Annotated in this window: 182 protein-coding genes and 3 pseudogenes (1 of these 185 only partly in view); 91 read left to right on the forward strand and 94 right to left on the reverse strand. The window is 64.0% G+C overall.

All coding sequences use genetic code 11. The features are described from left to right. On the forward strand, positions 1 to 1,020 hold the 3' portion of the coding sequence (locus ACFYOW_RS16000; protein WP_387288461.1) for a long-chain fatty acid--CoA ligase. Its footprint begins 573 nt before the window's first position; 1,020 of the gene's 1,593 nt are visible here — the last part of the coding sequence; its start codon lies off the left edge, out of view; it ends in the stop codon at positions 1,018 to 1,020. Then, complete coding sequence (locus ACFYOW_RS16005; RefSeq protein ID WP_387288463.1) at positions 1,017 to 1,472, forward strand: hypothetical protein; 456 nt, start codon at positions 1,017 to 1,019, stop codon at positions 1,470 to 1,472. The genes ACFYOW_RS16000 and ACFYOW_RS16005 overlap by 4 nt, the downstream gene beginning before the upstream one ends. 142 nt (positions 1,473 to 1,614) lie before the next feature. Here ACFYOW_RS16005 and ACFYOW_RS16010 read toward each other — a convergent pair whose 3' ends face one another. Together ACFYOW_RS16010 and ACFYOW_RS16015 are read right to left on the reverse strand one after the other, a co-directional pair. Then, complete coding sequence (locus tag ACFYOW_RS16010) at positions 1,615 to 2,256, reverse strand: helix-turn-helix domain-containing protein (protein ID WP_387288464.1); 642 nt, start codon at positions 2,254 to 2,256, stop codon at positions 1,615 to 1,617. A gap of 227 nt (positions 2,257 to 2,483) precedes the next feature. Beyond that, entirely contained in the window at positions 2,484 to 3,149 is a 666-nt protein-coding gene (locus tag ACFYOW_RS16015; RefSeq protein WP_387288466.1) for a TetR/AcrR family transcriptional regulator, read from the reverse strand. Positions 3,150 to 3,339: 190 nt separating this feature from the next. Here ACFYOW_RS16015 and ACFYOW_RS16020 point away from each other — a divergent pair, with 190 nt between their 5' ends. The 3 genes from ACFYOW_RS16020 to ACFYOW_RS16030 all read left to right on the forward strand — a co-directional run bounded on the left by ACFYOW_RS16020 (position 3,340) and on the right by ACFYOW_RS16030 (position 5,408). Further along, on the forward strand, positions 3,340 to 4,128 hold the full coding sequence (locus tag ACFYOW_RS16020) for an IclR family transcriptional regulator (RefSeq protein ID WP_387288468.1): 789 nt from the start codon (positions 3,340 to 3,342) through the stop codon (positions 4,126 to 4,128). Positions 4,129 to 4,168: 40 nt separating this feature from the next. Then, a complete protein-coding gene (locus tag ACFYOW_RS16025) occupies positions 4,169 to 5,095 on the forward strand; it encodes a LysR substrate-binding domain-containing protein (RefSeq protein ID WP_387288470.1) in 927 nt (308 codons plus the stop codon). 94 nt (positions 5,096 to 5,189) lie between these two features. Beyond that, positions 5,190 to 5,408, forward strand: coding sequence for a protein kinase (locus ACFYOW_RS16030; RefSeq protein ID WP_387288834.1), 219 nt, complete (start codon positions 5,190 to 5,192; stop codon positions 5,406 to 5,408). Positions 5,409 to 5,632: 224 nt separating this feature from the next. On the opposite strand, the gene ACFYOW_RS16035 is transcribed toward ACFYOW_RS16030, so the two are convergent. Continuing rightward, on the reverse strand, positions 5,633 to 6,610 hold the full coding sequence (locus ACFYOW_RS16035; protein ID WP_387288472.1) for a helix-turn-helix domain-containing protein: 978 nt from the start codon (positions 6,608 to 6,610) through the stop codon (positions 5,633 to 5,635). Between the two features lie 200 nt (positions 6,611 to 6,810). On the opposite strand from ACFYOW_RS16035, the gene ACFYOW_RS16040 reads away from it, so the two are divergent. The 10 genes from ACFYOW_RS16040 (at position 6,811) to ACFYOW_RS16085 (ending at position 17,565) form a co-directional block, all read left to right on the forward strand. After that, a complete protein-coding gene (locus tag ACFYOW_RS16040; RefSeq protein ID WP_387288474.1) occupies positions 6,811 to 7,935 on the forward strand; it encodes a saccharopine dehydrogenase family protein in 1,125 nt (374 codons plus the stop codon). Further along, positions 7,932 to 9,155, forward strand: coding sequence for a thiolase family protein (locus tag ACFYOW_RS16045; protein ID WP_387288476.1), 1,224 nt, complete (start codon positions 7,932 to 7,934; stop codon positions 9,153 to 9,155). Before ACFYOW_RS16040 ends, ACFYOW_RS16045 begins: the two co-directional genes overlap by 4 nt. Before the next feature lie 23 nt (positions 9,156 to 9,178). Continuing rightward, positions 9,179 to 10,009, forward strand: a complete 831-nt coding sequence (locus ACFYOW_RS16050) for an enoyl-CoA hydratase/isomerase family protein (protein ID WP_387288478.1) — start codon at positions 9,179 to 9,181, stop codon at positions 10,007 to 10,009. 37 nt (positions 10,010 to 10,046) lie between these two features. After that, complete coding sequence (locus tag ACFYOW_RS16055; protein WP_387288480.1) at positions 10,047 to 11,345, forward strand: acyl-CoA dehydrogenase family protein; 1,299 nt, start codon at positions 10,047 to 10,049, stop codon at positions 11,343 to 11,345. 15 nt (positions 11,346 to 11,360) lie between these two features. After that, complete coding sequence (locus tag ACFYOW_RS16060; RefSeq protein WP_387288482.1) at positions 11,361 to 12,926, forward strand: AMP-binding protein; 1,566 nt, start codon at positions 11,361 to 11,363, stop codon at positions 12,924 to 12,926. A 2-nt stretch (positions 12,927 to 12,928) separates the two neighbouring features. Continuing rightward, positions 12,929 to 13,843 carry an SDR family NAD(P)-dependent oxidoreductase gene (locus tag ACFYOW_RS16065; protein ID WP_387288484.1) on the forward strand — a complete coding sequence of 305 codons (915 nt, stop codon included), beginning with the start codon at positions 12,929 to 12,931 and terminating at the stop codon, positions 13,841 to 13,843. Positions 13,844 to 13,909: 66 nt separating this feature from the next. Beyond that, positions 13,910 to 15,061 carry a DUF3089 domain-containing protein gene (locus ACFYOW_RS16070; RefSeq protein WP_387288486.1) on the forward strand — a complete coding sequence of 384 codons (1,152 nt, stop codon included), beginning with the start codon at positions 13,910 to 13,912 and terminating at the stop codon, positions 15,059 to 15,061. A gap of 19 nt (positions 15,062 to 15,080) precedes the next feature. After that, positions 15,081 to 16,004 carry an alpha/beta hydrolase gene (locus ACFYOW_RS16075; protein WP_387288488.1) on the forward strand — a complete coding sequence of 308 codons (924 nt, stop codon included), beginning with the start codon at positions 15,081 to 15,083 and terminating at the stop codon, positions 16,002 to 16,004. A gap of 136 nt (positions 16,005 to 16,140) precedes the next feature. Next, on the forward strand, positions 16,141 to 17,040 hold the full coding sequence (locus tag ACFYOW_RS16080; RefSeq protein WP_387288490.1) for a hypothetical protein: 900 nt from the start codon (positions 16,141 to 16,143) through the stop codon (positions 17,038 to 17,040). Between the two features lie 27 nt (positions 17,041 to 17,067). Further along, positions 17,068 to 17,565 carry a hypothetical protein gene (locus ACFYOW_RS16085; protein ID WP_387288491.1) on the forward strand — a complete coding sequence of 166 codons (498 nt, stop codon included), beginning with the start codon at positions 17,068 to 17,070 and terminating at the stop codon, positions 17,563 to 17,565. A gap of 32 nt (positions 17,566 to 17,597) precedes the next feature. Here the strand turns inward: ACFYOW_RS16085 and ACFYOW_RS16090 are convergent, their stop codons facing one another. After that, the gene (locus tag ACFYOW_RS16090) at positions 17,598 to 17,966 is read right to left on the reverse strand and encodes a hypothetical protein (RefSeq protein WP_387288493.1); all 369 of its coding nucleotides are present in this window, start codon (positions 17,964 to 17,966) and stop codon (positions 17,598 to 17,600) included. Between the two features lie 211 nt (positions 17,967 to 18,177). On the opposite strand from ACFYOW_RS16090, the gene ACFYOW_RS16095 reads away from it, so the two are divergent. Genes ACFYOW_RS16095 through ACFYOW_RS16140 form a run of 10 tightly spaced genes read left to right on the forward strand, consistent with a single transcriptional unit; the run spans position 18,178 to position 25,312 of the window. Then, the gene (locus tag ACFYOW_RS16095) at positions 18,178 to 18,591 is read left to right on the forward strand and encodes a hypothetical protein (RefSeq protein WP_387288495.1); all 414 of its coding nucleotides are present in this window, start codon (positions 18,178 to 18,180) and stop codon (positions 18,589 to 18,591) included. A gap of 7 nt (positions 18,592 to 18,598) precedes the next feature. Continuing rightward, positions 18,599 to 19,606 (forward strand): phenol 2-monooxygenase, encoded by a 1,008-nt coding sequence (locus tag ACFYOW_RS16100; protein ID WP_387288497.1) that lies wholly within the window; start codon positions 18,599 to 18,601, stop codon positions 19,604 to 19,606. After that, positions 19,603 to 19,884 carry an MmoB/DmpM family protein gene (locus ACFYOW_RS16105; protein ID WP_387288499.1) on the forward strand — a complete coding sequence of 94 codons (282 nt, stop codon included), beginning with the start codon at positions 19,603 to 19,605 and terminating at the stop codon, positions 19,882 to 19,884. The genes ACFYOW_RS16100 and ACFYOW_RS16105 overlap by 4 nt, the downstream gene beginning before the upstream one ends. Position 19,885: 1 nt before the next feature. Next, positions 19,886 to 21,427, forward strand: coding sequence for a YHS domain-containing protein (locus tag ACFYOW_RS16110; protein ID WP_387288501.1), 1,542 nt, complete (start codon positions 19,886 to 19,888; stop codon positions 21,425 to 21,427). Position 21,428: 1 nt separating this feature from the next. Beyond that, complete coding sequence (locus ACFYOW_RS16115) at positions 21,429 to 21,749, forward strand: phenol hydroxylase subunit P4 (protein WP_387288503.1); 321 nt, start codon at positions 21,429 to 21,431, stop codon at positions 21,747 to 21,749. Positions 21,750 to 21,764: 15 nt separating this feature from the next. Then, positions 21,765 to 22,817, forward strand: a complete 1,053-nt coding sequence (locus ACFYOW_RS16120) for an NADH:ubiquinone reductase (Na(+)-transporting) subunit F (protein ID WP_387288505.1) — start codon at positions 21,765 to 21,767, stop codon at positions 22,815 to 22,817. A gap of 1 nt (position 22,818) precedes the next feature. Continuing rightward, positions 22,819 to 23,922 carry a mandelate racemase/muconate lactonizing enzyme family protein gene (locus ACFYOW_RS16125; protein ID WP_387288507.1) on the forward strand — a complete coding sequence of 368 codons (1,104 nt, stop codon included), beginning with the start codon at positions 22,819 to 22,821 and terminating at the stop codon, positions 23,920 to 23,922. A gap of 31 nt (positions 23,923 to 23,953) precedes the next feature. Continuing rightward, positions 23,954 to 24,805 carry a catechol 1,2-dioxygenase gene (catA, locus tag ACFYOW_RS16130; RefSeq protein ID WP_387288509.1) on the forward strand — a complete coding sequence of 284 codons (852 nt, stop codon included), beginning with the start codon at positions 23,954 to 23,956 and terminating at the stop codon, positions 24,803 to 24,805. Between the two features lie 37 nt (positions 24,806 to 24,842). Next, the gene (gene catC / locus ACFYOW_RS16135; RefSeq protein ID WP_387288511.1) at positions 24,843 to 25,127 is read left to right on the forward strand and encodes a muconolactone Delta-isomerase; all 285 of its coding nucleotides are present in this window, start codon (positions 24,843 to 24,845) and stop codon (positions 25,125 to 25,127) included. Then, positions 25,127 to 25,312: an alpha/beta fold hydrolase gene (locus ACFYOW_RS16140; protein WP_387288513.1), complete on the forward strand. Its 186-nt coding sequence runs from the start codon at positions 25,127 to 25,129 to the stop codon at positions 25,310 to 25,312. The genes catC and ACFYOW_RS16140 overlap by 1 nt, the downstream gene beginning before the upstream one ends. Here the strand turns inward: ACFYOW_RS16140 and ACFYOW_RS16145 are convergent. The 3 genes and pseudogenes from ACFYOW_RS16145 to ACFYOW_RS16155 all read right to left on the reverse strand — a co-directional run bounded on the left by ACFYOW_RS16145 (position 25,287) and on the right by ACFYOW_RS16155 (position 31,472). Continuing rightward, positions 25,287 to 26,432: pseudogene (locus ACFYOW_RS16145) on the reverse strand (acyl-CoA dehydrogenase family protein). The gene ACFYOW_RS16140 and the pseudogene ACFYOW_RS16145 overlap by 26 nt on opposite strands. Next, positions 26,413 to 28,662: an ATP-binding protein gene (locus ACFYOW_RS16150; RefSeq protein WP_387288515.1), complete on the reverse strand. Its 2,250-nt coding sequence runs from the start codon at positions 28,660 to 28,662 to the stop codon at positions 26,413 to 26,415. The pseudogene ACFYOW_RS16145 and the gene ACFYOW_RS16150 overlap by 20 nt, the downstream one beginning before the upstream one ends. A 224-nt stretch (positions 28,663 to 28,886) precedes the next feature. Next, positions 28,887 to 31,472 (reverse strand): alpha/beta hydrolase fold domain-containing protein, encoded by a 2,586-nt coding sequence (locus tag ACFYOW_RS16155; RefSeq protein WP_387288517.1) that lies wholly within the window; start codon positions 31,470 to 31,472, stop codon positions 28,887 to 28,889. Between the two features lie 188 nt (positions 31,473 to 31,660). Here ACFYOW_RS16155 and ACFYOW_RS16160 point away from each other — a divergent pair, with 188 nt between their 5' ends. The 3 genes from ACFYOW_RS16160 to ACFYOW_RS16170 all read left to right on the forward strand — a co-directional run bounded on the left by ACFYOW_RS16160 (position 31,661) and on the right by ACFYOW_RS16170 (position 34,466). Continuing rightward, positions 31,661 to 33,298: a long-chain fatty acid--CoA ligase gene (locus ACFYOW_RS16160; protein WP_387288519.1), complete on the forward strand. Its 1,638-nt coding sequence runs from the start codon at positions 31,661 to 31,663 to the stop codon at positions 33,296 to 33,298. 45 nt (positions 33,299 to 33,343) lie between these two features. Beyond that, positions 33,344 to 34,099: an SDR family oxidoreductase gene (locus ACFYOW_RS16165; protein ID WP_387288521.1), complete on the forward strand. Its 756-nt coding sequence runs from the start codon at positions 33,344 to 33,346 to the stop codon at positions 34,097 to 34,099. 76 nt (positions 34,100 to 34,175) lie between these two features. After that, positions 34,176 to 34,466 (forward strand): SDR family NAD(P)-dependent oxidoreductase, encoded by a 291-nt coding sequence (locus ACFYOW_RS16170; protein ID WP_387288523.1) that lies wholly within the window; start codon positions 34,176 to 34,178, stop codon positions 34,464 to 34,466. A 591-nt stretch (positions 34,467 to 35,057) separates the two neighbouring features. Here the strand turns inward: ACFYOW_RS16170 and ACFYOW_RS16175 are convergent. After that, positions 35,058 to 35,231 carry a hypothetical protein gene (locus tag ACFYOW_RS16175; protein WP_387288525.1) on the reverse strand — a complete coding sequence of 58 codons (174 nt, stop codon included), beginning with the start codon at positions 35,229 to 35,231 and terminating at the stop codon, positions 35,058 to 35,060. Further along, complete coding sequence (locus tag ACFYOW_RS16180) at positions 35,228 to 35,785, reverse strand: PadR family transcriptional regulator (protein ID WP_387288526.1); 558 nt, start codon at positions 35,783 to 35,785, stop codon at positions 35,228 to 35,230. The genes ACFYOW_RS16175 and ACFYOW_RS16180 overlap by 4 nt, the downstream gene beginning before the upstream one ends. A gap of 241 nt (positions 35,786 to 36,026) precedes the next feature. Between ACFYOW_RS16180 and ACFYOW_RS16185 the strand changes: the two genes are divergently transcribed. Further along, positions 36,027 to 37,025 carry an NAD(P)H-dependent flavin oxidoreductase gene (locus ACFYOW_RS16185; RefSeq protein ID WP_387288836.1) on the forward strand — a complete coding sequence of 333 codons (999 nt, stop codon included), beginning with the start codon at positions 36,027 to 36,029 and terminating at the stop codon, positions 37,023 to 37,025. Positions 37,026 to 37,839: 814 nt separating this feature from the next. Here ACFYOW_RS16185 and ACFYOW_RS16190 read toward each other — a convergent pair. From ACFYOW_RS16190 to ACFYOW_RS16200, 3 genes are all read right to left on the reverse strand, one after another. Continuing rightward, positions 37,840 to 41,124, reverse strand: coding sequence for a protein kinase (locus tag ACFYOW_RS16190; RefSeq protein ID WP_387288528.1), 3,285 nt, complete (start codon positions 41,122 to 41,124; stop codon positions 37,840 to 37,842). A 476-nt stretch (positions 41,125 to 41,600) separates the two neighbouring features. Further along, positions 41,601 to 41,786, reverse strand: coding sequence for a CoA-transferase (locus tag ACFYOW_RS16195; protein ID WP_387288530.1), 186 nt, complete (start codon positions 41,784 to 41,786; stop codon positions 41,601 to 41,603). Between the two features lie 301 nt (positions 41,787 to 42,087). After that, positions 42,088 to 42,429, reverse strand: coding sequence for a hypothetical protein (locus ACFYOW_RS16200; protein WP_387288532.1), 342 nt, complete (start codon positions 42,427 to 42,429; stop codon positions 42,088 to 42,090). 1,348 nt (positions 42,430 to 43,777) lie between these two features. Here ACFYOW_RS16200 and ACFYOW_RS16205 point away from each other — a divergent pair. The 5 genes from ACFYOW_RS16205 (at position 43,778) to ACFYOW_RS16225 (ending at position 46,509) form a co-directional block, all read left to right on the forward strand. Beyond that, positions 43,778 to 44,098, forward strand: a complete 321-nt coding sequence (locus ACFYOW_RS16205) for a WXG100 family type VII secretion target (protein WP_387288534.1) — start codon at positions 43,778 to 43,780, stop codon at positions 44,096 to 44,098. Beyond that, positions 44,095 to 44,391: a WXG100 family type VII secretion target gene (locus ACFYOW_RS16210; RefSeq protein WP_387288536.1), complete on the forward strand. Its 297-nt coding sequence runs from the start codon at positions 44,095 to 44,097 to the stop codon at positions 44,389 to 44,391. The genes ACFYOW_RS16205 and ACFYOW_RS16210 overlap by 4 nt, the downstream gene beginning before the upstream one ends. Positions 44,392 to 45,010: 619 nt before the next feature. Further along, positions 45,011 to 45,799 (forward strand): DUF4157 domain-containing protein, encoded by a 789-nt coding sequence (locus ACFYOW_RS16215; protein ID WP_387288537.1) that lies wholly within the window; start codon positions 45,011 to 45,013, stop codon positions 45,797 to 45,799. 3 nt (positions 45,800 to 45,802) lie between these two features. Beyond that, entirely contained in the window at positions 45,803 to 46,078 is a 276-nt protein-coding gene (locus tag ACFYOW_RS16220) for a hypothetical protein (protein ID WP_387288539.1), read from the forward strand. Further along, complete coding sequence (locus tag ACFYOW_RS16225) at positions 46,075 to 46,509, forward strand: hypothetical protein (RefSeq protein ID WP_387288541.1); 435 nt, start codon at positions 46,075 to 46,077, stop codon at positions 46,507 to 46,509. Before ACFYOW_RS16220 ends, ACFYOW_RS16225 begins: the two co-directional genes overlap by 4 nt. 880 nt (positions 46,510 to 47,389) lie before the next feature. Here ACFYOW_RS16225 and ACFYOW_RS16230 read toward each other — a convergent pair. Genes ACFYOW_RS16230 through ACFYOW_RS16240 form a run of 3 tightly spaced genes read right to left on the reverse strand, consistent with a single transcriptional unit; the run spans position 47,390 to position 49,307 of the window. Continuing rightward, positions 47,390 to 47,710 carry an amidase family protein gene (locus ACFYOW_RS16230; RefSeq protein ID WP_387288543.1) on the reverse strand — a complete coding sequence of 107 codons (321 nt, stop codon included), beginning with the start codon at positions 47,708 to 47,710 and terminating at the stop codon, positions 47,390 to 47,392. Then, entirely contained in the window at positions 47,707 to 48,198 is a 492-nt protein-coding gene (locus ACFYOW_RS16235) for a nuclear transport factor 2 family protein (protein WP_387288545.1), read from the reverse strand. Before ACFYOW_RS16235 ends, ACFYOW_RS16230 begins: the two co-directional genes overlap by 4 nt. After that, positions 48,195 to 49,307 (reverse strand): amidohydrolase family protein, encoded by a 1,113-nt coding sequence (locus tag ACFYOW_RS16240; protein WP_387288547.1) that lies wholly within the window; start codon positions 49,305 to 49,307, stop codon positions 48,195 to 48,197. Before ACFYOW_RS16240 ends, ACFYOW_RS16235 begins: the two co-directional genes overlap by 4 nt. 76 nt (positions 49,308 to 49,383) lie before the next feature. On the opposite strand from ACFYOW_RS16240, the gene ACFYOW_RS16245 reads away from it, so the two are divergent. Next, positions 49,384 to 50,028, forward strand: coding sequence for a TetR/AcrR family transcriptional regulator (locus ACFYOW_RS16245; RefSeq protein WP_387288548.1), 645 nt, complete (start codon positions 49,384 to 49,386; stop codon positions 50,026 to 50,028). A 148-nt stretch (positions 50,029 to 50,176) separates the two neighbouring features. Here ACFYOW_RS16245 and ACFYOW_RS16250 read toward each other — a convergent pair whose 3' ends face one another. Beyond that, on the reverse strand, positions 50,177 to 50,800 hold the full coding sequence (locus tag ACFYOW_RS16250; protein ID WP_387288550.1) for a TetR/AcrR family transcriptional regulator: 624 nt from the start codon (positions 50,798 to 50,800) through the stop codon (positions 50,177 to 50,179). 92 nt (positions 50,801 to 50,892) lie between these two features. Between ACFYOW_RS16250 and ACFYOW_RS16255 the strand changes: the two genes are divergently transcribed. The 3 genes and pseudogenes from ACFYOW_RS16255 to ACFYOW_RS16265 all read left to right on the forward strand — a co-directional run. Then, a complete protein-coding gene (locus ACFYOW_RS16255; protein ID WP_387288552.1) occupies positions 50,893 to 52,317 on the forward strand; it encodes an MFS transporter in 1,425 nt (474 codons plus the stop codon). A gap of 188 nt (positions 52,318 to 52,505) precedes the next feature. Further along, a complete protein-coding gene (locus ACFYOW_RS16260) occupies positions 52,506 to 53,435 on the forward strand; it encodes a hypothetical protein (RefSeq protein ID WP_387288554.1) in 930 nt (309 codons plus the stop codon). A 153-nt stretch (positions 53,436 to 53,588) separates the two neighbouring features. Continuing rightward, positions 53,589 to 53,858, forward strand: a pseudogene (locus tag ACFYOW_RS16265) (GFA family protein); the annotation flags it as partial. A gap of 511 nt (positions 53,859 to 54,369) precedes the next feature. Here ACFYOW_RS16265 and ACFYOW_RS16270 read toward each other — a convergent pair. After that, on the reverse strand, positions 54,370 to 55,233 hold the full coding sequence (locus ACFYOW_RS16270; protein ID WP_387288556.1) for an alpha/beta fold hydrolase: 864 nt from the start codon (positions 55,231 to 55,233) through the stop codon (positions 54,370 to 54,372). Then, positions 55,230 to 56,108: an alpha/beta fold hydrolase gene (locus ACFYOW_RS16275; RefSeq protein WP_387288558.1), complete on the reverse strand. Its 879-nt coding sequence runs from the start codon at positions 56,106 to 56,108 to the stop codon at positions 55,230 to 55,232. Before ACFYOW_RS16275 ends, ACFYOW_RS16270 begins: the two co-directional genes overlap by 4 nt. Before the next feature lie 104 nt (positions 56,109 to 56,212). Here ACFYOW_RS16275 and ACFYOW_RS16280 point away from each other — a divergent pair, with 104 nt between their 5' ends. Both ACFYOW_RS16280 and ACFYOW_RS16285 read left to right on the forward strand, forming a co-directional pair. Next, entirely contained in the window at positions 56,213 to 56,818 is a 606-nt protein-coding gene (locus tag ACFYOW_RS16280) for a TetR family transcriptional regulator (protein WP_387288560.1), read from the forward strand. 344 nt (positions 56,819 to 57,162) lie between these two features. Continuing rightward, complete coding sequence (locus tag ACFYOW_RS16285; protein ID WP_387288562.1) at positions 57,163 to 58,161, forward strand: NADP-dependent oxidoreductase; 999 nt, start codon at positions 57,163 to 57,165, stop codon at positions 58,159 to 58,161. Positions 58,162 to 58,387: 226 nt separating this feature from the next. Here the strand turns inward: ACFYOW_RS16285 and ACFYOW_RS16290 are convergent, their stop codons facing one another. The 6 genes from ACFYOW_RS16290 to ACFYOW_RS16315 all read right to left on the reverse strand — a co-directional run bounded on the left by ACFYOW_RS16290 (position 58,388) and on the right by ACFYOW_RS16315 (position 67,157). Next, a complete protein-coding gene (locus ACFYOW_RS16290) occupies positions 58,388 to 59,275 on the reverse strand; it encodes a TIGR03854 family LLM class F420-dependent oxidoreductase (protein WP_387288564.1) in 888 nt (295 codons plus the stop codon). Between the two features lie 2,195 nt (positions 59,276 to 61,470). Then, complete coding sequence (locus tag ACFYOW_RS16295) at positions 61,471 to 61,668, reverse strand: hypothetical protein (RefSeq protein WP_387288838.1); 198 nt, start codon at positions 61,666 to 61,668, stop codon at positions 61,471 to 61,473. A 73-nt stretch (positions 61,669 to 61,741) separates the two neighbouring features. Beyond that, the gene (locus tag ACFYOW_RS16300) at positions 61,742 to 62,245 is read right to left on the reverse strand and encodes an ISAs1 family transposase (RefSeq protein WP_387288566.1); all 504 of its coding nucleotides are present in this window, start codon (positions 62,243 to 62,245) and stop codon (positions 61,742 to 61,744) included. A 56-nt stretch (positions 62,246 to 62,301) separates the two neighbouring features. Beyond that, a complete protein-coding gene (locus ACFYOW_RS16305; RefSeq protein WP_387288840.1) occupies positions 62,302 to 62,598 on the reverse strand; it encodes a transposase family protein in 297 nt (98 codons plus the stop codon). 1,049 nt (positions 62,599 to 63,647) lie between these two features. Then, positions 63,648 to 66,266: an NAD-dependent epimerase/dehydratase family protein gene (locus ACFYOW_RS16310; RefSeq protein WP_387288568.1), complete on the reverse strand. Its 2,619-nt coding sequence runs from the start codon at positions 66,264 to 66,266 to the stop codon at positions 63,648 to 63,650. A 72-nt stretch (positions 66,267 to 66,338) separates the two neighbouring features. After that, entirely contained in the window at positions 66,339 to 67,157 is an 819-nt protein-coding gene (locus ACFYOW_RS16315; RefSeq protein WP_387288570.1) for a hypothetical protein, read from the reverse strand. 245 nt (positions 67,158 to 67,402) lie between these two features. On the opposite strand from ACFYOW_RS16315, the gene ACFYOW_RS16320 reads away from it, so the two are divergent. After that, a complete protein-coding gene (locus ACFYOW_RS16320) occupies positions 67,403 to 68,032 on the forward strand; it encodes a TetR/AcrR family transcriptional regulator (RefSeq protein ID WP_387288572.1) in 630 nt (209 codons plus the stop codon). A 499-nt stretch (positions 68,033 to 68,531) separates the two neighbouring features. Here ACFYOW_RS16320 and ACFYOW_RS16325 read toward each other — a convergent pair whose 3' ends face one another. Continuing rightward, positions 68,532 to 69,521 carry an ABC transporter ATP-binding protein gene (locus ACFYOW_RS16325; RefSeq protein WP_387288574.1) on the reverse strand — a complete coding sequence of 330 codons (990 nt, stop codon included), beginning with the start codon at positions 69,519 to 69,521 and terminating at the stop codon, positions 68,532 to 68,534. A 582-nt stretch (positions 69,522 to 70,103) separates the two neighbouring features. Here ACFYOW_RS16325 and ACFYOW_RS16330 point away from each other — a divergent pair. The 3 genes from ACFYOW_RS16330 (at position 70,104) to fdxA (ending at position 73,115) form a co-directional block, all read left to right on the forward strand. Then, the gene (locus ACFYOW_RS16330; protein WP_387288576.1) at positions 70,104 to 70,724 is read left to right on the forward strand and encodes a hypothetical protein; all 621 of its coding nucleotides are present in this window, start codon (positions 70,104 to 70,106) and stop codon (positions 70,722 to 70,724) included. A gap of 394 nt (positions 70,725 to 71,118) precedes the next feature. Then, positions 71,119 to 72,675: a hypothetical protein gene (locus tag ACFYOW_RS16335; protein WP_387288578.1), complete on the forward strand. Its 1,557-nt coding sequence runs from the start codon at positions 71,119 to 71,121 to the stop codon at positions 72,673 to 72,675. Positions 72,676 to 72,788: 113 nt separating this feature from the next. Then, positions 72,789 to 73,115: a ferredoxin gene (fdxA, locus tag ACFYOW_RS16340; protein ID WP_387288842.1), complete on the forward strand. Its 327-nt coding sequence runs from the start codon at positions 72,789 to 72,791 to the stop codon at positions 73,113 to 73,115. Positions 73,116 to 73,212: 97 nt separating this feature from the next. Here fdxA and ACFYOW_RS16345 read toward each other — a convergent pair whose 3' ends face one another. From ACFYOW_RS16345 to ACFYOW_RS16360, 4 genes are all read right to left on the reverse strand, one after another. Next, a complete protein-coding gene (locus tag ACFYOW_RS16345) occupies positions 73,213 to 74,754 on the reverse strand; it encodes a hypothetical protein (RefSeq protein WP_387288580.1) in 1,542 nt (513 codons plus the stop codon). A 404-nt stretch (positions 74,755 to 75,158) separates the two neighbouring features. Further along, a complete protein-coding gene (locus ACFYOW_RS16350) occupies positions 75,159 to 75,980 on the reverse strand; it encodes a hypothetical protein (protein WP_387288582.1) in 822 nt (273 codons plus the stop codon). A 9-nt stretch (positions 75,981 to 75,989) separates the two neighbouring features. Next, complete coding sequence (locus tag ACFYOW_RS16355) at positions 75,990 to 76,790, reverse strand: SDR family NAD(P)-dependent oxidoreductase (protein ID WP_387288584.1); 801 nt, start codon at positions 76,788 to 76,790, stop codon at positions 75,990 to 75,992. Positions 76,791 to 76,814: 24 nt separating this feature from the next. Beyond that, the gene (locus ACFYOW_RS16360) at positions 76,815 to 78,290 is read right to left on the reverse strand and encodes an aldehyde dehydrogenase family protein (protein WP_387288844.1); all 1,476 of its coding nucleotides are present in this window, start codon (positions 78,288 to 78,290) and stop codon (positions 76,815 to 76,817) included. A gap of 579 nt (positions 78,291 to 78,869) precedes the next feature. On the opposite strand from ACFYOW_RS16360, the gene ACFYOW_RS16365 reads away from it, so the two are divergent. After that, positions 78,870 to 79,550, forward strand: coding sequence for a helix-turn-helix domain-containing protein (locus ACFYOW_RS16365; RefSeq protein WP_387288586.1), 681 nt, complete (start codon positions 78,870 to 78,872; stop codon positions 79,548 to 79,550). On the opposite strand, the gene ACFYOW_RS16370 is transcribed toward ACFYOW_RS16365, so the two are convergent. Next, positions 79,547 to 80,161 carry a TetR/AcrR family transcriptional regulator gene (locus ACFYOW_RS16370; RefSeq protein ID WP_387288588.1) on the reverse strand — a complete coding sequence of 205 codons (615 nt, stop codon included), beginning with the start codon at positions 80,159 to 80,161 and terminating at the stop codon, positions 79,547 to 79,549. The genes ACFYOW_RS16365 and ACFYOW_RS16370 overlap by 4 nt on opposite strands. Before the next feature lie 172 nt (positions 80,162 to 80,333). Here ACFYOW_RS16370 and ACFYOW_RS16375 point away from each other — a divergent pair, with 172 nt between their 5' ends. The 3 genes from ACFYOW_RS16375 to ACFYOW_RS16385 all read left to right on the forward strand — a co-directional run bounded on the left by ACFYOW_RS16375 (position 80,334) and on the right by ACFYOW_RS16385 (position 85,225). Next, a complete protein-coding gene (locus ACFYOW_RS16375; protein ID WP_387288590.1) occupies positions 80,334 to 82,475 on the forward strand; it encodes an acetate--CoA ligase family protein in 2,142 nt (713 codons plus the stop codon). 1 nt (position 82,476) lies between these two features. Then, positions 82,477 to 84,846, forward strand: coding sequence for an acetyl-CoA acetyltransferase (locus ACFYOW_RS16380; RefSeq protein WP_387288591.1), 2,370 nt, complete (start codon positions 82,477 to 82,479; stop codon positions 84,844 to 84,846). A 67-nt stretch (positions 84,847 to 84,913) separates the two neighbouring features. Continuing rightward, the gene (locus tag ACFYOW_RS16385) at positions 84,914 to 85,225 is read left to right on the forward strand and encodes a hypothetical protein (RefSeq protein WP_387288593.1); all 312 of its coding nucleotides are present in this window, start codon (positions 84,914 to 84,916) and stop codon (positions 85,223 to 85,225) included. A gap of 110 nt (positions 85,226 to 85,335) precedes the next feature. Here ACFYOW_RS16385 and ACFYOW_RS16390 read toward each other — a convergent pair whose 3' ends face one another. From ACFYOW_RS16390 to ACFYOW_RS16430, 9 genes are all read right to left on the reverse strand, one after another. Beyond that, complete coding sequence (locus tag ACFYOW_RS16390; protein ID WP_387288858.1) at positions 85,336 to 85,593, reverse strand: hypothetical protein; 258 nt, start codon at positions 85,591 to 85,593, stop codon at positions 85,336 to 85,338. Positions 85,594 to 85,684: 91 nt separating this feature from the next. Further along, a complete protein-coding gene (locus ACFYOW_RS16395) occupies positions 85,685 to 87,181 on the reverse strand; it encodes a class I adenylate-forming enzyme family protein (protein WP_387288594.1) in 1,497 nt (498 codons plus the stop codon). Between the two features lie 12 nt (positions 87,182 to 87,193). After that, a complete protein-coding gene (locus ACFYOW_RS16400; protein WP_387288596.1) occupies positions 87,194 to 87,505 on the reverse strand; it encodes a hypothetical protein in 312 nt (103 codons plus the stop codon). A gap of 307 nt (positions 87,506 to 87,812) precedes the next feature. After that, positions 87,813 to 88,328, reverse strand: a complete 516-nt coding sequence (locus ACFYOW_RS16405) for a DoxX family protein (protein ID WP_387288597.1) — start codon at positions 88,326 to 88,328, stop codon at positions 87,813 to 87,815. Beyond that, complete coding sequence (locus tag ACFYOW_RS16410; protein WP_387288598.1) at positions 88,325 to 89,176, reverse strand: SDR family oxidoreductase; 852 nt, start codon at positions 89,174 to 89,176, stop codon at positions 88,325 to 88,327. Before ACFYOW_RS16410 ends, ACFYOW_RS16405 begins: the two co-directional genes overlap by 4 nt. Positions 89,177 to 89,248: 72 nt before the next feature. After that, positions 89,249 to 89,794, reverse strand: coding sequence for an ATP/GTP-binding protein (locus ACFYOW_RS16415; RefSeq protein ID WP_387288846.1), 546 nt, complete (start codon positions 89,792 to 89,794; stop codon positions 89,249 to 89,251). Positions 89,795 to 89,831: 37 nt separating this feature from the next. Further along, positions 89,832 to 90,203, reverse strand: a complete 372-nt coding sequence (locus ACFYOW_RS16420) for a DUF742 domain-containing protein (RefSeq protein ID WP_387288600.1) — start codon at positions 90,201 to 90,203, stop codon at positions 89,832 to 89,834. Beyond that, on the reverse strand, positions 90,203 to 90,631 hold the full coding sequence (locus tag ACFYOW_RS16425; RefSeq protein WP_387288602.1) for a roadblock/LC7 domain-containing protein: 429 nt from the start codon (positions 90,629 to 90,631) through the stop codon (positions 90,203 to 90,205). The genes ACFYOW_RS16420 and ACFYOW_RS16425 overlap by 1 nt, the downstream gene beginning before the upstream one ends. After that, complete coding sequence (locus ACFYOW_RS16430) at positions 90,606 to 93,017, reverse strand: nitrate- and nitrite sensing domain-containing protein (protein ID WP_387288604.1); 2,412 nt, start codon at positions 93,015 to 93,017, stop codon at positions 90,606 to 90,608. The genes ACFYOW_RS16425 and ACFYOW_RS16430 overlap by 26 nt, the downstream gene beginning before the upstream one ends. A 607-nt stretch (positions 93,018 to 93,624) precedes the next feature. Between ACFYOW_RS16430 and ACFYOW_RS16435 the strand changes: the two genes are divergently transcribed. Beyond that, positions 93,625 to 94,404, forward strand: a complete 780-nt coding sequence (locus tag ACFYOW_RS16435; RefSeq protein ID WP_387288606.1) for a FadR/GntR family transcriptional regulator — start codon at positions 93,625 to 93,627, stop codon at positions 94,402 to 94,404. Between the two features lie 205 nt (positions 94,405 to 94,609). Here the strand turns inward: ACFYOW_RS16435 and ACFYOW_RS16440 are convergent, their stop codons facing one another. Together ACFYOW_RS16440 and ACFYOW_RS16445 are read right to left on the reverse strand one after the other, a co-directional pair. Continuing rightward, positions 94,610 to 95,656, reverse strand: coding sequence for an enoyl-CoA hydratase/isomerase family protein (locus tag ACFYOW_RS16440; RefSeq protein ID WP_387288607.1), 1,047 nt, complete (start codon positions 95,654 to 95,656; stop codon positions 94,610 to 94,612). Beyond that, on the reverse strand, positions 95,653 to 97,194 hold the full coding sequence (locus ACFYOW_RS16445; RefSeq protein ID WP_387288609.1) for an acyl-CoA synthetase: 1,542 nt from the start codon (positions 97,192 to 97,194) through the stop codon (positions 95,653 to 95,655). Before ACFYOW_RS16445 ends, ACFYOW_RS16440 begins: the two co-directional genes overlap by 4 nt. Before the next feature lie 162 nt (positions 97,195 to 97,356). Between ACFYOW_RS16445 and ACFYOW_RS16450 the strand changes: the two genes are divergently transcribed. The 4 genes from ACFYOW_RS16450 to ACFYOW_RS16465 all read left to right on the forward strand — a co-directional run bounded on the left by ACFYOW_RS16450 (position 97,357) and on the right by ACFYOW_RS16465 (position 101,443). Then, positions 97,357 to 98,166, forward strand: a complete 810-nt coding sequence (locus tag ACFYOW_RS16450) for an enoyl-CoA hydratase-related protein (protein WP_387288611.1) — start codon at positions 97,357 to 97,359, stop codon at positions 98,164 to 98,166. 93 nt (positions 98,167 to 98,259) lie between these two features. Further along, positions 98,260 to 99,321, forward strand: coding sequence for a hypothetical protein (locus ACFYOW_RS16455; protein WP_387288613.1), 1,062 nt, complete (start codon positions 98,260 to 98,262; stop codon positions 99,319 to 99,321). 139 nt (positions 99,322 to 99,460) lie between these two features. Then, complete coding sequence (locus ACFYOW_RS16460) at positions 99,461 to 100,861, forward strand: alpha/beta hydrolase domain-containing protein (protein ID WP_387288615.1); 1,401 nt, start codon at positions 99,461 to 99,463, stop codon at positions 100,859 to 100,861. 282 nt (positions 100,862 to 101,143) lie between these two features. Further along, on the forward strand, positions 101,144 to 101,443 hold the full coding sequence (locus ACFYOW_RS16465) for a hotdog domain-containing protein (RefSeq protein ID WP_387288617.1): 300 nt from the start codon (positions 101,144 to 101,146) through the stop codon (positions 101,441 to 101,443). A 258-nt stretch (positions 101,444 to 101,701) separates the two neighbouring features. Here ACFYOW_RS16465 and ACFYOW_RS16470 read toward each other — a convergent pair whose 3' ends face one another. The 9 genes from ACFYOW_RS16470 to ACFYOW_RS16510 form a co-directional block, all read right to left on the reverse strand. Further along, on the reverse strand, positions 101,702 to 102,346 hold the full coding sequence (locus ACFYOW_RS16470; protein ID WP_387288619.1) for a VTT domain-containing protein: 645 nt from the start codon (positions 102,344 to 102,346) through the stop codon (positions 101,702 to 101,704). A gap of 4 nt (positions 102,347 to 102,350) precedes the next feature. Continuing rightward, positions 102,351 to 103,796: an aldehyde dehydrogenase family protein gene (locus ACFYOW_RS16475; protein ID WP_387288620.1), complete on the reverse strand. Its 1,446-nt coding sequence runs from the start codon at positions 103,794 to 103,796 to the stop codon at positions 102,351 to 102,353. A 38-nt stretch (positions 103,797 to 103,834) separates the two neighbouring features. Continuing rightward, positions 103,835 to 105,292 carry an aldehyde dehydrogenase family protein gene (locus ACFYOW_RS16480; RefSeq protein WP_387288622.1) on the reverse strand — a complete coding sequence of 486 codons (1,458 nt, stop codon included), beginning with the start codon at positions 105,290 to 105,292 and terminating at the stop codon, positions 103,835 to 103,837. Beyond that, on the reverse strand, positions 105,289 to 106,476 hold the full coding sequence (locus tag ACFYOW_RS16485; RefSeq protein WP_387288624.1) for a cytochrome P450: 1,188 nt from the start codon (positions 106,474 to 106,476) through the stop codon (positions 105,289 to 105,291). The genes ACFYOW_RS16480 and ACFYOW_RS16485 overlap by 4 nt, the downstream gene beginning before the upstream one ends. Positions 106,477 to 106,560: 84 nt before the next feature. Continuing rightward, on the reverse strand, positions 106,561 to 106,752 hold the full coding sequence (locus ACFYOW_RS16490; protein ID WP_387288626.1) for a ferredoxin: 192 nt from the start codon (positions 106,750 to 106,752) through the stop codon (positions 106,561 to 106,563). Then, positions 106,749 to 107,666, reverse strand: coding sequence for a 3-keto-5-aminohexanoate cleavage protein (locus ACFYOW_RS16495; RefSeq protein WP_387288627.1), 918 nt, complete (start codon positions 107,664 to 107,666; stop codon positions 106,749 to 106,751). Before ACFYOW_RS16495 ends, ACFYOW_RS16490 begins: the two co-directional genes overlap by 4 nt. 36 nt (positions 107,667 to 107,702) lie before the next feature. Beyond that, the gene (locus ACFYOW_RS16500; protein ID WP_387288629.1) at positions 107,703 to 108,350 is read right to left on the reverse strand and encodes a histidine phosphatase family protein; all 648 of its coding nucleotides are present in this window, start codon (positions 108,348 to 108,350) and stop codon (positions 107,703 to 107,705) included. After that, positions 108,347 to 109,534: a thiolase family protein gene (locus ACFYOW_RS16505; protein WP_387288631.1), complete on the reverse strand. Its 1,188-nt coding sequence runs from the start codon at positions 109,532 to 109,534 to the stop codon at positions 108,347 to 108,349. The genes ACFYOW_RS16500 and ACFYOW_RS16505 overlap by 4 nt, the downstream gene beginning before the upstream one ends. Next, entirely contained in the window at positions 109,531 to 109,980 is a 450-nt protein-coding gene (locus ACFYOW_RS16510; protein WP_387288633.1) for a Zn-ribbon domain-containing OB-fold protein, read from the reverse strand. The genes ACFYOW_RS16505 and ACFYOW_RS16510 overlap by 4 nt, the downstream gene beginning before the upstream one ends. 610 nt (positions 109,981 to 110,590) lie before the next feature. Here ACFYOW_RS16510 and ACFYOW_RS16515 point away from each other — a divergent pair. After that, complete coding sequence (locus ACFYOW_RS16515) at positions 110,591 to 112,153, forward strand: PEP-utilizing enzyme (RefSeq protein WP_387288635.1); 1,563 nt, start codon at positions 110,591 to 110,593, stop codon at positions 112,151 to 112,153. A gap of 89 nt (positions 112,154 to 112,242) precedes the next feature. On the opposite strand, the gene ACFYOW_RS16520 is transcribed toward ACFYOW_RS16515, so the two are convergent. The 13 genes from ACFYOW_RS16520 to ACFYOW_RS16580 form a co-directional block, all read right to left on the reverse strand. Continuing rightward, positions 112,243 to 112,908 carry an HAD family hydrolase gene (locus ACFYOW_RS16520; RefSeq protein ID WP_387288637.1) on the reverse strand — a complete coding sequence of 222 codons (666 nt, stop codon included), beginning with the start codon at positions 112,906 to 112,908 and terminating at the stop codon, positions 112,243 to 112,245. After that, positions 112,905 to 113,195 (reverse strand): hypothetical protein, encoded by a 291-nt coding sequence (locus ACFYOW_RS16525; protein ID WP_387288639.1) that lies wholly within the window; start codon positions 113,193 to 113,195, stop codon positions 112,905 to 112,907. Before ACFYOW_RS16525 ends, ACFYOW_RS16520 begins: the two co-directional genes overlap by 4 nt. A gap of 1 nt (position 113,196) precedes the next feature. After that, positions 113,197 to 114,351, reverse strand: a complete 1,155-nt coding sequence (locus ACFYOW_RS16530) for an amidohydrolase family protein (RefSeq protein ID WP_387288641.1) — start codon at positions 114,349 to 114,351, stop codon at positions 113,197 to 113,199. Positions 114,352 to 114,408: 57 nt separating this feature from the next. Further along, on the reverse strand, positions 114,409 to 115,605 hold the full coding sequence (locus ACFYOW_RS16535; protein ID WP_387288643.1) for a beta-ketoacyl synthase N-terminal-like domain-containing protein: 1,197 nt from the start codon (positions 115,603 to 115,605) through the stop codon (positions 114,409 to 114,411). After that, positions 115,602 to 116,027 carry a Zn-ribbon domain-containing OB-fold protein gene (locus ACFYOW_RS16540; RefSeq protein WP_387288645.1) on the reverse strand — a complete coding sequence of 142 codons (426 nt, stop codon included), beginning with the start codon at positions 116,025 to 116,027 and terminating at the stop codon, positions 115,602 to 115,604. The genes ACFYOW_RS16535 and ACFYOW_RS16540 overlap by 4 nt, the downstream gene beginning before the upstream one ends. 13 nt (positions 116,028 to 116,040) lie before the next feature. Further along, a complete protein-coding gene (locus ACFYOW_RS16545; protein WP_387288647.1) occupies positions 116,041 to 117,051 on the reverse strand; it encodes a hypothetical protein in 1,011 nt (336 codons plus the stop codon). Positions 117,052 to 117,058: 7 nt separating this feature from the next. After that, positions 117,059 to 119,719, reverse strand: a complete 2,661-nt coding sequence (locus tag ACFYOW_RS16550) for an NAD-dependent epimerase/dehydratase family protein (RefSeq protein ID WP_387288649.1) — start codon at positions 119,717 to 119,719, stop codon at positions 117,059 to 117,061. 65 nt (positions 119,720 to 119,784) lie between these two features. After that, positions 119,785 to 120,192, reverse strand: a complete 408-nt coding sequence (locus ACFYOW_RS16555; RefSeq protein ID WP_387288651.1) for a MaoC/PaaZ C-terminal domain-containing protein — start codon at positions 120,190 to 120,192, stop codon at positions 119,785 to 119,787. After that, positions 120,189 to 120,638: a MaoC family dehydratase N-terminal domain-containing protein gene (locus ACFYOW_RS16560; RefSeq protein ID WP_387288653.1), complete on the reverse strand. Its 450-nt coding sequence runs from the start codon at positions 120,636 to 120,638 to the stop codon at positions 120,189 to 120,191. The genes ACFYOW_RS16555 and ACFYOW_RS16560 overlap by 4 nt, the downstream gene beginning before the upstream one ends. Further along, positions 120,635 to 121,543 carry an SDR family oxidoreductase gene (locus ACFYOW_RS16565; protein ID WP_387288655.1) on the reverse strand — a complete coding sequence of 303 codons (909 nt, stop codon included), beginning with the start codon at positions 121,541 to 121,543 and terminating at the stop codon, positions 120,635 to 120,637. Before ACFYOW_RS16565 ends, ACFYOW_RS16560 begins: the two co-directional genes overlap by 4 nt. A gap of 27 nt (positions 121,544 to 121,570) precedes the next feature. Next, positions 121,571 to 123,085: a class I adenylate-forming enzyme family protein gene (locus ACFYOW_RS16570; RefSeq protein ID WP_387288656.1), complete on the reverse strand. Its 1,515-nt coding sequence runs from the start codon at positions 123,083 to 123,085 to the stop codon at positions 121,571 to 121,573. Between the two features lie 89 nt (positions 123,086 to 123,174). After that, complete coding sequence (locus tag ACFYOW_RS16575) at positions 123,175 to 124,275, reverse strand: acyl-CoA dehydrogenase family protein (RefSeq protein WP_387288658.1); 1,101 nt, start codon at positions 124,273 to 124,275, stop codon at positions 123,175 to 123,177. Continuing rightward, positions 124,260 to 125,483, reverse strand: coding sequence for an acyl-CoA dehydrogenase family protein (locus ACFYOW_RS16580; protein ID WP_387288660.1), 1,224 nt, complete (start codon positions 125,481 to 125,483; stop codon positions 124,260 to 124,262). Before ACFYOW_RS16580 ends, ACFYOW_RS16575 begins: the two co-directional genes overlap by 16 nt. Before the next feature lie 102 nt (positions 125,484 to 125,585). On the opposite strand from ACFYOW_RS16580, the gene ACFYOW_RS16585 reads away from it, so the two are divergent. Further along, entirely contained in the window at positions 125,586 to 126,608 is a 1,023-nt protein-coding gene (locus ACFYOW_RS16585; protein ID WP_387288662.1) for an acyl-CoA dehydrogenase family protein, read from the forward strand. Between the two features lie 681 nt (positions 126,609 to 127,289). Further along, entirely contained in the window at positions 127,290 to 128,489 is a 1,200-nt protein-coding gene (locus ACFYOW_RS16590) for an LLM class flavin-dependent oxidoreductase (protein ID WP_387288664.1), read from the forward strand. A 148-nt stretch (positions 128,490 to 128,637) separates the two neighbouring features. Here ACFYOW_RS16590 and ACFYOW_RS16595 read toward each other — a convergent pair whose 3' ends face one another. The 9 genes from ACFYOW_RS16595 to ACFYOW_RS16635 form a co-directional block, all read right to left on the reverse strand. Then, positions 128,638 to 129,789, reverse strand: coding sequence for an acyl-CoA dehydrogenase family protein (locus ACFYOW_RS16595; protein WP_387288666.1), 1,152 nt, complete (start codon positions 129,787 to 129,789; stop codon positions 128,638 to 128,640). A gap of 12 nt (positions 129,790 to 129,801) precedes the next feature. Beyond that, positions 129,802 to 130,560, reverse strand: a complete 759-nt coding sequence (locus ACFYOW_RS16600; RefSeq protein WP_387288668.1) for an SDR family oxidoreductase — start codon at positions 130,558 to 130,560, stop codon at positions 129,802 to 129,804. After that, positions 130,560 to 131,453: an enoyl-CoA hydratase/isomerase family protein gene (locus ACFYOW_RS16605; RefSeq protein WP_387288670.1), complete on the reverse strand. Its 894-nt coding sequence runs from the start codon at positions 131,451 to 131,453 to the stop codon at positions 130,560 to 130,562. The genes ACFYOW_RS16600 and ACFYOW_RS16605 overlap by 1 nt, the downstream gene beginning before the upstream one ends. A gap of 13 nt (positions 131,454 to 131,466) precedes the next feature. Then, the gene (locus ACFYOW_RS16610) at positions 131,467 to 132,621 is read right to left on the reverse strand and encodes an acyl-CoA dehydrogenase family protein (protein ID WP_387288672.1); all 1,155 of its coding nucleotides are present in this window, start codon (positions 132,619 to 132,621) and stop codon (positions 131,467 to 131,469) included. Between the two features lie 6 nt (positions 132,622 to 132,627). Next, a complete protein-coding gene (locus ACFYOW_RS16615; protein ID WP_387288674.1) occupies positions 132,628 to 134,430 on the reverse strand; it encodes an acyclic terpene utilization AtuA family protein in 1,803 nt (600 codons plus the stop codon). Continuing rightward, on the reverse strand, positions 134,427 to 136,421 hold the full coding sequence (locus ACFYOW_RS16620) for a biotin carboxylase N-terminal domain-containing protein (RefSeq protein WP_387288676.1): 1,995 nt from the start codon (positions 136,419 to 136,421) through the stop codon (positions 134,427 to 134,429). Before ACFYOW_RS16620 ends, ACFYOW_RS16615 begins: the two co-directional genes overlap by 4 nt. 10 nt (positions 136,422 to 136,431) lie before the next feature. Further along, entirely contained in the window at positions 136,432 to 137,973 is a 1,542-nt protein-coding gene (locus tag ACFYOW_RS16625) for an acyl-CoA carboxylase subunit beta (RefSeq protein ID WP_387288848.1), read from the reverse strand. Between the two features lie 179 nt (positions 137,974 to 138,152). Further along, positions 138,153 to 138,986, reverse strand: coding sequence for an amidohydrolase family protein (locus ACFYOW_RS16630; RefSeq protein ID WP_387288678.1), 834 nt, complete (start codon positions 138,984 to 138,986; stop codon positions 138,153 to 138,155). A 3-nt stretch (positions 138,987 to 138,989) separates the two neighbouring features. Next, positions 138,990 to 140,141: an acyl-CoA dehydrogenase family protein gene (locus ACFYOW_RS16635; RefSeq protein WP_387288680.1), complete on the reverse strand. Its 1,152-nt coding sequence runs from the start codon at positions 140,139 to 140,141 to the stop codon at positions 138,990 to 138,992. Between the two features lie 859 nt (positions 140,142 to 141,000). On the opposite strand from ACFYOW_RS16635, the gene ACFYOW_RS16640 reads away from it, so the two are divergent. From ACFYOW_RS16640 to ACFYOW_RS16660, 5 genes are all read left to right on the forward strand, one after another. Then, entirely contained in the window at positions 141,001 to 142,590 is a 1,590-nt protein-coding gene (locus tag ACFYOW_RS16640; RefSeq protein WP_387288850.1) for a pyruvate, phosphate dikinase, read from the forward strand. 147 nt (positions 142,591 to 142,737) lie between these two features. Then, entirely contained in the window at positions 142,738 to 143,445 is a 708-nt protein-coding gene (locus ACFYOW_RS16645) for a FadR/GntR family transcriptional regulator (RefSeq protein WP_387288682.1), read from the forward strand. Between the two features lie 62 nt (positions 143,446 to 143,507). After that, a complete protein-coding gene (locus ACFYOW_RS16650; RefSeq protein ID WP_387288684.1) occupies positions 143,508 to 144,593 on the forward strand; it encodes an acyl-CoA dehydrogenase family protein in 1,086 nt (361 codons plus the stop codon). A 91-nt stretch (positions 144,594 to 144,684) separates the two neighbouring features. Then, complete coding sequence (locus ACFYOW_RS16655; protein ID WP_387288686.1) at positions 144,685 to 145,293, forward strand: MarR family transcriptional regulator; 609 nt, start codon at positions 144,685 to 144,687, stop codon at positions 145,291 to 145,293. Beyond that, positions 145,265 to 146,095: an enoyl-CoA hydratase-related protein gene (locus tag ACFYOW_RS16660; RefSeq protein ID WP_387288687.1), complete on the forward strand. Its 831-nt coding sequence runs from the start codon at positions 145,265 to 145,267 to the stop codon at positions 146,093 to 146,095. Before ACFYOW_RS16655 ends, ACFYOW_RS16660 begins: the two co-directional genes overlap by 29 nt. Before the next feature lie 12 nt (positions 146,096 to 146,107). Here ACFYOW_RS16660 and ACFYOW_RS16665 read toward each other — a convergent pair whose 3' ends face one another. The 3 genes from ACFYOW_RS16665 to ACFYOW_RS16675 are packed head-to-tail and all read right to left on the reverse strand — an operon-like array spanning position 146,108 to position 148,662. Further along, positions 146,108 to 147,256, reverse strand: a complete 1,149-nt coding sequence (locus ACFYOW_RS16665) for a nitronate monooxygenase (protein ID WP_387288689.1) — start codon at positions 147,254 to 147,256, stop codon at positions 146,108 to 146,110. Positions 147,257 to 147,286: 30 nt separating this feature from the next. Further along, on the reverse strand, positions 147,287 to 147,817 hold the full coding sequence (locus ACFYOW_RS16670) for an SRPBCC family protein (RefSeq protein WP_387288691.1): 531 nt from the start codon (positions 147,815 to 147,817) through the stop codon (positions 147,287 to 147,289). A 2-nt stretch (positions 147,818 to 147,819) separates the two neighbouring features. Beyond that, positions 147,820 to 148,662 (reverse strand): mycofactocin-coupled SDR family oxidoreductase, encoded by an 843-nt coding sequence (locus ACFYOW_RS16675; protein ID WP_387288693.1) that lies wholly within the window; start codon positions 148,660 to 148,662, stop codon positions 147,820 to 147,822. Between the two features lie 119 nt (positions 148,663 to 148,781). Here ACFYOW_RS16675 and ACFYOW_RS16680 point away from each other — a divergent pair, with 119 nt between their 5' ends. The 3 genes from ACFYOW_RS16680 to ACFYOW_RS16690 all read left to right on the forward strand — a co-directional run bounded on the left by ACFYOW_RS16680 (position 148,782) and on the right by ACFYOW_RS16690 (position 152,425). Further along, positions 148,782 to 150,002, forward strand: coding sequence for a CaiB/BaiF CoA transferase family protein (locus tag ACFYOW_RS16680; protein WP_387288695.1), 1,221 nt, complete (start codon positions 148,782 to 148,784; stop codon positions 150,000 to 150,002). A 99-nt stretch (positions 150,003 to 150,101) separates the two neighbouring features. Further along, a complete protein-coding gene (locus ACFYOW_RS16685) occupies positions 150,102 to 150,497 on the forward strand; it encodes a hypothetical protein (protein ID WP_387288697.1) in 396 nt (131 codons plus the stop codon). A gap of 413 nt (positions 150,498 to 150,910) precedes the next feature. After that, positions 150,911 to 152,425 (forward strand): wax ester/triacylglycerol synthase family O-acyltransferase, encoded by a 1,515-nt coding sequence (locus ACFYOW_RS16690; protein ID WP_387288699.1) that lies wholly within the window; start codon positions 150,911 to 150,913, stop codon positions 152,423 to 152,425. A gap of 65 nt (positions 152,426 to 152,490) precedes the next feature. Here ACFYOW_RS16690 and ACFYOW_RS16695 read toward each other — a convergent pair whose 3' ends face one another. Further along, complete coding sequence (locus ACFYOW_RS16695) at positions 152,491 to 153,483, reverse strand: alpha/beta fold hydrolase (protein ID WP_387288701.1); 993 nt, start codon at positions 153,481 to 153,483, stop codon at positions 152,491 to 152,493. 192 nt (positions 153,484 to 153,675) lie between these two features. Continuing rightward, complete coding sequence (locus ACFYOW_RS16700) at positions 153,676 to 154,260, reverse strand: TetR/AcrR family transcriptional regulator (protein WP_387288703.1); 585 nt, start codon at positions 154,258 to 154,260, stop codon at positions 153,676 to 153,678. Positions 154,261 to 154,432: 172 nt separating this feature from the next. Between ACFYOW_RS16700 and ACFYOW_RS16705 the strand changes: the two genes are divergently transcribed. Together ACFYOW_RS16705 and ACFYOW_RS16710 are read left to right on the forward strand one after the other, a co-directional pair. Next, positions 154,433 to 155,647 carry an acyl-CoA dehydrogenase family protein gene (locus tag ACFYOW_RS16705; protein WP_387288705.1) on the forward strand — a complete coding sequence of 405 codons (1,215 nt, stop codon included), beginning with the start codon at positions 154,433 to 154,435 and terminating at the stop codon, positions 155,645 to 155,647. Between the two features lie 2 nt (positions 155,648 to 155,649). Next, positions 155,650 to 156,675 (forward strand): phosphotransferase family protein, encoded by a 1,026-nt coding sequence (locus ACFYOW_RS16710; protein WP_387288707.1) that lies wholly within the window; start codon positions 155,650 to 155,652, stop codon positions 156,673 to 156,675. A gap of 8 nt (positions 156,676 to 156,683) precedes the next feature. On the opposite strand, the gene ACFYOW_RS16715 is transcribed toward ACFYOW_RS16710, so the two are convergent. Together ACFYOW_RS16715 and ACFYOW_RS16720 are read right to left on the reverse strand one after the other, a co-directional pair. Then, positions 156,684 to 160,124 (reverse strand): protein kinase, encoded by a 3,441-nt coding sequence (locus ACFYOW_RS16715; protein ID WP_387288709.1) that lies wholly within the window; start codon positions 160,122 to 160,124, stop codon positions 156,684 to 156,686. 118 nt (positions 160,125 to 160,242) lie between these two features. Continuing rightward, on the reverse strand, positions 160,243 to 160,563 hold the full coding sequence (locus ACFYOW_RS16720; protein ID WP_387288711.1) for a hypothetical protein: 321 nt from the start codon (positions 160,561 to 160,563) through the stop codon (positions 160,243 to 160,245). 219 nt (positions 160,564 to 160,782) lie between these two features. Here ACFYOW_RS16720 and ACFYOW_RS16725 point away from each other — a divergent pair, with 219 nt between their 5' ends. After that, positions 160,783 to 161,643, forward strand: coding sequence for a hypothetical protein (locus ACFYOW_RS16725; protein ID WP_387288713.1), 861 nt, complete (start codon positions 160,783 to 160,785; stop codon positions 161,641 to 161,643). Between the two features lie 43 nt (positions 161,644 to 161,686). Next, positions 161,687 to 162,472 carry a FadR/GntR family transcriptional regulator gene (locus tag ACFYOW_RS16730; RefSeq protein WP_387288714.1) on the forward strand — a complete coding sequence of 262 codons (786 nt, stop codon included), beginning with the start codon at positions 161,687 to 161,689 and terminating at the stop codon, positions 162,470 to 162,472. Positions 162,473 to 162,477: 5 nt separating this feature from the next. Here the strand turns inward: ACFYOW_RS16730 and ACFYOW_RS16735 are convergent, their stop codons facing one another. The 11 genes from ACFYOW_RS16735 to ACFYOW_RS16785 form a co-directional block, all read right to left on the reverse strand. After that, on the reverse strand, positions 162,478 to 163,122 hold the full coding sequence (locus tag ACFYOW_RS16735) for a hypothetical protein (protein ID WP_387288716.1): 645 nt from the start codon (positions 163,120 to 163,122) through the stop codon (positions 162,478 to 162,480). Between the two features lie 70 nt (positions 163,123 to 163,192). Further along, the gene (locus tag ACFYOW_RS16740; protein WP_387288718.1) at positions 163,193 to 164,119 is read right to left on the reverse strand and encodes an MlaD family protein; all 927 of its coding nucleotides are present in this window, start codon (positions 164,117 to 164,119) and stop codon (positions 163,193 to 163,195) included. 29 nt (positions 164,120 to 164,148) lie between these two features. Next, positions 164,149 to 165,162, reverse strand: coding sequence for an MlaD family protein (locus tag ACFYOW_RS16745; RefSeq protein ID WP_387288720.1), 1,014 nt, complete (start codon positions 165,160 to 165,162; stop codon positions 164,149 to 164,151). Continuing rightward, entirely contained in the window at positions 165,159 to 166,190 is a 1,032-nt protein-coding gene (locus ACFYOW_RS16750; RefSeq protein ID WP_387288721.1) for an MlaD family protein, read from the reverse strand. Before ACFYOW_RS16750 ends, ACFYOW_RS16745 begins: the two co-directional genes overlap by 4 nt. Position 166,191: 1 nt before the next feature. After that, complete coding sequence (locus tag ACFYOW_RS16755) at positions 166,192 to 167,169, reverse strand: MlaD family protein (protein ID WP_387288723.1); 978 nt, start codon at positions 167,167 to 167,169, stop codon at positions 166,192 to 166,194. Between the two features lie 35 nt (positions 167,170 to 167,204). Further along, positions 167,205 to 168,218 (reverse strand): MlaD family protein, encoded by a 1,014-nt coding sequence (locus tag ACFYOW_RS16760; RefSeq protein WP_387288725.1) that lies wholly within the window; start codon positions 168,216 to 168,218, stop codon positions 167,205 to 167,207. Then, complete coding sequence (locus ACFYOW_RS16765) at positions 168,218 to 169,303, reverse strand: MlaD family protein (protein WP_387288727.1); 1,086 nt, start codon at positions 169,301 to 169,303, stop codon at positions 168,218 to 168,220. Before ACFYOW_RS16765 ends, ACFYOW_RS16760 begins: the two co-directional genes overlap by 1 nt. 2 nt (positions 169,304 to 169,305) lie before the next feature. Next, complete coding sequence (locus tag ACFYOW_RS16770; protein ID WP_387288728.1) at positions 169,306 to 170,094, reverse strand: MlaE family ABC transporter permease; 789 nt, start codon at positions 170,092 to 170,094, stop codon at positions 169,306 to 169,308. Between the two features lie 86 nt (positions 170,095 to 170,180). Then, the gene (locus ACFYOW_RS16775; RefSeq protein WP_387288730.1) at positions 170,181 to 171,080 is read right to left on the reverse strand and encodes an MlaE family ABC transporter permease; all 900 of its coding nucleotides are present in this window, start codon (positions 171,078 to 171,080) and stop codon (positions 170,181 to 170,183) included. Between the two features lie 491 nt (positions 171,081 to 171,571). Beyond that, positions 171,572 to 174,847, reverse strand: coding sequence for a protein kinase (locus ACFYOW_RS16780; RefSeq protein WP_387288732.1), 3,276 nt, complete (start codon positions 174,845 to 174,847; stop codon positions 171,572 to 171,574). 404 nt (positions 174,848 to 175,251) lie between these two features. Further along, complete coding sequence (locus ACFYOW_RS16785; protein ID WP_387288734.1) at positions 175,252 to 175,533, reverse strand: aldo/keto reductase; 282 nt, start codon at positions 175,531 to 175,533, stop codon at positions 175,252 to 175,254. 757 nt (positions 175,534 to 176,290) lie between these two features. Between ACFYOW_RS16785 and ACFYOW_RS16790 the strand changes: the two genes are divergently transcribed. The 12 genes from ACFYOW_RS16790 to ACFYOW_RS16845 all read left to right on the forward strand — a co-directional run bounded on the left by ACFYOW_RS16790 (position 176,291) and on the right by ACFYOW_RS16845 (position 187,218). Then, positions 176,291 to 176,557 carry a hypothetical protein gene (locus ACFYOW_RS16790; protein WP_387288736.1) on the forward strand — a complete coding sequence of 89 codons (267 nt, stop codon included), beginning with the start codon at positions 176,291 to 176,293 and terminating at the stop codon, positions 176,555 to 176,557. A 779-nt stretch (positions 176,558 to 177,336) separates the two neighbouring features. Continuing rightward, a complete protein-coding gene (locus ACFYOW_RS16795; RefSeq protein WP_387288738.1) occupies positions 177,337 to 178,125 on the forward strand; it encodes a hypothetical protein in 789 nt (262 codons plus the stop codon). Beyond that, the gene (locus ACFYOW_RS16800) at positions 178,113 to 178,898 is read left to right on the forward strand and encodes a hypothetical protein (RefSeq protein WP_387288740.1); all 786 of its coding nucleotides are present in this window, start codon (positions 178,113 to 178,115) and stop codon (positions 178,896 to 178,898) included. The genes ACFYOW_RS16795 and ACFYOW_RS16800 overlap by 13 nt, the downstream gene beginning before the upstream one ends. Positions 178,899 to 178,993: 95 nt before the next feature. Next, positions 178,994 to 180,199: a hypothetical protein gene (locus ACFYOW_RS16805; RefSeq protein WP_387288742.1), complete on the forward strand. Its 1,206-nt coding sequence runs from the start codon at positions 178,994 to 178,996 to the stop codon at positions 180,197 to 180,199. Further along, the gene (locus ACFYOW_RS16810) at positions 180,187 to 180,945 is read left to right on the forward strand and encodes a hypothetical protein (protein WP_387288744.1); all 759 of its coding nucleotides are present in this window, start codon (positions 180,187 to 180,189) and stop codon (positions 180,943 to 180,945) included. The genes ACFYOW_RS16805 and ACFYOW_RS16810 overlap by 13 nt, the downstream gene beginning before the upstream one ends. 71 nt (positions 180,946 to 181,016) lie before the next feature. Further along, complete coding sequence (locus ACFYOW_RS16815) at positions 181,017 to 181,148, forward strand: hypothetical protein (protein ID WP_387288746.1); 132 nt, start codon at positions 181,017 to 181,019, stop codon at positions 181,146 to 181,148. Then, positions 181,145 to 181,399, forward strand: a complete 255-nt coding sequence (locus ACFYOW_RS16820; RefSeq protein WP_387288748.1) for a hypothetical protein — start codon at positions 181,145 to 181,147, stop codon at positions 181,397 to 181,399. Before ACFYOW_RS16815 ends, ACFYOW_RS16820 begins: the two co-directional genes overlap by 4 nt. 69 nt (positions 181,400 to 181,468) lie before the next feature. After that, entirely contained in the window at positions 181,469 to 181,822 is a 354-nt protein-coding gene (locus ACFYOW_RS16825; RefSeq protein ID WP_387288750.1) for a hypothetical protein, read from the forward strand. Further along, positions 181,800 to 182,951: a tyrosine-type recombinase/integrase gene (locus ACFYOW_RS16830; protein ID WP_387288751.1), complete on the forward strand. Its 1,152-nt coding sequence runs from the start codon at positions 181,800 to 181,802 to the stop codon at positions 182,949 to 182,951. Before ACFYOW_RS16825 ends, ACFYOW_RS16830 begins: the two co-directional genes overlap by 23 nt. Then, a complete protein-coding gene (locus ACFYOW_RS16835; RefSeq protein ID WP_387288753.1) occupies positions 182,948 to 184,990 on the forward strand; it encodes a tyrosine-type recombinase/integrase in 2,043 nt (680 codons plus the stop codon). The genes ACFYOW_RS16830 and ACFYOW_RS16835 overlap by 4 nt, the downstream gene beginning before the upstream one ends. Before the next feature lie 113 nt (positions 184,991 to 185,103). Then, entirely contained in the window at positions 185,104 to 185,475 is a 372-nt protein-coding gene (locus ACFYOW_RS16840) for a hypothetical protein (protein WP_387288755.1), read from the forward strand. 543 nt (positions 185,476 to 186,018) lie between these two features. Next, positions 186,019 to 187,218: a DUF4192 domain-containing protein gene (locus tag ACFYOW_RS16845; RefSeq protein ID WP_387288757.1), complete on the forward strand. Its 1,200-nt coding sequence runs from the start codon at positions 186,019 to 186,021 to the stop codon at positions 187,216 to 187,218. Positions 187,219 to 187,320: 102 nt separating this feature from the next. On the opposite strand, the gene ACFYOW_RS16850 is transcribed toward ACFYOW_RS16845, so the two are convergent. The 3 genes from ACFYOW_RS16850 to ACFYOW_RS16860 form a co-directional block, all read right to left on the reverse strand. Continuing rightward, entirely contained in the window at positions 187,321 to 187,497 is a 177-nt protein-coding gene (locus ACFYOW_RS16850) for a DUF6374 family protein (RefSeq protein ID WP_387288759.1), read from the reverse strand. A gap of 328 nt (positions 187,498 to 187,825) precedes the next feature. Further along, positions 187,826 to 189,925 (reverse strand): FxSxx-COOH system tetratricopeptide repeat protein, encoded by a 2,100-nt coding sequence (gene fxsT / locus ACFYOW_RS16855; protein WP_387288761.1) that lies wholly within the window; start codon positions 189,923 to 189,925, stop codon positions 187,826 to 187,828. A gap of 137 nt (positions 189,926 to 190,062) precedes the next feature. After that, complete coding sequence (locus ACFYOW_RS16860; RefSeq protein WP_387288762.1) at positions 190,063 to 190,473, reverse strand: hypothetical protein; 411 nt, start codon at positions 190,471 to 190,473, stop codon at positions 190,063 to 190,065. 248 nt (positions 190,474 to 190,721) lie between these two features. Here ACFYOW_RS16860 and ACFYOW_RS16865 point away from each other — a divergent pair, with 248 nt between their 5' ends. From ACFYOW_RS16865 to ACFYOW_RS16895, 7 genes are all read left to right on the forward strand, one after another. Then, positions 190,722 to 190,955 (forward strand): hypothetical protein, encoded by a 234-nt coding sequence (locus tag ACFYOW_RS16865; protein WP_387288764.1) that lies wholly within the window; start codon positions 190,722 to 190,724, stop codon positions 190,953 to 190,955. 381 nt (positions 190,956 to 191,336) lie between these two features. Next, the gene (locus ACFYOW_RS16870; protein WP_387288766.1) at positions 191,337 to 191,825 is read left to right on the forward strand and encodes a single-stranded DNA-binding protein; all 489 of its coding nucleotides are present in this window, start codon (positions 191,337 to 191,339) and stop codon (positions 191,823 to 191,825) included. Between the two features lie 344 nt (positions 191,826 to 192,169). Then, the gene (locus tag ACFYOW_RS16875) at positions 192,170 to 193,375 is read left to right on the forward strand and encodes a hypothetical protein (RefSeq protein ID WP_387288768.1); all 1,206 of its coding nucleotides are present in this window, start codon (positions 192,170 to 192,172) and stop codon (positions 193,373 to 193,375) included. Positions 193,376 to 193,512: 137 nt separating this feature from the next. Then, positions 193,513 to 193,671 carry a hypothetical protein gene (locus ACFYOW_RS16880; RefSeq protein ID WP_387288770.1) on the forward strand — a complete coding sequence of 53 codons (159 nt, stop codon included), beginning with the start codon at positions 193,513 to 193,515 and terminating at the stop codon, positions 193,669 to 193,671. Positions 193,672 to 194,214: 543 nt separating this feature from the next. After that, a complete protein-coding gene (gene mobF / locus ACFYOW_RS16885; RefSeq protein ID WP_387288772.1) occupies positions 194,215 to 199,836 on the forward strand; it encodes a MobF family relaxase in 5,622 nt (1,873 codons plus the stop codon). A gap of 152 nt (positions 199,837 to 199,988) precedes the next feature. Beyond that, on the forward strand, positions 199,989 to 200,144 hold the full coding sequence (locus ACFYOW_RS16890; protein ID WP_387288774.1) for a hypothetical protein: 156 nt from the start codon (positions 199,989 to 199,991) through the stop codon (positions 200,142 to 200,144). A 392-nt stretch (positions 200,145 to 200,536) separates the two neighbouring features. Continuing rightward, positions 200,537 to 200,662, forward strand: coding sequence for a hypothetical protein (locus ACFYOW_RS16895; protein WP_387288776.1), 126 nt, complete (start codon positions 200,537 to 200,539; stop codon positions 200,660 to 200,662). Here ACFYOW_RS16895 and ACFYOW_RS16900 read toward each other — a convergent pair. Beyond that, positions 200,659 to 202,953 carry a WD40 repeat domain-containing protein gene (locus ACFYOW_RS16900; protein WP_387288778.1) on the reverse strand — a complete coding sequence of 765 codons (2,295 nt, stop codon included), beginning with the start codon at positions 202,951 to 202,953 and terminating at the stop codon, positions 200,659 to 200,661. The two genes, ACFYOW_RS16895 and ACFYOW_RS16900, sit on opposite strands and share 4 nt — an antisense overlap. 131 nt (positions 202,954 to 203,084) lie before the next feature. Here ACFYOW_RS16900 and ACFYOW_RS16905 point away from each other — a divergent pair, with 131 nt between their 5' ends. The 4 genes and pseudogenes from ACFYOW_RS16905 to ACFYOW_RS16920 all read left to right on the forward strand — a co-directional run. Beyond that, a complete protein-coding gene (locus ACFYOW_RS16905; RefSeq protein ID WP_387288779.1) occupies positions 203,085 to 204,428 on the forward strand; it encodes a hypothetical protein in 1,344 nt (447 codons plus the stop codon). Positions 204,429 to 204,477: 49 nt separating this feature from the next. Continuing rightward, positions 204,478 to 206,529, forward strand: a complete 2,052-nt coding sequence (locus tag ACFYOW_RS16910) for a hypothetical protein (RefSeq protein ID WP_387288781.1) — start codon at positions 204,478 to 204,480, stop codon at positions 206,527 to 206,529. 513 nt (positions 206,530 to 207,042) lie between these two features. Next, entirely contained in the window at positions 207,043 to 208,644 is a 1,602-nt protein-coding gene (locus tag ACFYOW_RS16915; RefSeq protein ID WP_387288783.1) for an ISL3 family transposase, read from the forward strand. Positions 208,645 to 208,694: 50 nt separating this feature from the next. After that, positions 208,695 to 208,940, forward strand: a pseudogene (locus ACFYOW_RS16920) (hypothetical protein); the annotation flags it as partial.

Here is a 208,940-nt window from a genome sequence, read left to right on the forward strand (position 1 = left end):
GGATTCCCCAAAGGCGTGATTCTCACCTACGGCAATCTCTGGTGGAACGGGATCAACGTCGATTCTCGTCTCGACACCCGTCGCGGAGACGTTACCCACGCCTCCGCCCCGCTGTTCCATATCGGCGGCCTCAACGCACTGGCACTGCGCACGTTGGTCCGCGGGGGCACATTGGTGATCCGCCGCGGCTTCGAACCTATTGTTTTTCTTCGCGATCTGATCGACTTCGAGGTCAATTCGTTTTTCGCGGTTCCAGCGATGCTCGCCGCGCTGGCACGGGTGCCCGAGTTGGCTCGCACAGCGCTCCGCCATCTGCGCACCATTGTGGTGGCCGGAGCTCCGGTCCCGACGTCTCTCATCGAACACTATGCAGCACTGGGGATCACGTTGCAGCAGGCGTGGGGATTGACCGAAACCGCGCCCTTCGCAACCCATCTCCCCGCCGAGTTCACCGAGGCGAAGATCGGTTCCGCGGGAATCCCCATGCCCCACACCGAAGTCAGGGTTGTCGACCCAACGAATACCCCGGTACCGGCTGGCAGTGCGGGTGAAATCGTGGTGCGTGGCCCCAACGTCACACCGGGGTACTGGAACAACCCGGCGGCGACCGGTGCGGCCTTCGACCGGGAGGGATGGTTCCACTCCGGGGACATCGGATATCTCGACGAGGACGGCTTCCTCTACATCGTCGACCGGCTCAAGGACATGATTATCAGCGGCGGCGAGAACATCTATCCCGCCGAAGTCGAACGAGCGCTGGCCGATCTGCCCGGCATTCTCGATGTCGCCGTGATCGGCACACCCGATGATCAGTGGGGTGAGACCGTCACGGCCGTCATCAACTGTGCGGCGGGGACCGAGATCACGCTCGAGGATGTCCGGCAGCACACGGCGTCGAAACTCGCACGGTACAAACTTCCTCGGCGGTTGCATGTTGTCGAAACCGTGCCGCGCAACGCCTCCGGAAAGCTCGACAAGGTCAGGATCCGGCATCTGATCGACAAGGAAGTGCGACCATGACCACGCCCCCCGTTCCAATCCTGGAATTGCCGGATCCGTGGACGTTCGCCATCCAAGACCGCTCGCGTACAATGCTTCTCGCCGAAATCTGCCGCACGCCCGACTTCCGCGCGTCTGTCGAGCTGGAACGTTGCGTGGCGGGGCGACTGCGCAACGCCTATCCGGTCGGATCTCACGACCTCGAGATCCGGATCAGCGACGGTGACCCGCAAGAGAAGATGGACATGCTCCGAGTGCTCACCTCCGCCGTCCAAGCCGCGGATTCCCAGTGCCGCAAGGTCATTTTCGCGGTGCCAACCGACGATCCGAGCACCCTGGAATACGCGCGGGCAGCAGGATTCCGCTACGTCGTCGACGTCGACCTGCCCGATATCGAACTCAGTGTGCTGGTTGCGGAACCAGATTGGGTCACCGCCGTCGACATGGACCTCGACCACGTGCCGGGCACGTGATTCGCTCCCGACCGCGAGCCCGGCGTCCAGTGGACGGACGCGCCCCGGAGCGATACTGGTGGCTCGCTTTGGTCACGAGCCTGCTGATGATCGTCCTGGCGATGTTCGCATTGCTGCTACCAGGGTCCGCGCACCGGCCTGGTCAGTCCGGCACGGTCATCGGCACCCCCGGCCGGTGCGAGCCCTCGTGCACCGTGGGACCGAACTGACGCACTTGTGGATACGTCGTCACCATGTGCGCGACCACGCGGTCGGTCAGGCAGACATAGCAGTGCGGCACATCACCCGGATACCGAACGAAATCACCAGCGACCAAGTCGACCGAGTCGCTGATAGGCCCAGTGCGCAATTTGCCGGTGATCACATAGAGGTGATGCAGGGTGCCAGGGGCGTGCGGCTCGATCGTGGTCGATTGCTGCCTGTCCCGCTCCAGCCGCAGCACCAGCGTCCGCACATAGCCCGAACCGTAGGTCTCGTCGAGCATGCGCTCGGACCGGTTCATCGACTCGAACCATTCCGCTTCACTCGCCCGCTGGACATAGACGGGGGTACCCCATTCGGTCAGCAGTCGACGCACCGACACATCCAGCGCGGCGCCCAGTAAGGCCAGCGTCTCCACGGTGGGATTGCCGACTCCCTGTTCGATCTTGGACAGGGTCTGTTTCGACAACCCGGAACGACGGGCTAGTTCGCCGATGGACATGGCCCGCTCACGACGATACCGACCGACGTTCCGAGCCACCAGCTGGTTCTCGTCGGTCTTGCCGTCACTTTTGATGTACATATCGTCATTGTTGACGAACGGGCGGTCAACTTCCACTGGGGGCCGGCTGAGAGTGTGTGCGATAGCAGATGGCCAATCGCCGATCACGAATCGACCGGGTGACCGTGGTACCGGATTCCACAAGCGAGCAGCCGCGTTCGAACCGAAACGTACCCGCGACCGCACCCTGAGCGCGATCCCGGCAACCGCCGTCACGCTTGATGAACCGGGTTGTCCTTGCCGCTGATTCAGCGGCGGTCCCGCGCCGCCGCGATCGCCCGCGCGCTCCGGATCTCCGCCATCGTGAGTGCTGGCTCAACAGCCGGTTCGGCCGGGTACCGCATTCCATCCAACAGCAACGCCAGATAGCGCCGCCAGTTGCCCGGCCGCACAGCCCCGGTGAAGGCCGCGACGGAATGCACCATCGCGATCGATGCCAGAACATCGGCCGGGGCGAGATCCGCTCGCACTGCACCGTCGGCCCGGGCCCGGTCCACCAAGTTCTCCAGAACCGGCGCGACGGCCGCTTCAAAACGCGCGAAGGTCCTTGCGCCGTCGGCCGATTCGCTCATGGCGGCGGCGAGTCCCCGGTTTCCGGCCACGAGCTCACAGGTTCGCTCGAGCAGGCCCGCCAGCCCCGACCATGGATCCGGGTTCCGTTCGGCCGCCGCGGCGGCCTCCTCCAACCGGGTGACGTATCCACCGGTGATCTCGGCGATCAACTCGGATTTGTTCGCGAACCGCCGGTACACGGTCCCCACTCCGACCTCCGCGGCGGCGGCCACATCGTCGAGCGTGACATCCAATCCACGTTCGGAGAGCAGGCGGTCCCCCGCGGCGAGTATCTTGGCGTGATTTCGTGCCGCGTCGGATCGCATGCGGCGGGCGCTCGGCGAAGATTCCGAAGTGGTCATACATCCGAGCATCTCACGTGCCGCACTGGGCTGAATGTGGGGTCGGACACCTGATCACGTACAGATCGTCACTTTTAATATACCAGTCGTCATTATTGACGAACGGTCCGCCAGTTTGCATGATTGTCATATATAAGTGCCGATGCGGTGTATCAGATTGGACACCAGCCGTTAGCCGGAGGAACTCACAATGACCACGTCCTTTGCCGAACCGGTCCGCGACGATCGCGCCGCCGTCGACAAGGCCATCAGCCTGCTGGTCGCCTTCGGAGACCAGGCCAGCACCGGTGTCGGTGTCAGTGAGCTCGCCCGGCGCGCAGATCTTTCCAAATCGACGGCCTTCCGGGTGCTCGGGATGCTCGAGCGAAACGGCGTGGTCGAACGTATCGGCACCGGCTACCGGCTCGGAGCTCGGCTGCATCAGCTGGGCCAGGCGGTGTACTCGCCCGAGCATGAGCGCGTCCGGGACCTGCTGCTGCCGTTCCTGACCGACCTGTACGAGATGACCCGTCACACAGTGCATCTGGCGGCCCTGCACGACACCGACGTCGTGTACCTGGCCAAGCTGTACGGACATCGGACGATCCCGGCTCCCTCGCGAATCGGCGGGCGGCTCCCCGCGCACGCGACCGCTGTCGGGAAGATCTTGCTCGCGTACGATTCCCACACCGCCGCCAGGGTTGTCGCAGGAGGGCTCCCAGCCCTCACTTCCCATACCCGCACCGATCCGGATCGCCTCGCGGACGAGCTCGCGACCATCCGCGCCAACGGCATCGCCGAAGACCATCAGGAAAGCCGCCTCGGGCTGGTGTGCTTGGCCGCACCGGTTTTCGACTCCCGGGGCCGCGCGATCGCCGCCCTCTCCGTAGCCGGACCACATGGCCGGTTCGACAGCCGCCGACTGGAGCACGCACTGCGCCGCGTCTGCGCATCCGCCTCCCAGACGCTCGCCCGGGCGCAGCTGCCTCGCACGGCATGATCTCGAACCGCGGAAGTTTCCATCGAGCGGTGACCCCCCAATGGAGTTGAGACACCTCAGGTACTTCGTGGCCGTTGCCGAGACCCGCCATTTCGGGCGGGCCGCGGAACGACTGCACATGGCCCAGCCTCCGTTGTCCCAGCAGATCAAACGGCTGGAATGCGAACTCGGGGTCGAGTTGCTGATCCGGTCCACCCGCAAGGTCGAACTCACCCCGGCGGGTGAACGCTATCTGGAGCGGGCGCGGGAGATCCTTGCCGCGGTCGACGCCGCCAAGTCCGAGGCCGACCGCATCGCGGCGGGCGAGATCGGCAGGCTGGCAATCGGTTTCACCGGCTCGGCCACCTACGAATTGCTACCGGCCCTGGCTCGGGTGCTGCGCGCCGAACTGCCCCGTGTCGAGCTGGAGCTCGAGGGTGAAATGCTGACTCCGCGCCAGGTGACGGGATTGCGGAACGGATCGCTCGATGTCGGCTTCCTACGTCCCCCGGTTCGTGATCCCGGACTGGACGTCCAGGTCCTGCGGCGAGAACCGCTGGTCGCGGTGCTGCCCGAGACCCATCCCCTGGCCAGTCATCCCGCGGTCCCACTCGCGCAACTGCGCGCCGATACGTTCATCTGCTATCCCTCGCACAACCGGTCCGTCGTCTACAACGCGGTATTCGACGCTTGCGGCAGAGCGGGTTTCGAGCCCTCGGACATCATCGAGGTCGCGGAGACCTCGACCATGGTTTCGTTCGCAGCCGCCGGCCTCGGTGTCGCATTGGTGCCCGCCTCGGTTCGCAATCTGATGATCACGGGAGCGACCTACCGGCCACTGGCGGGCACGACCGTCGAGGTCGAACTGGCCGTCGCCATTCGCCGCGGCGATGCCTCACCGGTGCTCGCCCGCGTGCTGGGACGAGCCCGTCAGCTACTGGGTGGCGGCCGTCCGATCGGTCGCGGCCTCGGCAGCCTGGCCGTGTAACAACCGCCGGAAAGTGTCCGACATCGATCTGACAGCACCCACCATCGCCACCGCCGACTAACTTGCCGCCGCCGGATTCGGGGATCTCGAAGAGATAGGCCGCGGCGGTTTCGGAGTCGTCTACCGCTGCCGTGAATACGCTCTCGAACGGTTCGTCGCGGTCAAGGTGCTGAGTTCAGAGGTTCGCGGAGACGAGCGCGACCAGTTCATCCGGGAGCAACGCGCACTAGGACGGCTTTCGGGCCATCCGAACATCCTGCAGATCCTGCAGGCCGACATCACCGCCATCGGACGCCCCTTTCTCGTGTTCTGACCCGTGCCCAGGTCCGGCAGCTGGCCGGCCTCGGCAAGCGGATCGTCGGCGCCATCGAGCCACGTCATCCGATTATCATCGGCCATCCGCTGATCCCGGAAGCAGGCGCATAACCGATCGAACGGTGCAGCCCCACTTGCAGTCAGGACGAGGGCATCAACTCTTCGGCATCCGCGCGTGATCCGAAGTCGCGCAGCGCCTCTCGGCGTAACCATCTTCCCCGCTCAAGGCCCTGCTGTCCGAAGCGCGGCCGAATCATCGCTCCCCGATCGCGACTCGGCCAGGACGCGGCTCGGGCTGACGCCGAACGCCTGTTTGAAGGTGCGGCTGAAATGACCGACGTTGTTGAAGCCCCAGCGGAAGGCGACATCGGTGACCGTTTCGGTGGGACGAGCCTGAGCGAGGTTGCGGTAGCAGACATTCAAGCGGCGGTCCCGGATCCAGCGACTGACGGTCATGCCGGTTTCGGCGAAGGCGAGTTGCAGAGTGCGGACGGAGATGCCGTGGACGCTGGCGATCGACGTCGGGGACAGATCGGGATCGTCGAGGTTGTCCTCGATGTAGCGCCGCACTTGCAGCAGCAGTGAGGCACGGGACGAAGGGACCGGTTCGGTCAAGGCGGAATCCAGGGTATCGAACAAGGCTTGGCATGCGATCGCCAGCCCGGCATCGGAGAGCTGACCGAGTTCCCGGGCGATACCCCGGAACTGGTCGGCCGCGATCGATACCAGGCCCGAGCCCGGACCTGCGGCAACCGCGCCACCCGCGCTGAGAGCGGCTCGAATCAGGCCCTGCGGTGCACGTCGACGCGGGACCAGCAGATACAACTCCCGATGCGGATCGACGACCTCGAACGCCTTGGCGATCTCGCTGTCCCAGACGGTCAACTGCCCCGCGTCGACCACGAAATCGCCGCCGGAGGCGTACTTGCAGACAATCCGCCCGGAGAGGTTCATCAGAATCCCGATGAACGGCTCGCCGTCGCGCACCGACGCCGGCAACCGACCGGCGCAACAGTCGGTGCGAAACTCCGCGACGGTGAGCGAATCCACCCGCCGGTATCGCATGGCCGCGCCGAATCGCTCGGGCTCCGGAAACGACATGGCCCAACCCAGGTGCAGTTCGGACAGTTTGCTGTTCCAGGCATCCAGGGCGTCGTGGCGCGATATTCCACTGGTCGACCAGGTTGCTGCCGTCGTCATTTCCGGGTACCTCCAGCTGTAACAAGTGTAGTCGACCTCACGCGGGGCGGACTTGACAATCAGCGCGTGCCGCCTGACGGACCGACAGCCGAATGCGCGAATCGCTGGATGTGTTGCGCGTAGGGGCAAGCACAAGGCTATGGCGCTCGGCACAGTGACTGGCAGCACATTTTTGTCATGGAATTAACAAAGGAGCAACCGTGAGCGAGCCTCGCCCGGTCGTCATCTACGGCGCCAGCGGTTACACGGGCCGACTGGTGGCCGAATTCTTGCGTGAGTACAACATCCCCTTCGTTGCCGCCGGCCGGAACAAAGCCAGGCTGCAGGAGGTCATGAACTCCGTCCCCGGCATCGAGACCGCCGACTACGAAATCGCCGAGGTCGGCGGGTCCGTCGAGGAACTGACCACGCTGTTCCGGGGCCGCAAGGTGGTCTGCAACACGGTCGGTCCGTTCCTGCGTTACGCACCTGCTGTGCTGGAGGCCGCTCTGCAGGCGGGCTGCCACTATCTCGACACCGCTGGTGAGCAGACGCACCACATGTCGATCGTGGACGAGTGGGGCCCGAAGTTCGCCGCGGCCGGTCTCGCCGCGTCCACCGCGGTCTCGATGCAATACGCGGTGACGGACATCGCCGCGCGCATCGTCCTGGAGACTCCCGGCATCGACACCCTCGAGCTGGGCGAATACGTCAGCAATGTCCCGACCATCGGATCGACCCAGTCGATGTTCGACGTGATCCGCAAGGATGCCTACTACCTCGAGGACAACGTCCTGAAGAAGTACGACGGGATCGTACAGCAGGACATCGTCGTGCCCGGGAGCGAACACGTGGTGCCCGGTCTCAACTGGGGCGGTACCGCGATGCCGGTGTTCTTCAAGAACGACCGCCGGGTCCGCAACTGCCGGATGTTCGTGGCGATGAAGAACGCGAAGGGCGACATCCCGCAGCGGGTGCGCGAGGCGGAGCGCCTGTTCAAGGTCACCTTCCAGTGGCTTCCCGAGGACAAGCTGTACCCGGTTCTGGACCGGGTGGCGGCCGCGATGACACCCACGACTCCGTCCCGCGAGAACCGGCAGGTGAACCGTTCGGTCGACTGGTGCAGCGGCCGCGGTAACACCGTCGCCGCGCGTGCGGTGATCCACAGCACCTCCGGCTACCTGATCACCGGTTTGGTTCAGGCGTATATCGCTATGCGGCTGGTCGGTGACACCTACCACGGCACCGGATTCCGTTCACCGGCCGCACTCGTCGGCCACCGGGAACTGCTGGGGGCGCTGGAGGCATACGGGCTCGCGCGGCTGACCGAGGAGTCCGTGGCGTGACGACTGAGCACGTGTGGGTCGCCGGGGTCGGAATGACCGCCTTCGGTGTCCGACCGGAGAGCTCGATCAAGGACCTCACCCGAGAAGCGGTCATCGAGGCTCTTGCCGACGCAGGCGCCGAACTCGGCGATGTGCAGGCCGCGTACTTCGGCAACACCTGCCAGGACGTGCTCGAAGGACAGGTCGTCGTGTCGGGTCAAATGGCGTTGCGTTCCATGGGATTCGAGCGCATCCCCGTCGTTAACGTCGAAAACGCCTGTGCCACTGGAGCGACTGCGCTGCACCAGGCTGTTCTGCACGTTCGCTCCGGCGCCGGCGACATCGCGCTCGCCGTCGGGGCCGAACGGCTGAGCATCGGCGACAAGCGCCGGGCACTGGCCGTATTCGACGGCGGCGTGGACGTCACCGATCGGGAGAGCGTACGCACCCTGCTCACCGAACTCGGCGGCGAGCTGCCCGACGACGGGCGGCCGCACAGCCTGTTCATGGACTATTACGCCGCGCTCGCCCATGCGCACATGGCCGCGTTCGGCACCACCCGCGAACAGCTCGCGGTGATCGCCGAGAAGAACCACGCCCACGCCGTCGACAATCCGCTCGCCCATTTCCGCAAGGAGATGTCGGTAGCGGAAATCCTTGATGCACACCCGGTTTCGGGACCACTGACGGTGCCTATGTGCGCGCCGCTGACCGACGGCGCCGCGGCGGCAGTCGTCTGCAACGAGGCTGGCCTGCGCCGGCTCAGCTCCCGTGCACCCGTTCGGATCCTGGCGTCGGTGTTGCGGACCGGATCGGTGCGCCCGCTCTCGGCCTGGAACCGCTCGGCCACGCGGCTGGCCGCCCTCGACGCCTATGAACAGGCAGGCGTTGGCCCAGAGGACATTTCGGTGGCCGAGGTCCACGACGCGTCTGCGTTCGGTGAGCTGTTGCAGACCGAGATGATGGGCTTCTGCCCGATCGGCGGGGGTGGTGAGTTCGCCGATTCCGGCGCCAGCCGGCTCGGTGGCCGCCTGCCGGTGAACCCGTCCGGCGGTCTGGAATCCAAGGGACATCCCATGGGCGCTTCGGGCCTGGCGCAGATCTATGAACTCGTGCACCAGTTGCGCGGCGACTGCGGCCCGCGCCAGGTCCCCGGCGCCCGGGTGGCGCTCGCCGAGAACGGCGGCGGCCTGTACGCCGGTGAAGAAGCCGCCGCCGCCATAACGATCCTCACTTCATAAATGACTATTCCGAGGAGTCAACGATGACCTACCAGACGCTGAAGACCCGCCGCGATGGCCGGATCCTGTACGTCGATTTCGACAACCCGCCGCTGAATCTGATGACGATCCAGATGGTCGGCGAGCTGTTCGATCTCGCCGGCTCGCTGGCCGCCGATCCGGAGACCGCGGTCGTGGTATTCGGGAGCGCCAATCCCGAATTCTTCATCGCCCATTTCGAATTGAACGATCTGATCCGCTCGTTCAGCGACACGACCGTGCCGCAGAGCCGCTACGACGACATCAATGTCGTGCAGGCGCTGGCGACCACGTGGCAGACCCTCCCGCAGGTGACCATCGGCGTGGTCGACGGGATCTGCCGCGGCGCCGGCTTGGAGTTCCTGCTCGCGACCGACATGCGTTTCGCGACCGCGGAAAGCCGTTTCTGCCTGCCCGAGGTCGGCGGCGGCATCATTCCCGCCGGCGGCGGCACCACGCGCCTGGTCATGGCGATCGGTCCTGCCCGCGCCCGCGAGGTCATTCTGGCCAGCCGTGACTTCACCGGCGACGAGGCCGCCATGTACGGAATCGTCAACCGGACGCTGCCGCGCGAGGAGCTCTCGACCTATGTGGACAAGCTGGCGCAGGGGGTTGCCGCGCGTACACCAGGTGCCGTCGCCGCGGTCAACGAAGTGCTGAAGAGCGTGTCCGCTGCTGCGGTCGAGGCTCTGTTCGCCGGTTTCGCCGCTGAGAACGACGGGCTGCGGACTTTGCTGGCGAATCCGGCCGCCCGGCTGGCTCTGCAGCAGATGGCCGACCTGCAGACCCTCGAGCACGAGCGGGATCTGCCGGCCGCGATCGCGGCCGCCAGCTAGCGCCGACGGCAATTGTCGTGAAAAGGAGTTACGAGCAATGACAACACAACTGGATCACGCGGCGTCGGTACGGCCGGCGCTGCCATACGTCGAGACCACCGGCTTCGAGGTTCTCAACGACGAAGAGCGGGCCGTTCAGCAGGCGATGCACACATTCGCCCGGGAGGTGATGCGCCCGGCGGGTATCGCGATCGACAAGCTCACCGCCGAGCAGGCGGTCGCCCCTGGCTCACCGTACTGGGAATTCATGCGCATCGCGGCCGAGTCGGGCATCGGCTTCGACTCCGAGCCCGACGATGTGCCGCCGCAGGCCCTGGCTCGGCTACAGTCGATCGTGATCGAGGAATTCGGTTGGGCCGATGTCGGTCTCACCGTGTCGATGCTGGCCGGCGCGTTCCCGAACATCGTGGCCAAGCGCGTCGGCAACCAGGAACTGATCGACCTCACCGCGGGAAAGCTCGGCTGCTGGATCGCCAGCCAGCCCGATCGGGGATCCGACGGGACCATGCTCTATCCGGCCGAGCGGCACGTCGGCGCTCCCCAGGGCAATAAGGGCAACCTGACCGCCAAGGTTGTAGGCGGCGACATCGTGATCAACGGACAGAGCTCGGCCTGGGTTTCCAACGGCGCGGTCGCGCAGGTCGGGATCCTCTCGATCGTCGCCGATTACGGCGACGGATTCTTCGACAGCGAAGGCCACCCGTACGGGATGGAGGTTATCGTCCCCTTCGATCTGCCCGGCGTGAGCCACGGCAGGCCGTTGGAAAAGCTCGGTCAACGGGCCCTGCCGCAGGGGGAGACGTTCTTCGACGAGGTGAAGGTCCCGGTGAGCTATGCGGTGTCGTTCGGTGACGACTACTGGCGTGGACACGCCAATACCTGGTCGACCGCGGGTGTCGCGATGGGCGGGATGATGTCGGGGCTGGCGCGAGCTGCTCTCGAACAGGCCGTGGAATACGCCGGACAGCGGCGGCAGGGTGGCGCGCTGCTCGCCGACCATCAGATGGTGCAGGCCCGTCTCGGCGAGATGGCCCGGAACGTCGAGACCATCCGGGCGGTCGCCCGGCGGGCCGCCGAGTACACCGCGCTGTCCCCCGCCAAACATCCGTACTACACCGGGGCGACGAAGGTCACGTGCACCGACCTCGCATTCCAGGTCGCCGACGAGGCCCTGCAACTGTTCGGCGGCTACGGGCTCACTCGCGAATACCCGATGGAGAAACTGTTCCGTGACGCGCGCGCCGCGCGCATCGAGGACGGCGAAAACCATTTGCTGAACATGAAATTCGGCTTCCTGACCACGCTGTTGCGGCGCGGCGGCCGGCTCGGGGCGTAAGGAGACACGACACAGATGGCGATCACCGACTTCTTCGACCGAGGCTGGCGGGCCGGACCGGACCGGGTCGCATTCGTCGCAGACGACCGCAGCTACACCTACCGCGAAATCGGCGAGCTTTCCTGCCGTATCGGTAATGCCCTGCTGGACATCGGCATCGAATCGGAGACCAAGGGTGCCGTGCTCGCGCCCAACGATCCGGTCGCCTGGGCATGCGTGCTCGGCATATGGCGAGCCGGAATGGCCTGGGTGCCGGTCAATCCCGCGAATCCCCCGGAGGAGACCGAGCGGCTGCTGGAGGGATTCGACTGTGAAATCCTGTTCTGCCACACCCAATTGCTGCCGATCGTGGAGCAGCTGCGCCCGAAGCTGCCGCAGCTGCGCCGCGTGGTCGCATTGGGCGACAACGCCGCGGCAACCGAAGACGCTGTCCCCCTGGAGGCATTCATCGAGGGTGCGTCCGCGGAGATCCCCGGTTTCATCCCCGCGCAGGATTCGGTGGCCGGGATCATGCCGACCGGAGGCACCACCGGCGCGCCGAAGGGCGTGATGAACACCCACCGGAGCCTGACGGTCAGCGGGCAGCACCATATGTTCGCCACGTCCTACCCCGCGGACGAACCGCCGGTCTTCCTGGTCGCCGCGCCGATGACCCACGCCGCGGGCACCATGACGCTGCCCTGCTCGGCACGCGGCGGCACGGTCGTGGTAATGCCGAAGATGGATCTGCACCTGCTGCTCGACCTGATCGAGCAGCACCGCGTCACCGAGCTGTACCTGCCCCCGACGGTGATCTACCGGCTGCTGGAAGTACCGGGCATCGAGCAGCGCGACTTCTCCTCGCTGAAATACCTCGTCTACGGCGCGGCCCCGATGTCCACCGAGAAGCTGCGGCGTGCGATCGAGGTGTTCGGTCCCGTCATGCTGCAGGGGTACGGGCAGGCCGAGGCACCCAGCGCGATCGCGTTCCTGCGGCCGGAGGAGCACTTCCGTGACGGCAAGATCGCCGAGGACGCTCGGCTGACCGCCGCGGGCAGGCCCGCCCCGATGGTGCGGGTGGAGATTCTCGGCGAGGACGGTGCGATCCTCCCCACCGGAGCGACCGGTGAGGTCTGTGTGCGCGGCGATCTGTTGATGAAGGGCTACTACAAAGCGCCGGACAAGACCGCGGAGACTGTCGTGGACAGTTGGCTGCACACCGGCGACCTCGGCTTCCTCGATGCCGAGGGCTTCCTGCACATCACCGACCGCAAGAAGGACATGATCATCTCCGGCGGGTTCAACGTGTACCCGAGCGAGGTGGAGCAGGTCGTCTGGACCCACCCGGCCGTGCAGGACTGCGCGGTCATCGGCACCCCGCACGCCGACTGGGGCGAGGCGGTCACCGCGGTGGTGGAACTCAACGCCGGCGAGGAACTCACCGAGGCGGACCTGCTGGTGTACTGCCGGCCCAAGCTCGGCGGGGTCCGGACGCCGAAGCAGGTCGTGTTCGTGGATGCGCTCCCCCGGAGTGCCAACGGCAAAGTCCTGAAAAAGGACATCCGAGAACCGTTTTGGCGCGACCAAGAACGAAAGATCTGACCATGGCCGAATCCGACAAAGCCGGATCGACCGCAACGCAACCGGTAGCCGTGATCACGGGCGCGGCAAGCGGAATCGGTCTTGCGGTGACACGGCAACTCGCGCGGACCCATCGCGTCGCATTGCTGGACATCAACGGCGAAGCGGCGCAGCAGGCCGCGGCCGAACTAGGCGACGTGGCAATCGCGGTGCGCTGCGACATCACCGACGCCGACTCGGTGGCCACCGCGGTACAGGCCGTAGTCGAGCGGTTCGGAGCGATCGACGTCGCCGTATCCAATGCCGGCATCGGCCCGGTGGGCGCGGTCCGGCATCTCGATCCGTCGGTGCTCGCCAAGGTCCTCGATGTCAACGTGACCGGGAACTGGCGGTTCATCCACGCCTGCCTGCCGCACCTCATCGCGAGCCGCGGCTATGTGCTCGGGGTGGCCTCGGCGGCCGCGATCTTCTCACCGCCTGGTGAGGGCATGTACGCCGCGAGCAAGGCAGGGCTCGAGGCGTTGCTGGACGTATTCCGAGTGGAGGTGGCCCATCTCGGCGTCGACGTCGGGATCGCCTACCCGATGTTCATTGATACCCCGATGGTGCGCGACGCCGACCGCGAGCATGCGGACTTCGCCCGCACCCGGGCCCAGCTGCCCGGGGCGGCCGGCAAGACCTTCCCGGTATCGCTGGCCGCCGGGCGCATTGTGCGCGGCATCCAGCGCAGGCAGCGGCGAGTGTTCATCCCCGGATCGCTCGCACTCCAGTATCGGCTGCGCGGATTCCTGTCCGGGCTGCTGGACCGCAAGCTGCGACCGATCGCCGTCGAAGTGGACCAGCTCACCGCAAAGAAGGTGGCCGAACGGGGTGATGTCGCCGCCGGCTGGAGTGCGGCGGTCCTGGAATCCCAAGAACCTCCGCCCAGGGAGGACTGACCAAGTCATCAATAGCGTGGGCCGCCAATGCAACTCCGGCGGCCCACGCAGGCTGGAGTAACAACGATGTTCAATGCCTCGAGAATTGTGCTGAGCCTTGCGGCGGTCGCTGCCGTGGCACTGCCGGCGGCGCCGGCGGGTGCTCAGCCGGACACGACGCCGCACCCCGGAACGACGTGGTTATGTCACCCGTCGATGGCGACCGACGGCTGTAATCTGCCGCTCGACACCACGGATCTGGCCACCGGCGAGGTTTCCCACAACGCACCGGTCCCCGAGTCGGCCCGGCCCATCGACTGCTTCTACATATACCCGACGGTCAGCGACCAGCCGACCCTCACACAGGACCCGGTGCCGCAGCCGCAGGCGCAGTACATCACCGCCCTCCAGGTGGCGCGATTCTCTCGCTTGTGCCGCGTGTTCGCTCCGGTGTACCGGCAGGTGACGCTGCCCGCGATGGGATTGGAAGTCGCCGGCGCCGACCTCATCCAGCCCGGCTATCACGACATCGAGAACGCCTGGGACGACTACCTCGCGCACGACAATCACGGTCGAGGCGTGATCATCATCAGTCATTCGCAAGGAACGCTGATGGCACGCAAGCTGATCCGAGACCATGTCGATCAAGACCCACAGCAGCGTTCCAGGCTTGTCGGCGCCTTCCTCATGGGTGGCAATGTGACGGTTGCAAAGGGGCAGACGATCGGCGGAGACTTCGCGTCGATTCCCCTGTGTACCGAACCTGGCGAATATGGCTGCGTGACAGCGTATTCCACTGCTCAGCACGATCCCCCAGTGTCATTCTTCGGCAACGCCGATCCAAGCCTGATGTCGCAGCGCTTCGGCCTGCCGGATGGTCCGGGATATGAGGTCGCCTGTACCGACCCCGGCCTGCTCAGCGGTGACAACTCGCCGCAGCCGATTACCCTCCTGTCCACCCCGTATCCGTCCGGTACTTTCTCGATTCTGATGCGCTCCATCACGTTTCCGGGTCCTTACCCACATTCGGACTCGACGTGGACATCCACCGCGTCGCGGGCGACCGGCCATTGCGAGGAACACAATGGCTACCACTTCTACAAGATCGACCTCACCGGTCCTGATCAGGTCAACGAGATTCCAATGTTCGAGTCACACCTGATCGACATCAACCTCGGTTACGACCGGCTCGTATCGATCGCACATCAGCAGACCGATGCCTGGCTGGCCGCCCACTAGTCCGCTTAGGGGACACATCATGACAAATACATCAGCAGCACGCCAGGACGTGCGATTCGACTCGGGCGATGGCTCGTGTGCGGGATGGCTTTACCTGCCTTCGGGTGTCACCTCTACCGGTCCGGTCCCCATTCTCGTTCTCGCCCACGGCTTCGGCGGCATCAAGGAGATGGGCCTGGACCGATACGCCGAACGCTTCGTCGGCGAGGGGTACGCATGCCTCGTCTTCGACTACCGGCATTTCGGTGCCAGCACCGGCGAACCGCGTGAACTGGTGGATGTCGAGCGGGAGCTCGAAGACTGGCGGGCCGCGGTCGCATTCGCTCGCCGGATTCCGGAAGCCGACGCCGATCGTGTCGTCCTCTGGGGCACATCCTTCGCGGGAGGGCACGTCGTTGTCACCGCCGCGAACGACCCTGCCGTCGCTGCCACGATCACCCAGTGCCCGTTCACAGACGGGCTGGCGGCGGCGATGTCGATGCCGATCTTCACCGCACTGAAGCTGATGCGACGTGCGGTCAGCGACCTATGGGCAGCCCGACGTGGCCATGAACCGGTCCGGGTGGGAGTAGTCGGCGCGCCGGGTGACCTCGCGATAATGACTTCACCGGACTCGCTGCCCGGCTTCAATGCGATCCTCGCCGCCTCCGGCCTGGACGACTGGCCGGACCAGGTTCCGGCACGGGTGATGTTCCAGGTGCCGCGCTATCGTCCCGGGCGCCGGGCCAAGGATATTCGCACACCGATCCTGTTCTGTATCTGCGACCGGGACAGCGTCACCCCGTCCCACAAGACCGAGAATTACGCCGCGCAGGCCGCACAAAGCGAAGTACTCCACTACGATGCCGGCCACTTCGACATCTACGTCGGCGAAGCATTCGAAACGGTTGTCCGCGAGCAGATCGCGTTTCTTCGGAAGACTGTACCCACGACCGCGTCCTGACCGCGGGACCGACAACCACCACGACAGCGGACAGCCGATAGCTCTCGTCATCGACGATTGGCATCAGGTCCGCAGCACAGCAAGCCATACCGTGCTCGAGTATCTGCTCGAACATGGCTGCCACCATCTTCGGATCGTGATCGTCGGACGCGACCGGTCCGGACTGCCGCTCACGCGCCTGCAGGTCCGTGACGAATTGATCGTAATCGATGCCGCCGCCTTACGTTTCGATAGGAGCGAGGCCACCGCAATCCTGGTGACGCACAACTCGCTACGTCTGAACAGCATGGACATCCAACGGCTGCAGGAATCGACGGAAGGGTGGCCCGCGGCTCTGCAACTCGCCTACCTATCCTTGTGGGTCCGCGAGGATCCCGGCACGTTCATCGCCAACCTCACCGGGCGGTATCACGCCATCGGCGAATACCTCGCGGAGAACGTCCTGAACTCGCTCGAGCCCGAACTGCTCGAGTTCCTGCACGCGACCTCGATCACCGTCCGCGTGTGCGTGGTGCTGGCGAATGCGCTGGCCGGGCGGGCCGACGGCCAGGAAATGCTCGAGCAGATCGCCGACCGCAACCTGTTCCTGCTGCGTTTGGACGAGGACGACGAGTGGTTCGGCTATCACCGGTTGTTCGCTGATTACCTGCAGCGCAGGTTGATTCGCTCCGATCCCACCCGCGTCGCCGATCTGCACCAGCGCGCGGCGACCTGGTTCGCCGATCACGATCTGCTCAGCGAGGCCGTCGACCATGCCTTGTCCGCGAGAGACCCGCAACGCGCGGTCGATATCGTGGAGGCACGCTCGGTCGGGTTGATCGGTCACTCCCGGATGGCCACCTTCCTCGGCTTGGTCGCGAAACTCCCCGCCGCCCACACGGAATCGCGCCCCGCCTCCAACTGTGTGTGGCCTGGGCGAATGTCGGTCTGCAACGCCACGAACAGCTGCGCCTCGCGCTGCGACGGGCCGATACCGCGCTCGAGACCGCGGAACTGCGGCCAGAAGATGTCGATGCGATTCGCACCGAGACCATGATCGTGCGCTGTGTGGGTGGACGACTATGTGACCGATCGATTCGACGGCCTGCCTGCGGAGTTGGCGACGCTGCCGGGTGAATCACGCACCACATTCGCCGCTCTGTCCACCGCCAATCTGGTGGCCAACGATGCTTTGAACCGGTTCGACTTCTCCGGGGCCCGGCGACAGCACGAGGAAACCCTCCAGCGAAGTCCGCGTGGAGGACCGTTCCTCGTCATGCACAGCCACTGTGTCGCGGGGCTGGCGGCCCGAGAACAGCTCGACATCGCTGCTGCGGGCCGCCATTTCACCGACGCGATGACCGTGTCCGCCCGAATGGGCGGCCCCTCGCGCTCCTCGATTCTGGCCGGTGCTCTTCTCGGCGGACTGCGGTACGAGCAGGGAGATCTCGAGCAAGCCCGAGCATTGCTCGATGCGAGCGCGCGGCTGGACCGACAGGGTGGCCCGGTGGACTTCCTGCTCGCCACTTTCGGCAGCGGCACACGGGTCGCCGCACTAATCGGTGACCTGGCCGCCGCCTAGCAGAGACTCATGGCCGGGGAACGCCTGGCCGATCAGGATGACTGCCGCGGCTGCGCGCACGCATCATCAACAAACGCATTCGCCTCGGCCTCGCGATCCCCGACGACGTTCGCGCCCATCTCACTGCCTTGCCGCCATATCAGCAGCAGACCACCAGAATTCACGCCGAGATCGCCGAAATCGAACAGGACTCGGCGATCCGGCTGCTGCTGGCCGAGGGCACCTCCACCGCGGGCAAGGAAGCCTGCGCCCGAGCCGAACGGCTCGCCGACCTGATCGTGCCGCGATCTCGTCCACTGGCATCGACCAGAGCCGCTCCTGCACGCCTGCTGCCGGTGGGCCGGAGATCGGCAGCACGAGGCGACAATCGTCGCGTCCGAGCCCCTTTCGGTATGCACCACGCAGGGTCTGATGCAGCCGGCCGCCGATGCCGGTCCGCAGATGACTCAAATCATCGAGGCGCTCGGCGGGCATTGACACTCAGCGGGCATTGATATCCGCGTCGTCTCAATCGACGGGAATCAAGTATTTCACAAACCGCCACACCGCCATGAGACTTGTCTCACAGCCACTCCCGGATAGGACTGGCGTCACATATCCAGAAGGACCCTCATGACCCCGTTCATGATTGCGGTTCGGGAATTGCTGGCGGGAGCCGAAATTCCGGTTCCGGAAACCCAACCCAGCCGTCCCCGCCCAATACCGGAGGCCACCGACAATCAGGTAGTCATCCGCTCTCTCGCCGAGCAGCTGATTTGCGAAGCCAATGCGGTGTTGTCCGATCGCGGCGACACCATGAGCCTCGTCGACGACAGCGGTCCCCACGAATTCGCATTCACGCTCGGCTACCGACACCGCTCGGCACGAATCCGCACAGAGTTGTCCGGCCGAGCAGGCACAGCCGAATTGTCGTTGTCGGGCAAGCCTGTTCACGAAACACGGGAACTCGGCGGCGAAGCGGCGCTGCAGGCTCTGGTGCTCAGTTTGCTGGCCGACCGGCCGGACCCCGGATCAAATCAGGAGTAGGACCACCGTGCAGTACGAATTGCGTTATCAGGTCATCGAACCCAAGCGAAACACGTATCAGAACGTCATAGAGCGGCTCGGAGACCAGCCCGCAAGCCGCTATCTCGAAGGCACACTCGACATTCAGCCGAAGGAGAACTTCCACTACCGGCCGACGTGGGCGCCCGACCGAGAACTCTACGATGCACGATTCACCGCTCTGCGATTGAGCGACACATACAGTTTCACCGATCCGCGACAGTATTACTACACGCCGTATGTCACGCAGCGAGCCGCGCTGCACGACGAATTCGGGAAGTCCCTCGCCTACCTCGAGGGGCGGAATCTGCTGGTGCGCCTGCCCGAGGCATGGCACGCGATGCTGTCCTCGGCCGTCGTGCCGTTGCGGCACTTCGAATCCGCCGCCCAGTTGGTGAGCGTGGCCGGTGCCAGATTCGCCGACGGCACCTCCCTGGAACAGTGCTGCACCTACGCCGCCTTCGACCGAATCGGCAACGCACAGATGCTGTCTCGGATCGGACTCGAGCTCGACGCCGGAAATTCTGGGGTACTCGAGGGCGCCAAGCGGGAGTGGCTCGCCGCGGACCACCTCCAGCCGCTGCGCCGCCTGACCGAGGAGATCATGGTCGTCGAGGATTGGGCCGAGGGCCTGCTCGCCATCGACCTGATCGATGCCCTCGTCTATCCGCTGCTCTACCGCGGCTTGGACGAGGCGGCACTGCTCGGGGGCGCCGGGGCCTACAGCCTGGTCGCCCAGCATTTCACCACGTGGTACACCGATCAGCGCAAGTGGCTCGACGCGCTGACGAAGACGTGGCTGAACGACCCCGAGCACGGCACCGCGAATGCGGCAACGCTCGCGGGACTCGCCGAGAGATGGAGCGGCCGAGCCCGTTCCGCCGTCGGTGCGCTGGCCGAGGCCATCGAGGCGCACGTGCCGACAACGAAAGCGACCGAGATCCTCACCGCTATCACCGATGCCCAGTGGGCCGTCACGGCGGGAGGCCGGGCATGACCACACTGCGCCAGGTCGGCATCGATCTGCAGGAGTCCGAAGACAACCGAGCCCTGATCGAGGCGATCAAGACCGACAATCCGGAACTCACGATCCGGCATCTGCCCGGCCTTATCAAAGTCCAGGCCGCGGGTCAGATCGTGATCAACCGGGAGACCGTGGAGAGCCGACTCGGACGCGAATGGGAGACGGGCGAATTCCAGCTGGCCATCGTCTCGTTCGCCGGAAATCTCTCCGAATGGGACGACGACCGCATCATCGTGAAATGGGAACACTGATATGACAATCGAGATCGACAGCACCATCGCCCGCAAGAAGCTGCCGCTGAAAGAGCGGTACTCCCGCCTGACCCGCGACCTCGATTGGGAGCCCAGTTACGTTACGCGGGAGGAGCTTTTTCCCTACACCCGCTACGAAGGCATCACCATTCACGACTGGGACGGCTGGCAGGACCCGTTCCGGCTCACCGTCGACGCCTACTACAAGTATCAGGCCGAGAAGGACAAGCGCCTGTATGCCGTGCTCGACAGTTTCGCTCAGGGACAGGGACACCTGACACTGGCGGATGCCAGCTACCTGAACGCGATCAAGCTGTTCATCCAGGGTGTGACTCCGCTGGAGTACGCCGCACACCGTCACTTCGCGTTCCTGGCACGGTATTTGGAGGGCCCGGCGCCTCGATTCGCCGCGCTCTGCCAGAGCATCGACGAACTGCGCCATTGCCAGACCCAGGTCCACACGATCAGCAACTACAACAAGTACTACAGCGGCTTCCACAGCTGGTCCAAGATGCACGACCGCGTCTGGTACCTGTCGGTGCCGAAGTCGCTCTTCGACGACGCGATGTCGGCGGGACCCTTCGAATTCCTGATCTCCATCTCCTTCAGCTTCGAGTATCTGCTCACCAACCTGCTTTTCGTGCCATTCATGAGCGGCGCCAGTTTCAACGGCGACCTGCCGACCATGTCGTTCGGATTCTCGGCGCAATCCGACGAGAGCCGGCACATGACCCTCGGACTCGAGGCCATCAAATTCCTGCTGGAGCAGGACGAGGGCAATGTGCCGATCATCCAGGACTGGATCGACAAGTGGTTCTGGCGGGCATACCGGATGTCGGCGCTGGTCGCCGGAATGATGGATTACATGCTCCCGAAGCCGGTGATGAGCTGGAAGGAGGCATTCCAGCTCTACTTCGAGGACCAGATGCTCGGCGGATTGTTCCCCGACCTCGAGTACTACGGAATCCGGCCACCCCGGCACGTCGAGGACGCCATCGCCGAGAAGGACAAGCTCTCGCACGAGGTCTACCGCATTCTGCACAACTTCTCGTTCGCCGCGGCGATCACCACACAGACTCCCGGCGACGCGCACATGGCGTGGCTGTCCGAGCAGTACCCGGACAGCTTCGACCGCTTCTACCGGCCGACCTGGGAGAAGCATCAGCGAGCGGAGGCGGCGGGCAGTCGGATCTTCTTCCAGGGGTTGCCGCAGCTCTGCCAGGTATGCCAGGTCCCGATCGCATTCAGCGAAACCTCCGATCCCACACGACTGTCGTTGCGGCGCAGCGAATTCCGAGGGGAGATCTTCCATACCTGTAGCGACGGCTGCAAGTGGATCTTCGACCGTGAGCCGGAGAAATACATCCAAGCGTGGCTGCCCGTGCATCAGATCTACCAGGGCAACTGCGGCGGGCCCAGCGTCCCGGAAGTGCTGGCCTGGTACGGAATCCAGGACGGCGACAACGGCGAGTACAAGGGTTCGCCCGACCAGCTTTCCTGGGCCCAGTGGCACGCGGGCGACCAGACCCGGTCGGAGGCATGACATGACCGTGAAAGCGCTCTACGACTACAACTTCCCCTCCGCCGATCGCGCCGAGGTCTTCGGCGATGACCAGCTGGTGTACGTGCTGTGGGACGGCAATCCGCTGTTCTGTTCGGCGGCCTGCTTCCGTGCGCCCAAGGCAATGCCGTTCGGTGAGTTCGTCACGGCGATGGTGCACCCGTGGGCCGCGTCCGACCCGGATTTCGATCCGGCCGCCATCCGCGAGTGGCGCTTGTTCGACGAGCCCATCGCACCAGCCTCCGACCGGACGCTCGCCGAGCTCGGGGTGGGCCACAAGACACTGCTGAAATTCTCGGCCTGAGCGGCGGGTTCACTGATGACCAGCTATACGGTACGAATCGATCCACTCGGCGCGGAGATCACCTGCCGGGAGAACCAGACCGTGCTCGATGCCTGCCTGCGCGAGGGCATCTGGCTGCCGCACGCATGTACGCACGGCACCTGCGGAACCTGCAAGGCCGAAATCGTCGACGGTGAAGTCGATTTCGGCGATGCGTCGCCGTACGCGCTCTTGGAGAGCGAGCGGGAGGAGGGCTGCGCGCTGCTGTGCGTGGCCACACCGCGCACCGATCTGGTCGTCGAAGGCGAGGTGGACGCCGAGGAAGGTCTCGACATCCACCCGGTTCGCGACCACGTCGGCGTGGTGGCCGACCTCGCCGACGTCGCACCCGATGTCCGGCGCTTGATCATCACCCTGGACACGCCGCTGGCCTTCAATCCGGGCCAGTATGTGCTGTTGGATCTACCCGGCGGCGAACAGCGTCCCTACTCGGTCGCCAGCACACCGGCCGATCCGAGTCGAATCGAGCTCCATATCAAGAGGTCTCACGGAGGCCGGGCCACCGACGGCTGGATCTTCGGACGACTGGCCGTCGGCGACCGGGTCACCCTGTCGGGCCCGTATGGACGGTTCTCGTTCCGGTCGGCACGCACCCAGCCGATCCTGCTGCTGGGCAGCGGAACCGGCCTGGCACCGCTGAAGTCGATGGTCGCGCATCTGGTCGAAACCGGGAATCGACGTCCGGTCGCCCTCTATCACGGCGTCGCGACGAAAGACGATCTCTACGAGCACGATTGGCTCGAATCCACCGCAGCCCAGCATGACTGGTTCACCTACCACCCGGCGCTCTCCCGGGAGGAGTGGAACGGGCGTACCGGACGGGTGCCGGACCTGCTGGCACAGGACTACCCCCGCGCGGCCGGTCACGTCGCCTACATCTGCGGCAGCCCGGCCATGGTGACCGACACCCTCAAGGCACTCATGAAAGCGCGGTTGTTTCCCCGGGACATCTACCGCGAGGACTTCTTCGACGCGGCCGACCGCGCGGCCGGCGCCACCGTCGTACGAAGCCCGCTCATCAGGAGATAGCGTGAAAATCAGTAAGGTGGAGGCGATTCCATTCGCCATCCCCTATCGCAAACCACTACGGTTCGCCAGCGGCGAGGTCACCAGCGCCGAGCACGTGCTCGTCCGCGTGCACACCGACACCGGTCTCGTCGGCACCGCGGAGGCGCCGCCGCGGCCGTTCACCTACGGGGAAACCCAGGCATCGATCATCGCCATCATCGACGACTTCTTCGCCCCCCAGCTCATCGGCCAGTCGCCACTGGCCCGCGAACTCATCCATTCCCGGCTGAACCGAACCGTCGGCAATCCCACCGCCAAATCGGCGCTCGACATGGCCATCTGGGACATCATCGGACAATCGCTCGACGTGTCGGTCACGGAGTTGCTGGGCGGTTTCACCGACCGGGTCCGTGTCGCGCACATGGTCGGGTTCGGACCTGCTGCGGAGATGGTGGCCGAGGCCGAGCGAATGCGGGATTCCTTCGGCATCAACACCTTCAAGGTGAAGGTCGGTCGACGGCCGATCGACCAGGATGTCGAGGCGTGCCGAGCGCTGCGCCGCGCACTCGGACCCGACACCGAGCTGTACATCGACGGGAACCGTGGATGGACCGCCGCGGAATCTGTTCGGGCACTCGGCGCGCTGAGCGACGTCGGTCTCACCTTCGCCGAGGAGCCCTGCGCGGCCGACGAGGTATTCGACCGCCGCTGGCTGGTCGCGCACAGCTCGATACCGATCTTCGCCGATGAAAGCGTCAGCCGCCCGGCCGAAGTCGTACGCGAGTTGTTCAGCGGCGCGGCGACCGGCATCAGTATCAAGACCGCCCGAACCGGGTTCACCTATTCGCATCGCGTGCTCAGCCTGTGCGAAAGCCTGGGCGTCGAGATGGTCATCGGCAATCAGATCGACGGGCAGATCGGATCGCTGTGCAGCCTCGCCTTCGCCGCGGCGTTCGAACGCACCTCCGGCCGCGCCGCCGAGCTGTCCAACTTCCTCGACATGACCGACGACCTGCTGACCGAACCGCTGCAGATCCGGGACGGGACGATGCAGATCCGCAAGGGCCCCGGCCTCGGTATCCAGATCGACGAGGACAAACTCACCCGCTACCGCCAGGACCGTTGATCGCACGGTCCGTTCCGAAGGAGTTACACCAATGACCGAGCTCGCCACCACCCAAGCGACGGCCGCCCAATCCGGCGCATCGGCGACCGCGCACTTCCAACAGAGGACCCGTTCGGGAGCGCACGCCGACGTCGGCCGGGTCGACACACTCGTATCCGAACTGCTGGCCGCGGCGCACGACATCATCCGTCGGCACGAGCTGACCTATGCCGAGTACGACGTGCTCAAGGCTTGGCTCATCCAGGTGGGCACCGACGGCGAATGGCCTTTGTTCCTCGATGTTTTCATCGAACACGTCGTCGAAGAGGTAGCCCACGCCCAGCGGCGCGGCAGCAAGGGCACCATCGAAGGCCCCTACTATGTACCGGGCGCTCCGGCGCTGCCGGCGATGGCGCTGCTTCCCATGCGTGACGACGAGGCCGGAACGCCCTTGCGTTTCACCGGCGAGGTACGCACGGTCGCCGGGGTCCCCGTCCCGAACGCGACGATCGAGATCTGGCATTCCGACGACGCCGGCTACTACTCGCAATTCGCGCCGGGGATCCCCGAATGGAACCTGCGGGGCACGGTCACCGCCGATGAATACGGCCAATTCGACATCACCACTATCCGGCCCGCGCCTTATCAGATCCCCACCGACGGTGCGACGGGCGCGCTGCTCACGGCCGCCGGATGGCCCGCGTGGCGGCCGTCACACCTGCATCTGAAGGTGTCCGCACCGGGCTGCCTGCCGATCACCACCCAGCTGTACTTCCGCGGCGGCGACCATATCGATGCCGACATCGCATCGGCGGTGAAACCTGAACTCGTGCTCGACCCCGCACCGGCGGCCGACGGGTCCGGGCTGCAGGTGGTCTACGACTTCGTGCTCGACCCCGCGTGAATCGATTGCCACCACAAGACGAGATCTGGAGACGAAGGTGCTGTTCGCGGTAACGATGGATGTCGAACTGCCCGTCGATATCGACCCCGGTGTCAAGGCCGCGACCTTGGCGAAGGAAAAGGCATACAGCCAGGACCTACAGCGATCCGGGAAATGGGCGCATATCTGGCGGATCGCCGGAAAGTACTCGAATCTGAGCATTTTCGACGTCGCCGATGTCGAGGAGTTGCACGACATTCTGTGGAATCTGCCGCTGTTCCCCCACATGCGCATCAGCGTGACGGCGCTGGCCACGCATCCGTCGGATATCGCGGTCGGCTGATGCCGTCCGTCGAAACCCCCTTCGGCACTGCCGGATTCACCGATCACGGCACCGGCCCCGCGCTGGTTCTCGTGCACGGCTTCCTTTTCGACAAGACCATGTGGCAGCCACAGATCGCCCACTTCGCCCCGCTGGGGCTACGGGTGATCTGTGTCGACCTCATAGGCCGAGCTCTCGGCCGATGAGTTCCTTCATTATCTCGTTGGTGCCGCCCCAGATCTTGGTGATGCGGGCATCACGCCAAGCTCGCGCGACACGGTATTCGTTCATGAAACCGTATCCGCCGTGCAACTGCACACAGCGGTCCAAGACCTGGTTCTGCACTTCCGATGACCACCATTTGATCTTGGCGGCGTCGACGGCGGACAGCTCACCACGAACATGCGCCATCACCGAATGGTCGAGGAACGTCGTCGTGACGTCCATTGTGGTCGCCATCTCGGCGAGGGTGAATTTGTTGTACTGGAACGTCCCTACCGGCTGCCCGAAAGCCTCGCGCTGCTTCACATAATCGAGCGTTTCGCGCAGGATCTGGGCGGCATGGCCGACATTGGTGACGGCAGTGGCCAGCCGCTCTTGCGCCAGCAGCCGCATCATGGCGATGAAACCTCGATCCAGCTCGCCGATGCGGTTGGCATCAGGAATCCGTACCTGATCGAAGAACAGCTCCGCGGTGTCGGCCTCGTCCTGGCCGACCTTGTCGAGTTTGCGCCCGCGAGTGAATCCGGGCATGCCGTCCTCGACCATGAACAAGGTGATGCCCTTCGCACCCGCACCTGGCGTGGTTCGCGCGGCGACGATCACCAGGTCCGCTTGAAAGCCATTGGTAATGAACGTCTTCGCCCCATTGAGCACCCAGTCTTCACCGTCGCGGATCGCGACCGTCTTCAATGCCGCGAGATCGGAGCCACCCGAGGGTTCGGTCATGCCGATACCGCAGATCAGCTCCCCCGCGGCCATTCCTGGCAGCCATCGCCGCTTCTGTTCCTCGGTGCCGAACTCGACCAGGTAGGGCGGACACACATCGGAGTGGATGCTGAAGCATGAGGCGACTCCCAGGCTCAGTGACGAAATCTCCTCCGCGACAATGGTATTGAATCGGAAGTCATCAGCTCCGGCATCGCCGTACTGTTCCGGTATCGCCAGGCCGAGCAGCCCCTATGTCCCGGCTTCCTTCCAGATGTCACGCGGAATCGTCTTGTCCGCCAGCATCTGTTCATGCCGAGGCTCCAGGACCCGGCCGACGAATCCTCGCACCGAATCCCGGAAGTCGTCATGGTCGGTGTCATAGATCGTGCGTCGCATTGTGCTCCCTACTGCTGCCGCGACCGCCCCTCACAGGCCACGGCAATTGCCAGAGTTGAGATTTGGTGTGCCGCGCCATCCACGCGGCGATCTGTGCCCGGGACGTGAACCCCAGTTTCCCGAGGATCCGCTCGATGTGGCCGTCGGCCGTTCGCTTCGAGATGACCAACCGCTGCGCGATCTCACGGTTCGACAGACCGATCTCGACGAGAGCGGCCACCTCGAGTTCCCGCTTGGTCAACGGCTGCGCCGCCACGCGCGATCCGCCGACGGTGTGTTCCTCCGGTCCCAGTCCTAGCTCGATAACGTCACCGAGATCCCGAATGCGGTCGGCGGACGGACCTCGTTCCGGCGTCGACCATTCCGAACGCGGCGGGGTGTGGCGCTCGAGGGATTCGGACAGCTGTGGGCCGAAGGCGTCCAGGGACGTCCCCAGCGAACGCCACACATGCCCGGCGGCAGCGGCCAATCCGGCCGCCCGCTCGGCCTCGCCACGGTCATAAGCCACCCAGGCCAGCAGATCCGTGGTCAGTGCGACGCATATGCCATCCGAGAGAATCTGCTGCAGTCGCAACACCTCGCGGGCCGATCGCTCCGCCTCGTCGAGGCGCCCAAGGCTCCACAGGGCGATGCCCGCCGTCCATAACGCATACGCCCGAGCGGATCGGTCTCCCCATTCTTCGCATGTCGCTACGGCACTACTACTGACCGCCAACGCTTCCGAAGCGCGACCGGCGAGAGCCAGAGCGCAGGCCAGCATGTACCGGGCAGAAACCGCCAAGTAGGGGTCGTCGGCCGCACGGTATCCCGCGATCGCCGCCTCGAACCCGGCGACCGCGTTGCCGAGGTCACCTGCGAACATGGCGAGCAATGCCGTCCATTGATGAATGTGCGTCTCCAGCCGCCGATCTCCGAGCGTCTCGAAGAGCGCGGTGAGTTCGGACAGCCAGCGCGCGGCTTGCTCGCGATCGCCTTGCAGCAGTGCTATCCAGATGACCACCCAGACGCACTCGGCTCGCGCCGGAGTGGGTTCGGCGGCCGCGGCCAGCAGCGCTTCCAATCGCATTCGGCCTTCTGCGAGCAGCCCACCCGACAGCCAGTGGTAGCGCAGCAGGCTGAGTAGTCGGAGTCCCTCCTGCTGCTCGCCCTCGGTCGCGGTGCTCCATTGGATCGCCGCGACGTATCCGGCATGGTCCAGGTGCATCCGCGCGAGCAGGGTCTCCTGATTCGGACCCCACCATCGATCCACGATCGTCTGAGCACGTCGCAACATCGTGTCCCGATGGCGGCGGTCGAGGTCCACGCCTTCACCCGCCTGTTCGGCCAATTCAGCGGCAACCTCGCGCAGCGGAGCGAGCAGTCGATATCGCATCCCGCCGCTATCGCGGTCGGTCAGCAGGATCGACTGCCCCACGAGGCGCTCGACGATGCCCACCACGTCTTCACGTCGCAGCTCACCGAACGCGCAAACCGCCTCGGCGAGTTCGAGATCGAACGAGGCCGGAAAGACCGACAGCCGACGCCACAGCACCTGCGCGGCCGGTGGGCACAGCTCGTAGCTCCAATCCACCATCGCCCGCAGCGACCCGTGGCGGGACTCCGGACCGATCGACGGTGCGGTCAGCGCCGTGAGCCGGTGACCGAATCGCTCGACCACCTGCTCGACGGTGAGAGCCCGCAACTTGACCACCGCCAGCTCGATCGCCAAGGGAATCCCCTGGAGCAGATTGCACAGCTCGATCACCGCCTCGGCGTTGCCCTGGGTGATCTCGAAATCGGGGTCGATCGCATGCGCTCGCTCCACGAACAGGCTGACAGAACCGTCCATCACCAATTGCGTTGTGGGAGTGCCCGGTTCGGGCACGCTCAGCGGCGCGACCGGACGCAGCACCTCACCGGCGACACCGATCGGCTCCCGGCTCGTGGCTACCACGTGCAACTGGGTCGCTTCGCGCAAGAGGACCGGCAACAGCTGCCGGACTGCCGGCAGGACATGCTCACAGTTGTCGATGACCAGCATGAGATTTCGGTTCCGCACGAACGACAGCAACCGGTCCCGAGGGTCGGCGACCGACAGGTCGCCGACCCCGAGGGCGCTGATGATCGCCGATTCGACCTCAGAAACCCCCGCCCCGATGCCCAGGTCGGTGAGCGGAGCAAGCCACACTCCATCCGGAAAATTCCGTCGGCTGCGGTAGGCCAATTCCAGGGCGAGCCTGGTCTTGCCCACTCCACCTGGACCGGTGAAGGTCAGCAGTCTCGATTCCGACAGCGCCCGCCCGGCCAGCTCGAGGTCGTGTCGTCGTGCAATGAGCCGGCTTAGAGCTGGACCAACCGGGTTTCCTCCGCGTCGAGGAACAAGGGCACTGCTCATGAAGCAATCGTAGGTCGAGCCATTCCGTCGCAACGCGACTCACGCGAGCGAGCATCTGTTCGGACATCGAAACTGCCGCCTTATCCGGCGGTCACCGCTGCGGACGGCTCGGCCGCCAGCAGGGGCGCCAGGAATTCCGCAATCGCCTCCTGGATGCGGGCCGTCTTCGGAATCGCGCCGGAGAGCGAGTACGCGGTGTGGAACAACCCGTCGAATCGCCGCAGCTCAGTCGGCACACCGGCCGCCGCCAACGCGTGCGCGTAGTCCTCGGCCTCGTCGCGCAACGGGTCGATCTCCACGCTGATCACCAGCGTGGGCGGCAGACCCGTCAGGTCGGCGGCCCGGGCCGGAGCGGCCCATGGGCTCACCGCGTTGGCCGGATCGGCGAGGTACAACATCGTCATCCGCGCACCCGCACCGACAGAGACGACCGGGCCGTTCGCGAACACCTTCCGCGATTCGGTGTCGGCGAGGGGGTCGGTCGGCGGGGTCACGAGGATCTGGGCGCGCAAGCGCGGTCCGCCCTCATCCCGCACGCGCAGCGCGGCGACCGCGGCCAGGTTCGCTCCGGCGCTCTCACCACCGACGGCGATGCGCTCGGGATCGCCACCGAAGTCGGCGATGTGATCGGCCGCCCAGCGCAGGGCCGCCACCGTGTCGTCGGGAGCCGCCGGGAACGGATGTTCCGGAGCGAGCCGGTAATCCGGCGATACGACCAGGGCTCCGGTCATGCGCGCCAGCGTCGCGCACGGCTCGTCAAAGGAGTCCAGTGTGCCCGCGACCCAGCCGCCGCCGTGGATGAACACCACCACGGGCAACGGGCCCTCCGCCTCCGGCCGATACAACCGGACAGGGCGCTCGCCACCGTCGATGGGGAAGGTGGTTTCGACGATGCTGACATCGGAAGGCGCGGGAAGCTGGAAAAGCTTGAAGCCGTCGATGGCGGCCCGCGCTTCCTCGAGAGAGCATTCCTCGAGCGGTTTGGCCCCGATGTTCATCAGTCCGGCGAGGAAGAACACCGCCGAACCGTCGAGCCGCATCGTGTTCGGCACCGGGCGGTCCACTCCGTCCAGCGCGAATCCGCCGTATTCGGTGGCCTCGACCTCGGCACACAGCGCTCGGTACATCGGCGCACCCGTGAACATCGAGAGCGGGGTCCGTGCCTTGCCCGGGATGTTGTCACCCATGTACCAGGTGGTCGCCGTCGGGAACAGCGTGGACTCGGCCACCTCCCGGACCAGATCGTTATAGCGGTCCTCCCCCGCCGCGGTGACCTCGACGGTCTTGTGGCCGTGGGCGTCCGCGTATCCGATCAGGCCACCGATGAAGTCGACGCTGTCCTCGATCGCGATCGGGTTGTTGAACAGCGCCGCCGCGCTCTGAGGACCATTGACGTGGAAGAGATTCGGGAATCCGTGGGTGGCCATGCCGATGTAGGCGCGCTGTCCGTGCGCCCAATGCTCGGCGAGCTGCCGGCCTTCACGCCCGACGACCCCCATGCGCATGAGCCCGGCCGCGCCGACGTCGAATCCGGTGGCGAGCACGATCACATCGAACTCGTACTCCCGGTCCGTGGTGGCGATTCCCTTCTCGGTGATCCGCTCGATCGGCGTGGTGCGGGCGTCGACCAGGCGAACGTGCGGGAGGTTGAAGGTCTCGTAGTACCCGGTCTCGAATGTCGCCCGCTTGGTGCCGTACGGATGGTCGTTGGGGCACAACAACTCCGCGACCTTCGGATCGGTCACGCGCTCGCGGATTCGATCCCGGATGTAGTCGGCCGCAGTCTGATTCGCGGCCGGATTGAAAATGAGGTCGTAGTAGGTGGAAGCGAGCATCCGGAACCCGCCGCCACGGTAGTACTGGTCATAGACTTTGCGCTGTTCCTCGGGCGTATCCATCAGCGCCGATCGGGTCGCCCGCGGATACGCCGCACCGGCCATGGCATTACGCGATTCCGCGCGCAGCTTCGGATATTCGGCGACGGTCTGCGCGAACTCCTCGTCGGTGAGCGGCCGATTCCCCAGCGGGCAAGCGAAATTCGCGGTCCGCTGGAAGACGGTCAACTCCGAGACCTGCTCGGCGATCGTCTGGATGACCTGGATCCCCGTGGACCCGGTGCCGATCACGGCCACGCGCTTGCCTGCCAGATCGACACCCTCGGCGGGCCAGAGGCTGGTGTGCACGACGGTGCCGCGGAAGTCCTGCTCACCCGGGAAGTCGTTCTTCTTGAACACCGAAAACGCCCCGGCGGCATTGATGAAGTACCGGGCGGTGGTTACGGCGCCGTCGTCGGTGCCCACCACCCAATGCTGGGCCTGGTCATCCCAAATCACCGAGGTGACCCGGGTTTCGAATCGGAAGCTGCGACGGAGATCGAACCGATCGGCGACATGCTCGAGGTAGGCACGGATCTCCGACTGGGCGGCGAATCGCTCGGTCCAGCGCCACTCCCGCTGCAGCTCCTCGTCGAACGAGAAGGAATAGAAGATGCTTTCGAAATCGCAGCGCGCACCCGGGTAACGATTCCAGTGCCAGACACCACCCGGCCCCGGCGCCGCTTCGAAGCACTGTACGGACAGCCCTTGCACATTGCGGAGACGGTGGGTGGCGTACAGGCCGGAAAAGCCCGCGCCGACGATCACGACATCGACTTGCGTTGAACTCATGCCACAGAGCATGGCCGTCTGTGACCCCGCGCACAGGGGTTGGAATACCCCACCCCATACCCGTTCGCATACCTGTCTTCGCCCGCTCATCTCCACAAGACATCCCGAACTGGATTAACTGGACTGATCACGGCGCAGGTGACCGGAGCCACGGTCAGGCACGAAACATGCAAGGGAGCAAGTAGGCGATGTTTGGCACCATGCAGGACGAGCAGCTGTCACTGGCGACGCTGCTGCGATACGCGTCCACCTTCCGGGGCGACGCGACGGTGTCGACCTGGACCGGTGACACCATCCGCACCCAGACGTTCCGCGAAATCGGTTCCGATGCAGCGCGTCTGGCCAACGCATTGCGCGGCCTCGGGGTCGAGATCGGCGATCGCGTCGGCACCTTCATGTGGAACAACAACGAGCACATGGTCGCGTTCATCGCCATACCCGCCATGGGCGCGGTGCTGCACACCCTCAACATCCGGCTCGCCGGCGACCAGTTGGCCTATGTGGCCAACCACGCGGCGGATCAGGTGGTTATCGTCGACGCCTCGCTCGCTCCGGTGTTCGCCCAGTATCTGCCGAAATTGACGACGGTCCGACACGTGATCGTGACCGGCCGCGACACATCACAGCTGACGGCCCCCGACGGCGTACAGGTGCACTCCTACACCGAGCTGCTTGCGACACAGCCGGATTACTACGATTTTCCGATCGTCGACGAACGTTCCGCCTCCGGCATGTGCTACACCTCCGGCACCACCGGAGACCCCAAAGGCGTCGCCTACACCCACCGCTCGAACTGGTTGCACGCCATGGAGGTGATCTCGCCCAACGGTCTCGGCTTCGATCAGTCGGACACGGTCCTCACCATCGTGCCTCTGTTCCATGCCAATGCTTGGGGAATCCCGTACGGGGCACTGATGTCGGGCGCCAATCTGTTGCTGCCGGACCGTTTCCTGCAGCCCGCTCCACTGCTCGAGATGATGGCCGCGGTGCGACCGACCTTCGGCGCCGCCGTCCCGACAATCTGGGGTGGCGTACTGGCCACACTGGACGCACAGCCGCAGGACATCTCGTACCTGCGCACCGTGGTGGTGGGCGGAACGGCATTGCCGCCCTCGATGATGCACACATTCCTGGACACGTACGGGGTGCAGTTGGTGCACGCCTGGGGCATGACCGAAACCTCCCCGATCGGAAGCGTGGGGCACCCACCCGCGGGTGTTTCGGGCGAGCAGGAGTGGGCCTATCGATACACCCAGGGCCGATTCCCCGCCGCGGTCCAGGCACGACTCGTCGCCGACGACGGCAGCGTGCTGCCGAACGACGGAAAAGCCATGGGCGAGCTCGAGGTTCGCGGGCCCTGGATCACCGGTAGCTACTACTCCCCCGAAGGGGCATCGATAGACCCGGACAAGTTCCACGACGGCTGGCTCCGCACCGGCGACGTCGGTCGGATCACCCCTGACGGCTACCTCACCTTGGTCGATCGCGCCAAAGACGTGATCAAGTCGGGCGGCGAGTGGATCTCATCGGTGGATCTGGAGAACACCGTCATGGGCCATCCCGCGGTCTCGGAAGCCTCGGTGATCGCAGTGCCCGACGAGAAGTGGGACGAACGCCCGCTCGTCGCAGTGGTTCTCTTGCCTGGCGCGGAAACCACACCGGAGGACCTGCGCGATCACCTGGCCGGGAAATTCGCCAAATGGCAGCTCCCCGAGAACTGGACGTTCGTCGAGGAGATCCCCAAGACCAGCGTCGGCAAGTTCGACAAGAAACGCCTCCGCGCCCTGCACGCCGCAGGCGAGCTGACGGTCACCACGCTTCCCTGAATCATCTTTCACCCCACAATCATTCACAATCCGAAAGGTATCGACATGAGCACGACCCTGGAGGGTAAGCGCGCCCTGATCACCGGCGGACACCGCGGCATCGGCCGCGCCATCGCCGACGCTTTCACCTACGCCGGCGCCCGAGTCGCGATCGCCGACATCGAAGGGGCCGACAAGGCCGCCGCCGAAATCGGCAAGGGCACCATCGGTGTCGACTGCGATGTGCGTTCGAGTGAAAGCGTCGCCGCCGCGGTCGGCACCGCGACCGCCGAACTCGGAGGTCTCGACATTCTGGTGAACAACGCGGGCATCGAAGTCATGGCCCCGCTGCACGAGATGTCCGAAGCGGACTTCGACCGCCTCGTCGCGGTCAACCTGCGTGGCACCTGGCTGGTCTACAAGCACGCCGTCCCGGCGCTGCTCGACGGCGGCGGCGCCATCGTCAACATCGCATCACTGGCGGGCTTGGTCGCCTTCCCACTGCTGGGCGCCTACTCTGCCACCAAGGGCGGCATCGTCCGCCTGACCGAGGCCATCGCCCTCGAACTGCGCGACTTCGGCGTGCGCGCCAACGCCATCTGCCCCGGCTTCATCGACACCAGCATGGTCGAACGCTCCACAGCCCAGTTCGCCTCGGTCACGGGAGGCTCATTCGAGCAGATGGTCACCGCCGGCCAGGGCCGCCTCGGCGCCACCCACGAAATCGCCACCCTGGCTACCTATCTCGCATCCGACGATGCCGCGTTGATCAACGGCGTCGCCATCGCCGCTGACGGCGGCATGAACCTCCGCCGAGTCTGATCAGCCAACCGCGCGAATTCCAGCAACTGCACCCCACATCGAAGGGAACGACCTGGCCTCGTTCAAACCAGATCTAATGGCCGATCGCACAGTATTCGTAGCCGGTGGCACGAGCGGGATCAATCTCGGAATCGCCAGGCGCTTCGCAGAATTGGGCGCACGAATCGCCGTCCTCGGCCGCGATCTCGTCAAGGCGAAGAGCGCCGCGGAATCCATCGGCCCTGGGGCAATCGGACTCAGCGCCGATGTTCGGGATTACGACATGGTGCATGCCTCCATGGAACAGGCCGTCTCCGAGCTCGGTCCGAAACATCTGTTCGCGATCACACCACAGCAATCGACTTTCCGGTTCCGGCCGGGCCGCTGATGCGGGCTGGCCCGTCACGCCGGTGCCAGCGCACGGCCGGCAGCGGCGATCCAGAACCGGCGGCAGCCGGTGTGGGGGAAGGGTTTTCGGGCAGTGGCATGGGTTGGTCGGCCTTTCCAGCACCTACCGGCGGAAACGGTGGATCGTGCCGCCTACACGCTGTGCCTGTCGGCGCAGTGCCATCGACACCTCGAGCACCGCAACATCGTCGTCGTCGCCTCGTTGAGGTCGGGCGCATCCGCTGTCGGGTGAGGTGTGGGAGGCCGCCCGCGCCGCTGGCATGAACGCGTTGGACCTATTTCGGTGTCTGGAAGCCGAGCATGTTCCTGTCCCGGCCACGGAACTATTCGACCGACCGCCGGCCATGACGACGCGCGGCGTATTCGGTTCCCACCCCTGGAAGTTCAGGAGACCTTCGTCGGACACCCGCGCGTACTTCGCGAGGCTGCGAACCGACGTATGCCCGGACAGCTTCATCAGCACCAGCGTGCACACGCCCCTCTCCGCGGTGTGGGTCAACCGAGAGTGCCGCAACTGGTGCAACTGCTCCGAGGCGATCCGGTCGTTCTGCCACTTCTCCACCGATCCGCTCTACTGCGCGAGGTCGTGGCGGCCCTCGGTGAGGTCGGGTCTGAGCTTTGATTCGTGGCGGTGGGGTTCGTCGTCGGCCAGGCGCAGCACATGCAGGGATTTGGAGATCCGCCCGAAGTGGGCGACGGCGTGCCCGACCACGTGTCTCGAGCACAGGCCAAAGGACACGATCATGACAATTCGTTCGACTTCTGCATAGCGTCCAGCGCGTCGACGACTTCGCGACACCAGTCCGCCCAGACACGTTCGGTTTCGAGGCCCGCTTTCAGCACCAGATGCCTCAGGGTGTCAGAGTCATCACCGATGACAGAGAAATCACGTGCCTCGATCTGCCGGTAGGTTGCGTACGTCCTTTCGTGCACCTCTAGATGGTGGGCGACCGCCTTTCGGACACCCGCGAAGTCTCCGACGGCGGCCGCGGCTCGCAACCTCACGGCTACGGATTCTCGTGGTTGAGTCGGCTCATCGACTTCACCCGCCCACCCACGCAGCGCGGCGGTACCCGCTGGCGTGATCGAAAAGCGCTTCGGCTGGCCACGTCCGGGAGCCTCCGGCTGAGGCACTTCGGCAACCAGGCCGCCGCCGCTGAGCCGATCCAACTCGCGATAGATCTGCTGGTGCGTGGCCGACCAGAAGTACCCGAATGCGCGATCGAAACGCCGAGCGAGTTCGATACCGGTCGATTCCCGTTCGGTCAGCGCGGTCAGGATCGCAAACTGCAGAGCCACAGCCCGATGCTAGAGGACCGGCGACGAAAGCGGCGGCCGCGGTGGCAGAACAGGCGACATTGTGGCCTCTGCCAGCACTGGATGACCGAGACCATTCGCCCAGTTCATCGGAGGTGTGATATATGACATAGCAGTTTATACAACTTGTTGCATAATGGCCGCTGCGGCGCTAGCTTCGTCAGAGCGCAATCTTCGAGCGGCCCTCTCTGCCGCGCGATCACAAACCTTTGAAGGACGCATCATGGCCTTACCTGCCGCTCTGTCCGGTCGGCTCGCCCTGCCCGTGGTGGGCTCACCGATGTTCATCTCCTCCGGCCCCGAGTTGGTGATCGCTCAATGCCAGGCCGGGGTGATCGGATCTTTCCCAGCCTTGAACGCCCGTCCGGCGTCACAGCTGGCGGACTGGTTGGACCGGATCGCCGAGGAGAACGCGTCTTACAGTGCGGCGAACCCGGACGCCGCTGTGGCCCCGTTCGCCGTGAATCAGATCGTCCACCGCACCAATGACCGCCTCGAACAAGACATGGAGGTGATCGTCGAGCACCGGGTTCCGATCGTGATCACCTCCCTCGGCGCGCGTCCGGACATCAACGAGGCCGTCCACTCCTATGGCGGAATCGTTTTGCACGATGTGATCAGCGATGAGTTCGCTCGCAAGGCCATCGAAAAGGGCGCCGACGGCATCATCGCCGTGGCCGCCGGCGCCGGCGGCCATGCCGGCACACAGTCACCGTTCGCGCTCGTTCAGGAAATCCGTGAGTGGTTCGATGGGCCGTTGCTGCTGTCAGGCGCCATCGCTCATGGCCGTTCCATTCTCGCCGCCCAGGCCGCGGGCGCCGATCTCGCATACATCGGCTCGGCGTTCCTTTCCACCGTCGAGGCCACCGCGGCTGCGGGCTACAAACAGATGATCGTCGAGTCCTCGGCCAAGGACATCGTGTATAGCAACTTGTTCACCGGCGTCCATGGGAACTACTTGCGCGGCAGCATCGCCGCCGCTGGCCTGGATCCGGACAATCTCCCTCAATCCGACCCCTCCACCATGAACTTCGGTTCCGGAGGCAACGCAGACGCCAAGGTCTGGCGGGACATCTGGGGCGCAGGACAGGGCATCGGCGCGATCAAGAAGAACCTGACCGTCGCGGACCTCGTGGACATCCTCAACGCGCAATACCACGAGGCAGCACAAGCTTTGGCACGTCAGGCGCTGAGCACCGATGACATTCTTCAGCGAGCTTGACCTCGAGCACCACGCTGAGACTTCCTCTGCGCAGGAAGATATCCGGTTGCGCGAAAACCTCCGACCGTTCTTTTCCGCAATGGTGCCTGCGGATATTTGTTGACACCGTTGCCGGAGGACTGCCGATCAGCGAGAACAAGTACCGCCGATCACACTGGATCATCAACCCCGCTGTCACTCGCTGAGGACATACCGCGGGCCGATTCTGCCGTGAGATGCAGCCTCGGCGTCACCAGCCCCCGAGATGGTTGTGCACTGGTGACGCCGAGGGCGCGCTCGGGTTTCATGATGCCGCCGAGGGGCGGGCTCAGGTTCTCACGGCCGACCACTGCGTCTGGGTGCGGAGACCTTTCTCGAGTACCTTGCCGCCGGGGTTGCGCGGCAGCGGCTCCGGCCGTACGGCCATCAATCGACACAACGTAACAACCGCCCCCACGCAGCTACTTCCACCACAGTACCGAAAAACGTTACAACTCAACATAATACGGACATCACAACATTGTCGGCGACGCTATGCTATGCTCCCGCTCCAGCTCGATCACCCACTTGTCGGCGACAGTCAGCACGCGGGCGATCGCGTGCCGTCGCGCGTGGCCGTCGCTGGTGGCAGTGGAATTGTGCGATGTTGTCCATCGCCTCCCCCGGCGACGGATTCTCTGTCGCCGTCCTCGACTGCGACGAAACCGGTTGCACCACAACATAGCCGCATCCTCGCCCGCCGCTTGCCGACCCCCAATTCCGTTGGCGCATACCGGTACTACTTCCTAGACGACACCACACCCCTCGCATGAGCACGGATTCGTCCACTGCACCTTCAACTGTGTGCGGGTCGGCTCCGCTCGGCGACCCAGGCGGCGATCTGGGCACGCGAGGTGAATCCGAGTTTCGTCAGGATGTGTTCGACGTGTCCCTGAGCGGTGCGCAGGGAGATCACCAGGCGAGTGGCGATGGCCCTGTTGGTCAGGCCTTCGGCGACGAGGGCGGCCACCTCCCGCTCCCGTCTGGTCAGCTCCGCCGGACCAGCAGCCGCAGCCCTCGGTTCCTCTCCTAGCGCGTAGCCAGTCGCGGCCTCGAGACCCAATGCGGCGCCTTCACGGTAGGCGGTATCGAAGGACCGACTGCCGAGCGTGTGACGAGCGGCGCGCTCGCAGTCCTCATGGTGAACCGCCAGGTCCGGGAAAAATACGGCGGAGCCACCGATCGCCTCAGACAGTGCCTGCGCGGCGCCCAACAAGACCGCGGCGCGGCGGGCGCTGCCCTGGGCTCCCACAATCCAGGCCAGTGCCTCCAGGGCAAACGCGGCCATGACCGGGTCTTTTAGCCGCCTGGCCAGCTGCAGGCCCTGCCGCAGCAGCCTCAGCGCACGGTCGCGATCATCCTTGCGCCACGCGGCGACCGCCGCCTCCCACAAGGCAATTGACCGATGTGCGGATTCGCCACAGCATTCGGTGATCGCGAGGGCCTTCTCGAAGTACGAGAGAGCTGCTGCGCTGTCCTCCCCAAATGTGTGCACCCATCCGAGCCCGATCAGGGCCCAGACCTGTCCGTAGACGTCGCCGTGCGCAACGAAGGTCTCGAGAGCGGCCTCCGTAGGGGCGCGGGCGCGCGGATAGTCGCCGATGCGGACCGCGTGCAGACCTTGGATGAGATCGGCGAACGCGTGCACGATCGGATGCTCGGTCTGTTCGGCCAGCGCCTGCCCCTGCATGACCAGTGCGGATGCGGCAGGAAGATCGGCCTCGCTCACCAGTCGGACGCGCCACAACGCCTTGGCGCGTGCTGGCGTGGCAGTAGCGGGCCCGACGGCGAGGGCGCGGTCGAGCCAGTGCCGAGCCTCACCGTGCTGGCCTCGGGCGAACCAGAACAGTTGCATCGCTGCCGCGAAGGACAGCGCGGCGTCGGATCCCGCTTGGGTGTCGGTCAGGCAGAAGTCCAATGCCTCCCGCAGGTTCGGTTGTTCGCGGTCGAGGCGGGCGATCCAATCGAGCTGGCGGGGGCTGAACCAGTCGGCCTCCGCGGCCTCGGCGAGCTTGCGGTACCAGTCCCCGTGCCGACGCCGCAAGTGCGGATATGCGCCTGCTTCCTCGAGTTTGTCACGGCCGTAGTCACGCACCGTCTCGAGCAGCCGGAACCGCACCACCGAGTCCGACTCCTCGCGGATCAGGATGGACTTGTCGACCAGGGCGGTGAGCACATCGAGCAGATCCTCCGCTGCGAGATCGTTGCGGCACACCTGCTCGGCGGCGTCGAGTTCGAAACCGCCGGCGAACACCGACAACTGTGCCCACACCTGCTGTTCGGCAGAGGTGCACAGCGAGTAACTCCAGTCGATGCACAACCGCAGGGTCTGCTGACGGCTCGGCGCGCCGCGGCTGCCGCGGGTCAGCAGTGCGTATCGGTCGGTGAGCCGCGCCAGAATCTGCTCCGGTGACAGCGCCCGCAGCCGAGCTGCAGCCAACTCGATCGCCAACGGCAGTCCGTCGAGGTGGCGGCAGATCTCGGCCACCGGGGCGAGGTTGCCCTCGGTGAGCACAAAGGCGGGCACGGCAGCGGCGGCCCGTTCGACGAACAGCGTGACCGCGTCGTAGCGAGGCGCAACCCGCAGCGACAGTTCCCGATGCGGAACGGCCAGCGGCCGCACCCGCAGTACAGATTCTCCGCCGATGACCAGCGGCTCGCGGCTGGTCGCGAGGATCCGCAGCTCCGGGCACGCCCGCAGCAAATTCTCGACAACCTTCGCTGCCGCGTCCACGATTTGTTCGCAATTGTCGAGCACGAGCAGCAACCGCAAGGGCGCCAGGTATTCGATCAGCACGTCGAGCACCGACTGTCCGCGCGGGCGCAACCCCACGGTGGCGGCGATCACCCCGGGCAGCAGGGCACCATCGTGCAGCTCGCTGAGCTCGACCAAGCACACCCCGTCAGCGAAGTCGCGTTGCGCATCGGTCGCGACCCGCAACGCCAGTCGGGTCTTGCCCACGCCACCGATCCCGGTCAACGTCACCAGCCGCGAGCTCGCCAACAGACTCTTGGCCTCGGTCAATTCCGTGCGGCGGCCGACGAAGCGTGTCAGCTCCAAGGGAAGAAACACCTTTGCGCTCACCGGCGCACTGGATGATACGGGCCGAGGCCCTGACGACCGGCCGGTGATCAGCGGAATCAATGGAACCGGGGTGTCCTCTTGCTGCTCGGTACCCGCTACGGCCCGCACCGCCATGTCATCGACCGGCCACCCGCGCTCGACCTGCAGCTGCCGCAGTTGCTCACCCAACGCCGCAGTGGCCGGCCGCTGCGCGGGAGCATGGGCCATGGCATATTCGATCACCCGCGAGAGGTCCTCGTCGATGCCGTGCTCGCCCAGATTCGGTGTCGGCTGGGTGGTGATCCGCAAAAACTGGGCCACCACCTGTTCGCCGCTGCGTTGCTCGCATGCCGCATGCCCGGTCGACGCGGCGAACAAGGTAGCGCCCAGACCGTAGACATCGGCCGCCGCAGTCGGCTCCGCACCCGCCAGCACCTCCGGTGCGGTGAATGCCGGCGAACCCGTTATCGTGCCAGTGGCGGTGCGAAATCCGCCAGAAATACGCGCTATCCCGAAATCGGTCAGCGCCGGCTCACCGTAATCGGTGATCAGGATGTTGCTGGGTTTGATATCCCGGTGCAGGATGCCGAGCCGGTGTACGGCCTCCAGCGCCCCGGCAACCTTCACACCCACTCGCAGCGTCTCCTCCACCGATAGCGGACCATGCCGACGGATTCGGGCGTCGAGGGAATCTTGCCGATAATAGGGCATCACCAGATACGGCAGACCGGACGCGGTGGTGCCCACCTGCAGCACTGCCACGATGTTCGGATGCCCGGTCAGCCGCCCCATCGCCCGCTGTTCCCGAATAAACCGTTCCCGGTTACCCTCCTCGAGGTCGGCAGTCAGAACCTTTACCGCCACAGTCCGATCCAAGGCCGTCTGCCTGCACCGATACACCACGCCGAACCCACCGTGACCGATCTCCTCGGCATCGACGAATCCAGCATCTGCCAGCTCCACCGGGACAGCGGAAATCACGTCGCGCTGAGTTTTGAACGAGTCGATTTCGCCCATATGCAGGTCCTACTTAATGGTGTACCTCAGCATATAGCGCCGGAAGAGCGCGCGGTGGCGGCCTCACCCTGTCGTCCTCTACAGCGACCCCGGCCACGCGTTCCTCTTCCAGCACCTGACCGAGTTCGCCACCGCGTCTTCGCCCCAATCATCGAGCGCAACAGCGGCGCACATCCTCAACGTCCACTCCGTACTCTCCTGGCTCGCCCCGTCCGGCTCCTACAGCGGCTCCAAGATCGCCAATGGTCGCAGACCAACTCCCTGCGCCTGGACCTCGTTCCCGCGCGGCATCCGCGTCACCGGACTGCACTTCGGCTACGTCGACACCGACATGACCGCCGGGGTGGAAGCGCCCAAGTCCCAGCCACGCGACGTCACTGCCTTTTCCCCGTACGGAATCGAGACGGCGGCTACGAGATACTCACCGACGAGCCCTCCCGTAGCGCTCGGCACTTCACCGGTTCAGCTACCCCTCTTCAGGGCAATTCCTTGTTCTCACCCACATAGGCCGCGATGACCCGGCGCAGCCGATGTGCCGCCAGCAGCGGCCCGAGGCCCGCGTCGTCGACACCGCAGTTTTTCGACACCGCCTTCAGATCGGTGGCGCCCTGGTCGATCAGCGCCAACGGAATGCCACACAGTGCGAAGCCGCAGCCGCCCACCGATGATCGATCCTGAGGCGATATCTGCAACCACATCGGCGGCCGAGCCGACCACCTTGTCCAAAACTTTGCCGCGCAAGCGATTTCCTAATCAGTTAGCCTCGACCAGTCATGGTGATCTGCGGTAATGGTGTCATGGAATGGCGAAAGGTGCTCTGAGCTGCGATATTTCGATTTGCTGAAGATCGAATATTGCAGTTTGAGGAGCACCCTTCTGGTGAAGCATTCTACGGCCGACATGCGGGCACACCTGGCCGGAGTCGTACCGGGTTCTCTGATCGCCCCTACAGAGCGGTGCCGCTCAGCTCGCTTGTCGTGGCAGGCTGGTGACATTGGTGGCGTCGTCGGCGAGAGCCGCACGCAGACGGACAATCTCGTCGTGCTCCGCGGCCAGTTGCGATACCGCCTGGATCCAGAAGGAGGTGTGTTCGGCGATTACATTGTCCTGCTCTATGATTCGCGCCCTCAGCTTCTCGATCACTTCCTCGAGCCTAGCTATCCGCGCATCGCGGGGATCGGTGACCACACCGGCCTCACGAAGTTCCGCGCGCCGTCGTTCGAACTCCTCCTCGAGATGAACGTAGGTGCTGTAGAGCGCGGCCCGGGTGACGTCGGCTTCGATGCCGAGGGTCTTGACTCGCACTACCCCTCACCTGGGGGATTACTTGACGGCTGACAAGATGATCGCCAGGAAAGCCGTGATGAAGAACCAAACGGGCCGCTCTGAGCTCTTTGGCAGAGGGTGGCTGTTGCCGCGTCCGGCCATAGTGTTGCGGCCCGAGAAGAATTCCGAAGATCCGCTCGTAACGATCCGCCCGTTCGTGTGCCGCTGGCGGGGTCTCTGCGTTGTCGGGCGTTGGTTCGCCTGATTCGGCCGCATCCCTTTGCGTCACCACTGCACCACCCCGTTCCCGTCCGTCGCTGGTTGGTACTTATGTCCAGGATTCGTATTCGCAGCCCGACCGATTGCACCTCGACTGGGTGGTTATCACCCACAGTCCGTTGCCTTTTCGGCGGTCAGACGCCCCGATCCGGCGGAACGGGGCGGCCTCCGGCCGGGGAGTCTCGCGTTCGTTGGGGATATCGTGTCGCTTCGGACCTCGGCCACCACGATGCCGGTCGCCAACCACACGCGACCGGCACCACAATGCCCGACGGGTCCGGCGGCCCGTCCCAGACCTCCCGTCGGATTTCGCGCCCGCGACCTCGATCGGCCGGTGGACATTCCGCCACCCACACCAATGCGAAACTGTAATCGTCCCAATGCCATCCATGCGTATCACCAGCTTCCTCCAGCCTGGTGATCACGAACTGTTCGGGCTCGTACGGACAGGAAATACCGGTTCCCCGGCCACGGCCGACAGCAGCTGTGTAGTCGTCGCTGAATGGTAGATCGCCTCGATCACCGAACCATTGCACGCGATATCGGCCCGAGTCACGTTCCGCATCCGCCGCGGCGTGCATCCGGTCGCGGCGAGAACGAGATCACGCCGGACACCCCTGGACTCTACCAACCGCAGAGCTTCTAAGGCGACCGCCGACCGCAGCTGAGCAGGAAACAACCGTGACATAGCCAGTACACTCAAACTCCTTGCGTGCCACCGTGATCTCCGCATTATCAGCCAATGCCTGAGCGCCCCACCCATCCAGTACGTCCTCCGACCGCCCCATCGCTGATCCACCAACAAGTCCCCTCCACACGTTCGGTAGCCGCACATCCGCCGCCACGCGGCATCCAATCATCGCGGTCCCCGCCAGCATGATCGACGAGAACGGCCGCTCAAGTGGGGAGACTTCCAGTGCCGCGGCGGAGCCCGGCGCATCAGCCAGGACTCATTGAACCGGCTGATCCATTCGTGAGTGAATAGCTCAACATCCGCCAGCCGGTTCAACGGGCCCCAGCTGTCCAGGCATGCCATGGTGTGGAACCAGGCGGGTGCGCTATGCGTCATATAGTTCAGGGGCGAGCTGCACGACGGAGGGAGGCGGGGGTGTCCGGGGAGCTCCAGGTCGAGGTGGACCGGCTACGCGAGGCGGCACGATTTACCTCGGGTAAGGCCCAGGCGATCCGAGATGAGCTGAAGAAGCTCGACGACACGATCGGTAAGGAACTTCTCGCCGATGGATGGCAAGGCAAAGCCGCCAGCGCCTACGACGAGTCCTGGCTCGAATGGAAGCACGGTGCCGAGACGGTCATCGCCGCGCTGGAGGAATCCTCGGCAAACCTCGCTGAAGCCGCGAACCAGTACGAGACGCGTGACACGGCCAACCAGGATGCGATCACCGGGCTACAGGGATTGGATCTGCCGTGACCGGTGATGATTACCGCGAGGACCTCGAGCAGCTCGATGCCGCGATCGATACGATGGACAAGTTCGGGCGCACCGTTGAGGACTGGTTGGGTGAAGTCGACCGGCATATCGCTGACCTGCACCAGAGGTGGTCGAGCAAGGCAGCCCAGGCGCAGCGCGCCGCGCACGATAGTTGGATGGCGGGTGCCGCAGAGATGCGGGAAAACCTCGACGAGTTGCGTGAGGTGGCCCGTCGAGCGCACACGAGTTACGCCACCGCAGTTCAAACGAACGTCGGGATGTGGCCGCAGTGACAACACCGACAGTGCCGCTCATCGTGCACCGAGGTGCTGAATACACCTCTGCCGGTGAGGTTTTCGGCCAGATGTCTACCGACACTGTAACCACCCACTCCGCGCTGGTCGCAGTGCTGACCACGTACGCGGGGATGGCTGGCAGCGACAGCGTCGGCGGGCAGTGGGCGGCAGGCTACGACGAAGCCGCCGAGCTGGCGATATCGACCTCATCAAAACTGGCAACCGCGTGCGGCCAGACCAGGAATCTGATCGTGGCGGGTGCATACAACCACCAGGTCGCCGAGACAAACGCGAACCCAGCCGATCAACAACCGCCCAGCACACCACAACTCTCGACCGATCCCTGCCTCCCGGGAGACGCCCCTTCAGCAGCCGGGGATGGAATCCCTGAACCGTTCGGATGGCCCATCATCAAGGATGCCGTCGGGTTCGCTTGGCCAAACGGTCACCAGGACCAATTGACTGCCGCCAAGGTTGCCTGGCACACTGCGGCGGCCGACTACCGCACCGTCGCCGGTCTAGCCCCACGGCGGTTGAGCTCCTCAACAATCAACAGTCACCCGAGATCGAGATCGCCGCCAGCACCTGCCAGACCCGGCAAACGGATTTCACCGCGTTGGCCGATGCATGCCAAACACTCGGCGATGCCTGCGGCGAGTACGCCCACCACCTCGACGAAGCACACCACAAGATCCTGGAGGAACTCCGCGGAATCGCCATCGAAACCGCTGCGGGCGAGGTCGCATTCGCGGCGCTGGCGCCGTTCACGGCAACCCTGTCCGAATGGGTTGGCAACGCGGCCTTGGCCGGACGTATCGCGATCCGCACCCGCCGGATCACGACATTCATCGGCGAACTCGCGACGAAGCTGACAAAGCTCATCACCGACGTCGTAAAACCACTCGCCGAACGACTCAAGCCGCTGTTCGAGCGAGTCCGCAACTGGGTCAACGCCGCCAAAATCAAAATGACCCCGTTCGCCCGACGCGACGCCGTACTAACCGATGGCCAACTGTTCTCCCGGATGGGACCCCGCACGAACCAAGAGGTTCTCGAAAGCGGAAACCATCTGCCGATGACCCAAGAAACCATCGAGGAATACGCCCGCCGAGCCGGTGTCGACCTCACAGGCATCCGCGTGGACGTAGCCAGCTCCGCCGATGATGTGCGCTACTTCGACTACATGGAGGCCAGCGCCAGCACCGCCCCGGGTCATATCGCGTTGGCCCCCAGCGCATTTGCCGATGAACAGACATTGCTACGGAACTTGGTGCACGAGCGCGTCCACATCGACCAGTACGCACAAGGCAGAGTGGGAACAGGGGTTACCAGGGAACTGGAAGACGAGGCATACGCCGCCGATGAAGCCTTCTGGCAACGATATCTCGCAGGGAAAGGGGAATGAGCAATGAGTGAGTTCTACGTCGAAGACATCTTCCCAGTGAGTTTCAGACCGACTCCGTTCGTGGTCGGCCGCGCGGTCGGGGACTTCACGGTCGGCGAACAGGTCGAGTTACACAAGAAAGACGGAAGAACCTACCGAGGAGTTCTGGAAGCGCTCGACTTCCACCAGCCCAAGCCGGGCAAGTTCTCGCTCGTCTTCTCCACCGAGGTGTCGTCGCGAATCGAACCCGGCGACGTGGTCTACTCGGTTCCCGCCGAGAAAGGTCCCCGCTCACAGTGACTACAGACATCCAAGAATGGGAGCGCCAACTTCAACGAGAACTCACCGAGATCCGCAGCCACAGCCAGCAACTCGCCGCAGCGATCGCTCTGGTGCGCGGCCGCAGCGAAGCACGTGGAGTACTCGTCGAAGTCAGCGCCGACGGCGACATCACCGATCTGCAGATCGCCCCAGGCACTATGCACTCACCCGGCAGCCAACTCGCCGCAGTGCTGCGAGACTGCCACCGCAACGCACGAGCTGACGCAAAAGCCAAGGTCAAGCATCTGGTCAACAAAGCCGACCCGCGGATCCGCGACCAACTCCAGCATCTGGGTGGTGGCGAACAGAAAACCCCCGACGAACAGCGTGGGCTGAGATCAGAAGCCGAGATACAAGCCGCCGACGACGCCTACTTCGAACGCATGAACCAACAAGGCTGGCGGACCTAACCTACTCAGCAGCAACTACGCAATCGAAACCTCGTGCGATCGCTACTGAGGTTGATCTGGGTCAGAGCCGCGCCGACCCTGCTCAGTACGAGCGGCGAGGTCTACGAATCTGCTCCGCTGCCCCGCCAGCGGGGCCAGGTACCCCTTACTCTCGCCGTAGTAGTCAAACAGGCAAGAGTCGCAGACGATCGTGTTGCTCGCACCGGCACCATAAAGGACGCCGCCGTCACGTACTACGCCGCCTCGGCATTCGGAGCAGAATCCCGGATATTGGTTACGTTGCATAGCGTTCTCCATGAACGACATTGGTAGGCCAGGGCATTCGCCCCAGGAGTTTCTTTGAATGATGCCAGCGGGGGTACCGACAAGTCGCGAAAACTCCGCTGACTCGTGGGGCCGGGCAGTTCGTTTCCGTTGGTGTGAGAGTGAGTCAAGAGATCGGCTCGGCGTGACTGGTCAGCTGCTGATATGAGTTGATCGCCTCAGCTGAGCAGTCGGTGGTGCAGAAGGCGGTCCTCGACGGCGCCGACCCGCCCGCAGCGTCGGCCTGGGCATCGGCACTGAACGGCTCTGCCTGGCCGCCACCGGTGTCCGCAACATCCGGCTGTTTCAGCAGTCCGCATGCTTCTGACCCGCCAGGCGCGGCACACCCCTGAATTCCCGCCCGGCTGGCCGTGCTGCTCTACGCCAGCCGGGTCCGATACCAAACGAAACACACGGGCTTCAATTCGCTTCTGTCACAATGAAATTCAACGAGAGGAGACGGTGACAGGTCAACGTCTGATGTATGAGGGTGGCTGTCTGTGCGGCCGGATCCGGTTCCGCGCCGACGCGGAGCCGATCTGGCCGCGTTTGTAGCTGTGGCAAGTCCCGCATCGAGCTACCGTTGGACGACCGCGCTGTGTTCGGTGGCGATCTGATTACGCATCGACCGTGAGCCGCTCCCGGTGGGTAGTCCCGCGAAATCCTGCATCAGATCCTTGATGAGGAACGGCACCCCGGCCAGTGGCCCGTCGAGTCGCTGATCGCTGCGTTTGCGTGCGATGTCGTACATCGGCCGCACGATCACGTTGATCCGCCCGTTGACCTGGTCGGCGCGCTCGATCGCGGTCTCGAGCAGCTCGGCGGGCGAAACTTCCCGGCGCGCGACCAGTTCCGCGAGACCGGTCGCGTCAAATGTTCGGTACTCGGTGTATTTCATCGGTTCTCAACCGAATTCGACATTGCGAGGTATTCGTCGAAACGCTCGACGCGTTGGGTGTCTTCGAAGATGCGCTGATACACAATTTTTCCCCATCGGACGTGCACCAGGATTATCGCGTGGTTCTGATAGACGACGCGGCCCCGAAGGTCGATGGCCTCATCGGTGAACCGCGCGGTCATCAGCGTTCGCCAGGGTGGGCCTGAGACGAGGACTTCGTGCAGCTCGCCACGGATCCGCTCGGCGAGGAAGCGTTCGAAAAAGGCACGGATCGCGGGCTTTCCACGATGATGTCCCGACCATGAGTGGGTGCCGTCGAGCACCAGGGTGGCGTGGTCGGCGTAGGTACGCAGCAGGGGTTCGGGATCACCTGCCATCAGTCGCCCGGCGTTATGGGCGAGCACGGTGCGCAAGGTGAAGGCGTATGCGCGTGATGCCGCCTGTGCGCCGATTGCCGAGGGGAGCAACAGATTCCACGGATGCTTCATGCCGCGGTCCTCCTCGCTCCGGTCGCCTCGACCACGATGACGCCACCGGAAATAACGAGGTCGGGGTACTCGAGCAATTTGAACCGCTCGAGGGCGTTGCCGTTGACCGCGATGAGATCGGCCGGCGCGCCTTCGACGAGCTGTCCGAGCGGAGCGAGCCCGAGATGTTCGCCCGCTCGCGCGGTGGCCGCGGACAGCACCTCCGCCGGGGTCAATGCCCCGCGTGCGGTGTGCGACATCAGCTGCAGCTCGAATGCGTCTATGCCCCAGGGCACGTCGGGGTGGGCCAGGTCGGTGCCGTACAGCAGCCGGACGCCCGCCTCTACCAGGCGAACAGCGTTCTGGAAGACCCCGGTAGTTCGGGACTGGGTGTCCAAGGTGCCCAGAACTTGTACTCCGGCGGCGGCCGCACGCGCGATCAGCGGGTCGGGCAGCGGATCGCACGGCACATGCGCCCACTCGTCCACTCCGGCGTCAAGGGCGAGTTCGGCACCCACGGGTCCACTCAGATGGGCGGCGACACGCAAGCCGTGGGCGTGGGCTTCGGCGACAATCGCGCTCACGATCTCCGGGGACAGCAGTGGCCACGGCGGCGGCGTCGTGGTCTCGTGAGCGGTCCACGGCGCGCCCGCCGACCCGCCCGGCTCGAGCCCGATCTTGATCATCGCGGCGCCGCCGTCGACCAGTCCGCGCACCGCGGCGCGTGCAGCGGCGACATCGGAGACCTCGAGTGCGACGTCCTGGCCGAATACCGGAATCGGGTAGCCGCCGGGTGCGGTGAGGATGGGCCCGGCCGTGAGAACTCGCAGCCTTCCATCACCGCCCGATGCTCGCACCAGCGGACCGCCGGTATCGCGGACCGTGGTGATGCCGTGCCGCAGAACCGTATCGGACGGAACCCCGTCGAGCAGCAAGTGGGCATGAAGGTCGATGAAGCCGGGGAGCAGGGTGCCCGCGATGTGGATGGTCCGGCCACAACCGGCCAAGCGGTCGGCGGGCGCGACTGCGGCGATGCGGTCGCCCGTGATCGCGACGGCGTGACGTTCGAGAACCTTCCGGCCATCGAAGACCAGATCGGCGGAGACCACATATTCGTATTCATTACTCATGAGCTGCGCTTTCATCGGGGTTCATCAGTTACTAGAGTCTAACTCTAGAGACTAACTCTAAAGCTAGGGTAAGGCTATGAGTCAGGTCAAGGGCAAACAGGCGCAGAAGTCTCGGGAGACCCGACGGCGGATCCTTACCGCCGCCGGTGAACTGTTCACCGAACGGGGCTATGGCAACACATCGCTGCAGGACGTCGCCGATCGCGCGGGAGTCGCGGTGCAGACGATCTACTTCACGTTCCGGAACAAGCGCAATATGCTCAAAGAGTTGGTCGACGTCACGGTCGCGGGTGACGAGGAGTCCCTGGCCACGATGGATCGCCCGTGGTTCCATCAGGCGATGAACACCCGGACCGCGGGCGAGCATCTGCAGGCACACGTCGAGGGGGTCACCACAATCCTTGGCCGTGTCGCCCCGATCATCGAAGTGCTCCATACCGCCGCAGCGATTGAACCCGAGCTCGACACCTTGCGGCAACAAGGCCTGGAGCAGCGCTACCTGGTCCAAGAAACGGCCGCGCGGGCCATGCTCGGCAAGCCGGAAGCCGCCGCGAACATGACGGTCGATCGGGCTGCCGACATCCTGTTCGGGATACTGAGCCCCGAGCTCTACCTACTTTTCGTCCGCGACCGGAGCTGGCCCGTATCCCAATGGCGGCAATGGGCACACACCACCCTGTCCGCCCAGCTTGTCAACTCCCGCAACACGGCAAATCAGTGACCCGCAGTGCCGCGCCGATCCCGTCGGCTCGTCCCCGGCACGGCCCGGCCGGTGAGGACGAGGGGCGCGCAGCGCGGCGCCGTAGCGACCGGTTGGCGAAAGCCGGAAGATGTCTCAAAGGTGTTGTACTACTGCGGGTTCGAGCTGGTCAGTGGGCGCTGGACCGGGAACCGGACCCCGAGGCGGGCGGTTCGGGATAGATGACATCGACCAACTCGCGGGTGAAGGCGTCCAGATCGTCCAATCCGATGCGGCGCAAGGCATCCGGGGGCGTGGTGAGCAGTTCCATTGTCGCAGTATGGAGGCAGCGAGTGAGCACGCGGGCCGTCGCGGCGGTGACGGGGAGCCCGGCGGCGCGTTGCAGCGCCTCATTGACGCTGAAGTCGGTGGCGATCATGTCCGCGAGTAGTCGGCGCACCGTCGGGTTGCGCAGGGCCTCGGCGTGCATCTCGACGAAGACGTCCGCGCCCGGCCGGCCCGGGCCGGGTACGCGCCGCATGATCTGTGCCAGTAGCGCGATGAAGCCTTCCCGATCCGAGGGCGCGGTGGCCGACCGCAGCGCCGTGACGTCCTCGACGTAGGTCTGGAAGTGGCGTTCAGCGGTGGCGACCAGGAGGGCGTCGCGCGTGGGGAAGTAGTTCTTGGTCGTGCCCTCAGGGGCACCGGCGTCCTGATCCACCTGGCGATGGGTGAGCCCGCGCGATCCCTTGGCGGCCAGGACCTGGATGGCGGTGTCCTGCAGCAGTTCTCGTCGTGATCGGTTCTCGGCCACTGTGGCGCGCCTTCCTGGTTGCGATCCGACCACTCTAGTGGTACCACAGATGGGGTACCACATCTGTGGTGGTAATTTCTGGAGGCAGCATCATGTCGACCCACGCCGATACCCAGCATGGCCACGAGGTCATTCCCCCACCCGATCCGCGCCGCTGGAGAGCACTGGCCGTGCTCGCGATCGCGCAGTTCATGCTGATTCTCGACATCACCGTGGTGACGGTGGCACTGCCCGATATAGGGCGTGATCTGGAGCTGAGCCGCGCTGCGGCGACCTGGGTGGTTACCGCGTACACCCTGCTGTTCGGCGGCCTGATGATCTTCGGAGGCCGCGCGGCCGACCTGTTCGGCGCGCGTCGAACGGTCTTCACCGGCCTAGCGATATTCACCGCGTCCTCATTACTGGCAGGCTCGGCGATCAATGCTCCGATGCTGATCGGCGCACGCGTCGGTCAGGGGATCGGAGCGGCGTTGCTGTCCCCGGCCGCCATGTCGATCCTGACCACGACTTTCCATGGCGCGGGACGCAATCGGGCGCTCAGCGTGTGGGGTGCGCTGGGCGGCACCGGTGCGGCCTTCGGTGTCCTGACCGGCGGCCTGTTGACGGCGGGACCGGGCTGGCCGTGGATCTTCTTCGTGAACGTGCCGGTCGGGATCGTGCTGCTGGCCTTGATTCCTGCGGTAGTGCCCGCGACGCCAGCCCGGCCCGGCCACCGCATCGATGCGGTCGGCGCGATACTGGCCACCACGGCGACGGGTGCGGCGCTCTACGGTCTGATCACCGCCGGCGACGACGGCTGGGGCAACCCGCGCGCGGTGATCCCATTGCTGGTCGCGGCGGTACTGCTCGCGGCGTTCATCGGCTACGAGCGCAGCACGGCCGAACCACTGCTCGATCCGGCACTACTGCTGCGCCGCCCGATCGCGGCGGGGGCGATTCTGATGCTGGTGGCGACCGGCCTTTTGATCACCAGCTTCTTCCTCGGCTCATTCTATCTGCAACAGGCGCAAGGCAATTCGGCGCTCAGCACAGGTCTGTTGTTCCTTCCCGTCGCACTGGGCACGATCGCCGGAGCGCACCATGCCGGTCACCTCATCGGGCGATTCGGCTACCGCCCGGTCGGTGTGTCCGGCCTGCTGGTGGCGGCGACCGGTGCGGCGATACCCGGGCTCTGGCACGGCACGCTCCCACTGCTGATCGGTTTGACCGTCGCGGCCGCGGGGCAGGGCGCGGTAATAGTCACCGCCACCACCACGGCCCTGGCCACCGTCGATCACGCCCATGCCGGTGTCACCTCCGGGTTGGTGAACACTTTCCACGAAGTCGGCACCGCGCTGGGCGTCGCCGTCATGTCCACCATTGCCGCGGTCAGCCTGCGCACACTCGGAGTCGACACCGGTGGATTCACGATGGCTTTCACCCTCTGCGCGATCACGGCGCTGGTCATGGCGATCGCCGCAGCGACGTTCGTGCCTATGGGTAAGCCCGCCGAGGGTATGCGAGTGAGCGCCCACTGAGCGGGGAAGTCGCTCTCCAACAGCGCCGGTCGGCGGTGCGTACGGCCCGGTGGGGCGATGTCGGCGGTAGGGCGGCGCTATTGCGCGTTCTTCGGTTCGAGGCGTCGTTGGGCGGCATCGAGATTGCGATTGAAAACAGTGCGCTGGCTGTCCGGAATGGGGCCGCGCCCAAGAGCGGCGGTAATACGATGAAGGTCCTGGTACTCGGCGGATACGGTGCGGTCGGTGGGCGACTGGTCGCAGAGTTGCGCCAGCGCGGAAGCACAGTGGTTGTGTCGGGCCGCGATCCCGATCGCGCTGATCTCGTCATCGACTTGCGGGAGCCGGGACTGGACTCGTATCGCTGCGCCGCGGCCGACTCCGATGTGGTGGTGAATGCCACTGGACTGGAGGACGTCCGGCTCGCCGAACTCGCCACCACGGTGGGGGCGGCTTTTGTCGATGTCACCGCCACGGCGGGCTATATCGATCGATTGGAGCGGTTGCGCGCGCCCCGGCCCATTGTCCTGAACGTCGGATTGGCGCCTGGACTGACGAATATCCTTGCCGCGCAACTCCACCGGCAAAGACCGGGGCCGATCGATATCGCGGTGTTGCTCGGCGCCGGAGAGAAGCATGGCGACGCCGCGACCGAATGGTCCTATCGACTGCTGGGCCGGACCTTCCGATCCGGCGCTGACACCATCCGCAACTACACCCAACCGCAGGCTTTCGACCTACCCGGTTATGGGAGGCGACGGCTGTATCGCGCGGACTTTTCCGACCAGCACATCCTGGCCCACGAGTTCGATACCGCGGTGCGGACCTACTTCGCACTCGATTCGCGCCTGGCGACCTCGGCCCTGGCCGTGCTCACCCGCCTTCCGGCCGCTGCACGAGCGACCCGGCACATTCGTGTGCCGGGATCGGAACGATGGCTCGTACTGGCCCGCGCGAAATCAGGGGAATCCCACTGGGCGCGCGGTGAGAACCAGTCCCAGGCAACCGCATTGCTGACAGCCGCCGCGGTAGAGCGCTCGCCGACGGCGCTTCCCGGGATCCACCACCTGCACCGGATCCTACCGAGAGAGGAAATCCCCACTGCTTTTCCAATCGAATTCGGCAGCACCCCAACCTGATTCGCTCTGAGAACGGTTCCACATCCTACTTCAGGCCACTGCCCGAGAACCATCAGGCGCCTCTCGTGACTCGAGACTTAAGTTTCCAGCTTCAAAATACTGCGGTCCCACATCGCTTGAACAGAAACACTTGACAGGGAATTATGTTCATGTCCCCATTGCCAGAAATTGTCTGGTGGCCCGGTGATGTCGTGGGTCGACTTCCCCCGCGAGGGATTCGAGTGGACCGGACCGGGCGGAGAGCCGGTCTGGTACAACACCTTCCCCGATTCCCAGCGCGGCTTCTGCGGCGTGTGCGGAAGTTCTGTGGCCGCCCAGGACGACGGTGACGCAGAGCTGGTCGGCGTGACGATGATGAGCCTCGATGACCATAGTGGCTTGGTACCCGAGCGACACAGTTTCCGCCCCAATGCCGTCCCGTAGCTTCCGATCGTCGGCGCACAGGACTGAGCGTATTCGAGGCTCCGGACTGGCCGAATTTTGGGCGAATATGGCTTAACTGGCGGGATGGATCTCGATCAGCGGCGGTGGACGAGTGGGATAAACAGCCCCACAGTCAGCAGTTGGGTGCCGATGGTGAAGACCGCGACAGCGGTGACCGAGCGGCTGTAGAGTGCGCCGATGAGGGTGGATCCGGCCAGCCACGCCAGCCCGTAGGCGGCGGTGACGATGCCGTAGCTGGTGCCGCGCCGGTGGGCGGGGACCAGGCCGGCGACCGCGGCGAGCAGGTACCAGGCCAGAATGTCGAGTGTATTTGCCCACCACGAACGCCGGTGTATCGCTCAGGCGGTCGAGCAAGCGCTGGATCTGCGGGCGCACAGACTACGCGACCTCACCAGTCTGGGACTCCTGGACGGGCGGCGTGCATCCGAGCGCCGGAAGATTCCTCAGCGGCTACGTGCGCGATCGGCGATTCAGCGTTCACCCCTATGCGTCAGTCGGCGAGAAAGGCGACCGCGATCGGGGCGAACTTGTCGTGGAACTGGAAGATTGCGCCGTGCCCGGAGTTGGGGTAGATGATCAGGTCCGATCCGGGGATTCGGCGGTGGAGGTCCTCGGAGAGCTGCGATGGCACCATGCGGTCGTGGTCGCCGTTGGCGATCAGGGTGGGTTGGCTCAGCTGTGACAGGTCTGCTGGTGCCGAACGGCCCCATCGCTTGATCGCTTTGAGCTGGGTCCGCAATGTCGTCACGGGCACCGGTACGTCTCGATCGTCGGTCCGTTCCTGGAGGCGTTCGATGAATGCGCGACCGGCCCGCTTGCCTTCGGTGTCGCGGTTGAAGAAGAGGAACTCCTTGGGGTCCGAACGTGTCAGTGCGGCCCGCGTGATGTCGAAGTACGTGGTGTAGGCGACCTTGTCGATGCCCTTACCGCCGGCCGGGCCGGTGCCGGTGAGGATGAGCTTCCGTACCAGTTCCGGGCGCTGGATGACCAGGGCCTGGGCGACCATGCCGCCGAGGGAGAAGGAGAAGATGTCGACCTGCTGGAAACCCAGCGCCTGGATAAACGTGGCCGCGTCGGCGGCCATGGCCTCGACGGTGTCGGGGACCGAACCAGTCGAAGCGCCGACCCCGCGATTGTCGAAGGCGATCACGTGGCGACCGGCTGCGATCGGGTCGATGATTCGGGGGTCCCAATTGTCGAGGTTCCCCGCGAGGTGAACAAAGAATACGACGGGGATACCACCGCGGGGGCCGAGTTCGCGGTAGGCGAAGGTGATCCCACCCGCTTCGATTGTCCGCGTGGGTGCGTCCTGGTAGGACTTCACGATGCCATTCGGATGCTGGTCGGAATTCATGGCTGGGCCTCCAGTTGTGGTTGGCGAGTCGGGTGGGTGTCGGTGGCGGCCAGAAACTTCAGCGCTTCGGGGACGAACGCGCGGTGGTGCTGGAACACCCCGCCGTGGCCTGAGTTGGGATAGATCTGCAGCGACGCGTTGGGCAAGCGACGCGCCATGTCGGCCGAGTGCTCGCTGGCGACCATCAGGTCGTGATCGCCGTTGGCGACGAAGACCGGGACCGTGATCGTCGAGAGGTCGTCGGGAGCGTGCAGGCCCGCGCTGGTGATCGCACGCAGCTGGGCGATCAGGGCCCGAAGCGAGATCGGCTTGTCGCGGCCGCGGGTGCGCTCGGCCAGCCGGTCGAAGTATTCGGTCGCGGCCTTCTTGCCTTCCGTATCACGCGGGAAGAACAGATAGTGCCGGGGGTCCTTGCGTGTCAGGAACCCCTTGAGATAGGCGGCGCCGACGATGAAGGGCATCTTGGCGATGCCGCCGCCGCCGCGCGGCCCGGTCCCGGCCAGGATCATGCGACGCACGAGGTCCGGAGCCTGCAGAGCGATCATCTGCGCGACCGCCCCGCCGAGAGAGAAGCCGAACAGATCGACCTTATCGTAGCCGAGCGCGCGAATGAACGCGATCGCGTCTACGCCCATCTGTTCGATATCGGAGGGCACCGACGACCCGGTCGCGCCCACTCCTCGGTTGTCGAAGGCTATGACGCGGTGGTGCGCGGCGATGCCGTCGATGACCCGCGGATCCCAGTCGTCGAGGACGGCGGTGAAGTGGTGCAGGAACACGACCGGCACCGCGGACTGCGCCCCGAGCTCCCGGTAGGCGAAGGTGACACCGTCGGCGTCGACGGTCTGTGTCGGTACGTCTTTCCAGGTGGGCATGATGGCGTCCCTTCTGCATGAGTTCGTTCATTGAATTACGGTCATACTATTATGATCGTAATGTAATGTCGATAGGGACACTGAACCCGAACGGAGCACCGCCCATGGTCAGGTACGCCGCTGATCACAAGGACGCGACGCGACGACGGCTGATCGATGCCGCCGCACGCAGGTTCAAGCGCGACGGTCTCGACGGGTCGGGCATCGCATCCCTGGTCGCAGACGCCGGGTTGACCAACGGCGCGTTCTACGGGCACTTCACCTCGAAGGGCGATCTCGTCGCGAGCGTCGTCGCGGATCAGCTCGCGGCCCAGCGCGCGATGATCGAGGCGATGCCCGACGGGCCTGCTGGGTTGGAGCGCTTCATTCGCGAGTACCTGTCCCCGGCCCATCGCGATGACCGAGAAAACGGGTGCCCGTCGGCGGCGCTGCTGGACGAGATCGGCCGCTGCGACATGCAGATCCGTGACGCCTACACGACCGGCATGCGGTCCATCCTCGCCCTCATCGCACACCGCCTGGACCCCGACGACCCCGAGGCTTCCTACGATCGAGCGACAGGGCTGTTCACCGCACTGATCTGCACCTTGCAGCTCGCCCGTGCGCTCACCGATCGCGAACTCTCCGATCGCGTCCTCGCCGCCGGCCTCACCAACGCCCTGGCCCTGGCCCAGCCCCCGACAACCCCCTCGGGCTCACCACGACAGTAAGGACGGAAGCACCGATGAAGGCATTCGTGGTCGACCACTACGGCGAGGACGGACTCGCGCCCGCCGACATCCCCACCCCGACACCGGGCCTCGGGCGAAATCATGGCGCCACAAGACCTCGTTCGCAAGGTATTCGACGCTGTCGAGGCGGACGAGTATGAAGTGATCGCCGACGAACTCAACGCAAACGTGAAAGCGGGCCTGAGCGCCCCAATCGAAGCTTGTACCCCCAACTCGCGGGCGGCCCAAAGCCGTAAGCAGAGCTCTGGCCGAGGCCAGCTCGACGCCCCTCCCCGGAAGCCCACTGCGCTCGCTAGCGAGCACCACCACTAAGGAGATTGTCCATGCGTGCGTTTCAAGTGACCAAATACAAGCAACCCATCAGGCTGACCGAGGTCCCCGAGCCATCCCTCGGCCCGAATGACGTCCTCGTCAAGGTCGAGGCGGCGGGCCTCAACCAGTTCGACGAGAAGATCCGCACGGGCGAGTTCAAGGCGCTCGTTCCCGATCGCCCTCCCTTCACCCTCGGCAACGATGTCGCGGGCACCGTGGTGGCCGTCGGTCGTAACGTCACCTCGTACGCCGTGGGCGACGAGATCTGGTCACGTCCACGCGTCAGTCGCATGGGCACGTTCGCCGAGCGAGTGGCCATCGACCAGGCTGACGTGTCCCACCGACCCACCAGCATCTCGATGGAGGAAGCAGGAGGGCTACCCCTCGTCGCTCTGACAGCCTGGCAAGCACTCGTCGAGATCGGACACCTGCAAGCGGGCCAGAAAGTCCTCATCCACGCCGGCACAGGCGGCGTGGGCACCGTCGCGATCCAACTCGCCAAGCACCTGGGGGCGACCGTAGCCACCACAGTCAGCGGCTCCAACGTTGAGTTCGCGCGCGAGCTCGGCGCCGATGTCGTGGTGGACTACCGAACCCAGCGGTTCGAGGACCTCCTCAAGGACTACGACCTGGTTGTCGATGGCGTCGGGACCGAGAGCGTGCTGAGGTCGGTGAGCGTGGTGAAGCCCGGCGGCAAGGTCATCGGAATCGCCGGACCGCCGACTCCGGCTTTCGCCTCCGCCGTCGACCTCAACGCCGTGCTGCGCCTGGTGTTCTGGGTCCTCAGCGCGAAGGTGCGCCGAGCCGCGAAGCGCCGCGGCGTGACCTATGACTTCCTCTACATGCACGCCAGCGGTGAACAGTTGGCCCAGTTGGCCGAACTCGTAGATGCGGGAATCATCCGACCGGTCGTGGGCGCCTCGATCCCCTTCACCGAACTGCCCAACGCCCTCGGGAGGATCGGCACCGACGGCACCCGCGGCAAAACCGTCATGACCATGACCTCCTGAGCCATCTCACGGGCGGCCTCGGCCTGTCTCAACTCGGTGCGGGCACTGGCCAAAACAGCTGCGACAGAAGGCATATCGACAGATGGCCGGAAATGGCATCGGGCATCCAACCGAAACCGTATGTCGGGGCGGCAACTTCAGTCGGTAGTTCCCCGGGGCCCGAAATCGCTTGGCGGCCACGCGAACCCTGGCTACGCGCTGGCCTGCCGACCCTACGGGTAGTCGATCAAACGACGGTTTCCCGTGGCATCAATTCGGCAAGGAATCGATCGATGAATTCGTCGTATGGTTGCCGAGCTGCCGGTTGCACAACGAATTTGGTGAGGCCCGCGTCAAGATAGCCGTCGACCAGGCGGTGCAGGTCCGACCAGTTGGCAGCGATCAGGTCGGCGGGGTTGAGCTCGGGTCTGCGATGCCTGATCGCTGCCGTCAGGTCCGCCGGGATATCGCCCGCGGCGACCATGAGATTGATGCCGAAATGGTCGGGTTCAATTTCTCGGCCCACCTCGGCGGCCGACGCCTCGATCGCCTCTCGGCCGCGCTTGGCCTCGCCTGGGGTCAGGAAACTACCGAGCCAGCCGTCGCCTAAACGGCCGATGCGTCGAAACGCGGCCGGGGCGGAACCGCCCAGCCAGATATCGAGCGGTCGAGCCGGGCGCGGGCCGATGGTCGCGTCACTTACCGCGAAGAACTCGCCGGTGAATGCCACATCGTCGTTGTCGAGCACCGAACGCAGCAGTCGCAGCGATTCGTCGAATACCGCGCCCCGCTTGCCTTTCGGCACCCCGAAGAGCTCACGTTCGTTGAGCCGCGCCGCCTGCAACCCGAAAACCGGTAACACTCGTTTGGGCGCCAGGGCGGCGAGCGATATCAGTTGTTTCGCGACCAGAACGGGATGACGTCCAGGCAAGATCGCCACCGACGTACCCACCTTCAGGCGCGTAGTTCGTGAGAGTGCGAAAGCCATGCCGACGACGGGGTCGACCGAGTCGGAGTAGATGAGCTCGGACAACCACAGCGAATCCACGCCAGTCGCCTCGAGCCGATCCACGATTCCAGCGAGCTCCCCGGGACTGGTGCCCGAACCCAATCCGACGCCGAAACGAACCTTCATCGCATACTCCTCCACCTGTGCCCTCGACGGTGCCAACCGGAGCCAACGCCCGATCCATTCCCGGTGCAGCTTGTGCCGCACATCACTCTCGAGCGTGCCAGTTCTCCGGTGGCAGACAACTGCCATCGGAGTTCAGTCGCCGAGGACTGGCGCGGCCGGATGACGTTGCCGCAGCAGCGGATCTTGCTACCGAAAGCGCTCGCGAACACGCATGCGGCGAGTCTATGAAGAGTGCACAGAAGCCCCATTTAAGCAATCGAACTCAATGTCTCCGCAGGTCGAGGCGTGTGGTCAGCGCATGTGTCCCCCTCCCGACTCGAACCCCACAAATGAGGTTTGGGCAGTCCGTTGGTTGTGGCTGTAGCGCAACGGCTGGAGAGGCTCTCGCTCGGTTTGCTGCCGTGCTCGGTGCCGTTGGGCGTAAATAGCGCAGTGCGGTGAATCGGCATTCGTCGGGTATCTCCTACGCATTGCAGCGCCGGAACCCTCGCCAGGACGGTGTGTAGAGCTTTCCACTGCCCGGACCTCCGAGAGGTCGGCCTCGACGTACAGGCAAGATGGCACCGCTTGAACCACCTGTCGGTCGGACCATCCCGAGATCGCCCCACACCCCTCTCAGCTACTATCCGCCCGAAGATGAGACTCATTGCGGCACAATGAGTACCGCCTGGCGGCGCAAACAACCCGCTTGACTGCTACCTGATGGCGACCTACATTGATGACGCCTCTAACACGAATCTGCGTCATTGATGACGGAGATTCGTGATCAAGTCCCCTCTTGCGCACAGACCAACGACATCGGTGCCACTTTTGCCTGCCATCTCCGAGATCGGTCAGGGCGCAGCCACCACGGGCAACGACCCCAACCTCGATGCGCTGATCTTGCGGTTGCATATCGAGACGGCATGTCGTCGAGGCGGGGCGCTGGCGTTGCCTCCGCACGATCGGGATCCGACGCTTCCGTGAAGCATCCCTGATGACGACGGTGATGACAGGGAGCCGAATCCGAGCGGCGAGCCTGTTGACATAACGGCGTTGAACGTGGCGCCGAACGCGCCCTGTCTGAGCGCGAAAGACCCGCGCCGTGATAGAGCGGTCTTTGTACTCAGACACATCGCCGCGGCGCCGTCGGCGGGCGCCGCGAAGTGCGTACTCGATCCTGATATGTAAAGCTGCGGCCGCGTTGGCCCTCTCGTCGCTGACATGTATTGCGTCAACTGGTGCGACGGGAGCGAGTCCGGTCTGACTCGAGTCGACGGCGGATCCGGAATCGACACAGTCCCGTGGAGCGAGCCGAGCGCCCGGTGCGGAGAAACCGCGCCGCTCGTGCCACCACTTCCTGATCTACGGTTCCTTTGCGATCCGGTTCTGCTGCCCTTGTTGTGCACACCCTGCGGGCCCTTTGGACTTTGCCGCGAACCACCCGATTTTCGTAGCGGTCGCTGCGCTTCAAGTCCCGGTGCGATCGGCACCCGGCCTTGGAATGCACTTCAACCGTAGGGCTTCTCGTCTCTGAGCCCACCTCCGTCTCATCGCATCAACGCCCGCGATCCGCGCCACGCTCGAGACCGATCGGTGGACGGTAGGCGGGCCAGACTCCCCCGCGACACTAACGCCCCACCCGAATCGTCCACCCTCGAGCGGCTTTTGCTCGGTCATGCCATACCCGCAGAGTCGGCACATGGGTGCAGGGTATACGCCTCTTGGCCCGCCATAGCCCCATCCCGGCAACGACACCCACCCCTCAGGCTCAGCATTCACAGCAGCCGTCACCCGAAGATTTCCTCGGGGTTAGAGCGCGCCACACTCTTCCAGAAAAGGCTCGCTCGCCTACCTCTAGGCAAGCTGGAGGGTTGAAAAACGCCGAGCAGAGGCGGGAAAACCGCCTCTGACCTGGTCGGGCTGACAGGATTTGAACCTGCGACCACCTGACACAGGTTCTAGTTTTCTGGATAGGTCTCAACAATGCCGAAAAGCACTGGTAGACCGAGTATTTCATGATCCACACACCCTCAACATGACCTGAGATATCCCGTAGATTCCGGATGAAAGTGTGAGATTTTGGTGAGATCAGCAAATGCATGCGATTGCCTACCGACGATCCGCGCCCAGCCGCCCGCTGAGTCGCCGCATTAGGGTCAGGCATCCTCCCATCGAGGGCCGACCGGCCTAACAGGGCCCCGGCAAAGTCCCTTTTAGCAACTCCTGAGCAGTTCCAAGGGTCGTTGGTGCAGGTAGGAGTGGTAGCGGAGACCGTGGGCGATGTTGTGATGGCCGCCTATGCGTAACAGACCGATCGTTGTGTTCCGCAAAGTGGCCATCACTTGCGCTCCGGCGCCGGTGCGGACCCGGGACCGGTCCTCGTCGAAGGTGACATCGCGGACGCAGTGCACACGGTTCTCGATGTGCCAATGCCCACGCAACCAGGCCGCTATCTGTCGGGGCGTGGCCTCGGCCGGTGAGAGACTAGTAATGGCGTAGATGGTGGCGCTCTGGAATTTCCGGGTCTTGGCATCGACGCGGCGGCGGGTGATTTTCAACGCCGGCCTGGCGCCGGGGAACTTGATGCCGCCCGCGGATCGCGAGGGCTTTGAGGGTGCGGGTTTCCTCGCGGCCGTGTCTGCGCGAGCGGGTGCGGTCGTGGGTGCGCACCGAATGCCACGGCAGTTTCTTCAACGCCTTGCGCAATTTCGGTTGATTGTCCTTCACCGTCAGCAGGTAATGCCCACCCAGATCGGTGATGTAGGTCGCGGTGTCGCGGTTGGTGTGCAACGCATCAGCGGTGATGATCACCCCGTCGATGTCGATTCCCGCCAAAAGCTCACGCAGCATTGGGATTTCGTTGGTTTTGATATCCACACCGATCTGCCCCAGGATCACGCCCAAATGTTGGCAGACACCCGAAAGCAGATGGATCGGCCGACCCTCACCATCGCGGGCGCCGCGCAATGATTTCCCGTCGAAGGACACCACCTCCCCGCCCACGCCTGCCCGCGGTCTTGCGCCACATCCATTCCCCGATCACCTTATCGAAAGCGTCCGCATCCAGGGCTTGCAGGAACCGGCGGATCGTCGATTCTCCTCGGCCCAGAACCCTCGAACCCCAGCTGCGAGACCACCGGCGCGGGCGCCTCAGCGACCCACTGACCGATCGCGGTCAACGACCGCGCACCCGCCACCACCGCCGCCAACGCGGCCGCCAGAATCGCTCGCGCCGAATACCGCACACCCCGGCGAGCCCGCGGATCGGCCACCCCTGCCAGCAAATCCAGCAAACTCACAACACCAGGCAAAAGAACCGATTCACCACCCTCCCAAGACATCTCGACGGCAGGGACATGAATGGGCGATGATGACACGGGCACGGCAGAACTCCGGATGTGACGCACTTGTGGAAGAGGCGATCTTCTCGAGTGCTGCCGTGTCCACCCATCATTTCCTGCCTGGCGTGTCGGACAAATCGAACACAAAACCGCAGGTCAGGCCTCGTGCGCGGACTTTGCCGGAACCCTGGGCATACAGCGTTGGCCAGACCGTCTGCGTGTCGATCTTCCGACACACCGAACAAAATCAGAGCCAGTGAATATCTAGCAAAACACCGAGGGCTTGAGCTGATCAACGCGCGGGCGCCGTCCAGAGACTCCAGTACCCGATAGCAGCTCGAATTCCCGGCGATGATGCTCCAGTTTCGGTTTGCCAGGCCAGATGAGGAACCGCTATCACGTCACGTCACGTCACGGTGCGCCGGGCGACGGAGCTCGGGCACCTGATTCTCTGCAATCGCCGTCGGCGGGTGCGGGGTCTCCGGGCTGTTAGGAGCCATCACTCAGTAGGACGGTGGTGCCAGGCGGGTTCCTCGAACAGTCCGACGACCATTGGCAGCGTTCGTTCGACTCGGTTCTGACGGTGACCATACGTATGTGCAGGGCGGTCATACCGCTCATGCTCGAGATCGGACAGGGTGCCACATTCAATACCTCCGCCATGTCGATCCGACACTATCGATGTTGGCCCACTACTCGTCCCAGAAGATCGCACTCGCTCATTTGATGAGAACCTCGCAAAGGAGTTCGGGCCCAAAGGGATACGTGTCGACAATACGAGCAAACACAGTAAAGCCGGGCATGATCGAGTCCGAGGGTGTGCGAAATCGCAAGGCCCGAGAAGATGGCGGCTGAAGGCTGGACCAGCGACGAAGAGTTCTTCGAATACGTGAACCACAAATACGATTCGTGCACATTCAACAGCCGCCTCGGACAGCCGGACGAAGTCGCTGCACAGCCGACACGTCCTCGCGAGCAGCCATCAGACCGCAAGGCAGATGGATGTGGCTGTTATCCAGTGCGAGAACTGATGGCGGCCGGTGGGCCAGTCAACCCAGAACTCGGATCGTGCCCGCGGTTCCGTCAACCTCGACGAACTGCCCGTTCTGCAGCGTGCTGAAGGCATTCACGGTGCCCACTACGGCAGGAATCGAGAATTCTCTGGCCACGATCGAGGCATGCGACATTACGCCGCCGATGTCGGTGACTATTGCGGCGGCCATGCCGAAGAACGGCGTCCATCCGGTGTCCGTTACCTGCGCTACAAGTACTTCACCGGGCTCGAGTTCATCGTCGGCGCTGCTCAGGCGTCGCACTCGTCCTCTGGCGAGGCCTGGCGACGCGCCGATCCCGGTCAGTGTGCCATCCTCGACTCGGCCGGTCTCGGACACCAACGCCAGCGGTTGAGTAAATCGCACAGGGAATGGTGTGGTGGCCAACCGGTCTCGCTCAGCGCGCCGCCGCACGACAGTCTCACGATGATCACCCCCGGTGAACAGTTCGTCCTTGGTCAGATAATGCACATCCCCGGGTGCACCGATCGTGCCGCGCTGAGCGAGCCGCGCACCCCACTCGCGGACGGCGATACGCAGCTGATGAGTCATAAGCGTGACCCCATCGCGGCAGCGTTCCCGTCGGCCGATGGCTGCGATCGCACTTTTCGCGAGCATCCGGCCGACCGGACCATTAGGAAGGCGGCCGGGCGTCATAATGGCCGCGGAGCGCATCGAGCCAGCTACCGCGCGCAACAGCAAGTGGGGTGCGTCCGCGAAGACGTTGTTCGACAATTCGGTTTCCCCGGGGCCACGATGTCCGCAGACGGCCAGGAGATCACGAACCTGTTCGCTCAACTGCGGCGCCTCGCGCTGCAGATCCACCCACGTTTGTGCGGTGACGTCATCGGAAAGCAGCTTGGTGGCGACCGGGTCGTCCTTGGCTGCATGCGCTAAGCGCCGGACGCCATCAAGCAGCCGCGCACTCGGCAGGGATTCGGCTCCGCTTTGCAATGCGGTGACCGCGGCGGTGCCATAACGTCGCTCCAGCATCGCCGTCGGCGCGCTCACCAAGAACGTGCACAGATTACCGACCTGCCAGCTCCGAAGCGTGTCGTCCCATAGCAATTCGATTCGTGCCTGCAGCCGCTCGTCGGACAGCGCGGGTGTCTGCAACGACTGCTCGGCGAGTTCTGCCGCACGTGCGGTTACCCGGGAGACCTCGTCATCCAGGCCCGCTAGGCGTGGGCCTGCCACGGCAGCGAACTCGAGATACCCGACGACGTCGCGGATACTGGGGCGTGGGCGGACGTATCCTTCGGGATACGGCAGGCCATTGACCTGATGCTCGAAATCGGCAACTGTCTGTCCCGGTACCGAGACAACCATGTCACGCAACACACTGGTGTTCTGGTACAGACGATGCCCGAAAATGCCGAGCTGACGCTGCCGTACATTGTCGCGAATGGTCTCGTTCAACGGCAGAACGCGGGCGACCAGATCGGCACTGCTGAACAGAAGTTCCTTACAAAGTTGCAGCGACAGTGGAGTCAACGGGCCGGGAAACGCCTCGGCGAGGTTCGCGCATGTCCAATCCGGATAGTCCGGATCGCCGAATCGACTGTCGAACTCGCCCGCCACCGACTCATCGATAAGTTCGATCGCATTTCCAGCTCGGTCGCTCGCCGCACGCGCCGGCATCTCGGCTCGGTCGAGGCGCTTGAATTTGCGCATCTCCTTCATACCGAGAACGTGATAGCTCGTCGACGTCCGGCCCTGGTCACTGATCGCTTCTGCCGACGACCAGGCCAGCTGAAACCCGAATTCTTCTTTCAGCCGGGTGGTGTCGGCCAGCGGCCAATACCTCCAGATATCGAAAAGTTCCGGAGCCGATCGTGCGGCCGGAATCAGCTTCGCGGCTGTCCGAGTCATCGCGGTGATAAGCGACGGCGGGGTGGGAAGCACCCGCCTGTTGGCCAGTCCGGCAACTTCTGCCCAGGTCAGCGTGTCGGCCGGGCTCAAATTGACCGCGCCGGTGGCGGTCGAAGTGCATGCTGCGGCGAAGAAACGCCCAACATCGTCCTGATGCACCATCTGGATGCGTGCGCCGCCGAGGCTTGGGATGAACGGTTGCCGGTACACGTTGGCCGGGGCGTTGTGTGCATCCCGTCCGACGACCACCGTGGGACGAACCCGCACCGCCTCAACACCGGATTCGACGATGATTTCCTCGGCCTTGGCCTTGTGCCATTCGTAGACCAGCCCGTAGGCGGGGTCGAGTTGTTCGTCCTCACGCCAAGGCTGCGGGTGGCTGGGGTGACTGCCATAGGCAGTAATCGATGAGGCGAAGACCAACCGGCTGCACCCGGTCTTTTCCATTGCAGCTATGACGTTCCTGGTACCGCCGAGATTGATTGGTTCCGCGGCCTCGTGTGTCACCGATCCGCTGAGTACCCAAGCCAGATGGACGACGGCGTCACAGTCACGCATCGCCGCCGCCACCGAACCCACATCTCGGATATCTCCCCGAAAGAACGTCGCACTCTTGGACAGCATTGGTGGCTCATGCCTGGCAAACACGACGACATCATGGCTGTTCCTTATCAACCACTTTGTGGTCGCAATACCGAAGGCTCCAGTTCCTCCGGTGACCAGAACACAACCATTCCCGCTCACAGTAATTCCGTTCTTTTGGCTATCGACGTTGACGCCGGTATTCAACTGACTTGGATTGTGCGAAGTGAGGAATTACTTCACATCGTCGAAAGCGGGAATCTTGCTCTCCCGCAGACGGTCGCCGAATGTCTCGAGCCAGCTGAATCCGAGGCGCACCTGACGGTCGTCGCCAGCCCGGCGAGTGTGGCCAGCCTGCGCACGGTACCCGCCCCAGCGCGCAGCCGAAAACTCGGACAGCCGCCCACCCTTTTCGAGTTCGAACGTCCATTCCTCGCCAGTCGATGCTTTCCAGCGAGCCCGCCCAGCCCAATCCTCGTCGAGTAGATCGACACCACCCCGCACACCGCTGTCCATCACGACGGCACCGCTGGAATCGCAGATGCCGGCAAAATTGAAGCCATTACGCCCCAGGCACAGGTGCCCCCATTCGACCGAGCCATCTTCGTATTCGTTGGCGAACGCCTCCCAGCCCAGCTGCAGGTCCTTGAAGACCCGGAATTCCTTCCAGTCGTGGCCCGATGGCCAGTAGCCGTGGTCATAGAAGACGAATCCCTCGACGTCGTCGCCGAGGACCGAGCCATTGACCTTGTAAAGCTCGCTGACGTAGAGAATGGGCTCCCGCTCATCGGGCGCATAGATCTGCACGCCCGGGCCGACCAGCGAGCCACGCAGATTGAGAATGTCGTTCTCTGTCCACTCGAATGCGCCTGGCGACACCTCGAACCGGAATGCACCACCGGACTCACCGACCTTTTCCATCAGCGCACCGTGTAGGAGAACGCGATCGTCACTGAACGCGCGCTTTACCTCACCGCGAACGGTGTTGGCCGACACCGGCTCAATGCTCACCTGGCCGTCGCGAGCGTTCATGAGCCACAAGCCCGCCGTCATCGGACCGATGAACTTCCGCTCGAAGACGTGCAGAGTGCCATCGGCCTCGCGCCATCCGCCGTAGAGGTAGAGCACCTGTTCGGTCAATCCGAAATATGTATTGAAGGGATGGTGAACCGCGAGGCCAGGCTCGTAAGCCGAAGTCAGGGTGCGGTGCTGGAACGATCCGATTGGGGCAGCCATGGAGAGACCTTTCGAATGCTAGACAGCATGTCTAGCATTCAATTTAGCCTATGATAGACAGCGTGTCTAGCATTCAGAAGGGCCCCACCGCCAAACAGCGGCAGAAGAGTGCGACCAGGGAGCAGTTGATGCTGGCCGCCAGGCGATGTGTGGGCAAACAGGGATACGCTCGGACGACGATCGAGCAGATCGCCCGCGAAGCAGGCTCGAGTCGGCCCAACTTCTACTTACACTTCTCCAGCAAGGCCGACCTTGCGCGCGCGATAGTCGAGGACCTACGCCAGCGCTCAACTGCCCTGATGCCGATAATCGGACCCGACTCTCTCGTCCACGAGACGCTCGTTCACGCGGTGCGGGGTTGGATCGCCATGTACCGCAACGAAGTCGACGCATTTCAACTCTGGCATGAGGCATCCTCGATCGAACCAGGCATCGAAGCCGCCATCGAGAGCAGTCGTTCGGAGCTGATGCAGCGACTCTTCGGCGGCATACCGGAGTGGGAATCCGTCGACGCGGCCGCGCGCGCCGACGTCGTCGTATCGACGATGTTCCTGCTGCTGGATCGCGTCTGCTATGCCTGGCTGGTGTCAGGCTGGCCGATGCAGGAAGAGCATATCGTCGACGAGGTCGTGCGATCGTGGGAGGACTATTACATTCCTCGGTTGCGCGAATTGATGAAGGAAATACACTGAGCGCCCGAACCATCTTGCAACGTCGACCGCGGTACCTCAACCACCGATACCCGAGTCAGCAGGTGACCGGGGCGCCCGCACAACGCATCCACTGTCGGCCATTCTTCGAACTCGTCGTGCGCCTGCTCGGCAGCCCAGGCCGCGATCTGCACCTTGGAAGGGGATGTCGGCTGCCATCACACATAGAATCGACCTGGCGCGAGTTGATTGGGGCGCGCGGCTCGGCGGTTCGGGTGCATCGCGCCGCGCCGAACCGCGATCCGCATGCCGGCCGCCCTGCCGTCTCCGCCACCGGCCCAAAACGGAAGTTTTGTCGACCACTCGTCGGCCCTGGCGATCATCTCTAGGCCGCCTGCGCCATCAAGGCACGCTGGCCTGGTTCCGAAATGCCGAGACATGAAGTGCATACGGACTCAGAAACTTCCCGCAGGACCGCTGGAGGGTGTGGCCGCCGAGCAGGCCTCGGCGGCCACACCCAGTATGTGTTCCAACTCAGGACTCAGCCGACCAACTCGATGTCCATACTGTTTCGGATGGCCCTCTGCGCGGCTGGGGGCAGGGTGTGCATAATTTCGCGGACGCGCGCCTGGCGGCGAAGCACCGCCTGGCGCACCGGCATACCGGGAGTGGCCCGCATCTGCGGAATAATCCCCTCGACCTCTTCAGTGCCACCATGATGGTGTCCGGCGTCGACGAGGGCCTGCTCGCGCGCCATCTGCGCCTCGTCCTTCTCCTCCGACATACCGATCGGACCGATCATCCGACCGTTGAGGAACTGCTTGACCACCGGCTCCTCCGAGGTCAACAACACCTCACGCGGACCGAACATCACCAGCGAACGCCGGAACAGCATCCCGATGTTGTCGGGCACCGTCCGCGCCAGGTTGATGTTGTGGGTCACGATCAGGATCGTCGCGTCGATCTGGGCGTTGATATCGATCAGCAACTGCGACAGATACGAGGTACGCACCGGGTCCAGACCCGAGTCGGGCTCGTCGACCAGGATGATCTGCGGGTCCAACACCAGCGCACGGGCCAGACCGGCACGCTTGCGCATACCACCGGAGATCTCACCGGGCAGCTTGCCCTCCGCGCCCAGCAGACCGGTCAGCTCGAGCTTCTCCATCACGATCTTCTTGATCTCGGACTCGGACTTCTTCGTGTGCTCACGCAACGGGAACGCCACATTGTCGAACAGATTCATCGAGCCGAACAGGGCACCGTCCTGGAACAACACACCGAACAGCTTGCGGATTTCGTAGAGCTCCTTATTGGAGCAGGTGGTGATATCGGTGCCGTCGATGAAGATCGAACCGCGCTCCGGGCGCAGCAGACCGATCAACGACTTCAAAAACACCGACTTACCGGTACCCGAGGGGCCGAGCAGCGCGCTGACCTCACCCGAGGGCAACGTCAAACTCACATCGTCCCAGATCTTCTGCGAACCAAACGACTTGGCCAAGTCGGCCGTACGCACTTCGATACCCACTGCGGCCTCCTCGAGGGTCGATTTTCATGCTGCGATGCGCGCTGCGGGAGTGCGCCTGTGAGGTGCCTCGTCGTCACTCACAGTAGACAGCGCTGAACATTAATGGAACTAGGTTATCTAATTTTCTGGGCGTTCGGTACCGTTTCAACAGGACATACCGAGCGAGAACACCAAAAACCTCCGGAACTGCATCCAACGCATCTTGCCGTAGCGCACACCTAGCTACTAACCTAGTTATACTAATCATACCGAAGGGCTGAGATGGCTTGCTGCACCGCGCTCTTGTATGCGCTGTCATGGATCGCACGGCTGTGCTCACGGACACCGAACCCCGCCCGACCAGCCAGCCAGGTTCCCCAACGCCGCGTCCTCGTGCTCGTGATCGCAGGCGTCGAGTTGGCCATTTCTGTCTTGATTGCCAAGCTGCTCGTTCCGGGTTCTCTGTCAACCAAAACGGCGGCCATGCCAGGTATGGCAATGCCAGGCGTGCAAGGGCCGCACCACCATGCGGCGATGGAAGGTCCGGCATCTGCTTCACATCCACACGTCGGCGGATGGGTCGTGGCGGTACTGTGCAGCTGCGTGGTCGGGATCGCAGTCACCATCGCGGCCGACCGACAGATCGGCTGGCGCGCCGCGACGGTCGCACTGCCAGCGTTTGCAATCGCCCAACTGGTTGCGCTGAGCAATCCGAGTTCACACGCGGTCCGGATGGGAATCATCGAGTTCTACGCATTGGCAGTACCACTGATTGCCGCATGGTTGGTCTACCGGCAATCCGCGCGCGCCGATTCCGCCCGTAGCACGAGTGCGCTGGTACTCGTCGGTGGCGTGGGTAGCGGTCTCGCGCTGTGGTACTGGCACTCACAGTGGGCCATACCCGTCGACGCGCCGATCGGCAGTGCCCTCTTTCCCACCAGCATGCTGGTCCCGGGCCTCATGTTCTGGATGGCCCTCTGGCAGCGGCCCACGCTCACGACAATCGGATATCTAGCCGGACTGTTGGCCGCGATGGAATCGTCCACGATCCTCGCGTTGGTCCTGATTCTCGACCCGAGCGCGCTTTCGGTCGGCAGGACGGACGGCGTCCTCGCCGGTCTGATCATGTTCGCCGCGGATGTTATCGCCATGGCCCTACTTCTGAAACGCCAAGGAACACAGTGGAATCCGCTCGGTCGCCTACCGACGCCACTCCCTATTTGACCAACTCGCTTCATCGGAAGGAAATGTTGTGCAAGAAGTCGAAGACTCGCAGCGCACGGGTGTCTTCGCACCCACCAGCTCTGGAAGATCGACCAGAAAGAGCAAACGTCGGGCCGCCATCGCCTACCTTGTGCTCGCGGCCGCCGGTGCACTGGCCGTGGCGATCGGTTCGCCGAGCGTGCAGGTTTTCGGCGCGGGAACCTGGGTGCCCGGCGGTGGGTTCCTGGCGGCAGGAGGCTGGGTTCTCGTCCTGTTCCCGCTGACACTCATACTGTTCGCAGTCAGCTTCGTCGCGTGGTTCGGCGCCGGCATGGTCATCGCACCCGTTGGCCTGTGGGTCGCGACGGCGCTCATAGCCGTTCCCTTGGCCGACGGAAATGTCTGGATGCCAGGGGTGTGGCTCGCCGCCGGTTCCGTCGGAGCTGTGGTCGTGACGTCACGGGCGCTGACGTTCAAACGGGCGCGCGCGGCAGCGGTTCGGCGCGCCGAACGTAATGCCTACCTGCCGGAAGTCCTCACACAAGTTCGGGCACGAGCGGCGGCCGCCGATGAGGCACCCTCCGCTCCGCGGGAGATGTCGCCGGACGACTTGGCTCATCTCCGATATGCCTTCGACATCGCGCTCATGCCCTATGGTGATTTCTCCCGCTACTCGAAAATCGATCAGTTTCAGCCAGCGGCAATCCGTTACCAGATCAACCAGCTCGGCTACACGCTGACGATGAGCCAGGCAGAGTTCACGCCCAACTTCCGCGGCTACCTCGACCGTGCACAGCGCCAGCTCATCGAGCTGTACCTGCATCGCAAGGTCTGGCAGTACTGGCGGTACGAAAACGCGTGGGGCAACTTCAGCCTGAACCCCGACCCCGCCATCAAGGACAACATCATGCTGACCGGCTATTACGGTCTGCAGGTTGCGCTGTATACGGGGCAGACCGGAGACACCCGTTACTGTGAGCCGGGCGCACTCACCTTCAAGCTCGACGATAAGCGGGGGTTTCCACACAACCTCGACAGCATCGTTCGAAACATCAAGGACAACTTCGAGCATCAAGAATTCCTGCTCTACCCGTGTGAACCCAACTGGATCTACACCGGCTGCAACTTCCGGGGCCTGAATGCTCTCGCAGCCCACGACCGAGCATTCGGAACCAGGTGGGAGGTGGATATCCGCAACGACTTCCGCGAGCGGATGCGGGAGGAGTTCATCACGCCCGACGGCACCATGATCGCTCTGCGCTCGGCGTACACCGGCCTCACTGTCCCCTTCCCGGTACCGGACTCCACTGTGGCAATGGCCCTCAATCCGTCGTATCCGGATCTGGCAGAACAGTATTGGGCGTTCGTGCGCCGGGAAGTCATCGAGAGTGGCGACCAGCCCATCAACGTGGAATCGGATAGCAAAGGCATCGATGCGGGCAACTACAAACAGGACCGCGAAGGTTGGTGGCCCTACCTGCTGATTGCGGCCAATGAAATGGGCGACTACGAGGTCGCGGCGGAGGTGTTGCGCAAACTCGATGCCCACGAACGTCGTTCGATCGACGCGTCAGGAGTACTCAGCTACGGTTTCTCACCGCTGACCGAGGCGACTCTTATCCAAGCCAGGCTGATGCGGCGCAATTCGTGGCGGAATGTACTGACGCAGCCTCCGGCCCCCGCAGCACTGCACGGTCCGGTTCTGGACACCGCCGACTATCCCGAAGTTCTTGTGGCCCAGGCGATCAGCTCAGGCGACGACCTGAACCTTGTCGTGTACCCCGGTACTACCACAGGCTCACGGACGCTACAGTTCGGTCGGCTCGTCGCCCACGGCGAGTACCGGGTTATCACGAACGGCGCATTCCAAGAAATCATCAGAGCAGACGCCAGCGGTGCCGCAGCCGCGAACATCTCGCTCACCGGAAGGATGGCCGTACGGCTCGAGCCAGCCTCTGATCGGCTCGGCTGAAGCGAATCTGAAGTACGCCTCGACGAACACGGCCTGGCGACCAGGCCGTGTTCGGAAAGTGGGCGCGGGCGGTCGACCTAGTACTTGAACTGCGCTCAGGTGTGATCGCGACCATTGGTGGTCGGGTAGATGGGGAAAGAGCAGGTCCGTACGGGCGCAAAGCGTGCATCGAAGAATGCCCCGTCGACTGCATCTACGAGGGCGGCCGCATGCTGTACATCCATCCTGACGAGTGCGTCGACTGCGGTGCCTGCGAACCTGTCTGCCAAGTCGAGGCGATCTTCTTCGAAGAAGACACCCCGAATCAGTGGAGCAATTACGTCAACGCGAATGCCGAATTCTTCGACGACCTGGGATCGCCGGGCGGCGCGACCAAGACCGGCATGGTCGATTACGATCCGTCGTTCATCGTCGGACGACCGCTGAAACAGCCCGAGTAGAAGAGCGCGAAGGCATTGCCGTCCATGGCCGCTCGACCAGCCATTGATGCTGGTCGAGCGGCCTTGGACTTCGCAATTCGCTGAGTGCTATGGCATTTCAGACTGGCTGCACATGCACGGGCGTGCGGCCGCTTATGTGGACTGTCATCCTTGCGCTGCCAGTCTGGTCCGCGTTGATGTCGAAAACACGGCCCGGTGTGGTGACGCGGTAGGTCCGGCCAGCTTGAAGGCGCTCGACTAGTAATGCGGTGTCGCTCTCCAACATCGCACGCGGCGCCGGATGGAGTATGAGCTCGAGGTCGTGCCCGTCGCTTACGGCACGCGCGACCATGGCCTCGTCGTACTGCACGTCGACCAGGACGGGGCCGGAGAGGGTGGTCGGCGAGACCGGCTGCGTGATCAGTGCAGACCAGTCACCGGGGCGATTGACCAGAGCGTGCGCCGCGATCGTGTTGCCGAAGGTCGAGCCGATCGCGTAGTTGCGCGAACCGTCCTTCTCGACGGGCTGATTTAACCGCTCGATTGCCTCGAAGGCGGCATTCGCCACGTCCATATCACCGAGCTCGACGGCGGCGAAAGCCAGCATCGCGCGGCACCACAGCCCGGTATTCCGGTAATTTCCTGGGTCGGCCATCATGGGTTTCTCGAGATACCGCACGAGTCCCCCGCCTTCGAGTTGCAACACCTCGCGACACAAAACGGCCCACACCGTCTCCGCCAGTTGCGGATAGATCGGCCGCACCCATCCTGCGGCTTGAGCGAGCGTGGCCCCTGTGCTCGCCGGCGGCCCGAACCCGAGGTGGTCGGAGCGAAACGGCACGAGATCACCCGCAGGATTCATGAACTCCTCCCGCAGCCCGCGCAGGAACGGCTCCCTGAGCGCCGGCAAGTAGTTCGTCCCGAACGCGGCGTCATACGATGCGACACTGTTGATCCCGTAGAAATTGCACGCGCCGTAGGTCCAGTTCGGCTCGCACGGGAACAGCGTGTGATCAGCCCGTTCGAAGTTCTCCAGCAGCGAGCGATTGAAGGATGCGGCACCATGCCGATATTTCTGCTTCGAATTCCCGAGCCTGAACTCGAGCGCCTCGGTGCCTGCGAATCGTTTACTTCCGGTCGTCGCGCTGTAGGTGTTCAGACAGATCCCCGACCATCCGGTGAACATGATGTTCTCACTCGCCGCAGGGTCATAGCGCAGGCTGAGCCGACCCCATAGTCGCTCCAGTCGCCAGTATCCCCAGACCTTCGGCTCGGCAAGCTTCTCGATCAGGTTCTCCTGCGCTCGCGACATGTAGCCGTGAAAGTTCGGAACGTAGTGCCGTTGCACCTGCGCGAGGGCGTACTGCGCGTGATTGATCTGATATCGCAGCGCCGAGGGCTGGAACTGCTCGATGATGTCGAAGCCCTTGTAATCTCCGACTGGTTGGAGACCAAGGTCCAGCAGCCAACGAACGTGCGATAGCTGGCGCTCATCGAGTTCGCCCACACCCACTGCGTCGGGCACACGTCGCTCACTGAACGCTGCGACCTCGGTGGGGAGATACGCCTCTCGTTCGGTGCGCTGCCGGCGGGCTTTCAGCACTGCTCGCCGCTTCAGCAGCGCCGCGAGCATCGCGCACAGCGCGACGATCCCGGCCACGGCGGCGGCCGGCAAATTCCCGGGACGGGGATCCCCGGCAGACCACCCCGCAGCCACTCCGGCGCCGACCAACCAGACCGCGATGGGGGCAATAATGTTTCCGGTTCCGAACCAAAGAACCAGGGATATCGCGAATACAGCGAGGGTCAGGAGCCAGGCACCCACACCCCATTGGCCGTGCAGCAGGAAACCGCCGCCCGGGAGCACCAGACCGAGGCCGAATGCCCGCCACCCGGTACCCAACCCGAACACCGACGGCAGGAATCCGAACAACGCCAGAACCGCGTACGCGGTCAAGGTACGGCGCTGTCGCCGCGTGCTGACCGGTCCGTGGAGCCGTGATCGTTGCGGCAATGCGTAGGAATCGGTACCGGATTCGTGCCGCTGCGCCGTAAGAGATTCAGTCATGACAATCCTTCGGGAAGGGGCCGCCGCGCTAACTCGGAACTGTGCGAGATCGGGTTCTCGAGGCGCCGGCGACGGTGTAGCAGGTATAGAAACACGGCGATGTCGACCGTGAGCATGACGACTCCGGATAGGCGCTGCTCCTGCAGTGGCGCCACGCCTGGACCCATAACCCAGCTGGACGGGCTGAGTGCGAGGGCCGCACCGAACAGCATCGTTATCTCGAATGCCAGCAACAGAGGCATCGACTCCCTGAATGGCGCAGTGGCGGGCTTCGTTGTGACGAGTTCCGCTACGCGAGACCAGATCGGCAGGGCGACCACGACCGTCAGCAGCACCAGTCCGGTCATCCGGATGCCGGAACCGACAACGGCGCTATGCAGACTCGGGATATGCCAGACCAGCAGGATGGCAACCCAGACCACCGCATCCAAGGTCAACGGAAGGCGGTTCAGCAGCGCCTGGATCCAGGGAAGTGTCGACCCGGCGGAGCAGACTACCGCGAGCGGGACCAGCGTCGATGCGAAGGACAGCAACGCCATCCAGACGACGTGGTTGTCGAACAGCGGTGTCGCGGGAGACTCATTCGACATCGCCATGCCCATATGCCCGGCGTGCCGCCCCTGAGCACGCGGTCCCCATTGGGCGATGACGATGACGATGAGCGCCCCGATAGCTATCTCGGCCAGAGCTGGCAGGACAAGGCGACCGTGGAACCACGGAACCCGGGCGACCCGTGGCGTCGTGGGGTCGACGAACTCACGAAGCGCCGTTAGCAGTCGTGCGAGCAGTAGACAGCAGACCATTGCGTTCTCCGGCAAACCCGTCGGTCAGACGAGGTCGAAGGCGTTGCTCGACTGCATCGCCCGGGTGAGCCGCGGCAGGTATCGCTGGATGCGCCAGGCGAACTTCGACGTAGGCCCGGGGAGTACGAGGAAACGGCCACGGGCCAAGCCCTTCTCGGCCGCCACCACGACCTGCTCGGGTGTGATCGCCGACTTCAATGCCTTGCCCCGGTTGTCCGGGTTCGCGAAGAAATCGGTCGCCATGGGGGTTTTCACAGCCTCGGGGCACACGCATGCCAGCTTCACGGCCGAATCCGCGATGTCGTAGCGCAGCGATTCGAGGAAGCCGATGACCGCTGCCTTGGTGGCACCGTATGCGGCCATCTTGCGCGGTGCCACGATACCGGTGAGCGATGCGACGACCGCGAATTCGCCGCGGTCGCGCTCGAGCATCCGGGGGATCACCGCGTAGACGAGGTTGACGATGCCGCCGTAGTTCACACGTGTCATCAGGTCGACGTCCGCGCGGGCGACCGACAGTGTCGGACCGACCCGGGCGACTCCGGCGCAGGCGAAGACATGCTCGATCGGGCCGAGCTCGTCCTCGACCTTGCCGACGACGGCGGCCACCGCGTCCGCGTCGGCGACGTCCACGGCGAAGGTGCTGATTCGATCGCCGAACTGGTCGGCGACTTTTTTCAGTGCCTCCTCGCTGAGATCGAGTACTGCGATGCGATAGCCTCGCGCGGCTAGGCGTTCAACGCCGACCAACCCGATTCCGCTGGCTCCGCCGGTGACGAGCGCCACTGGCGAGGTGCCCGGGTTGTTCGTGTTCTTCGTGTTCATCTGTTCTCCTGTTTTCGATGCCGATCACGACCTGGTGGTACGGCGCAGCCTGCGCCGTGCCGCCTTGGCCGATCTGGCGAGCATTCCGTTGACCAGCTCATTGGTCCGACGGTCGAAAGGGGGGGTGACGAATGCGCCCGCCGAGGCCGGAAGCCTGCTCACAGTGGTCGCCCTCGCATGGGTAAAGGTCTCGAATCCGCGTTTGCCGTGATACGCGCCCGAGCCGCTGTGGCCGACTCCGCCGAATGGCAGCAGCGGGATGCCGGCGTGCAGGACCACGTCGTTGACGGTCATCCCACCGAAGCGAACCCGTCGTGTGAAGCTGCGGAATGCCTCGTTCTCGGGGCCGAACCAATAGGCGGCGAGCGGCGAATGCCGAGGGCCGAGGTAGTCGATTACCTCGTCGATCGTCCGATACGGCCGGACCATGAGAATCGGGCCGAAAATCTCCTCGTCCGCGATGAGCATGTCCTCGTCGAAGTCGGTCACGATGACCGGCTGGATTCTCCGGGTGGCAGGGTTCGGAGGCTCGCCGGGCAACGCCTCGCGGATAGTGGCCCCCTTGGCGCGTGCGTCGTCGAGGATTGCGACCAGCCGCTTGAAGTTCGCGTCGTTGACGACGGAGACGTGTCCGCCGTCGGAGGTCGCGATCTTCCGTGCCCGATTCAGCGCGACATCGATGAACGTCGCCATCGAATCCTCGGGCACGTAAACCAGCTCGGGGCACAGACAGACCTGGCCGCCGTTCATCAGCCGTCCCGCCATAATTCGGTCGGCCGCACGTGTGATGTCCGCTCCCGGATCCACGACTACGGGATTCTTGCCGCCGAGCTCCAGGGTGACCGGTACCAACTGGCGCGCGGCGCACTCCGCAACCAGAGCGCCAACCTTCGGGGAGCCGGTGAAGAACAGGTGGTCGAAGGGCAGGCTGCTGAATGCCGCCCCCACCGCTGGACCGCCGGTCACCGCAGCGACCTCGGTCGGGTCGAAGTATTCGGCGACCTTCTCCACGAACAGGGCAGCGGTTCGGCTGGTAACTTCCGAGAACTTGATCATCACGTTGTTGCCGGCTGCGAGGGCTGCCGCCGCGGGTTCCACGACCAGGCCCAGGGGGAAGTTCCATGGGCCGATGATTCCCACGACGCCCAATGGGACTCGCTCGACTTTGCTGCCGATGCCGAGCAATCTAGAGCCCGGGATCGGCCTGGTCGGGCGCATCCACGCGCGCAGACGCGCCCTGTTCAGGCGGATATCGCCCAGCTCGCCCGCGATGTCACTGATCTTGCTGACCATGCCGGGGCGATGACCGAAATCCGCGTCGAGCGCTGCCCCGAAGGCATCGGCATTCTCGGTCAGCATCAGAATCAGCCGGTCGAGCCGGTCGCGACGCTGGTTGATGGTCGGCGGCCCTTGGGAAAGGAATGCCTCTCGCTGTGCGTCGAGCAGCGCACGCAACTGCACGGCGCTCGGCTCGGGCAGGCCATCTGAGCTTGCCGGCACGGTCTCGGCGGCAACGGAATATCTGGTCACGGTTGTATCTGCCTTGCGGTAGCTTCTTCTCGTTCGCGTCTTGCCTTGAATGACAGCGATTGGACATGAGGGGTGCTTGTTCGGACCGAGCCCGTCGGATAAAGACGCAAGTCATCCGAGCGTGCGGAGATCCGGGGCCTCCACCACGCTTGGTGCGGGTATCTCGATCGAGGCGCCACCTAATAATTGAGGCGCGCCGAATTCATTCAGAATTAGAGCGTCTTGCGTAGCCCGGTGCTATCGAAGACGCGGGCTATAGATGTGTATCGGCCTCGATTTGCGAGCCGAGGGCTGTTCGTCGATGCTCGCGCACGACGCAGCCTCCTTCCTGCCTTCCCGCTTGAGCGCGGTGGTCACGCCACTGTGACTCCGGCAACCACATGGTATTACCGGCACAACGTGTCGGCAACCCCCTTCGTGGAGAAGTTTGCCGGACGATGCCTCACGGCTACCGACCGGAGACGTATGTAATCTGGGCCTGGCCGCAGGTCTGCTGATCCACCCTGTGACAGGTTCGGCGCGGCATGAGGTGCCAGTGATAGGACGGACATGGTCGAGCAATTCGAGGTGCCTGTGAAGAACCACTCCGACCAACGGGTGGCGGGCAGGCCACGAGATCCCACCGCGGACGCGCGCATCTTGGAAGCCGCGCGCGTCGTCTACGCACAGCACGGCTGGGCAGGCTTCACCGTCAAGGCCGTCGCCGCCGCGGGCGGTGTGTCGCGTGACTCCGTCGGTCGGCGCTTCGCTTCCCGCGAAGAGCTGCTGATCGAGGCACTCGTGGCATCGGGGTTTCCATTACTGGAGGACCGGCCCGTCCAGTCGCTGCAGGCATGGCTGCTGGAACTGGCCACCGGCATCTTCCGCATGTTCACCCGAGGCAGCGGCCGCGCCCACCTGCGGGTCCACCTGGACGCCGACTCTGTGCCAGGGCTGTTCAACGCTTACCGGCGCCGCTTGCTCGAACCTGCGCAGCAAGTCCTGCGCGACCGGATCGTCGATGCCGCCCGAGCCGAGCAGCGGGACAACATCGACCCCTTCGCCGTGCTCGAGGACGTAATAGGCCCAACCCTACTGCTTGCCCTCTTGAACCAGGACCTCAACGCCGAAGAGGGAGAACGGCTGGCGGCGATCGAACTACGCTTGCCCGCGATTGTCGAACGGGCACTCACCGCCCGGCCCGTCGGCGCGACCACCCCGGCCGGACCGTTCGCCAACGGAGCTCGCTAATTGCGTTGCACCGCAGGAGTTTTCGCACGGACGGTGCGAAGAAGAAAATCGACCAGCTCATGAATGTAGCGTGACGCCGTTTCGGGCAACTGATGCTGCAAATGCACAGGCGTTGCCTGAACATGCATAGTCGCGGCACCGCACAGCAGGTCGAGCAGCAGGGTGACCGAGGTGTCGGGCAACAATTCACCTCGCGCTATAGCTCGGCGCACGAGCGCCCGGGCCGCGACAATCTGTGACTCACGAACGACCCGCCATCGCTGGCCGATCGCGGGCACCTGGTCGGCCTCGATGGCCAACCGCATCGCCGCACGACCTCTTGAGCCCATGTACCCCTGCATCACCTGTTCGGCGAGATGAACGAGATCCGTTCGCACATCGCCCGTTTCGACGTATTCGATGCCCCCGACCCGGTTCAGCGCATCAATGAGCAATGCTTCACCGGTCGGCCAGCGCAGGTAGATCGACGCCTTCCCGACCCCTGCCCGTTTGGCTACCTTCTCGACATTGAACCCGCCCCAGCCGACCTCGCCGTACAACTCGAGTGCCGCCTCGAGCACCCGTCGGTCTACGCCGGGGTCGCGCCGCCGGCCGGGTCCTGTCGTGGTCATGTAGCGACCTCCATAGTTCGTTCGTTTCGCCGCGCGCCGCCTATTGCCATACGGCACCGTTCAGCATAGCCTGGTGCTCGCATTACCGAACGGATCCGTTCGGTAATTGTGTATGAGCCTGGAAGAACGGCCCGTCGTCAATGTCATGAATGCGCAAGGAGCGTGCCCAACGATGAGCAGCGACATCACCCCCGACCGTTTGCGGACCCTGTTCCGTCCGCGCAGCGTGGCGCTGGTGGGGGCGTCGGACAAGTCGATGTTTTCCGCTATCGCCTATATGAACCTGGCCAATTTCGGATTCGCCGATCGCACGTTTCTGGTGAACCGCCGCGGGGTTACGGTCCACGGGCAGCCGTCCGTGCCGACATGCTCGGACATTGGGCAAGAGGTCGACGTCGCGTTCATGCAGGTGCCCCAGGCGGGAACCCTCGATGCACTCAGCGATGCGGCCGCGGCCGGTATTCGCAATGCCGTCATTCTGTCGTCCGGCTATAGCGAGGCGGGAGCAGAAGGCCGACGCGCCCAGGAAGAGCTGGTCGCGCACGCCCGTTCGCTCGACATGCTTGTTCTCGGCCCGAACCACTTGGGTTTCGCGAACTTCATCGACCAGGTGCCTGTCACGCCCGTGCCCGGCCTGCCGCGCAAGGCCGGCAATATCGCTCTGCTGTCACAGTCCGGAGCCAGTTCCTCCGCGATGGTGGATTTCGCGACCACGGCGGACGCCGACCTCTCCTATCTGGTCACCCTCGGCAACGAGGCCATGATCACCGCTGGTCACGTACTGGACTTCCTGGTCGACGACGAAGCGACCAAGGCCGTCGCCATCTTCATGGAAACCATCCGCGAGCCCGAGGTTTTCGCCGCGGCCGCCCGGCGTGCCGCCGCGGCGGGCAAGGCGATCGTTGTGCTCAAGGCCGGCAGCAGTGAGCTGTCGGCGCGGACCGCTGCGGCCCATACGGGCGCTCTCGTCGGCGACGACCGCACCATCGATGCGGTCTTCCGCGAGCTCGGCGTCATCCGGGTCGACTCGATCGAGGACATGATGATCACCGCCAGCGCTGCGGCCAATTTGGGGCAGCTGGACAAGCCGGGCATCGGATGGGTCTCCATCTCCGGCGGCGCCTGCGACATCGTCGCCGACCGTTCGGAGGATCTCGGCGCCCAGCTGCCCGAACTGGCGCTACCGACGCAGGATCGGCTGCGGGAGATCCTGCCGGACTACGGAACCGTACAGAATCCGCTCGATGTCACCGGCGCTGCCGTCATGGACCCATCGATTTTCACCAAAGCCATCGAGGCCATCTCCGCGGACCCGGCGATCGGTGTCGTGGCCGTCATCAACGGCGCTCCATGGGAATCCAAGGGCAACCCCTATCCGGCCCAGTACATGCTCAATGCCATCGGCGCCGCCGCCGCGGCCACCCCGGTGACCCTCGTCAACCAGGTACTTCAGCCGATCACCGATTTCACGAAATCCGTTCTGGCCGAAGCCGAAATCGACCACCTCATCCCAGGCTTGCGGCAGTCGGTCGTGGCGCTGCGCAACCTCGCCTGGTGGTCCGAAACCATCCGGTCGGTGTCGGTCGACCGCCCGGCCATCGAGCCGGTGCACGTGGCCATCACCGCCGAACGCAGCGGCGCGTGGTCGGAATCCACTGCACGCACCGTGCTGACCGGAGCTGGAATCCCAGTTATCCCAAGCGAATTGGTTACGAGCCCGGAGGACGCGGTCAAGGTGGCGGCTGGCTTCGGCGGCCCGGTCGCCCTGAAGATCGCCTCGCCCGACATCCTGCACAAGAGCGACATCGGTGGTGTCGCGTTGGGCATCCACGGCGATGAGAATGTCGCTGCCGCCTATCAGCGGGTCACGGCTGCCGCTGCCGACAAGGTACCGACCGCCCGAGTCGAGGGCGTACTGGTATCTCCGATGCGGACCGGCGGAATCGAACTGCTGGTCGGGGTGGTCCGCGATCCTCAATGGGGTCCAGTTCTCGCTGTGGCGATCGGCGGTGTCTTCGTCGAGGTTCTCGGCGACTCGGCGTTGGCCAGGTTGCCGGTATCCCCCGACCGGGCCCGCGCGCTGCTGGATGGACTGCGTGGCAAAGCCCTATTGCAGGGCGTGCGAGGCACCGCCGCCGCGGACCTCGACGCGGTTGCGGCCGTGATCGCCCGGGTCGGCGATCTCGCCCTCGCGCTGGGCGACAATCTCGAATCGCTCGAGATCAACCCACTGCGGGTGGACGGATCGACCATCGAAGCACTCGACGCCGTCATCACCTGGACCGAGCCGACCATCGACGCGGAAGAAGCCTGACGTGGCTCCCATCGACGAAATCCATCCGCGCACACCGGTTCTCATCGGTGTCGGCCAGGCTGCCGAACGCATCGACGACCCCGACTATCGAGCGCTGTCAGCTGTGGAGTTGGCCGCAGCGGCGGCACGCCGGGCACTCGCCGACACCGGCGCCGATACCGCCGCGGTCGCCGCGCGCGTCGACACCGTCGCCGGCGTGCGGCAGTTCGAGATCTCGACGCCGGGAGCGCCCGCGCCGCTCGGCAAGTCCGACAACTACCCCCGGTCGGTGGCCGACCGGGTGGGCGCGGAGCCGACCCGAGCGATCCTCGAGGTCAGCGGTGGGCAATCCCCACAACATCTGATTACCGAACTCGCCCGTGCCATCGCCGCGGGGAACTCCGAGGCGGCCCTGATTTTCGGATCGGAAGCCATCTCCACGGCCCGGCATCTTGCGAAATCCGAGCAGCGTCCGGACTTCACCGAGCACCGAGGTGGTCAGCTCGAGGACCGCGGTTATGGTCTGAGCGGCCTGATCACCCGGTACGCGTTGATGCACGGATTGACGGACGCTCCCAGCCAATACGCGTTGTTCGAGAATGCGCGCCGCGCGCGGCTCGGCATGTCTCGCACCGAATACAACCGCGGCATGGGCGAATTGTTCGCCCCGTTCACCCGTGTGGCGAGCAAGAATCCCTATGCGGCGGCGCCGGTGGAGCGCAGCGCCGATGAACTGATCACAGTCGATGAGCGCAACCGGATGATCGCCGAGCCGTACACCAGGTATCTGGTCGCTCGTGATCAGGTCAACCAAGGTGCGGCAGTTCTGCTGATGTCGGTCGCAGCAGCCCGAGAAATCGGTGTCCCGCAAGACAAATGGGTCTTCCTACACGGGCATGCGGACCTACGGGAAAAGGGCCTGCTGGAGCGGCCCGACCTGAGCCGAGCACCGGCTCTCACGCGGGCGACCGAGCACGCCCTCGCGATGGCGGCGATCGGTGTCGACCAGCTCCACACGATCGACCTCTACAGCTGTTTTCCGATCGCGGTGTCAGCAATCTGTGACGATCTCGGCCTCACGGCAGACGATCCGCGCGGGCTCACCGTGACCGGCGGTCTGCCGTTCTTCGGCGGCGCAGGCAACAACTATTCGATGCATGCCGTCGCGGAAACGGTTGCGCGCCTTCGCTCCGCACCCGGGACCTACGGCTTGGTCGGCGCGAACGGCGGTACCTTGAGCAAGTACTCGGCTGCCGTGTATTCGACCGTTCCCACCGAGTGGCGCGCGGACGACAACGCTCGGCTGCAAGCCGAGTTGGACTCGAACCAGTCGGTCGATGTCGTCATCCGAGCCGACGGCCTTGCCACAATCGAGACCTACACCGTCAAGTTCGACCGTCACGGTCCCAGCGGCATCGTCATCGGACGTCTTGGCAACGGCAGCCGGTTCCTCGCCACCGCAGCGCCGGAGGACACCGATCTGCTCCCCCTGCTCGCGCAAGGCGATCCTGTCGGCCGGTCAGTATTCGTTCGGTCGTTCGGCCCCGGCAACGTGGTCACGACGACCGAGGAGCGCATGAATGAGCTTTTCCCACAACGGGTTCGGTCCTTGCGTGATGACTACAAATATGCGCGTGTCCACCGCGACGGCCACCTGCTGGAGGTCACGATTAACCGGCCCGAGGTCCGCAATGCGCTCACCCCCGAGGCCAACGAGGAACTCGACGAGATCTTCGACGCCTACTTCGCCGACCCGGAGCTGTGGGTCGCGATCATCACCGGCGCAGGGTCCGAATCCTTCTGCGCTGGAAACGATTTGCGCTACTCGGCGAGCGGCAAGATGGTGTGGATACCGAAGAACGGGTTCGGGGGTCTGACGAGCCGCCGCGATATGACCAAGCCTGTTATCGCCGCGGTCAACGGATTCGCTATGGGTGGGGGCTGTGAGATAGCTCTGGCCTGCCATCTCGTCGTCGCAGACGAAGCGGCCCAGTTCGCGCTCAGCGAAACACGGGTGGGGCTGATCGCCGGCGCCGGCGGTCTTGTACGTCTGCCTCGGGCGATTCCTCCGAAGATCGCTAACGAACTGATCCTGACAGGTCGGAAATTCTCGGCGACGCGGGCCCACCAACTTGGTCTGGTGAACCGCGTCGCACCCGCGGGTACCGCGTTGGACGAGGCCCGGACACTCGCCGCCGAAATACTCACGGCGTCACCGACATCGGTGCGCGTCTCCTTGCAGGTGATGAACGAGACAGCCGGCATCAGCGATGTCGTCGATGCTGTGGACCATCCCTCGCAGGGTCTGGATGACCTCCTGACCAGCGAGGACATGATGGAGGGGCTTCTCGCGTTCGGCGCCAAACGCGCCCCGCACTGGAAGAACCGATAACCGGACTCCGACCCGTAGTCCCAACGACGTGCCCCGGGTAGGACCAGCAGGCCCGTGACCTTCCTCCGTGGAGGTCACGGGCCTGTTCTCATATCGCACCGCCATCAACCTCGGCCGAACTAGCTACATCGGCAAAACATCGGACGTCCTGCTGCTCTACACCGTGCCTGAGGGTGGCACCATCGACGACGCGGCATTCAGTCAGCAGATCGTCGACAACCTGAACAACCTGACCAGGGACTACCCGGACCAAATCAGCAAGGTCAATGGCGGCTACCGGAAAACCGTCATCGGTCAGCTCGCGCCCACTGCGACAGGAACATCTGACAAGCAGCATGCAGTCGCCTCTGTTGCCATCAAGGGGGCAACGATACCGTGACCATGCGGCATTTCCGCGAGATCAAGCACCCCCTATATCCAAGGTGTGGACGTACAGGTCGCTGGCCTGCAGCCGGTCGCGGGTGCGCTGTTCGACACCATGGCTCAGGATCAGCGGCGGATGGAGGTCCTGGCTCTTCCCATGGTTTCGGTCCTGCTGTTCCTCGTCTGCGGGGGCATCGTCGCCGCTTCCGTTCCAACTGTTGGTTTGGGCTCAGCATCATCGGAGCCACAGGCGTCGCAATGTAGGAACACCTCATAGTCGATGGGCAGGCTGTAGATGATCGCGATGATCAGTACCAGCACGGGTGAAGTGATCGGTTGCGGAGTGAAGTTGAGCAGTCCTGCGCCGTAACCATCGATGAACATCCAGGTCAGCATGCCAAGGTGGAAGAACCCATGGTCCAAAGACGTTGGCGGCGTGACACTGAATTGTCACGAGCCAACGAGTTCCCCTCACTCAGAGGACGGAGTTCTCCGAGGTCAACCCGGCCACCACATCTCGGCGAAGAATCTTGCCGGTTACGGTGCGCGGCAATTCGTTCCAGCATGCAATGCGATCGGGTGTCTTCGATCCCCGCAATAGCCCTCGGACGTAGCCGCGCAGTTCCTCCGTGTCGATCCGCGCATCGACTTTCGGCACCACCACTGCCTCGATTCGCTGCCCCCATTCCTCATCGGGAATGCCTACGACCACCGCGTCTTCGATATCGGGGTGCCGGATGAGCACATCCTCGATCTCGGCCGGAGCGATATTCTCCGCTCCACGAATAATTGTGTCGTCTATACGGCCCTCGATGAACAGATAGCCTTCGGCATCCATGCGGCCGCGGTCTCGTGTATCGAAGAAGCCTTCATTGTCCACAGTCGAACCGAGTCCGGTGTACTCACCCGACACCTGGGCACCCCGTACCCAGATCCGCCCCGGCTCCCCTACAGATACCAGATTACCAGTGTCGTCTCGAATTTCGAGCTCGATGGACGGCACCGGCTTGCCCGCCGACATCAGCCGATCCCGTTCTGCCGCAACCGTACTGGCCAATGCTGAGCGATGTTCTTCCGGTCCCAGGATAGAAATAGTGGAACTGGTCTCGGTCAGCCCATATGCGTTCACGAAACCAACATCGGGCCACTCGCGCAGTGCGCGTTCGATGACCTTGACCGGCATCTTGGCACCACCGTAGGACAGCAAACGCAACGAAGGCGCCGAACGATCACCGTCGCACGCCATAATGCGCGCCAGCATGGTCGGCACCACCATGGCCTGCGTCACCGCTTCGGTCCGCACCGTTTCGAGCCAGCGCTGCGGATCGAATGCCTCCAAGGTCAGAAAACGCCGCCCCGCAAACAGATTCGTGAGCACATTCGAGACCGCGGCAATGTGGTACGGCGGCACGCTCATGAGCGCCGCTTCATCCTCGCCCGCGCCTGCGAATTCCACCGTTTCCAGGACATAGGAGGTCAGATTCTCGTGCCGGAGCACCACACCTTTGGGTTTCGAGGTGGTGCCGCTGGTGTAAATGATCACCGCCGGGGCGTCGGACGGGGTGGCCTCGACAGATTCCTTAACCACCGTAGCTACCCACTCCAGCCACTGCTGTGGAGTAACCGAGTTCCGTCCTACACGAGTCAATGCGGCGGCCTGCGCCTCGTCGGCGATCACCCACGCGCGCGGATGGTTCGCCAGCAGTTCGTCGAGCTGTTCGGCGCCGAGTCGATAGTTGATGGGAACCAACGGCACGCCGGCGACCGCCGCGGCAAACAGCGCCACCGGGAACGCGGGTCCATTCACCGCGAGGTACACCACCGCGTCGGCGTCCGCAGCGCGAATCAACTCGGCACCGCCCGTCGCAAGTTCCCGAAGCCGGCTTCCGGTGATGGAAGCACTGCGAGGCCCAACGAGGCAGCGGTCGGCGAAGCCGTCTGCGGCCATGTCAAGTAGCAGAGTCAGATGCATGGATTGCTCGTTTCAGTCGGAGGACGGAAGCAGCTTGGCTCCCTTGATCGCCAGCGGAACACCGTCGACCGCAAGCGTCCCTCGACCCGCCTTGGTTACCAGCACCTCGATGCCGATCTCCTCGTGGGCGTATCGCTTGCCCAGTTGCGTACCGCTCTGCTGCTCCGGGTCGGCCACTGCACGCGGCGCGGTTTCGGTCGCATTCGGGTCGACCATGCCGGCACCACCGCAGGTGATGGTCACTTCAGCGTCGGGAGCCCGCACGACGACGATCTGGGTGTCATCAACCGTGCTGGCGAGTTGTTGTCCTGTTCGCGGCTTCATTGCTACGACCCCTTCCATGTCTTACAAGATCCGATTCTGGTCTTTACGAGCGCCGAGGCACGACACAGTCCGGCAACGGAACCGACGTGGGACCCCGTCCTTCGACATTGCCGAACGGTCGCATACGGACTCTGGTTCCGGTCCGACCAGCGTGATCTTGCCCTGGCGCCGCGGCGGCGACAGTGGTTCCGCGCCGACGACCCCACGGGGCCCGCCACCCACGCGACTATCGACTCCCTCACCGGGGGCACAACCTTTCGCCTCGCGCCACAATAACCTAACCTAGTTATCCATTTTAGTCCAGGGTTCACGCCGACTGTTCGGCCGACCGCCGCGGCCTCCAGCTCACAGCCAGCAGGGCGACCGCACCACCGATCCCGCCGACCAGGGCGATTGCCAGCCCCACCCAACCGTCCAGCCGGCTATTGATTCCGACCGCGTGATCGAGCGAGGCCGCACCGGGACCCGCGACGGCTACGCACGCAGCCACCACTGCGAGCACGAGAACGTACTCCCAGCCGTCTTTGAATACGAAGAAGCCGTTGCGCCGATGGGCGACAACCGCGGCGACCGCCATGCTGCCGACGATGAAAGCAGCCGCGGGCGCGGTCAGAAGACCGAGCGCGAAGCCAATCCCCGCGCCGAGCTCTCCGGCACCGCTCAAGAAGGCGTGAACGCGTGGCGGCGCCAAACCCATAGATGCGAACCACCCTGTGGTACCCGCCAAACCGCCCGGCCCGAATAGGTGGTTGTACCCGTGGGCAGCCACGGTTCCACCTACCACGACGCGCAGCGCCAGGAGTACGGCGTCGATAGTCGTCACGAGAGGGCCTCCTCGAGGGTGCTATCGACCCACAGATCGAGCTCGAGTTCACTTTCGCTGGCGCACAGGCGGTAGGGGGAGAAGTCAGTAACGCCCTCGCTTGCAAGGACCTCGTCGTCGATGAAGAAGTTCCCGGTGACTTCCCGACTCGCCTTGGTGAGGATCGCGTAGGCAGCGTCGGCCATAATGTCCGGCGTCCGGGTGAGCTTGATCCTGCTTTCCTCGAGCATGTTCCGGATAGCGGCGGTGTCGATATTGGTTCTCGGCCAGAGTGAGTTCGCCGCGATACCGTCGGCGCGCAGTTCCGCCGCTAGCCCCACGGTCACCAGACTCATTCCGTACTTGGCCATCGTGTACGCGAGATGGCCGGATTCGAACCACTTCGGTTCCATCCGAATCGGTGGCGACAACGTAAGAATGTGCGGATTCCGCGCTTGACGGAGGTGCGGAATCGCCATTTTCGATAGCAGAAACGATCCACGCGCGTTGATGTCGTGCATCAGATCGTAACGTTTCATGCTCACCGAATCGGTGCGCGCCAGATCGATCGCGCTGGCATTGTTCACCACGATGTCGATGCCGCCGAACTGACTCACCGTGTGGGCCACCGCCTCGGCCACCTTTTCATCGTCGCGGATATCGCACACGATCGGCAGCGCCCGCCCGCCGACGGCCTCGATCGCCTCGGCCGCGGTGTAAATGGTTCCCGGCAACTTGGGATGGGGCTCCGCGGCCTTGGCGAGCAGGGCGACATTCGCACCATCGGCGGCTGCACGCAGTGCGATCGCCTCTCCAATGCCCCGGCTCCCGCCCGACATGATCATGGTCCTGCCCGCGAGGTCGGCCACAACATCTCCTTCACTACAAATCTATCTATATTATCTATATTATCTGGCGGCACCGAACGGGCGAGAATGCCCTCAGGCCCGCATGTGGTTCCGGCATTGCGTCAGGTCGACCAGGTACTCCAGCAGCGAAAGCAGAACTCCTTTGGCGGACTCACGGTCGCGCGCATCGCAACGCATCACCGGTACATCCGCTGCCAGATCAAGCGCTATCCGCACCTCGTCCGGCGAATAGTGCGGGGTACCGTCGAAATGGTTCACGCCGACCACGAACGGCAGGCCGCGGCGTTCGAAAAAATCGACCGACGCGAACGAGGACTCCAGCCGACGCGTATCCGCGAGCACGACAGCACCGAGCGCGCCTCGTGAAAGCTCGTCCCACAGGAACCAGAACCGTTCTTGCCCAGGTGTTCCGAATAGGTACAAGACCAGATCCGGATCGATGGTGATACGGCCGAAATCCAATGCCACGGTGGTCGTCGTCTTGTTCTCCACGCCAGCCAGATCGTCCACACCCACGCTCAGCGCGGTCACCAATTCCTCGGTGCGCAAAGGGGTGATCTCACTGATCGCGGAAACCATCGTCGTCTTGCCGACCCCGAACCCGCCAGCGACCAGCATCTTCACCGAGGCCGCTAGCCTCGACCGGTTGGACGCGTCAGAGCCTTCGAATTCCATTCAGTACCGCCCTAAGTATGTCGATGTCGTCGGAACTCGTCTCCGGCACCGAACTCCGGAAGACCAGATACCCCTCGATGACGAGGTCGCCGACCAGGATCTTGGTCACCGCCAATGGAAGACGCAGGCGCGCCGAAACCTCGGCGATCGACTGCGGGTATTCGCACAACCGCGCTATTTCGCCGTATTCGGGTTCCATCCGCCCTAGCTCTTCGCCGGAGCGGACCGTCAGGACCTGCGTCAACATGTCCAGATCGGACCGGGCGCCACGAGTACGTCCACGGGTCATGGCGAATGGCCGGACCAAGGGGCCCGCCGCCTCGTCGAACCAAGAGCCGTGCGGCCGACTCATTACACCGGTGGGCCCATGTGCCAGCTGCTTCGGGCGCGAGGCGCCTCCGACAGCATCGCTGCGCCCAAACGCTGCACCGTCATGTTTACCTCGTACGCGATCATGCCAAGATTTGCCGATTCCTCCGCGAGCAGAGCCAGACATGTATTCGCACCCGCCGCAGTCACGAACAGCACGGCACGCTCCAATTCGATCACCGTCTGCCGCACGGCGCCGCTGTCGAACCGATGACCTGCACTACGCGCAAGCCCGTGTAGCGTCGAGGCCATAGCACAAAAGTGCTCGGCGTCCTCTCGGGATATGGCGTCGGACTGACCGAGCGGCAGTCCATCCGTGGATAGCAACACGGCGTACCGTACGCCGGCCAGCCGCGCTACCAGATCACTCAGCAGCCAATCGAAATCAGTGGTGGGGGAATTGGTCGTCATAGCCCTCTCGTCCATCGATATGTGTTGTCCGCTCCGGCTCACCGGGACTCGCTTGATAACGCCCGCGCTTGGTGCCCGATTCGATTGCCGCCCATAAGGTTCGAACTTCCTCCGACGATCGCACCTGCGACGGAAACTTCGGATCCGCCTCGGGATCAGGTCCCGCACCGGCCAGTTCCGGTGCGAGGCTTGCCTGCCGGTTGCGTCGTGGCAATGGCGGCCGGTCGTCGTCGGAATATCGACTCGCGGTGCGATTCGCCCCATGCGGAGTCGCCGTGCTAGGTGGCGTCCGGGGCTCCTCGAGTTCCGCTGCCGTTCGCGGCAAATAGTCCGGCATGCCGGGCGGGTAGTCTGGGATATCGACCACAGGCGCCGCGGGTGGTTGGGGGAGCACGTCGGTCACCGGGGCGGGCTGCGGTATCCATACTTCCGACAACGTCGGCGCAGGACGGCCGTCATTTTCGGTGGCCCGATCCGCGATTAGCGCGAGCGGGACCAATACAACAGCCCGCACACCTCCGTACTCCGACTCCACGAGGCGCACCCTGATGCCGTGCCGAGCAGCCAGGCGCGCTACAACAAAGATGCCCAAGCGCGAATCGCCCGACAGCACGGAGACATCGAAATCCGGTGGGTTCTGGAGCGTTTCGTTGATCACGCCGAGCTGTTCCGGGGAGATTCCCAACCCCTGGTCGACGATCTCGACGACTACGCCCTTCCCCACGACTCCGCCGACCACCTCGACCTGCGACTGCGGCGGGGAGAACACAGTCGCGTTCTCGACCAACTCGGCCAGCAGGTGTATGAGGTCTGCGACAACGGTCCCGACAACGCGGATGTCCGGCAGGCGACCGGTCCGGACGCGGGCGTATTCCTCGGTCTCCCCAGTAGCACTACGGACAATCTCGATCAGCGCCACCGGATTTCGCCATTGCCGGCCAGGACGCTCGCCTCCGAGAATGATTAGATTCTCCGCATTGCGCCGTCCCCGAGTCGCCAACTGGTCGAGCTGAAACAGCAAGGCCAGCAGATCCGGGTCCTGCTGCTCATGCTCCGCGCGATCGAGCAGCGCGAGTTGCTGATGGACCACCATCTGAGTGCGATGAGCGATGTTCAGGAACACCGCCTTGACGCCTTCACGTGTCCGCGACTCGGCAATCGCGGCATCGAGCGCGGCCCGATTGGCGCTGTTGAAAGCCGCTGCGACCTGACCGATTTCGTCGCGACCGAAGTCGAGCTCGGACAACTCGATATCCACGGCAGCTGGATTTCCCGACTGCAAGCGGCGCAATATGGTCGGCAACTCGTCGTGGGCCAAGTTGAGGGTGTGGTCCCGCAGCGACTCCAGCCGGCGGATCAGGTGATTCGACAGCCACAACGCGACACCGAAAGCGATAACTGCCACAAGTGCCATCCCGATACCGCCGAGCAGCGAGTTCTGCTTGACCTTCGCCCCGGAATCAGCGGCGAACCGGACGGCATACTGCAAGTGGGATCGCCACAGACCCAACAGCCCGGCGCTCACTTCGGCCGCAGCGCTACGCCACTCGGAAACATCCGGTGACAGTTCCGCCGAGGTCGACCGGGAATTCGAGCCGTTCTGCAGCACAATGTGTTCCACACGTTCCAACTGCTTCCACGCCGTGCCTCCGGTCAACGCTCCTAGCTGCTTTTGCTCTTCGGGCGTGAGTTTGCTTGCCAGCGCTTCTATTTCGGTGTGGTAGTAGCCCACAAGCCGGCCGTAGGCGATCAACTGCTCCGGGGTAAGCCCGCCGGCAACAACGGCCGCGAGCGCTATCGCGTTGCCGTGCGACATTGCCTCCGCGACGCGAGCAAGAGTCGTTGCCGTCACGAGGTTCACGGCAGTCCGAGCGTCAGGCCCACCCGACTCTGCCGACTGCGACGCAGCCAATCCGATTCCAATCAATGTGGAATAGAACTCGTCGGTCTGAGCAGCTGGTAGCACATCCGCGTCGAGCTGAGTTCGGACGGCCGCGATCCGAGTGAACGTCGACGCGAAGGACTTCTGCAGATCGGCGTACTCATCGGATCCCACCTTTGCATACGCGTTGCCGATCGCAGCGAGACTTCGCACGGCATCATCTACGCGACGACGCTGCGACTGCAACTCGGTCTGGTTAACCGATGCACCGGCAACCCGCAGCAGCGACAGCGACCGCTCCTGCTGCACCGCGACGATCAACTCGACGCCCGGTGCGGCCCCGCGCTGGATCTGCGCCGACCATTCCCGTGCGTGCTCACCTCGGTCCACCAGGTACCAAGCACCACCGAATCCCAGCGCGAACAGCGCGAGACTCGGTATCAGTGCGATCACCAAAATGCGCGCGCGGACACCGAACCCGATCGTCAATCTTGCCTTGCGCACTGACCCCGCCCTGACGTATCTATCCTCACAAGACAGAGACTATAGCTAGTTTAGCTAGATTTACTACTGCAAGCCCACGCTTCGAGCGCACCCCTGAGCTCACGAGGACCAAAGCCGTGCACACGGCAGCGGCCGCAGGCTCACGGAGAGCCTCCCATCGATCACGACATCGACACCTTTGCGCCGAACCGCCTCCGCGAATCGCTCCGCGATATGCCGCGCCGCTCGATACTGCAAGGTCGGATGCCCTCGGAATCGAATCTTGATCCGGCACTCGTCACCGCGCTCACCAGGTCCGCGGGACCGAAATTCGAGTGAAGCCATCACCGTTCCTGTCATGCCGCCGATGTCCACCGGCCTACTTCAGGCCGGCACACCACCGTCATCACAGCGAGCGCGCCGACAGTGGAGGAGTATATCTAGATAATCTAGATTCGCCGCAACCACCGATGCTGCCATCGAGTCCACGAAGGACCGCTGTGCCCAGTCCCTCCGAATCAAGATGAACTGGTTGCTCTTGATTCGTTCGACAACCTCGGCGGATCAAGAAACGAATGGGTTAGTCTCGACCGAGATGGATGAGCCATCCAGGACACGGAGGCAGATTGTGACGAGCGCCAAGCGCGCACGGGACGACAGCGCCCACATCCGGCCGAAAAAGATGCCGGACATGATCGCCGATCGCATCCGCCAAATGATCGCTCGCGGACAGATCGGCGACGGGGAGTGGCTGCCCACTGAACCGGAGCTGATGGAACGGTTCGGTGTGTCCCGACCGACCCTGCGAGAGGCCTTCAGACTGCTGGAGGCGGATTCACTGATCACCATCCGGCGCGGGCCGCCCGGCGGCGCCCGCGTCACGATACCGGGCCCGGAGGCTGCCGCCGCTCAATTCAGCCTGCTGCTGACGCTCTCCAAGACGACATTGCAAGACGTCTACGAGGCACGGATGGTGATCGAACCATCCTGCGCACGACAACTCGCGGAACGCGGGTCCGCCACGAACCGGCGAGCGCTGATCGACGAGGTGGAGCATGTTCGTGCAGCGCTCGAAACGCCCGTCGAATTCGGCAGGCGCACAGTGCAGTTTCACCGCAGGCTTGTCGAGCTTTCCGGAAACCGCACTCTCGCAACCGTGATCGGCATGCTGACCGAAGTCATGCAACGGCAGACCGCACGCACCTACGACGAGACCCACGGCAAGCCGGACGATCTCGAGGCCAACAACAGGCGAGCGCTGCGCGCATACGAGCGGCTCAGCGAACTGGTCCAGGACCGTGACGGTGTGGGCGCCGAGGAGTTCTGGCTCAAGCACATGAAGGTCGCCCGCAGTTATTTCCTCCGCAACAAGGCAGACAGCACGCAAATAGTGGATTTGCTCTACTGATCCGGTCCGCTCTCGCGGGGTTCGGCGACAAATACGTCGCCGAACCCGTGCCGAGTGCACTCAGCGCCGACACGCCGTCCGTTCTACGTCGATGACAAGCGATCGAGGTAAGCGAATCGCCAGTGCGGGCTTCGTCGGGGGTGATAGGCACTTATCCGCTGGGACCGCGGCCGAATATCGCGGCAGGAGACACCCGGGGGCCGGATCAGGTTCCCTCGCCGTCCACTTCGTCCACCAGTCCCCATGCGAGCGCGGTCTCGGAGCTCAGCTTGTGCTCGGTCAGCATCAGCCAGGCAGCCCGCCAGCGACCGACTCGCCTGGTCATGCTGACTGTGCCGCCCGCACCTGGTACGAGACCCATCCGAATCTCGGGGAACGAGAAGTAGGCACCAGGCGACGCGATCACGGTGCCGGCGAAGGCCGCCATCTCAGCACCCGCACCGATAGTGGGGCCGTGTACCCGCACCGTCACACGATCCCGAATACGGTCGATGACCCGCCACGGCGCCCGGTCCAGACGAACCAGGTACGCGGCGACCAGGTCTGTGGCGGTGCCGAATTCGTCCAGATCACCACCACTGCAGAAAGCGGGGCCGGCACCGCTGATCTCGACTTCGGCAATGCTGTCGTCCATCTCGACCAGTAACACTGCTTCCAACAGATCTTCACGCAGCCTGCGGCTCAACGCATTTCGGCGTTCCGGATGATCGAGAACGACCGTCAGTCGGGCTCCTTCCCGATTCAAGCCGACCAATGGACGATCCGGGAATGCCACCTCACGTGGTTTCCCACGCTCGCCCAGCCAACGCGTGAACTCAGGACCGTTGAGAAGCATCGAGTACGCCGCCGCCTCCGCCGAGAGACCGGCGAGTGTCGGCAGCCGCTCGGCCTGCCGTAGCAGTTGCCCACAGCTGATCGCCGCCCGCGGCGAGCCGGACACTGCCAGCCGCAGCACTCCGAGCGCCTTATCGACATCATCCACCGCAACCATCTGGCGCGGTGTATCTTCCTGGGGCGCATCGGTGATCGTGACAGTCAGCGCGTCGAGCAATGGCGCGATCTGCAGCGACACCGGGCCCCGCAAGACTCCGACTACCAAAGGCAGCGCCAGTTTCATCCGCGCGGCCGCGCGCTCGATCAGGTTTGGCGGCACGCCTGCCAATTCGTCGAGTGACAGCACCACCAGCGGAACCTCCGGAGAACCGTCCTCCATTACGCCGACATCCAGCTCACCGATCAGATCGGCCATCATCGTGACGCCTGGCTCGGATCGGCGGCATCTGCATACCGCTGAAGCAGCTCGCGACGCAGTAATTTCCCGCTGGGAAGTCGCGGAATCTCCTCGAACGAAACGGTTTTCGGGCATTTGTACGATGCCAGCCGCGACCGACAGTATGCAATCAGTTCGGCTTCCAACTCCGGACCGATGCCAGCCGTGATCGCCGGCTGCACGACCGCGTGGACCCGCTGACCGAATTCGTCGTCGGGCAGTCCGATCACTGCCACATCGGTGACAGCCGGATGCGGCACCAACACATCCTCGATCTCCCGTGGGTAGATGTTCACGCCGCCGGAGATGATCAGGTCCCCACGCCTGCCCGACAAGTAGAGGTAGCCGGCCTCGTCGAGATATCCGAGATCGCCGAGGGTGTTCCAGCCCTCGGAATTGTGTGCGGTCGCGGTCTTCTCGGGATCGCCGTGGTATTGGAAGCGGGGCACGTCACCGAACCAGACCGTGCCGACGGTTCCGGCAGGCAGCTCACGGCCCTCGTCATCGCAGATGTGCGGTACGCCCAAGACCGCTTTGCCAACCGAACCCCGGTGTGCCAGCCAATCTTTCGAATCGATCATGCAGAAGCCGCTGCCCTCACTGCCGGTATAGAACTCGACCAGCCTGGGCCCGAACCACTCGATCATGCGCTCCTTGACCGCGATCGGGCACGGTGCCGCGGCGTGCACGACGAGCCGCAGGCTGGACACGTCGTAGCGGCGACGCACGTCCTCGGACAGTTTGAGCATTCGCACGAACATGGTTGGCACGAACTGGCCGTGGGTTATGCGGTGTCGTTCGATGAGCTGCAGGGTGTCCTCGGCGTCGAACCGCGCCATCATCACAACGGTGCCCCCGTTGCGGATGACACCCATCGACCAGCCCAGGGGTGCCGCGTGATAGATCGGGCCCGGGCTCAGATAGACCGTATCGCGACCGAACCCGAACGCACTCGCCATCAGGTGGTCGATGGGCAGCCCGGCACCGAACGGCGCACCCGACAGCGCCGGCAATATTCCCTTGGGCCTGCCGGTCGTTCCCGATGAGTAAAGCATGTAGTAGCCCTCTGCCTCGTCCTGAATCGGCTCCTCGGACAGGCCCGCACACAGCTCATCGAGACCTGCTGCCTCATCGCCACCGGTACCGGCTACCAGCCGCGTCAGCCCAGGTTGCCGCGACACCAGCGCAGCCGCGAAATCCGACAGCGACGCTGAATGGATCAGCAACCGGGCCCCACAGTTCTCCACGATGTAAGCCGCTTCCGGCTCGGTGAGATGCCAGTTCACCGGCGTGTAGAGCAACCCCGCCCGCTGCGCTGCCCACAACACCGGAAAGACCTCGAGCGTGTTGTCGAATAACAGCGCCACATGGTCACCGGTCCGCAGACCGAGGTCGCGGAACAATCGCGCGATTCGGTTGGACAGCTCTTCGAGGGCGCGGTAGCTGATGCCGGCACCCGATCCCCCCATGATGATCGCGGGTTTATCGCCGAGTTCACGGGCCAGGCGAGTCAAATGCATCCGGACGCTCCACAGTGATTCGACGCAACCCCCGGCACCGTCCAGCCGACTGGAATCAGCCGCCGGGACGAGGTACCGCTGGGGCGGCTAAAGGTAGTAAGAGTATAGCTAATCCAACTAAAGTTTCCCGCCAGACAGTTTACTTCCTTCGGAAGGCCGCAAGTGACCGCGCAACCCCACATCCAGGTCGATCGAACCGACACGATCGCACGGCTCACGTTCAATCGCCCCGAACGGCTCAACGCGGTCACGACCGACATGATGAACGAAACCGCCGATGCGATCGAGAAACTGTCGGGCGACCCGATGGTGCGCGCTTTCGTGCTGACCGGGGCCGGGCGCGCATTCAGCTCGGGTGCGGACCCGACCGAGCCCGATAGCGGCAACGGACCGAAAACGGCCACCATCGATGCGGCGAATCGACTGACCCGTGCCCTGCGAGCCGCACCCCAGCCCGTCGTGGCGGCCGTCAACGGTGCCGCCGTCGGCGTCGGCTGCTCCTTCGCACTCGCATCCGACCCGGTCATCGCACGCGAATCCGCATATTTCCTGCTCGCCTTCGCCAATATCGGCCTCATGCCCGACGGCGGCGCGACGGCTCTCGTCCCCGGACTCGTCGGCTACGCCCGCGCCGCTCGGATGGCACTACTAGCGGAGCGCATCCCTGCCCGCCAAGCCGCCGAGTGGGGTCTGATCGGACATGTTGTGCCGGACGCGGACTTCGAGGCAGAAGTCGAGCGGATGGCTGCCCGGCTGGCCAACGGCCCAACCGCGGCCTATGCGCGCACCAAACGCGCGTTCAACGCGACGGCACTCGCCCACCTAAAGCAGGCCCTCGAGATCGAGCGGGAAGGGCAGGCCACGCTGTTCGAGACCGCGGACCTGCGCGAGGGCATCGCCGCCTCACGGCAAAACGCAACCCCGGATTCATCGGCAGATAGATTGGCTAGTAAATATAGAAAAACTATATGAACTCCACATGTTCCTGATAGGCTCGCCGACAATCGGCGGCGGATCTATGCACGCTGACCGATCCTCGCAAGGCAGCAAGGACAAGGAAGCGAAGTGCCCAGTGACGCAGTCCAGCCCCGCCTGCCAGACGCCGGTGGAGGCACCCCGAGGCTCGGCGAGCTCGGATACAACACGGCGGTGGCGTGCTATGAGACGCAGCTGTCGATGCATCTACCGACGTCCCGCCCGTTCGGTCTGACCGAGCAGTCGTGGTATCTCTACGGCGGCTGGCGCGACGAATCCGGCGCGCTGCATATCGTCGAACGTAAATTCTGCGGCCCGATGACCGCCGGTCTGTGGTTGATGAACACCCGCTCCGGCAAGGTTTCATTGGCTCCCGAGTCGCTGCGAACCGTGCGCGGGGAAGTCAAACGCGAGTACAGCGAAGCCGAACATCATTTGTTCGGTTCACTTCTCGGCAAAGCCGGCGGCGCGCCTGAAGAGGGCCTCGACTTCCGGCTCCGCCCCGACAGCTTGACCTGGCGTGAAGGCAACATACTCGAGCTGGACGGCCGCCTCGTCGGTCCCGGCATCCAGATCGCGAGCACCGACAACGAAGAGCCGTTCTTCTACACCAGCGAGCTCTACCGCGTCGGAGGCAAAGTTCTCGACGAGGAAGTCAACGGGTTCGTCTTCCTCGACCATGGCTACTGGCCGCATGGTGCGGATTGGAAAGAGTTCCGCATCTTCAACGACACTCAGCTCTCGTGGTCGGCATTCGCCACCGAGTTCGCCGACGGTTCGGTCGAATGGGGACAGGTCGCAATCGGCCGCGAGGGCTTCAACTTCGTCGCCGTTGCCAACGAAAAGGGCCCTGTCGCAATGGAATCGCATACGCGTGGCGGTTTCGATCCCGACCCCGACGACTGGGCGCAGCGTATCGGCTATCAGACCGGTGACGGGCGGACCTGGGTCTTCGAGCTCGAACCGGGTGGGCAGATGTCGCAATTTTCCAATGCCCGGTGGGGCGGCTACCGCGCCCAGGCCGGTCGCATCCACCGGCACGACGACAACCGACCGGTTCGGGTCGCGTTCAGCTGGGGCGAATCGTTCATCGGACGGTTCCGTGACGAGAGCATCGGAAGCGTCGGCGACCTGCTGTCCCAGTCTCTCTGACCAGCAACCGAAAAGCCGAAGTATCTCGAATCGGGGGGATTTGCGTTCCGCGACAACAGCACTGACAGCATTGCTGGTCAGCATCGAATTATGCTTCATCACAACAGGATTCGCCGTCGCATCACCTGCTGGCGACGCCATGACGGTGGTAACCACACCGAGCGCAGGCGACCACGGTTTCGCGTACAACAGCTGGCCGTGGCAGGACGATCTGGCGGCCAACGGCTACCGCGAGGACGAGTACTTTTTGTCCGGAACGGCACAGACATATGACCTAGACCGGCCGTCGGCGCCGTTCACAACCCGGTTCCAAGTGTTCCGACCGGTCGATCCACAGCGCTTCAGCGGAACTGCGATAGTCGAATGGAACAACGTCACGGCCCAAGGTGATATCCCGATCGAATGGAATTGGGCACATCGGTGGGCGATGCGCAACGGACACGTATTCGTGACCGCCAGCGTGCAGCAGGTCAGCGCCTGTGGAATGTCCATCCCCGATATCGTCGACATCAACAATCATCCCCCGGTGCTACCGGTGTGTTCGCCGTTGAGCCTGAAAGCATGGGATCCGCAGCGGTACAACGCCATCGAACATCCAGGCGACGACTACTCCTACGACATCTTCTCGAAGATCGCCGACGCGGTCCGAACACGATCCGAGTCGGTGGTCGGCGGTCTCGATGTGCGTCACGTACTGGCCGCAGGCGAGTCGCAATCCGCGCAACAGCTCGGCGTTTACCTGTGCAACGGTGCGGACCGGGACGCCCAGGCCATCGATGGCGCGCTGATCGACGCCGACTGGGGTCGGTACCTGACCTGTAACCCTCGGATCCCGACGCTGCGATTGTGGAGTGAAGAGAGCATGACCGCCTCGCGGGCGACCGAATCGCCGACGCTGCGGGTTTGGATGGCAGCAGGTGCACCGCATGTCGACAGCTGGCAGCTGGCCTTCATCGCGGAGACCCTGCGCCACAACCTAACTGGCGACATAGCGGCCGACTATTCGGAGATTCGTTCTCGAGCATTGAATTTCGGTCAGGACGGGGTGCCGTCGGTCACTGCCGCGACATGTGTCTCCGGCGACCAGTATCCGCGCTATACAATCGTCGACAGCGCACTGCAGGCCCTGCACGACTGGGTGGCTCACGGAGTACTGCCGACACCGATGCCATCGATCACCTTCAGCGCGACCCTCAATCTCAACGAGATCGCCCCACTGCTCACTTTGCCGAACGCGTTGGCCCGCGACCGATTCGGCAACGCCCTCGGCGGAATTCGGTCTCCGGTCCTGGACGTCCCGGTGGCCACCTATACCGGGTCCGCCTGCGGTCCAACTGGACAAACGGTCGCGTTGCCGCCTGATTTCACCAGCGTCATGTATCCGACACATGCGGACTATGTCGCGAAATTCGCCGAAGCCACAGACTCGTCCGTTTCCTCCGGATACCTGCTTGCGGAGGACGCGAACGAGTTGCTCCGTGCTGCCTGCGCATCAGCCATCGGAGGATCCGACACGGTTCCATGTCCACGCGTGGAATGAGATCGCCTGGTGCGGTCCGGCCATCGCCATTGTGGCGACGCCGAGCGGACAAATTCACCGTGAGTCAGCTAGATTAGCTAGCTAATCGTGGACGTTGCTCAGAAAAGCGACCTGCTGGGAAGGCTTGGTATGAGCGACGGTACCGCTGGGAGGGGTCTCGGCTTTCAGCCCGACATTTCATAGGACGAATCATGCTGTGCCGTCCGCGTGGACGGCTGAACTCCTGCAGGTTGGCATGGCACAGGAGGAACTGGTCGACGGTGTAGCTCGCTATCCGCTGCAATGCCCGGGATCGCACGAGGCGGCCCGAACATTGCACACGGCGGCCAGACGGCGTCGGCGCTCGATGAAGCATTGGGCCATCTGCCGCTCATGCTCGGCGAAATGGCCGTTACCGCTCAACTTTCGGTCAATTTCATCAAGCCGATACCAATAGAGCGGCCATTGCAGACACAGGCGGGACCGCGCCGAAGGAGCACGTCGATACATATCCGGCGAACTCACGCTCGCTTCCTTCAGTGCGGTATTGGCCCGGGCGTTCGGAGTCTTCGTAGTACGGAGCTATTCCGCACACTTCAGTAACCAAGATGCCTGGCTCGCCGCACAGGAGACTCAACTGACTGGGGCCGGTTCGCGCAGTCCCGACGAGCCATCACACCAGTTGCGGAATTCGACTTAGTGGTCGAATTCGCACAGCCCGCCGCGCTGACCGCCGCGTCGCCGGTTTCTGCCACTCCGCCCGCGTAAGCGCCAGCCGATCGAGCAGAGATTTGAAGGGCTTGCATCGCAGAACTATTGAGGTCATGGCCGATCCTCTCCCGAGCCGTAATTTGTCGGGGATTATGGGCTCGTTTCTCTTGCGCGTCGGGTGCGCAGGTATTCGATGAGCATGGGCAGTGCGGATACCAGGGCTATCCCGAGGACGAACAGCTCCACGTTCTGCTGTACCACCGCAAAACGCCCGAGATGGTAGCCGAGCACCGTGACGCCGATCGTCCACACCGCACCACCCACGAATGAGTAGACAACATATGTTCGGTGGTTCATACCGCCGATACCGGCCATCGCGGTGACGAAGGTGCGCACGACCGGAACAAAACGGGCGAGCACCACGGCGCGCGCGCCGTGCCGCTCGAAGAACGCGTGCGTGCGGTCGACGTGCCGACGCTTGAACAGCCGCGAATCGGACCGGGCGAATAACTTCGGACCGACGCGTTTGCCGATTTCGTAGCCGAGCACATTCCCGGCGAAGGCGCTCACCAGCAACACCGCGCACACAATCCAGATCGGATACGGCAGACTGCCGCGGGCGACGAACAGTCCTGCCGTGAACAGCAACGTATCCCCGGGCAGGAAGAACCCGGCCAGCAAACCGCATTCGGCGAAGACGATCGCCGCCATCAGGGGCAGAACGAAAGATCCACTGCTGCTGAGGATTCGGGCCGGATCGAGCCAGCCACCGGTAGCGAGAACCTCCACGGTCATCCTGCTAGCCCCGCCCGTACAACAGTCGCAGTGCCCGTTCAACCTTGTCACGAGCGGGTCGGCGGCCCGCGAACATGGTGCCCACCAAACTGGGAAGCCGCAGCGAGACAGGCTCCACGACGCTGGTTACCCGCGAGAATTCGCGCAAACCCTCGGGGCCTTGCAGCCGCCCGAATCCCGACTTCTTCACACCTCCGAACGGAAGACCCGCCAGACCGGAGCCGGTCATCGCATCGTTGATGTTGACGCCGCCGGCTTCGATACGGGCGCTCAATATCCGTGCCCGCCTACGGCTTCGGGTGAAAACACTCGAATTGAGGCCGAACTCGGAAGCATTCGCGACGGCAACGGCATCCGCGTCATCGCGCACCCGCGCGATCGAAACCACTGGAGCGAAGCTCTCTTCACGCCACAGCGCACTGTTCGGCGGCACGTCCACCACGACCGTCGGCTCGAAATAGCCATCGCCGATCTTCAGCCGTTTGCCCCCGATCAGGACCTGGGCACCGGCGTCGACCGCTTCCGCAAGCCGCTTCTCGACGACATCCAACTGTCGTGGCTGGGTAACCCTCCCGATGTTGGACTCCGGCCCAGGACCGACCCGCAGGAGCCGCGTCAGCTCGACGACCTCGTCCACGAACGAGTCATAGAGCGCGTCCACAGCTAACACACGTTCGCTCGCCATGCAGGTCTGACCCGCGTTGCCGAACGCAGCGCCCACTGCCGCTGCCGCAGCCTGGCGGATGTCGGCGTCCGAACAAACGATCATCGCGTCCTTGCCACCGAGCTCGAGGATGACCGGGAGCAATTCCTCGGCCGCCGCCGCCAGAATTCGCTTCCCGGTCGCCGGGCTGCCAGTGAACACGAGCTTGTCGATTCCGGACCGCACCAGTGCGGCGCCCGCGCGGCCGTCGCCTTCCCCCAGCATCACCACGCCCGGTCCGGCGGCCTGAAAGCATTCAGCGAGGATCCGGCCCGTCTCGGGCGTGACCTCCGACGGCTTGAACACCACAGTGCTACCCGCGCCGAGTGCGTACGGCAGCGATTGCAGGGGAATCGCGACCGGATAGTTCCACGGCGCGATCACCCCCACCACCCCCAGCGGCGCATACTGCACCCGGGCGTGTTTGACGACGTACGGCCAGGTCGCTACGCGGCGCGGGCGCAGCTCCCGCTGCGCGTTCGCGCACACCCAGCCGATCATCGTGCATCCCGCAACGATCTCGAACAACGCATCGGTGGCCGGTTTGCCGGTTTCGGCGGCCACCGCATCGGCGAGTTCGCCTGAGCGGCGGACAATTTCGGCTCGCACGGCCCGCAACTTGCGGGCGCGTCCACGGAACCCCAGAGCCTGCCAGGCAACCTGGGCGGCCCGTGACCTGGCAACGATCTCCGCCATGTCCTGGGCTTCGGAAGGAACCGAAAGCCCCTCCACCGCTGTGGTACTCATCTGTCTCCCTACGCGTTCAGCGACCGTCGCCGGGCGACCTAGCAACCCCAGCCGAGATACTTCACTTCGGTGTACTCGGCTACTCCCAGATCACCGCATTCCCGTCCGACACCCGACTGCTTATATCCGCCGAACGGCCCTTCGGTTGTCGACGCGGTCGCGTTCACCCGGACCTGTCCAGCCCGAATACGCCGTGCCAGCCGCACACCGAGGTCTATGTCCTGGGTCCACACCGCACCGACGAGTCCGTACTCCGAATCGTTCGCGAGTGCGACACCTTCGTCCGGATCGCCGCTGTAGCGGATCACCGAGATCACCGGGCCGAAGATCTCCTCCCGCGCGGCGGTCGTGTCATTGCGCACGTCGACCAGCAGCGTCGGCTCGAGGAAGAAACCGTTCTCGGCGAGATCCGGCCTGTTGCCGCCGAAGGCAATCGAGGCGCCCTCCGCGACCGCGGCTTCGATGCTCGCCTCGATCCGGCCGAGTTCCTTTGCGCTGATGACCGGCCCCATCATCATGTCGGGATCGTGAGCCGAGCCGACACGAACCTTACGAAGCGCGGCGATGAAAGCGGCCACAACCTGATCGTGCAGGACGTCGGGCACCAGGATCCGAGTGAGCAGACCGCAGCCCTGTCCGGCCAGCGTGACGAACCGCATCGCGGCGGCCACGAGCGATCCGACATCGGCATCCGGAAGCGCCAGTAGTGCCGACTTGCCACCGAGTTCGAGCAGGGTGTGCTTGAGCGATACACCCGCGGTGACCGCGATGCTGCGGCCGACCTCCGACGAGCCGGTGAAGGCGATCATGTCGACCCGAGGATCTCCGACCATGATCCGGCCGACGTCGCCGCCACCGGTGATCACGTTCAAGACCCCGGGCGGGATACCTGCCTCGCGCGCGAGCTCGCCGAGTAGCAAGGCACAACCCGGTGCCTCGGAGGCAGGTTTGAGCACCATAGTGTTGCCGGTAACAAGTCCGGGCGCAACCTTCCACAGGTTCAACAGGTGCGGTGCGTTCCAGGGTGTGATCGCCGAAACCACGCCGCGCGGCTCACGGGCGATGAGCTGGCGCGAGTGCGGCGGTCCCGGCAGGTCGGCCAGGTCCTGGTCGAGTCCCCGCGCGCCGCGAGCGACCATATCGCGGTAATGGTCCATGGGTCGGCGCACCTGGCCGGCTTCAGCGATCAGCCGGGGAGTGCCGACCTCGGTCTCGACGAGTTCGGTGAACAGCGCGGTATTCGCCTCGATCAGCTCGCCGAGTCGGGTGAGCGCCGCAGCCCGTTCGTCTGGCAACAGGTGCGGCCACGGGCCATCGTCGAAAGCGCGCCGCGCCGCCGCGATCGCAGTCTCTGCCTCGGCCGGGCCTGCGAGCCATACCTCGCGAACGACTTCACCGATCGACGGATCGGTGATCGGAAGCGTCGCTCCATCCGCTGGACGGACCATTTCACCGTCGATGAGCAGTTCCCGCGACGGGGTACGCAGGGCGGTCATGCGGCGGGCCTGGGGTCGAAGACGACTGGCATTGCGGCAACACCTCGCATCATCATGGGACCGTGCGGCCGGAATTCGTAGGTGCCTGCCAGCCGAATGTCCGGCAGTCGGTCCAGCAGTACCTCGAGCACGACGGTTGCCTCCAGCCGGGCCAGCGACGATCCGATGCAGAAATGCTCGCCGAAGCCGAATGTCAGGTGGCTACGGTTCCGTGCCGCCGGCCGGTCCATGTCCCAGGTGTCGGGGTCTTCGCACATCGCGGGGTCGCGGTTGGCGCTGCCCACCGCATTGCACACCAGCGTTCCGGCCGGAATAAGCTGCCCGGCGACCTCTATATCGGTGTGCGACATGCGCGGCACCCAAAACAGTGGTGGCTCGCAACGCAAGGTCTCTTCCACCACGTTGGGAATCAGAGACCGGTCCTCGCGCAACCGCTCCCAACGGGACCGGTCGGACAGCAGGAAATGGAGTATCGATCCGATCAGGTTGGCAGTGGTATCCGTACCTGCCAGGATCAGCTGGCGGACGAGCGCGCACAGTTCGCCGGTGCTGAGCCGGTCCTCGCCGTCGTGAGCCTCGATCAACGCGGTCAGCAGATCCTCACCGGGCTCGGTGCGGCGTTGCTCGATGATCTGCTCGACATACTCGCGCAGCTCGGCATCCGACGATGCGTAGCCTTCCTTGCCCGGCGTCGCATGGGCGATCGCGTCATCGGCCCACTTCACGAACTGGCTGCGGTCGCCCGCCGGGATACCGACGAGTTCGGCGATCACCATGGCGGGCAGAATGAACGCGAATTCCGCGCACATGTCGGCGCTGCCACGGTTGACGAAGCTATCGATGAGTGAGTTCGCGATCTCGTGGGTCGGCTCCTCGAGACGTTTGACCGCCTTCGGCGTGAATGCCTTGACCACCAGCTTGCGTAGCCGGTCGTGGTCCGCGCCGTCGATGTGTACCAGGGACGGCTCGATACCCGGTGTCGGCGGCTTGAGCTGGCTACGGAACGATTCGGCATCCCGGAAGACCCGCGAGACGTTCTCGAATCCGGTGACGACAACACTGCCGGACAGGCCGTGGGTTACCGGGCAACGCTCGTGCGCCGCGGCGAGCGCGGAGTACGGGTCGACTACGGGTGTGAAGACATCGAGCATTTCGCTCGCATCACGGGCCGGTGTTCCGGACATCCGTTCCCTCCAATGGTCTTTCGGTCGGCATTCGATTAGATCCGACCTAATATGTAACCAGGTTATATAATTAGCGGGCCGGTTTCAATCGTCCACGGTTATGGCCCGTTCGGGGCACGCCTGCGCGCCCGTGCGGGCAGCATCGGCGAGCTCCGGATTCGGCACCGGAACGCGGACCACACAGAACCCATCCTCATCGGGTTCGAAAACCTCGGGCGCGAAGGCAAAGCACTGCCCGTGTCCCGCGCACAACTCGCGGTCGACCGAGACCTTCATGACGGCACCACCTGTGCCGAAGCCGGGACTCCGCAACGCGCGCGCAGATCCGCCGCCGTTGCCGGTTCCAGACCGCGGGCACGCACCAAATCCACTGCGCGCTCCACCATCTCGTGGTTGGTGGCCGTCGGGAATGCCCACGGGCAGTCACCGATGCCGACGCGAATTCCCAGCCCCCGATCGAGCGCGCGATCCCACAGCTGTTCACACCGCTCGGGCGAACTCATCGCGTAGGGAACGACAACGGTCTCGTGATCGATCCCCTCGGGGATACGTGACAGCAGAAAGTCGATCACGTCCGGATCGGGGTCATTGTTGGAGACCCATCGATCGGAGAAGAACAGTTTGATGTTGAGCGGCTGGCTCAAGATCCCGATCCGCGCCGCGAGCGCCACCCAACGCATGTCCGCCGCATTGAACACGGCGATATTCGGAATCAGCCCGAGTTCACGGAATCGGTCGAGCTCGGGCGGATACGGCGGACGGGAGTTGTTCGGATCGTCCGGGCCGAAACTCACCACACCGAATCGGTTCTCCTCTTCGAGCCACAGCACCCGTTTGACGTGCTGAACCGGGTCGAACGGCGCCAGCAACAGCCGCGTCCCCGCCGGCGGACGCTCGGCGAGCGCCCAGATGTGGTCGAGACTGCCGTGATAGCTAGGGTAGGCAAGCACGTCGACGTCACGCGCTGCCATGGAAAGGACTTGGCGAGACACCTCGTCGTCAACCCACGCCTGCCGACCGTCGGCGTAGCGAGCGTGATAGTGGACGGCGGTGGCGCCCGCACGCACCGCGTCCACGATGTCAGCGGCTACCTCATCGGCCCCGTAGGGCACGTTGGGGTTGTCCTCCTTGGACACGACCTCGTTGACGCCTACTTCGATGTAGACCTTCCCGTCGTCGTGCAATGTCATCGAACTCTCCTTGCTTTCCTGCACCGCGCGTGGCGCTCAGTACACCGGCACGACTGCGCGCAGATGCTGAATTTCATTGAAGGACTGCAACTTCCACGGTCCGTCGACAGTGATCTGTAGCCTCGTGATCGACGCATAGGCCGCCTCGACGATGTTGCGTTCCGGGTGCCCGAGAGCCTTACGTACCGCGGCATTGACCACTCCCCCGTGCGCGAAGACAGCCACGACGCCACCGTTGTCCGCGCGAACGATCCGCTCCAGCGCGGCGATGACCCGAGCCTGGTAGTTGTCGAGGACCGCAGGCGCCTCAGAGCTCTTGATCCAGGCATGGAATCGGTCCAGCCGGGGATCCTGCTGAGCCCGCATCTCCTCCAGCGGAATGTAATAGTCGCCACCCAAGTCGAACTCGGCAAGATCGGCGTCCGTGATCACCGGAAGCTCGAGCAGTCGGGCAAGCGGTTTCGCCGTTCCGGCAGCCCTGAGCAGATGGCTGCTGTACACAGCGGTGATCGGTTCACCTGCCAACCAAACACCTACGGCCTTCGCCTGCTCGAGACCCGATGGACTGAGGGCCGGGTCCGGCCGGGGTGTGTTCTCGACGCGCACCGGCAGACCATGCCGGATGATCAGTACATCGACTTTTCCGGCCGCTCGGACCACGGATCCATTTGTCGAACCGGTCATCGCCGCACCAGCACCGTCGCACCCGCGGTCGGCCCGCCTCCGACACCGACCGCTACTGCACGCGGATTACCGGCCTGCCGGTCGCCGCCGAGCCCCCACAACTGGATACAGGCCTCGTACAGCAGGCCGCAACCGTGCAGGCGCCCAGCCGACAGTTGGCCGCCGCCGGTGTTCAGCGGCAATTCACCCTCGAGCGAAATACGTCGACCGCTGTCGAGAGATGGCCCGGACTGGCCCTTTTCACAGAAACCGAGCGCCTCCAGCCATACCAGCGGGAGGAAGGAAAATCCGTCATAGAGCTGTACCTGATCGATGTCGGCCGGCCGCAGGTCACTGCGTTCCCACAGATGCGCCGCCGCGTCCCAGGCCGCCATCTCGGTCATGTCGGGCCATTGATCCCACAGTGGGCGATGGCGCATCGCCCAACCCAGCGATTCGACACCGAGGGCCGGGCGCGGACCGTCGTCGGCGGTATCGACGTGCGAGACGATGAAGGCTACCGAGCCATCGCAGGGCACATCACAGTCGTACATTCCGAACGGAGTGGAGATCATGCGGGCGGAGAAGTAGTCATCGAGGCTCATGGGCGACCGGTAGACAGCCTCTGGATTGCGGCCCGCGTTGCGCCGGTTGTTGACCGCGATCGTCCCGAGATGCTCTCGTGTCGTACCGAATTCGTGCATGTGCCGCTGTGCATACAGCGCGATCCAGTTCGCGGGCGAGTGCGCGTCGAACGGTGCCAGCCAACGCCGGAAACCTGTGACCGGCGCATTGCCCCCGGAGAGCACCGTGCCGGCGCGGCCGGCGCCGCCTTGCGCGGTTGCCTCGCCGACGGTCCGGTACACGAGCACATGCCGGGCCAAGCCGGTGGCTACCGCCAGGCATGCGGAGAAGAACCCGCCGAGCTGGCCCCCCTCTGGACCGCCGTAGGTCCAATTGGTTCGGAAGGCGAGGGCGGCCTCGACCTCCAAGGCGCCAGGTCCGGCGAGACCTGGTGTGTCGAAGCCACCACCGGGGAAAGTCGCCAGGCCGTCGATATCGTCGCGGGTCAGCCCCGCGTCGGCGATAGCCGCCTGGCATGCCTCCAGTGTGAGGTCGAGCTCGCTACGGCCGAGCCGGCGCCCGATCTGGGAAGCACCTATTCCGCGGACGACGGCCTGTTGCTCCGGGCGCGAACCGCTCATTCGGCACCTCCAACTGGGACGAAGAGCGGAATGTACAGATCACCGTCGACTCGCTCGAATCGAACCTCGACCTCCATACCGATGCGCACCTGCGATAAATCCTCGATGTCGACCAGCCGGGTGGCGAATCGGAGCCCGGACTGCTCGACCAGCTCCGCGATGATCACCGCGAACGGCACCTCGAGATCAGGACTCCACTGCTGATGGTTGATCGTGTACGTGTACACGGTGGCCCGCCCGCTGACCGGCTCGAAAGCCACGTCCCGGGACAAGCAGCGAAAACAGACGGGCGAGGGCGGATGCTGATACTTGCCGCACGAGCGGCACAACTGCATGCGCAGCACACCGTCGGCCCCGGATTTCCAGAAGGGTTCGTCATCGACAGTGACCGCCGGTATCGCTCGGCGGGACCCAACCGCCGCACCGTCCGTCACGCTTGCTGTCACCGGAAGTGCCTCCTCGCGCGAACTGTTGCTTTGAGAGAAAGATATCACGTGGTTATATATTTAAGAAGGCTACGCGAGCCATCTCGCGAGTTCGAGCTTCAGCTTCTCGACCACCCATCGTATGAGCGAGCCGATCGACTGGCACATCCTCGAACCGGCCGAATAACGCCAGCGCTGACAAGCCGCGCGACATAACCGAACCGTTTCGCGATCGTCGCCGGAACTACTCGACTCGCTCAGCCATGGGCACTTCGCCATAGGTGAACAGGCCCGACGTTACAGGTCAGCGCGCTGAACCCGTCGCCAGCCGGATCGGCCGGCAGCACCTAGCACCCGCAGCCACGAGGCGTTTGGCGGCCCGCAGCCCCTCCGCTCCCGCGCCGGGCGGCTATCACAATTTCGCGCCATGCCAGCATCCAGGAAGTTCTGACGTGGTTATATTTTTAGCAAAGCTATCAAAGGAACTGCACTGGAGAGTTGGCTTACCGACACAGTCGTAAACCCCAAGTATCCGCTGTTCACTCGTGCGAACGCCGGTGAAGTCGCGTCAGCGCCGCTGACACCTCTCGGATGGACGCTGCTGTGGCAGCATGGGTGCACTCCCGGCACCGTGGACGCCTACATTGATACTGGGGCATTCGGTCTCGACGAGAGCGATGGCCTGGATACGATCTACGGCTGTTTCGGCGGCTACCTGATGCTCAATTTGTCCATTCTGCGGAAGCGGGCCGCGCGCACACCCGGCACTTCGCCGGAAACGATGGAACGACTGCTGCTCGGACAGCATTCAGACGTACCGCCATACCGTGTCGACCCGGCCGACGAAGCGCCCGAACGGCACGCCTCGATCCGGGCACAAATGGACTCGTTATTGCGGGTGACGAAGCTGCCGCAGCTCGACGAGGATGCCGCTCTCGTCCGCCGGATTCGCGCCACGCGTGGCGACCTGACCGCGTTGTCGGATCGCGCGCTGGTCGATCGCGCCCGGGATATCGCGAAGACCGTCCGGCAGATCTACCCCAGACATGTGCTCATGTCGACCGGTGCTGGTGCCGGTGACGGAATGCTGCGTCGCGCATGTGCCGCGGTCGACCGCGAAGCGCTCGTTGTCGGGTTCGTTTCCGGCATCGGCGGAGTCGATTCGGTAGCACCGGTGCACGGGCTGTGGGAGCTGTCCCGGATAGCGCGGCGGTCGCCGCGCGTCATCGACGCATTCGAGAGCGGCGGCACCACGGCAGTGACCACACTGATGAGTGACGAGGCTGACAACGGCTTCGATGGATTCCGCGCCGGGCTGCAAAACTATCTTGCCGAATATGGGTACCGTGGGCCAGCCGAATGGGATCCCGGCGCCGACTCCTGGCAGACCCGGCCAGAACTGGTGCTCTGGGTGCTGAACGGCATGCGGAGAGCTCCCGACGATCGAAAGCCAAGCGACCCCGGGTACGTGACCGAGCACGATCAACTTCGCGCTGAATTCCTTGCTTCTCAACCTGATTCGGCGACAATCGGACTGCTGGACACGGGCCTGCGCGTCTCGGCGCTCTACCTGGCCGGACGCGAGCGCAGCAAGACCAATTTGATGATCCTCGTCAACGAAATGCGCTTGGCACTACGCGAACTCGGCCGACGACACCTGGACGACGGTGCCGATATCGCTATGCTGCACAACAAGGAACTCGACGACTTCGTTGCCGATCCCGCCTCATTCGAAACGGTGATCAACGAGCGGACAAAGAATTTCGAGAAGTTGCGTCAGCTCGAGCCCCCATTTGTGATCGACACCGCTCCCCCGCCGCTGTCGCAATGGCCCCTTCGAACGAATGCGGACACAATCGTACGGGCTCAGCCCGGCGAGACCATATGTGGGCTGGCGGGCAGCCCGGGCACGGTCATCGGGCGCGCCCGCATCTTGCACGACAGCGGCGAGGTCGACCGAGTCCTGCCCGGTGATGTTCTGATCACCCCCACAACCGATCCGGCGTGGACTCCCGCGTTGCTCGTCGCGGCCGCCATTGTTGTCGAGACCGGCAGCGTGCTCAGCCATGCCGTCATCGTTTCCCGCGAACTGGGAACACCATGTGTCGTGTCCCTGGCCGATGCCACCGCCCGCGTCCGTGACGGCGATCGAATACTCGTCGACGGAGGCCGCGGCACAGTGACGGTCCTCTGAAACGAAAACCGCCCGTGACCGTCGAACAACGATCACGGGCGGTAGCGACCTGGGACGGGAATTGCGCGACTGCCTCCCAGGCCGCAGTCTCAGGCGGGCAGCACCCCTCGCGCCACCAACTCGGATCGGAACTGCTGCGGACTCGTGAACAGCACCGAAGTCATCCCGACCTCATGCGCCGCCGAAACATTGGACGGCGTGTCATCTACGAACAGGACCGGTGCCGGATGCATGTCCAGGCGCTTGAGCACTTCGGCGAAGATTCGCGGATCCGGTTTGCGCACACCGACTTCCGATGAGTCCACCACGACCTCGAAGGCGTCGATCGGCAACACGCCGCTGCGCCACCACGCGCGCGCTTCCCGAACGTTGTTGGTGAGCAACGCAAGTCGCGTCCCGGTTCCGGACAATTCACGGATCAGCTCGACCATTTCCGGCCGGACCCGCTGACCGGCCGCCATCGCATCGGCCAGCCGCCTGATGTCGACCCGGACACCGTAGCGGTCCTGAATCTCGATACAGGAGGCTTTCAAAAAGTCCCGCATGGTGGACGCACCGGTTTCCACCGCTCGGAAACCCGGGCTGTCTCTGATGAGGTCGGAGAAGGTCGATTCCGGCAGACCGAGGTCCAGCGAGTATTCATCGCATGCGGTGAAAGGATCCTCCGTCAGCACCCCACCCATGTCGAACACGACGGCCGCGATGATGGGTGGCGCGCCCGCCTTCGCCTCACCCACCCCTGTCGCCGAACTCACGACGGTCCCGGCGCGACAGCCTGAGCGGCGCGAATCCGCTCAGCGGCCGCCATCAGTTCGTCGGCGCGCTGGTTCTCGTAGTCGACCACGCCACGAAGCTCCGCCGCATCTGCCCGATTCGGGTCACTCGACAGGACTTCGGCCGCCTTCTTGGCGCGCACCCGCGCGTACCGGACCTCCATGGCCAGACGCTCGGAAGCCTCGGCGACCGTGAGCAGATCCTCGTCGGCCCAGTCCGATTCTCCCAGCATTTCCTCCGGGGGAATCGGCTCGACTTCGATGCTCATGTCACTTGTCCTGCCGGGGGAAATTGAACAGCGAGCGGGCGTTCGTCTCGACGATCTTGCGGACCTGGTCGTCGGGAATGTCGGCGAACACCTCTTCGGCGATCTTGCGGCTGTTGGGCCAGTTCGAATCCGAATGCGGGTAGTCGCATTCCCACAGGATGTTGTCCATCCCGACCTCGAACCGATTCTTCAGGCCGTGACGGTCGTCGATGAAGCACGAGTAGATGTGCTTGAAGTACAGCTCCGACGGCGCCACCGTCTGATTGACGTTCTGATAGAAGCGGTGCCGCTCCCACACATAGTCGGCGCGCTCGATCAGATACGGCACCCAGCCGATGCCGCCCTCGGACAGCGCCACCTTCAGCTTCGGGTGCTTGTGGAAGACCGGGGAGAACAGCAGGTCCGCCAGCGCGTACATCGAGTTGCACCCGAACAGCGTGATGCTCACCGCCATCGGGCCTTCCGGCGACGGGCGAGGCGACTGTCCGGAGGTCCCGAAGTGCAGCGACAGCGGGAGGTTCAGCTCCTCGGCGGCCGAAAAGACCGGATCCCAATGATCGGTGTGGATCGACGGGAGCCCGAGCGGAGCCGGGTTCTCGGGGAAAGCGATGGTCCGGGCACCCTTGGCCGCGGTGCGGTAGATCTCCTTGACCGACTCCTGCACATCCCACAGCGGCAGGATGACGAGCGGAATGTAGCGATGTGGCGCCGCGGCACACCATTCGTCGAGTACGAAGTCGTTGAACGCCTGCACGGAGGCCAATGCCACCGCACGGTCGTCGCCTTCCAAGAACACCGTGCCGGCGAATCGGGGGAACGATGGGAAACACAGCGCTGCCTCGACGCCGTCCAGGTCCATGTCGGCCAGCCGCTGCACCGGGTCGTAGCAGCCCGGCAGCATCTCGTCGAAACGTGCCGGGTCGATGCCGAATTCCTCGGGGCTCTTGCCTGCGACAGCGTTGAGGCCGATCTGCGGATAACGCTTGCCCTGGTACTCCCAAACGTGACTCGGCAGCCCGCCCTTCTCGCGTGGAACCTCGACGATCCGCGGACCGAGGGCCTTGTATTTCTCCGGGAGCCGGTCCGCCCAGACCCGGGGATGTTCGATCAGATGATCGTCGACTGAGATGAGGTGCATGTCCGGCTGGAGCGGCATCTCGTTTACCTCCTTGTAGAGAAATTCGGTGACACGGCCGACACGACGTAGTCGTCGTCAGGCGCGACGTTCCAAAATGTGCACCGCACACGAACTGCCGAGGCCCAGAACATGGGCCATACCGACACGCGCACCGTCGATCTGCCTATCGCCCGCCGCGCCGCGCAGGTGCGAGGCGATCTCGAAAACACCCGCGATTCCGGTCGCGCCGAGCGGATGTCCCTTGGACAGCAGTCCGCCCGACACGTTGACCGGCATCCTTCCGTCCCGCCATGGCGCACCCGAATCGAGGAAATCAGCGGCGCCACCGGGCCCGCACAGTTGCAGATTCTCGTAATGCAGCAGTTCGGCCGTGGCGAAACAGTCGTGTAGTTCGACGAGATCGAGGTCGGCCGGACCGATGCCGGCCTGCTCGTAAGCCTGCGCAGCTGCATTTCGGGTGATGGTGTTGACGTCCCATGCAGCTTCGGCAGCCTCGTTCCAAGGGTCGGATACCAGCACCGACGCCGCGATTCGGACGGCCCGGGCCCGCACCGCGGGATCGAGCTTCGCCAGCGCGGCATCGCTGGCCAGGACGACGGACGCCGCACCGTCTCCGGTCGGAGAGCACATCAGCGCGGTGTTCGGGTAGGCGATCATGTCGGCGGCACGAATGTCGTCGAGGCTGAATTCCTTGCGGTACTGCGCATATGGATTCAGTGCCGAGTGCGCGTGATTCTTGTGCGCCACCTTGAAGAAATGCTCGACGGTCGCACCACGATTCTCCGCGAGATACTGGATGCCCGCCTCCGCGAAAACGCCCGGCATCATCGTGCTGCCAATGAGCCCCTCGGTGTCCATGACCGATCCGTCACGGCCGCGTGGCGCGAATTCCGGTCCGCGGGGCTCTTCCGGTGCCGCCAGCAGGCCGCGCTTACCCAACTGCTCGCAGCCGACTGCGAGAGCCAGGTCCGCCTCGCCCGCTCGGATCGCCAGCAATGCCGTCCGGATCGCGGTCGCGCCTGTCGCGCAGGCATTGACCACATTGAAGACTGGCACACCGGTCTGTCCGATCTGGTGCATCAGGCGCTGACCGACACCGGTGATCGACTCGAAGACATTACCCACGGTGACCAACTGCATCTGCCCGATGGCGCAACCGGCGTCACCCAGGGCCTCGCGGGCCGCGCGAGCGCCGAGATCGACGACATCGAGGTCCGGGTAGCGCCCGATCGGGGTCATCGCGGCCCCGACGATCCACACCGATTCCGTCACGCCAGCTCCTCGATCTCGAAGGTGAATCCGACCGCTTCGACTCCGCGGCTGTCGGTTCCGACCACGCCGGTCCGCAGGCGGGCGGCCCGCCCGACCGCCGCTACCGGGTCGTCGATCGGGCCGGTCAGCGTCGCCCGGACGACGCCGCCGCCGTCGAGCGCGACCACGCCGCTCAGAAATGGAGTGACTACCCCCTTGGGCGCCCGATGGATCACCGTTGCGGCGGTGACGCGACCGATTCGCGAAAGATCCTGCGGCGTGGTGAAATCCGCATGACCGCACGCACCGCAAGCGCTGCGGCGATGCAGATATACCGCGCCGCAGTCTGCACAGCGACGACCTTGCAGGCTGGGCTCGGGGCCGAGCCGGAGGTAGTCGACGAGCGGAATCTGCGTCGGCGGATCCGTGAAAATCTGTGTCATACCCTTGGTGTCCTCAGCGGCCGATGATGCGTCCGGTGCTCTCCCAGGCCCTGATCGCAGGCGGGAAGAACTCGTTGTACGAGTGGTAGACCTTCGGAGTCCGGGTCTCGCCCACCCGGCGGATCCAGCCCTCCGACGAGCGATAGAAATCGTGGCCGGAGGCCTGGTCCGGCAGTTCGCCGTCATCCACACACGTCCATTCCCAGTCGACACCGTCGACTTCGTAGTACATGTGCTCAGGGAAGGTGTTCGGCTTGTACTTGATGTCGCGGGCGCTCACGTTGTCGGTCTTGTGCAGCACCTCACCCGAATCGGTGGCCACCATGGCGAAGTTGAAACCGTTTGCGCCGTAACAGATGTGGCCCATCTCGATGGAGCCGTCGGTGTATTCGGTACCGAAAGGGGTCCAGGCGAGCTCGACGCCCTTGAAGAAATCGCTGTTGCGCCAGGTCACTCCGGGCGGCAGATAGCACTGATCGATCCACAGGAAGCCTTCGGCCGGTTTGCCGAATGCGGTCCCGGACACCCGATGCTGCAGCGAGGTATAGAACAGCGGAGTCGGTCCAGACGGCACGTAGAACTGCATGCCCGGGCCGATCCGCCGACCGGAGAACGACAGCTCCTCGCCCTCGCGGTAATCCACGGACCACTCGGACCGGGCGAGTTCGAACGGCTGCCCGGTCGCGTATCCAGCCTCGGCGGGCTTGCTGCGCATCAGGTAGACGCCATCATCGGAGGTGGTCTGAATCGGGCCCCTGAAGAACTCCTTGCCCGCGGGCATCTCGACCTTGCGCAGCGCGCCGTCTCGGGACTCGTTGCACGTGAAGTGCATCGACCCCTCGAGTCCGAGGGCCGTGCGGTAGGCGAAGTGGAGCTTGTTGTCGGCGTCGCGGAAGTTGAGATAGAACCACGTGCACATCAGCGACAGCCCGAAATAGGTACGGGTCGGATCACCGTCCTCCGCGGTCGGCTCGAACGTATCGACGATGGTCCGATGACCGAAATCGCCTTTGAGATTAGACATTTCAAACTCACTCCGTGTCGGAATCCGCGACCGGCGCGGCTTCGATTGTTCGGATGGTGCCCGCGACGCCGTCGACCTCAACGAGCTGCCCGGTGCGCAACACCTTTGTCGCGTTCACCGTGTTGACCACTGCGGGAATGCCGAATTCGCGAGCCACGATCGCCGCGTGCGACATCGCGCCGCCGATATCGGTGACAACGGCGGCGGCACAGCCGAAGAAGGGCGTCCAGCCGGTGTCGGTGACACTCGCGACCAACACCTCCCCCGATTCCAGCTCGTCATCGGCGTCGGACATGATCCGCACGCGCCCCACAGCGACGCCCGGTGACACCGCCAAGCCGGAGACCATCTCGATGCCGGAATCACCGTCCTGCTGAGCCGATTCCGGCTGCCACGACTGGGTGAAGTGGACGGGCACCGGCAACGCACGCAACCGTTCCCGTTCGGCACGTCGCCGCTGCACACGCTCCCGAGCGTCCACGGGCGGCTGATAGATCTCATCGAGCGACAGGTAGGGCAGATCGCCCGGAGCAGTCAGCACACCACGCTCGGACAGCCGTGTTCCCCACTCGCGCAGAATCAACCGCAGCTCGTAGGAGATACGCATACAGGCGTCTCGGCTGCGTTCCCGACGGGCAATGGACGTGGTCGCCAGTTTGATGAGTGTCCGCGCCAGCGGACCGCGAGGCGCTGTCGAACGGCTACCAGGAGCCGACGACGTGTCAAGAGCACTGGCGATCGCTTTCACCAGTAACTCGGGCGCGTCGGCGAAAACCGGATTGGCGAATTCCGTCTCGCCCGGGCCGCGATGGCCGCAACGCGCGATCAGGTCGTCTAATCGGCCTGCGAAAGCCGGCGCTTCGGAACGCAGCTTGTCGACGACTACAGCGCGATCTGTTTCGCGCATGATGGCCGCGATCGCCGGCTGGCGGCGCGCCTCGGCAGCGAGTACCCGGATTCCCTGCAGCAGAGCGGCGCTGCGCAGGTTCTCGGTTCCGACTCGGACCGCATCGACACCGGCCGCCCCATAGCGCTGCTCGATCAAAGTCAGCGGCGCACCTACCAAGAAGGTATTCACATTGTTGACATCCCATGCACGCACGAGCAGATCGAGTACCTGTTCGAAGTATCGCAACAGTGCCTCGTCGGTCAGCGCCTTATAGGCCGCACGCTGCCCAGCCAAACGGTCGGCGCGCCGCTCGATGTCGGCCACCTCACCACTCAGTCCCGCGGCCTGCGGACCCGCACCTGCGAGCAACTTCATCAGTCGCGCCACTCCGCGCCGACCGAGCTTCGGCGGCGTGTAGCCCTCGGGCAGTGGCGTGCCGTGCATTTGGTTGTCGAAGGCCTCCCGGGTCTGCCCGGGGATCGAGGTGACGAGTTCGTGCATGATGCTGACGTTGTTGTACAACCGATGCCCGATCACTCCGACCTGTTTCGTGCTGACAAGTTCGGCGACCCGCTCGTCGACCGGCACCAAGCGCGTCACCATATTGGCCGAGCTGAACATGACCCGGTGCGCGACGCCGAGCGACAATGGCGTCATGGGCCCGGGGAAGGCCTCGGACAGGTTCGCGGCAGTCCATTCCGGGAAGTCGGGATCGGAGTCCACTGTGTCGAATTCGCCAGCCAGTTCACGCGGGATGATGTGCTCGCTGCGCCCGTCGTCGGACGCGTGTCGCGGCGGCAATACGGTCGGGGTATCCAAACGCAGCGGTTTGCGGATCGCCTTGGGGCCCAGATAGATAGCGGACTTCGACCAGTCCGCCATATCCGCGGCGGCTTCCGCGGACGAGTAGGCGCAGGTGAATCCGAAATCGTTCTTCAGGCGTGCGGTGTCACCCAGGGGGTAATGCAGGAACAGTTCCAGCAGATCGGGCATCTGGTGTACCTGGGGAATCCACCCCATGGGTCCGACCAGAGTCCGGGCGGCTCGTTTGCCGATATTCAGCACTGGACGACCGACCAGGCGTCCGATTTCGCTCCATGTGACCGGGTCGTCCGCGACAAGGTTGACCGCCCCGGTCGGGCCACCCAGCGAAGCCAGGGCGAAGAACCGGCCGACATCATCCTGATGTACGAGCTGCAGGCGAGCCTCACGTCCCGGTGTCACCACCAAAGGCTGACGATAGATCTGCGCGGGAGCACTCCAGGCGTCACGGCCGACGACAACCGTCGGCCGCACGCTGACACCCTCCACACTCGACTCGGCGATCATCCGCTCTGCGCGTACCTTGTTCCGCTCATAGAGGAAGCTGGCAGCCGGCCGAAGTTCTTCATCCTCGGTGTAAGGCTGCGGATGATCCGCATGGCCGCCGTAGGTGGTGATCGACGACGCGAACACCATCCGGCGGCAGTCGGTGCGCTCCATCGCCTGCAAGAGGTTGCGGGTGCCGCCGATATCGATTCCCTCGGCCTGTTCGGGCGTCTGGATCGCCGAAACCGTCCAGGCGAAATGCGCAACCGCACTGCAGCCTTGCATCGCCCGGGTCACCGAGTCGGCATCCTGGATATCCGCCTGGACGTAACTGACACCCGGGATCGGCCGTGCCGGTTCCCGGCGCGCCAGTACGACGACGTCGGCTCCCATTCGCCGCAGCCACTTCACTGTGGCCGCACCGAAGGCTCCGGTGCCTCCGGTGACCAATACCCGGCCAGCGTTTTCCATGCTTCCTCCGACTGTGATACCTATCTCATCCTGCGCCTGAATTTAACATAACCTGGTTAGTCAATTCAACGACTCGGGCCTACCACGAGCGCCTTGCCCGTCACCGCGACGCCGCCCCCTTCGCGACTCACGGTCAGCGCCAACTCGAGTACCAGCTCGCCCTGCGACTCGGTGAAGTTCTCGACCCATCCCGCGCAGACAAGCACGTCACCAGGCCACACCTGCTCAGAGAACCGAACGGATATCGAGCGGACGTTCTCCGGCCCGAACAGGTCCGCGCAATAGGTACCCAGGTACCCCGCCTGCAGCATCCCGACGCTGAAGGCGCCGGGCATACCGCCGGCACGCGCGAATTCGTCGTCGTGATGAATCGGGTTGAAGTCTCCACTCGCGCCCTGGTACCGGACGATATCGGTCCGGGACTGCGGCCCGAAGCGTCGAACGGGCAGCTCATCGCCCACAACGTGGTTCATGCCTGCGCCCTCTCGATGATGGTGGCCCGAGCCTCCGCGACGACAGTGCTCGCCGAGTCGCGATACCGGGTGAGAAGCACGACGAAGGTCATCTCCCCACCGCGTTTGCCCGCTTTGCTGGCTACCGACTCGACGCTCACGTCGACCTGCAGATGGTCTCCCGCCCGCGGTAGGTCGCCTAAGAAGCGGAACTCCTGGCCGCCCTGCAGTACCCGGGTCAGATCAAGGCCGAGCTGTTCGATCAATGGCGGCTTGTCATCGGGTTCCCACAGCGCCGAGCTGATCAGGAAGGTCGGCGGAATGGGCGCGCGCTCGCCGAGGTAGACCGGCGAATTCGACCCGGTCGCCCGAGCGAACTCGCGGATCTTGCCGCGCTCTATGTCCATGTCGAACTCCAGCAGAACCGTCCCCACCAGCCGGCTCACCGGATGTACGGCGGTACTCATCGCGTCGGCCGCCGACCGGTCATATCTGCGGCAGGCACCGCTGCGGCGACCAGGCTTGGCAGCACCTCGGCGAGCTGGTCCAAAGTCCAACGCTGGCTGCTGGACACCTCCGGCCCGTACGCCCAGCCGTCGACAACGGCGACCGTTCCACCGATCACGGCGAATACTCGCCCCGTGACATCCTTCGACGCAGTGCTGCCGAGCCAGACAACAACCGGCGAAACCGACTCCGGAGCCAGGTCTACCGATGTCGCCAGCTCGTGCACCGCCTGCAGATCGTCGGTCATCCGAGTGAGGGCAGTCGGCGCGACCGCGTTGACGGTGACGCCGTAGGACGCCAGCTCCATGGCGGCGATGACGCTGAAGCTCGCGATACCAGCTTTCGCCGCACCATAATTCGTCTGGCCGGGGTTACCGAACAGACCTGACGGCGAGGTCGTGTTGATCACCCGCGCGTCGTTGGACAGCCCCTCCTTGGCGCGCCTACGCCAGTAGGCCGCAGCATGATGGGTCGGCGCGAAGGTGCCTTTCAAGTGGACCTTGATCACCGCGTCCCACTCGGCTTCCGACATCGATACCAGCATCCGGTCGCGCAGGATGCCCGCGTTGTTCACGAGGACGTCCAAGCCACCGTAGACGTCGACGGCCTGTGCTATCAGGTTGGCCGCGCCGTCGAACGAGCTGATGTCGTCGGTGTTCGCGCATGCCTCGCCCCCCGCGGCGACGATCTCGTCGACCACCGCTTGAGCCGGACCTGCCGAGCCGCCCGCGCCGTCCCTACTCCCACCCAGATCGTTGACCACAACCTTGGCGCCCGCGGCGGCGAAGGCCAAGGCGTGCGAACGGCCGAGGCCATTGCCCGCGCCCGTCACGACCACGACGCGGCCGGCTACTGTCTCCGTCATCAATTTCTCCTCGTCACTTCCATGCATCTAGGTCGGGTTCGCGGCGAGATCGCCGGCGAGCATCGCGCGGACCTGACCGCGCAGCGGTTTCATCGCGGGGTTTTTCGGGATCTCGCTGACGAATTGGATTCGTGCAGGTGCCTTGTAGGACTGCAATCTCGACTTCACCCACGCCACAAGTTCGGTGTCGCTGACGGGCTCGCGAGCTACGACCGCGGCGGCCGGTACCTGACCGAGCCGCTCGTCGGTGATGCCGACAACGACAGCCTCCCGGACTGCCGGATGCTCCTCGAGGCAGTGTTCCAGCTCAGCCGGAAACACCTTGAATCCGCCGCGATTGATCACGTCATCACTGCGGCCGTCGATCCAGACGAACCCGTCCTCATCAACGCGTCCGATGTCGCTCGTGCGTACCCAGCCGGCCTCGCGGCCACCTGAGGCTTGAGCCGACCGTACAAGCAGCACACCCGACTGGCCAGTCTCGACCGGTTCATCGGTGTCAGGGTCGACGACCGAGATCTGAACACCCGGATGTGGGCGCCCCACGCTGCCGCGCTTGGTGCTCTTCCAGGTGTTCCAGTCTCGCAGGCTCCAGCCGGTGATACCACCGGTGAACTCGGTCGCCCCGTAGCTGAGTAGCACCGGGCAGCCGAACCGCTGCTCGAATTCCGCGGCCAGTTCCGGCCCGACCGGCGCCGCACCGGCCCACACCGCCTTGAGGCTGCCGAGCCGATCGGATTCGACGTCGGCGTCCAACAACATCCGCAGCGCTGCCGGTGGTACGGAGACCGACGATGGCCGGTGCTCGGCCACTAGTTCGGCCCACGCGACGGGCTCGAATCGGTCGGTCAGCACCGACCTGCCCGCACCCGTAAGCGCGGTGATGAGGGCCCACAGGCCGCTGATGTTCACCGGGGGCAGCGACACGATCTGCACGCCGCCGCCACGCACCTTCGCACCATTGCCGACCTTGCCGACATAGTGTTCCTGCGCGCTGTCGAGCGCATGCTCGATCTCATTGAAGCGCAACGGGATTCGCTTCGGCGGGCCGGTTGTGCCACTGGTCAGCATGAGGATGGCGACGTCAGGCGCAATCTCGCCGACGGCGGAACCCTCGGCGCGCGGCGAGACCACCTCGATTCGGTCGGCCGGCAGGTCGATGCGCAGCCCAAGCGCACCGATATCGGCGGTCGCCTCACGTACCGACGCCCGATCCCAGTCTTCGCCGTCGGCAAGCACGGCCGCGGGGCGCAGCGACCGCACATCCGCCCCAACCGTGTCATCCGGATACAGCGGACTCAGGACAATCAGCGGACGCCGGAATCCGAGCAGCGCCGCGAGTGCCGCCACATGGCCAGGCCGGTTACGCATGTAGACGCCGACCGGAACGCCATCGCCGATGCCGGCCTCGCGCAAGAGTGCGTCGATTCGCCGGACGGCATGGCTCAATTGTGTAGTGCTCCACCATATTCCGGCATAGCACACCGCCGGGTCGTCATCGCTGCGCCGCGCTATCCGGCGGATCTGCTCGGGCAGTCCCATCCCATCTCCTTGCTCGATCGGCCGAGGCCGTGAAGTGGGTCAACTTAAAAAGCAATAACTAAGTTAACTCATATAGATTTATATAATGATCACGTACTTGGCTGCTCGTCCAGCAGCAGCTGCGCAAGCCGCTCGAGGTGCCACCAAGATGCGCCGAACGCCAGCTGAAGCGCCTTGGCTCGACGCAGGTAGATGTGCAGATCGTTCTCCCAGGTGACACCGATCCCGCCGTGCAACTGGATCGCCGAGCCGACCACATCGACGGCGTTCGCGGTAGCCACCGCTTGCGCCATGGCCACGGCTCGGACCGGATCGTGCCCATCCGCGATCGCCCATGCCGCGCCATACACCGCCGATCGACTGTTCTCGACCTCGACGAGCATGTCGGCGAGCCGGTGCTTCACCGCTTGGAATGTGCCGATGGGCAATCCGAACTGGTGTCGTTGCTTGGTGTAGGCACTGGAGAGGTCCAATACTCGCGCCGCGACTCCGGCTGCCTCCGCTGCGGCCAGCGTCCGCAGCAGCGCTAGGCTGCGGTCCGCCACTTCTTCTGGATGTTGTGCGCCACACAATAATTCGGCATCGCAGCCGGAGAGGTGCAAGGTCGCGAGTGGGCGCGTGCGATCGATACTCGGGAGGGGTTCGAGCACGGGGTCGCGCACCACGAACCACCGCACGCCGTCGTCGGTGTGCGCGGGCAGAACCAGAACTCCGGCGGCGACAGCGTCGACGATCCATAGAATCGAGCCCTCGAGCCGCCACCGACTCCCAGCCCGGGCAGTGACGGTGACCGGCCCGATACCCGCGCCCGTCGGCACGTAGGCTCCGATGACCTCGCCGCGGGCAAGCGGACCCAAGAACTGTTTGCGCTGGTCGCTATCGCCGGCTTGGTCGATCGCGAAAGCCGCGACAGTATGTCCGAGGTAGGGCACGGGCGCTACCGCCCTGCCCAACTCCTCGGCGACTACAACCTGCTCGATGACGCCGGCGCCGGAGCCGTCGAACTCTTCGGGAATCGCCAACCCGGCAACACCGACCGATGCCAGTTCGCGCCAGAACTCCAGATCGGACGAGACGTCATTGTCGTAACTGGCGCGTGGATTTGCTTTTGCCGCACAAAGATCGGCCAGCATTGCGCGGAAGGCATCGTGTTCTTCGCTGAATTGATAGTCCATCAGGCGTCCGCCCATGGGTCGCGAGGCTGACCGAGGACTCGCTCGGACAACACGTTTCGTTGAATTTCAGAGGTGCCGCCACCGATCGTCGACGCCCGGGTGCGCAACCATCCCAACGCCCATTTCCCTCGGTTGGGAGCATCTTTCGCGCCGCGGTCGAGCAGTGCGGCGGTACCGCCGAGATCGAGTGCGAGTTCATGCACGCGCTGCTCGACGTGCTGTCCGAACAGCTTCGACATCGCACCTTCGGGCCCGGGTTGCCGACCAGCGAGCACTTTGCCCAAATTGCGAATTCCGTTGATGCGCACCAACTCCGCATCGATCCACGCCTCGGCGATCCGCGATCGCAGGTGCGCATCGTCAGCGGCTCGCCATCCCGACACATCCCGATGTCTGGCCTGGTCTACGATCTTTCGCACCGTGGACGCCAGGGCCACTTGCTGTCCCATGAACAGAATGGCCCGCTCGTTGGCCAGCGTCGTCCGGGTGACGCCCCAGCCCTTGTTCAGTCCACCGACCACATTGTCGAGCGGGACCCGCACCTGATCGAGGAAGACCTCGTTGAAGCCGGAATCCCCGGAGAGCTGCTTGATCGGACGGACATCGACCCCGGCAGCGTCCATGGGAATGAGCACAAAGCTGATTCCTTCACGCTTCGGCGCGGATCGGTCGGTCCGAACCAGCGCGAACATCCAGTCCGCCCGCTCCGCGCCGGAGGTCCAGATCTTCTGGCCGGTGATCACCAACTCCTGACCGTCGATAACGCCCGAGGTCTGCAGGGAGGCCAGGTCCGATCCCGCACCGGGCTCGGAAAACCCTTGGCACCAAAGATGTTCGCCGCGAAGCATCGGTTCGAGGAATCGTGCGCGCTGCTCTTCGGTGCCATGCGCGATCAAGGTGGGTCCGCACAGGTTGATGCCGATTCGCCCCACGGCGGGCGGCACCCGCCGCTCCGCCACCGTCGAATGATAGATCAGCTGCTGGGTAGCGCTGGCCTCTCGGCCGCCGTGAATCCGTGGCCACGTGATCGCCGCCCAACCGCCGGCCGCCAGTTCCGCCTGCCAAACCCGAGCGAGCCGGAGTTTGTCCGCAGGCGTGGCCGCCTCGGCCGATTCCGCGCGATGCGCGGGCAGATGGCCGTCCAGCCAAGTCGACAACTCGGTGGCGAACTCTTCGTCGGCGGCACTCAACTGCACACCCAGTTCGCCCATCACCCCTGACACACCCACAAGACCCCTTTCGATCACCACTTTCCATCAATAGTATAACCAGGTGATACTTTTTGAAAAGTAGGCAAGCCGCCTTGAAGATGGTGAGGTAGTCATATGTTCGATGAGCGCTGGCCCGACGATGCCGAGGAACTGGCCGCCGCCCTAGCGAGCCTGCTGGACAAGCACTGTCCGCGCGAGGTGGTCCGCTCAGCCGAAGACACGAACGGAAACGACTCCGGCTTGGACACCGCACTGAACGACTTCGGGTTGTGGGAACTGGGCTCGGACCCATACCTGCTGACACGCGCAGCAGTCGTCATCGGCAGCTACCTGGCACCGGTGCCGTTCGTCGCAGCCGCACCGGCTATCGCCGTACTTTCGCGGACCGACACGGCCAATGGCATCGACCGTGATCTCGTGCCCCCACTGCCCGCGGTCGTAGTCGCACACGATGATGGGGTTGCCCTCACCTCGGCCGCCCTTCCGCCGCGGCGCACAAGTGGCGGTGAATACGTGGTAGACCTGCGGGAATTGCAGACCGAAGACGCCGAAGTGGTCGCCGACACCCTGGCGCTGGCTGCCATGCGGTCACTCGGCCTGCTCCTGGAGGCAGCCCGCCTCGTCGGTGCCGGGGAAACGCTGCTCCGTGATTGCGTTCGGTACGTCAGCGAGCGCCACCAGTTCGGCCAGCCGATCGGGGCCTTCCAAGGGGTCTCCCACCCCCTCGCCGAGGTCGCTACCGCCCTGCAGGCCGCCGATCTCTTGGTCCGCAAGGCGGCCTTCCTCGCCGATCCAAACTACGGCGGAACCGGCACGCCGCCGATGCATGCGGCTGCCATGGCCGCCCACAAGGCTCGATCGGCATCCCGGCTGGCGGCCACCGTCGGACACCAAGTACTCGGCGGATATGGATTCACCCTCGAGGCCGATTGCCAACTATATTCCCGACGAATCCGAGCCTGGTCGACCATGATGCCGGACCCGTCGGCCGCGCTGGCGGACTTGGCCCGCACTCTCGCCGACCCGACCCATCGCGAAACTGTGCGTGACCTATGGCAGTTCGATCACGGTTTCACCCTGCCCGGCTGGGCGGCAGAGATCGACAAGACCGGTCCCCAGCCCAACCGGCCTCGATGAACTTTCCGGTCGGCGGCACACAGCATGAACGACACGGCACTCCCGACACCGACTCCTGCAACCTATCGCGGGCTGTTCGGATGGCGGACCGACATCCGCTTCGGCGATTTGTACCTGGCACTGACAGGCGACACCGTCGCGGTCTCCGTGCCCGCGACCGCAGGGCGCGCCCCGCGAGTGCGCGATTGGCTCACGATCCTCGGATGCTGCGGACCGATTATTGCGACATGGGACCCAAATAGGTGGACATTTCTCGCCGACGCCAACGGGACTGTCCTCTCACAGCGTGACATGCCGCCCGGTTTGACACTCCTGAAGTGCCCTGACTCCATCCGGCTGCCCACCGCCGCCACCGCAGACCTGCACTGGATACAGCCACCGGAGCCGAGCCGCCGGTGGCTGCCCACCCTGCCGACAATCGTCGAAGCCGCGCGCCCAGGCCACTGGCCTGGAACGTGGAGTTACGCAAGGAAGCACAAAACGCTCCAAATACGCCGACGTTGGATCAAGCCATCAGTCCACAACCAGGGTTAACGAGTTCGGATTGCATGCGACTTCGTGGCGTCGCCTGCATCAGCGGGGCTGAGCGACGCGTTCGAGCTAAGTGGATGTGACCGTTGACACTCTTTCAAGAGTACAGATATTTTAACCAGGTTATCTATTTCAAGATTGGCGGACTCCATGGTCAAAATCGGTGTATACGGCTCGTTCATCCCCCCGATCGATTCCGCAGTCCAGTACTCACAGTCTTGTGAGGCGCTGGGTTTCGACGCCATCGCGTTCACGGACCAGATCTCGGGCAATCACCCGAGCAGCATCTGGGAAGTGCTCCCGGTATCGAAAGCTTGGGGTAAGCAGCACAATTTCCTCGACGCCAGCATCGTGATGGCGCTGAGTGCGGCAACCACCACCCGGATCGAGCTGTACCTCGGCGCGATCGACGTCGTCCGACATTCACCGTCCAAGCTGGCTCAACACTTCATGACCTTGGACCACGCCGCGAAAGGGCGCGCGTTCTTCGCCCTCGGCGCCTCAGAAGCGAAAAACGTTCTGATGTACGGGCATCCGCGCTATGGATCAGCGAAGAAGCTCGAGGACAGCCTGGCGATCATCCGCAAGATGTTCGACAGTGGTGGGGCGCCGGTGTGGTACAAGGGCGAGCAGTACTCGATGAAGGGCGGTGTGTTCGAGGTCGAGCCGTATGGCAGCGAGCCGCCAAAAGTACTCGCCGCCACGGGAGGTTCGCCCGCCACGCTGGAAATCGTTGGGCGCTACGCCGACGGTCTGCTCACCAACCTGCCGGGGATGTGCCACGGCGGCCCGGAACAGCTCGCGCGCGACATAGCTGTTGTTCGCGAGTCAGCCGAACGAGCCGGACGCGATCCAGACAAGCTGCGATTCGCGGCATCGGTACTCACTCTCATGGCCGACAGCGACGACGAGCTGAACCGGCTTGCCGCTACCTCCATCCTGCGCTGGAACACCATCGTCTACGGCGCGGTCAGCGGTGCGGAATGGCAGCAATTCGGCTACCGTCATCCGCTGGGAGACGATTGGGGATACGCGAAAAACCTTGTACCGGAACGGATGCCGACGCAGCTGTTCAACGATGCCGTCGGGGCTGTACCCGTTGAGGCCGTCCGGCGCCTCGGCCACTTTAGTGGAACGCCTGATCAGGTCGCCGAACAGATCGAACCCTACATCGAGGCCGGTCTGGACTATGCGTTCCTCGTCGAACACGCACCGCTGGCCGATCCCAGCACGGTGGCAACGTCCGCGACCAACCTCGCCGACCTCACTGCGCGACTTCGTGGCGGCAAGGGTCTCGACCTCGCAGGCACCGCTACCGGCGGATACCTCGGGATCGGCGACCGTACCTGACCCAGCCCGGCTCACCACGCCGTACAGCTACCGCAACATCGCTCGCTGATCCGAGAAACCTCACCGCACATCGAATGTGGCCGGTCCATATCGTCGGACCGGCCACATTCGCGTGCTGAGTCGGCAACCAGCTGTTATCCCGAACTGATTATCCGCGCGGCAGTCCCAACCAGCGTTGGGCGATGACGTTGCGTTGAATCTCGTTCGTGCCGCCGATGATCGACAGCACTGTGGCGGCTCGCAAGAAGTGCTCGACGTCCCCTGCGAGACCGTCGGATTCACTCAGCACCGCGTCGGAGCCGAGCCGGTCGACCAACCATTGCGCCGTGCGTTGGGCGGCGGTGGCGCCCTGCAACTTGCTCATCGATGCCTCGCCATTGGCGATAGTGCCACGCTCCCCCAACGCCACCACCCGCTGCCCGAGCAGTCGCTCGGCCTCGAGTTCGGTGATGAGCTCGCCGAGCTCGACGAACCGGGCCTCATCCAGCTCTGCGCCGGTTTCGCCGAGAAGATTCATGTAGCGCGCCAGCAGAAGTCGCGATTCGCGGCCTCCGAAGCTCATCGAGCGTTCGATGTCGAGCGCCTCGGCCATCATCTGCCAGGCCTGCCCCGGCTGACCGATAACTCGGCTGACCGGCACCTGGACATCCTCGAAGAAGCACGCATTGACTCGCCAGCCGCCCATGACCCGGACCGGCTGGATCGTCACCCCCGGCGCCTTGGCGTCGATCATCAGCAGGGAAAGCCCGCGGTGACGCACTGATCCGGGTTCGGTGCGCACCAGGGTGTAGATCCAATCCGCAAGGTGTGCACCGGAAGTCCACATCTTTTGCCCGTTGACGACGTAATGGTCGCCTTCGAGTACGGCCCGGGTGCGCAACCCGAGCAGGTCGCTGCCTGCCTCGGGTTCGCTGTATCCACCCGCGTACAACCATGTGCCATCCAGGATGTGCGGGATGTGCTCGTCGGCGAGGGCGGTGGGTCCGAAGCGGGCCAGCATCCAACCCACCGCTTCGGCTTGTTCCATGCCGTAGGTCGGCAATCCGGCCGAATCGAGTTCCTCATGCGCGATGAATCGTTCGGTCTGGCTGGCGGGCCGACCGTACGGCGCCGGCCAGCCCATGCCCAGTACGTCCTGCTCGGCAAGTAAGGGCGCGAACGTGCGCGGCGCTTGGCGATCGGCCTCCAGCTCGGCGATCTCCCGCCGAATCTCGCGCATGTCCCCAGCGGAGAACCGATCTACGAATTCACGCAGCCGCGAGCGCAATTCGCGTTCTTCGTCGGTCAGTCGGAACTGCATGGAACTCCAATCTCAGGCAAGCAGGCTATAGCCGCCGTCGACGGCGATGGTCTGCCCGGTCACGAACGCGAAATCGCTGCTGAGCAGCGCGACCACCACCGAGGCCAGTTCTTCAGGCTTGGCCAAGCGACGCAGCGGTGTCTTCTTCGCAACACCCTCGATCATCTCCTGCACACCGGCGATGATGTCCTCGCCGCCGTGTCCGGGATTGTCGACCAGGGACGGAGACACCCCGTTGACCCGCACTCCCCGCGGGCCGAGTTCGGCGCCGTAGTAGCGGATCAGATTCTCCATCGCGGCCTTCGCCGGTCCGATCGCACCGTAGTAGCGGGCGTAGTGGTTGGCACCGAGGCTCGACACCGCCACCACCGAACCGCACACCTTCTCGAGTTCCGGCAACGCGGTGCGGACAGCTTCCCACAGCCCCCACACCTGCACGTCGAAGACTCGGTCGTACTCCTCCCGGGTCACCGACAGCGTGCGGCCTGCCAGGATCGGAACCGCTGTCGTCACGAGGCCACCCAAGCCCCCTAGCTGTTCGATGGCGGAATTGACGAATCCGGCCGCGTCGGTCCCGAGATCACCGCGGATCAGGACCGGTTCGCGTCCACCCGCGGCCACCGCGAGCGCTTGCGTCTCCTTGGCCGCCGCGTCGTTGGCGTTGTAGCCGATCGCACAGCGGGTGCCCGCGGCCGCCAGCTGAACGACGGTCGCACGACCGATCCCCCGGCTGCCACCGATCACCAATACACGTTCTGGTAGCGCGGTCATCAAGACGCTCCATTCTCGTAGAACTCGTCGCGCTTGCGGAACGCCTCGGATGTGCCGCCGGCGGCGCGCTCCTTGACGAAATTGAACTCATCGGACTCGAAACGCAGGTTGGTGCCGTAACTGTGGAACAGATACGACGTCGTCTCCTCGAGTCCGAGCGTGGAACTCGCCTCGACCAGACGGTACGCCTCCTTGGCGATAGTGATGCCGTCCGCCGGCATCTTCGCGACCTGCGCGGCAAGCGCCTCCGTGGCGGCCGGGACCTCGATCGCGTCGACGAACCGCGTGAACAGCCGCGCCGATTCGAACTCTGTCGCCTCGGCCGTCCGGCCGGTCAGCAGCAGCTCACGGGTGACGACCGGTCCGAGACGGTGCATGAACAGTGCGATGTTGCCCAGCACCGGTCCGAGGAAGCGTGCGGCGGGCATGCCCAACTTGGCTGTCCGGCCCACTACCGCCAGGTCCGCCGCCAGCGCCAGCTCCAAGCCGAGCCCGAGCGCGTACGACTCCACTTGCACGATCGTTGCCTTCGGGAAACCGATGAACTCGTGGAACATACGCTGCGCACGACGGTCCACGCTCAGTCGGCGGCGCTGACTGGGACGACGTGCATCACCCGGCGTGTCGTACCAGCCGTAGGCCCTGGACAGATCGACACCGGTGCTGAACGTACCGCCCGCGCCGCGCAGGATGACGACCTTGATTTCATCGTCCACGGCGATGTCGTCCAGATGCCGGGCAAGTAGGTCGCAGTCCTCCGGCGCCAGAGCGTTCTTCTTGGCGGGATTGTTGAAGGTGATGCGGGAAATGTGCGTTTCGTAATCCTTGGTCAACAACACCCGGTCATCGGGGTCGTGCCCAACCGCCTCCGGGGCGGATTCCGCGGTAGTCATCATTATCTCCTGATCAGTTGAAGAAGGTGCCCGCGACGAGGTCGCGGGAGAGTACGCGCAACATGACTTCGTCAGCGCCGCCGCCGATCGACAGCAGCCGCGAATCGCGGAAGAATCGCGACGTCCAGGTCTCCGCCATGTAGCCCAGACCACCGTGGTACTGCAGGCAGACATCTGCGACACGTCGAATCAGCCTGCCCGCCAACAGTTTCGCGCTGCTAGCCCGACGCGTGACGTCGTGTCCGGCAACTATCAATTCCGCACACGAATACGAGTACTGACGCAGCGCGTCCACTTCCGCCGCCAGCTCGGTCAGCGTGTACTCCAAGTACTGGTTGTCCATCAGCGGTCGGCCGAATGCAGGGCGCTGCTTCAGATAGTCGACGGTTCGCTCGATAGCGGTCTGCATCTGACCGATCGCTTGATAGACCGCACTGAGTCGTTCGATCTGGAACTGCTCCATCTGCTGCTGGAACCCGCGCCCGATCTCGCCGATCGTATTCTCCACCGGCACACGAGCTTCGGTGAAGGTGAACTCAGCGGTGTCGGAGCATCGATTGCCCAACTTGCGCAGTGACCGGCTCACCGTGACGCCCGCTGTACCGGTCGGCACGATGATCTGGCTCATCCCGCGGTATCCGCCCTCGTCGGAGGTCCGGGTCAGTACACACAGCCAATCGGCCTGGATACCATTGGTGATGTAGGTCTTGGCGCCGGTGATCACCCACTCGTCGCCGTCTCGGACCGCCCTCGTCCGTAGACCAGCGACATCGGAACCGGCGTCCGGTTCGGTGACGGCGATCGAACACACCTGCTCGCCGCGAATGGCCGGTGCGAGAAAGCGCTTCTTCAGCTCTGGACTGCCATGCGCGTTCAGCGACGGGGTGGCCATGTTGGCCTGGACGTTGTAGCCCATCGGCACGCCGTTGCAGGACAATCTGCCGAATTCCTCGCACGCGATGACCGTGTACCAGTGGTCGGCACCCTCACCGCCGTATTCAGGGTCGTACTCGAGTCCGAGCAAGCCGACCTGAGAGAGTTTGGGAAACAATTCGTGCGCGGGGTACGTTCCCCGCTCTTCCCAGTCATCGATGTGTGGTTCGATCTCACGCGCTACGAGACCGCGGACGGTCTCCCGGAACAGCTGATGTTCATCGGTGAAAAACACTGGGACTCATACCTCCTCGAGGAGCTGCGGGTCGCGGCTCAGCAATGCGGCGGGGATAGCGGCGGTGATCGCGCGGAACCGTTCGCCGAGGCTCTTGGCCTGCGGATCCTCCCGCAAGGACGCGGCGACACCACGCCCGAGCAGACCCACGATCACGATGTTGACCGCGAGTAGGTTCGGCAGCGGATAACAGCGCACCTCCAGATCGGCTGTCTCCGGCAACAACTCACGGATCCGCTCCGGCGTGGCCAGCGCCGCCAGCCACGCGTAAGCCGCGCGATCGCGCACCCACAGGCCGAGGTTGGCGTTGCCGCCCTTGTCGCCCGAACGGGCGCCGACCACGCGGCCCAGCGGCGCCACGACCATCGATCCATCCGCGGTGGCATCGAAGCCGATCACCGCGGCTGGTACATCGGGCATCGGTGCCGCGGTCGTCGGAGTCGGCACCGGGATGGCTATCTCACCGATCCGCAACCGCGCCGGTACGTGCGCGACATCGATCAGCGTCGGCCAACCGACGAGGAACTGGCTGGCATCGCCGGGCGGTCCGGTCAGATACAGACCCGGATAGTTGGCAAGGCTGGTGGCCACCACTGCCGACGAGAAGCGTTTCCCGACCAGGTCGCGATCCGGATCGGCAACCGAGATGCGCACGTAGCTCTGGCCCACGCTGTCCTCGGAATCCAGAGGGGCACCGATGATTTCGACCCGCGACTCGGCGAATTCCGCGCGACCGCACGGGAATTCATTCCAAACGGCTCGTTCGACCAGGGCTGCCTTCGCCGCGCGATCGAGCCCGACGATGGCCACCGTCATCGAGTTCCGGTAGCCACCCGGATAGGTGAGCAGCGCTTTCGCCCGGTCAGGTGCGGGCTCTCCTCGGACGCCCCTGATCAGAACCTGATCAGGGGCCAGCTGGGTCAGCTCGACGGTGTCGAAGCGAACCACGACGTCGGGGACGACGTATCGCGGACTGCCGATCTCGTACAGCAGCTGCGCGGTCACGGTGCCTATGGTCACCTCCCCGCCCGTGCCCGGTTGTTTGGTTATGACACTGCTACCGTCGCGGCAGATCTCCGCGATCGGGAATCCCGGATGGACTGGATCGGCTATCTCACCGAAAAAGGCGTAGTTTCCACCGGTCACCTGGGTACCGCATTCGATCGCGTGGCCCGCGACGGTCGCACCGGCCAGCGCGTGGAAATCATCCGGGGTCCAGTCGTGCCACCACGCCGCCGCACCCGACACCAATGCGGCATCGGCGACGCGGCCGGTGATCACGACGTCGGCACCGGCGCGCAGTGCCTCGGTCACGGCGTGGCCGCCGAGGTAGGCGTTGGCGGCCAGCACATCGGCGGAGTCGCCATCCCACGGCTTCCCATCGTCCAGATGCTCGAACCGCTCACCCGCAGTGCGCAGTTCGTCGATCCGTCCGGTTATGTCGTCACCGTCGACAATCGCGACTCGCAGATCGTGCCCCAATTCGCGACCGAGTTCGACCACCCGCTCGGCGCACGCCTGCGGCGCGACCCCGCCCGCGTTGGCTACGATCCGCACGCCCTGCTCGTAGCAGCTGTCGAGAACGTCGGTCAGCTGCCGAATGAACGTGTGGGCGTATCCGCTTCCGCCACGAGCCCGCGATTTCGCCAGAATCGACATGGTGAGTTCGGCCAGCCAGTCGCCGGTCAACACGTCGATGGGCTCGCCCGCCATGATCTCCGCCGCCGCCGACAACCGGTCTCCGTAGTATCCGGAGCAGTTCGCGATGCGGACCGGCCGTCGATGAATTTCGTTGTGTGGCTTGTTCATTCGACTGCCTTCAGTTCGACGAGGACCTGACCTGCCGCCACCGACTCACCGATGCCCACCAGCACCCGCTCCACGAAGAAATCGCCGGACGCGGCGACGACGTGTTCCATCTTCATCGCCTCGACCACCACCAGCGGCTGCCCCTCGATCACGGACTGCCCTGCGTCCACACGGATATCGAGCACCGTCCCGGGCATCGGCGCGGTAGGCCCGCCGACCATGCCTTCACGCGAAACATCGGAGAACCTTGGCGCCAACGTGAATTCGACGACTCCGCGGCGGCCGCCGACCCATACGCGGCCACCCGCGTCGCCTCCGGTCGCGTGTTCCGCGGTGACTTCGAAATCCGCTGCTATACCGTCTATTTCGACACGAACCCACGATCCGCCGCGAGTACCGTATGCGATCCGCCGGACATGGTGTGGGGTTCCGTCCAACTCGAACAGCGAGAACGGTGCGCCTTCGAAAGTGCTCGGCAGGTACCGAATCTCGTGATCACCACCGAGCCCATCGGTCGCCCGCAAAACCACCGTCGGCACCGGAGTGTTCGACCAGGCGGGACCAAGCCCTGTCACCACCGGATCGGTACAGTCCATCATGACACACACCGCGGCCGCAGCCGTGTCGACGGGTAGCGGATCCACTGGCTGCGCCAACTCGGGCCGGGACTCGAGCCAATTTACCGAAACGGCCCCAGAGCGATAGTCGTCGTTGTCCAGAATCCGCAGCAGCGCCCCGATATTCGTCTGCGGTCCGTGCAGTCGAGTATCGCGTAACCCGGCAGCCAACCCGCCGATCGCAGCTGCCCGGTCACCACCGGTACTGATGACCTTGATGATCATCGAGTCGTAGTGCGGGCTGACGGTGGACCCCGTCGTGATTCCGTCCTCGAACCGCAGGCCCGGCCGATCGGGATGTTCGTATCGAAACACGTCGCCAGAACTGGGCAACCATCCGGCAGCCGGATTCTCCGCGCACACGCGCGCCTGGATCGAATGACCGCGCAGCACGACATCCTCCTGACGGAGGGACAGCTCGGCGCCGGCCGCGACATCAAGTTGCAGCGCAACCAGATCCAGGCCGCTGACTTCCTCGGTCACCGTGTGCTCGACCTGTAGCCGGGTGTTCATTTCGAGGAAGAAGAACTGTCCGCCGTCGACGAGGAACTCGCAGGTTCCCGCACCGACATAGCCGATCTCGGTGGCGAGCCGCACGGCGGCATCCGCCATCTCCGCCCGCAGGTCGGCAACAACCAGTACCGCAGGCGCCTCCTCCAACAGTTTCTGGTGGCGACGCTGTACGGAACATTCGCGATCACCGACATGGAGCACGGTGCCGTGTTTGTCGGCCATGATCTGAACCTCGATGTGCCTTGGCGCAGCCAAGTAACGCTCGAGGAACAATGTCCCGTCACCGAAAGCCGATACGGCCTCCCGCCCGGCCGCGTTGACCGCCGCCGCGAGCTCGGATTCGTTTGTGACCAAACGGATTCCGCGCCCGCCGCCACCGGCGGAAGCCTTTACCAGCAGCGGATAGCCCACCTGCTCCGCTAGGTCCGCGACCTGGTCGGTGCTGAGATCGGAGGTAAGTACCGCGTCGGGCAGCACCGGCACGTCGGCCTTGCGGGCAATTTCCTTCGCCCGGACCTTCGAACCCATCGCCGCGACACACTCCGCGGGCGGGCCGACGAAGCACAGTCCGGCCGCCTCTACAGCGCGAGCGAAATCCGGGTTCTCGGAAAGAAATCCGTAGCCGGGGTGGATGGCGTCGCAACCGGTGCGCTCGGCAGCTGCCAGCAGTGCCGCGATGTCGAGGTAGGTTTGCGCGGAGGTCACACCGTCCAGTGCTACCGCCTCGTCGACGTCGTGCAGATATGGCAGAAGTGCGTCGGGCTGCGAATAGACACCGACGGTGTGCAGCCCACGGGCCCGGGCCGTCCGGGCAACCCGGCTGACAATCTCGCCCCGGTTGGCGATCAGTATGCGTCGCATATGGAGCTCCTCAGAATCGGAAGACGCCGAAAGACTGTGCGGGGACCGAGGTTTCCGCGCCGAAGGCCCGCGCGCCGCCGGTGGCCATGGCGAAGCTCACCGCGAGCGCAGAGCGGGTGTGCCGGGGGTCGATGATTCCGTCATCCCAGCAGCGGCCCGTGGAGTACAGGGCGGTCGACTCACGATCGATCTGATCCTCCAGCGCTGCGCGCCGCTCCGCGTCGGCCGTCTCGTCGAATGGAATGCCCTTCGCCTCGGCCGAACGTCGTTGCACGATCGACATGACACCGGCCAGCTGCCGTCCGCCCATCACCGCGATGCGGTGGGTCGGCCAGCTCAGCACCAGTCGCGGCCGGTACGCACGGCCGGCCATCGCGTAGTTGCCTGCGCCGTAGCTGACACCGACCATCAAGGTCACGTGCGGCACCCGGGAGTTGGATACCGCATTGATCAGTTTGGCGCCGTCCTTGATGATTCCGCCGTGCTCGGCCGCCGTACCCACCATGAACCCGGTGATGTTCTGCATGAATAAAAGCGGCACGCCCAACTGGTTGGCGAGTTGGATGAACTGCGCACCCTTCTGCGACTCCGCGGAGAACAGGATGCCGTTGTTCGCGAGCACCGCGATCGGCATGCCGTGCAGGGTTCCCCACCCGGTCACCAGATTGTGGCCGTAAAGAGGCTTGAACTCATCGAATTGCGAACCGTCGAGAATGCGAGCCAAGACCTCACGCATATCGAACGGCCGCCGCGGATCGTCCGGCACGATACCGAGCAACTCGTCGGGGGCATGGCGTGGCGGCGGGCCACCGGCCGGGCGCGCTTGCGCCGGAAACTGCCGGATGACTTCCCTCGCCTGCCGCATGGCGTCGCATTCGTCGGCCGCAAGGAAGTCCGCCAGGCCCGACACCCGCGCATGCATTTCCGCGCCACCGAGATCCTGTTCGGTGACGTCCTCATCGATGGCCATCTTCACCAGGGGTGGCCCACCGAGGAAGGCGTATCCCCGGTCCTTGACGAAGATCGTGTAGTCGCTCATGCCGGGCAAGTAGGCGCCGCCGGCTGTGGACGAGCCCAGCACCACAGACACCGTCGGGATCCCTGCGGCCGATAGTTCGGTCAAGCGCCGGAACTGCTCGCCGCCGGGAACGAAGATATCGCTCTGTTTGTCCAGTTCCGCGCCACCCGACTCGACCAGTGTGACCACCGGCAGCCGGTTGGTGTGGGCGATGTCGAGAGCACGAACGGTCTTGGTGATGGATGTCGGCGACAGCGAACCACCGCGCACAGTGGGATCATTGGCAATAACCATCACTTGGCGGCCTTCAACCTCTGCGATGCCGGTAACCACACCGCCGCCGAGCGGATCGCCGGTACCCCACCCCGCGAGCGCGGAGAGTTCGAGGAATGTCCCGTGCCGATCGCGCAGCAGTGCTATGCGCTCGCGCACCGGCAACTTCCCGCGGTCGCGGTGCCGGGCTACAGCCGCAGGCGAACCGCCCTGCTGGGCACGACGCTGCTGGTCCTCGAGATCGGCGACCAGGCCGAGCATCATGGCCCGAGATCGTTCGTACGCCTCGGACCGCGTGTCGAGCTGGCTCGGCAAACCTGGCACCGCAACCTCCAACGTTCATCAAAATAAATAACCAGGTTAGTTATATCAGGTTCATGTGGCTGCGCGAAACCACCTGGGCTCCCCTCCCGTACCGACCCGGCTCCACTCGACCCGTCTCATACATCCAGCCGGAATGCCTCGATAGCGTTGTCGCGCAGGAACATTCGATGAACGTCGTCGGACAGTCCGAAATCGTTCACTCCGGTCAAGGCCGGCGCGAACTCGAGGATCGGCCAGTCACTGGCCCATATGCACTTGCGCCGTCCGAATGTCCGCAGAAAATGCACGAAGGCGGCGGGGTAATACTTCGGCAGATGCGCGCTCGTATCGATCCAGACGTTCGGGTGCTTGGTCGCGACCGCGATCATCTCCTCGGTCCACGGCCAGCCGATGTGCCCGGCCACAATCCGCAGCTCGGGGAAGTCGATTGCGATCCTGTCGATGTGCCCCGGTCGACCAGTCTCGGACGTATATGTGGCTGGTCCGGTACCGCCGACCTGAACCTGCAGTGTGATGTCGAGTTCCGCGCATTCGGCATAGAGCGGGTACCACTGGGCTTCGGTCGGCAGTTTGTCATTAATGAACGGCTCGAGTTTCAACCCCTTGAAGCCGCAATCCTGAACGAGTCTGCGAAGTTCCCGCACCGCGGGCATTACTCCGTCCGGCGACCACGGATCGACGGAAGCGATCCCGACGAACCGGTCGGGGTATTCGGTAACCGCCACTTCTACGAGGTGGTTCGGAATCAACGGCCCAGCGGAACACAGCGCCAGATCGATTCCGGCCGCGTCCATCTCGGCCACCATCTCCTTCACCGAGATGCCTTGCAATAATCGTCGCCCGTGCGCGAACCGCTCGGCCATGCCGAAGTTGCGGCGCGGCATAGCCGACACCGCTTCCGCGGGCCAAGGCTGGACCCAGGCATCGACGACCCGCACTTCCTTGTTCATTCATCACCCTTTCGGCAGGCCGAGCACACGCTCGGCGATCATCGTCTTGACAATTTCATCGGTGCCGCCCGCGATATGGAATGCGGGTGCGGCGAGCACGACCAGGCGCCAGTCGTCGAGCGCGGGGTCCGGGTCGGCAATCCGCGGCCCAAGAGTGGCGACCAAGGCGTCGCTCAATCCATCGACGACCCGGCCGGTGGAGAGCTTGGCCAAAGCCGCCTCGGGTCCAGGCGACTGCCCGGCGGCGAATTTCCCTTGCAGCCCCTCCTCCATCGCAGCAAGCGCGCGCTGTTCGATGATCGCGTCCAACAATGCGCTCCGAGCGGACTCATCGGTCCAAGGCAGCTCGACGGCACGACGCATCAACCGCCCCAGCGACCGGCCGAAACTCGAGAACCGCTCGAACCCCAATGTGGTCATCGCAACCGTCCAGCCGGCACCTATCTCACCGAGCACCGCATCAGCCGGCAGCTCGACGTCATCGAAGAAGACCTCAGAAAACGAGGAGCCGCCGGTGATCTGCCGCAACGGCCGCACCTGAACGCCAGGAGCGCTCATGTCGACGATGAACGCAGTGATCCCCCGGTGCCGCTGAGCATCCGGATCGGTCCGGGCCAACAGGTATCCGTACTGCGCGTGCCGCGCCTCCGAAGTCCACACCTTCTGCCCATTGATACGCCAACCGATCTCGGTGCGAACCGCGCGGGTAGCGATCCCCGCCAGATCGCTACCCGCTCCGGGCTCGCTGAACAGCTGGCACCAGACCTCCTCACCGCGCAGGATCGCGCCACAGTGCGCCCGCTGGCGGTCATCGCCGAACGCCAGCAAGGTCGGACCGACCATCTCGAGCGTCACACCGAACACACCACGTGGGAGCTCGTATTCGGCCTCGAGATCTGCCCAGGCCAGAGCGTGGGCGTTGGACAGCGCCCGGCCACCGACGTCCTCGGGCCAGGTGATACCGGCGAACCCGTGGTCGAACAGCAGACGCTGCCATTCCCGGCACCGCTGAGCGTGCGCCCGCGGATCCCCGATGTCGCGGAACTGAGCGAACATCGCATCGGGGAAGCCGTCCGGTCGTCGGATCGCGTGCTCGTCCAGGAACTTCTTCGCGTCGGCCCGAAAACTCTCGATCGACTGCGGACGAGACGTCATCGTCGCTCCCTCGTAGTTGTGACAGGTCGGCATCGAACTGCCGGCATATCGTGGACTTAACCTGTGAGTGACCCAGATAATATCTAACCTGGTTAGCTAATGATAGAGCCGCTCTGGACGCGCGATTACCGCCCTCCGGCGAGACGACGAAATACGGTGTCGGCGGCAGAGATTCACTCGGTCCTGCTGCCGATTGGCCGCGCCGGTCCACCCGCCGCACTCCCCGCCGTGGCCGCCCGTACGCCGCGGCGAATATGGCGCGGTGGCACCTGGTGCTGTGCGCGCGGACCGGTCGAGTACACCGGCGGCTGCCAGCTTCTGCGACAAAGGGAACTCTCTCGAATCGCCGCAGCAATCGCGGCAGGCAGTTCGGCAGTTGCGATCCACGGCTCGGTGGCGGCGGAATCAATGCCCACCACCGCACAGCGCTCGGAGCCGATGCGTTCGCCGATCAACAAGGCATGCGGATGTGTCGCAGCAACTGCGCGGGCATGCCCGGGAGTCGCGGTCCGTCATCAACGTCCCCGATCCGGGAGCCCCGGGATGAGGCCAATGCGCTGCGACACTACTAACGGAATCGCGCTGGGCCAACCGTATAGCAGTGCAAGTCCGACCAGTCACCCCCGTGCTCCCCAAAGGCGATCCTCGAGCGCGGAAATGTCACAAACAGGGCGGGCCTCATTCAGGGCGAATCGCTCATTGAAACGAGCACAGCATGTCGGCATATCGTGGACACATCTTGTGATGCGACTCCTATAATAGCTAACCTGGTTATGTGATGGGAGATATAGCAGCCGTCGAGAGGACTAAGACTGTGACCAGTCGCCCCGCCGAAGGCCACCTTGCCCTGGCAACGACGATGCCGTCGGAGCTGGTACTTCGTCTGGACGGCAGCGTCGTCCACCCACGTGAAGTGGTCGGCGGCAAAGCTCACGGGATCGCCAAGATGCGCGCCAGCGGATTCCGGACGCCGCCGGCGTTCGTCGTGACAGTGGAGGCCTGCCGGCGCTACTTCGCCGAGGGCGAGGCCTTGATCGACGATATTTGGGGCCAGGTACTGGACGGCATCGCTTGGCTGGAATCCGAGACGGAGCACACCTTCGGTGGAACCGGGATCCCGCTCCTGGTCTCGGTGCGTAGCGGTGCGGCACAGAGCATGCCCGGCATGATGGACACGATCCTGAACCTCGGCATGAATGATGAGACCGAGCACCGATTGGCAACCGCAGCCGGCGCCCAATTCGCCGCAGACACCCATCGCCGCTTCCGCGAGCTCTACAGCAAGGTCGTCGGACCACTCGACCAGGATCCCCCCAGCGACCCTTGGGTCCAGCTTCGCGCCGCCATCCGAGCCGTGTTCGAATCGTGGAACTCGGCGCGGGCTGCCGCCTACCGCGGACACCATGGGATCACCACCCTCGAGGGCACCGCAGTGACCGTGCAGGCGATGGTGTTCGGCAACCTCGACGACATGTCCGGTACCGGCGTTCTGTTCAGCCGCAACCCACTGACCGGGGCCGCGGAGCCCTACGGCGAGTGGTTGCCACGCGGCCAAGGCGAGGACGTCGTCAGCGGACGATTCGATCCGCTGCGACTGTCCGCCCTCGCCGAGCAAATGCCAGCCGTGCACACTGAGCTGCTCTCGGCCGCGGACAAGCTCGAACGGCAGGCAGCCGATGTCCAGGACATCGAGTTCACCGTGGAATCCGGCACGCTTTATCTGCTTCAAACCCGCAACGCCAAGCGATCCGCACACGCCGCGGTTCGGTTCGCGGTCGCCTTCGAGAACGAGGGCCTGATCGACAAAGATGAAGCGCTCGGCCGGGTCGACCTGGCGCACGTGCGCACTGCGCTGGAACCAACCCTGCCGCTCGAGACGAAGACATCCGCGGAACTCCTGGCGTCGGGCGTCCCGGCCTGTCCGGGTATCGCGCAGGGCATCGTGGTGACCGACCCAGTCGATGCCGAGGATGCCGCTGATGACGGTGTCGATGCGGTGCTGGCCCGCGAGACCACCAGCCCGGACGACGTCAGCGGGATGATCGCAGCAGTCGGGATCATCACCGAACTCGGCGGCTCGACCTCACACGCCGCAGTGGTGAGCCGCGAGCTACACCGCCCCTGCGTCGTAGGCTGCGGCGCCGGAGCACTGGCTCAGTTGGCCGGACAAGAGGTCACCGTGGACGGCGGAACCGGCGAGATCTTCGCCGGAATCCTGCCGCTGACCGCGCTATCGGAAGATTCGGACGCCGACCTGGCCAAACTTCTCGAGTGGGCAACCGCGGCAACCGATATCGTGGTGCACCGGCCAGGGACCGTGCCCGATGGAGTCGAGGCCGTACAGGTCGAGTACACCAACCCCAGGACCATCGCCGACGCACTGGCCGGTGGATACACACACCTCATCAGCGAGCATCCGCTCCCTGTCCTACTCGCCGCCAGACGATGAATCACGCAGGGCGATGAGTCGACATCGGCGTGGGATGTGGGTAACCCGTACGAATACAATCAACGTGGATTACCCGTTACATGAGAGCATGGGCCAATGATCGGTAGCCAATCAGAGACCATCGGGACCCCGACTGCGGGGCAGCTCGTGGCGGACTCGATACGCAGGAAGATCGTGCTCGGCGAGCTTCGTGATGGCGACTACCTCCCGAATGAGGCTCAGCTACTTCAGAATTACGGAGTCTCGCGCCCGGTGCTGCGGGAAGCGATCCGCATCCTCCAGTCGGAGGATCTGCTGAAGATTCGCCGTGGCAGCAAGGGCGGCGCGTTGGTCAGCGCCCCGAAACCAGAGCCTTTGGCCAAACAGGCGGGCGCACTTTTGCAGTACCAGCGCACTACCCTGGTTGACGTATTCCGAACCCGGGCGATCATCGAGCCGCCCGCCGTGCGACTGCTCGCGGAGAACCGCACACCTGAAGTCATCGACCGACTGCACACAGCACTGCAAGAGGAAGCAGAATCGATCGAGTCGGAAGCTAGCTGGGGCCCCGCACACGCACACTTCCACACGCTGGTTGTCGAGTTGTCAGGCAGCAACACCCTCGCTCTGTTCGCGAACATCATGTCCGAGATCACCAGAGCGCACACCCAGGCGGTTATCGCGCGCGTCCATAACAACGCAGAGCGCCGTTCCGGGGCAGAACTGTCACATCGCGTGCATCGCAAACTCGTACAGCTGGTAGCCGCAGGCAAAGCTGGCGAAGCCGAGGAACTATGGCGCAAACACCTCGAGGAGACCACCGAGCAGATGCTCCTCGACCAGGGCTCCCGCGAGTTGCTGGAGCTATTCCAATAGATTTCCTTTAAATAGCTATCCTGGTTATACTTTTGGAAGGATTTTGCGTCGAAGGAGACCATATGGACCCGGACCTGTCCGAGGACATCCGCGCCACTATTCGTGCCGCTTTCGCCCGGTACGACTCGCGTGATCACGGTCCAGGTGCATGGGATGCGTTGTCACAGCAAGTAGGCATCACCGGACTCTTCGTTCCCGAGCACTTGGGCGGTGCCGGTCTGGGTCTGCGCGAAATAGCGCTGGTCGCAGGGGAATTGGGCCGAGCGGCAGCTCGCACTCCCTTCCTGTCCACCGTAGTTCTGGCAACGAATCTCGTGCTGGCCACCACCGACGGTGCGTACCGATCCGAACTGCTGTCACGACTGCTCGAAGGCAAGACCGTCATCGCGGTCGCTGTAGCCGAGCCGGACGGCAAGTGGCAGACCACCGATTCGAGTGTCACCGCACGGGAATCCGCCTCGGGGTGGCTGCTGAATGGGACCAAGTACTCCGTCATCGACGGCAGTGCCGCCGATATCCTTTTCGTCCTCGCCGGAACGCGGACCGGAGTCACATGGTTCGTGGTCGAGGCCGGATCAGCGGGTGTCGAGCGCTCGGTGGCCGACGCCTTCGATTCGACTCGAGACCTCGCCACGATCAGTTTGACCGATGTCGCCGCGACACCGCTGATCGGTCCCGACCGCGCCGCCGACGTCGCGCGAGACACTTTGCTGCGCGGGCTACTTGCGGTGGCAGCCGATCAGGTCGGCGTGGCCGAGCGTGCCCTGGAACTCGCGGTCGAGCACGCGAAATCTCGCACGCAGTTCGGCAAACCTATCGGCTCATTCCAGGCCATCAAGCACCGCTGCGCCGACAGTCTGCTCGAACTCGAATTGGCGCGTGCCACAGTGGATTCCGCTGCGGCCACCGACACCGACGACTCGCAAGTGGAACTGGCCTATCTCTATGCCAGCCGGGCCGCGATCACCGCAGCGGAGGCGTCTATCCAAATCCACGGTGGTATCGGGTTCACCTGGGAGCACGACGCCCATCTCTTTCTGCGTCGAGCCCGTCTCGGTGCAGTGTTGTTCGGACCGCTCGGCGAGCATCGCGAAGCCATCGCCCGTTCTGCCGGGCTGCCGCTGCTCATGCCCGTCACGAACCCGTAGCCGGTCCACCAGTTCTGTACAGCCCAGAACGATCCTGCGAGCCGGCCAGGCTTGCGGATTCCAAAGGGCAGTAATTAAGGAGTTCGTCCAGGTGAATACCTTCGCCATTCTTCGTCTTGTGGTCATCAAGGGTCGAGTCGATTCCCCGGCGATCGCCGAGAGCCTCGGCCTTCCCGTCGAGCAGGTGGATGACTACACCACCGCCTTGACCACCGAGGGGCATCTGAAGCAGACTCCTGCCGGATACCGCGCCACCCCACAGGGGCGCGACCATGCAAACGAACTGGTCACGCAGGAACGAGCCGCCGCGGATTCCGACGCAGTCGACGCGGCTTACTCGGAATTCTGTGTGATCAACAGCGACTTCAAGGCCCTGATCACAGACTGGCAGCTACGGGGCGGAACGCCCAATGACCACTCCGACACCGCCTACGATGCCGACGTGCTGGACCGGTTGCGGGAGTTGCATCACAAAGTGCGGCCGCTCATCGAACGCATCGGCGCGCTGACCGAACGACTGACGATGTATGGGCCCCGGCTCGACCGCGCGTTGCAGCAGATATCGAACGGCGACCTGGCATACGTTGCCCGCCCCATCATGGACAGCTACCACACCGTCTGGTTCGAACTGCACGAAGACCTGATCGGCCTCGCCGGACTCACTCGCGCCGATGAAGCAGCGGCGGGCCGCGGTGCCTGAGCCGCAGGAAACGCCACGGGAGGAATCCTTGGTCCGCTGGGATGCAGCGGACGGGATCGCCACAATTACTCTCGATTCGCCGCGCAATCGCAATGCGCTGTCCGTCCGGCTGCGCGCCGACCTGGCCGGGGCGCTCGACTCAGCGCTCGGTGACGACAGCATCCGAGTGATTGTCCTTACCCACACCGGGACGGTTTTCAGTGCCGGCGCCGATCTGAAGGAGGCACGTCAGGGTCTCAACACCGCGGGGGTGCCTTTGACCGATATTCTCGAAACCGTCTGGCACGCACCTAAACCCGTGATCGCGCGATTGGCAGGCCCGGCCCGCGCGGGTGCGCTCGGGCTGGTCTCCTGCTGTGACGTCGCCATCGCCGACGCCAACGTGACGTTCGCCTTCAGCGAGGTGCGCATCGGTGTCGTGCCCGCGGTCATATCGGTGACTGTGCTGCCCTCGATGTTCCCCCGCTCGGCCCATGAGCTGTTCCTCACGGGTGAGGTTTTCGACGCCCAGCGTGCGGTCGAAACCGGGTTGATCAATGCAGCCGTGCCGTCGGACGAACTCGACGCCACCGTGGCGCAATACGCCGAGGCATTCATCCTTGCCGCACCGGGGGCCCTTGCGGCCACCAAGGCATTGCTACGCGAAGCCGGACCGGAGGACCTCCGCGGCGAACTGGCGGCCAAGCAAAAACTGTCCGAGAAATTCTTCTCCTCCGCGGAGGCCCGGGAAGGCATCAGCGCCTTCACCGAAAAGAGGCGTCCTGCATGGGCTGTCGTCCCGAGCTCGGACCGAGTTAATTGATCGCAATGGTGATTACTCGAAGCCATCGGCGGCGCGATCGCGTCCCGCGATGAGGGTGGCGAGCTCGTGTAGTCGCTGCTCGCAGTCGGCAACTAGCTGACGGGCGATGTCTCCGGCCGGACGCAGGCCGGTCAGAGAGCCCACAACCTGGCCGATGAAAAACGACTCTAGCCTTATCGCGTTTTCGTTGCCGGCAACTGCGGCAGCATCGATACGATTCCACGCCTCATTGACCAGCAAAGGCTGGAGCGGCATCGGCAAGGGCTCAGGTGCGCCGGCGGCCTCCCATTCGTCGTGCCAAGCACTACGCAATTGCCGGGCAGGCTTGCCCGTGCGGGTCTTCGAACGCAATGTGTCCGAACTGGATGCGGCAAAGAACTTGCCCTTGATTTCCATGGGCGTGATGTCTTCTCGACAGGACAGCCACACCGAACCGCACCACACCCCCGCCGCGCCCAACGCGAGGGCCGCCGCCATCTGTCGCCCGGTTGCGATACCACCGGCGGCCAGCACTGGGCGCCCGTCCGCAAGATCGACGATCTCGGGGGTCAGCACCATAGTCGCGATGGCACCGGTGTGCCCACCCGCCTCGGTGCCTTGGGCGACCAGCACATCGACACCTGCGGCCAATTGACGGACGGCATGCTTTGGCTGGCCGACCAACGACGCCACCACGACGCCCTCGGACTTCGCGCGCTCCATCATCTGCGGCGGCGGCGTACCCAGCGCGCTGGCGACCAACGCAATGGGGTGGTCGAACGCGACATCGAGCAGTGCGCCGGCACCGGCCGGGTTGATGTTTGCCGTTAGGTCATCGTTGAAATCACCGGTGTCCGCACCGATGGGCGGGATACCGTACTTATCCAGCAAATTCGCCACGAAGGCGAGGTGCGCAGCCGGTATCTGGGCCCGGAGACTCGCGACCAGACTTCCGGTGTCTCCGGCAGTGAACGGCATTAGCAGATCCACCCCGTAAGGCTTGCCGCCGACCTGCTCATCGATCCAGGTCAGCTGCGCGTGGAGTTCGTCAGGGCTGTACGCCGTAGCAGCGAGAACCCCGAGCCCTCCGGCGTTGGTGACCGCCGCGACCACACCGGGTGACCGGTTGAAACCGACGAGAGGCTGCTCGACTCCCACCAAGTCGGTAAATGAAGTTCGCATCAGCAGGCGCATCCTGTCGTCTGGGTGTCGTCAAGACAAAGGTGTGCGTGCCGCGGCCGCGATACGGGACAGCGTCAGTGCGACATCGGCACGTAATCCTCGAGGGCGGCCGACGAGCCGATCCAGGAACAAGACGGTGCGCGAAGTTCCCACGGAGCGAAACGCAATCGTGAGTCTGGTCCCCGAATCTTCTTGCGCCACAATATATGTCCATTCGGTGGCGGCACCCGACCAATGCCCGGCTACAAAGGTCAGCCGGTACCGGTGATCGACGCTATCGACATGGTGCTCAACGATCCGGCAGATAGTCGACCACTGGATCCAGCCTCGCCGGTTGTAACCACGAAACACGGCACCGACCCGCACTCGGCGGTGCGGTGGGACCCACTCGACTTGACGGCACTCCGGACTCCAAGCCGGCATGCGGGTGACATCCTCCACCAACGGCCAGACAACCTGGACCGGAGAGTCGACAAATTGTGTAACCACGTCATCGAACTGTCCAACCCAGCGCCGTACATGCAGCCTCGTATCGAACGTGCCCCCATCGCCCGTCGGCATGCTCAGATCTGAAGCAGCGCACCGCCATCGACCGGTAACTGCAGCCCGGTGACATAGCGCGACTCGTCCGACGCCAGGAACACCACGGCGTTCGAAATATCGACCGGATCGACATACGGAATCGGCATGGCTTGCATCCGGGGGAACACGGCCTCGACATCCTCACGGGTCGGCTGCGCCAGATCTTTACGGAACGCCCGGTACATGGACGGGTTGTGCAACATGTCCGTGTCGCAGTTGGTGGGATGGACCGCGTTCACCCGAATCTTGCGCCCGGCGACCTGCCTGGCCAGTACCGGCACATATTCACTGAGGACAATCTTGGCGAATCCGTAGCCCGCCCCGCCCGGACCGTTGCCCGGGTTGTTGACCGCATTCGGCAGCATCGCCGCGACGGACCCGGTCAGAATGATCGAGCCACCATCACCGATGAACGGCAGTACGGCGTGGACCGCGTTCAGCACTCCGATCAGATCGACGTCGACGGCGTCCGCGAACGCTGTGACCGGATACTCCGCACCGATCGGGCAAATGCCAGCGTTGGCGACCACGATGTCGATCCGCCCCAAGCGCTCGATACCTTGCGCGACCGCCGCGACGACCGCCACACGATCGCGGACATCGGCCTGCACGGCGACGATGCGCCGCCCGAACTTCTCGACCAGCCGAGCGGTCTCCTCGAGGTCGGCTGCGGTGGCCATCGAATATCCGACACCATCAATGTCCTGACATATGTCAATCGCGATGAGGTCGGCGCCTTCCTCCGCGAGGCGAAGCGCGTGACTGCGGCCCTGCCCCCTCGCAGCTCCCGTGATCAACGCGACTTTGCCTCCGACACGGCCCATGGGATGCCTCTCGATCCGGTTATACAACAGGCTCGAAATATATCACGTGGTTAGTCTATTCTGAAGGCACAGATTTGGAACCGGACGCGATTGCGTCACCTGCTTCGGAGGGCCCCTAGATGACCGCTGTGATGCGCGGGATCCGTGTAATCGAACTCGCGACTTGGGGTTTCATCCCCTCTGCCGGCGTTGCTCTCGCCGACTGGGGGGCCGAGGTCATCAAGATCGAGCATCCCGAACACGGCGACCCCATGCGCGGCCTCATCCCCTCCTCCCTGCGCAGCACCGGAACACACCCAGTGAGCTTCATGTTTCAGACGTTCAGTCGAGGCAAGGCCAGCGTCGGGATCGATCTGACGAACGAGGGCGGTCGCGCGGCGCTATTGCGCTTGGTCGAGACCGCCGACGTCTTTCTGACTAACTATCTCCCTTCGGTACGTCGCAAGCTCGGCGTCGATGTCGCGGATCTACAGGCGGTCAATCCGCGTCTCATCTACGTCAAGGGCAGTGGGCTCGGCCCAGCCGGCGACGAAGCGGACACCGGCGGCTTCGATCTCGCTTCCTACTGGTCACGCGGCGGCGTCGCCCACGTCTCCACCGGACCGCACGAGCAATGGCCGGTCCCGATGCCCGGCGCGGCGTTCGGCGACCTGCAGGCGGGGCTCTATGCCGCAGGTGGCGTCGCGGCCGCGCTGTTCAATCGGGAACGCAACGACTCGGGCCACGTCGTCGATGTCAGCCTGCTCGGCGCCGCAACCTGGGTAATGGCGCCGCACATCGCTGCCTCGACCATGTACGACATCGACGCCATGCCCCGCTCCGGCCACGAGGCGCCGAGCAACCCGATCTCCAATACCTACCGCACCAGCGACGACCGCTATATCGCACTGGTCATGCTGGAATCCGACCGGTTCTGGGCGCCGCTGGTCGAGCTGATGGGTCGTAGCGACCTGGCCGTCGATCCCCGATTCGCGGACGCGAACACACGGTCGGCCAACAGCACCGAATGCGTGGCCGAACTTGAGAAGATCTTCGCGGCTCGACCTCTGGCCGCATGGTGTGAGTTGCTGAGCAAACAGCGCGGTGTCTGGGCGGTCGTGCAGACCCCGAAAGAAGTAGCTCACGATCCCCAAGTGGTGGCCAACGGGTATGTCGGTCGACTCGATCTCGGCCCAGGCGGCACCATCGGCGTCGGCATGCCGCCGGTCCAGTTCGACGAACGTCAGCCGCACCCCGCGCCGGCCCCCGAGCTCGGTGCCGACACCGACCGGCTCCTGCAGGAGGTCGGCTATGACTGGGACCGCCTCATCGAGCTGAAGGTTGCCGGCGCGATCAGCTGACGGCAGCCACTGAATAGATTGCACCCCAGCATGACTCGACTGCCGGTGGCGATCATCACCGTAGCGCCGTGAACTGATACCGGATTTCGAAGAGGCGCTATGGAATTCGACTTCTATCCCGAGGCAGTCGCCCTGTTCACCGGTTCCCGGCACACCCGCCGGGCAGTGCTCGAGCAAGCCGCCAAGATCGTGGGCCCGAGCGGGATGGTGCACGTCGTCCGAGATGCCGCCGCCCGAGTCACATCCGTTGCAGGCATGCTGGGTTACTACGGGCTGGACGGGAATCTCGATTGGGTCGAGGGTATGGATTTCGAGGAAGCAGCCAAAATCCTCGCACCCGTCGGCTGCAGTTGGACGTGGACGAATACCTATCACGCGGCCTGGCCGTACGCCGTCAAGCATGCGCGACGAAATGCACTTCCCGTGGTCCTACCGGCGTGGAGTTGGCGTCGGCCGTGGGGCGGTGCACGGATGGTCCTGCCCGCATACAAATAGGCCGCACACCGAATGGGTCGTGCGCATGCACACCAGGACGTTGGGGCTCGGCGCCACGGAAGCTCATGGCCATGACCACCCATACCACATTCCTCCGGTTCTCTCAGACAAACCACTAAGTGCACCTGGTTATATAAATCACCCTTGCCTGAGGCAGTGACGAACACGACAATTGCCATAGGTTCAACCAAGGTTCGATCGCCTGCACCCGTTTACGGAGCACGCGCATCGGCCGAACCTCGCAATCCGTTGTCGCGTGGAGAATTGTTCCGCAACAAGGGATTTCACCGTTCCCCGGGGGATCCCGACGACGTGTCCCTCAGATCGCTCATGTTGATTACACCCCGGCGTCGGCGCACCACTGTTGATGGTCGAGCCCGCGTCGGGATGTTGCAGCCCCGATCGGAGTTCTCGTGAAAACTGCCAGCGGATGGGACCGCATGTTCCTCAGCGCCGAATCCGACCGCGTGCCAATGGATAACGTCGGTATCCTCATCCTGAATCCAAGTACAGCCCCCGATCGACACGACTTCGATCGCGTCCGTGCGGAATTGGCCGCACGCCTGCCACGCTTGTCGGCCTTCACCAAGATGCCCGTAGAGGTACCGCTCGCGATCGGGCCCGAACAGTGGGCCACCGATCCGAACTTCAACATCGATCGCCACCTGACGCGAATCGTTGCACCCGAGGGATCTGACCTGACAACTCTCGTCGAGCTCGCGACGACGCTGTACGACAAGCCGATGGACCGCGACAGGCCGCTCTGGCGGATGTGCTACGTCGAAGGCCTTGCCGATGGCCATGCCGCGCTGCTTTTGCAAATTCATCACGCGACTATCGACGGCGTAGGCGGCATGCAGTTACTGGGCGCGCTTTTCGATGCCGAACCACTACCGATGCCGCCCACCCTCGAGTCGACACCTGTTGTAGGAGAAAGTATTCCGCATCCGCTGGTGCGCTTGGCCAACGCCATACCTGGGCGCGCACTCTCCTCGGTCCGCATCGCGTCCGCTGCCGCTCCACTTATCCGTCCGTTGGTAGCCACAACCACGGAGGCGCTGTCGCGGTCTCCGATCAAGGCCCTGTCCGCCGTCAGCTCGCTCTTCTCCTCCGGTCACAGCGACGACCAGGAATCCGCCGACCGGCACTCTGACGGACCCACTCCGCGTGCACTTTTCAACCGTCACCCGGCGACAAGCAAACGCGCACTGGCCTTGATCTCGATCCCCCTCGCGGACATCATGGCCGCGAAGGACCGCTTCGGCGTCACTTTCAACGATGTCATCCTCGCGATCACCAGTGCCGCAGTACACGACTACCTGCAGGAGCGCGACGAACTTCCTGCTGAACCGTTGCGCGTCGCTCAGCCGGTCAATGTTCGTGACGAATCGGCCGATTCGGCTGTGGGCAACCATTTCTCGTTCATGGCGGTCCCGGTGCGCACCGATATCACCGACCCGGTGGAACACCTTCGCGATATTGCCGTCAGAACCGAAGTTCGGCGTCCCCGCCGTAGCGGCTCCGCTTCGAAAACGCTGGAGCACCGAGCTGTCGACCGGAACTCGATGTTGGCCCATGCCCTACGGGTTGTCGACGAATTGCCGTCCGGTGTGTGGTTCGCACTCGGCCAGCTCGCCCGCACCCCGCTCCTGTCGTCGGGACCAATCCTGGCCAACTACGGGTTGTCGAATATTCCGGGTCCCCGCCAGCGGCTGTACTTCGCCGGTGCCGCGGTCGACCACATCTATGGCCGGACCCCGGCGGGCGCAGGCATCGGATTGTTCGCGTATTGCATCAGCTACGCGGACAGCCTCGATTTCGGTATCACTACGCTGCATGATCTCGTCCCCGATCCACAGCGAATCGCCGACGCCATCCCGAAGCATCTGGCCGCATTGTTGGCCGCGGACACGGAAGCAACCGTCTAACCGGCGTATTCCGGAGTATTCGGATTCGGTCGGCTCCCGCACAATGAATGGGAGCCGACCGACGCTCAGGCTACGCCGGTGGCCTCGTCGTTCGGATGACGTTGCGTAGCGGTCCGCAAGGTGCTGCCCGACAGTCGGAGCGCGAAGGCATCCTCGTCGTAGCAGTCCCGCAGGTCGGCAGTACGCACCGATCCGAGACAACCGGAGGGCGCGAACACCTCGGCCATCACATCTGCGAAGGATTGAGGCCGGGCTATCAACCAGTTGTGATACGAGTACGGAAGCTGAACCAGATGCGCATCCAATGTCCGCGCGCACTGTAGCGCATCGGAAGCGGTAACAACCCTGTCTCTTTCCCCGTTAACCACGACCGATGGCACATGCATGGCATGTATTGTGCGCAACCATGTTTCGGATTCCGGTGTCGCGATCGCCCGCGCCAGCGCAGGGAACGACGAGGCCTTGCGCAGGTCCATCCCGTACCTTCCGACAGTGCTACTCCGGTACCTACGGCGCTCATGTGCGGTCAAGCCTCGGCCCTCGAGACGCCAATCAGCCAGCCCGTCACGGAGCCCCTCCGCTGTTGTCCGCAGCTTGCCAGTACGGGTAGCCGCCATTCGGTCCCAGCCCTCGCCTACAGCCGCATCGATCAGCACCAGGCCCAACGCCCGCTCGGGAGCCGCCGCAACCAGACGGGCCGCACTGCGTCCACCCATCGAATGTCCGGCGAAGACCGCACGCCGGATCCCCAGCCGATCGATAGCTCGTGCCAATACCTCTACGCGGCTGGCGAAGTCAGCTGTCCGCGCTACCGGACTGGTGCCGCCGTGCCCGGGGGCGTCGATAGCCACCGCGAGGAAACCGAGGTCCGGCAGATAGGACAAACAGCGCTGGTATCCACGATTGTTCATCGCGAAGCCATGGAAAAACACCAGCGGCACACCGGCACCGGCGATGCTCACACCGATATTGTTCCCGCCGTCCATGGCGAGCACATGATGCGACAAACGTTCGCGTCGCTTCGCATCAGCCCGGCCATCACCTCGCCGCTCGATCATTTCCGCCTCCTTGCCGTCGCGAGCAGGTTCCGGGACGAGCGATGACCAGCCAGCAGAGATCGGAAGCTGTTTCACGACAGTCGATTCGAGTTCTCGACCTTCGTCCGCTATGCCTGCGCTAGTACTCTAGTTTATCTAGTTCATCTAACCTCGATTACATCGATGTGATATAGATCCACAGCATCGTGCGACCTATCCGGTTTCCACACCCACGAGGTTCAGGGCGAAATCGACGTACTGCCAGACCACGCGGTCCTCCGAGAGGTGCCCGTCCTCCCGATACCATGCCGAAAGTCCCATGCCCAGATCCAGGATCGCGTACGCGGCCAACCGCTCCGATTGAACCCTGAACGCTCCCGCCCGGACACCCTCCGCTATCAGCACCCGGAAACCATCGGCGTATTCACGCCGCAATGCGCGCACGACCGAGGCATTGGACTCATCGAGGCTGCGAATCTCGCGATTGCCCACGAACGCCTCGAGCCGATGGCGGGCGTGGTAGCGCACATGCGCCTCGGTGGCCCGGCGAAGCCGAAGTACCGGGTCCTCGGTACTCGACACTGCCTCTCGGTGCGCATCGAGCAACGCGCGCATGGTGCCGGTCATGATCTCGACCAGCAGTTGCTGTTTGGAACTCACATGTTTGTACAGGCTCGGCCCGCGGATACCGACCCGCGCCCCGATGTCGCCCATCGAAGTGGCGGGGTAGCCGCGCTCGGTGAACAACGCCAGCGCGGCGCGGCGAATCTCCTCCTGCCGCCGCCCCCCTGAAGTCACCGCTCCAGCCTTTCATTTGCCCAACCCATGGAAGTGGATGATAGCCGCACGATGCACTGCCCAACGGCATGAAGCTGCGATATGGTGACGATCTAGGCTAATAGTCATTAGCCGCGCGTCTGCGCTAGATCGGCGCCGGATACTCGATCGACAACACATACTGAGGAGAAACGTGGCCGTGGACCTGTCTTATTCGGCCGAGGTGGCCCATCTGGTCGAACGCACTCGGGATTTCGTCCAGGACGTAGTACTGCCGTTCGAGGACAAGTACGGCGGCGACATCATGGCTGCCGGTGGTGACGCAGTAAGGATCGAGTTGCAGGCGCAGGCTAGGAGCCTTGGACTGCTGGCCCCGCACGCACCCGTGGAGTACAACGGGCTTGGGCTGAATATGAGCGACCGGGCGCCGGTCTTCGAGGCGGGCGGCTACTCCCTTTTCGGCCCGACCGCGCTGAACATCGCGGCACCCGACGAAGGAAATGTTCACCTGCTCGCGCACGTCGCGAGCCCAGAGCAGCGGGAGCAATACCTGGCACCGCTCGCATGCGGTGAAGCGCGATCGGCCTTCGCGATGACCGAGCCCGCGCCCGGCGCCGGTTCCGATCCGGCGGCACTGACTACCCGGGCCGAAAAGGTAGCCGGAGGCTGGAAGATCAATGGCCACAAGTGGTTCATTACCGGCGCCGACGGAGCCGACTTTTTCATCATCATGGCGCGGACCTCCGGAGCGCCGGGCGAGCGGGGCGGAGCCACGATGTTCCTGACCCCTGCCTCCTCGCCCGGACTGCGAGTGGGCCGCCACATCGGCACGCTCGACAAGTCGATGATCGGAGGCCACTGCGAGGTGTTCTTCGACGACCTTTTCGTACCGGATGAAGCCATCTTGGGTGCTGTCGACGCGGGCTTCGCCTATGCCCAGGTTCGGCTGGGACCTGCCCGCATGACCCATGTCATGCGCTGGCTCGGCGCGGCACGCCGGGCCCACGACATCGCGGTGGCTCATGTCGCGACTCGCCGAGGCTTCGGATCCACTCTGGGTGATCTCGGCATGGTCCAGCAGATGATCGCCGACAACGAGATGGACATCAGGGCCACTCGCGCCCTGCTTGTTAGCGCATGCTGGGAACTGGATTGCGGTGAATCCGGCGCCGATTCGACCTCGGTCGCGAAGACGTTCGGGTCGGAGGCGATCTTCCGGATCGTCGACCGGTCCATTCAAATGTGTGGCGGGTTGGGAGTGTCCGATGATTTGCCCCTCGCCCGCCTTTCCCGCGAGGTCCGGGCATTCCGCGTGTACGACGGCCCGTCGGAAGTTCATCGCTGGGCCCTGGCCAAGCGGGTCGTCGGAGCTGCCAAGCGGGCCGCACGAGAGGGCGCACAGTCATGACCATGGCTCCACATGAAGGATTGGATCTTGTTGCGCTGCGCGGATTCTTTGCCGACACCGAGATCCGAACACAGGGCGAACTGAAGGCTCAACTGATATCGGGAGGCAAATCCAACCTCACCTTCCGAGTCTTCGACGATGCGACACAGTGGGTATTGCGCCGCCCTCCGACTGCGGGGCTGACACCGTCAGCACATGACATGGCTCGCGAATACCGCGTCTGCGCCGCATTGCAAGGCTCGGCGGTGCCTGTGGCCGGGACCGTCGCGCTATGCGAGGACCCTCAGGTCATCGGGGCACCGTTTGCGGTCACCACATTCGTGGACGGGCAGGTAGTGCGCACCATCGATGATCTCGAACGACTATCGGACGGCGAAATCGATTCCTGTGCAAACGAATTGGTACGGGTACTGGCGGCGCTACATGATGTGGATATCGCAGCGGTGGGATTGGTCGGCTTCGGTCGGCCCGATGGCTACCTCAACCGTCAAGTCGCGTTGTGGGCACGCCAATGGGATCAGGTCAAGACCCGCGAACTCCCCGATCTGCTCCGGCTGCACAGCCTGCTCGAGTCTGCGGTCCCGTCGCAGTCGCAGGTCGCCCTGGTGCACGGCGACTATCGGATCGACAACACGATCCTCGCCGCTGACGATCCCGGACACGTTGTCGCGGTAGTCGATTGGGAACTGTCGACACTCGGCGACCCGCTCGCCGACCTGGCCCAAATGTGTGTTTACCGGCATCCGGCCCTCGATCTGATCATCGGCCAGCCCGCCGCCTGGACGAGCCCGCGACTCCAGTCCCCGGACAAGATCGCTCAGCACTATTCTTCCCGCACCGGACGAGACCTCGGCAAATGGGGTTTCTACCTCGGACTCGCGCACTTCAAGCTCGCCGTGATCGCCGAGGGCATAACCCATCGCCATCGCGCGGGCGCCACCAGGGGAGAGGGTTTCGAGCAAGCACACGAGGCCGTACCGTTGCTCGTCGCCGCAGGACTCGCAGCCCTCCGAGCCGACGCTCGCTGACGACACGATCACCGGAGGGAGCCGACGCCGACCGACCGCATCTCCGCGAGCACATGTAGGAGAAATGCGGTCGGCGTGCGCCGCTCATCCGGACCAATCCCACACAGCGCCTGTATCGCCGGCGCGAGCCCAGGCCCCATGTCGACAGCCAATCGAACGAGCCCGGTTTCGGCACACCGGGCCAGCGCCGGGTCTAGTTCGGCCACTGCCTCTTTCAGCTCGCACGCACCGGCCGAGCACAATGCGCTCAGCAAGTGTGCCTGCACCAGCGCTCGCGGCCGGACTTGCGTTTCGATCGCGCGCACCAGACTGGTCGCATACGCCCGCGCACGCATAGTCGCATCGGCCGACCCTTCCCTGAGCAATAACCGGACCGCCGAGTCGTACCGCAATTCCGTTGTCAGAACCTCGATTCCGTTCGTGCCGCCGTACGGCTCGAGCCGTTCTAGATCGGCGCGCTCATCATCGCCGAGCGGCTGGCCGAGTCGGATCCGCTCATTCACGATGCGGGCCATGAGTCTTGGCAGTCCAAGATCGCGGGCCATTTTCGCGCCTTTGGCGAGACGAGTCTCGGCACCGTTCAAATCGCCGCGTGCCGCGGTGAGCCGTGCGCCTGTCCCGTAAGTCGCCAGCATGAATTCCACTCCCCCACCAGCGGATCCGATTTCGGCGCTCTCATCCAACAGCACTTGTGCATCGTCGAGTTCGCCTTGCTCATACTTCAGTTCGCCCAGGAGGGCACCGGCCAGCCGGGTGACCAGAGTGTGCCGCCCAGTCGCGACGGCCAAGGTGTAGGCGGTCCGGAGCTGCACCTCGGCCGCAGCAACATCGAGCTGTTCGAGAGCGGCGACGCCCGCCAGACAGTGCGCGTACATCACCCCGGAGGGGCCCGTGCTCCGAACCTCGTACGGGGCCACCCAGCGCTGCCAGCGCGCTACCTCGTCGAAGTCGAAACGATAGAGTGCCGCGAAAGCCGCGACCGCGGCCGCCACGGTAGCCAGGAATGGATTGATATCGCCGCTCTGCACCCGCCGTTCGGCGATCTCCGGCAGCTCACAGAACTTATCCGAAACGATGCTGCCGGCGGCTCGCGCAAGCGCCGCTCCTACCCGCAGGTCCCCCGAATCGTCCTGCGCGGCATCGGCCTGCAACGCCGCATCCACTCGATCCAGTGCGATTTGCGCCGCCAGCGTGCGCTGCAGAGATAGGTTCGACCACGCAACGAACAGTTGCAGCCGGGGATTCGATGCCGCCAAGGCCGCTGGGAGCTTGGCGACAAGGCCGAGCAGCGTCGCGGTCCGAGAAGCTTCGATCAGCTCGGTCGCCCGTGCCTCGATCAGGCGTACCGCTGCATCCGGCTCACCGGCCAGTAGCGCGTGGTCTACCGCCTCGTGCAGCAGGCCGTGGTCGGCGAACCAGGCCGACGCCGCCCGGTGCAGCCACACCACCCGATTTGGATCCTGTTCCATGAGTCGGCGCCGCAGAAACTCGACGAACAGCCGGTGATATCGGAACCATTCACCGCAGTCATCGATGGATGATAAGAAGAGTTCACGGTTCTCGACCTCCCCCAGCATCCGCCTTCCGGACCCGACGCCCGAAAGTGTTTCCGCAAGGTCCGCGCAGGTACGTTCAGTAATTGCCGTGGACAGCAGGAAATGCAGCAGGCCTGGCTCCAACGTGTCGACGACGTTCTCGACGAGATAGTCGCCGATACCCTCATGACGGCCGGACAGCTGATCAATGAATTCGGATGGGTCTTCCCTGCCACGCAATGACAGGGATGCGAGTTGCAGGGCCGCAGCCCATCCCTCGGTGGACGCACACAGTCGTGCGGAATCCGTCTCGTCGAGGGTGAGTCCTTTGGCGTCAGCCACGAACGACCTCGCCTCGGTATCATCGAACCTCAGCTCGGCGGAACCGATTTCGATCAATTCGTCACGCACACGCATGCAGCTCAACGGCAGCCCGGCGGCAGTTCGACTAGTGACGATCACACGCAGATGATGGCAGCCGTTATCGAGCAGGAAACCCAATGCGGAAATTGTTGCCGGCCCGGTGACCTGATGCCAGTCCTCCAGTACCAACGCGAGTTGCTCTCCGCGAGTATGGATCTCATCGACAAGGGTCGCCAACACATACCGGACGACATCGCCCGAGTACTCCTCCAGCAATGCCCCGAGTTCTTCGGCCAGATCGGGCCGAACTCGCCGAATCGCCTCCACCAAGTGGACCAAGAACCACACGACGTTGTCATCGTCCGGGTCGACAGTGAGCCAAGCGACCGGCACTCCATCCGCCTCCAGAGCTTCGCGCCACTGCCTGGCGAGCGTGCTTTTACCGAATCCCGCCGGCGCACGAATGACCGTCAGACGCCGTCCGCCTCCATCACGCAGCATCTGGAGCAAGCGGGGCCGCTCAACCAGAGCACCGGTTGCGGTAGGTGGGCGGAACTTCGTCGATATGACCGGCGGCATGCCGGAGCCACCACGATTGGGCGTCGGCCCAGCAGAATACGGTGACGCGCCGGGCACCCGGCTGACGACATCCGAAGGAACCGCCATGATGTCGACGGCGAGTCCCATGCGACGCTGGATGTCACGGACCCGGTTGCCGAATTCGACAGCGCTGCCCGGGCGTTGCGTTGCATCGACCGCCATCGCTGTTTCGATCACTGCGTTCAGTTCGGTCGGAACTCCGAGTTCACGTAGGTCCGGAACCGGGGTGCTCGTCACGCGGAGGAAGTGGGCCATCAAACCCTCGCCGCTCCTACGCTCGAATGCGGCATGGCCCGTGAGCATGCAGAACAGCGTCGCACCGAGCCCGTAGATATCGGATGCGGCAGTCGGTGGCTCTCCGTGCAGTACCTCCGGGGCCAAATACGCTGGGGTGCCGCTGATCCGCCTCGCTGATGTTTCGAACCCATCACCGATGTGAGCGATACCGAAGTCCGCCAGTTGCGGTTCGCTGTAGTCCGTGACCAGAATATTTGCTGGCTTTACATCACGATGGAGGATGCCGCCCGCGTGGGCGGTAGCGAGCGCGCCTGCCAGCTTCACGCCGATCGACAGCAACTCGGGCCACGGCACCGGCCCGGCCGTGTGCAGCCGAGCGTCCAGCGAACCTCTGGCATAGAACGGCATGACGAGGAACGGATGACCAGTGTCGGTGATGTCGGCATGGTGTACGACGACGATGTTCGGGTGCCCGGAGAGTCTGCCGAGAGCGTGTTGTTCACGGAGGAACCGTTTCCGCTCGCTGCCATCGATCTCCGAAGTCAGCACCTTGACCGCTACCGTGCGGTCGAGCGACTCCTCCCGGCACCGATAGACGACACCGAAACCGCCGCGGCCGATTTCCTCGGCGTCTACGAATCCGGCCGAAGCCAACTCTGCGGTGATCCCACTGTCGAGGTCCCGCTGCGTCCGATCACCATCGAAATCCGGCATCTCACTAACTCATCCAGCAGGGCGAAGGCTACGCCGAGCCCTCAACCCCAACCACTCGATCATAGTCGCGATTTCAAGGACAGACCCGCAACCCACTAAGTAAACTAGGTTACCTCATTTAAGCGTGCTCGGCATCAACGACCGAGCTCTTCGACCCGATCGCCAGAACCCAAAGGATCTGACGTTGCCTCAACTGCTGACCGAACACAGAAGCCGTTGCCGACTGCGCGTCGCCATCGTCGGCTCCGGCTCGGCCGCCCGCTACGCGACGGATGAACTGATAACCCGAGCAGCCGCCGAGGTCGATGTTTTCGAGCGCTTGTCCATCCCGGACGAGGCGTTCCAACTCGGCGGTGCACGCGACTGTCGACGCACCGAACCGATAGGGGCCAATCGAACAGGCGGCAATCCAAACGCCTTCTGCCGCAGCGACCTTCACTACCTAACGAATATCGAAGTCGGCACCCACATCAGTCACAAGATGATGACCGGGTTCTACCACGCGGTGATCTACGCAGTCGGGGCGGCACCCGACGCGAACCTCGACGTCCCGGGTGAAAACTACCCTGGCACACATTCGGCTTCGGAGTTCCTCGCCTGGTGCGCTGGGCATCCCGACTACCGCGATCGCGAAGTCGACTTGTCGGGTGACCGTGCGGTGATCGTCGGCAACAACAGCATCGCAATCCATATCGCGCGAGTCTTGACAGCGGGGCCCGATCAGCAATCGCAGACACATATTGCCGATCATGTACGAGAGAGCCTGCGGTGCAGCCATATCCGTGAGGTCGTTGTGCTCGGACAACGCGGGCCTGCACAAGCGCCCTACTCCCCCATCGAGTTTCTGGCGCTCGGAAGCCTAGACGGCGTCGATATCGTCGTCAACGAGCAAGATCTCGATCTGGACCTCGCGAGCCGGGTGCCGCTCGACAGGGCAAAGCTCGCCCCGGCCGCCGTTCTGAAATTAGCACTGGCGCGCGAGTTCACCCAGCGACCGCGAAATCTCCGGCCTCGGCGAATCGTGTTCCGCTACTCGACATCTCCCGTCAGGGTGCAGGGACCAAGCCGAACCGCAGCGATCGTCGTTACCCGCGGCGAGGCATCGTTTGGCACAGGACCCCAAATTCAAGCGCAACGAACCGAGTCGATCGAGACATCGCTGTTGGTGCACTCGGTCGGATATCAGGCTCCACGGATACCTGGCCTGCCGTTCGACCCGACCCGCGGCATCGTGCCGAACGACCAGGGCCGAGTGATTCTCGCTACCGGGAAGCTCCTCCGAGGCGTTTACGTCACCGGATGGATCAAACAAGGACCCCGCGGAACCATTCCCGACATCCGCTCATGCACTCACGAAACCGTCGGCAACCTGCTCGCGGACTATGCGGCGCGCCGACTCTCACCTCCTCGCCGATCCCGGTTCGAGTTGCATCGAACTCTTCGCGCCCAGCGACCCGCACTACTGGAGTGGGCAGTTCCAATGGGCGCACGGCGCCTCGAAATAAATGCCTTAACGTAGTTAACTGAGTTAGCAGTAGCGTCGGCCCAAGGAGGAAGACTCGATGCCCGTACAGAAGGCAATCGATTCCGCTGCGGCACAGCCCCTGGCCAGCAAAGGGGTGCGCACACCTAAGACGGCAGAGATCCTCGCGCGCACACTGCGCCGCATGATTGTGGACGGCCGACTCCAGGAAGGTGATTTCCTGCCTCACGAAGCCGAGCTCATGACCCACTTCCAGGTCAGTCGGCCTACGCTACGCGAGGCAGTAAGGCTGCTCGAATCCGAGCGGCTGGTCGAGGTGCGGCAGGGTTCTCGGACCGGCGCACGCGTGTGCATTCCCGGAGCCGAAATCCTCGCACGGCCCGCCTGTCTCCTGCTCGAACTGCAGGGCGCGACCCTCGCCGACGTCATGACCGCGCGTGCCGCCATCGAACCCGTCGCTGCCGGGATCCTGGCTGTCACCGGTACCGATGAGGCCCACAAGGAGCTGGCGCAAATGGTGGGAAACTTTCCGGACCGCTGGGGTTCAGGCAACCTGGCTCACGCCTCGGCGGCATTTCATCTGCGGCTGGTTGAACTGTCGGGCAACTCGACTTTGGCGATCATCGCGGGCATGCTGCATGAAATCACCGAACATCACACCGCCGCTATCCTCGCGAACAGCGACAGTGCGCTCTTGGAGACGAACTACGATCGAATGCTGCGCTCCTATCAGCGCCTGATCGAACTGGTCCAGGAGCGCGATAGCGCCGCCGCCGAAACCCACTGGCGCAGCCACATCGAACACGCCGGCTCGTTGATGCTGAGCGGCAACGAGAAGACAAAGGTTCACGACATCATGGGCTGACGACCCTACTTCGCGGACAGGGCCGAGTCGATGCCTGCGATGTCGGTGATGATCCAATTCCGATTGCCATCGATGGTGATCCGGTAGGTGGCGGTCGAATTGATACCGTCGGGGGCCTGCGAGTTCTTTGTGGTGACACTCACGAAGCAGTCGACCGAGTAGGTTCCGTTCGCGTCGGAGCGGACCTTCGCGGCGATGGGCTTCGCGGATGACGTCCATTGAAGCGGCGCGATGATCTGCTCCATGGACGTCGCTGCCTGAGTCAGGCGGTTCGAAAGTTCCGGAGTGGTGCCTTTGGTCAATCTTGTTCGCCAGGATGCGAGGTCGTGAAAATCCATCTCGGCCGCGCCGGTCGCATAGTCGAGCGCGGCATTTTCAGCGTGCGTGGCATCGGCAGCTCGGCCGTGCAGGTGATCGAGTTCATCGGCCTTGGCGTGTACCTGCCAGCCGAGGACACCCAACCCCGCGATGACAACAAGAATCAGGGCACTGGATACGACGGTCTTGAGCTTGATCGCCGAGTCTCCGATCCGTGCGCCGCGGCGCACGGCTGCGCCGAGCTTGGCGGATCGCTTCTCCTCCGCTGGACTGGGGACTTTCTCCTGGTCAGCGATTTCGGTTTCGTCTGTCACCGCGGATTTGCTTGTCATTACTCATGTCCTTTGTCGGGAGATTCTGATTTCGGCATCTGTGATCAGAGATTGGATTTCGATGGCACAGTCACCTCCCAGGAGTGCGAACATGCAGAGTAATGCTGTCGCCCGAATCCGCGGCCGCGAGCGCATTGTCGAGCAATTGGCCAACGTTGACCGTCATCAACGACGCGGCGCCTGCTCGGGCAGCAGGCAGCAGATCAACGCCCAGGGTGTGCAAATCAGCCGCATTGTTGTCCAGGAATTTCTGCAGTTCCGCCAGGAATGGACCCGTGCCGTCGCGAACGCTCGCCACAAGCGGTGAGAAGGTGAGGTTCCGGTCGAAGGAGTCGTAGAGCCGGCTGAACGCCAGACCGGTCGCAGGTGCACCTTGTCCGGCCTGAGCGAGGTCGCCGGGCATCCACGCGCTGTCGAGCAGCAGCGGCTGAAGGGCGCTCAGCAGCTTGCTCAATGCGTCCGACTGCCGGGTGACGACAATCGCCAACAGCTCGCCGGCATGCGAAAGATTGCCCAGAACCTGTACATCCTCCGGAAGCGCGATATTCATTTCGCGGAAGATCTCGCCGATTCGCGCCGGGTCTACCTGTTCCAGCATTCTGGTTAGCCGGACCGACAGCTCCTTGATGGTGGTCGGCACGACCACCTTCGTGGTCTCCACGACGGAATGGTCCGACAGGTAGGGACCGGATTCGTGTGCCGGAACCACCGCAAGGTAACTCTCGCCCAGCGCCGAGAGGTTGTCGACTCGATACGCGCTGTCGGCTGGAATCCGGTACTTTTTGTTGAAATTCCATTCAACGGTAATGGCTGCGACCGAGGAGCTGACCTTCGAGATGCTGCCGATCGGTATTCCGCGCAGCAGCACCGGCGATCCGACGACCAGGCCATTGGTATCCGAGACCGACATGGTTACCGAATAGTCGTTCTCGTGGACTGGAATGGGCATGCCCGCGTTGAAGAGATATGCGAAGGAACCGAATGCGATAACAGTCATCCCGGCCACCGAAAACACGGTCCGGCTGATCATTTCATTGCCCCCAACATCCGCAAGAGGTTCTCCATATCGCCTACCAACTGGTCACCGTTAGCCGATTCCACCGATCGGATATTGACCGACGGGTGCTGAGCGAAGGGTAGGACGACAGTCCGGAGAAAGGTCGCAACTCGATCCACCGCCTCCGGTGTGGTATCCCACATGCCACGGCCCGTATGAACGGTGTCGGCAAGTGAATCGAGCATTGGAACCATCCAATAACCGCCGAAGAAGAGACTGCCAATCGACGGCAGACCGGTACTGACACGGCCGAGAAGCACTCTGTCGGACTGCCGCCAGTAGTTCAGCGCGGTGTCGTTGAACAGGACCAAGTTCAATGTGTCCGACTTGCCGCTTATCGAGGTTGCTGTCCGGTCGAAGCCGGACAGCAACCTGTCGATCTCGTCGGTATTCTGTGCCAGATCGTGAAAATCACCGGTAAGGACTGTGGACAGCCTCTGGAGCTCGGCCACCGCGGGCATCACCGCATTGATACGCGACATCGTGTCTTGGATTTTCTGGATGCTGCCACCGTTCACGAAGTAGGCAAGCACCGCCATCGTGTCCTCCGGCTGAGGAGGAGAGGAGGTACGGGTCTGCGGCACTGTTCCGCCCGGAGGAAGGAATTTCCCCGCCAGCTCGTTCGGATCACGGTCGAGCCCGATGTACGTATCCCCCAGGAGAGTGTCCTGGCGAATCGTCGCGTGCACATCGGACGGGACGTGGGTCCCCTCGGTCAGCACCGCGGTCACCGTCACGTCGGCCCCCGTGACAGCGACCTTCTCCACTTTTCCGACCCGCAATCCGTCCAGCATGACGTATGCACCAGCGGGCAGGTTCATCACGTTGTCGAACTGCAGATGGATGCGATCACCGTCACCCGGCGCTCGAGACCCGAGCATCGGTATGTCCTGCGGCCCAAGGGAACACGACGCAGTCGAGATAGTTGCACAGCACAGCAGAACCGCGCCTGCCCGTGCAGCCAGTTTCCTGCGCAGTTTCATCGACTTCCCTTCTCCAGCACAAGATCGAGCAGTGACGTCACCGCAACCGGACCGCCACCGTCGACCTGAACGTTCGGGGGTGCGTACGCCATCGTCAAGCCCGTGGCGCCGTCATTCGCCTGTTGTCGCATGAAAGCGGCGATGGATGGGATCGACTCCAGCAGTGAGGCAATGTCCTTCGACCGGGTAGCTGCAAGATGGATGACGGAAGTCAAGCCGACGTGAACTGCCGGCCAGAGCAGGTCGGCATAATGTTGCTGAATGTCGTAGAGAACTTTGATCACCCAGCCGGTACCGATACTGAGTTTCGTGACACCGGGTAGCAGATCATTGGGGACCGCACTGACGACCGTCGGCGCCTGGTCGAGTACCGAGCGAATGGACGACCAATTCCGCAGTGACTCATCCGTCAGTGGAGCCATGTTCACGATTGCCGTGCCGAAGTCGGCTATCATCTGATCCGGACTCGACATGGCGGACGCCGCATTACGCATAAGCGTTTCTGCAGCCTTACCGTTACCGTTCAATGCCGCATCCAGCCCGCTCAGCGCGTTCTGCAGGCTCTGCTTGCCATTCGACGGAGCGACGGCGTCGATGAAGTCCGCGGCCGATCCCGCGATCTGCGAGATGCTCTTGGGCACGAAGGTATGGTCCAGCGCGATGCACTTATCCCTTGTCAATTGAGGGCCCGACACATAGTTGCCGACCAGCTCGAGACTGCGATCGGCAAGCAGCGACTTTGATCGCGTCACCGCCTTGACATCTGGGGGGTACCGCCGTCCTCCGTTCAACGCGAAGGTGACTTCGACGTGGTCTCCCTTGGACACGACTTCATCGACCTTGCCGACGGTGAATCCCATTTGTGTGACTGGGTTGCCCGCATACAAGCCGACCGCATCCGGCATCTCGGCACAATATTGGCGACTCGACGAATTGTGTGAGCCTACAGCCAATGTGCAGCCGCCTCCGCCGGAAACAGCGACAGCCGTGGCAAGAGCGGCTACTGCAGCCTTACGCTTCTTGGTCATCTCAACAGGTCCGCCCTGGGGTAGGGATACAAATATTAGAAGCCAACAGCGCGCCACCGCCGATTGCCTTCAAACCGTCTGGGCCGAGCCAGTTTTCGAGCTGTGCCTGCAGCGCCTTCATGCTGTCCAAGGCGGGACCGAGGATATTCTGGAAATCCCCGATCGCATCCCGGGCTTTCGTGACAGCGGCAAGTAATTCGTCCTTGTGGCCGACGTAGAACTCGAGGAACGGTTGCACCCTGTTCAAGATGTCGCCGAGGCGCTGATATGCCTCATCGAATCCTTCATGCGTGGCGACATATCTCGAAACAACGATCTCCGATTGACGCAACAGCTCGAATATGAATTCCCTACTCTGATTGAAGGTCTGGAGATATTCAGCACCAAAGTTCATGATCTGGTGCACCTGGCTTCGCTGCCGATCCATCACGGTGGCAATGCTGTTCAACCCATCGATGATCGATTTGACCGAGGTCGGATTGTGTTGCAGCGCGTCGGCAAGTTGATCGACGTTCGCATCGATGGTCCCGCCGTCGACCTTGTCCGTCACGTTCGGCGCTGACTGCAGCACGTCGGCGATCGAATAGGGGACCGTGACATGTTCGACGGGGATCACACTATGGCTCCCGAGCGGCTTCGCACCGACCGGTATCAGCGTGACTGCATAGCCACCGACGGGGGTCAGCATGCGAACATCCACCAAGGAATCCGTTCCTACGAATGCGTCGCTGTCGATGCTGAGGTCGACTCGGACCGTAGTCGGTTGGATCGCGAGGCCAGCGACCTTTCCGACACTTACGCCCGCTATGCGGACCTCCTCGCCGACGGTCAGCGATGCTGCATCGGTCGTCTCGAACGCGATCGTCCTGCGGCCGAACGGGTGCAGGTACACCGCCACCGCAGCGATCAGCACAACGACGGCTACGACGACCACCGTGCCGCCGAGCAGGACGGTGTTGTTCTTGATCTTCCGCAGCACGGCGACGGGGAATCCGACCGGGTGCGAACGTCCGCTCAGTGTGGGTTGCATATCACGACCTCGCTACCATTCAGAAGAACCTTCACGTCAGTCGGGAGTTTCGCGAGTCCATTGCTGCACGACATTGCGCCGGAATCCGCCTTGAGAGCCGGAACCTGCAGGCCGGCGAACGCACCTGGTAACAGCCGCAGCGACTCGGCCGCCGCCGGCACCGACGAGAACGCACTGCTCAACAACTTGTCGATATTCAATTCCGGAGACAAACCGAGCTCTATCAGCATCTGGTCGATTGGACGAGTGAAACCCGGCCCGAAGTCTGCCGTCTTGTTGAACAGATCCAGTACGGTCATCGCTTGTCCGACCGCATAAGCCAGCGAATGGAGAAAGTCGATCAAATCGGACGATTTGCCGCCCATTGTGCCGGCGAGGCGATTCAGGTTCGCGGTAAGGACCGATATCACTTGTTCGCGATCATGTGCATAATTCGCCAACGTTTGCACGCTGTCGAGCATGGGCGCAAGCCCGCCGCCGTCTCCCTGGAGCAGTGAGATGGCGTTCTGCGTGAACTTGTTGACCTCATCGGTGCTCATGGTGTTCAACACCGGCTGCAGGCCGTTGAAAAGCTGGGTGATGTCGAAGGACGGCTTGGTCTTGTCGGCCGTCATATGATCGATCGGCCCACCGGGATCTTGCGGGACGGCCAGATCGACGTAGCGTACGCCGGTGAGGTTCTGATATTTGACGGCGAGCACGCTGTTCGCGGTCAACTCATACGGCTTCTGGAGCGTAAGTCCGACCTCCGCGAGGGTCTGTCCGCCGCGGCGTACCAGTTTTATCGATTTGACTTTTCCGATGAGCACGCCTTTGTTCCGCACGTCACCATCGATATGCAGTCCCGAAACATCGGTGAAGTCTGCCGTGTAGGCACCCACCGCGCCGTCGACCGGATTCCTGATGGCGTTGATGACCACCACAAACAAAAGGATGGCAATGATGGCCGCGATTGCCAGTTTGATCGCGGTGCCGACGACCCGAACCGAATGAGTCATCACGGCGTCTCCTCGTGAGGCTGCTGAGGCAGGCCGGTCAATTCCAATGGCGTCGCAATGGCCGGCAGATTGTCCAGTACCAGCCGAAGGTTCAACGTTTTCGCGTTGTCGGGACCGGTGAATGCCTTGTTGTATCGATTGACCAGAGCCGAAATCTTCGCTGCCGCGTTGCCGCCGTCCAGGAGGTTCGGCACTACGCCTGTAAGTGCCGCCACGAGCTGCGTCATCGGGGTCAGTTCGGTGTTGTGTGACTGCAACAGGTTTCCGGTCGTGAGAAATAGTTTTCCGAGAACTAGTTCGATGCCCTCATCCAACTCGGCCCAATATGCGTCACTGTGCCCGAATGAACCATCGGGATTTCTGTTCGCATTATTGTCATACATGGCATAGAGCGCATCGATGGCCTCCTGACTGAATCCGGGAAGGACATCCAAAGTGTTGTTCATATTCGAGAGAAGCGTACTGGGCAACGCTTGCTGCGTCTGCGCCACCCGATTGGCGAAGACAATCCCCGCCTGAATCATGGGAGTCAATCCGTCCGTGTACCGGATAACCTTGTCCAGGGAATCGATCATCGATTTCGTCAGCGTGCCGTCGACGACTATCGAGCCTTTCGCGATCATTGTCGACATCGTGAAGTCACCGGCCGATGTTCGATCGATGACCTGTCCCGAAGCGAGCGGCGCGCCCCCGTTCTTCCCACCTAAGTTCACGGCGGTGACCCCGAAGTAGTTCTCCGGCCGAAAATCGACATCGACCGCGTCGGTAAGGCCACCTACATCACTCGGTTGCAAGGACAGGTTCATACGGACTGTGTTGTCGCCAGAACGGGTCAGTTCCGATACCTCACCGACCTCTGCTCCCCGCAGGATGACCTTCGTCCCGGTGTGGACACCAGGTGCCACCGCAGGTACATCGATGGCGAGATCGATGGTGTCTTTGGACTGGAATACCGGGTACATCAGCTCATACCCGGCAAAAGAGACGCCCACCATCGCGATCACCGATACGGCGGTGATCCTCAACTGCCACGCCTGCTGCCGATCGCTGCCGCGGATGAAGTCCTGATTTCTGACCTTGCTCATCGTCATCCTTTGAAGATCAGGACCGGACTCAGCCCCCAGATGGCCACGGTCATAGCGAAGTTAAGAACCACGATCACAACGAGGCTCGCTCGAATAGCCCGGCCGGACGCGGCGCCGACACCGGCCGGTCCGCCGGATGCGAAGTACCCGTAGTAGCAGTGGATCAGGGTAACGGCGGCGCAGAAGACCATGACCTTGATAATCGAGGCAACAAGGTCCGGGAAGCTGAGGAACATCCGGAAGTAGTGATCGTATGTTCCGGCTGGCTGTGTATGGAACGTCTTCACGACAATGCTGCCGGTCACGAAGCTGATCACGAGTGCCATCAGGTATCCGGGGAGTACAACCAGCATGCCTCCGATCAGTCGGGTGCCGACCACGAACGGAATCGCGCGCAGACCCATGGATTCTGTGGCGTCGATCTCCTCGGAGATCCGCATGGCGCCGATTTCCGCGGTCATACGGCAGCCGGCTTGCGCGGCGAATCCGACGCCGGTGATGATCGGAGCGATCACGCGGAGGTTGCCGAACGATCCGATGATTCCGCTCAGTGCACCGAACCCGAGCAGGTTGAGAGCGGTGAACGACTCGATCGCGACGACCGCGCCGACCGCGATGCCCAGAAAGAACATCAGGCTGATGACACCACCGTCGACAATCAGCGAACCACTCCCCCAGGCCATTTGATTCATGGTTTTGAGGGTCGCCTTGCGATAGTGGCGAACGGTTATCGGGAGAAGGTACAGCGTCTTTCCGACGAAGACCGTGACCTGCCCGATCTCGCCGAGCATGTTGTCCAGTCCACGTCGTACCGAGCGCAGGGACCGTCCGAGGACTGATCTCGCTGTAAATGAAGCGTAGTTCGAAGTATCCATAATCATGCCAGGTGCGATGGAAAGAACATCTGCTGAAGTTGACTGACCAAAAGGTTCGTCATGAAGATGCAGAAGACGCTCAGTACAACCGAAGCATTCACCGCATCCGCGACCCCTTTCGGCCCACCTTTGGCTTCGAGGCCGCGCAGGCTTGCGATCAGGACCACGATCCCAGCGAACAGCAAAGCCTTGATCACAGCGAAGAGCACATCCGTCGGTGTCGCGAACGCACCGAAGGTCTGCCAGAAGCTCCCCGGGACAACGTGGTTGACGCTGGACGAGATCGCCAGCCCAGCGAATACGCCCGCTCCGATGATGATGATGCAGAGCACCGGCGCGATCGCAATCATGGCAAGGAAGCGCGGCATGACCAGTCGCTCGACCGGATCGACTCCCATGACCCGCATCGCGTCGATCTCCTCTCGGATCGACCGCGCCCCCAGGTCCGAGGCGATCGCCGACGCTGCCGCACCACTCATCAGCATTCCGGCCGCCATCGGCGCCCCCTGGCCCACCACGCCCAAGCCACTGGCGGCGCCGGCGAGCGAGTTCGCACCGACCTGATTCATGATGCCGCCGACTTGAACCGCCACTTCACCACCGATCGGAATCGCCATCAGCAGCCCCGGCAGCGCGGTGACTTTGAGCAACAACCAAGTCTGGTCGACGATTTCACCCACGGGCAGGCGGAATCGCACCAAGCCGGTAACCGCATACCGTACGACTGCCGCAGTGAGTTCTGCTGACCTTCCAATCGTCGCGAGCGAACGCTTCGGAGCCTCCCGGAAGTACGTGATGACGCGACGTTCGCCGCCGCCCCGCTTCAGCTCGGGCTCTCTACTCGGCAAGTGTTCGAAGCCATCCGACACCTGCTCGGCGATCGACGGCGGCGCGGACGTCATCGAAGGGCTCCTTTTCCTACCCGCGTGTTCGTATCCGATCGCTCCGCCAGGAACCCACCCATCAGGTGCGTCGAGGCGCAGATGAGGTCTGCCATCAGGGCTCCTTCAGATCATCAGCACAGCCGAATCGAACGATGTGATCGGAATCATACATCGTGGTTATATATATAACTAGGTGCTCCAAGTGGCGTCAATACCTAATCCGTCCGGATCATCGACCTATGAACTTCGCGCCGCATCGCCGCTGCAGACTTCTGCCATACGACGGCAGCCCGTTTGAACCCCTCCCGGAAAGCCAAGTCCGAGACCGCGTCGGGCCCACATCGTCCTGCGCGACAACTTGGCAGATCCCTATGTGATGCGTCACAGACCGACGGTCATGAGACTCTAATGACCCCCACATAATCAAGTCAACCAGGTCATCTATATGGTCGTCCGACCACATAGAGCGGAACATCGAGCGAGTCAGCCTCTACGCACTGGCGAGGCAGTCAAGAACTCTCTTGCAGTGATTGGCCCACGACCCAAGCGGCGATTTGGGCGCGGGAAGTGAAGCCGAGTTTGGTCAGAATGTGCTCGATATGCCCGTCCGCGGTGCGTTGCGAGATCACCAACTTGGCAGCGATTTGCTTGTTCGTGAGTCCTTGGGCCACAAGGTCGGCGACCTGGCGCTCACGCTTGGTCAGCTCTGCCTGATTCGAATTCGGCATCCGCTCGGTTCGCTCTCCCAGTGCGTAGGCCACCGCAGCCGTCATTCCCATCGCCTGGCCGCGCCGGAACGCCGCATCGAATCGTCGTTCACCGAGTGCGCGACGCACCATGTGCTCGCACTCGTCATGAGACCGGGACAACTCTGGAAAGAAGACCGAAACACCGGAGGCGGAGCGCAACAGATTATCGACCGCACCCATCAGAACAGCCGCACGCTCACCTTCGGCATCGGCAACGGTCCAGGCCAACCCCTCGAGATCGAGCGCCACAACCACCGGACTGCGCACGCGCCGGTTGACCCGCAGTGATTCCTGCAGCGACTCTTGTGCTTGGGATCGCTCGCCCTGCTGCCATTCCGTAATACCGAGCCCCCAGAGCGCGGTCGACCGAAATAGCGATTCACCGCACGCTGCAGTGATGGAGAGCAATCGCTGGTGATACTCGATCGCCCGGCGCGGATCGCCTCGCAATGCGTGGGCCCAAGCGAGCAGCATCAACGCCGCAATATGGAGATGTCCTCGCTGATTCGAACCGAGCTCCTCGACGGCGCGCTCTAAGAAGGCAACGGCGCGAGCGGGTTCATCTCGATATAGCGCCACGAGGCCGTCGGCGTAGGCGATCAGCGCCTGAGTCAAAGGAGTGCGGTCCTGTTCAGCGAGCGCACGCGCCTGCTCCAGCAACGAATCCGCCGTCTGGAGGTCGCGCTGCGCAGCAGCCATGGCAATGCTGGCATGAAGCGCCCTGACACGGTCGGATATCGACCGCGCGGCGGCATGGGCGAGGGCACGGTCGAGCCAGCGCCGACCTTCCCCGAATAGCCCCCGAAAGGTCCAGAACACCATCAGCGCCGCGGCGGTGCGCTGCCCGGCCTCCGCCGATTCCGCGCTGCGATCGGATATACAGAACTCGAGTGCCTCGCGCAGATTCGGTTGCTCTCGCTCGAGCCGGGCGAGCCAGTCGAGCTGCCGGTCGCTGATCCACTCGGCCTCGGCATCCAATGCCAGCCGCTGGCACCAATCGCGATGCGCTCGACGCAGATCCTGGTATTCACCGATCTCGTGCAGCTTTTCCCGCCCGAAGTCCCGCACGGTCTCGAGCATCCGGAAACGCACGACACCATCCAGCTCCTCCCGGTTCACGATCGACCTATCCATCAGCGACGACAAAGCGTCCAGCAAATCCGCCGGCGGCGACTCGATACCGCACACCTGTTCGGCAGCGTCTAGTTCGAAGCCGCCGGTGAATATCGACAACCGGGCCCACAACCGCTGCTCCATCGGCGTGCACAACTGATAGCTCCAATCGATGCACCACCGCAGCGTCTGCTGGCGTTGCGGCGCGGTGCGGCTGCCGCGGGTCAGCAGCGCATATCGGTCGGTCAGTCGCGCCAGGATTTGTTCCGGTGACATCGTGCGTATCCGAGCCGCAGCCAATTCGATCGCCAGCGGCAATCCATCCAGGCGCGAACAGATCCCAGCCACAGCGGGCCCGTTGTCCGCAGTGACCTCGAAACCCGGCACAACCGCCGCGGCACGCTCGGCGAACAATGTCACCGCGTCATACTTGGGCAGTCCTCGCAGCGTCGGCTCGCCATCCGGGCCAGGGATGGTCAGCGGCGACACCCGCACCACAGTCTCCCCGGCGATATCCAGCGGCTCCCGGCTCGTCACGAGAATCCGCAGTCGTGGACACGACAACAGCAATGTCTCGACCAGGTTCGCCAACGCCTCAACGACCTGCTCTCCATTGTCCAAAACAAGCAACGCTTCCCTGGAGCGCAGAAACTCGACCAGCACTTGCCGCATCGACCGGGCCGAATCGTCACGCAGGCCCAGGGCGGCCGCCACCACGTCGATCAGCAGTGACGGATCACGCACATCGGCGAGCTCGATAACTCGTACACCATCGGCGAAATCACGGCGAGCATTCGACGCCGCCCGCAGCGCCAGCCTGGTCTTGCCGACCCCACCGATCCCGGCCAACGTCACCAGCCGCGACACCGACAAGAGATTCTTGATCTCCGCCAACTCCGCGCGACGGCCGACGAAACTGGTCAACTCGAGCGGCAACTCACCCGAACTGCCACGACCCGCCGTAGTCTGCGACGGAGCCGGTACCCGCATCGGTGCCTGCTCCGGAAACCCAGGGGCCGCAGCCGGTGTCCCGTGCACAGCCATCTCGGCGATTTGGTATCCGTGCTCCCGCTGCACCTGCCGGATCGTCTCGCCGACCCCGGCCGCAGATGGCCGCTTTTGCGGATCGCGGTTCATCGCCGATTCCACAACCGCCGACAGGTCATCGGGAATGCCGCTTTCGCGTAGGTCCGGCACCGGCTGGCTGGTGATCCGCAAAAACTGCGCCACCACCTGCTCACCACTACGACGCTCGTATGCGGCATGCCCGGTCAGCGCGCAGAACAGGGTCGCACCGAGCCCATAGACATCCGCGGCCGGTGTCGCGGCGTCGCCGCCGAGCACCTCCGGTGCGGTGAATGCCGGGGATGCGGTCAGGATGCCCGTGGCCGTCTCGAACCCACCGGCGATGCGCGCGATACCAAAATCGGTCAACGCCGGCTCACCGTAGTCGGTGAGCAGAATATTTCCCGGCTTCACATCTCGATGCACGATACCGAGCCGATGTGCGCTCTCGAGCGCGCCGGCGATCTTCACACCGACCCACAACACCGTTTCCGTCGGCATAGTCCCCTGCCGACGGATCCACGCATCCAGTGAATCCAACGGGTGGTACGGCATCACAAGATAGGGCCGCCCCCGCGCGGTGACACCTACCTGCAACACCGTCACGATGTTCGGATGCCCGGTAAGCCGGCCCATCGCTTGCTGCTCGCGAAAGAACCGCTCCTGGTTGTCAGCGTCCAACTCCGCAGTCAGCACCTTTACCGCGACCGTACGATCCAAGGCCACCTGCGTGCACCTATACACGACACCGAAACCGCCGCGACCGATCTCCTCGGCATTCTCGAACCCGGACGCGCCCAACTCCACCGCAACGGGGATGTTCTCGTCACGGTGGGTCCGCAGCGGATCATCGACCATCAGCGGTGCGCAATCCACTGGGCATGTGCGCGATCACCGGGCACCATGCGCTCACCTTCCGACAATGCCCAGCGTATCGCCAGCGAAGGTGAATGGTCTGCCAGTCCGCGACGCGAGTTCCTGGTTCTGCATCAGGCGCTAGCCATTGGAGACGCGGCGGGATCCACTAGCCACGCCCGCGCCATCGACACCCATAAATGGCGCTCCAGCCCCGCATCCTAACCCCTCGCCGACAGGCACAGCCCCCTACCATTCGCACAAGCCGCCGCTGGCGAATAGCAACCGGATCGCCGAGTCCGCGCAGGTTCGGAGGTCACCTGTCACCACCGCGATTCCGAAGTCGCGTCGGCGCAGCCGAACCTCTGCGCCACCCAGACGCTCGTTCGCCGCCGCATCCGTCAGGTCTAGCTGGCCATGCCACCTTTGGCAGCGATGACCAGCTCGTCTGGGTAGGGGTGCAGCGCCGTGCGGATAAGGTGTTCGGTGGTGGTCGGGCCGTAGGCGTCGGCGGTGTCGATGTCGTTGCAGCCGAGGTCGACGGCGTCGCGCAGAAGTTGTCTGACCTTGTTGGCCTCGGCAGGGCTGTCCCAGTGACCGGTGCCAGTGAGTTGCATTGTGCCGTAACCGATTCGGTTGACCGGCAGGTCGCCGCCGATCGAGTATGTGCCGCTGGCTGCGGCGGGCACTGTCTTCAGCCCTCTGACATCGTATTTGCCCTCAACACCCCGGCCGGTTCGGTCAGCGCATGGTGCGGAAACCGTCCTCACGATCAACTATGCGCCGCGCCGGGACACGGCACCGCCGCTTATGCCGTGTGGCGCGCCGGTCAGTATTGCCATCGGGTGTGGTCTGCGCTTCTGGCCCTACTCACCTGCCCCGAATGTGCCTGCGCGCAAGGCAATACCTTCGCACCATTTCACGTGGGTCGTGTGGAATGCCGGTGGGTACGCCAACATCTAACGGCTGACGATGTCCGGTTGCGAAGTCTGGGCTGGAGAACGCAGCTGGGATGGGTACCGATGTACTCGTGGATGGACAATACCTGGAGCGGACGACATCGGACTGGTCCTGTACACGTCTTTCGGCATATCTGTAGCTACCGCTCGTATTGGCTGTTTGTCCGCTCTGATATCCGCGCACCCGATGGGAATAGCGTCCAGTGTGTTATCCCCGATCGGGGGACTGCCCCATATTGCCGTTCGGCGGTATCTCGTTGCAATGTAAGGTCTTTCGAGCAGTATCAGTTGCTGAGCGCGTGGGTTGTGGGCCGACGATCGGCCCGGTCTGCGCGCGATGGTCGGCGGTGACGGGCTTCGGTCGACCGCCGGTTGAGCCGAGGACTGCTGCGCCTGTCTTCGCGGTGTCGTTGGCGGCAGCTATTAGCTGGCGGGCCTGCTTGGGCGTGATTTCGAGCAGTTCGGCGACTTCGTCGTCGGTGTTGCCTTGCTGGCGGATCGTGGCGGCGGCGTGCGCTTGCCGTTGCCGGTGCTCGGCTATTTCGGTGGCCGCTCGCTGCTTCGCGGCTGTTATCTGCTGATGCAGGGCAGCGATTCGGTCATCACGCGCCCGCTCGATGTTCGTGATCTCTTGCCAAGCGGTGATGTACCGCGTGGCCGCTGCGGTGACAGCCTGTTCCCGTTTGCGAGCGGCATCGCGGCGATCACGGATCAGCGCTCGAGAGCGTCGAATTCGTTCGGTGGCTTCTGGTGACCGAGTGCCGCGGGCACGACGGGGCGCGATGTTGTCGTTCATGCCGATCCCTAACCGGCTGATCCGCGCGTCAATCCCCAACCAACAGAATACGCGCCGATCCGCCGGTGACGGATCTGGTCTTCTGCAATTCCGTTGCCCAATCGCTGTGCCGCCCGATCAGTCCTCACCCCGGTGCGGCTGCACCGTCCAATTCCGCTCTAATTCTGTGTCTTTCGCTTCACGCGGACACCGCCAGCGAGACATCTCGGTTGTCCCCGACGTTCCACCATCTGCCAGCAAGTAGCTGAAATCCCCCACTGATCCGAACGCCAGGCCCGAGCACAGCTCGGGCCTGGTGTTCTTTCGTGTCCGGAAGGTGTTGCGCCATGCCCGAATCCCCTCCCCCTCCAGCGTCGTGTGTCGTATGCCGGTCGACCGATTCCGGGCGCCGTTACCCAGTTCAGGATCACTGGGTTTGCCAGCGCTGTCTGCCGGATCTGCCGCGCTGCGATGGCTGCCGTCACCAGGTCGTCGCGGTGAACGACACCGCGGAGCAGTACCGGCTGTGCGCACGGTGCACCGCCGGGTGGGTCGGTTGCGTGTCCTGTCGGCGCCTGACCGCCCCATATCAGCGCACCGATTCCGGTGAGGTGGTGTGTGGGCGTTGCGCGGAGGTCTTCTTCGAGTTGTGCACCGGTTGCAGCCGATTCAGCGCTACCAGCCGTTACGTATCCGGCGGCGGCCGTGTGTGTGGTCGATGTGCCGAGCATTACTCGGACTGCCGTGGCTGCGGCACCTTGACCCGTGTCGGCGGGGATTGCGATACCTGCGATCACCCGCATCACGTCTGGAATTACAGCTACAAACCCGACCCACGCTTCCACGGGAACGGGCCGCTGTATCTGGGGATGGAACTGGAAATCGTTGTCCCCGAACACCACTACCCGCAATGCGTCACCCTCGCCGGCGATCGCCTCGGGCTGTCGGGGTACCTGAAGCGGGATTCCTCGATCGAGCCTGGTGGGTTTGAGTTGGTGACTCACCCGATGTCGTATGACTACGCGATCGGCGAGTTCCCGTGGCCGCTACTCAGTCAGCTCGCGGAGTTGGGTTGTGAGACCAACACCGACGTCGGGCTGCATATCCACGCCAGCCGTGCCGGATTCAACTCGCCAGCCCACATCTATCGGTGGATGAAGATGCTCTACCGCAACGAGTCCGCCCTCACCACGATCGCGCGCCGCCGCTCGCACTACGCACCCTTCGATCAACGAGCGCGAGCGAAGGTCAAAGACACCGCCAAAGACCCGCTGCACGCATTGGGATTGAGCCGATATCAAGCGATCAACCCCTACCCACGAAAAACCCTGGAGCTCAGGGTCTTCGCATCCTCGCTGAATGTGCAGCAGGTGCAGGCCGCGTTGGCGTTCACCGCCGCCTCCATCGACTACACCCGCGACCTGCGTGTCGCTGATGTGCGGGCCGGGGCATGGGAATGGCCGCGCTTCGCCGCCTGGCTCATCCAACACCGTGGCCTCTACCAGCCGCTGCTGGCGGAGTTAGAGGACCTGTCGTGTGCTTGCTGACCTACTACCCGCCCGGCACACCACCAGATCCGGTCGCCTTGTCGGTCGGGGCGAGGGTGAACCCGCACGGTCACGGTTTCGCCGTCATCGCGGGGACCCGCATCATCACCGGCCACGGCATGGACGCCACGACTGTGATCGACCACTTCGCCGCGGTGCGTACACGCTATCCGCGGTGGGCGGCGTTGTTCCATTCCCGATACGCCACCCACGGCGACCGCACGGTGGCGAACTGTCATCCGTTCCGCCTCGGCGATGACCCACGAACGGTGCTGGCGCACAACGGGACTCTTCCCAAACGCGTCCATCCCGGCCCCTATGATCCCCGCTCGGACACCCGTATCGCGGCCGAGGAATACCTGGCTCGGCATCCGTTCGGGTCGATCGACACCCACCGCGGCACACGAGGGCTCGAGTCCTGGCTGGGCAGCAGCAAGCTGGTAATCCTCACTGTCGATCCCGCCTATCGCCACAGCGCCTACCTCTTCGGCGAACAGGCCGGGCGGTGGGATGGCGGCATCTGGTACTCCAACACCAGCTACCAGCCACGGCCGTGCCGTCCGGTTCGCCGCGTTCTGTGCCGGTCCTGCCTGAACGTCGACTTCGACCGCAACGGCCGCTATTGCAGCCGGTGCGGGTGGTGCTTCGACTGCGACACCGTGTTCCCCGACTGCGAGTGCGCCGGGGACCATCGCGCTGGTGGTCCCCCGCCTCCACGCGGCCGGCTTGTCCTGACGTCCTCCACGTCGCACCGGCTGCCGAGATCGCCGTGAGCCGTATCCGCCGCTGATTTGTCCCTGCGAACCCCGCGCCCAGCGAATCCCGCTGGGCACGGGGTTCTTTCCATTTCACCGAAAGGTCTCCCGTCATGCCCGCATCCGTTGTGGCCGACTCGGCGTGCTCGCAATGTTCTGATCGGTTCCCGATCGCGAACCTCACTAGGACCGTCGATGGCGAATGCCTGTGCGCCTCCTGTGTCGATGACCTGTCGGTGTGCGTCGACTGCGGCGGGCGCACCCGCAGCCCGCACCTCACCAGCGACGACACCCTGCTGTGCGGGCGGTGTGTGTCCGGATGGGGGCGGTGCGCGGACTGCCACGCCTACAGCCGCACCACCACGACCGCGGTCGGTGGCCGCGAAATCTGCGGCAACTGCGTCGGCGACTACCAAACCTGCGACGACTGCGCCCGGCTGTGCACCGACACCTACGGCGTCCACGGCGGAAACCGAGTCTGCGACACCTGCCTCGACGAGGACTACCGCGAATGCGCCGAATGCTTCGACCTCATCCCCTACGACGACACCTACTGCCAGGACTGCACCCGCCCTGAGCACCCGGAGGTCTACGGCTACGACTACAAACCCCAGCCCCGCTTCCACGGCACCGGGCCGCTGTTCCTGGGGCTCGAACTCGAAATCAAAACCCCCACAGCCATTTTCGACAATGCCGTCGATACCGCGCTGGCACACCTCGGTGACCTCGCTTACCTGAAGGAGGATTCCTCGATCAGCCCGTGCGGGTTCGAACTGGTCACCCACCCCATGTCCTACGAATATGCGCGCACGGAGTTTCCGTGGGGGTTGCTGGCCCGGCTGCGGTTGCTGGGCTGCTACACCGACAGCGACGTGGGCATCCACATCCACCTCTCCCGTGATGGGTTCGACTCCCCCGCCCACGCCTACCGGTGGCTGAAATTCGTGTACCGCAACCAGACTCAGGTCACCAGGTTGGCGCGCCGATCGTCCAGCTGGGCGGAGTTCTCCCCGCACGCGCGCTCGAAGGTCCTCGATTTCGCCAAGGGTGAACGGGGCGCGGGCCGCTACCACGCCATCAACGTACGCCCCGAACACACCTTCGAACTACGCATCTTCGCCAGCTCCCTACAGCAACAACAGGTGCAAGCCGCCCTAGCCTTCGCGGCTGCATCCGTGGAATACACCCGCTCTCTGACTGCGGGCGATATCGCGCGCCGCCGCGGCTGGGAATGGAGCGCCTTCACCTCCTGGCTTCGTGGCCGCCCGCAGTATTCACCGCTTCTGTCCGAACTGGAGGACCTGGCATGTGCATCCTGACCTTCGTCAAACCCGGCATCAACCCAAACCTCGATGCCCTGCGCGGTGGCGCGCTGGCCAACCCCCACGGTCACGGCTACGCCATCATCACCGGCAACACCATCACGGTCGGACGCGGCCTCGACGCCGAGACGATGATCACCGAATTCGCCGCCCTCCGAAACCAATACCCGAACGGGACAGCGTTGTTCCACTCCCGCCTGGCCACCCACGGACCACGCACGGCCGACAACTGTCACCCGTTCCTGGTCGGTGGCGATGAGCGAACGGTGCTCGCGCACAACGGGATCCTGCCCGAGAACGTGCACCCCGCCCCGGGTGATCTGCGCTCGGACACCCGCATCGCTGCCGAGGAGTTCCTGCCGCGGCGCCCGTTCGGGTCACTGGATTCCTGGGCCGGACGTGCGCGGCTGGAAGATTGGCTCGGCCTGGACAAGATGGTGCTACTCACCGTCGACCCCGCCTACAAGCATCCCGCCTATATCTTCAACGAATACCGCGGGCATTGGGACCAGGGCAGCTGGTACTCCAACCACACCTACCTACCCGCACCGTGGGCCAACCACGCCACCGACTACTGGGGCTACTGCAGCGAATGCGGCGAATTCAACGACGACCCCACCGGCCCGCACTGCGTGGTCTGCGGGTTCTGCGCCGACTGCCTACGCGTGTTCCCCCAATGCGACTGCCCGTCCTACGACGGTGAGGAACGCTACGCCGACCTGTTCGACCTCGAAACCGCCTGAACCCCAACCCATTCCTCACACCGCCATCGGTCTCGCGGTAGTGACTCCCTTGACGAAAGGCGCGAATTCGCATGAATCCAGCCCACACCCCGATACGAGTACGCGATATCCACCTACACCCCATCACCGCCACCACAACCTTCGCCGTGGTCGACCTGCACGACCACGACCCGCGCACCGGCGGCCGCTGGATCTCGGTGTGATCGCCACCGGCCAGCAGCTGCTGGCCTGGATCGAAACCAACCTCCCCGACCTCGACGAGGACCGGTTCGGTCCCTGGCAAGCCGAGCCAGCGACCACCCCTGGTGCGCGCACCGCCCACATATATGTGCGCATCCACAGTCCCGCAACCCCTGACCGGATCACCACGATCGCCCTGTCCGCGACCCCTGATCCGCCTGGCGTCCGTCACGCACCGAACGGTCTCGGTGCGCCACAACCAGATTCGAGGTGACCATGACCGACACCCCCGCCTCCCCGCCGCACGCACACACCTGTACACCCTGCGATGCCGATGCGGTTGATGCACGCGCCGACCTCGCACGGGCTCGTGGTTCCATACATCACGCTGGCGCACCGCGATCGCAGCCACCCGGTGTGGGGAGCCCTCGATCCCGTCCGTCGACTGCACGCGTTGACCCGCAAACTCTGCCAGGTCTGCGGGCAACCCCTCCAGATCTACGGCGAACCGTTCGGCGACCGGGTCGTGCTGTATCTGCGGCCCAGCGATTACCTGCGCGGAATCGCGGTCGAGCCCGGTGTCCATCAGGTTATCTCGACACCTGGGGCCGCACCGGTGCTGTGTGATTGTGCGCGGAAGGATCGGCGGCGACCGTTCTTCCCGAGGAGATCACTTGCGCGCTGCCCGAGTCATTGACGAGACCGGCATCATTCTGTGGGAACTCGTTGGTGAGCACGCCGATATCGAGTTAGCCAACAGGTTCCTGCGACATCTACACAACAGGGGGCTTTCACCGAACACCGTCGTCGCCTATGCCCGAGATCTGACCCACTTCTATCGATTCCTGGCAGAACGGTTCCTCGGCATCGCATCCGTCGGACCGGCGGTGATCACGGACTTTCTCGACTATATGGTGCGCCTCCCGGTCAAGACGCCAGGAAAACGTCAGACGCTCGCCGCGGTCACGGCCAACGCTCAAGGAATCGGCGTCCGACGGTCCCCGGCCTCGATCAACCGAACCCTCGCCGCAGTGTCCAGCTTCTTCGAATTCGTCATCCTCATCGAGGAATACACTGCGGAGAACCCCATTCGGAAGGTCGATGACCACGCGCTCGCGCGCGTGCCCGATCGGCACCGCCCGTTCATGGGCCGTGCCAGCCGACAGCAGCCGGTGCGCCGCGCAGTACGGGTCAAGACCGTCCGGGCACTACCGCGGCCCATGGCCACCGACGATATCGATGGTCTGCTGGCCCTGCTCCGCACCAGACGAGATCGCGCCGCGGTACTGCTGATGCTCGATGGAGGTCTGCGCCCCGGCGAAGTCCTGGGGATCCGTATTCCCGAAGACGTGGAATACGGGCGCCGCCGGGTCTACGTGCGCCACCGCGGCGATCATCCTCGGGGCGCACGGCAGAAATCCCGCAGCGACCGTGTCGTGGACCTGCACGCCCCTCGGACATTGGCCGCGGTCAGCGACTATGTCATGCACGAACGCCCCCAGCACACCGGCTCCCCTTACCTATTCCTTCTGGGCGGCAACGGCTCTCGACGCGGTGAACCGCTCAGCTATCAAGCGTTGTGGCGCGTGTTCAGCCGATGCTGCGACCGTCTCGGCATCCGGACCCCATGGACCACCCCGCACGCTCTACGCCACACCCACGCGACCTCGATGTGGGAATCCGGGATGAGAGAACTGACCCTGCAGAAGCGGCTCGGTCATGCCTCCCCCGAGTCGACCCGCCTCTATACCCGGATCAGCGACAGTGAAGTTCTCGCCGACTACATCGCCGCCACGACACGATCACACTCGGAGGCCCAGCGATGACGGCTCCAGCGTCCTCGGACAGCCCGAAATGGTTGCAGCACTTCACCGAAAGCGAATACAACGAACTGCTGGCGGGAACCTCATTCCCCAGCCAAGCCAAGACCGATAAGCGGCTGGGCCGAAAGGACGCCATCGCCCGCTGGCCCGACCTCACCAAATGGCGCCATGCCCCGCTGGCCAAGCGACTGGTGCACTGGCCGGTCGGTGCGACCAACCATCAGCGCGAACGGACCGTCGCGCAGCGGTTCTACATGTGTGCACTGGCCATGGACGGGCGACTGACACTCGACTACCCGTGGCTGGTGGTGCACCCATTCCCCGACCTCGCCAACCGCAGCGGTGTCGCTCTGGGATTCGGGCCGAGATGGCTCGACATCCCAGCGAAGGAGGCCGAGCGGATCGGCTACGCACCAAATGTCGGGCGCCGATCATTGCAGTGGGCCTGTGTCCGAATCGCGCTGGCCAACAACGACTCCCGATGGGAAATGATCGACACCACGCGGATCGAGCAGCTACGTGAGCAGATCATCACCGTCGGGCAGCGCCCCGATCTGCAGCAATTGCGGCCACCGACCACGGATGCGGACAGCGTCCACTGGCGCCGATCAACTCGGACCTACCCGCACGTCGCGCACGTCGTGCTCCACGGTCTCGGCGTCATCGACCAAGCGCCACGGATCATCTCCCACCGGCTGACCCAACAGCACGCGCTGCCCAAGGCAACCGCCGAGATGGAACAGATCATCGAACGCTACCTCGACCGCACGGTACCCAACCGCGACCGCGTGCGCGGTAACGTCCGCGGACGCCTGCACACCTTCACCGCGTGGTTGGCCCGCCACCACCCCGAGGTCACCAGCTTCGCGCACCTAACCCGTGAGCACCTCGAGCAGTTCATGACCTGGGTCAACACCGACTACTACCACTACCGCACCGGCGTGCCGGTCAGTATCGAGACCCGCCGTTCGACGATCTCCGTGCTCAACGTATTTCTCCGCAAAACCCTGGCCTGGCAATGGGACGGAATTCCCAACCGGCCCCTACTCAGCCATCTCGACCTACCCAAGATCGTCGAGCGAGTCCCGCGCTATCTGCCCGCCGACCAACTCGCAGCAATCGAGGAACAGATCCGCGCCCTCAAGGATCCCTACCAGCGCGCAGCCAACCTGATTGCCCGCTGGGTCGGACCGCGCCGCAGCGAGATCCGACGCTTGGAACTCGACTGCCTAGACACCTACCCAGACGGGCATCCGCGCCTGCGGATCCCAGCCGGAAAGACATACACCGAACGCGTCGTCCCACTGCACTCCGAGGCCGCCGACGCACTGCGCGAATGCATCAACGCGACCCGCCATCGCAAACAACGACCGCTCATCGACGAGGTCACCGGCAAACCAACCCACTACATCTTCCAGATCCGCGGACGTCTCATGTCCGACCACCGGCTATTCGACTCCGCCCTCCGCACCGCCTGCGACAACTCCGGCCTCGTCGACCACACCGGAGCCAAACTCGTTACCTCCCACCGATTCCGGCACACCGTCGGCACCCAACTCGCCGAGCAAGGAGCCCGCCTGCAGACCATCATGTCGATCCTCGGGCACTCCAGCAGCACCATGAGCTTGATCTACGCTCGCATCACCGACACCACCGTGCTCCAGGACTACAAAGACGCACTCCAACCAGGCGCCCGCATCGCCGGGCCCGCCGCGGCGGCCCTCCGCAACAACGAACTTCCCCGAACCACAATCGACTGGCTGCAAAGCAACTATTACAAGACCGCACTCGAACTCGGCCACTGCCTGCGCCTGCCCGAGGAAGGCCCCTGCGAATGCGATCTCTTCCTCACCTGCTCCAAATTCCTCACCACCGCCGAATACATTCCCCGGCTCAACGAACGGCTCTGTCTGGAGCGCAACCTCGCCAAGGACGCTCTCAGCCACGGATGGTCTCGAGAAGTCGAGCGGCACAACGCTATTGCAGCGCGACTCCAAACTCTGCTAACCGAACTCGACCCCCGAGACGAATCGATACGCTAACGTTCGTCCACAGGCCAAGCAGCCGATCCAACCCACGCAGGTCTGCCTCACCACCCGATCCGGGTGTCGAGATAAATCCCGAATGCGGGCACTATTCCCGGCGCGTGTGCCCGATGCTGGACGGGCGCAGCAGCCGATACAACCCGGCCCGGCTCGGCGAACGCCTGACCCGCTGTGCCGCCCCCGACTGCGGCGGCGCCCGATGGGCCGTGACCGAACACGCCTCCACGACACCGTCGCGGGAAGGTCAGCCCGCCGAAGCCTGGTATGAGGCATGGCTGGCGCTGTTGGACTACACCATCGTCTCCGCCCCAGGCAACGACAGCGTCGCACCCGCGCTCGGTATCGACATCCGCAATGCCCGCCTGTTGAAACTTCGCAAGATCCGCGACGCCACACCCACCGACACCGGTGACCGGCCGATGGATCTACTCGCCGCGCTCATCGCCGCACGCGAACTCCTCGGCGGCGCAAGCCATTCGTAGTGACCACACCGAAGCCGCTGGCACACACTCGTTCGCGGGAGTGTCAGGCCGACAGCACCGAAACCGCTGAGCCGGTGAACAACCAGCCACAGTCCCCGCATCGCTGCGGCATGCGTTGACCCATCACCGGTAACCTCCCGCCCATCGCAGGCGCCCATCGCAGGCGCGCAGCGCAGTGCTTCGATCTCATAGGCGAACTCGCTCGGCGGTGTCCGCCAGGCCAGAAGTCTCGTGGTCGATTCGGATCGCCTTGGCCGACATCAAATGCCGCCGCGAACAAGCCCGACCCCAGCGACCAGGAATCGATCGGCACTCACCTCGGCACTGTGGACTCCCCATGCCGTCCTGTTCGTGCACGGCGATCGGATCGCCTCCGCTCGCTGAACGTTCGAGTCCTCGCGCGCCAGCGGGTGGCCTTATCTGCCTTGCCCTGTCCTCGGCGACGACATCACGGCGGTAACCGCGTCGTCTGCCGGTCTCCGCAAACCCCGTGACCACCACAGTCCGTGAGCCACCGACGCAGGAAGGTTGGGACGAAATCCCATGTCCGACAACACCGATGACGATGCCCGATCCCAGCCTATCGACCCGGGAATATCCGATCCGGGTGAACCTGCCCAGGATGCCTTTGCATCGAATGCCTTGCATGTGAACGATCCCGGCGAATTGATCGTGGCGGTGCCCGCGATGGTCGGGTTCGTACCCGAACGCTCGCTCCTGGTCACGCTGCTGCAGGACACACCGGACCCCGACGGCGCTCCGATCATCGATGCGGTGGCACGGTTCGACCTGTACCTCGACAGCTACGGTGACGAACGACCGGGGTCGGCAGCAGCCTACGCCGAGGCCGTCGCCCGCATCTGCGCCACGGAGGGCTCGGCGGAGATACTGGCGGTGATCGTCGATGACCGGGCGCTACCACCACACCCGGCCCCTGACCGGCACCACACGCGTGCGAGGGGCCACGCCGGGTTGATCGAGGCGTTCGCACAATTGCTCGCCGACCATCAGGTGCTGCTGGCCGGGGCGTGGGCGGTGCGATCAATCGAAGCGAACCAGCAATGGTGGAGCCTGCTTGACACCGAACATCATGGGACACTGCCGGATCCGGCAGCCTCCATGGTCACCGCCGCGCACGTGTTCCACGGGCGAGCGATCCGAGCCACACGATCACAGCTGACCGATCTACTCGCCCCCGACACCGAGCTGACCGCTCAAGTCGCCGTGCACCTCGAACAATCGGTCGCGGCGGCGCACGACCGGTATGCCGCGGCCGTCCGCTCTGGCGATCCCGACGCCTATCACCGGCAAACGCTCGAGCGGGTGCTGTGCCAGATCGCCGACACCGACTCCGGCACGACACCGACTGCCCCCGAATTCGCTGATCTAGCGGTGGCACTGCGGGACCGGGTGGTGCGCGACGCCTTGTTCGGGCTCGCCGTCGGTGAGCACGCCGACGCCGCCGAACGCCTGTGGCTGGCCCTCTCACACGCGACCTCGGGCACCGACCGAGCCGACGCCGCAACACTTCTCGGATACAGCGCCTACATCCGCGGCGACGGCGTCCTCGCCGGGATCGCCGTGCAGGCCGCCCACCACGCCGACCCGACCCACGCCATGGCGACCCTGCTGACGACCTGCCTGACCACCGGCATGCGACCCGAGACCATGCGCCGCCTAGCTCACTGCGGTCACGACATCGCCACCGCCCTGGGCATCGACCTCGGAGCAGGCACACGCTGACCCCAGCCCGCTCTCAATCGGTTACCGGGGCCCGCCCCGGACCGGCACTGGCTGCCCCCGTTGCGACCCCACCGTTGGGCCGCTATCGATGCGGGTGGTTGGTCAGGGGCGTGGCCGTGTCTCCTCGGCGTAGATCCGCATCCCGTCGGCCACCTTCCGCGCCGCGTGCTCGAGCTGATCGGGACTCAGATGTTTACCGAACGCTGCGGCGTTGAGCAGCTGTTCACGGACCTGATCGAGATTCATCCACGCCCGGTCCAACCGAGAGAGTTCGGGCATGAACCCGACGATACCGCAGATCGAACATATGTACGCATCTGGTGTTATACACGGTGATATGCGACGGCCAGCCCGGTCCTCACGGAATATCACGATCACCTGCCGCCGGTGCCCATGTTCGCTGAATCGGAAATCAGCTTGAGTTTGTTGTGCAGGAACCACATTCGGTGGATCAGATGCTCGGAGTGCTGGTCGGGTCCAGCCCAGCCTCACACTCGACCTGCTGATGGACCTTGTGGCCAGCTTCGATCGCCAGCTCGAGAATCTCGGCAACTGACTATATTTTGACGCTGTTCGCGCCGGTCGCGCATGTGGTGTTGGGTGCACCTCAACTAGACATCAATGGAATTTGAACCCCTCGATTACTCAGACCGGGCCGATTACCCACAGCAGCCAGTCGCTCGCGCACTCCGCGAACAATCCGAACATCGTGGTCGAACACCCGCTCCACAACAGGGAGCAACTGTTCGTAGAGGGCGATCGCCTCACCCGTGCGCCCCACCGACTCATAGGCGTCGGCGAGGTGGTAGCGGATGCTCAACGTACCGACGTGCTCGGTGCCCATCATGCGCTCCCAATCAGGGAGCACCTGTTCGTAGAGGGCGATCGCCTCACCCGTGCGCCCCACCGACTCATAGGCGTAGGCGAGGTTGTAGCGGGTGCTCAAGGTACTGGGGTGCTCAGCGCCCAGCACCCGCTCCCGATCGGGGAGCACCTGTTCGTAGAGGGCGATCGCCTCACCCGTACGCCCCAGCGACAGATAGGCGCGAGCCAGGTTGTGGCAGGTGCTCAAGGTGTCGGGGTGCTCGGCGCCCAGCAGCCGCTTCCGATCGGGGAGCACCTGTTCGTAGAGGGTGATCGCCTCGTCCGCGCGCCCCACCGCCCGATAGGCGCCAGCCAGATTGTGGCGGGTGCTCAAGGTACCCGGGTGCTCGGCGCCCAGCACCCGCTCCCGATCGGGGAGCAACCGCTCGAGCAGGGCGATCGCCTCACCTGGTCGGCCCGCCGTCCGATAGGCGCCAGCCAGGTTGTAGCGGGTGCTCAAGGTGTCGGGGTGCTCGGCGCCCAGCACCCGCTCCCGATCGGGGAGCAACCGCTCGAGCAGGGCGATCGCCTCACCCGGCCGCCCCGCACTCCGATAGGCGTCGGCGAGGTTGTGGCGGGTACTCAAAATGTGGCGGTGCTCGGCACCGAGGTGGGTTTCGGCGTCGAGGAGTGTTCGGCGGGTGTAGTCGATCGCTCGGGCGAGGTCCGCGGCCGCGGTCAGCTGATTGCCAGCCCAGATCCGTGCGTTGACCACGCGGGCTGTGTCGTCGGGGTCGAGGCCGGTCAGCCCGGTGGCGGTGATGGCGTCGATGTGGTCGATGAGCCCAGCGCCTTCGATCCGGCGCTGCCAAGCCTGACCACGGTCGAACAGGCAGGGTTCGATCACGTCGAGGGCATAGCCCAGCAACCGAGCCCGGGCCTGGTCACTGTCGGCGCGGTCGCGTATAACGCGGGCGACGAGCCGGTGCATCACGACCGCGGTCCGATCAACCGAGCGAGTGAGCAAACTAGCTTGCACGCAACGGGCCACGGCTTCATCGCGGCGCCCGCCATAATCGGGCAGCAGGTCGCGGGCCACACCTGCAGGCGAAAGCATCGCAACGAGTTCAAGCACGCCTCGGACCGCGGTATCCAACGCGGGGTCACCACTGGAGGCTTCGGTGGTAGCGATCGACAGCAGGATCGCCCGATGCACCTGCAAGGGGTATTCGTGCCCCGCTATCCGGGTGAACGCCTGGTCCCCGAATCCGGCAAGCAACCCCAGATACGTCTCGTAGTCGATACCCAGACGCTCGATCGTGGCCGCGGCCTGGGTCAACGCCAAGGGCAGATCACCCAGTTCCCTGCCCACCCGATCCGCACCGTCGGTATCGGCGAGCTTGGTGGCTTTCTTCAGATAGCGCAGGGACTCACGGCGGGTATAGACCGTGAGATCCAATGCGGCGCCCAGGGTGGTGAAGGCGTGTTCGGTGCTGGTGATCACCACCTTGATCCCGGTCGCGGCCGGTAGGAACGCTTTGACCTCATCGGGTGCGGTGGCATTGTCCAGCACCAGCAATCCCGCCACCGGGCGTCCGGTCCAGAACTCGCGCAACCGGTGCGCCGAGACCTCCGAATCACCATTGGGGTCATCCACACCCAGACGCTGCGCGATCGCTGCCAGCCCTTCCAACAACACCCCCCGGGATTCGGCGTTGACCCACCCCACCAACCCCTCACCATCACCGGTCAACACCTCGCGGGCATAGGCGGCGGCAAGCTCGGTTTTACCAACACCCCGCATCCCTGTCACCACCACGACGACCGGCGAACGGTGCACCAGCTTGCGCAACCGGCCCAACGGCGCACGAGTGATGAAGTCGACCGGCTGCTGCGGAACCATCCCCACCACCCGCCCCGACACAAGACCCGGTCCCGGTGCGCGAGCCGGGGTTACGCCGATAGCAATGCTGTGAGCGGTCACCCCCGCGAGATTGATGCCCCCCGCTTGCTGGTGTGGTGACGCGGCCGGGGTGGGGGTTACCGGCGCGCCGAAGGAGGGTCCTGATCGCGGCGCCCCGCCTGCACCGAACCGATCTCGATATCCCCGTCGAACGTGCCCCCGACCACCCGCACACCGGTCCCGCTCGCCTCCACCTCCCGGATCCGCAACGCCGCCGCCGACACCCGCTCCAAATCCACACCCACCGCCACACCCGCAGCGGCCTCGTGCGCGCGGACCGCCGCGATCAACGCTTGCGCCGCTGCCAGCAAATCCTCATCACCTTCAGCGCCCGCGCGCTGTAGGTCCTCGGCTAACACCGCGCGGCGTGCGACCGAATCAGGTTGCTGCTCCACCGATTCGACACCAACCCGCCCGACACGACCCGACACCAGAGCCTTCAACTTCTCATAAGCATCGTGCACCACCTGCTTGGCAGTATCGCTCATCCCCGCCACCGCACCCACGGCTACCGCCTCAGCCACAATCGCCGGCACCGTCTCCAACACGAGATCCCCTCCCAACTCCCCGCACCCCCATACCGGGCGAGGCTATCGATGTTCTGAGTTCTGACTGCCGGATCCTACGCCGCCCACACACGCCACTCCAGCGATACCGAAACCAGCGTTGATGCTTGAAAAATGCGACAGGCCAACGTCATCCGCATCGGGCTGAGCATGCACCAGACCCCGTCCGAGTGCAGCTGACTTCGAACATCTCTAAGGAAACGAGGAGAACACGGCGAAGGGACGTCATCATCGCCAAACACGAAACCGGTTTCGACAAATCCTTGTGGCGCACCACCTCCGAAGCCGCGCAACGCTACCTGCACTTCCTCACCGAGGCCGCCGGTCTCGACTTCACTCTCTCCGATGTCGAACAAGCCGCCGCCGGAGACATCGACTACCACGACATCGATATCGCCGCCTGAACCCAGCCAGATCGGCGGGCCCGGTGGTGCCGAACCCCTCCCGCAGACAGCGTTCAGGAGGTCGGTGTGCCCGAATCCTGTTCTCGTCAACATCATTCGAGTCAGGTCTGGAACGAGAAACACTCAGCACTGGCCGAAAGCACAGGGCCTTCGTACCGCAATCACCGTCATCGGAATCTGGCTACCGCGCCCGCACTGAGGTTCACGCCCGTTCCCGGGTTCACCAATTCCAACGGGTCGTCCACGCAGACCTGAACGGCGAACTGCGTCCGACAGCGCAACTGCACCCCGTGGGTTCGAGAACCCGCGGTTCCTCAAAATCCCCTGCTGCCCTGAGCATCTGGGAGCAGCACTGTCCACTACTATCCTTGGAGGATCATCATGGCCGGAGACACGGTCATTACCGTCATCGGAAACCTCACTGCCGCACCCGAACTGAGGTACTCGCCCGCGGGCGTCGCGGTCGTGAACTTCACCGTCGCCTCGACCCCACGCTACCTCGACCGCACCACCAACGAGTGGACCGACGGCGACCCCTTGTTCATGCCCTGCAGTATCTGGCGCGAGGCCGCCGAGAACATAGCCGAGTCCTCGCTGCCCCGCGGTGCACGAGTGAGCGTGTCCGGACGACTCAAGCAGCGCAGCTACCAGACCCGCGAGGGCGACAAGCGCACCGTCGTCGAGCTCGATGCCGACGAGGTCGCCGTATCGTTGCGCTTCGCCACCGCCACGGTGACCAAGACCAGCCGGCGCGCGAGCGCGCGCCCCGACACGAGTTCCCGTGGGAGCTCTGATGATCCGTGGGCGTCGTTGGCCGCGCGGGAACCGGCGTTCGCCGGTGCCGGGGCCGGTGAGGAGCCCGGCTTCTGACTCGATGACTTCCGCTCACCTCTTGTAGGGAGGTGAGCGGGAGTCATCGGGTGGGCGGGGATGCCCGTCTGGCCGTTCGTCCAGCCCGGATGAGGGCTACCAGAGCGTCGCTCGACACGGCAGGGCCCGCGCCCGGCACCACCGAATTTCGCTTCCGCCCCCAAGTGATGCGGCGGTCGGGGTTCGAAATTCGGTGGTGCACGCCCGGCGCGTTCCCCACCGCGCCGTGCGCCGCCCCGGTCGAAAACGCCCTCGGGCTGGCCGCCCGGCCAGCCGACCATCCCTGTGGAATGTCACGTTGCCACGGGGTTGGGTCGTCTCCGCTCGCACGAAAGGGAAAACCGATGTCCAACACCGCATCCCCGTCGTTCCTCGACGCGATCACCCACATCCACTGGCAGCTCGAAGCCGGTCTACACGACGAGGCGCGCGACATCTTCGAGCACGCCCTCACCGAACTCGCCACCGGCGAGGACCTCCACCGCCTCGTCCGCCTCGCCGACACCTTCACCCAAGCCCCCTACCTAAGTGCGCGAGCGCAACTGCGCTCGCTGTGGCGACGCGCCGACCCCGACCTGCGGGCGTGGCTGGACATGTTCGTCACCCGCACCGATCCCGGCTTGTACCGACCCATCGAGAACCAACCCCGCTGGATCACGCCCCTCCCGCTCACTGCCATCGACTCGAACCTCCGGCGGCTGCTCGCAACCGACGACACACCGGTGTTGAACCGCGAACCCTCGACCACCACCGAGATCGCGGCCAAACGCGCCCGGCGAACCGACGAACACATCGAGGCGATCACAACGAAACGTCGTCCCGTGCACGAGGACCGGATCGTCACCGACTACATCCGCACCCGCTTCCTGCTCGACACCGACCGACCCTACGAACCCTCACCGTGGGACCGGCACTACGTCCGCCAAGTCGCCGAGCAGGTCCGCGCCGAACGTGACCGCGCCGGTGCACGTACCCGCGAGGACTTCGACGCCGACGCGATCGCCCGCACCCGAACCGGCCTCGACATCCGCGACGACGACCGCCCTGCCTTCCTACCCAACGGCAACGGCCTCGACTACGACCACACCACCCTCCCGCCACTGCAAGGCTGGGTGTGTGTCCACTGCTTCGGCGAACGCGCCTGCAGCGACCACTTCCGTACCGAAGCTGACGGCCTCCGTCTCAGCGACGACGGACTGTGCCAGCACTGCCGCGAACACGACCGCGACGGAATCCCCGCCCTCCCCCCGGGTTTCACCCTCGCCGATGAAGTCGCCGCCTACTGCCAGCACCTCACCGACCACTACCCCGCCGCCGCACCCGCTCTGCTGCACGACTTGCAGCAACGCTCCACCCGGATCGTGGCCGGGCTGGTCATGGCCTACCGCGACCGAGCCGCGCAACCATCGCAATCGAGCACGCCGATCACGACCTTGACTGCGGTGCAGTTGCGGACCGGGCGGTGCTGCTCCTGCCACACCCCCGGTCGCGACATCGATATCGACGATCTGTGCGGCGAGTGCCGCGACCTGTACCGCACCGCCGCCTGAACGCAGCTCGTCTCCACACCGGCCCGCCTACAACGGGTCTCACGTTCTCGGTCCGCCGCAGCGTCGGGTTCCTGCGGCGGACCGGTCACCAACCACCGGCATCACGTCACTTCGTATCCGCATTGGAGGTACATACCGTGACCCACCCCTGGCTCGACTTCCTCGCCGACCACTACTCCTCGATCTGGGTCCTGTGCTGGCTCGCCATCCTCGCGTATTGGGCACGCCCCCTGACCGAATCCCGTGATCGCTGGCGATGTTCCACCACCACCGCCACCGAGCTCGGCGCGAGATAGTCCAGAACCGCTCGCGCACAGCGGCTCCCCCGCCGCCCGGGATCATCGGCGTCTGTCGATGTCCCGGTCCGTCGCGGTGCCCACCCGCGACGGACCTGCCACCGCCAACAACCCTCGCCGAATCACCAACCCCACCCCACACTCTCACGCCCACAACGACACTCACCTCCACGCAGACACCGCCACCAGGCAACACACCACTCACTCCCCCACTCCTCCTCACCACCCCATATCCCCTCATTTCCACAAGCACACCTCTTGCATCCGAGGACACAGCGGCGTTTATAGACGGAAATGCGACAACCTCACGGTCTCCCAGGTGGACGAATCGGGAGTGGTTTCGGTGACACGCTTACGCCGACTCGGGGTCTGTTGACACGACAATCTTCACAGCTAGGGGTGCGGCGACAGAGTCTGGTCGTGCTGTCTTGTTAGCCGCCATAGTTGCGATTTGGTAACGACCAGGCGTTTTAATTGATTTAACGAAAAAATAGTCAAATCCAACCCCTGGTGTAAATGGCCGATCCTGTGCTTGATGGATATATGACCGCGACGATTCATAAAGTCGTGGCAGGCAATGGGTATCAATATTATCTGCGCAATGTCGCCGCGAATGATGCGTCGGCTCGCGGCCGTTCCAGCCTCGCCGACTATTACTTCGCCCATGGGGAAGCGCCGGGCCGCTGGCACGGCACGGCCCTGACCGCCTTAGGCCTGCACCCCGGTGACGAAGTCACCGAGGAACAGATGAAATCCCTGTTCGGACTAGGACGCCATCCGAACGCGGACGCGATCGAAGCCCGCGTCTACGACACCGAGATCAGCAAGGGCACCAAGCACAAAGACGCCGCGCGGGCCGCCGATCAAGCGTCGCGTTTAGGTAACCCGTTCCGGGTTTATGCCGAGGTTTCCGAATTTCGTAAACGGTGCGCGCAGGCGTTCCGGCGACACAATATCGAGCACGGATTCGACCCTCATGACGCTATTAGCGATGACGAACGGGCACACATTCGGACCCGTGTCGCGTTCGAAATTTTTCACGAACAGTACGAACGCGCGCCCTTGAACGAGCGGGAATTGTCGGGGTGGGTGGCACGAAACTCGCGCCCGAACACCGTCGCGGTCGCCGGTTTCGACATCACTTTCTCCCCGGTGAAGTCGGTGTCGGCGTTGTGGGCGCTCGCGCCACGGACCGTCGCGGAGAAGGTCGAACTCGCGCACCAACGTGCGATACACGACGCCCTCGGCTGGCTCGAACAGCACGCGATCTTCACGCGGTTGGGTCGCAACGGAGTGCGCCAAGTCGATGTCGATGGCCTCGTGGCCGCGTGTTTCACCCACCGCGACAGCCGGGCCGGGGACCCGGACCTGCACACCCACGTGCTGATCGCCAACCGAGTCCGCACCCTCGACGGCAAATGGCGGACCCTCGACGGGACCGCGCTCTACCGGGCCGTGGTCACCGTCTCCGAGATCTACAACACCCGCCTGGAACACCACCTCGAAGATCTGGTGGGTGTCGAGTTCGCCGAACGCCCCAGCACCGATCCGTCCAAACGTCCGGTCCGCGAAATCGTCGGCATCCCAACCCCGTTGATCCACGCATGGTCGCGGCGCGAAGCCGCGATCAAAGAACGCGTCGGGGAACTCGCCGCACGCTTCCAACACCGGTTCGACCGCGAACCGACCCCCACCGAAACGTATGCCCTGGCCCAACAGGCAACCCTCGAAACCCGCCCGCCCAAACACCAGCTGCGGTCACTGGCCGAGCAACGCAGCACCTGGCGCGCACAGGCGATGGCCCTGCTCGGCGGCCGCGAAGAACTCTCGGAGATGGTCGTCGCAGTCGTGAATCCCGTTCGGCAACAGCGTGTTGCGGTGACCACGGCGTGGATCAACCGGACCGCGCAGCGGGTCATCGAGGTGGTGTCCGAGCACCGCTCCACCTGGACTGCCACCAACCTGCGCGCCGAAATCGAACGCCAACTCCGCGGCCACATACGCAGCCGGGACTGGGAACAGGCCGCCGAAGCAGTCCTGACCGAAACACTCTCCCCCGAGCACGTGATCGCACGCGGTGACCCCGATCTGACCGATCAACCCGAACTACACACTGTGCCAGAGGTGTTGCGGCGCCGCGACGGCACCAGCGTCTACACCAGCGCCGGCGCACAGATCTACACCTCGGCACGAATGTTGTCGATCGAACAGCAATTGATCGACCTGTCGCTGCAGCCCGGCGCACGACAACTCACCACGGACGCGGTCACTGCGGCCGTATCCACGTACAACACCCGAAATCCCGAACGCCCGCTCAACGCGGGGCAGACCAGCGTGATCCAAGGGTTCGCCACCTCGACCCTGCGGGTACGCACCACGAACGCGCCGGCGGGAACGGGCAAGACCACCGCGATGGCCGTGCTCACCGACGCTTGGCACACCAGCGGCGGTCAGGTCCTGGGGTTGGCGCCGACCGCGTCGGCGGCCGCCGAGTTAGGCAAAGCGATTGGTGCGCGGGTGGAGACCGTCGACAAGGTCCTCGACGTCCTGGATCGCCACACACCCAGCCGCGACAACCTCACCGTGGACCGCGAGCACCCGTCGTCGCTGCCGCAATGGATCCTCGACATCGACCCCGACACGTTGGTGATCGTCGATGAGCACGTCAAGATCGGCAACCTCAAACGCCTACGCCTGCTGCGATTCCTGCACGACCGTGGCGCGACGATCCGCTGCATCGGCGACCCACACCAGCTCGCATCGATCGAAGCCGGCGGCGCAGACCTCGACATGGACGCGGCCGCACCCGAGGCGAGCATGACCCTCACCCACGTCGTCCGGTTCTCCTCCAACGCCGAAGCCACCGCCAGTCTGCAACTACGCGAAGGTGATCCAGCCGCGCTGGGATGGTATCTGGACCACGGCCGCATCCACGCCGGGCATTCCGGAGCCACCCACGATGACGCCTACACCGCCTGGAGTACCGACCAGCGTGCGGGCCGCGACACCATCATGCTCGCCGCGACACACGACATCGTCAGCGAACTCAATGCCCGCGCTCGCGCCGACCGCATCGCCCGCGACGGCGGTGTAGTGGGCGCGGAATGCGTTCTCGCCGACGGTCTTCGCGCCTCGGTCGGGGACACGATCCGTACCCGCCGCAACAACCGACGACTACGACTCGGCGACAATGATTGGGTCCGCAACGGCTACGCCTGGACCGTCACCGACGTGCACTCGGATGGAAGTCTGACCGTCGCACACCTGCGGTCGGACAACAAACTCGGTCACGGCGTGCGACTTCCCACCGACTATGTGGCCACGTATGTGCGCCTCGGGTACGCGACAACGATCGATTCCGCGCAAGGAATCACCGCCGACTCGGGTCATGTCGCGCTCACCGGAGGCGAATCCCGGCAACAGCTTTACGTCGCACTCACCCGCGGTGTCGACGCGAATCATGTCTACGTGCCGACCGCGTTGGACGGCAGTGAGGGCTCGTTTTGGAGTGAACCGGCGGTGTTTCCGCGCACAGCTGTCGAGCTTTTGCTGCGCATTTTCGGTCGCGATGGCGCACAAAAGTCCGCGCACACCGTGCTGCGCGACGCCCTGGATCCGCACCAGCGGATCGGTCGCGCGCTCGACATCTACCTCGACACCCTCGGTGTCGCCGCCGAAAACGCCCTCGGCCCAGACGGACTCGAACGCCTCGACTCTGCCGCGGAAGCGATACGCACGAACCTCACCGACAGCCCCGCCTACCCCGTCCTGCGCCAACACTTGGCGATGATCGCACTGTCCGGGCGCGACCCGATCACCGCCCTGCACACCGCCGCGAACGCCCGCGAACTCGACACCGCCGACGACGTTGCCGCCGTACTGGACTGGCGTCTGGATCCCTCCGGCGCACACTCCACCACCGGCGCACCCCTGCCATGGGCGTCCGGGATCCCCCGCGGGCTGAGCGCAGAACTCGACTCCACCCAAGTCACTGCCCGCGCACGCATCGTCACCGACCTCGCCACCCAAATCCGTCACGACGTCCAAACCTGGACACCCGCGTCCGCGCCACACTGGGCACGCCCACTCATCGGGTCGAACCCTCGACTACTCGAAGACCTCGCCGTGTGGCGAGCCTCCCTGCACATCGACGACCGCGACCCACGCCCGACCGGACCCGCCCGCTACACGGAGCTCGAACGCGAACACCAACAACTGCTCGACGCACGCGTCACCGAGGCCCTCGGTGACCGGAACCTGTCCGCCACCAAGTGGGCGCCGCTGATCACACGTCTCGAATCCCGCATCCTCACCGACCCGTGGTGGCCGATCCTCGCCGACAAGATCGAGGTCGCCCACCGATCCGGAATCGACATCGAAGCCCGATTGATCCACGCGGCGACGCGACGGGCGTTGCCCGATGACATGCCCGCCGCGGCCCTGTGGTCGCGACTGGAACTCGAACTCGTCGCCGCCGAGGTCACTGGCACCGGCAACGTAAACCCTGACTGGGCCGACGAACTCCACCAGATCATCGGCGAGGACACCGCGCACCGCGTCATCAACGACCCCGCGTGGCCACGTCTTGTCGCAGCGATCGACCGCGCCACCGGCACCGCCTGGACACCAACCGAACTCCTCACCACCGCCTACGAACTCATCCTCGCTGCCCAACCCGACAACGCGGGAAACCTGCGCCCCGACCAACTCACCAACGGCCTCGCCTGGCGCATCGACGCACTCTTGAACGAAACCACCTACCCCGCCCCGCCCGATTCCCACCCGTTCCCGGAGCCCGCTATGCACCCACCCGAGTACCACTCCGACTCCGAACCAAACAATCCCCGGCACCGCCACACCACCGCACCACCGACCCCACGCCCACCGACCCGGCCACCACAGTCCGCCACCAATACCGAAAACCCGCTGTCAGACAGCGCCGCAACGATCGCCGCGCTGATCCAGACCGGTGACATGGCAGCGGCTCGTCGCGCCTTTCACGACCTCGCCGACGGGCTCACCGACGAGCAATGCGACATCATTGAACGCGTCGCTACCACCCTCTATCGCAACCATTTCAGCGTCGCCGTCGCGCGACTGCGCTGGGCCGCAGACCAATACCCCCAACACAGTGCCCTCATCCACGCCTGCACACCCACCAGCGACCCCCACGTCTACCGACCTGCCACTGACGACGTCCGCACACCGGATCGGCGCGACCACCAGCGGCGCGCTGCACGCGATAATCCCGGCCGCGTCGACCACACGCAACGGAAGCCAAGGCGCACCGACACCGACATCACCGCCGCACGCGACTACCAGGACTACCTCGACACCCGCAGCGACGTGGACACCGACCCCGAACACCTACCGAAACCCGACGGAGTCCCGCACCGGTACTACCGCGAAAAGCTGTGGGAAGACCGCGATCCCGACTCCCAGGAACCCGACTATGACCGCCAAACCGCCCGCAACACTCGCGCCTTGCCGTGCGTATCCTGCGGCATCGGACGCGCCTTCAGCGACAGCAGACCGATTCCGCCACGCCGCAGCGACGACGGCCTGTGCGTTGAATGCCGCGCCGACAACCAACCCGCCATCCCCGACCACCCGCCCACCGAGCACATTCGCGCCCGCTGCGAACACATCGCCAATACCCGCCCGCCAAACACCGTACTGGGCCTGCTCAAACGCGACTGGCGCGCCGCGCGCACCCTCGCCGAACGCCTCGCCATCGCAACGTGGGTCGAACAACACTCCCTGCCCGACACCCTGACCGAGCCATCCGCTCCACCGTCTGAGGTTCTCTTCGATGTGTCTGACCCGGTGCAGATGCTCACCGATGACCAACTCGCGCAAGCCATCACCGATATCAGCCTGCGCATCGATCTTGCCGAAACCGAAGCCATCCTCTACGGACCCGCACCCGGCACCCCTTCTGTGGACACGACAGCAGTCGACGCCGCCACCTGGTTGCACAACGAACTCACCGACCTCAACACTGAACAACATCGCCGCACCCAACGCACACCCGAACAAACCGCCGCCGAGCATGCGCTACGCGCCCGCCACCAACACGACACAACCTCCGAAGATTCCTTCGACTACGAACCCGACCCGATCATCGATCCCACCGTCGGCTACGACAAAGACTTCGGGGTGTAGACAGTCAGCGTTTGGCAGAAACTTGCGGCTTCCGGATTTCTGCGCTGAAACCGCAGACCAGTCCGGCTCAGCACCAGATACGGAAGGAACTGTCGGCTGTGAGCATCGACTGAGACCAGCTCGGGCAGAAGCGGTTCGACCGGATTGTTGAAGTGCTGATCACCCGCCGCTACCGCCACGCCGACAGTGTGATCGCTGTGAACGGCCGCGGCGGTGATGGTGGCATCGATCTCGAAGTGCGGCAGGGTGTTCGAGTCCGCATCTTTCAGCTCAAGTACCTCCCGGAGGCTTTCAGCGGCGCGCAGTGATCGAAGTCAGGTAGCGATTCGCCGAATACTGCACTTCCTGAACACCGACATGTCACCAACTCCTGCCGCCGCTGGGTTCAACCAGACCCACCCCTTCCGACCCGGTGACAAGTCACCGGCCCTACACGCCTGCCTCGGCCACCGCCGCACCAGATACGCGATATCAACAACCCCGAGTGAAATGCGTGGGCGCGGTTCACCAACGACCTCGATAAGCGCAGGTTTCTGCATTTGTGGTGGCCACGACGTTGCAGACATCCCCGATTTCTTCCATGGCGGCTAATAGCGCTTATGAGCATCGCGCTCAACTCGGCCTGGCAAACGGGACTGTGGTTTAACGGTGTTTAGGGCCTGACGCGCTGAACGAAGTTCAGCGGGAAGGTGCCGTGCTGATGACGACACTTGATGCCGTGGCAACGAAGAAGGCCGAGGCTTCAGCTGAGGAGCTGGCAGCGGCGGAGCTGGTCCGGATGTCCAAGGAACGGGGGATCGTGACTTTCGTGAGATCAGGTCTTTAAAATTCCTCGACGGTAATGCTGTCGGCGGCGCTAGCAAAGAGGAGTGTGCCGTCGTTGCATGTGCCGAATGTGGCTGTGGTTACCCGGTGAGCATTGCGGATCAAGGGAGAACCGGCCGGTCGGCCGGTTACGGGATCCCAGAGCTGGATCACCTGGTCGTTCGCCGTACTCGCAAGGAGAACCTTTCCATCTGCGCGCGTGCCGAATGCGACCGAATTGATTCCCTGAGTGTGGCCGGTCAGAGGGGGGCCCACGGATTGCCCGACGGTAGGGTTCCAGAGGCGAACAGTCTTGTCCTCGGAGCCGCTGGCGAGATAAAGGCTCCCCTCGGCTTGGGCGCTGAAAGCCACAGAGGTAACTGGGCCGGTATGGCCGATAAGCGGTGGCCCGACGGGCTCGCCAATCGTAGGGTCCCAGAGCTGAATAGTCCCATCATCCGATCCACTCGCCAGTGTCGGCATGCCGTCAGCATTGATGCCGAACGCGACGGATGTAACGCGGTTTGTATGGCCTGAACAGAGAAGGAGAATGGGTTCGTTTGTAGTCAAGTCCCAAAGCAATACCGTGCGGTCAGTCGAGCCGCTGGCCAGTATCAGAGCGCCATTAGGCATGCGTCCGAATGCCACGGCGTTGACGCTGGCGGAGTGCCCGATGAGTGCGGGGCGCGCACGACGCAGCGTTGCCGCATTCCAGAGTCGGATCGTGTGGTCGGCCGAGCCGCTAGCAAGCAGGACGGTGCCATCAGGCCGTGTGCCGAACGCCACCGCATTTACCGCATCGGTATGCCCCGTCAGCGGTGGCGCGATGAGTTCTCCGGTTGTCGCGTTCCAGAGTCGGATCGTGTGGTCGGCCGAGCCGCTGGCAAGCAGGAAGGTGCCATCGGGCCGTGTGCCGAACGCGAGCGAGCGAATAGTGTCGGTATGACCAGCGGGAGCACGTCCGCTCCGTTCCGTATATGCGGCGTCCCAGACTCGAATTTTCCGATCATTGGAACCACTCGCGAGCAGCAGCATGTCGTTAGATAAATTGCCGAATGCTACCGAACTCACCCGATCGTTGGGGCCGATTAGCGGTGGTCGCGCCGGCTCTCCGGTCTCGGCGTCCCAGATGCGGACTGTGTTGTCGTGTGAACCACTTGCCAGAAGGAGAGTGGCGTCGGGTAACGTCCCGAATGTCACAGCGGTGACGGCGTCGGTATGGCCTCTGAGCGGGGACACGGTGCGCTGCAGGGAGATCGGGTCCCAAATCTGGATCGACTTGTCTGCGGAAGCGCTTGCGAGTACGACTGTGCCATCGGGCCGAGTGCCGAATGCAACTGCGTTGACCCCATCGATGTGACCCATCAAAGGCAGACCAATCGGTTGGCCGGTTGTGGTATCCCAAAGCCGGACCGTCTGATCGTGAGAACCACTAGCGAGCAGGAGTGTGCCATCAGCCGTGGTTCCGAATGCGACGGATCTGACCCAGTCGGTATGCGCGAAGACAGGGGGCCCAATAGGCTCCCAAGTCACTGTATTCCAGAGCCGAACCGTCCGATCGTCGGAGCCGCTTGCGAGTAGGAGTGTGCCGTCAGGCAGATGCCCGAAGGCCACTGACCACACGGCGTCGGTGTGGCCTGTGAGTTTGGGCCGAATGACTTGGCCTGTCGCAGGATTCCAGATCTGGATTGTTCCGTCCTTCGAGCCGCTGGCGAGCAGCAACGCCCCGTTCGGCAACGTCCCGAATGCGACGGCGTTCACCCCTTCAGGGTGGCCACTAAGCGGGGGTCCGGCTGGTTCTCCAGTGACAGCGTCCCAGAGACGGATCGTGCGGTCGGCTGAGCCGCTAGCGATCAGGAGAGTCCCATCGGGCGTGGTTCCGAATGCTACCGACCGCACCCAGTTCAAGTGGCCTGTGAACACCCGATGAAACGGCGTCGGTGACGCAGTAGTCCACAGGGCGCGAGACGGCCTTTCCGGGAACGTGTTCAGTATTTGTGCGGCGGCCGGCTCGTCTCTTATCGCGATGGTCTGGAGGATATCGGCGCGCTCGCTGGGACTGGAAGTTTGTGCGAGGTCACCCAAAGCCCGCCAAAACAGCCTGGCGACAGGATGGTTCGAGGTGTTGGCCGTGGCGGTTGCCCGGCCGAGCCGCTCTGCGTCAGCGTAAAGCAGGTAGCGAGTGTCATCGAGTAATTCCGACAGAGCATCACCCGCCGAGGCATGAGCAGCCAGGTAGCGATGGAGATACGGGTTCGCATGTGCCCAATCGCGCTCCGGTGCACGCGACTTCGCCACCCGCTGCGCATCCATTACTGCCTCCCGTCTAACCTCGCCGTCTGAGACAACCTGAACGGGATCGTGACCTGACAGATTCTTCCCGGTGTGGCACACGGTGCGCTAGTTTTGCTGCGCGAGAGTTGAGCTTTGAAGCGGGAGGGCTCGTGAGTGACGATCTTGTAATCATTGTGCCGGGTATAACGGGGAGTGTCCTTGCGCGGGAAGGGAAACCGCTGTGGAGCCTGTCAGCGGCTGCTCTGCGTGGCGGGCTGGTGCGCACCACCGAGGTTCTGAATGCTCTGACGCTACCGTCGGTGCTGGACTGCGTGTCTGACTACGATCAGCATGCGCTGGAAACCCCGGAGCTTATCCGCGGACTCCATGTTTGGCCCGGTTTCTGGAAGGGATCGGGCTACGGGCAGTTGATAGAACGGGTTAACACGGAAGCTCCGGGCAGAGTGCTGTGTTTCCCGTACGATTGGCGACTGCCAAATGCTCACTCCGCGACTCGGCTGCAACGATTCGTCGACGAAGCGCTGAAGGACGGGCAGGGACAGCGGGTGACATTTGTGTGTCATTCGATGGGTGGGTTGATCGCCCGCTACTATCTGGAAGTCCTTGGCGGTCGTGAACACGCGGCCCGGTTGATAACCATCGGTACCCCGTTTAGCGGGTCGGTCAAAGCGGTGAAAGCCCTGACCGGCGGACTCGTTCCCCACCTTCCAGGTATCGATGAACGTCTGGTCCGCGTGGCCAAGACGTTTCCGTCGGTAGCCGAGTTGCTGCCCACGTATCGTTGTGTCGATGTTGGTGACGGGGGCGAACCAGTGTTCCTAGATGAGATCGACGTTCCTGGCCTCGCGAAGGATCTGGTGCAGCGTGGCCGCAGCTTCCACGATGAGCTGCGCGAAGCTGTAATACGCAACAACCGCGCTGCCGGAGGTCGCGAACCTACGTACGCGCTGCACGTCTACGCGGGAAAAATGCAGGTCACCGACCAAAGCATCGCCATCGATAAGGACAGGATCGTCTATCGATGTACGCAGCGTGGTGTCGATCATCACGGTGATGGCACCGTGGCGCGGTTCGGCGCCATGCCGCCGGAATGGACGCACGACGAAAATGCGCGCTTCCGGGCGGCCAAACATGGCCCGCTTGCCAAACACTCCGATCTGCTCGACGACGTGATCGACCAGATCAACTCCCGCGACCTCGGGAGTATCCTGGCACCGCCGGATGAGCTGTCGTTGGAAGTTCCTGACGTCGCATCGGCAAGTGAACCGATCTCTGTGACCGTGACCAGTACTTCGCCGAATCTACGGCTGCACGCTAGTGTGCGTGACGCCGACGACACGGTTTATGACGGTCATATCCCAGTGAGGCCCGACACCAGCGGGCGCCGCTACGAAACATCGCTGCAACTGCCAGCAGGTCTATGGCAAGTGCGGGTCGAAGAGATTACTCAGCACCCGTCGGCGTTCATCGAGGATTTGATTACCGTGGCCTGACATCTCCGATTTCGCACAAGACCAGAATGACCACAGGGGATATCGGCGGATGACGGCGCAGCATATGGACGCTCAGGGACGGTTCGCGTTGGTAGCGATCGACAAGTACCTCGACGAAGCGCTAAATGTCGATGTCAACGTTCACGTCAAGCGAATCAGCACCTTGTTCCGCGAACTCGGATTTGAGCAGGATCATCGAACAGGCGGAAACTCCGCGCAGGAGGTCGGCGGCTGGCTAGCGAAGTGGAAACCTCAGACCCGACGTCTGCTGCTGTACTGGACCGGGCACGCCCAAGCAGTAGGCGGGGACGTCGCCTTATTCGGTAGCACCTACGTCGAGGACGACCCCATGACAGTACTGCAGGGCGCTCTGCTCGGTCAGTTGCTGGCGAGGCGTCCTGCTGTAGAAATCGTCGTGATCATCGATGCCTGCAAGGCTGGAGTCGGGATCGAGGCGATCACCTCGGCATTTCGGCGCACATTGAAGGACCGCGCGTACCCCGTGGGCAGGGAGCCGGGTCTGGCCGTCTTGAGCTCCGCCCGCGAGAATGAGTTAGCGCGCAACGGCGTGTACGCGACGGCACTGGAACACATTCTGCGGGAAGGCCCGCCACCTCCCACCGATACCTATGCCGGGTGGACGGCACGCGACGAGTTGATCACGCCGACCGATCTTTACGATGCACTACGGGTGCATCTAGACAATATCGGCGCACGTCAGACCCCAGATCTTGATCAGGTGCGGTCCGTAGGCGGATTCTTTCCGTTCTTTAAAAACCGCCAACATAGACCTAATCGCCCAGACACCACCGTCGAGACATTGCGGCACAGCCCGTTCGCCGAAGCGGATCTGCTCGAACATTTTCTGTTCAAGTTCCGTGGGATCGACACCGTCACCGCGGAAGGCTGGTACTACTCCCCGCGCCGGGAGCCGCAAGCTTTCATCACCGAATGGCTGCACAGCGGCGACGGCATACTTGTCGTCACCGGACCCCCAGGATCGGGCAAGTCGGCACTACTGGGATGGCTGGCGGCGATGTCGTCGCCGGACTACCGGCAACACGCCGCCCGGAAATCTGGCGCTGATAACGGGGCTCAAGCGCTGCCCGAGGGGGCAATCGATGCCGGAATCCACGCCAAACAACGCACCTTGCAAGAATGTGTGGCTTTCCTGGGCGATGCTCTTAAAATAACTCCGCCCGAGAGCGGATGGCAGGAACCCGGCCCTTTGGTCGACAAGATTGCGGATCGCGCGAAACAGGAGCAGCGGACGATCACCATCCTGCTCGATGCTCTCGATGAGGCATACGCTGCAGACCAGACCCGTCTCGCCGTGGACCTGCTCGCCACACTCGCTGCGAGCCCCGGTGTACGTGTCATCGTCGGGACTCGGCCTAACCGCGAAGATTCCGCCCGCTCCAACGATGCAGTGCCGACACCGGATGGCCCGTGGGCTGCGGACGGCCCACTCATACGTGCGCTGACACCCGACCGGCGCCGCGTGCTCAGACTGGACACCGATCTCGGTTCGTCCGACGCCATCACGACATATGTCACTAGTCGACTGCTCGACCCGACGAGCACTTCGCCCTATCGTGATCACCCTGTCCTTGCAGCTAAGAACGCGCGGGTCATCGCCGAGCACAGTGATGGAATCTTTCTGTTTGCTCGACTACTCGCACGGTCGCTCGTCAACCAGCCCACCTGCGTCGACCTCTGTAACGGCAATGCGGCGAGCCGACTCAACGGTGGTGTGGCCGAGGCATTTGCGGCCGACCTGCACAGCTACGGCCCCAACCGCGACCGCGTGTTTGACCTGCTTTCGCCGCTGGCCTGGGCGGAGGGAGCGGGCTTGCCGCGTCGTGGGATCTGGCTCGCGCTCGCCAACGCTCTCGCCCGGCCCGGCGTCAGCTACACCGAACAAGATATCGCCTGGGTCCTCGAGCACGCTGGTGCCCACATCATCGAATCCGGAGAAGACGGCCAAACCGTGTACCGCCTCTACCATCAAGCGTTCAACGACTACTTCCAACGCAACATCGATCCGGTCGACGTTCAGCGGCGAATTACCCACGCTCTGCTCACACTCGTCGAACCGTGAACCCACACAAGCCCTCCGCCGAGTGTGCCCACCGCCGGAAGAGGCAACCTCTCCGACCTCTTCGTAGGGCTCGCATCGAATCCTGAGAAGACCACAAAACGTCTTTCACCTTTACCAGCAAGCCCTCGAAGACTACTTTTAACGCGACATCGCTCACGCATACATTCCACGCGTCATCACCGACACTCTCATCGAACTCGCCTGACACCCATGACAAGTTCGCACTCTTCCCACGACCGGGACTGGGCACACGCCAATCCGTACATCCTGCGACACCTCACTACTCATGCAGCCGGCGGCGATGCTTTGCGGGATTTACTCGCGGACACCCGTTACTGGCTTTACACCGATATCAATCGCCTTAACCGGGCACTGACCGAAAGTGATCCCCTGTCAACAGCACGCCAATCCGGGATCTGGCACGGTTTGCGTGATTGACCAGGCTCGTATTGCCAACGGGCACTTGATGATCGATCATGTCGCCGGTGTTCTGATCTTGGACCGCTCGCGGTCTTGTTCCCGCATTTGGACGGGCTGCAGATCGACGGCATGACGTCGGTCGGTCATCGGGTGAACCTCGACGTGCGTACTCGCGACGAGACCGTCGCCTGTCCTGACTGCGGAACGTTCTCGCGTCGGGTTCATAGTCGCTATCGGCGGCGGTTGTCCGACACGGCGATCACCGGCCGGGAGGTGGTGATCCGGCTGCGGGTGAGACGGTTGTTCTGCGGCAACTCTGATTGCGGGAGAAGGACTTTCGCTGAGCAGGTGCCTGGGCTGGCGGGTCGTCACGCCCGGCGCACGAGTCTTCTGCAACGTTTGCTGCGCGCGGTCGCGCTGGCATTGGGTGGTCGTGCGGGAGCGCGGATGACCGGGCATCTGGCGGCCACGGTCAGCAGGATGACGCTGCTGCGGCAGATCCGGGCGCTGCCGGATCCAGACCATGCGGCACCGCGGGTACTCGGGGTCGACGACTTCGCGCTGCGCCGCGGGCACCACTACGGCACGATCCTGATCGATATCGAAACCCGGCGGCCGGTCGACGTGCTCGAAGACCGCACTGCCGACACTCTCGCCACTTGGCTGCGTGCCCATCCCGGCGTCGAGATCGTCTGCCGCGACCGCGCCGGCGCCTACGCCGACGGCATCGCCGCCGGAGCGCCGAACGCCCTGCAAGTCGCGGACAGGTGGCATATCTGGCACAACCTAGGCGAGGCCGTCGAACGGGTGGTCGCTCACCATCGAAAATGCCTGGTGATCGCCAATGAGGCACAGTCCCAAGATGATTCGAAGGCCGCAGTCCTTGTCGACCCGGAGGCGAAGCCCATTCCCGAACCTGCCGAGCCACCGGAGACCAGAACCGACAAATGGGCTGTCCGGGCCCGCGAACGCCACACAGCCGTCCACACACTGCTAGCCGAAGGCGTCAGCCTTCTGCAGATCGGCAGCAGGCTCGGGCTTGCCCGTGGCACCGTCCGTCGCTTCGCGCGCGCCGCCACCGTCGAGGAGTTGCTGGTCAACAACGGAACAGGGCGGCGGCCCGGCATCCTCGATGAGTACAAGCCCTACCTGCATCAACGCTGGAATGAGGGCTGCACCAACGCAACTGAGCTGTTCCGGGAGATCCAACCACTCGGCTACCGCGGCAGCGTGAAGATCCTGCTCAACTACCTGCAGCCCTTCCGCGCCACCGGCCAGGCCCGACCGCCAGCACGTAAACCACCCGCGGTCCGCCGCGTCGCCAGCTGGATCATGAGCGACCCCGCACGACTCCATCAAGAACATCGCCAACAGCTCGACGCCATCCTCGACGCGAGCCCGGAACTGACCACGCTGGTCGGCCACGTCCGTGGCTTCGCTGTGATCATGACCGAACTACGCGGTCGTGAACTGGAGAAATGGATGACCGGCGTCGAGGCCGACGACCTGCCCGCCTTGCACTCGTTCGTCCGTGGCCTGCGCCGCGACCACGACGCCGTCACCGCCGGGCTCACCCTGCCCTGGAGCAGTGGGCTGGTCGAAGGGCACGTCAACCGGATCAAAATGATCAAACGCCAGATGTTCGGCCGCGCCAAACCCGACCTGCTCCGCAAACGAATCCTATTGAGCGACTAGGAAACCCGACCAGACGGAATCACGCAAACCGTGCCAGATCCCGGATTGGCGTGCTGTTGACAGCGTTCGGGATTCTCCCTGATCGCAGCTTGTTGCTGGCTAGCGGCTCCGCCGATCGGACGGTGCGGTTGTGGGATCCGATGTCGGGGCAACCGGTTGGGCAACCTTTGACCGGCCATGCTGGTTCAGTGTCGTCGGTAGCGTTCGGGATTCTCCCTGATCGCAGCTTGTTGCTGGCTAGCGGCTCCGCCGATCGGACGGTGCGGTTGTGGGATCCGATGTCGGGGCAACCGGTT

The organism is Nocardia sp. NPDC006982 (assembly GCF_042869435.1).
Lineage (GTDB): Bacteria > Actinomycetota > Actinomycetes > Mycobacteriales > Mycobacteriaceae > Nocardia.

Excerpts from the sequence above, each read along its gene's own strand:
- ACFYOW_RS16495 (WP_387288627.1), bottom strand. The coding sequence starts at position 107,666 with ATGACATTGCACGACGACGGGAAGGTCTACATCGAAGTAGGCGTCAAC.
- ACFYOW_RS16480 (WP_387288622.1), bottom strand. The coding sequence starts at position 105,292 with ATGACCGCCCTGCGTACCCCGTCGCGGGAACTGCTCATCGACGGTGAA.
- ACFYOW_RS16400 (WP_387288596.1), bottom strand. The coding sequence starts at position 87,505 with ATGAAGCCGCGAACAGGACAACAACTCGCCAGCACGGTTGATGACACC.
- ACFYOW_RS16895 (WP_387288776.1), top strand. The coding sequence starts at position 200,537 with ATGACGACACTTGATGCCGTGGCAACGAAGAAGGCCGAGGCTTCAGCT.
- ACFYOW_RS16190 (WP_387288528.1), bottom strand. The coding sequence starts at position 41,124 with ATGGGCGAAATCGACTCGTTCAAAACTCAGCGCGACGTGATTTCCGCT.
- ACFYOW_RS16505 (WP_387288631.1), bottom strand. The coding sequence starts at position 109,534 with ATGAGCGGTTCGCGCCCGGAGCAACAGGCCGTCGTCCGCGGAATAGGT.
- ACFYOW_RS16370 (WP_387288588.1), bottom strand. The coding sequence starts at position 80,161 with ATGACCACGACAGGACCCGGCCGGCGGCGCGACCCCGGCGTAGACCGA.
- ACFYOW_RS16070 (WP_387288486.1), top strand. The coding sequence starts at position 13,910 with ATGTTCAATGCCTCGAGAATTGTGCTGAGCCTTGCGGCGGTCGCTGCC.
- ACFYOW_RS16290 (WP_387288564.1), bottom strand. The coding sequence starts at position 59,275 with ATGAAGGTTCGTTTCGGCGTCGGATTGGGTTCGGGCACCAGTCCCGGG.
- ACFYOW_RS16420 (WP_387288600.1), bottom strand. The coding sequence starts at position 90,203 with ATGAGTCGGCCGCACGGCTCTTGGTTCGACGAGGCGGCGGGCCCCTTG.
- ACFYOW_RS16710 (WP_387288707.1), top strand. The coding sequence starts at position 155,650 with ATGGCTCCACATGAAGGATTGGATCTTGTTGCGCTGCGCGGATTCTTT.
- ACFYOW_RS16665 (WP_387288689.1), bottom strand. The coding sequence starts at position 147,256 with ATGCGAACTTCATTTACCGACTTGGTGGGAGTCGAGCAGCCTCTCGTC.
- ACFYOW_RS16105 (WP_387288499.1), top strand. The coding sequence starts at position 19,603 with ATGACCACACTGCGCCAGGTCGGCATCGATCTGCAGGAGTCCGAAGAC.
- ACFYOW_RS16670 (WP_387288691.1), bottom strand. The coding sequence starts at position 147,817 with ATGCCGACGGGCGATGGGGGCACGTTCGATACGAGGCTGCATGTACGG.
- ACFYOW_RS16560 (WP_387288653.1), bottom strand. The coding sequence starts at position 120,638 with ATGAGTACCGCCGTACATCCGGTGAGCCGGCTGGTGGGGACGGTTCTG.
- ACFYOW_RS16735 (WP_387288716.1), bottom strand. The coding sequence starts at position 163,122 with ATGACAAGCAAATCCGCGGTGACAGACGAAACCGAAATCGCTGACCAG.
- ACFYOW_RS16620 (WP_387288676.1), bottom strand. The coding sequence starts at position 136,421 with ATGCGACGCATACTGATCGCCAACCGGGGCGAGATTGTCAGCCGGGTT.
- ACFYOW_RS16540 (WP_387288645.1), bottom strand. The coding sequence starts at position 116,027 with ATGACACAGATTTTCACGGATCCGCCGACGCAGATTCCGCTCGTCGAC.
- ACFYOW_RS16365 (WP_387288586.1), top strand. The coding sequence starts at position 78,870 with ATGGTCGAGCAATTCGAGGTGCCTGTGAAGAACCACTCCGACCAACGG.
- ACFYOW_RS16440 (WP_387288607.1), bottom strand. The coding sequence starts at position 95,656 with ATGATGGCCGATCTGATCGGTGAGCTGGATGTCGGCGTAATGGAGGAC.
- ACFYOW_RS16770 (WP_387288728.1), bottom strand. The coding sequence starts at position 170,094 with ATGCTCGGCGAGATCGGGCAGGTCACGGTCTTCGTCGGAAAGACGCTG.
- ACFYOW_RS16185 (WP_387288836.1), top strand. The coding sequence starts at position 36,027 with ATGGCCTTACCTGCCGCTCTGTCCGGTCGGCTCGCCCTGCCCGTGGTG.
- ACFYOW_RS16005 (WP_387288463.1), top strand. The coding sequence starts at position 1,017 with ATGACCACGCCCCCCGTTCCAATCCTGGAATTGCCGGATCCGTGGACG.
- ACFYOW_RS16280 (WP_387288560.1), top strand. The coding sequence starts at position 56,213 with ATGGTCAGGTACGCCGCTGATCACAAGGACGCGACGCGACGACGGCTG.
- ACFYOW_RS16565 (WP_387288655.1), bottom strand. The coding sequence starts at position 121,543 with ATGACGGAGACAGTAGCCGGCCGCGTCGTGGTCGTGACGGGCGCGGGC.
- ACFYOW_RS16585 (WP_387288662.1), top strand. The coding sequence starts at position 125,586 with ATGTTCGATGAGCGCTGGCCCGACGATGCCGAGGAACTGGCCGCCGCC.
- ACFYOW_RS16685 (WP_387288697.1), top strand. The coding sequence starts at position 150,102 with ATGGAATTCGACTTCTATCCCGAGGCAGTCGCCCTGTTCACCGGTTCC.
- ACFYOW_RS16555 (WP_387288651.1), bottom strand. The coding sequence starts at position 120,192 with ATGAACCACGTTGTGGGCGATGAGCTGCCCGTTCGACGCTTCGGGCCG.
- ACFYOW_RS16255 (WP_387288552.1), top strand. The coding sequence starts at position 50,893 with ATGTCGACCCACGCCGATACCCAGCATGGCCACGAGGTCATTCCCCCA.
- ACFYOW_RS16680 (WP_387288695.1), top strand. The coding sequence starts at position 148,782 with ATGACCGCTGTGATGCGCGGGATCCGTGTAATCGAACTCGCGACTTGG.
- ACFYOW_RS16605 (WP_387288670.1), bottom strand. The coding sequence starts at position 131,453 with ATGACTACCGCGGAATCCGCCCCGGAGGCGGTTGGGCACGACCCCGAT.
- ACFYOW_RS16630 (WP_387288678.1), bottom strand. The coding sequence starts at position 138,986 with ATGAACAAGGAAGTGCGGGTCGTCGATGCCTGGGTCCAGCCTTGGCCC.
- ACFYOW_RS16810 (WP_387288744.1), top strand. The coding sequence starts at position 180,187 with ATGTGCATCCTGACCTTCGTCAAACCCGGCATCAACCCAAACCTCGAT.
- ACFYOW_RS16095 (WP_387288495.1), top strand. The coding sequence starts at position 18,178 with ATGACCCCGTTCATGATTGCGGTTCGGGAATTGCTGGCGGGAGCCGAA.
- ACFYOW_RS16445 (WP_387288609.1), bottom strand. The coding sequence starts at position 97,194 with ATGCATTTGACTCGCCTGGCCCGTGAACTCGGCGATAAACCCGCGATC.
- ACFYOW_RS16575 (WP_387288658.1), bottom strand. The coding sequence starts at position 124,275 with ATGGGCGGACGCCTGATGGACTATCAATTCAGCGAAGAACACGATGCC.
- ACFYOW_RS16910 (WP_387288781.1), top strand. The coding sequence starts at position 204,478 with ATGACGGCGCAGCATATGGACGCTCAGGGACGGTTCGCGTTGGTAGCG.
- ACFYOW_RS16055 (WP_387288480.1), top strand. The coding sequence starts at position 10,047 with ATGACAACACAACTGGATCACGCGGCGTCGGTACGGCCGGCGCTGCCA.
- ACFYOW_RS16175 (WP_387288525.1), bottom strand. The coding sequence starts at position 35,231 with ATGATCGTGTCCTTTGGCCTGTGCTCGAGACACGTGGTCGGGCACGCC.
- ACFYOW_RS16020 (WP_387288468.1), top strand. The coding sequence starts at position 3,340 with ATGACCACGTCCTTTGCCGAACCGGTCCGCGACGATCGCGCCGCCGTC.
- ACFYOW_RS16110 (WP_387288501.1), top strand. The coding sequence starts at position 19,886 with ATGACAATCGAGATCGACAGCACCATCGCCCGCAAGAAGCTGCCGCTG.
- ACFYOW_RS16025 (WP_387288470.1), top strand. The coding sequence starts at position 4,169 with ATGGAGTTGAGACACCTCAGGTACTTCGTGGCCGTTGCCGAGACCCGC.
- ACFYOW_RS16675 (WP_387288693.1), bottom strand. The coding sequence starts at position 148,662 with ATGGGCCGTGTCGGAGGCAAAGTCGCGTTGATCACGGGAGCTGCGAGG.
- ACFYOW_RS16115 (WP_387288503.1), top strand. The coding sequence starts at position 21,429 with ATGACCGTGAAAGCGCTCTACGACTACAACTTCCCCTCCGCCGATCGC.
- ACFYOW_RS16475 (WP_387288620.1), bottom strand. The coding sequence starts at position 103,796 with ATGAGTACCACAGCGGTGGAGGGGCTTTCGGTTCCTTCCGAAGCCCAG.
- ACFYOW_RS16805 (WP_387288742.1), top strand. The coding sequence starts at position 178,994 with ATGCCCGCATCCGTTGTGGCCGACTCGGCGTGCTCGCAATGTTCTGAT.
- ACFYOW_RS16860 (WP_387288762.1), bottom strand. The coding sequence starts at position 190,473 with ATGAGCGATACTGCCAAGCAGGTGGTGCACGATGCTTATGAGAAGTTG.
- ACFYOW_RS16305 (WP_387288840.1), bottom strand. The coding sequence starts at position 62,598 with ATGTCTTGGGAGGGTGGTGAATCGGTTCTTTTGCCTGGTGTTGTGAGT.
- ACFYOW_RS16825 (WP_387288750.1), top strand. The coding sequence starts at position 181,469 with ATGCACGCGCCGACCTCGCACGGGCTCGTGGTTCCATACATCACGCTG.
- ACFYOW_RS16065 (WP_387288484.1), top strand. The coding sequence starts at position 12,929 with ATGGCCGAATCCGACAAAGCCGGATCGACCGCAACGCAACCGGTAGCC.
- ACFYOW_RS16815 (WP_387288746.1), top strand. The coding sequence starts at position 181,017 with ATGAATCCAGCCCACACCCCGATACGAGTACGCGATATCCACCTACAC.
- mobF (WP_387288772.1), top strand. The coding sequence starts at position 194,215 with ATGACCGCGACGATTCATAAAGTCGTGGCAGGCAATGGGTATCAATAT.
- ACFYOW_RS16245 (WP_387288548.1), top strand. The coding sequence starts at position 49,384 with ATGAGTCAGGTCAAGGGCAAACAGGCGCAGAAGTCTCGGGAGACCCGA.
- ACFYOW_RS16240 (WP_387288547.1), bottom strand. The coding sequence starts at position 49,307 with ATGAGTAATGAATACGAATATGTGGTCTCCGCCGATCTGGTCTTCGAT.
- ACFYOW_RS16780 (WP_387288732.1), bottom strand. The coding sequence starts at position 174,847 with ATGGTCGATGATCCGCTGCGGACCCACCGTGACGAGAACATCCCCGTT.
- ACFYOW_RS16235 (WP_387288545.1), bottom strand. The coding sequence starts at position 48,198 with ATGAAGCATCCGTGGAATCTGTTGCTCCCCTCGGCAATCGGCGCACAG.
- ACFYOW_RS16415 (WP_387288846.1), bottom strand. The coding sequence starts at position 89,794 with ATGCTGGTCGCTGGCGGGTTCGGGGTCGGCAAGACGACGATGGTTTCC.
- ACFYOW_RS16220 (WP_387288539.1), top strand. The coding sequence starts at position 45,803 with ATGAGTGAGTTCTACGTCGAAGACATCTTCCCAGTGAGTTTCAGACCG.
- ACFYOW_RS16230 (WP_387288543.1), bottom strand. The coding sequence starts at position 47,710 with ATGAAATACACCGAGTACCGAACATTTGACGCGACCGGTCTCGCGGAA.
- ACFYOW_RS16840 (WP_387288755.1), top strand. The coding sequence starts at position 185,104 with ATGCTGGACGGGCGCAGCAGCCGATACAACCCGGCCCGGCTCGGCGAA.
- ACFYOW_RS16595 (WP_387288666.1), bottom strand. The coding sequence starts at position 129,789 with ATGCAGTTCCGACTGACCGACGAAGAACGCGAATTGCGCTCGCGGCTG.
- ACFYOW_RS16490 (WP_387288626.1), bottom strand. The coding sequence starts at position 106,752 with ATGAAGGTCTCGGTCGACCGCGAGTTGTGCGCGGGACACGGGCAGTGC.
- ACFYOW_RS16155 (WP_387288517.1), bottom strand. The coding sequence starts at position 31,472 with ATGAGTTCAACGCAAGTCGATGTCGTGATCGTCGGCGCGGGCTTTTCC.
- ACFYOW_RS16775 (WP_387288730.1), bottom strand. The coding sequence starts at position 171,080 with ATGACGTCCGCGCCGCCGTCGATCGCCGAGCAGGTGTCGGATGGCTTC.
- ACFYOW_RS16765 (WP_387288727.1), bottom strand. The coding sequence starts at position 169,303 with ATGAGCAAGGTCAGAAATCAGGACTTCATCCGCGGCAGCGATCGGCAG.
- ACFYOW_RS16525 (WP_387288639.1), bottom strand. The coding sequence starts at position 113,195 with ATGAGCATCGAAGTCGAGCCGATTCCCCCGGAGGAAATGCTGGGAGAA.
- ACFYOW_RS16530 (WP_387288641.1), bottom strand. The coding sequence starts at position 114,351 with ATGCCGCTCCAGCCGGACATGCACCTCATCTCAGTCGACGATCATCTG.
- ACFYOW_RS16615 (WP_387288674.1), bottom strand. The coding sequence starts at position 134,430 with ATGAACAAGCCACACAACGAAATTCATCGACGGCCGGTCCGCATCGCG.
- ACFYOW_RS16140 (WP_387288513.1), top strand. The coding sequence starts at position 25,127 with ATGCCGTCCGTCGAAACCCCCTTCGGCACTGCCGGATTCACCGATCAC.
- ACFYOW_RS16485 (WP_387288624.1), bottom strand. The coding sequence starts at position 106,476 with ATGTCCGGAACACCGGCCCGTGATGCGAGCGAAATGCTCGATGTCTTC.
- ACFYOW_RS16625 (WP_387288848.1), bottom strand. The coding sequence starts at position 137,973 with ATGCTCGGCCTGGTCGCCGATCTCGAGGACCAGCAGCGTCGTGCCCAG.
- ACFYOW_RS16745 (WP_387288720.1), bottom strand. The coding sequence starts at position 165,162 with ATGAAACTGCGCAGGAAACTGGCTGCACGGGCAGGCGCGGTTCTGCTG.
- ACFYOW_RS16660 (WP_387288687.1), top strand. The coding sequence starts at position 145,265 with ATGAAGCAGCGGCGGGCCGCGGTGCCTGAGCCGCAGGAAACGCCACGG.
- ACFYOW_RS16730 (WP_387288714.1), top strand. The coding sequence starts at position 161,687 with ATGCCCGTACAGAAGGCAATCGATTCCGCTGCGGCACAGCCCCTGGCC.
- ACFYOW_RS16260 (WP_387288554.1), top strand. The coding sequence starts at position 52,506 with ATGAAGGTCCTGGTACTCGGCGGATACGGTGCGGTCGGTGGGCGACTG.
- ACFYOW_RS16550 (WP_387288649.1), bottom strand. The coding sequence starts at position 119,719 with ATGGAAAACGCTGGCCGGGTATTGGTCACCGGAGGCACCGGAGCCTTC.
- ACFYOW_RS16465 (WP_387288617.1), top strand. The coding sequence starts at position 101,144 with ATGCCCGGGATCGCACGAGGCGGCCCGAACATTGCACACGGCGGCCAG.
- ACFYOW_RS16835 (WP_387288753.1), top strand. The coding sequence starts at position 182,948 with ATGACGGCTCCAGCGTCCTCGGACAGCCCGAAATGGTTGCAGCACTTC.
- ACFYOW_RS16050 (WP_387288478.1), top strand. The coding sequence starts at position 9,179 with ATGACCTACCAGACGCTGAAGACCCGCCGCGATGGCCGGATCCTGTAC.
- ACFYOW_RS16545 (WP_387288647.1), bottom strand. The coding sequence starts at position 117,051 with ATGTCTAATCTCAAAGGCGATTTCGGTCATCGGACCATCGTCGATACG.
- ACFYOW_RS16285 (WP_387288562.1), top strand. The coding sequence starts at position 57,163 with ATGCGTGCGTTTCAAGTGACCAAATACAAGCAACCCATCAGGCTGACC.
- ACFYOW_RS16760 (WP_387288725.1), bottom strand. The coding sequence starts at position 168,218 with ATGACTCATTCGGTTCGGGTCGTCGGCACCGCGATCAAACTGGCAATC.
- ACFYOW_RS16635 (WP_387288680.1), bottom strand. The coding sequence starts at position 140,141 with ATGACGTCTCGTCCGCAGTCGATCGAGAGTTTTCGGGCCGACGCGAAG.
- ACFYOW_RS16500 (WP_387288629.1), bottom strand. The coding sequence starts at position 108,350 with ATGACCGGTTCGACAAATGGATCCGTGGTCCGAGCGGCCGGAAAAGTC.
- ACFYOW_RS16390 (WP_387288858.1), bottom strand. The coding sequence starts at position 85,593 with ATGTTCATCGATGGTTACGGCGCAGGACTGCTCAACTTCACTCCGCAA.
- ACFYOW_RS16060 (WP_387288482.1), top strand. The coding sequence starts at position 11,361 with ATGGCGATCACCGACTTCTTCGACCGAGGCTGGCGGGCCGGACCGGAC.
- ACFYOW_RS16035 (WP_387288472.1), bottom strand. The coding sequence starts at position 6,610 with ATGACGACGGCAGCAACCTGGTCGACCAGTGGAATATCGCGCCACGAC.
- ACFYOW_RS16395 (WP_387288594.1), bottom strand. The coding sequence starts at position 87,181 with ATGCATCTGACTCTGCTACTTGACATGGCCGCAGACGGCTTCGCCGAC.
- ACFYOW_RS16750 (WP_387288721.1), bottom strand. The coding sequence starts at position 166,190 with ATGACCAAGAAGCGTAAGGCTGCAGTAGCCGCTCTTGCCACGGCTGTC.
- ACFYOW_RS16470 (WP_387288619.1), bottom strand. The coding sequence starts at position 102,346 with ATGACCGTGGAGGTTCTCGCTACCGGTGGCTGGCTCGATCCGGCCCGA.
- ACFYOW_RS16170 (WP_387288523.1), top strand. The coding sequence starts at position 34,176 with ATGGCCGATCGCACAGTATTCGTAGCCGGTGGCACGAGCGGGATCAAT.
- ACFYOW_RS16570 (WP_387288656.1), bottom strand. The coding sequence starts at position 123,085 with ATGGGACTGCCCGAGCAGATCCGCCGGATAGCGCGGCGCAGCGATGAC.
- ACFYOW_RS16600 (WP_387288668.1), bottom strand. The coding sequence starts at position 130,560 with ATGACCGCGCTACCAGAACGTGTATTGGTGATCGGTGGCAGCCGGGGG.
- ACFYOW_RS16275 (WP_387288558.1), bottom strand. The coding sequence starts at position 56,108 with ATGCCCACCTGGAAAGACGTACCGACACAGACCGTCGACGCCGACGGT.
- ACFYOW_RS16015 (WP_387288466.1), bottom strand. The coding sequence starts at position 3,149 with ATGACCACTTCGGAATCTTCGCCGAGCGCCCGCCGCATGCGATCCGAC.
- ACFYOW_RS16590 (WP_387288664.1), top strand. The coding sequence starts at position 127,290 with ATGGTCAAAATCGGTGTATACGGCTCGTTCATCCCCCCGATCGATTCC.
- ACFYOW_RS16695 (WP_387288701.1), bottom strand. The coding sequence starts at position 153,483 with ATGATCGAGCGGCGAGGTGATGGCCGGGCTGATGCGAAGCGACGCGAA.
- ACFYOW_RS16355 (WP_387288584.1), bottom strand. The coding sequence starts at position 76,790 with ATGAACACGAAGAACACGAACAACCCGGGCACCTCGCCAGTGGCGCTC.
- catA (WP_387288509.1), top strand. The coding sequence starts at position 23,954 with ATGACCGAGCTCGCCACCACCCAAGCGACGGCCGCCCAATCCGGCGCA.
- ACFYOW_RS16715 (WP_387288709.1), bottom strand. The coding sequence starts at position 160,124 with ATGCCGGATTTCGATGGTGATCGGACGCAGCGGGACCTCGACAGTGGG.
- ACFYOW_RS16270 (WP_387288556.1), bottom strand. The coding sequence starts at position 55,233 with ATGAATTCCGACCAGCATCCGAATGGCATCGTGAAGTCCTACCAGGAC.
- ACFYOW_RS16160 (WP_387288519.1), top strand. The coding sequence starts at position 31,661 with ATGTTTGGCACCATGCAGGACGAGCAGCTGTCACTGGCGACGCTGCTG.
- ACFYOW_RS16845 (WP_387288757.1), top strand. The coding sequence starts at position 186,019 with ATGTCCGACAACACCGATGACGATGCCCGATCCCAGCCTATCGACCCG.
- ACFYOW_RS16900 (WP_387288778.1), bottom strand. The coding sequence starts at position 202,953 with ATGGATGCGCAGCGGGTGGCGAAGTCGCGTGCACCGGAGCGCGATTGG.
- ACFYOW_RS16850 (WP_387288759.1), bottom strand. The coding sequence starts at position 187,497 with ATGCCCGAACTCTCTCGGTTGGACCGGGCGTGGATGAATCTCGATCAG.
- ACFYOW_RS16010 (WP_387288464.1), bottom strand. The coding sequence starts at position 2,256 with ATGTACATCAAAAGTGACGGCAAGACCGACGAGAACCAGCTGGTGGCT.
- ACFYOW_RS16740 (WP_387288718.1), bottom strand. The coding sequence starts at position 164,119 with ATGACTGTTATCGCATTCGGTTCCTTCGCATATCTCTTCAACGCGGGC.
- ACFYOW_RS16870 (WP_387288766.1), top strand. The coding sequence starts at position 191,337 with ATGGCCGGAGACACGGTCATTACCGTCATCGGAAACCTCACTGCCGCA.
- ACFYOW_RS16075 (WP_387288488.1), top strand. The coding sequence starts at position 15,081 with ATGACAAATACATCAGCAGCACGCCAGGACGTGCGATTCGACTCGGGC.
- ACFYOW_RS16640 (WP_387288850.1), top strand. The coding sequence starts at position 141,001 with ATGCCGTCGGAGCTGGTACTTCGTCTGGACGGCAGCGTCGTCCACCCA.
- ACFYOW_RS16120 (WP_387288505.1), top strand. The coding sequence starts at position 21,765 with ATGACCAGCTATACGGTACGAATCGATCCACTCGGCGCGGAGATCACC.
- ACFYOW_RS16315 (WP_387288570.1), bottom strand. The coding sequence starts at position 67,157 with ATGACGGCGGGCTTGTGGCTCATGAACGCTCGCGACGGCCAGGTGAGC.
- ACFYOW_RS16165 (WP_387288521.1), top strand. The coding sequence starts at position 33,344 with ATGAGCACGACCCTGGAGGGTAAGCGCGCCCTGATCACCGGCGGACAC.
- ACFYOW_RS16875 (WP_387288768.1), top strand. The coding sequence starts at position 192,170 with ATGTCCAACACCGCATCCCCGTCGTTCCTCGACGCGATCACCCACATC.
- ACFYOW_RS16375 (WP_387288590.1), top strand. The coding sequence starts at position 80,334 with ATGAGCAGCGACATCACCCCCGACCGTTTGCGGACCCTGTTCCGTCCG.
- ACFYOW_RS16650 (WP_387288684.1), top strand. The coding sequence starts at position 143,508 with ATGGACCCGGACCTGTCCGAGGACATCCGCGCCACTATTCGTGCCGCT.
- ACFYOW_RS16460 (WP_387288615.1), top strand. The coding sequence starts at position 99,461 with ATGACGGTGGTAACCACACCGAGCGCAGGCGACCACGGTTTCGCGTAC.
- fxsT (WP_387288761.1), bottom strand. The coding sequence starts at position 189,925 with ATGGTTCCGCAGCAGCCGGTCGACTTCATCACTCGTGCGCCGTTGGGC.
- ACFYOW_RS16425 (WP_387288602.1), bottom strand. The coding sequence starts at position 90,631 with ATGACGACCAATTCCCCCACCACTGATTTCGATTGGCTGCTGAGTGAT.